The following is a 230,686-nucleotide window of genomic DNA, read 5'->3' as shown; positions in this document are numbered from 1 at the left end:
TACCCAGATGTGTATAAGGTTAATTCTAGCCGGTGCACGCGCGGTTGGGTAAACCCAGACCAGAAATTTGTATATTACGGCTCCGTTGCTACCAGGCAGTATTGGACATGGAATTTTACACGCGGAGGAGCATGTGGTGATGCAGCCTATAGCCCGTCATTAAATCGATATATATCCGGCGTACGACAAACATCAACGGACTATGATTACAACCTATACTATGCGCCACCCCCCAGTTATCCCATTACAGGTGGTTACGATATTTTGAATTGGCGAGAAGTTATCACGAAGCCGTAGAGCAAAAAGTCTTATTGTTGTGAAAAATAATTGCATGATGTAAATTGTGCGAGATAATCTTACAACAATAGCATTTTAACAGGGGTAAAATAGCGTATATTATACAGCAAAACACTGGTCATAGACGTTGACTGCCCCTGACTGACCCCCGTATGATGAAGTGGTATCGCTTTGGTCCCACAAAGCATTACAAATAAAAAACAAATAAAAATAAAAGGAGTTACGCATATGCGTAAAAAGCTTAGTGCACTTGTAGCTCTCTTTGTCGCAGCTGGTGTTTTGCTACCAACGGCAGCATTTGCCGCGACAAATACGAGCCTTTCACAAGTCATCAACCCAGGCACTCTCACGATTGATATCGTCGATGGTTCTGGTGTATCTGTTGTGAGCCCAGCGGTGGCTTTCCCAACAACAACATTTAGTTTCTCGTGTCAGACCCAGACCGCAACGTTTGGTACTGCTTCGCAGAAGGTTAAAGTTAGTAACCCGGTACTTTCTGGTGTAAAGGTTGACATCAACGCTCAGACCCCAGCTTCAGACAACTGGACAAATGGTTCTGAGACATATAGCTATAAAGACGCTGCAGGCTCTGGCTGTACAAACGGTCAGATGAGCATTAGTGGCGGTACGTTTACTCAGACTGCTGGTGCAAATGCTCCTACACACACACTGCCTGGCGGTGCGTTTAGTAGCACTTCTCCTGTAACGCTCATGAACAACACGAGCACAACTGCCTGGGAAGGTGAACTGACTGGTTACACGTTGAGCCAGAAAATCCCTGCCGAACAGGCCGATGGTAGCTACAGCCTTACGATGGTTGTTTCAGCTATTGCTCAATAAACCAAAAGCGGTTCTAGAAAAAATGATTGAAAGCATGTACAGTAAAGAGCAAGATGAAAAAACGCTTGCAAACGTTGGGACCACTGCTCGCTGTAGGCATCCTGCTCTTTACCCATGCTTCAGTTTTAGCTCAGGCCGGTTCAATCGGCATAGCTCCCGCCAATCCGAAGGTTGGTAACCTTCGTTCTCGAAGCATTTTTATACACACCTTAAAGGGTGGTGAGACGGTGGAGGATGGTGTTCGGGTCTTCAACTACACAAAAGAACCTCGAACGGTGAAGATTGATGCGGTTGACTCTGTCGCTGCAGTCGATGGTTCGTTTTCTTGCAAGCAGAATAGCGAGAAGAAGACAGATGTAGGCCAATGGATACGGCTCTCTCGGAATGAGGTTGTTGTACAGCCAGGAGAAAACGAGACCGTACCTTTTACTATCACTGCTCCAAAAGACGCTGGTCCGGGTGAGCACGGAGCCTGTATTACTGCACAAGATACAAAAAATACTGGCTCAAAGAAGGAGGGTGGCATTGCGCTTGGTTTTCGTAACGCTATACGAGTCGCAATAACGGTTCCAGGTAAAATTGTAAAACAACTGACAATACAAAAGGTTGTAGTAGATCGGAACGAAAAAGGCAACTACACCGTCTCGCCAGTCAGTAAAAACACTGGAAATGTATCGCTCGATGTGACGACGCGCGTACAGCTAAGGAGCGTTTTTGGCCAGGAGACGCCAGTTCAGAAGGCAACCTATCCGGTTATTGCGGGCGCAACGACAGGGTGGGCGTTTGAGTTTAAGCGACCTTTTTGGGGTGGTATATACAAAGCGCAGACTTCCATTGCGTACGATTCAGATACAAATACTGGTATTGGTGATGCGACCGGTCAAGAACGAAAAGTCAGAGCAGCCACTGGCTATTTCATTATGATGCCAACCTGGCAGGCGCTTGCGGTGGAAATTGCGGTACCGTTTGTGCTTATTTTTGCACTTATTACGTTCCTATATCGACGAAAATTGCGCCGCATTGCACAAAAACGGCTCCATAAGTATACCGTCGTACCGGGAGATACCGTTATGTCGATTGCGGAAGCGCATGGGATTGATTGGAAGCAGCTTGCCAAAATTAATTCCATCAAGCCGCCATTTCTTATCGACTACGGCCAGGTGCTGTTACTGCCTCAGCCAAAAAAACGCTTACGGCGCAAACGTACGGCTCACAAAGGCTCTTGGGTAGTTGATGCCGCTGCGCCGCCTCAGCTGGCTGCTGAACAGTCTCAACCGTCGCCAGTTGCGCCTCCACCCCCTGTGCCCTCATCGGTACAGCCTGAAACCGCCTGGCAGGCGCCAATTGCACAAACGCAGCCTTCTGCGCCGGTGCCTGAGCGCTATCCTGTACCGCCGCATGTTCCAAATCCGGCATTTCCCGAGCCGGAGGATGCTGAATTCCCGGACTGGCGCGAAGGCGCAAGCGACGAAGAACTGCGTAACCTCGGTGTTCTAACCGATAGCGGTGCAGTACCGGCCTTAAGCAGTTCTTGGAATCTTGAGGCAGATGAACCTGAATCGCCAAAACCAAAAAAAAGCACCCGAAAAAAGGTGGCTAAACGTGCGCCACGGAAAACTCCAGCAAAACGCTCTGCGAAGAAGTAATTGCCGCAAACATTATCAGGGGTGCTATACTGTGTTTGCGCTAATGCTTATGGGATTGTTGAGAATGCAGAGAAACACACACAAGCGGTATTCGGGTAGTATCAAACTTTCACAAAGGCTGGGTGTTTTTGCGGTCGTGCAAATACTAGTACTATCACTTCTTTCTGCACTGTTCATTACGCCTAAGGCATATGCGGCAAACTTTAGTATGCGCACGGGGTACTACCTGGGTACGGGTAGTTCAAAAACCATCAGTGGTCTGGGCTTTCAGCCGGAGCTTGTGATTATTAGGGCGTCTACGACTGCTGGCGTTGGGGTTTTTAAAACGAGTGCTATGGCTGCAGCAAATACTGCATTTTTTAGTGCCACTGCAGACAATACTGCGACGGCCATCTCCTATACGCCCGATGGTTTTACGGTGGGGGCGCTAGCGAACGTAAATAATGCCAATGTTTTGTACCGATGGGAAGCCTTTAGTGGTTCAGACTGCTCCGCGACAGGCTATTTTTGTGTCGGTACGTATACGGGAACTGGTGCTGCAAGCCGCACAATAACCACAGGGTTTCAGCCCGATATGATTACAGTCAAGCGCTCAACTGCTGTGGGCGCACATTTTCGCACAACTGCTATGGCCGCAAACAGAACCGAGTTTTTCACGACAACTGCTGCAAACACAACCGGTGCGTACATAGCAAACAGTACTGCCACGGGCTTTACTGTGGGGGCAACAGATAATGCTACGGGAGGAACGTACAACTACATAGCCTTTCGTAGTGGTGGCGGTACGTTTGCGCAGGGGTCATACACCGGCAATGTCACGGCGGGTACGAATATTACGGGGCTTGGGTTTCAGCCCGATACGGTAGTCATAAAAAACAGTACTAGCGCTACTGCGAACAATCGCCGTTCAATCATCTACACCGATAAACACTTCGGTAATTTAGCGAGCTACCTCAGCGATTCGGTGGCAGATGCGACAAATATGGTGCAAGGAATGGTAACTGATGGCTTTACTCTTGGGGCTGGCAGCAACACAAACGAGAGCGGCACCACGATGTACTGGTTTGCATTTGGTGGGGCACCGAGTTTTGGGAGCGCGAGCGGGTCTTTTACCATGGCGCAGGGGACGTACACTGGCAACGGTGCAGCGCGGTCGGTGACAGGAATCGGTTTTGCCCCAGACCTTGTGCTCATAAAAGACAATGCGGCGAACCATGCAGTTTTTCGTATACGTCAGATGCCCGGCGATGCGACAGCTTACTTGGGTTCTGCGACGGCAGATTTTACGGGGGGTATTACTTCGCTAGATGCCACGGGTTTTCGCCTGGGTACGAGCACGGTTGTGAATACGAATGGCAACACATACCACTGGCAGGCGTTTGGTAATGCGTATGAATCAGATACGAACAGTGGCGCAGCTGACTTTGCGACAGGGGTTTACTATGGCAGCGGGCTCACCGCGCGTCCGGTCGCGGACATACCATTTCAGCCTGATTTCGTTGCCCTGAAGCGCAATAGCACAACTGCTGGGGCATTTCGCACCAGTGCGCAGGCTGGCGATCTTACTAGTTTCTTCGCCGCCACGGCGGAAACGGCAGGTGTTGTACAGTCCCTGAATGCTAACGGTTTTACCGTGGGAACAAATGCAGCGTCAAACACGAGTGCATCATTGTACCGCTGGTTTGCGTTTAAATCGGGTACGAACTTCAGTGTCGGTACATACACCGGAACAGGGGTTGCGGGGCGACAAGTGACGGCGCCTTTTTGGTTTGACCTCGTATGGGTGAAACGTTCGACAGCAGTTGCTGGGGCGCAGCGGCCATCTACACTTACGGGTGGTAACGCACAGTATCTTACGAACACAGCCAATGCCGCAAACCTCATAACAAGTATAAATGCCGGTGGTTTCACGGTGGGCACAAGTACCTCAACCAATACAAATGGCGGTACGTATCGCTATGCTGTGTGGCGCGTGCCGCCGACTGGTGCGCTTACGGTCGATATTGTGGATGCTGGCGGCATTACCGTTGCGTCTCCGTTGGTAAGTTTTGCTACTCAGGGACTGATTTTTAACTGCACGGAAAGTACCGCAGCATTGGGGGCCCCGGCGCAAAAAATTCGAGTAAGTAATATGACGGCAAATGCCAGCTGGGTGCTTTCAGTAGCACCAACGGCCGGACCGATAGGGTTATGGGATAATCCCGGCGCAACAGCTCATTACGACTTCAATGACACGGCAGGTACTCAGCCGGGGTGCGCAGATGGAGCAGACACCGATACGTACGCCGGGAAGCTACGGGTTGAACCATCTGCCGGCAGTATTACTCCCCAAGTTGGTTGCTCAATAACGAACGTCACCAAAGGAATTGATGAAAACTACGTTGAGGGCAGTGTGGACTCTGTTAATCTTTTAACCGCTGCGGTCGGCTCGAACACCGAATGTTACTGGGATGTTACTGGGGTGCCTGTGCGCCAAACAATCCCCGCCGAACAGATGCCGTCCTCGTACAGTCTTGGGTTAACATTAACAATCCTTGCACAATGAAAAAACGGCCAACAACTTGTCGCTTATTCACCACCAGAAACTACACAGCAAAATGGACAGACTATACGCGTTTGCGATATAAATATACGCCTGGCACCATGGTGGCCATGGTTTTATTGATGCTCATAGTCCTTAGTATCCCGGCGGGCGTCAATGCTCTTAGCGTAGTAAAAGTCAAGCAGGTGATACGGCAGATAAGCTGCGTACTTACAACAGTTATTCACAACGATGGTTCGACGAGCTATGTGCTGTCGCCTGGATGCGGGTATTTGGTTTCACCCCTAAAGCAGCAATCTCTCCCGAAGAATAAGTATGCATCTCCATTTGCGTTGCCAACTGAAGGTGAAGCCGCTAAGCTCTTTTTACGACAGCAGACTATATTTCTTTCGTCTGACCCTGCTTCTCAGCCGCCAGGGGGGTATGTACTGCTGGCCCCACCAAATACGCGCTACGCTTTTCGACTGACGGGTGAGTCAAGCATGCTGCACGACCGCACGCTGGAAGTTATCTCTGTCGACACTGACTCAATAACAGTACGTTTTTGGCCCGAGGGCAAGCAAGTAGTTATTACCTGAATCACGAAACTCCCTAAAGTAAATCGCGCCTCTGTTACTCTTGTAGTGGTAAAACAAACAGGAGAAAACAAATGCGCGAATTACAAAAACAGCATATCGTAGACGTGTACGTTTGGGTAGATGACACACTCCAACAAACCGCAGTCGGGAAAACTGGCAGGCCACCGGTACTGCGCGACAGTGAACTCATTACCATCCTCATCTGGGATGGTTTGACTGAAAGCCACCGACCACTCAAAGACCTATACAAATGGATTGAACGAGACTACCCAGACTACTTTCCGAAGCTTCCAAAGTACCAGAACTTTGTTGCGCAAGCGCACCGCAACCTAGAACAACTCGTCTACCTGCTACAACTGACATTACAGATCTCGTCGGAGGTGCGTTTCGCGGATTCTACTATGCTGCCCGTCTGTAAGCTCATTCGGGCCGAGCGACACAAGGTAGCCAAAGCTGTTGCTGCTTTCGGTAAGAACTGGCAGGGCTACCATTATGGTTTTAAGTTACACGCGAGTGTTGATCATCTCAACCGGCTCTGTGCGGTGGTGTTTACGCCAGCAGACCAGCACGACAATCAGGCCGAGGAACAACTTGCAAATGAACACACCAGGATACTCGTTGGCGACAGCCACTACGGTGGTAGCGTACAGCGTAGGCGGCTCTGGGAACAGTACAAAACTATTGTTGTTGCACCGCCCCATTACAAGCAACGAAAACAAGTCATGGCCAGCTGGCAACATCTGTTATTGACGCTCAGGCCAAAGATTGAAGCTGTCTTTGACTACCTCAAAGAGCACAAGCACCTCGTCACCTCATTCCCGAGAAGTGTGCAGGGGTACTTTGTCCATTATCTACGAGTCTTACTTGGCTACCAGATGAGGGTAGTTTCGTGATTCAGGTGTTATTCATTTGAATGAAACGGTAAAAGTGCAGGTAGCGTATGATGCGACTCCTGACGTCATAATGACACTCATGCAGCTGAACGCTGACGGAAGTGTGTTGTTGCGTGTGCGTTTTCCTGAGCAGAAGCAGCTTGCTGAGACCGCGAAAGGACAAGGTGATGTCTTTGCAGCAACTGTGATTGGTTTAGTGGCAACCACCCTTTTTATGTGCATCTATATTGATTATTGGCTGCTTGCCCGTCGGAAACTCCCACCCAAATATTGGTGGCTCGTACATCACCATGAGCCGTTCTAACTTATATAAACAGGAAGTGTTGACATAAGCAAATTGGTGTGATAGTATAAGCGTAATTCGAAAGGATAAGAGGGTTTCATCTGTTTGTGAAAGCAGGTGAGGCCCTTTTCTTTTGAAGCAAATATATCATATATGATTGCGTCAGGGTCCGACCCTGACGCAGAGACACTGGGAGGTGTTATCATGGCTGGAACAAAAGCAGGCGGCATGGCCGCAGCAGCAACCAACAAGAAAAAGTACGGCAGCGACTTCTACGCCAAAATTGGCGCTAAAGGTGGCAAAAATGGCAAAACCGGTGGCTTTGCCGCTGGTGAAGCTGGCCGCGAGCGCGCTCGTGTGTACGGTGCCATTGGTGGACGCATTAGCCGTCGCACGAAGAAGGCCTAATAGAGACAAACATGAGCGGCCCCGCTACGCGGTGACCCTTCGGCTTGTTTTCTCATTGTCCGGTCTTCTGCCAGAAGGCCGGACTTCTTTTTCAAGCAAGTTTCCATGACTGTCTCGGAGTGAACTCGAGACTATTCTTATATTTATGAGGTGAAATGATAAGAAGTTAAATGCGTTTATCGGGTGAAAAGTAAAAAATGTCATGAGTGTAGCGAACGAGGCGGCAGCCGAGCTTTAGGGGGAGGAGAGGGAATTCGAATTTAGTTCGAATTCGCGAGGAGGGGCTAGCCCCTCCTTCTATATGGTCGGCAGAGTCGGCTGCGGGTGACTCGCCAGACCGTTCCGCAATTGTGGCAGCTATAGGTGTGACGCGTCGTTTGTAGCGACCGCTCGAAGCAGGCCGGACAGGTAGCTCGTACATGCAGCCAGTCGCGGTAGCTGTCTAGGCAGTCTTCTATATAATCTTGGTCGAGAGAAACTCCATATTTTTTCGCTAGTTCATGAGCTTTTTCCCAGGCAGATATCTCCATTTGCAGTAGCTCTACATCACTCTCGTAGTCCGTGTGACGAAGCAGGGCGTGGCCTAACTCGTGTAGCATAGCCCATACCCCTCGTTCGTCGCCTAAGCGTGCTTTATTATATGCAATATTCTGCCTGCCGGCGTGCCATGAAAATTGCGTTGACTCCACGAATGACAGTTCTGGAAAATCGCGCTGAAGACGCGGTAAAATGTCGGAATATTTAGGCGTGGTGTTGACGGGCATAGTCGTAGCACCCATATATTACTGCTTCATCGGGTCGCTTTGCGACGACAATAGGAGGAATTTGAAGGGCGGGAGTTTCGTATTGTCTTAAGTCTGCAACGAGGGGTTTTTTGAACTTATGCAAATACCGACCAGCGCCGCCGCCAATAACAATTACCTCTGGGTTTAAGACGGCTATGAGTTCAATGAGCCCGGGTGTGAGTGTCCTGGCAATGTTGCCCCAGGCAATAGGGTCTTCAAGCTCGGAGGCCATTTTCCCGTATTTTTTTACAATTGCTTTTCCAGACGCAAAATCTTCCCATGGAGTGAGCTTTCCCCGGTGCGCAAGCAGCATGGTCCGGCCGCCACCGTCGCCAAGAGAACTATCTATGCGTCCGTTCACTGTAAGGCCAATGCCTATACCGGTACTGATGGTTATATACAGGACTCGCTCGTATGTATCTTTTAACAACATAGCTTCGCTGAGGCCGGCGAGCTTTGCGTCATTTTCAATAAGCATGGGGCACCGAGTGATGTTCTCTATGTCACGCGCAACAGGGATATTTTGCCAGCTTTCGCGGTTACCGAGCTGCTTAATACGCCCTCTCTTCCGGTCAATCGTGCCCGGTACCGCAACTGTGCCGGCACGAAAATCATCTGTTGACAAACTTTCAACAGCCTTCTGCAGTTCTGGGAGAAACTGTTCGTATTTTTCCGGTGTGGGGAACTTTACTGACTCAGTAACAATCCCTTCGCTTGTGACGCTCGCCACTAGTGTTTTTGTGCCGCCAATATCGATGCAGATGTACATCGGTTCCCTCCATTTCGTTGCTTTCAGTGTAGCATGACTTATACTGATGTGGCATGAATATTCAGCGCATAAAACACGATGTGCGAGTTTGTTGGCAGCGCTGGTCGGACCTTCCGCCGCTTCTCAAGCCATTTATACTGGTCATTCTGGGAACGGTTGCTGTCGGAGCGGTCTATAGAGAACTGACGGTCAGTCCACCCGCTAACGCCACGCTCGTACCAACGGACACCGTAACCCCTTTACCTCCAGACGAAAAACAGATATAATACACACAATCTTACAGGTTGAGGTGGCCGTAGGCCTTGCTTGCCGTTACCGAGCCCTGAAGAAATACACTACAAAGGAGGCATTTGAAACATGCCAAAAACTACTACTAATCTAACAATGGATGACTTGCTCGCGCAGTCAGAGCTGAAACAGCTCGAAACAGGAGACGTCGTCGAAGGAACTATCAGCTCGGTACGGAAACACCAGGTCTGGATAGACTTGGGTCCGCGCGGAGTTGGTATTGTCATGCGCCGCGAAGTTGGCCACGGCCAATCTCTCGAGGAAGGTTCACCAGTGACAGTAAGCGTCATAGACCCCGAAATGGATGAGGGCTATGCACTGCTCAGCATGCGTCGGGCCGCGAAAGACCGGGGTTGGGATGAACTCCAGCGCGTGTTTGAAGCTGGCGAAATCATCGATATCCAGGCCTACGATGCAAATCGTGGCGGACTTCTTGTCGAGCTAGAGGGCATACGCGGTTTCTTGCCCGTGTCACAGTTGGCGGCGGGGCACTATCCACGCGTCAGTGGCGCAGACAAAGACGAAATACTGCAAAAGTTGAACGCACTAACAGCTATACCACTGCGTGTTCGTATTTTGGATGTGAGCCGCAAAGACAACAAGCTCATCTTCTCTGAAAAGGAAGCCGTCAAAGATGATATGCAGGCTCGGTTCTCTGAGCTGAAAGTCGGCGACGAAGTTGAAGGTGTTGTAACAGGTGTGATTGACTTTGGTGCATTCATGAACGTTGATGGCATAGAAGGACTTATTCACATTAGTGAAATTAGCTGGGAGCGCGTAGAAAACCCGCGCGACTATGTGAAGGTCGGCGAAACCGTGAAGGCGAAGATTATCGCTATAGACAAAGACCGCCTGAGTCTCAGCCTGAAACAAATGAGCGAGGACCCTTGGCTGAAAGAAGTCAAAGCCTTTAAGAAGGGCGAAAAAGTCGAGGGTAAAATTACGCGTATTACGCCATTTGGGGCATTTGTCCAGTTGAGCTCGAGCGTCGAAGCGCTTGTGCACGTCAGTGAAATGGGCGATGACGACAGTGTGGATCCAGAGAAAATCTTCCAGCTGAATGAGAAGAAAACGTTCAAGGTGCTCGATATAGACACCGAAGCACGCAAAATCTCTCTCAGTCTCAAGAGTGTTAAGTAAATTCATAGTTGGCCCGTTTGGCGGGCAGAAAGGAGCAGGTTACTATGGCAGCCTCAATCGAAGTGCCAGATAGTATCACCGTCGGCGAACTTGCCGAAGTGCTCCAGCTGCCTGCTACGCGGCTTATTGGTGAACTTTTTAAAAACGGTGTTGTTGCCACCATAAATGAGCGGCTCGACTTCGATACCGCTCAGATTATTGTCGGTGAGCTTGGTCTAGACGTGGAACTTTCACGTAAAGTGGTCGAAATAGAACCAGTCAAGCGCCAAAAGGCCGCCCAAACGGCAAATGCTACCGACCGACCACCAGTGGTAGCAGTAATGGGTCACGTTGACCACGGTAAAACTAGCTTGCTCGATGCCATTCGGAGCGCACAGGTAGCCAAGGGAGAAGCCGGGGGTATTACCCAGCATATTTCGGCCTACCAGGTAGAGCACAAAGACCGATTAATTACTTTTTTGGACACACCGGGTCATGAAGCCTTTGCAGCAATTCGTCAGCACGGCGCGGACCTGACCGATATTGTTATCATTGTGGTTGCCGCCGATGACGGTGTGAAGCCGCAGACTATAGAGGCTATTCGCTATGCAAAAAACGCTGGTACCAAAATAGTTGTTGCTATAAACAAAATGGATAAAGAGGGTGCTAACCCCGGGCTTGTCATGGGACAGCTTGCCGAGCATGGTGTGGTTGCTGATGACAAGGCATGGGGTGGCGACGTGCCAATGGTTGAGGTTAGCGCTAAGGCGGGCGATGGCCTGACAAACTTGCTTGACACGGTGCTGCTTGTGGCCGACATAGACGAACTGAAGGCCGATGCCACGGTATCTGCCCGCGGGCTTATTATAGAGGCGCATGTCGAGCATGGCCGCGGGCCAATTGCCCACGCACTTATAGAAGAAGGAACGCTCAAAGTCGGGCATTTCATCCTGGCTGGCGGTACCTATGCAAAAGTCCGTAACCTCGACGCTACGACCGGTAAACCAATCAAGAGTGCTGGCCCGTCTACCCCAGTTATTATTAGTGGCTTCAAGACACTACCCGAGTTTGGCGACCAGTTTGAGACGGTTGCTAGTGAACGCGACGCCCGCGAGCGCGCGGCAGTAGTCGCCACCGAGCGCGCTCATGGCAGTAGCCGGAGCGATATGAGCAGCAGCGAACTACTCCGTATTATTAGTCGTACCGACAAGCTTCAAGAACTGCCTATTATTATCAAAGCGGATGTGCAAGGTTCGCTTACCTCCGTAGCAGACAGTCTCAAAAGCATAGAGACCGACGAAGTGGCAGTACGGGTTGCGGGTTCGAGCGTGGGCGTCATAAATGACAACGACATTCATCTCGCCAAGAGCACCGGCGCCATACTATACGGTTTCAATACGAGTGTGGCAAACAACATTAAGCGTCTGGCGAACCGCGATAAGGTCTCGATACGGCTTTACAATGTCATCTACGAGCTCATAGATGATGCCAAAAATGAGCTGAGCAAACTTCTTGCACCCGAAGTAACCGAAAAAGAGATTGGCGCACTTGAGGTAAAGGGTGTGTTTAAAACCACGAAAACAGAGGTGATATGCGGCGGGGAAGTCCTCAGTGGCAAACTAACAGCGCCAGCTATGGTTCGCGTAAAGCGTGGCAAAGAACAGATTGGTGACGCGAAGCTAAAGGGCCTCAAACGTGGCCCAAACGCAGCGAATGACCTTGTTGAGGGTGAACTCGGTGGGCTTGAGCTCGAAACGAACACACGAATTGAGTTGCAAATTGGCGACAAGCTCGAATTTTACGTTGTCGAGACAAAGGAAAGGACGCTATAAAATAGGAGAGGCTCGCCTCTCCTCATCTTTTTAGAATGAATCTAAAAAGACTCTCCTCTCTCTAAAGCCAGCGCGTACGCACTGGTTCGCTACGCTCATATAACAGTGGTTAACCATATATTTTGTGGTATAATTCCCGTATGTTAAAACTAGATAACAATCTTCTCGCAGAACTTGGCCTGGGCAGTCTGCCCGAAGACCAGAAAAAGGCAATGCTCCAGCACATTTATGAAACACTTGAGTTACGCGTTGGAACACAACTAGCCAACCAAATGACTGACAAGCAGCTCGAAGAATTTGAGCGGTTCATAGACGCCGGTGGTGACCAAAATCAGGCTCAGGCGCTCCAGTGGCTCGAAAGCAACCTGCCAAACTACAAGCAAGTGGTAAACGATGTCTTTGAGGCACTAAAAGTAGAAATAAAAGGCATGGCACCCCAGATTGTGGCCACCGCGCAGCAGCAACCAGCCGTCTCGCAACCACAGGATACTGCACAGGTTACGGCGCAGCCGTATCAGCAGCCGCAAGTCGCGCAAACCCCTCAGCCCGCACAGTACACCTCAGTCGAACCGACGCCCGAAGAGCAAAAAACAGTTCAGTTATACCTAGACAACGGCTACAAAGATGTTGCCATGGTTGTTGACTCTAACGGTCAGCGCCTCTTACGCTCCCGGGCCCCACTAGACACCGACCCAACGTATAAAAGCCTCTAAATTAGCTCTAGCTATCTGTAAATGCGGGCTTTCGTGCATGTGCCTCCGTCATTCTGATTCGCCAGTCGGCAGAGAGGAATCTTCTCACTCATGTGCGGTCTCGTCCGCACACCACGACCTTCTTTCTTTGCTGCCAAAGAAAGAAGGCTAAAGAAACCAGGCCAGAGCTCTAGCATCTTGGTCAGCTCTTGTCAGCTCTACAACCGATGCGAGAACTCATTCCGGTAGTACTTGCCGCAGGCAACTACTACCTCCTTTCAAACAACTCGCATCGCCTATCGGGAGTTGTAGAGACTGACAACATCTGAGCCAGGAGCTTACGCATGGCCGTCTCAGGTGTATCGCTGATGCGATGATTTCTAGGCGTCCTTCGGCCGCGTTTTAAACCCTAGTCTTTTTCATTTCTCTTGACGCATATCTCCGTAAAGAGCTAAGCTGAACATAAATGGGGAAGTAGCTCAGTTGGCTAGAGCGCAGCATTCGCATTGCTGAGGTCGAGGGTTCGACTCCCTTCTTCTCCACCATTTTCACCTATAATTTGTAAAGTGAGCAAGTTGTGCAAGACATTCTTAAGAAGATAATATTGACTCCGTACTACTCTCAGATATTCATCCAAATTCCAGGTCGGAAAGACTATCCCCAGTTTGAAGGCGGTGAAAAGTATGTAATAAATAAAGGATGTATAGTTGTCGCTACTACCCCAGATCATTTGGGCGATGTTACTATTGAAATCCACTCTACATTTATGAAAGCTCCCAGGGACGCAATCTTCTTAGCCACTTTTTACCTTGAAAAATATGTGCCGAAAATTGAGATAGGTGAAGTAACTGCTTCAGAAGGAAAATATGCGAATGTACCTTTAGGCTGTAAAGGGTTTGACATTTACATAAACCGAATTGAAAACCCGGATTATATAACGCTTATTCCAAAATTTTAGTCAAGGAATTGTTTGTATCCGGCTAAAAATGCGCTTGCGGGCATGGCGGGTTTGCCGGCGGGTTTGAGGCTGTCTATGACGAGGATGCCGTCGGCAGTCTGGAGACAGAGTTGTTTGTTGGCAATGAATATTGTTTTTTTATCTACATTATGTAAAGTGTTATCGGCAACATGTGCGGCAGTTATGACGACATCTTTGTTTGCAATGACGGTACGGCTGCCTGGCCAGCCCGAGTAGGCGCGCACCTCTCGCTCGAGCTGTGCGGCCGACTTTGTGAGGTCAATTATGCCGTCTTTCTTGGTAAGTTTGCGCGAGTACGAAACCTCGCGCGGATAGTCGACTTCTGGGACTATATCTGCCACGTTATCCTGTGAAATTGCCCGCGGATTTTCCATGTAGCGCGGCAGCGTATCTCGGAGCAGCCCGGCGCTCAGGTTGACCAAATCGTGTGTAAGTGAATGGTTTGTTTCGGTGCCGTCCATGTCGTACAGTCCAAACGCTACTATATCGCCTTCGTCTAGTTTTTCGACAACCTTCATTAGGCTCACCCCAGTTTGCTTCTGGCCGCTTACTATAGAAAACGTAATGGGGTCTGCGCCCCGCCACTGCGGCAGCAAACTAAAATGACTGTTGAGTATGCCAAGCGGGAAGCTGTGTATTACGTCTTGCCGTACGATTATGCCAAAGTCTATCAGTACCGCAAGTCGACTATGAAATGATTGCCCTAAAACTTTTTCAGATACTTCGGCTGCGTTGGTTACAGGGATGACTGGTAGCGCAAGCTGCTTTGCTACATCCAAGACGGGGAAGTCGCCTTTATGGTGCTGCGGCTTTGGTTTCGTGATTACTGCCTCAATACTGAAATCCGTCGCAAGCAGCCGCAGTGACTCTGCTGCAACTGGCCCCGTACCAAAGAACACCACGCTAATATCACCATCTGTGCTGCGTGAAAGCTCCGACCTTTCACGCTTTTGCTTGGGGCTAATCCCAGAGTTCGGCGTTGTGTTCGATGTCTTGTTCATAGTCTTTTGGCTCCAGTTTGCCAGACTCCGTTAGGGTAAAGAAGGCAGCTGAATCATCTTTTATATGGTCTATAAAGACAATGCCGTTCGTGTGGTCGATTTCGTGCTGAAAAATGCGCGCCAGAAAGCCCTCGGCTGTAAGGCGGATTTCCTTGCCATGCTCGTTCAGTGCTTTTACGCGCACCTTGCTGTGCCGGGGGACCAGACCGTATACATTTTTTATACTAAGGCAGCCTTCGTAGTCCGCAACAACCTCGCCCTCATACTTTGTAATCTCTGGGTTGATGAAAACGCGAAATGTTCGGTCACTTTTGTCTTCGAAATTGTTACGTATGACAACAACGCGCCAGAGTTCATCTATTTGAACAGCGGCGAGTGCCACACCAACCTCATGGTCACGGCCGTCTTCCCACTTGAGCGTGGCGTCCTGCATGTCGACAATGAGTTGTTTGACTTCGTCGCCAATGAAGCCGACTTTTTTACTGCGCTGCCGCAGATGTGGGTTTGGTAGGGTGATTAGCTGTTTACTCATTGTGGCTAGTATAACAGACACGAGCTTCGCACCAGCCAGCCTGCTCAGATGCGGAGCATCTGACTCCGCTGGCTTCTCTTCACCCCAAAGAATCGTTCCGATTCGTTGGGGGCCCTGGTTTGGCTCCTGCACATTTTTTCTCTGTAGTACTCACTTCACCGTACCCTAGTACGGTTCGTTCCGTGCTGCGAGGAGAAAATGCGCATGAGCTCAAAGTGCGAAGCTCGTGTCTACTTGTCCGTCCGCCGCTACAAAAGGTTTATAGGGTCGAGGTCGTGGGTCCAGCCGCTTGGGAGAGCCTGTGCAATGTCGACCAGCGCTTGGCGCTGGGCACTTTTGACTATGAGCTGCCATTTGTATTTGCCGCTTTCACGGGGATGAAACGCAGGCGACGGACCTTCAACGTTTAACCCGGGATGGCTATTATCAATCTGTTCCTTTAACTTCATTGCTGTTTTTTCTGCCGAGGAACTGGTAGCGCGCAGGCAGGTGAGTTTAAGAAGATACGTGAAGGGCGGGAAATGAAAAGTGTGTCGTTCTGACAGCTCGCGGGCATAAAAACCGGCCCAATCGCGCTGCAAAGCGGCAAGAATGGTTGGATGCGACGGGTTGTATGTTTGTATGTACACCGTGCCGGCACGGTGGCCGCGTCCAACGCGACCGATTACCTGCGTAAGCAACTGGAAGGTACGTTCGGAGGCGGTGTAGTCCGGTATAAGCAGGCTGCTGTCAGCACTTAGTATCCCAACTACAGAAAGGTTTGGCAGGTCGAGCCCCTTGGTTATCATTTGGGTACCGACGATGATATCGACATTGCCTTCTTTGAGGGCGGCGAGGTGGTTTTCTAGCTGTTCTGCTTTGGTTGCGTCGGTGTCGAAGCGCATGACGCGGGCGTGCGGGAAGAGTCGCTTCACTTCCTCTACTACGGCTTTTGTGCCGATGGTTTTGAGGATGATATCTGTTTCCGAGCAGTCTGGACAGCTGCCGGGTAGGGGCTGGGTGCGGCCGCACACATGACAACGCATAAGATGTGTATCGCCGTGGTAGGTCATAGCGAGGTCACAGTGTGGACACAGGGCTTGCCAACCGCACTGACTACAGAGTATGGCGCTTGCAGTGCCTCGGCGGTTGAGGAACAGTAAACTTTGTTCGTGCTTGCTCATGGCGAGCTGCACGGCCTCTACTAGCAGCGTTGTGAAGACACTACTCCGACTCAGCTGGCTTCTATCGCGCAGGTCGATGATGTGCAGGCTGGCCTCTGTATCGCTGGCTACCGCTCGTGACGCGAGCTGTATGATGGGCCGGTCTCGAGCCTCAAGCAGGTGATGTTCTTCAACACTTGGGGTGGCAGTGCCACTGACAAGACGGGCTCCGTGTAGCTGGGCGAGCTTGGCGGCAACTCGTTCACTGCGATAGCGAGGCGATGAATCGCTCTTGTATGCTTGGTCATGAGACTCGTCTATGACAATCAGCCCGAGCTGCTGCACGGGCGCGAACAGGGCAGAGCGCGGCCCGATGACAATGAGCGGGTGTTTGCTTGAGATGATTTGGTACCATATGTCTCGCCGCGCTGCCGCAGTTAGCCGGGAATGCAGCACAAAAACCTGTTCTGGAAAAACACCCGTAAAACTATCTGTCAGTTGCGCGGTGAGGCCTATTTCGGGCGTGAGAATAATAGCCGATTTTCCGCCCTTCAGAGTTTGCCGCGTCAGTTCAATATACAGACGTGTCTTGCCGCTGCCGGTGATGCCGTGGAGGAGGTGATAGCCCTGTGGTTGTATGTCAGCGAGGGCGCGTGATTGTTCGACTGTTAGCACGGGTAAGGTTTTTGAATTTTGAATTTTGAATTTTGAATTTGTTTGGTCATTGGTATTTGATGATTGGTTATTACTGATTTTCCGTGGAAAAGCGGTCGAGGGTGGCAGAAACTGTCGCACCACGCCGCCAAAAGGAGCTGGATAGTACTCGTAGAGCCAATCAATCAGACCCAGAAGGGCACTGGGTAGCGGCGGCGCTTGAGCCGCGGCCGACACGCTTTTTGCTGAAAAACTAGGTTCTGCCACCTCGCGCAGTACAATACCGAGCACGCATCGACTGCGCAGCGCAATTCTCACAACGGAACCAGGCAGTAGTGAGGCCTCTGATGAATATGTCAGGGCACTTTTACCGTGATATTGCAGGTCGCCAACGAGCACCTCGTAGTAGTACATACTACTGATTATAGATGACTGCACACCTATACACGAATGAACTCTCCTGAGCTTCCCTCAGGAAATGACTTGTTCGTCAACAAAAACCAAAAAATGATGTTGAAATGCAACTCAAACGTTGTTAGTATAGATGTACTACGTTGTCGTAACGACAATAAAAGGCTTATGTAAAGGTAAGGGCAACACAATATGCTAGACGTCTTCATCACCAGCCGAGTTCGCCGCAAGATTATTGTTATCTATGCCAAGTACCCAGACTTTAAAACACATGTTCGCGGCCTCGCCAAGCTTATCAAGGAAGACGCTGGCAACATCCAGCGCGAACTGAAGCGCCTCGAGAAAGCTGGCTTTCTTATATCTGAAAAACAGGGAAACACGAAAATCTACCACACGAACAAGCAGTTCATCATCTTCAAAGAGCTCCAAAGCATTGTCCTCAAAAGCCAGCGCACCCAACAAAAACGCCACGTCAGCTAGCTGCTTTTAACCGATTTCTCACCGTATTGGGCGTTAAGCCATAGCCTGTCGCATGTTGCCCATACCAGTTTAGGCCGACGAGTGTGTTATCAAGCTCTAGTCCTGCTAGCCAATCCTCGATCCATTTATCTATTGGAATTTCAAACGGGGTAAAGCCATGATACGCCTCTACCGTATCTATAACTTTTTGAGCGCGGGATTGCGTTGACCAAAAAGGCATGACACGTTGGGTTTTTCCGCCTACGAGCGGAGCAGGGAAGCCTCGGGCATCTTTTATAGTCCAAACTGATTCTTGAATACGAGCTTCTTTGAAAAATAGTGCTTGTTGTGCAGCGCTTAGCGACATAATCGAAGTATACCAGGGCTGTTTGTATACCAAAAAACGACACCCGCTCACCCCTACAAGGGTCAGTTGCATAAGAAGCGCAAAGCCCTACCCTTTTACGGGGGTGATTTTATGTTATTTGTAATGCTGCTGATGTTGAGTGCAGTAGCGGCGCGGACAAGTTTCTCGTCGTAGGTATAGAGGTGGGGGATGCCATTGTCAAGCATGAGTTGAAGGATGAGGCAGTCGTTCAGCCCGACATTTACTGACCCAAGAAGTTTTGTGTAGCGCTGTGCGAATGCAAAATCTGCAATTGGTTCGAGGAGATATAGACCTGGTATTTTCGAAATGTCACCCAGCGCATCGGGTACTGCCTCTGCGCCAAACACCTGCAACGTGACGTGTAAGACCTCCTCAAGCGCATGGTGTGACGTGCATAACGCCGCCCCGATTTCTATGAAGTGGCTCAGCGTATTTTCTGTGTGCGCGTGATGCGGACTGCTGCCATCGAGATAATATAGTAGGACATTGGCATCGAGAAAAACTACGCTCTTCTCAGCTGTCATATTTCGTGAGGGCTATTTCATTGAATAATTCCGGCGTAAGTTCACGCCCAAGCTGTTTGGTGAAGTTAAAACGCCCGCCAGCGGGAAGCGTTGGTTTGTGGGTGTCAACAGATTTTGTCGGGGTAATTTCCCCTATAGGCTGCGAGCGGTACACTACTGTGTATGAATTGCCGCGTGCCAGCCCAGCTCGTATTCGTGGCATATCGGTTCGCAACTGTTTAGTAGAAATAATAATACTTGCCATACTGTAGAATAGTGTAGCATAAGTTCACCGGAAGTTGCAAGTTGCGGTTAACTTTAAATGAACTTCGGTTGACGCGTGATTTTCTTATCTCTTATCTCTTGTCTCTTGTGTCTATCCCTGTTATACTCCTACGGTTATGATAGAAGTGACACGAAAAGACGGGAAAGAGAGTGCCGAAAACCTGGTGCGACGGTTTAATCGCCGCGTACAGCAATCCGGGCTCGTTATCGCCGTTAAATCAGGCCAATACTTCGAGAAGCCACTGAGCAAGCGCGATCGCCGTAAGAAGGCAATCATCCGCAATGAGCGGAAGGCTCTGAAGCTAAAGAAGATTAAACTTGGCCAAAAGTAAACGCGACTAGGCCGCGCATTTTGAGCGAACCGCTCCAGTCCGCGCTCACCGTACCTTAGTACGGCTCGCTTACGGGCTTCCCGCTTCATCTCAAACTGCACTGGCCTACTCACGTTTACGACGCGGGAAGGGGAGTCGGTATGATAAAGCAGAAATTACAAGATGATGTGAAGGCGGCCATGTTGGCTGGTGATTCGCTGCGCCTTGAAACCCTGCGGGGTCTCAAGAGCGTCATTTTGTATGCGGAAGTGGCAGCTGGCAAGCGTGAAGAAGGCCTGACTGACGATGAAATCCTTGCGCTTTTTTCCAAAGAAGCCAAAAAACGCCAGGAAAGCGCGGAGCTTTATATACAGGGTGGTGCTCAGGAAAAAGCCGACAAAGAGCTTGCCGAAAAGGCCATCATAGAAGCCTACCTTCCGGCGCAATTGAGTGAGGCGGAACTGGCGGCCATAATAGACGAAGTGCTAAATGAAGTGAAACCAGCAGGCTTGCAACAGATGGGGCAGGTCATAGGCCAAGTGAAATCAAAGGTTGGCAATACAGCCGACGGCAGTCTAATAGCGAAACTAGTTAAGGAGAAACTATCATGATACTACTGATGGGGCCAGCCGGTGCTGGAAAAAGCTTGCAAGGGCACAAACTAGCCGACGAACACGGCTATGCCTATATATCGACTGGTGAGATATTTCGATTGTTCCTGACTGGGCACCGCCGGGCGGCAATGCTAGAAGGCAAGCTTATGACCGATGATGAAACCATAGATATGATAGACAAGGTTTTTGACATCATCGACACAACGGGCGAGTTTATCCTCGATGGGTTTCCCCGCACGGCGACTCAGGTGGAGTGGCTTATGAAACAGGTCAAAAAAGGTCGGTTCGGGAAGCCAGTGGTAGTCCACATGGACGTGAGCGAAAAAGAGACACGCCGCCGCCTTGGTCTCCGCGGTCGCCCAGATGACACACCCGAGGCCATCACCGAACGCTACAAGTTGTACGCAAGCAAGACCCAGCCTATTTTGCAGCAGTTTCGTGAGGGTGGCGTGGTTGTACACGATGTCAATGCCGACGGCACTCCTACTAAGGTATATAAAAACATTGTTGATGCGCTGGGCATACCTGAAAAATTCTAATAGTATTTCCAAGAAAGGCTAGAGACAGATGCAGCCAAAAACAGATGCCGAAATAAAGGCTATGCGTGAAAGCGGGTGTATTTTGGCGACTGTTCTAGAAAAAATCCGACGCGAAGTTCGCGTCGGCATGACACCCAAGCAGGTTTCTGAGCTGGCGGCGAAGGAAACAGAACGGCTCGGCGGTGTGCCGGCTTTTAAGGGCTTTGAAGGCTACCCAGACATTATTTGCATATCTAACAACAACGAGGTGCAGCACAGCATACCGAACGAGGTGCCGTTTAAGAACGGTGATGTTGTGAATTTTGACTACGGCGTGATAGTAAAAGGTATGATAACTGACGCAGGGATTACGGTGTGCATAGGGGGCAAACCAGATGCAGATGCAGTGCGGCTTCTGAAGGGCACGGAAGAGGCGTTATATGCAGGGCTCGATGTCGTGCGAGACGGCGCACGTGTAGGGGATATATCTGCCACCATAGAGAAAGTACTGCGTTCGTACAACCTTGGTATCGTGCGCGAGCTAGTTGGTCACGGTGTGGGGCATGAGCTTCATGAAGCACCCGAAATACCAAACCACGGCCATGCCGGTACTGGCCCAACGCTGAAAGCTGGTATGACTATAGCAATTGAGCCAATTACCACACTCGGTGACCACAAAATCTTCGGTGCACACGACGGTTGGACGCTCCTAACGGTCGACGGCAGTCGCAGCGCCCAGTTTGAACACACTGTCCTTGTTACCCAAGAAGGCTGCGAAATATTGACGCAAGTCTAGTGGGTCGGCACCAGACACGGTCCGGAAGCCGGAAATTGCATGCAATTTCTTCGGCTTGTGTACCAATTATCCTGTTACCTGTCACGCATGAATTAACAATTACCATGTAACAATTGAGTTCCAATCGTTACAGGTTACATGGTCATCCAATGTGACACGTTACAGGTTACATGTGACACAACCCAAATTGTATACAATTTGCGGCTCCCGTAAGAACAAGATCATAACAATAGTTGCGCGTAAGCAAGCTCTAGCGGTATACTGGGGTCAATATGCGCGATGGCCATCCACCTGAACACTACGTCGGTCTTGATATCGGCACGTCTACCGTTCGCTGTGTCATTGGTGCGCGAGACACGAACGACCCGGCGGCTATATCTGTCATTGGACATGGCAGCAGTCCAAATCAGGGTATGCGTAAGGGTGTTGTTATGCATGTGGACGAAACGGTTGAAGCAATTGTGCAGGCAATCACTGAGGCAGAGCGTATATCTGGCGTACGGATAGAACACGCCACGGTTAATGTAAACGGGGCGCATGTGAGTGGCATGAATTCACGCGGGACCATTGCTATCAGTGGCCCTAACCGTGAGATTACGGCAGAAGACAGAGACAGGGTGGAAGAGGCAGCGGCAATTGTAAAGCTGCCAGCAAACCGCGAAATATTGCAGGTATTTGCCAAAAACTACCGGCTTGACGGTCAAGACAACTTGAAAGACCCGGTTGGTATGCACGGCGTGCGACTGGAAGTAGACTGTCATATTCTGACGGCGGCAACCCCAAACGTCCGTAACCTAGACCTTGTGCTCGAGAAGGCGCAGGTTCGACCACAGCACCGCACGGTATCGTCCTTGGCGGCCGCAGAGGCTGTGCTTGACCGCAAACAGAAAGAGGCGGGTACGGCTGTGGTGGATATTGGCGCTGGTACGACGAACGTTGTGGTTATAGAAGACGGCGAAATCCAGCATATAGCAGTTATACCCATGGGCGGCACGCACATAACAAACGACCTTGCCATTGGCCTAAAGACCGACCTAGACGTAGCGGAGCAGGTCAAATTGAAGCACGTTACCATTGGTGATACAACCGACAAGACATATAGAATTATTGTTGATGGCACCGGACACACGTTTGAACAGGCCGAGACAAATATGATTGTTGAGGCGCGGGTAGAGGAGCTATTTGAATATGTCGACAAAGAGCTGCAAAAAATTCACCGCTCTCGGAAACTACCTGGTGGTGTCGTCATCGTTGGGGGTAGTGCAGCGTTGCCTGGTCTGGCGGAATTTGCCAAAGAGCGGCTGCAACTTCCTGCGCGGATTGGTAAGATACGCGGGCTTGCGGGACTGGTCGACACGGTAGATGACCCTTCATTTGCAACCGCAACAGGGTTAATGCTCCTCGATATACTACTTGCACCGTACGTAAACGACCAAATCACTTCAACGGATTTATTCGGCGGTGGCCTGCAGTCTACGGTCGGCAAGCTACTAAAGCGCGTCCGTAGGTAAGAACTTACTGCCACGCGAACACGCGAGATACTCAGGCTATGTGCGGTTGAGCGGGAAAAGTATTCGGCAAAATACAGCCCAGACTAATTTTGTACCCAAGTGTGGTTGAACTCCTTAACGTGCTCAGTTATACTAGTCTTGAACCTAAGCGAGGGACGTTGTAATGGCACAGGCAGTTGATCCAGCAATTGAAACATTCGCACGAATAAAAGTGGTTGGTGTTGGTGGTGCTGGTGGCGCGGCCATAAACCGTATGGTTGAGGCTGGCGTAGAAGGCGTTGAATTTGTCGCCATAAACACCGACGCACAGGCGCTTCATAACTCACAAGCAGGAACCAAAATTCACATTGGCCGCGATACGACACGGGGGCTTGGTGCTGGCGCAGACCCGGCTGTTGGCGAACAGGCAGCCAACGAGTCGCGTGACGAAATCAAAGACGCCCTGCAGGGTGCCGATATGATATTTGTGACCATTGGCGCTGGAGGCGGTACGGGCAGCGGTGCGGGGCATATTGTGGCTCAGATTGCAAAAGAGATGGGCGTTCTTGTCGTTGGCTTTGCGACAAAGCCATTTGCATTTGAGGGCGATAAACGTCGCCGTAACGCTGACTCTGCAATAGAAAAACTCCGGAATGCCGTTGACACACTTATTATTATTCCCAATGACCGACTTCTTCAAACAATTGACCGTGCCACACCGCTCCTAGAAGCGTTTAAGGTTGCCGACGATGTCTTGCGTCAAGGCGTTCAGGGCATTTCTGACCTTATTACCGTACACGGACTCATCAACCTTGACTTTGCCGATGTAAAGGCAGTTATGAGGAACGCTGGCTCTGCGCTTATGGGCATTGGACGTGCCAGTGGAGAAAACCGGGCAATCCAAGCTGCGCAACAGGCTATTGAGTCGCCACTACTGGAAGTGTCTATAGATGGCGCTAGGGGAATTCTCTTCAATGTCATTGGTGGCCAAGACCTCTCCATGCACGAAATCAATACCGCCGCCGAGGCAATTACGGCTGCGGCCGACCCAGACGCAAACATTATCTTCGGTGCTACCATTAGTCCTGAGCTCGACGGTGAGATTATCATCACGGTTGTTGCAACCGGATTTGACGCTTCCTATTTTGCGAACCGACAGGCGGCCGTAACATCGCTTCCTGCGCAGCCAGCCGTGCCCGAGGAAAGTACCATAACTCAGCCGCTCGAATCCGTGGCGAAAACTACGGAGAAAGACATGGAAGAGCTGGACATGTCTATTAAGGACAACAGCGCAAAACAAGCAGATGATGCTGCTGACTTTACTAGTGAAACACCCATGCCCAACATATGGGCAATACAGCACGATGATGATAAAGCAAGCTCCCCGCAAGAAAAAACCGACATGCATGCGCCTGTTGTCTCCGAACACGATGAAGACGAACTTGAAAAGCCCTCGTTCCTTCGCAGGCTAACTCGCCGCCGCTCGAAAGACAGTGTCGATTCTGAAGACATCGATAAATAACAGATACAACAAGCGGTTTGTGTATTAAATAATACAGCATAAATATGCTTTACCTTACCCCACCCATAGGGGTATGATGTGTATACAAAACGCTATATGTAGCAAGCGGAGGGTAAGAAGCTTCCTTGTTCTGGTGCGCGCACATTTCAAATAATAAGGGGAGGCAAGGAATGAAATGTAGCCAATGCACGTGCGACGATACGAAAGTTATCGAAAGTCGTGATGTCGCAGAAGGTGAATCAGTCCGTCGGCGCCGCGCGTGTGCCACGTGTGGCTACCGCTTTACCACATACGAACGTATTGAACAGCCACAGCTTATTGTCGTAAAAAACGACAGTACGCGGCAGCTTTTTAATCGCCAAAAGCTCTTGGCGGGGCTATACAGGGCCTGTGAAAAAACGTCGGTTACGGGTCTGCAGCTCGAGAAACTCGTGCAGAGCATAGAGCATGAGCTATACGCCAGAGCAGACAACGAAGTGAGTTCCGGGAAAATCGGCGAAATGGTCATGAGCCGACTGAGCGAACTTGACGAAGTGGCGTATGTCCGGTTTGCGAGCGTATACAGGCGGTTTAGTGATATTGCGAGCTTTGAGCGCGAACTATCGCACATACGACAGCGCAAGCAAGCAGTGACCGATTAGCGACAGATTGGTTCTCCGTATGAATAAAACTACCAACACAAAGTGTGAAATATAAAACAATAAGGTTTTGTGCGCGAGGTGGCGCACAGGCAAAGAAAGTGAGGGTTCTATGGGTCAGGCAACAGATAGCAGCGTGAGGCGGCTTTTTACAGCGCCAAAATCGAAAGCATACGACGCAATTACATGGGCAAAGCGTGATTCGGAGCTTAAAAATCCGTTTACAGGTGAAATAGTTTTTCAGCAGAAAGATGTTGAAATTCCTGAGAGCTGGTCTTTAAACGCGCTCAATATTGTTGCGCAAAAGTACTTTACTGGTACACCAGGCACAAAAGAACGGGAGGTTTCACTCAAGCAGCTCATAGACCGTGTCGTAGACACGGTGGTTCGGCAGGGTCAACAAGAGGGCTATTTTGATACAGTAGCAGAGGCAGAAACATACCGAGAAGAGCTCAAATACGTTCTGGCGACTCAGCGCGCAGCGTTCAATAGCCCGGTATGGTTTAACATTGGTGCGCCGGAGCGCGCACAGCAGGCAAGCGCGTGCTTCATCCTTGGTGTCGAAGATACCATGCCAGCAATTCTCCAGTGGTACACTGACGAAGGTATGATTTTCAAGGGCGGCTCTGGGAGCGGTGTCAATGTCAGCCCTATTCGTAGTAGCGTCGAACCGCTCGGCAAAAGCGCCGGTACGGCCTCTGGCCCCTTAAGCTTCATGCGCGGCGCCGACGCGAGTGCCGGGGCAATTAAAAGCGGCGGCAAGACTCGCCGTGCGGCCAAGATGGTTATACTCAACGTCGACCACCCAGATATAGAGGAATTCATATGGTGTAAGTCCATAGAAGAGGACAAAGCGCGTGCGCTGCAGGCCGCTGGGTTCGATATGAGCCTCGACGGCAAAGACATCCACTCCGTGCAGTACCAGAACGCCAATAACTCCGTCCGTGTTACTGATGAATTCATGAAAGCGGTCGAAGCCGACGGAGACTGGGAGCTGAAGGCGGTCAGTACCGGTAAAACAGTTCGCACCGTGAAGGCGCGGCACATTTTCCGGCAGTTTGCTGAGGCTGCGTGGCGTTGTGCAGACCCTGGTATGCAATTCGATACAGTCATTAACAAATGGCACACGACACCAAACGCAGGCCGGATAAATGGCTCAAACCCATGCAGCGAGTATATGCACCTCGACAACTCGGCTTGTAACCTTGCTAGTATCAACTTGCTCCACTATTTGAACGACGATTTCAGCTTTGACATCGAAAGCTTCAAACACACGGTTGAGCTCATTTTTACCGCCCAAGAGATATTGGTGGGCTACAGCAGCTACCCAACCGAGCGGATTACCAAGAACGCTCGTGCATACCGCGAGCTTGGCATTGGCTACGCTAACCTCGGCGCGCTCCTCATGGCTCAGGGATTGCCCTACGACAGTGCGGAGGGTCGAGCGCAGGCCGCGGCCATTACTGCCATATTGACCGGTCACAGCTATGCGACAAGTGCGCGTATGGCACGTAAGGTTGGTCCGTTTTCTGGCTTCCACAAAGACCGTGACAACATGCTCAAGGTGCTCCGCATGCACCGAGAGGCAGTGAACCACATCGACGCTAGTTTAGTGGCAGAGGACTTACTCAATGCTGCTGCAACGGCATGGGACGAGGCAGTAGAGCTGGGTGAACTCTACGGTGTGCGCAACAGCCAGGCGAGCGTACTCGCACCGACAGGTACCATTGGCCTCATGATGGACTGTGACACCACCGGAATTGAACCAGACCTTGGCCTCGTGAAGGTCAAAAAACTGGTCGGTGGCGGTACGATGAGCATCGTCAACCAAACTGTACCACGTGCGCTCAGGGCGCTTGGCTATAGCGACGAACAGGTTAACGATATTGTGGCCTACATAGACACCGAAAAGACAATTCTCGGTGCGCCGCACCTGCGAAAAGAACACGAGCCGGTATTTGCTTGCTCCATGGGCGACAACTCTATCCACTACCTCGGCCACGTGAAGATGATGGCGGCTGTACAGCCATTCCTGTCTGGCGCTATTAGTAAAACGGTCAATATGCCCGAGTCTGCCACTGTCGAAGATATTGAACAGCTTCATATTGATTCATGGAAAATGGGGCTCAAAGCTGTTGCCATCTACCGTGACAACTGTAAAGTGGCTCAGCCTCTCTCCATGGCAAAGAAAGACGGAGATGACAAGAAAGACGAAGCTGCAGGCGGCTCAGAAGATGGCAAGATTGTCATAAAGGGTGCCATTCGCCGTAAATTACCACGGATTCGCAGCAGCCGGACCTACCGTTTTGTGGTGGCCGACCTCGAGGGTTTCTTTACGGTTGGTGAATACCCAGATGGTGCTCCCGGGGAGCTATTCATTAGCGTGAGCCGCCAGGGTTCAACTCTCGCTGGACTTATGGACTCGTTTGCTATAAGCGTGAGCCATGGCCTGCAGTACGGTGTGCCCCTTAAGAGCTATGTAAAAACCCTGCGTGGCACAAGCTTTGCGCCATTTGGCATTACCGATGACCCAGAGATTCGTACCGCTAGTTCTGTCACCGACTATATTGTGCGCCGTCTGGCGCTGGACTACTTGAGCTTTGATGACCGCCTTGAGCTCGGTCTCGCCAGCCTCGACGACATGCCAGAGGAACAAACGAGCCTCCTCGGTGTCGACGAAGCAGATAGTCAAGTAGAAGTGCCAGTAACCCCCACCAGCTCAAAGCAGGTAACGGTAAGTGGCGAGGCGGCAGAGTCGCAGCCAATGGCACCGGTTCCGGTTGACGCGCCAACGCAAAAGAAACAGACCATTAAGGATGCTACCGCACCGCTTTGCTACAACTGTGGCAACCAAACTCAGCGCTCTGGCAGCTGCTACGTCTGCACGAGTTGTGGCTCGACAACGGGCTGCTCATAGGGAAAGTGCCCGTGTCCCCAAGCCAGAAAAAGCCTCGCAACATCAGGGGCTTTCTTCTGATTAGGTATGATGCCAGCCACTATAGCGACGTTTGTTTTTTCTGGCATCAACCAAAAGTTTACCCATCGTTACTATCGGGTAAATAAGTAAACTATCACGTCAAAAAGAAGGTTACCTGAATCACGAAGTTCTATCCCTGTCATTCCGAGCGAAGTCGAGGAATCTTCTTGTTGTATCATGGGACAAACAGGTGAGAAGAATATCTTTCGACTCCGCTTTGCATCGCTCAAAATCACGCCTTTGCGGTGGTGTTGAGATTCGTGATTCGGGTGAAGAGAGGTTGCAATGGGTTGGTGTTGAGGCCAGGCGGTTGTATACTTTAGCTATGAAAGTGCTTGTGCTGTATAAACCAAACTCTGAACACGCCCGGAAGGTCGAGATTTTTCTGCATGACTTACAGAAGCAGCATGACGTAGATCAGTCGTCGCTAAAAATCCTAGATGTCGATAGCCGCGAGGGGATTGAGCTTGCAAAAATATATGATGTTATGTCAACGCCAGCTATTATAGTTACCGACAACGATGGTGGCTATGTAAACAGCTGGGCCGGAGAAGAACTGCCGCTCATGCGTGATGTCGCTGCATACTCGCAGATGTAAACTAAAACAAGAAACACATATCTGAAAACTCTGTGCTAGAAATGATATCGATAGTATCAAATATGTCCCAGCTGGGACACATTTGATACTAGAGGCAAGGTGGACCTGAGTCATACAAGGGAGCAGTATATTCCAATCCAAGAATGAGCCTGAAGCTACCAGAAACAAACAGCTAGCGTTTTGTATATAGTGTCTTCAACAACTGGTCTTTTGCTTTGTTCATGGCTATCGCCCAAGCTGTATCACTTTCAGCATACGCCACTTCGTCTAGTTTCTCAAAACTGCTGCCTGTCTTCAGGTATTGTTTGGCGTCTGGCAATGACTTCAGCTTCTCGTACGGTACCATGTACCCATTGACTGGGTAGCGATGTGTCCTCTTGCCCGTCTTTGAGTCAACGCTCGTTATGCGGTAACCGCAGGGTCGGTGGAAGTTCAGGTAGGGCACAAACCACGTACAGTACCAGCTGTTAATATCCGGAGCATATTCCCTGGGTATATGCGCATAGCCTAGGGCTTTTCGGATAATGCTACCATTCTTGGTTTCAACCAATCCATTGTCTCCGCTTTGGTAGGCTCGAGACTTACTGAGCTTGATGAGCATTGCTTTCAGGAGGGCAGCAACTTGTTTGTTGATGTACTCCGAGCCATTGTCGGCGTGGAATTCTACAATGACAAATGGGAACAGCACCAAAGCTGCTTCGAGGGCTGGCAGCATGTAACGCTCAGTGATTCTCTCGACCGCGACCACCACCTCCCACTGGGTAACTTCATCAACCAGATTGATGTGGTACACACCCTTTTCTTTGTCCTTATCTCCCTGGTGGACAGTATCTATACGGATGAAGCCAGGTTGACCGTTCGGGCGTGGTTTGCGGCGCTCGCCAATAGCTATTGTTGTTGCTTGCGTTTTGGTGAACGTATGGCTTTGGTTACGGTATGTTACGGTGCCACGTAGATTGTATATGTGGCTGACGGAGATTGCGCTAAGTCGTTCGTAGCGTGCATCGCCAAATGTCACAAAGGCTCGTTGGGCTAGAACTTTTGCCGCTTTGCCACTGAGCCGATCATGGGCATCATCCAGCTCTGCTAGCAGCCCAATGTCTTCACGCGTGTAGCGCAGTGCAAACTGGTTTCTCGTGTTCACTGGCTCCAGCGCAATACAGCCAGTCCGCAGGTACTGTCCAATAAGCCGAGTCACCTGGGCACGGCTGTACCCCGTGACGGCTATGGCGTATTCTCGAACGACGCCTTTGTCTTTTTGCCCAAGTGCTGGTAGTCAAGACGAACGACCAGTTGCTGTAACCAGGCATAAGCCTCTTGCTTATGTACGATTGTAAGGTCAAGTGACTGAGTGCCTGAGACAAACTGTCTGAGTTCTTCAATAGTTGGTAGCGTGTGTTGCTGCATAGTAATAGTCATCCTCCCATGCTATGCCAGCTGTCGATATTTCAGGCTCATAGTATTTTAGAACCTGATAGGCGGTTCAGGCTCATTTTGCGTTGGATAAGAGTGGAGCTTGTGCTAGGTGGGTGGGAGGGCGTATACTTGCAGTATTAAATGCGTTTCGGCTTTGCCGGATTAGTGGCTATCAACCACGAAGCAGTGGAGAGAAATCTGGCCGTAGCCAGAAAGTAGATTCCAACGGAACGGCCTGTCAGACCACGTAACTAAGCGCTAAAAGATCACCCCTTTTAGAAATCGGATGGTACCTCCCGCAAATTCACCCGGGATCCGATATTTAACAGAGGTGATTTTTGTTTGGGAAGCATATGGTTAAGCTAGCACAACCAGTTATACGAGAAGCAACCACGGACGATGTCTATGCGATACGTGCATTCCATGCCCAATCATGGCTCGATACTTACCCAAATGACAATGCGGGTGTACCAGAAGAGTGGGTGCGTGAGAAGTGGCAGGACTGGGACAAGGAAGATAAACTTGCCGAAAGTAGACAGCGGGTGGAAGAGTTTCTAGCCGACAAAGATCAGGTGTACCAGGTTGCGGTTGTTGGTAGTGAGGTTGTAGCCCTCCTGCATGCGTCTCGTCACGCCGAAGGGCAGGACTTGGGCGCACTCTATGTCGCTAAACCATATCAAGGCAGTGGCCCGGCTCAGAAGTTGATGCATATAGCGAACGATTTTTGGGATTCAGATAGACCAGTTGAGCTGGCGGTAGTAGATTATAACGACCGAGCGAAACGATTTTATGAAAGGCAGGGCTTTCGGAAAGTCCCTAGTTCAGACTATTTGCATGCCGATAAAATGCCGTCGATACAGATGAGAAGAGTTGCGCAATGAAATGCAGGGCAAATACACCGTGGAAAGATGAATAATGTCACAAAATATTATCATTCCAACCAATATTAACCCACGACCGGAGCGGTTTGAGATTGAGGCGGCGAGTATAGTCGCAGAGTATCTTGGCGCCGATGCGGTGTTTATTGCGCGCGACACAAGTCAGACGCCAGATTGCAAAATCAATGGCGTTGAATGGGAGATCAAAAGCCCTCTTGGTAATAGTAAGCACACTATCGAAACGCAATTGAAGCGTGCATCCAAACAGGCTACGCATGTCATTATCGACGCGAGGCGCTGCAAATTACATATTGCAAAGATTCGTCACCAGTTACGACATCACGGCGCAATCAAGAAGCATATTGTGCGAATCATACTGATTACGAAAACTGAAAGTGTGGAGGAGATGAAATGAGCAATAAAAAAGGAACCGATGCTGCGCATTACATCACTGCATCGGTTCACTGCAATCAGTATACTACCGGTAAGCATAAAAGTCAAGGGAGGGCACTATGAAGTTCAAGAGTGGAACTCGGCGGAAGGCCATAGAATACGAGAAAGACCTCGTACAGTACTGGAAAAAGCACCAGACGTTTGAGAAGTCGGTGGAACAGCGGCCAAAAGAGGGGGCGTATGTGTTTTACGATGGGCCGCCGTTTATTACGGGTGTGCCGCACCACGGTACGCTCCTCAGCTCAATTGTAAAAGACGCAGTGCCACGGTACTGGACCATGAAAGGCCGGCGAGTTGAGCGGGTTTGGGGGTGGGATTGCCATGGCCTCCCGGCAGAAGTATTTACCGAAAAAAAACTGGGTATTAAAGACCGCAGAGACATAGGCACCACTGTTAGTATTGAGGACTATATAACAACATGTCGAGACAATATGGTGCAAACCGGCGACCTGTGGGAAAGCACCATAGAGCGGATTGGACGCTGGGTAGATTTCCGGGGTGCATACAAAACAATGGACAAAGAGTATATGGAGTCTGTCTGGTGGGCATTTAAAAAGCTGTACGAAGAAGGCAAAATATATGAAGGCGAGAAAGTCTTGCTTTACTGCACGCGTGATGCGACGCCAATTTCCAAGGCAGAAGTCGCTATGGATAACAGCTATCAAGATGTTACCGACCCTAGTGTTTTTGTAAAATTTAAACTCCAAGGTGAGAATACATCTGTCTTAGCTTGGACGACAACGCCATGGACGCTTCCAGCCAATACGGCCGTTGCGGTGAATAAGAATGAGGAATACGCCGAGGTTAATGTTGCTGGTGAGCGACTAATCCTTGCCAAAGTGATGCTCGATAAAGCTCTAACAGATGAAAAACACAACGTTGTACCTTACACAATTACACGTACTTTCACTGGTTCTGAGCTTGTTGGAAAGAGTTATGAACCGCTTTTTGAGAACCGTGGTGAAAAAGCACACAGTATTTGGCACGCCGAATACGTTAGTATGGAAGAGGGTACGGGGATTGTTCACTTAGCCCCGGCGTACGGCGAGGAAGACTATGCTTTGTCGCGCGAAATGGGCTTCCCGTTCGTTAACAACATAGACGATAACGGCCTGTATATTGATGGAGAATGGGCAGGCCAAAATGTGTGGGATGCGAACAAACCGATTGCGAAGACACTGCATGAGCGCGGTGTCGTGTGGAAAATCGACTACATTCGTCATAGCTACCCGCACTGCCACCGATGCGGCACGAAGCTAATGTACCGGGCACACCCGAGTTGGTTTATGGATATAGCCGAGCAGCGCGAAGCGATGCTTGAGCAAAATGAAAACATTAACTGGTTTCCGGGGCACGTGAAACATGGTCGTTTTGCCAAGACGGTTGAAAGTGCGCCAGACTGGAACCTCAGCCGCGACCGATTTTGGGCTACGGCCATGCCAGTATGGAAAGGTGTAAGTAAAGACGGGACTGAACACATAAAAGTAGTAGGTAGCTATGCAGAACTTAAAGAACTGAGCGGGATTGAGTTAGAGGATTACCACCGGCCATGGATAGACGATGTTGAGTTTGACCTAGATGGGGTGCATTACAAACGCATCGATAAAGTTATGGATTGCTGGTTCGAGAGCGGTAGCATGCCCTTTGCGCAGTTCCACTATCCGTTTGAGAATAAGGAAAAGTTTGAGGCAAGCTTTCCGGGCGATTTCATTGCTGAATACGTTGGGCAAGTGCGAGCCTGGTTCTACTACCTGCACGCGGTCTCCGTTGGTCTGTTTGGAGCAAACTCGTTTAAGAACTGCATCGTAACCGGGACACTTGCTGGTAACGACGGTCGCAAGATGAGTAAAAGCTATGGGAATTTCACTGATCCAAATGTACTTATGGATGAATACAGTGCCGATGCGCTGCGCTTTTTGCTACTCGGTTCGCCTGTACTTGCCGGGGAGGACTTTAGCCTTCTCGACAAAGACGTGCAGGATGTGCAGCGAAAATTGGCAATGGTATGGAACATGTATGACTTTTTCACAATGTATGCCGAGGTCGATGGGTGGGAGTGGACTGGTGCGCTTGAAGACCCATTAACAGAGCTGAGCAATCCACTTGACCGTTGGATAGTGTCGAGATTACATCAGACACAACAACACATAACACGCCATATGGATGACTATAATATCCCCGAAGCGGTCAGTGAGGTCCTACCGTTTCTTGACGATGCCAGTAACTGGTATGTTCGGCGCAGCCGGCGACGATTCTGGAAGAGTGAAGATGATGCCGATAAAAATGATGCCTACAAAACATTGCATTACGTACTTGTGCGGCTCAGCGTGCTACTGGCACCGTTTACACCGTTTTTGGCCGAGGAACTCTACCGTAAGCTCACCAGTGGCGAAAGCGTTCACTTGCTGGATTGGCCAGCGCAAGGAGCGATTGACGAACGGATACTGACAGAGATGGCGCAAACGCGTAGCATTATAGAGCAAGGACTGGCGGCCCGGATGTTTAAGAGTGAAGACGAGCCGCAGGTTAAGGTCCGGCAGCCACTCGCAAGTTTAAGCTACAGCGGGCAGCGGCTAGGCGAATATTTTGAAGTGATTATAGCCGATGAAGTGAATGTAAAAGAAGTAAAATATGCCAATGAAGTAAAAACGACTGTTTCTGTAGACAAAAATATAACACCTGAATTACAGCGTGAAGGTATGATGCGAGAGGTGATACGCGGCGTGCAAAATGCTCGAAAACAAGCGAGGCTAAACGTTGACGACAGAATAGTACTGCAGCTGTCGACAGTAGACGACGAGCTCGCAAAGGCCGTTGATGAACACGCACAAACCATACAGGCAGAAACTTTGGCTCAAACTTTTGCAAACCCCGGTTCGGACTCATATGCTGTGGTTGTTTCGATAGATAGCAGAGAGCTTACAATTGAGCTAAAAAAGACCCAGGGGCTTAAATGAAGAAACCGGTTATTGGTGTTACTCCTGCATTTGATGAGGGCATAAAATTACCTGCATCGAGGGCTAGTCTGTACTTACGCCGAGATTATACGCTTGCAATTGCTGCTTCGGGAGCAATACCTATTATCCTAGCGCCAGACATGAGCGCGGAAGAAGCGTTTGAACTTTGTGATGGTCTAGTAATTTCTGGAGGTGAAGATATCCCAGCGGAGGTGTATGGCGGCAATGAGCTTCATACGGCGACTGAACCTCAGGAGCGAGTTGCTTGGGAGCGCAGCCTCATTGATATGTTTAGCGCATTGGATAAGCCAATTTTAGGTGTTTGTTATGGCATGCAGCTGCTGGCAGTTCACTATGGTGGTGAGCTTTACCAAGATATTGCCCAAGAAGTTGGCGGTGCGGTTCGGCACATGGGCGTTCAGCACGAAATTGACCTTTGTGCTGACTTTCTAGGTCTAATGCGTGGCAATAAGGCTACTGTTGCGTCACGGCACCATCAAGGAGTTGCCAAACTTCCGTTGCATTTTAAGCTTTGCGCAAAAGCCCATGACAGTGTGATTGAAGCTATGAGTTATGGGAATATATACGGCGTTCAGTGGCATCCAGAGTCTGATGACACGGGGCCACTCATCTATAAGGCATTTGCGGAGACTTGCCGAAACGCCTGAAGGCAGTATATTCCAATCCAAGAATGAGCCTGAAGCTACCAGAAACAAACAGCTAGCGTTTTGTATATAGTGTCTTCAACAACTGGTCTTTTGCTTTGTTCATGGCTATCGCCCAAGCTGTATCACTTTCAGCATACGCCACTTCGTCTAGTTTCTCAAAACTGCTGCCTGTCTTCAGGTATTGTTTGGCGTCTGGCAATGACTTCAGCTTCTCGTACGGTACCATGTACCCATTGACTGGGTAGCGATGTGTCCTCTTGCCCGTCTTTGAGTCAACGCTCGTTATGCGGTAACCGCAGGGTCGGTGGAAGTTCAGGTAGGGCACAAACCACGTACAGTACCAGCTGTTAATATCCGGAGCATATTCCCTGGGTATATGCGCATAGCCTAGGGCTTTTCGGATAATGCTACCATTCTTGGTTTCAACCAATCCATTGTCTCCGCTTTGGTAGGCTCGAGACTTACTGAGCTTGATGAGCATTGCTTTCAGGAGGGCAGCAACTTGTTTGTTGATGTACTCCGAGCCATTGTCGGCGTGGAATTCTACAATGACAAATGGGAACAGCACCAAAGCTGCTTCGAGGGCTGGCAGCATGTAACGCTCAGTGATTCTCTCGACCGCGACCACCACCTCCCACTGGGTAACTTCATCAACCAGATTGATGTGGTACACACCCTTTTCTTTGTCCTTATCTCCCTGGTGGACAGTATCTATACGGATGAAGCCAGGTTGACCGTTCGGGCGTGGTTTGCGGCGCTCGCCAATAGCTATTGTTGTTGCTTGCGTTTTGGTGAACGTATGGCTTTGGTTACGGTATGTTACGGTGCCACGTAGATTGTATATGTGGCTGACGGAGATTGCGCTAAGTCGTTCGTAGCGTGCATCGCCAAATGTCACAAAGGCTCGTTGGGCTAGAACTTTTGCCGCTTTGCCACTGAGCCGATCATGGGCATCATCCAGCTCTGCTAGCAGCCCAATGTCTTCACGCGTGTAGCGCAGTGCAAACTGGTTTCTCATGTTCACTGGCTCCAGCGCAATACAGCCAGTCCGCAGGTACTGTCCAATAAGCCGAGTCACCTGGGCACGGCTGTACCCCGTGACGGCTATGGCGTATTCTCGAACGACGCCTTTGTCTTTTTTGCCCAAGTGCTGGTAGTCAAGACGAACGACCAGTTGCTGTAACCAGGCATAAGCCTCTTGCTTATGTACGATTGTAAGGTCAAGTGACTGAGTGCCTGAGACAAACTGTCTGAGTTCTTCAATAGTTGGTAGCGTGTGTTGCTGCATAGTAATAGTCATCCTCCCATGCTATGCCAGCTGTCGATATTTCAGGCTCATAGTATTTTAGAACCTGATAGGCGGTTCAGGCTCATTTTGCGTTGGATAAGAGTGGAGCTTGTGCTAGGTGGGTGGGAGGGCGTATACTTGCAGTATTAAATGCGTTTCGGCTTTGCCGGATTAGTGGCTATCAACCACGAAGCAGTGGAGAGAAATCTGGCCGTAGCCAGAAAGTAGATTCCAACGGTTCGGCCCGTCAGACCGGCAACTAAGTGCTAAAAGAATCACTTCTTTTGGAAGCCAGATGGTACCTCCCGAATAACCCGGGATCTGGCAGCTAAAAGAGGTGATTTTTATTTGGAGAAAAAATGAGTGAAGAAGCTAAGCCAGCAATCCGTACCGCGACACCCGACGATACCTACGCTATACGTAAGTTTCATGCCGCGTCTTGGCTCGACACCTATCCAAATGACAACGCTGGTGTGCCAGAGTCATGGGTGCGCGAGCGATGGGAAAGCTGGGATTCACCCGAAAAGCTTAAGGAAAGTCGCGAACTAGTAACAGGCTTTATAGCCGACCCGGATCAGCTATACGAGGTCGCTGTTGTAAACGACGCAGTCGTTGGGTTTGTGCATGCGACTCGCCACAAGGAAGATCAGGAATTGGGTGCGCTGTACATTGCCCGTGAGTACCAAGGGACAGGCCTTGCTGCAGAGCTGATGCTGCACGCTGATGCATTTTGGGACGCGAAACGGGTAGTTGACCTAGTGGTCGTTGATTACAATGAACGCGCCAAGCGGTTTTATGAGAAGCAAGGCTTTAAAAAAGTTTCAGGATCTGACTATATGCATGCTGATAAGATGCCATCAATCAAAATGAGAAGGGAGCCCAGAATATGAAAAATATATTAATATATGGCGATTCAAATGTTTGGGGGCAGGATGATAACCTGAAACGGTATTCTGCTCAGGCTCGGTGGGTGAACCAGCTTCAAAAACAACTTGGCGATGGCCATGAGGTGCAGCCCGCCGGGCTCCCAGGCAGGATTGCGGGCGGCTACGATCATGCTGACCAAAGTAAAAATGGAAAAGACTCATTTGAAGTCATCTGCAGGCAAGCTTCGCCGCTTAACCTCGTCATCATCGCACTTGGCACAAATGACTGCAAAGATAAGTACAGCTTCACGCCAGACCAAATATATGATGACTTATTGTGGTACAGAGACGCGGTGGCTCAACTGAGTGAGGATGTATACGTTGCGCCTGCAAGCATTATGTATATTGCTCCACCAAACTTCAGGCGTAGCCAGGCTTTTATGGGCAGCGAAGAGAAACAGCAGGCGCTGGTTGCGTTGCTTGAAGGGTCCGGCGAACAAGTAATTATTCCGGGTGAGATAAGCCTCTCGAGTGACGGGGTGCATTTTTCTCCAGAGGGACATGAAGAAATGAGTAAGCTGATGAAAACTAAATTAACGGAGATGGGAATATGAAATTCAAAGCAAATACACGGCGGAAGGCTATAGAGTACGAGAAGGACCTGGTGCGGTACTGGAAAGAGAACCGTACATTCGAGAAGTCGGTTGAGCAACGGCCAAAAGAGGGTGCATATGTGTTTTACGATGGGCCGCCGTTTATCACGGGCGTGCCACACCACGGTACATTGCTTTCTAGCGTTGCGAAAGACGCGGTGCCACGCTACTGGACCATGAAGGGGCGCCGGGTTGAACGCGTTTGGGGCTGGGACTGTCATGGCCTGCCGGCTGAAGTATTTACCGAGAAAAAGCTGGGCATACAAGATAAGCGAGATATCGGGACCAAGATATCACTCGAGGAGTACATTACCACGTGCCGAGACAATATGGTGCAAACGGGTGACTTGTGGGAAAGTACCATCGACCGGATTGGCCGCTGGGTGGACTTCAAAGGTGCATACAAAACCATGGATAAAGAATTCATGGAATCGGTCTGGTGGGCGTTTAAGGAACTGTACGAAAAGGGCAAAATATATGAAGGCGAAAAGGTGCTCATGTACTGCACGCGTGACGCCACGCCTATTTCTAAAGCCGAGGTGGCAATGGACAATAGCTACCAGCAAGATACCGACCCAAGCATCTACGCGTACTTCAAATTGGCAGATTCTGACGAGTTTCTCTTAGCATGGACTACAACACCCTGGACGCTTCCAGCGAACGTTGCAGTGGCAGTAAAGGGTGACACAGAGTACTCACTGCTCGAGCACGCTGGCAAGCGCTTCTATGTAGCAACGGCGGCGATTGCCAGGGTGATGACCGACGAGAGGCATCAGCCATTGGCTTACAACGTTGTAAAAAAGATACAGGGGTCAGAACTGGTTGGAAAAGCCTATGAGCCACTCTTTGAACACCGCGGCGAAGGTGCGCACCGGGTGCTTGACGCCCACTTTGTGACGGCCGATGACGGTACGGGAATAGTACATGAAGCCCCTGCATATGGTGAGGAAGACTACGTTCTATGTAAAGAGCACAACATTCCGCTTGTCTCAATTGTGGACGAAAACGGGAACTACACAGAAGGCGCGTGGGAAGGCCAGAACATATGGGACGTGAACAAAGATATTGCTAAGACGTTGCTGGCTGAAGGCAAGGCGCTCAAAATAGAGTACGTTCGCCACGAATACCCGCACTGTCACCGCTGCGGTACGAAGCTCATGTACCGAGCGCACCCAAGCTGGTTCATGGACATTGCCGGGCAACGCCAGGACATGCTGGAGCAGAACGAAAACATCAATTGGTTCCCGGGGCATGTCAAACATGGTCGCTTTGCCAAAACTGTCGAGAGTGCGCCGGACTGGAACCTCAGCCGCGACCGCTTCTGGGCTACCGCTATGCCGGTGTGGAAGGGCACGGATGCGGACGGGAAGGAGCGCGTGAAGGTCGTGGGTAGTTACGCCGAGCTGAAAGAGCTGAGCGGTGTTGAGCTCGATGATTACCACCGCCCATGGATTGATGACGTAGAGTTTGACCTAGATGGTGTGCACTACACGCGTATCGACAAGGTCATGGACTGTTGGTTTGAGAGTGGTAGCATGCCATTTGCGCAGTTCCACTATCCGTTTGAGAACAAAGAGAAGTTTGAGGCTAGTTTCCCGGGTGATTATATAGCCGAATACGTCGGTCAGGTGCGGGCGTGGTTTTACTACCTACACGCCGTATCGGTGGGGCTGTTCGAGAAGAACTCGTTTTCAAACTGTATCGTGACGGGTACTCTCGCCGGCAACGATGGCCGCAAAATGAGTAAAAGCTATGGTAACTACACCGATCCAAACATACTCATGGATGAATACAGTGCCGATGCACTACGATTTTTGCTGCTGAGCTCGCCCGTTATGAGTGGTGAAGACTTTAGCTTGCAAGACAAGGATGTGCAAGATATCCAGCGCAAACTGGCGATGGTGTGGAACATGTATGACTTTTTTACAATGTATGCCGAGGTGGATGGCTGGGAGTGGAATGACTCGCTCGAAGATCCTTCTAAGGAGTTAACCAACCCGCTTGATACATGGGTGGTGTCACGTTTACATCAACTGCAAGCACAAATGACTACTGATTTAGACGGTTATAATTTGCCCGATGCCCTCAGTGGCGTCTTGCCGTTTTTGGACGATGCCAGCAACTGGTATGTCCGTCGCAGCCGTAGGCGTTTTTGGAAAAGCGACGACGATGCCGACAAGCATGATGCATATCGCACCTTGCATTATGTGCTCGCGCGCCTTAGTCTGCTGCTCGCACCGTTTACGCCGTTTCTAGCAGAAGAACTGTACCAGAAACTGACTGGCGGCGAGAGTGTGCATTTGCTTGACTGGCCAGAGCCTGGTGCCGTAGACGAGACAGTACTAGAACGTATGGCACAGACCAGGAGTGTCATAGAGCAGGGCTTGGCTGCACGCATGTTTAAGACAGAAACAGAGCCCCAGGTGAAGGTTCGACAGCCCCTAGCAGCCCTGACATACGGTAGCGACAAACTCGGTGAGTACTACGAGGCAATCATTGCCGATGAAGTGAATGTGAAAGAAGTTAAACACGTCAATGAAGTGAAACTGGCTGTTACTGTTGACAAAAATATAACACCAGAACTCAAGAGAGAGGGCATGGCCCGCGAGGTAGTACGAGCGGTGCAAAACGCCCGTAAGCAGGCTGGGCTGCAGGTGGATGACAGGATTGTCTTGCTGCTGACTGCGGAAGATAAAGAACTCATGGCTGCGCTTGCTGAGCACGAGCGGACGATTCAGGCAGAAACGTTAACCCAGGCCTTTGTAGAGCCCGGCACAGGCGCTTTTTGTACCGAAGCGAACATCGAAGGCCTGCGCCTGACCATCGCGCTCAAAAAGGCCTAGAAACCCCCAAGGACAGTTCATAGCATCGAGCGGACCTAACCACTGGACTGCTCTGATGCTATGAGCCCTATACGGCAGTTGCGGGCTCCAATGGTCGTAGTTTGCTGCCCCGTGCCCAGTCTATGTGCCATCGAACTTGATAATCTAAAGGAAGCACTCCGGCGACCCTAGCTACTGACTCGCTGCTTTTACGGTTTCCACGCTTCTACAACCCAAGTCCACAAACAACACTCTGCCTGCTACACTTTTGTTACGGCCGTAACAAAAGTGTAGTGACTATAGTTTTATGGGAGCGGCTTCGTACACTTTGACGCAATCTTTTAGCTCTAGTTTCTTTACCGCTTCAGCTAGTACTTTTCTGTGATCGAGATCTGTCATCCAGACGCTCTGCTGGACGTATTGGAAATCGAGGCGTTTGAGCAACCGCCGGAATTCATGTCGCATCATTTTGCGTTCTTCTGGTATGTCAAAAACAACGAGTAGCTGGCCGTTCTCTGGAAGCTTTTCCGCTACGAAAGGCTGAACCTTCTTCAGGCCTTTTGCGGTAAGCTGCGGAATAGTATCCCCCATGACAATGTAGCCATCGCGAGTGGCTCGACTCATGGTGTCCCGCAGAGTCTTTTCGGGGTAACCGCTGACCCGCGAGAGTTCGTAGAAGAACTGGCTGGGCTTAAAGCTGAGCAATAGGTTTTGCCGCGAAAGAGGAAGGAATAGGCCGCGTAGGATGAAATCTGTTGCTGATTTTGGCTGTGACATACCTACATACTACACTTTTGTTACGGCCGTAACAAAAGTGTAGTGGAGGGGGTGGGCTGGGGCGGTGGGGTGGTGAGTAGGGGGAAGGGTTTACAAACAGGGGTGTAAGTGATAAACTTGGGTGCAATAGTAAACGTAAGGTTAGGTGAAAAGTATGAAAAAAGCAGTTATTGCTACCGGCGGCAAACAATATGTCGTAGCCGAAGGTCAAACACTTTCCATCGAGCGGCTCACTGGTGACGATACCAAACTCAGCTTTGACGCATTGCTCGTTGTAGACGGCGAAAAGACTACCGTAGGTGCGCCCTTGGTAAAGGGCGTGGCGGTAAAGGCTACCGTAGTAGACGCGGAGGCAAAGGCAGATAAAGTCACGGCTATACGCTACAAGGCGAAAAAGCGCGTGCACAAAACTCGTGGCCATCGCCAGGCGCAGACCACGGTCGTGATCGACAGTATTGCGTAGCCTCTAGCTCTAGGAGTATTAGCCCAAAAACACCCGCTGCGTGCGGGTGTTTTTGTATGTACCTGTGGATAACTTTAGGAGAATATATTATTCGTAGTGAATATTGCTACAAATTTGCATGCTGAATCAGAATCAATTCTGCTCTATTTTCATGAAAATAACAGGGGTAATGAATAATTGTAGTATAAAACACTACGAAAAACATCTGTTGATTTGTCAAAATTGAATACATTTTTTTGCATAACTTTCTTTCACTTTTCTCTTGTAACAGGTGGTTCGTATGGGGCATACTTCTGTGCAGGATAGGCCAAAACCAAAAACTAGGCAAAATCCGAAACAAAGATTGGTATCTCAAAAAAACCGAGAAACCAACACAAACACTTTACAAAACACATGTTCAAACTAAAACGTACAGCGCAAGCGTTCTTCGCATGCACCCTCTGGCTCTCAGCCAAGAGGGCCTTTGTCGTCCTTAGCCGCCGTACCAGCCACGCCTCCGCCCAGCACAGCTGGCCGCCAGCATGGCTTCTTCGGTTCCTGCGCAGTTTTTCCCTACGATGCTCGTTGCGCCGTATGTCGATACGTCTTTCTTCGCTTCTCGGGAAGAAACTACACATGAACTCGAAGTACGGCACCCAAGTTGTCTTGGTTTTGTTTTTGCTCATCCTCCCCCTGTTTTCCTATACGCGCGCGCTCCTCCCCGCGTCACTCACGCGTGTTGGCCTCGGTTCTCAGACCGCCTATGCCGCCACCAGTGACAACCTGAACTTCCAGGCTCGTTTGGAAACAGCGACTGGTGCCATTGCCCCAGACGGCTACTACAACATCGAGTTCAAGCTCTACGACGCTGCCAGTGGGGGAACACTCCTCTGGACTGAAACCTACTACGATAGCAACGGTGTCACTGCTGGCAACGACAACCGTGTCCGAGTAGCCAATGGCTACGTCACCGTTAACCTTGGTTCTCAAACGGCTTTCCCCGGTACGATGCCCTGGGACCAACAGCTCTACCTCACCATGAACGTTGGTGGTACCACCCAAACCGCTACTCCTACTTGGGACGGAGAGATGTCCCCAAGACTCAAGCTCACCGCAGTGCCTTATGCGTTTAATGCTAAGACGGCGGGGCAGATCGTCACTAGCTCTGGAGCTAACCTCGCCACTCTCAGCATTGCTGCTCCAACCAGCGGCAACCAAACCTTTACCATCCAAGACCAAGGAGCAGCCGGCACCTACAACCTCCTCACCGAGACCCAAATAAATGCTGGATTTATTCAAAACCAGTTTGGGGCAGCACAGACAACGTCAAACTTCTGGCTATCGGGAACGGGTAGGGCGGATACGGCGTTTCAAGCGCCGCTTATTGATAGTAATACGGCAGCCGCACTGGGGATTGGTACGACGAATGCGACATCGATTAGCATAGGTAAGTCAACTATCACCACAACAGTACAGGGGCCGTTCGTTACGAATGGCTCTCAGTTTACGAACAATGGCTCGACACTTTTGACCGGTTCGACGCTGAGTGACTTTGCGGCGAGTGGTGCAATTGGCACGGCTGCTGCAACGGTAGATACATATACAACATTTGTTATACCTCAGACAACAGCTGGGAGAACATTGAGCCTACCAGCGCCTACGAGTAGCACGGCGGGTCGCCTTTCCTATGTACTTAATACCGGTAGTGTTGCGTTCACAATGCATGGCGTGAGTATTCAAGCCGGCAAGGCACAGACATATATATATGATGGTAGCGCTTGGACCGCTACGAACATTGATGGTGCAGGTAATGGCGTTACATTTATAGGTACTATAGATAGTCAGACAAAGAGTGGCGATGGCGCAGTCGTATCGGGCAACGGTATATATTTGCAAACGGCTGATGGTACCAGTCCTGGGCTTGTTAGCACTGGGGTGCAAACTTTTGCTGGCGATAAAACATTTACCGGCACTGTAACAGCTAGTGCTGGCGGTAGTGTTTCTGGCGGTACGATAAGCCTCAATGCAAATAGTAACTTTGATACCAATATCAATACAGGCACAAGCACAGGGGCTGTAACTATTGGTAATAGTGCAGCGGGTACTATTAGTGTTCAGAGCGGGAGCTCAATAGCTGTTACCGGCACCACCAACATAAATACCTCCGGTGCTGCTGCTACCAACCTTGGTACGGGTACCGGCAATACCACCATTGGTAACACTACGGGCACGCTTGATCTCACTGGTAGCACCATCACGGCTGCCGGCACCACCAACATCAATACCACTGGGACTGCTACCACTACCATTGGCTCTGCTACAGCTGGTGCCGTCAGCATCACCTCGAACGCTGCCAGTAGCTTCACGACCAACACCGGGGCATTAACCCTTACCAGTGCCGCTGCTGCCACCTGGGGCACCAACGCTGGTCTGCTGACCCTGCAGGGAGCAGGCGGCACTACAGTAACCAGTGCTGCCGGTACTACATCAAGCGACACGACTATCTCTACGGGTAATGCCAGCGCTGGTGCCAGCGGCAACATAGTCATAGACACTGGCACGGCTACTACCACTGCTGGCACAGTATCGATTGGCACCACCAACGCAAGCGGCGTCACTATAGGCCGTGCTGCTACTACAACTACTATCCAGGGCAATACGGTTGTTACGCTGAGTGGTACAGCAGGGAGTACGTTTGTATGCCAGAATGGGAGCAACCAACTTGCCGCTTGCTCCGCTACGCCTCTTACCTCAACCACCGGCATCCAAAACCAAAACGCCTCTGCACAGACAACAGCTAACTTCTGGATATCTGGCACCGGTCGGGCTGACACCTCTATCCTTACCCCCCTCATAGACACCGCCACTGCTGTTGCCCTGAACATTGGGACGACCAATGCCACCATCATCAACCTCAACCAAGACACTGTTCTTGCCGCTGGCCAATCCATCACCATCACCGGCGGTAACACCGCCTCCCGTCCTGCAAGTCCCACCGAAGGCATGGTCTACTATGACACCACCACCAAACAACTCCTCACCTACGCCAATGGCAAGTGGCAGGCAGATAGAAGCGAAGCTATTCTTGTTGCTGCCAGTAACTCTTCTGACGCAGATAAAGCGGCTGCTGACTATGTGGGTGATGGTAATACTGGTGCTGCGAATGATGGCGACCAAGTCCAGATAAACCAAGCTCTCACAGCCGGAGCAGGCAAGAAGGTGGTGCTTCTGGCCGGTACCTACACCATAGATGCATCCATCTCCATTCCGAACAACACCACTCTCTCTGGTATAGGGCAGGGTACACTCATTACCACTCCTAACGCTCTGAACGTCAACTTTAGTGCCATCGTCAACACTGATACCACCACCGGCACCAATGTCACCCTCAGAGACCTCAAGCTTGATGGTAACAATGCGAATCAGTCTATGGGTGTTGGCACGGGTATGGCGGGTGTTGATTTCAATAACATGGGTGGCGGGACAGGCTCAAGCGCGCGGCAAGGTGCTCGGATATCGGGTGTACAGGCAAATAACTGGGCTGGCCTAGGTGGCTCCAACTGTCAAGTCGGTGTCGGCATATGTCTACGTAGTTCTAGCAACAATGTGCTCGCGGGAAATACCGCACAGGCTAACGCTTACTATAGCTTCGCCCTTATCTCATCTTCGTCCAACAATACACTTACTAGCAACACTGCACAGGGTAGCTTTACTGACGGTTTCTTTGTATCTTCCTCCAACAATAACACCCTAACTGGCAATACCGCACAGGGGAACAATGGCATTGGAATCAATATATCTTCCTCCAACAATAACACCCTAACTGGCAATACCGCACAAGGGAATACCTCGTATGGAATTGTAGCTACCTCTTCTTCAAATAACACAATTAGCGGAAATACTTCGCAGGGAAACACTAGCTACGGCATATATATTACTACCTCATCGAGCAGTAATACCGTCTCGAGCAATACCATACAAGGGAATACAAGCTACGGTATATATGTCTCCTCTTCCTCAGCTAATAATACGCTGAATGGCAACAGTGTGAGGGGGAATTCGGCAGGTATCGTTATCGTATCTAACGCAAATACTGTATCTGGCAACACCTTAGCAGACAATGGTGGTTCAACGGCGAATAACGGCATCTATATTGGCACCTCATCCAACAATACGATTATCGGCAATACTATCACAGACACAAGCTGTACAACGACCTGTTACGCGATCAATCTCCTTCTCGCTGGTGCTACCAGTAACTACCTCTCCGGTAACACCTTCACCGGCGACGGTACCTATGCTGCCACCATCAATGATGCTGGCACGGGTACCATCTACGCTGGTCAGGCTATGACTCAAGGTGGCTTAGACATCCGCTTCAAGCAGGCTAATTCTACAGCTGCAGTAAACATCCAGAACGCCAATGGTGTTAACGTCCTCAATGTAGACACCACAAACGGTGAACTAGAACTTGGTAGTTACAATGGTGGTACCAACCCAGTAGCTGGGAAGATAGTGTTTGCTACTACCGCCAATAGCAACACCGTCACCCTCGCCTCTGCCACCCAAACCGGTAGCTATACCCTCAGTATCCCAGCCCTCACCGCCAATGCAGATATATGTACCAGCCAGAACAACTGCGGTGGCCTGACCTCCACCACCGGCATCCAGAACCAAAATGCCAGTGCTCAAACGAGCGCTAACTTCTGGATAGACGGTACGGGTCGGGCAGATAGCTCTGTCCTCACCCCCCTCGTAGACACCGCCACTGCTGTTGCCCTGAACATCGGGACGACAAATGCGACCCAGATAAACTTGAACAAAAACGTCAGCATCGCCGCGAACCAAAACATTACCTTCGCAGCTGGTACTGGCAACTTTGATCAATCTGCCAGCAGCGGCACGTTTGCTACCGGCACTGGTGCCGTAACCCTCAATGGTGACACCACCGTCGTCACTGGCAAGAACTTCACTGTCACAAGTGGCACCACCAGCCTAACTGGTACCACTAACATCAATATGACTGGTGCTGCTACGACTACCATTGGTAACGCTTCTGCTACCAATGCCATCACTGGCACAACAACCGTCCTCGGCGCCACCAACATTAACACCACTGGCACTAGTACTACCACCATCGGCTCTGCTACAGCCGGTGCCGTCAGCATCACCTCGAACGCTGCCAGTAGCTTTACCACCAACACGGGTGCCCTTACCCTCACCAGTGCCGCCGCTGCCACCTGGGGCACGAACGCTGGTCTCCTCACGCTGCAAGGTGCAGGCGGTGTTACCGTCGCCTCCAGCGCTGGTACAACTTCCAGCGATACGACCATAGCCACCGGCAATGCTTCTGCTGGTGCTTCTGGTAACATCGTCATAGACACAGGTACGGCTACCACCACGGCTGGTACCGTCTCCATCGGCACCACGAACGCCAGTGTCGTCACCATTGGTCGTGTGGCCACCACTACTACTATTCAGGGCACACTTAGTGTTACTCCACAGACGTCAACAAGTACAACCCTCCTATGTACAAACGGCGGGGTAGTTAGTACCTGCGATGCATCAGTGCTTGCACCAACCGCTACCAACTTCATCCAGAACCAAAACGCTAGTGCACAAACAGCGAACTCCTGGATTTCTGGTACTGCTCGAGCCGACGCCTCGGTCCTCACCCCCCTCATAGACACCGCCACTGCTGTTGCCCTGAACATTGGGACGACCAATGCCACCAGCATCAACCTCAACCAAGACACTGTTCTTGCTGCTGGCCAAAGCATAACAATAACCGGCGGCAACACAGCCAGCAGACCAGCCGGCACTGACGGCATGGTCTATTACGACACAGATACTAAACAACTGCTGGTTTACAACGGTACTACTGCTAAATGGCAAGCCGACAAGTCTGATGCCATACTGGTAGCTGCCAGTGACTCTAGTGCCAAAGACAAAGCCGCTGCTGACTACCTGGGTGATGGTGACACCGCAGCAGCAGGTGACGGTGACCAAGTCCAGATAAACCAAGCTCTCACCGCCGGATCTGGCAAGAAAGTAGTTCTACTAGCTGGTACCTACACCATAGACGCTGCTATATCTGTACCAAACAACACCACTCTGGCTGGTGTAGGTACTGGAACGCTCATTACTATACCCAATAGCTTCAACACTCACATCAACGCCATCACCAACACCACAACAGGCGGTAACGGTACCGGCATCACCATCCGTGACTTAAAACTAGACGGTAACAAAGCTAACCAGACAAGTGGCACTATGTACGGCGTATACTTCAACGGCGTTGGTTCTGGTACTGGCAGTTCAGCCGTCCAAGGCGGTACCATAACGAACGTTAAAGCAAACAACTGGCGAAATAGTGGCATCTTCCTCCTCTCCTCCTCCAACAACACCATCACCGGCAACACCACCCAGGGGAACACCAACTACGGCATCTACCTCATCTCCTCCTCCAACAACACCCTCACCGGCAACACCACCCAGGGGAACACCAACTACGGCATCTACCTCATCTCCTCCTCCCACAACACCCTCACCGGCAACACCGCCCAGGGGAACACCAACTACGGCATCTACCTCTCCTCCTCCTCCAACAACACCCTCACCGGCAACACCGCCCAGGGTAACGCCTGGCAAGGCATCTACCTCTCCTCCTCCTCCAACAACACCATCACCGGCAACACCACCCAGGGGAACGGAACGGGCATATATCTCGACTCCTCCTCTTCCAACAACACCCTCACCAGTAACACCGCCCAGGGGAACGGAACGGGCATATATCTCGACTCCTCCTCTTCCAACAACACCCTCACCAGTAACACCGCCCAGGGGAACACCTGGCAAGGCATCTACCTCTCCTCCTCCTCCAACAACACCCTCACCGGCAACACCGCCCAGGGGAACACCTACGGCATCTCCCTCGACTCCTCCTCCAACAACACCCTCACCGGCAACACCGCCCAGGGGAACGGCGGCTCCGGCATCTACCTCATATCCTCCTCCAACAACACCGTCTCTGGCAACAAACTCCATGACAACGGCGGCGCTACCGCGAACAACGGCATACATATAGACACTTCCGACTCCAACACCATCACCGGCAACGACATCACCGACACCAGCTGTACCACCACCTGCTATGCCATAAACATAGTTAACTCCACTAGCGACACTAACTACCTTGCCGACAATAACTTCAGCACCACTGCTGGCACTGCCACCATCAACGACGCTGGCACAGGTACTATCTACGCTGGCCAGTCTATGACCCAGGGTGGCCTAGACATTCGCTTCAAACAAGCAAACTCTACCACTGCCTTCAACATCCAAAACGCCAATGGCATCAGTGTCCTAAACATAGATACCACCAACGGTGAATTAGAACTAGGTAACTACAACGGCGGTACTAACCCAGTGGCAGGTAAGATAGTCATAGCTAACGCCACCAACGCCAATACAGTAACTATACAGTCAGCTGCCCAGACAGGTAACTACACTGCATCTATTCCAGTCCTTGGAGCCAATGACACCTTCTGTATGGAAACACTAGGCAACTGTGCTCCTGGTGCTACAGACTTCATCCAGAACCAGAACGCTAGCGCCCAGACAGCAGACTACTGGATAACTGGTTCTGCCAGAGCAGACACCAGTGTCTTAACTCCCACACTAGACACCGCTACAGCCGTAGCCCTAAACATAGGTACTACTAACGCTACAACCATAAACCTCAACCAAGACACTGTTCTGGCTGCTGGCCAAAGCATAACAATAACCGGCGGCAACACAGCCAGCAGACCAGCTGGTACTGACGGTATGGTCTACTACGACACAGATACTAAACAACTGCTGGTTTACAACGGTACTACTGCTAAATGGCAAGCCGACAAGTCTGATGCCATACTGGTAGCTGCCAGTGACTCCAGTGCTAAAGACAAAGCTGCTGCTGACTACCTGGGTGATGGTGACACTGCAGCAGCAGGTGACGGTGACCAAGTAGAGATAAACCAAGCCCTCACCGCCGGATCTGGCAAGAAAGTAGTCCTGCTAGCTGGTACCTACACCATAGACGCTGCTATATCTGTACCAAACAACACCACTCTGGCTGGTGTAGGTACTGGAACGCTCATTACTATACCCAATAGCTTCAACACTCACATCAACGCCATCACCAACACCACTACAGGCGGTAACGGTACCGGCATCACCATCCGTGACTTAAAACTAGACGGTAACAAAGCTAACCAGACAAGTGGTACGATGCGCGGCGTATACTTTGACGGTGTTGGTTCTGGTACTGGCAGTTCAGCCGTCCAAGGCGGTACCATAACGAACGTTAAAGCAAACAACTGGCGGAATGATGGCATCTACCTCTCCTTCTCCTCCTCCAACAACACCATCACCGGCAACACCGCCCAGGGGAACACCAACTACGGCATCTACCTCTCCTCCTCCTCCTCCAACAACACCATCACCGGCAACACCGCCCAGGGGAACACCAACTACGGCATCTACCTCTCCTCCTCCTCCAACAACACCCTCACCAGCAACACCACCCAGGGGAACAACTATGGCATCGGCCTCAACTCCTCCTCCAACAACACCATCACCGGCAACACCACCCAGGGGAACACCTACGGCATCACCCTCTCCTCCTCCTCCAACAACACCATCTCTGGCAACACCGCCCAGGGCAACACCTATGGCATCTACCTCTCCTCCTCCTCCTCTAACAACACTGTCTCTGGTAACAAGATTCATGATAACGGCGGCGCTACCGCGAACAACGGCATGTATATAAACGCTTCCGACTCCAACACCATCACCGGTAACTCCATCACCGACACTAGCTGTACCACCACCTGCTACGCCATAAACATAGCTAACTCCACCAGTGACACCAACTACCTGGCCGACAACAACTTCAGCACCACTGCTGGCACTGCCACCATCAACGACGCTGGCACAGGTACTATCTACGCTGGCCAGTCTATGACCCAAGGTGGCCTAGACATCCGCTTCCGTCAGGCCAACTCTACCACCGCCTTTAACATCCAAAACGCCAATGGCATCAGTGTCCTAAACATAGACACCACCAACGGTGAACTAGAGCTCGGTAACTACAACGGCGGTACTAACCCAGTGGCAGGTAAGATAGTCATAGCTAACGCCACCAATGCTAACACTGTCACCATACAGTCGGCTGCCCAAACAGGTAACTACACCTTAGATATCCCAGCTCTAGCCGGTAACGCTACTATATGTACCAACAACTCCACCACGGCCTGTGGCAACTTCATCCAGAACCAAAATGCTGCCCAACAAGCCAGCAGCAATTTCTGGCTAAGTGGCACTGGCCGAGCCGATACGTCTATACTAACTCCTCTTCTAGACACGGCAACTGCCACCGTATTAAATATTGGGGCAAACAATGCCAGCTCAACGACCATCGGCAAGGCGGCTGGAACGGCAGCAATAAATCTTTCTGCCAGCACAATAAACCTTGGTATTGCTACTACTGCGACAGTGGTCCAGGGGGCTGCTCAGACCACGAATAATACAAATGGTAGTCAGCTGACCATAAAGGGAAGCGCTGGGCTGGGCACTGGTAACGGTGGTACGCTGCTGCTGTCTGGCGGTGACGCTGGCGGGACGGGCGTACTGGGGCTTGTAAACCTCAACCCGACAGCATTTACAGGTACTTCACAAAACTGTACGGTAGCGACCTGCTCGATTACGGCCGCAACCGTAAACAGTAATAGTACCGCACTCGTCAATAACACCTATGCTGGCTCCACAGTCACACTCGCTGACCCAACTCTTACAACGGCTGGACGTGTCATGTACGTCACAAACAGCGGCACGCAGGATATGACACTTTCGGTCAACGGTGGCGGCCAGGGCAACACAATTGCTCTCAAACCAAACACGACTGCCACCATGTTCTGGAACGGAGTGGACTGGACGGCGGCCGGTGCTTCGAGCGCGACCGACCTTCAAGCCGCATACAATAACACCCAGACTGCCGCTGGCGGTGCCGAGATAGTGCTCCGCTCCACCGCAGATAGCCCAGCTGGTACCGGGGGTCTTACTGTGCGAAACAACTCAGGCGTTCCTATATCGGGTGGCTTATTAGAAATCCAGACATCCATTGGAACGAACCTATTCAGCGTCAATAGCTACGGCACAGAACTCGCAAGTAACGGTGGCGCGGAAACGGCCGGTGGTAGTGCTACTACATTTCCAGCCAGTACATGGTCAGCTCAGAGTGGTGCAACTGTGACACGCAGTGTTACCAGCGGTGAATACCAAACTGGCGAAGCTGGTGTAAAGGTAGTAACTGGCGCGTCAAACCTACACGGTGTCCGCAACCAACTGACCGCAAACCCTGTCGCTAGCACAACGTACACGGTGTCATTTACCGCTGCATCTAGTACTGCGGGCCAAAACACAACGCCTATAGAAGTCATATATTCACCAGATAATGGCACCACACTTACAAATCTCTGCCAGGGTTACGGTGGGGGCTACACAACTTCTCGGCCACTGTCTAACTCCACCAATTATAACTGGACAAAGGTCACCTGTACCATTACTACCACTGGCGCGGCAGTGACAACGCCACTACTTATTATTAGACAGACCGATGCAACAGCCCGTACCATATATGTAGATAACCTCAGCTTTATTCGTAACGATAGCACCACTCGTCCGGCAAGCGTTCAGATGGGCGGCGGGAACACGGGTGGTCAGGTGACGCTCTTTACGCTTGATCGTTCCAGTACAGCACCACTTGTTTCAAACGGTGATGATCGCTACCTTGGTTCCATGTACTTCGACACCACCCTTGGTAACATCCAGTGCTACGAAGCCGATGGTTGGGGTGCTTGCGGTAGCGCCCCAGATAATATCATTACCTACACGCCAGAATATACCGGAGCTGTATTGAACGGTACAGGGGTTGGTACCATGACGGCCGACTTCTGCGGTAATGGCGGCGGCTTAAGTGTAAATACTGGTTTCTGTGCGAGCGGTGAGGCGCGCAACTACTACCGCTGGACCTCTCCGCAAGCAAGCGACCAAACGTACAGCATATATGTTTCATACAGGCTCCCTTCGACGTTTAAGGAATTCGAATCTGGCACAACATCACTCATCTCGCTAGTAGATAATACTTCAAACGCAAGTGTGAAATACGCCATATTTAAAAAGACGAGTACGGGCGGGTTAACGAGTTGTAGCGCCGATGCGACCATGAGCGGTACGGTAAGCACCTGGAACTCCACAACACCAACAACAGACTTAGGGACTGGCGCGTGCCACACTGGCGGTGCCACACCGTTTGCCGCTGGCGATACCATGGTCGTACGCATAACGGTTTCGGCAAAGAGTAATGCTAGTGCGTATGTGGAGAACTTAACCTTCAGGTACAGCAATAAGTAGGAATTATGAAAATGCACACTTTATCAACTTCTAAATCAATACGAACCACTCGGGCGGGACCTTGTGGTACTGCGTGGGAGCCACCATGGCCTCCAGGTAGACAAATACAAATACAAATACTTCAAATACACAATCAAACAAACACATACCAAAGGAACGTAATATGAAAAAGGAAAGAAAGAGGCAAGACGATAGAGTCCTAAAGCGACTGCCGCAAAATGAGCGGCGGAAGCAGGTGCGCTTGCGCCGCCAGATACAGAGTGATCCATTGTTTAGCCTGGCATAGTCAGGTCTGAACAGACGCATGAGCCATGAATGGGTTTGTAAAAACAAAAAAAAGCGAAGCAAAATCCCAGGGTATTTACCTGGGATTTTGTGTAAAGTAATTGCAATACGCTTTACTTCTTGCTATAGTAAAGCGTATGAAAACAGTGACACTTTCAAGTAAAAATCAGATAGTTATCCCAAGCGCAGTCCGGGCTCGGATGTCCGTACAGAGCGGGGATAGGCTTGTTATTAGCAGCGTAACAGACACCCAAGTTGTTTTGAAAAAAGAGCCGTCGTTTCGTCAGCTCATCGGGACGGTGCCAAAACGATTGGGTAATCCGGTGGTGCGCATCCGCGAAATCCGTGATAATTGGCGATGAATTATGACCATATATCTCGATACCAATATATTGATTTATCTTCTTGAGGATAATGGCTCAGACAGTATACGGGTGGCAGATATGCTGGATTGCGCACGCGCGGAGGGGAGTGCGTTTGTCACGTCTGTCCTGACATTGACTGAGTTTATGGCGGGGTCTGCTGCGGTTACGACTCCGTTGCTTGAAATCCCAAACATGACATTTGTTGCGATGGACACAACTATTGCGCTGAAGGCTGGTGAATTGCAACGCACTCACGGCTTAACAATAGGTGATTCGATACACGTGGCAACTGCGATTAGCCTGCAGGCAAACAGTTTTTTCACAAATGATAGGGAGCTTTCAAGGAGGCTTCCAAAGCACATACAGCCAGTAGGTCTGCAATCATAGGGTCCCCCTCGGGAAATTACCTGGGATTTTGCGTTGGAATAACGGGGGTAAGATGCTACACTATAAGCAGTAGCGTAAAGAGAACGGGGTGCGGACCGAGCGCACAATACGACGTGGAACACAGACATCGCCAAACATCGACACTGCCAGAGCCTGCTGAACATGGAGGTTCAGCGCATATTGCCGCCCGGACGGTTACGCTGAACTTGCAGCTTTCACCGCGGAAGATTCTTGTAAACATCTTTGCTCGTATTCAAAACGCCATTCAGTCGCTTTGGCGGATACTGTGGCGGGGGTATAACCGGCTCGAGAAGCTCATTTTGCTCCGCTTGCCAAAACCTATCGCCAAGCGTCTATATCGTTTGCGGCCAAAACGCCGCAGGCACCCGCTTCTAGCTCGTGTTGGTTGGGGCTTCATGGCACTGCTTATGGTGAGTACACTGGGTATTGATACACTTCATTTGCGTACACAAGAAGTGAGTTATGCGCTCTCGCCCCAAGCAGAGCAACTACTCGGGGAGCAACGAATATCCTATGCAGACCGCTTAAAGCTCGACCAAAAACAGCAGGCGTACCAATATAATCAAGGTTTTCAGCCAGGTCTTGGAACGGCAGGACAGGTAGGAGGCCCAAAGTTTACTGCATCTTTTTATCTTAATCCAAAAGACGGCGTGACCGTAACTGACGCTGTGAATGGTGTCTCGACTACCTTTAAGCCCGCATTTCAACTGAGCGAGCCGCGCCAGGAAGGCGGAAGATTGGTGTATCCTTTGCAAGGCTCAAGTGCGCAAAAAGTGTATTCACTTCGGGCGAGCAGTATTAAGGAAGATATTGTGTTGCATACGCCCAGTACAAACGAAATGAAATTCGTTTATAACCTGGGATTGACCAATGGAACTGAGGCACGACTTGAGGGTGATGGTAGCTTGGGGATATACGGAGTGTCGCCGACGTTGCTTGGTAAAGTTGCCACCGGTAACGATGCTGATACGGCCACGCTTGAGGCGGCCCGACGTAATGGTGAAAAAAATACGCTGCTATTTCGGTTTCCTGCACCCTTTATTCGTGAATACGGTAAAAAACAGAGTCAAGCACGCGCATGGTATAGCCTGAAAAGCAACCAGCTGACCGTGTATGCAAGTAACCTCAAGCAGGCCAGCTATCCGCTTACCATTGACCCGACTGTATACATAGAAACAGCGCGTAAACTTATGAAGGGCAACAACGAAACTAATATTGACTTCGATGTCGACAACGAGCTTATCCAGAAGAGTCAAACCACTGGAGCGCGCATAGATTACTGGTCTGACACAACAGAGATGAGCAGTGGTGTCTGGGACCAGGCTATGGCAACCGCGGGCGGCTATATATACAGGGCTGGGGGCAGAGTGGATCCCACCATGCCCTATATAGTGAGCCAGCAGAGTACGGTGCAGGCTACGAACGCCACAACATTTACCGTCAATATGCCAACCGTACGCCCGGCGGGGGATTTGTATGTTGCAAGTATCGGTAGGGTAGGTACTGGAACAATTACATCACCGGCGGGCTGGACATGTAGTAGCGCGCGTGAACACCAGGTATGTTGGAAGATTGGTACCGACCAGGGCGGCGGTAACGAAGCGAGCAGCTATAACTGGACAATTGGCGCGGGAGTTGAGTGGTCGGCCGTGGTACTTCGAATAAAAAATTTCAATTCCGGTTCACCGGTAAGTGGTTCGATTGCAACGGGTAGTAGCGGCTCGGCGACTGTCCCATCGTATCCAGCGGTTACCCCGTCGCACGATGCGACGCTCATTATTCGTTCAGTTGCCATAAACGCCGATAATCCAACTGAAGCAACGTGGCTGCCGAGCGGGCATACTCGGGTGTATTCGGGCTATAGCTCGGCAGATACAACTAGCGTTGGTCTTGCGGTTGCCGCGCTTGACGTGCCCCCTTTGGCGACTGTGAGCGCACCGGCGGCGACGTTTGTGTCGGATGGAATTCTGAATGATACGTGGGGAGCTTCATCGATTGCCATACGGCCTGCTACCGTCACGGCTGCCTATAAAAACACCGTTGAATGGGCGCAATTTAACCCAACGGCCGGGACTATTGATAGTCCAAACCCTGGCGCTGGCCTCTGTAGCGGCTGGTGCAATAACAGCGTGTATGATTTGCCCGCAAACAGAGTCGGTATGGCTATGTATGCGTACAATGGCTTTTTATATGCTATCGGTGGTACCAGCGATGGCACTGCGGCAAATGGCCAGTCTACTGTGTGGGTCGCTAAGCTTGGAGCCAATGGCGAACCACAGCTGTGGCATCCTACCGGAGGCACCCCCGGCTATTGGTATGCGTCGACCAATACGCTGCCGGCCGCATTGAGTTATTCCTCAATTGCGGTTGCCAATAATAGGCTCTATTTGTTTGGCGGCCGAGATACAAGTGGCACTAGTCTTAGCACTGTGCGGGTGGCAGACGTGCTAGCGACGGGAGATATTGGCTCATGGTCGACCACTGGCATGCAGACTCTTCCCGATGCTCGGCATGGCCACTCAGTGTTGTTTTATAACGACGCCTTTTACCTTATTGGCGGCAACAGTAGCGGCACTTTGCGTAACACCGTGTACTACAGCAAGGTAAATAGCGACGGAACCATGAATACCTGGGTACAGACGAGTACATTCACGACGGCTCGTGCAACCATGGGCGGCAGCTACGCCACCATATGGGGAGCCTATATTTACCTTGCGGGCGGTTGTTCGGCGCTGACGAGTGGTTACTGCAGTACTATTGCAAGCGATGTGCAGCTTGCGAGTATTAATGCCGATGGCTCGCTTGCTGATTGGAACCCTATACTCAACCTCAGTAACCAACGAATTGGCTACAACTTGGTTGCATGGCAAAACGGGTTATACCGGTTTGGGGGCTGCAATCGACAAAACACCTCGAATGGGACGTGTTATGCCGTTCACCAAGCGGTTGAGTATGGCGTCGTTAACCCCGATGGCGATGCCAGTACTGTGAGCAACTCAGAACCAGCCAATACGGGTAACTGTGTGACGCCAAATTACACCGACTGCGACTTACCGGGGGCAGGCGACGGCGCACAGCAAGGCGGCCAAATGAGCAACATGGTTGTCATAAACAACGGCTACATCTACGCCATAGGGGGGTGTACAAATGTTGCGGCCAATGATGTTTGCGAAACGGGCGGTACAGCGGCATCGAGCGGCAATGTTTCGTATGCAGCTATCGACTCGAGCGGCAATATGACGCGCGTTGGTACTTGCGGAGGAACTTTTGTAACAAATAGCCTGTGGTGTGTTGACAGCACGAATAGAATAAATGGTACAACAGGTATATCAGCGGGGAGTGCGACGGTGTTCAATAACACCATTTACGTCATTGGCGGCACCAGTGGTACAACATGGAGTAGTAACGTCTATCGGGTTGCACTGAATGCGAACGGTACGTTGTCGGGGGCGTGGACTGCACAGACCTTTGCCAACCTAGCACTTGGCACATCTCGGGGCTACGCCTATAGTTTTACCAGGTCTAACCCAGCCAATGCGGCAACCTACCCGGGCAACCTGTATGTGTTGGGCGGATGTTATATAGCTGGTGGGGGCACAGGTGATGATGGCATAGGTTGTAGCACGTATTTCACAGAAGTATATAAGTGTAATATTATGACCAGCGGGGCATTGGAAGAGGCCAATGCGACTGACTGTGATACCGCAGGTCAGCTTCAAATTGACGCCGATAATCTCAACACTGGTTCTCAGGGGCTTGGCCTAATGGCTGGTACAATATATGCAAATCGAATTTACCTTGTTGGTGGCTCGTGCTCGGTTATTAATGCTGGGGGAACCGGTGACGATAACTATCCATGTGGCCCCAACTTTGCCGCAAACCGTCGCGACACCATATACGCAAAAATTGATGATAGCAATAACATTGTCGATAATACAACGGGTCTATCAACAGGCAGTTGGAAATTTACGACAGGGCTCATGGATCCTGTGCGCCGACGCGCCGTGGCTTTTGGGTACAACGGGTACATATATTCGCTTGCTGGGTATAGCGGCACTGCCTCGCTTCAAGACCTTTTGTTTGCAAAAATAGACGTGACAACAGGAGATATGGGCACGTTTGATAGCTCTGGTGTGGTAGTGACACCTCGCTGGGATTTGCGTGCTATTGTGGGTAATGGCTATGTCTATGCTATTGGCGGTTGTGCGGCAGGGGCGGCACCGGCTGGCTGCACGAGTATGCAGCCAGAGATTCAGACATTCCAGCTTTACAATAACGATAGTGGTGCGCCGGTAGATTACACGGCGCTGTCAGATGACACGTTTGCGGCCGATACCGATCGGTGGGGTGCAAGCTCGGCTGTGTTGAATGGCTATATATATGTGGCGGGCGGTTGTATTAGTGCGACGGACTGTACAAATGCAACCAGTAACGTGCAGTACGCGCCAATCGATACATCGAATGGAACAATTGGTACATGGGCATCGGCCACAAATGGTCTGCCGTTTGATAGAACTTGGGGGCAACTGGAGGTTGCCGGTGGAAACCTGTACTATCTTGGTGGTCAAGACGACACAGCCACTAACGAGCAATCGACTGTGTTCTATGCAAATAGTTTTTCCTCGGGAGACATTGCCACAGCTTGGTCAACCGCTTCAGGAGGTATAGGTGATACAGCTGCACAAGCTGCACAAGCCAGGACTCGATTCGGCGCGGCGGTATGGAACAACCGCATATATGTTGTCGGAGGCTTAGATGGTAGCGCTGCGAACACCAACACGGTCTACATAAGCCCGCAGCTGAGTAGCGGCGGCAATATTGCGGCCGATAGCTGGGCGCAAGACACAGACGTGCCAGATGTTGCTCGGCGTGGTAACACAGTGGTAGCGTATGCCAATAATTTGTACACTTTTGGCGGCAACAATGGTACCCAGTATTTTAATGATGCACAGTTTACCCAGATTAACAGCGACGGAACGGTCGACGCATGGACGTTTACGACAAGCCTTCCGGGGCCAATCAGTGAAGCTGAGGGCTTTGCCGCCAATGGCTATCTCTATTTGGTAGCTGGCCGCTCGGCCGCCAGTACCTGTGCGCCAAATACGCTCGTGACACCCATCAGCGCCAACACAACGGTGGCGAGCGGCAATAACCCAACTGGCATTGGCGACTGGTATGAAACAAATAAACGCTACAGCGGCGACAGATACGGTGCGGCGGTTTCCTATGTGGGCGGCAAAATAGTTGTTATGGGTGGTGGCTGTACGGCACCGCTCAGCAGTGGCAGGCATTTCTATTCGTCCATAAAATCACAGCCGCAAGTTGCAAAGTATTCGCGCATGATAGATACCGACACAGATGTATTTCCAAACAGCTGGCTTTTGAATGGTGTCGATAACTCGACTGGCGCACGTTGGTACCTCCGCTACCGGAGTATGACAGACATAGATGGCGTGACGGCCGATTGCGTGGTCGATATGACCACATGGGGGCAGGAGTATAATCACGGCGAGGTCACGCTGGGGAATGTTGGCACGTTAGTTCCTCGTGATGGGAGTGGCACAAACACAAACTGCGCACGCTACTACTACTTCTCGGTCAATATCGATAGCTCGCAGGCCTTTGGCTATCCAGAGGACGTCACGCGCGGGCCAACTATCACCGACCTTTCGTTGTTTTACACGGCCGACCCCAGCAAGCGTATGCTGCACGGAAAAACATTTACCGGCGGTGAGCAGCAGCCGCTCGACACCCCGTGCCGCCGTGGGAGCGCATCGCCCGGTGATCCGAACTACAACTGTCCGTTACCATGATGAGGAGTGTCTATGGACGTCGGTAAGTTTAAAACGATTGATTTCGACGATGACGATGCGCTGCCGGCGTGGCTGCGTGATGACACATCTCCTGACCAGCCCCCAACGAAGGCCATACGCCACACCTCGCCATCCCAAGTGAAATCCACAGAGGGATTTACTGCATCCCAGGTGAAACGTCGTCTGCGGCGGTCGGAGGTGCTGCCGCCGAAACATGGCGAACAGCCGACTGTATCTATCCAAATTCATATGCCGCAATTGCATGTCCCCCGTATCCCGTTTGCTCGGCTGCGGCCATGGTTGCTTGCGGCTGTAGTAGTGTTTGTCGGTATTTTTGGGGGAAAGATGCTCCTTGGCGCGACACAAAAGTCAGCACCAACACCGAAAGCACCCACAATCGTACAGGCCGAGTTGGGGTATAAACCGTTGCAATCGGTTCAGCTTGTGGCCGGGAAGGTGACGGCAACACCGCCAAAGTATGATGAGGCAAAAAAACTATACTCTTTCTATGACTCCTATAAAGGTGCAAACCTCACTGTTGACCAACAGGCCGTACCAGAAAAACTCAAAACCAGTAAAACAGCTGTGCGCGAGCTTGCAACTAGCATAGGTGCAAATGATACATTTACGACCACCCTAGGGGCGGTCTACATATCAAGTAGTGAAGACGCAAACACGCAGCGAATGATGCTCGTAAGTGACAAAATGCTTATGTTTATACAGAGCACCAAGACACTGCCAAATACAGACTGGGTGGTGTACATTCAAAGCCTGCAGTGAGGTATGTATGCCTGTGGATAACCTGGACAGTATTATTACTATTGTTGATATTTTAACAACTCTAAATTGATTTCAAGGAACAAATATATGAGGTAAAATAACAACATTTTTACACTATTTTAAGGTATTCTGCTGTATTTATAATAACATATTGATATGAATTGCATACATAAAACCTCCCCATTCTGTTGCTTTAGAGAATAGGCCTAAGCTGTCTTGTTTTTGTAGCAAAAGACGCGCACAATTAGCTACGTATCGGCAAAACAAAACAAACTGATACAAACAAAAACTCTCAAAAACCAAAACAAAAGAAGCTATGCATAGACAGGGCAAAAAACTCGTACTGTTCCGGCGCACCCTGAAGCGTATACCGCTCAGGGGATTTGTCGTGTCAGTGTACCGCTCGTGGCAGAATGTACAGGCTATCGCTCAGCCCATCCGTACAATTTTGGTGTTCACCTTGCTCCTCCTCCCCCTGTTTTTCCTCACGCGCGGGGGCGTAGGCGTGCCACACGCGTATGCCGCCACCAGTGACAACCTAAACTTCCAGGCTCGTCTGGAAACAGCTGCTGGTGCCATTGCCCCAGACGGCTACTACAACATCCAGTTCAAGCTCTACGATGCCCTGAGTGGTGGTGCTCTCCTCTGGACTGAAACCTACTACGACAGCAATGGTGGTACAGCAGGTAACGACAACCGTGTCCGAGTAGCCAATGGCTACGTTACCGTTAACCTTGGCTCCCAAACAGCTTTCCCCGGTACGATGCCCTGGGACCAACAGCTCTACCTCACCATGAACGTTGGTGGTACCACCCAAACCGCTACTCCCACCTGGGACGGAGAGATGTCCCCAAGACTCAAGCTCACCGCAGTACCCTATGCGTTTAATGCTAAGACGGCGAGTCAGCTACTGACCACATCAGGAGCACTCAACTCAACCCTTAGCATCCAAGCACCAACCGGTGGCAACCAGATATTCCAGGTTCCTGACCAAGGAGCTGGGGGGACGTATACGCTATTGACTGGTTCGGCGGCAAACGCTAGCTATATCCAGAACCAAACTGCCACTGACCAAAGTGCCAGTTTTCGCATATCAGGGAGTGGTCAAGTAAACACGTTCCTAGCAAACACAACAGTGACGGTCGGTAGCGCCAGTACCCAAGGGCAGATGGTGTTGCATGCTGGCAATGGCTTTACGACCACTCTCAAAGCAGGTGCTTCTGCCGCAAACCGAACCATTACATTCCCGATTTCGAATGGCAGCAACGGTGATTGTGTTCTCACTGACGGTGCAGGGCAGCTGAGTTTCGGGAGTTGTGCTGGCGGTGGTTCTGGGGTAACATCTGTCGGTACCATTGACTCGCAGTCAAAGTCAAACGATGGCGCTGTCATAAGTGGTACGTCTATATATATGCAAACCGCCCAGGTTGACAAACCCGGGCTTGTCGGTACGGCCGCTCAGACATTTGCTGGAAATAAAACATTTCAAGATGGCCTGACACTTGCATCGGCCAATACGGCGTATGATCGTATATTAATAGCGGCTGCAAATGTTGGCGCTGCCCGCTTCGACGGTACCATCACCAACGCTGACCTCACCGCTGCCCGAACCTACACCCTGCCTGACGCTTCTGGTACGCTCGCCGTCAGTGCTTCTGGTAACATTGCTCTGTCTGCTGCTGGTAACATTACCTTCACCGGCACTCTTCCCATAGCCAACGGTGGTACGAACAACAATGGTGCCATTGGCGGAGCAGGCAGTGTTGTCTACAGCGATGGTACAAAGTATGTCTACAGTGGCACTACAGTTAGTGCTGGCCAATGTCTCCAGAGCGGTACGGGCGGTACCGGTCAACCGACCTGGGGAGCCTGTGGCGGTGCACCGAGTGGTAGCGCTGGTGGCGATCTTTCTGGCACGTATCCAAACCCAACAGTTGCAAAGATAAACGGTCAGACGGTAACCTACACCTCACTCGCTACCAACAACCTGCTTGTCTACAACGGTACGAACTGGGTCAATGCTGCCACGGCTGGTGACGTTACTGGTACCGTCAGTGGCAATACCCTAACCTACGCCATTGGCACTGGTAAGGTTACCTCTACCATGATCCTTGATGGCACTATTGCCACCGGGGACATTAGCACGGGTGGTGTGACCAGCACCAACATCCTTGATGGCACTGTCTCTGGTACAGACATTGGCTCTGCAACCGTTACCAATGCTAACCTTGTGAACTCTAGTCTTACCGTCACCGCCGGTACAAACCTCAGTGGTGGTGGCAGTGTTGCACTTGGTGGCAGCACAACTGTAAGCGTCGTCAACAACCCAACCTTCTCTGGCCTTATTACTGCCAACGGTGGTCTCCTGGTTGGCGCCAACCAACTTCTCACTAACAACGGTGCTACGCTCAATGGCACTCTGGCTCTGGGTGACCTCGCAGCCGGTGCCATTGGTACCGCCGCTGCTACGGTCGACATATATACCGCGGCCTCAATCGCTCCAACAGTTGCTGCCCGCACCTACACTATCCCAGACCCAACCTCTACGACCGCTGGCCGTATGTTCTACATCACCAATGCGAGCACAACCAACAACTTCACTATCTCAATGAATGCCGGTGCTCTCACTAGCGTCGTGAACCCAACCAGCGCTGTTACCCTCATCTGGAACGGTGCTGACTGGACAATTGCCGGCTCGGGCACTCTGAGCGGTGCCAACACCAGCTTAAGCAATCTCTCAGCCGTCAACCTTGGCACCACCGCCCTGAACAGCACCAGCAACAACCTGAACATTACTACTACCACTAGTGGGAACATAGTCCTCAACAGTGCTGGCACCATAGAGTTGCAAGATAACACGAACGTCACTGGCAATATTTCTGCCACAGGTACAGTCAGTGGCAGTAATCTTACGGGTACCAACACCGGCGATGTCACCGTCAGCGGTCAGAACTACCTCAGTCTCACGGGGCAGGCTATTACCGCCAACCAGATTAACCTGACTACAAACGTCACCGGCACTCTCCCCATAGCCAATGGTGGTACGAACGCCACCACCGCCCAAGGTGCCATAAACAATCTCTCAGGCCTGACCACCAACGGTGACCTCCTCTACCACAATGGTACCAACAGTACTCGTCTCGCCCGAGGAACCAATGGTCAGTGTCTGACCAGCAATGCCACCACCATCCAGTGGGGTTCTTGTGGTATTACGGCGGAGGCAGATACTCTCGCCACTGTCACTGGCCGTGGTGCTACTACCACAACAGCTTCTTCCTTCCAGGGTGGAGCTACTATCCGTACCCTGACGGTAGACACCGCCACTGCCACCGACGACCTTATATCTGTCGCCGTTACCACCGGCGGGGCAGGCCGCTTCACTGGTACCATTACCAACGCTGACCTGACTGCCAACCGTACCTGGACCTTCCCCGATGTCTCCGGTACTGTTATTACCACCGGTAACACAACCAGTATTACCAGTGTCGGTACCATTGCCACCGGTACCTGGCAGGGAACTGCCGTTGGCGCAGCTTACGGTGGTACTGGTATTACCAGCTACACCACCGGTGACCTTATCTACGCCTCTGGTGCGACTACTCTCAGTAAGCTTGCCGCTGTCGCTTCTGGTTCCTGCCTCATATCTAATGGTGTCGGTGTGGCACCAAGTTGGGGCAGCTGTGGTATTAGTGCTGAAGCAGATACCCTGCAGACGGTGACCAACCGTGGTGCGACTACAACAGTTGCTTCTTCCTTCACGGGTGGTGCTACCATCCGCGGTATTACTGTAGATACCGCCACTGGTACCCAAGACCGTATCCTCATATCTGCCGCTGCGGTTGGCGCTGCCCGCTTCGACGGTACCATCACCAACGCTGACCTCACCGCCGCCCGAATCTACACCCTGCCTGACGCTTCTGGTACGCTAGCCGTCAGTGCTTCTGGTAACATTGCTCTGTCTGCTGCAGGTAACATTACCTTCACTGGCACTCTTCCCATAGCCAATGGTGGTACCAACAACAATGGTGCCATTGGCGGAGCAGGCAGTGTTGTCTACAGTGATGGTACAAAGTATGTCTACAGTGGCACTACAGTTAGTGCTGGCCAATGTCTCCAGAGCGGTACGGGCGGTACCGGTCAACCGACCTGGGGAGCCTGTGGCGGTGCACCGAGTGGTAGCGCTGGTGGCGATCTTTCTGGCACGTATCCAAACCCAACAGTTGCAAAGATAAACGGTCAGACGGTAACCTACACCTCGCTCGCTACCAACAACCTGCTTGTCTACAACGGTACGAACTGGGCCAATGCTGCCACGGCTGGTGACGTTACTGGTACCGTCAGTGGCAATACCCTAACCTACGCCATTGGCACTGGTAAGGTTACCTCTACCATGATTCTTGATGGCACTATTGCCACCGGGGACATTAGCACAGGTGGTGTGACCAGCACCAACATCCTTGATGGCACTGTCTCTGGTACAGACATTGGCTCTGCAACCGTTACCAATGCTAACCTTGTGAACTCTAGTCTTACCGTCACCGCCGGTACAAACCTCAGTGGTGGTGGCAGTGTTGCACTTGGTGGCAGCACAACTGTAAGCGTCGTCAACAACCCAACCTTCTCTGGCCTTATTACTGCCAACGGTGGTCTCCTGGTTGGCGCCAACCAACTTCTCACTAACAACGGTGCTACGCTCAATGGCACCCTGGCTCTGGGTGACCTCGCAGCCGGTGCCATTGGTACCGCCGCTGCTACGGTCGACATATATACCGCTGCCTCAATCGCTCCAACGGTTGCTGCCCGCACCTACACTATCCCAGACCCAACCTCTACGACCGCTGGCCGTATGTTCTACATCACCAATGCGAGCACAACCAACAACTTCACTATCTCAATGAATGCTGGTGCTCTTACTAGCGTCGTGAACCCAACCAGTGCTGTTACCCTCATCTGGAACGGTGCCGACTGGACAATTGCCGGCTCTGGAACCCTGAGCGGTGCCAACACCAGCTTAAGCAACCTTGCCAGTACTAACATAAACACCGCTCTCAATACCACCGCCGGTAATCTCACGCTTCAGACCACCACCAGCGGTAACATAAACATTAACCCAGCCGCCACAGGCGTCATCAATCTGCAGAACAATACCGTCCTGGCTGCGGGCAAGAGCATCACCATCACCGGCGGTAACACCGCCTCCCGTCCTGCGAGCCCCACCGACGGCATGCTCTACTACGACACCGACACCAAACAACTCTTGGTCTACAACGCTACTCTCACCAAATGGCAAGCTGACAAGAGTGAAGCTATCCTTGTGGCTGCCAGTAACAGTTCTGCCTCAGACAAAGCAGCTGCTGACTACCTGGGTGATGGTAACACTGGTGCAGCGGCTGACGGGGACCAAGTCCAGATCAACCAAGCCCTCACTGCTGCCACCGGCAAGAAAGTTGTCCTCCTGGCCGGTACCTACACCATCGACTCCAGCATCTCAGTTCCGAACAACACAACCCTCAGTGGTATAGGGCAAGGCACCCTCATCACTATTCCGAACGCATTGAATGTGAACTTCAGTGCCATCATAAACACCGACCAAACTACGGGGACTAACGTCACCCTAAGAGACTTAAAGCTTGATGGCAATAAAGCCAACCAAAGCGGCTTTGTTGGTATGGCTGGTATTGACTTCTTTAACATGGGTGGCGGCAGTGGAGCCAGTGCTCGCCAAGGTGCACGCATATCTAACGTGCAGGCGAATAACTGGTATGCCTCGGGTGGGTCAAATTGTCAGAATGGAAATGGTATCTGTCTCCGCTCCTCCTCTAACAATGTTCTTACGAGCAATACAACACAAGGGAATTCTGTCAACGGTATTTACCTCGGCTCCTCCAGCTATAACACCCTCACTGGCAATGTTGCTCAAGGGAATGCCAATTATGGTATCTCCGTCAGCTCCTCCTCCAGCTATAACACCCTCACTGGCAATGTTGCTCAAGGGAATACCAATTATGGTATCTTCCTCAGTACCTCCTCAAATAATACCATCACCGGTAACACTGCGCAGGGGAATAACTACGGTCTCACCATCTCCTCCTCCTCCAACAACAACACCATCACCGGTAACACTGCGCAGGGGAATAACTACGGTCTCACCATCTCCTCCTCCTCCAACAACACCCTCACCGGTAACACTGCGCAGGGGAATAGCATCCAAGGTATAGAATTGTCATCTTCCAACAACAACACCCTTACAGGCAACACCATATATGGAAATTCTAACTACGGCATCTACATCACCACCTCATCAAATAATACCGTTGGTGCCAACAAATTCCATGACAATAATGGCGCTACGGCGAACAACGCTATCTACATAAACAACTCATCCTCCAACACCATCACCAGCAACGACATCACTGACACCAGCTGTACCGGTACCTGCTACGCCATCAGCATCATCGACTCCGGCTCTACGAACAACTACCTCGCCTCCAACACCTTCTCCGGTACGGCTGCCAACACCGCCACCATCAACGACGCTGGTACCGGCACCCGCTACTCTAACCAAATGGACGGCGCAGGTAACCTCATCAACAAAGGCATGGGTGCTTTGACCGTTGGTACCTCGACCGTCTCTGGCACTCTCAGTCTCCAAGGTGGTTTGACTGCAGCAGCACTCCCAACTCCTTCCGCTCCCACCATTACGACTGGTGGTACAGCTGGTAGTACAACCTACAGCTACACTATCACGGCTCTCGATGGCGTCGGCGAGACTATTGCCTCATCTGCTGGCTCTACCGCTACTGGTAACGCAACCCTGACTGCTGGTAACTATACCATCATCACCTGGAACAGTATCTCAGGTGCCACCAGCTACAAAGTCTACCGTACGGTTGGTGGTGCGACGCAAGGTCTCATAACCACCGTCACCACCAAACTCGGTGCCACTCAAACAACCAATGACACTGGCCTAGCTGCCTCTGGTTCATCACCAACCACCAACACCACTGGTTCAGCTACCTTTACCGGTACTATACAGGGTGGTAGTTCACTCACTCTTGGTACCGCCAGTACCACTAACGGCACCCTTGTGCTCAGGAACTCTACCAACGCCAACACCGTCACTCTCCAAACTGGTACCACCAGCTCGAGTTACTCCCTCGTTCTTCCGACAGCGGTTGGTACGACAGGGCAGTGTCTCAGCACCACAGTAGCTGGGTCTACCAGTACGCTAGGTTGGAGTGGTTGTGCACCAGCAACTGGTGGTGCCGGCTACATTCAGAACGCTACGACAACCCAAACGAGTGCCAACTTCAACATCCAGAGCACGGCTGTAGGCAGCGTTACAGCAGTCGTAAAGCAGCTTGGGTCACAGACTGCTGACCTACTTCAGTTCCAGAATAGTTCAGCTACCGCTACGATTAAAATTAATACAGATGGTAACCTGCTGGCTGGTGGTGTTGCCACGGCCACTACTGGTACCACTGAAGCCACTGCTCGTACCAACGTCACTGCCATTACCCTGACAACAGATGCCTTCAGTGTTAACGATGTCATCTTCTTCAACAACGCTGGTCAAGACTACTACACGAGGGTCACGGTAGATAATGCCAATGGTACCTATACAGTCTCCCCAGCTGTTTCATACGACGCATCTATTACGGTCACAAAGTACACAATCCAGAACATTGGTGCAACTACTACAGACTACACAACGCAGGGTAACCGTTTCTTCCAGGGCTACTTTACTGGCGGTGTCGTCACGGGTGCTGGTAGCACCATCTACTCAGACGGTGTCATCTCTGCCAGCCCAGGACTGACCATAAAGAACCCTAGCGACACGACAACGGCATTTCAGGTACAAAACGGCAGTGGCACAAATGTTCTCAATATTAATACCTCTGGTAATATCATCACTGTAGGGGCAGTGGATGCGACGGCGACAGTGTTGGTGCTGGATACCAAAAACACATCTGGCGATCCTACCTGTACAAATGGTGGTATGTACTATAACTCTAACGCCAACCAATTCCGTTTCTGCCAGAATGGTACGTGGGTTGGCATGCAAGCCGGTGTCGATGTGCAAGTATATTCGACCGTAGGCGCGAACACCTGGACGAAACCGAGTGGTGTTTCTGCTGTGCTGGTCATTATGTGCGGCGGCGGCGGCGGCGGTAGTGGTGGGCAAAACATCGGGCTTGCTGCTGGCGGTGGCGGTGGCGGTGGTGCGCATGTAGAGCGGATGTTTGTGGCTGCTGATTTGACCGCAACGGTGACCGCAACGGTCGGCAGTAGCGGTAGCGCAGGTACGGCGGGTAGTGGTGCCGGTGGTGCCGGTGGTGCCTCGACATTTGGTGGCTATGCTTTTGCTGGTGGGGGCACAGGTGGAAATACCTCGGGTGTCGGGGGTGGCGGAGGTAGTACAATTAGTGGCCAGACAGCAACATCCAATGCAGATGCTCTAGGGGGGCAAGGTGCTAGCAACGGCACCCCCGGATACAATGCTGAATATGGTGGTGGCGGCGGCGGCAATAAGGCAGGCGCAGGTGCAAACGGGGGTACTGGTGGGAGCGCTGGTTATGGTGCTGGCGGTGGCGGTGGCGGTACTACGTCTGGATTTGTCGGAGGGTCTGGCGGAAAGAGCGGTAGCTATACGGCTGGCGGCGGTGGTGCCGGTGGCACTAACGCTCCAGGTACAGCCGGTAGTACGGCCACGTCGGCCGCCTGTGGAAGTGGCGGTGGCGGCGGCAGTAGCAATGGCAATGCAGGCGGTGCAGGCGGTGCGGGCGGTGGCGGTGGCGGTGGCGGTGGTGCGCACAGCTATGGCGCGGGCGGTGCAGGCGGTGCAGGCGGTGTCGGTAAGATATGGGTCATCAGCTGGTAGCGCGGGCGAACCACACTATTTGTGTGCCTTGCGTGTCCTACTACAGCCGTGGCGTAATACCGTGGCATAGCCGACATACATCGGGCTGGTCATTAGTGAGTGCACTGAGTATCTTGTTATGCTCTTGCTGGGTTGCTCCTAGATTGTATGCTCAAGCCAACCTTCAGGCGGTCGGTCAGCCCGCACTATAGAGCCGGTGCTGATCCCACCCATACTTTTTTGTTCCATCGTCGTCCCGACCCCACAGGGCAGACTCCATGTTGGGATCCTGCTAGATGCAAATATGTTGAGATCTTTCTACGGACTTAACACTGAATTCATTTCAGTGCTCAAGATGACACCCAAAACGTCCGCGTGGGTTAGGAGCAGGTGTTTTTCATCAGGGGCAGATGGTATAACACGAGTTTCGCACTTTCACCCATTCAACCGGGCAGCCAGCGCAAGCTGGATGCCTGGTTTTATGACCTCCCAATCTTGTTGGTATAGCGTCGTTTGGTCAATTAGCCTTCTCTTATGTTTTCGTACCCAGGTAAGCAAAGCTAACCCAATGTGGTTTCTTTGGGCTCGGCCAAGATTGGCCTGACAGCGGGATAAGCCACAGGTTTGTTTGAGTTCTCGATGCAGTACCTCGACACTCCAACGGCGCTCGAAGTATTTCTTGACTTGTTCGCGGGTGAGGTCAGTACGACTTGTACCAACATAATCCGTGCGGCCGTTACTGGCCTCAAACCGGAAGACTCTGATCCACCCATAGCCTTTCAGATATGTCACCAAGCCTGTATCTGGTATATCTAACTCTCTGAGCTGGATATGTGGCTTACCGACTAACCGGTTGCTCCTCAGCCCCATGACCCAGTCCCAGCCATGAGAGCGAACTGCCTTAAGGTTTTTTAGAGAGCCGTACCAGCTATCCGCAACAACCATCTCCGGGCGTAGCCCTCTCTGTCTTGTGCTACTCAGCATATCCTGGAAGTGATCATTCTTAGTCTTGCCGTCTTCTGGCGGGTTCCAGATGCGGTAGTCCATAGGAATGTAGTGTTCTGTATCTACTTGCCACAACGCATTTACAACGCCAATCCCTCTGGTGATGTCATGCTTACTTCCCGCATACTGCCAGTTCACAAGCTCCATCTTGCCGCTTCGGCTTTTGTCGATGACGACATCATCGAAGACCAAAATGCCAGGAGTGGCGCGAACTTCCTTAAGCGGCAGCTTGCCACAGGTCTTTGGGCTGTATCTTTTCAGATGCTAGCCAACGGGAGACGCTGTCGTGAGAGAGCATGGCATTGTCTGGGGCTACTTCGCTCAAGCTGAGCGCAGAATACCGTGAGGAGGTGACCTCCAGGAATGAGCAGTACAGCTCACGAGAACATTTTGAACGAGACATGTTTATTTTCCTTGTTTACGAAAAAGCATGACTGACGTCATGCTTCTAGGCTAGCAAAGAATTGGGGAGTGCGAAACTCGTGTATAATTCAGGTATGACTACAAGAGCAGAGACGGTCGTGGTCAACACATTACGAATTGTGCTCGTGTTGCTTATTATTGCTTGCACAGGATGGTATTTTCTCCACCCAGCACCTCGTTCGCCTAAATACATTCGCCTGCAGGCTTCATTCGCGGTGTTATTGCCCACAAACAAGTCGATACGCTTGCAAGACTGGTATTATAACCCTAGCGACCAAACTGTTAGTTTTGTTGCATATGTCAATAACCAAAAGGTTGTTTTCACAGAGCAGGCTTTGCCACTACAGTACAGGGATGATAGGGCGGCCTACGACCGCTTCATTGGTTCGTTGAAGCCAGTAGCAAACTTTCGTAGTCCACTTGGGACGGTTTCACTTGTGCGTATGGTTGAGGTGGGGACGTACACGCCAGGTGGAGACTCAGCTATCCTTGCCGCACAGGGGACTCTGCTGGTTGCGCATCCTCCTGACCCAATTACGCAAGATGATTGGGGCTTGCTCTTTAGTACGCTCCGAGCCGAGAAGTAGTATCCTAGTGTAGCCGTGGCCGGACATAAGCACGTAGTACCGCTACGTGTCAGCAAGCGGGCAGAACAGTATTTGGGTGAGGACAAGGGCTTGATGTTTATGTTGAACCCGAGTTATGCGTAACGAACAACGAAGAAACTGTGGATAACTGGGGTAAAATCCACAGTTTGAGCAAAAAATGTGCACAAAAAGTATTGCATTTGCAAAAGCATTAGCGCATACTTGTCTGCAGATTTCCCGTGTACTTTGCGGAGAAATCAAAAACTTCAAACCAAACAAAAACAAAAACGTATCAAACGAAAAGCAGGCACTCTCGCAAGGCCTGCTTTTTTAGTACCTTAAATGCATTTTAGGCGAAATATAAATAGAATGAACGAAACGTAGTTTTTTAAGCAAGATGGTAGGTGCTAGGGGGCGCTTAGATGTATAAGTGAATTCATTAGTTAAAGCGCAGTAGCAAACCGCAACTCGGCTAGCAACCAGACCTATGCAAGGACCGTGACAAATTTTTCAATTTCGTACAATTTCTAATCATTCCAAACCTATTTGGTTAGATCTGTCGGGAAAAGCTAGCATGGAATACACATATAACAAAAATGCACCCCCCATTTTTTGGAAGGTTAGCCGTATACAGAAGGAATTTACAGGGATTGCTAAGGTGATAACAGGTACATAGACCGTTCGAGGTCATGGGTATTATGGAGCTAATAAAGTAAATAAGATTAAAAGGCTGGTATTATGGGGTTATGTACGATGGAGACTTCTGGTTTACGACGAGGCTTACATCTGATACGCTAGAGTGAGAAAAGAGGGTAATCGTTTGGCCTATATAGTAGCCATCACAAACCAGAAGGGCGGTGTCGGCAAAACAACCACCGCTATAAATCTGGCTGCTCAGCTTGCCACAAATGAGCGGCGAGTTGTGTTAGTAGACTTAGACCCCCAAGGAAACAGCACAAGTAGTCTGGGGATAGACAAAAACACCCTTGCTAATTCATTGTACGACGTACTACTTGGCCGGGTAGACACGGCAGATATTGTGAAGACAACAAAAACCCATAATCTTTTTGTGTTACCGGCTAGTCCTTCGCTGGCACAGGCAGAGGTTCAACTCGTCGATGTGCAGAACCGTGAAACTCGGCTCAAGGAAGTAATGAAGAACGTCGATGCTGAAGTGGTCGTTATAGATTGCCCACCGGCTCTAGGACTTTTGACCATAAACGCTTTGACTGCTGCACATAGTGTAATCATACCGGTACAGGCAGAGTATTTTGCCCTCGAGGGTTTAAGTCAGCTCATGCAAACTATGCAGCTCGTAAGGCGTAGCCTGAATCCCGGCCTGCATATTTTCGGTGTCGTACTTACCATGTTTACCAAGCGTACGGTACTCAGCGAGCAGGTAAAGCAAGAGGTAGAAAAACACTTCGGAGATAAGGTTTTTCATAGTGTTATCCCGCGTAATATTCGACTCGCCGAAGCGCCTAGCTACGGGAAAACAATTTTTGAACACGATAGGTGGAGCAAGGGTGCGCGTGCATATAAGGCGCTGGCTCAGGAGGTGGTGAAACGTGGTAATTTATAGTAATTTTCCGGTGAAAGCTCATAAGAATTGGGCTTTGCAGAGCTACCAACAGTTTCGCGACTTTAGGGGGCAAGTGCTATGAGTGTTAAATCGGGGTTAGGACAGGGACTCGGAGCGCTTATACCGCAAGATTTCGACACGGAAGTATTGCTTGAGGCGGGAGAGCGTGTATTGCAAGTATCGCCCGAAAAGCTCGCGCCAAATCCACAACAGCCGCGGACGACCTTCGACGAGCTTGCGCTCGATGAACTTGCGGCGAGCATAAAACGACATGGGATCGTCCAGCCGCTTGTGGTGACCGAAGTAGGAGACGGCTATGAGATCATAGCTGGCGAACGAAGGTGGCGCGCTGCACGGCGGGCTAGACTTAAAACCGTACCGGTTATCGTCAGAAGTATGCAACAACAGGAACAGCTTGAAGTGGCACTTATAGAAAATGTCCAGCGGGTTGACCTGGATGCGCTTGAACAAGCGGTATCGATTGAACGCTTACATCAGCAGTTTAATCTGGCGTATAGCGAGATCGCCAAGCGTCTCGGAAAATCAGAGCCAACCATCAGCAACACAATTCGTTTGTTACAGCTGCCGATAGCAGCAAAAAAGGCTCTTCAGTCGGGAGCAATTAGTGAAGGGCATGCGCGGCAAATTCTTGCACTGAAAGGGCAAGCTGAAAAACAAGAAGAACTCCTTAGGCTGATTACGACTCAGCACTTGAATGTGCGACAGGCTGAGCGTTTTGTAAATTCGCTTAAGTCAGGTAAAAACAACGAGAGTAGTACTCGTCGAGCGGTCGGGGTTGAGAATAAAGAGACAGCTTCACTTAGTAGGCGATACAAAACACCGGTCAAAATATACCGAACTGCAAAAGGTGGACGTCTTGAGCTGTACTTCAGTTCGGACGAAGACCTAAGCCGCCTTATTAACGAGCTATCTGTATCATAGACCTAACAAAATCACCTTAGTATTTTTCTATGGCGTTCAGGGGAAGTATTCTGGCAACAAGTTTGCCAACAACTTGGCTTGTTTGAATCGGTCCAAAGCGTCTTGAATCGAGTGACTGGGGTCGGTTATCTCCACACACGAATAACTCGGTATCTGAAAGTGTTACTTCAACATCGTCTGTTGTAGGGGGTATGGCGGTTTTGCTGCCATATGGTAAGGATACATCTGGCTGAAACCCTTGAGGATGCTCTGTATTGTATACCGTAACTACATTGTTCTTTATGACGACATGGTCACCGGGAAGGCCGATAACACGCTTCACAAGCTGTTTTTCGTCACTGCCGCTGCCAAAACTTGCCAGTCCGGACTCGTTTAATATGATAATATCACCCCTGTTAGGGACGTACTGGTGGCCAGTAATTTTTGACCATGTGCGACCAAGTTTCCAGACAATCAGGCGGTCATTATTTTGTAGGGTTGGTTCCATGCTTGGGCCGTCTACTTGGTATGACTGGAAGACAAATAGTGTTAGCAGGATTGCGATAATTGGTGCGAGAAGCAGAATACCTACCGTGGAAATAATACCTCGTAGACCGTTTGATTCATTTGAGCCGGAAGCATCCGATGAGTCAACTGATGTAATTGGTGAGTCCTGTTGGTCCATGTTGTATTAACTATACTGCACTACCGGATTTGCGCAAAATTTGTCAACAACAAGGGTTTACTGGCAAAAGCATTACCGGTATAATTATGTGTTACCGACCTATGAATACAAAGAGACATCAAAAAGATAGTATTTCCCGTGCCAACCTAGATGGGTTTATTGGGGTACGGCGTAACTACGCGGCGCCTGAATATGAGGCCATGCCTTCCATTACAGTCGATAAGGTGCAATTACCACTCCCTGCTACTTCCAAGAAGGCAACTTCGACGCAAAAACCCATATTTGAAGGAGTTTTTCAGGAGGAATCAAATACAATGCAACATTTTGATTTGCCTCGCTACGTTGCCCCGGTACGCCCCCTGAAACTCGTTCGCAAGAAAACCCAATGGCGGCGACGTCTATTGCAGTTTTCAGCAGTTAGCGCCAGCCTGACTATTGTTTTTGGTGGGGTGCTTTTTTGGCGAGGATATACCAACTTGCATCGTGTTTTTCAAGGTACGAACACGGTTGCAGCCCTAAGTGCAGAAAAAGTTGCGCCAGAACTGCTTAGCGGTGAGGGTGACGGGCGAGTAAATATACTAATGATGGGTGTTGGTGGCAAGAATCACCCCGGTGGTGACCTGACGGACACGCTCATGGTGCTCAGTGTTGACCCCGTAAATAATAAAGCTGCAATGCTCAGCGTGCCCCGTGACTTATGGGTAAAAATGCCGGTTAACTATTTTGGTTCATACCAGAAAATCAACGCCGCCTACAGTAGTGGAAAATACAAATACCTCGGAAAAAATGACATGTCAAATAATAACCAGCAAGCGGTAGAGGCAGGTTTTGCGTCGGTAAGCGAGGCAGTTAGCGGGGTCTTGGGCATTAATATCAACTATCATGTGCTTGTCGACTTTCAGGCATTTGAGCAAGCGGTGGACACGGTTGGTGGAGTCACGCTTGATGTAAAAGAGCAGCTCTATGACCCAACCATGGCTTGGGAGAATACAAATAACCCGGTTCTTGCGCCACAAGGTATTCAAAATATGGGTGGGAAACGAGCACTAATGTATGCTAGGTCTCGTGAAACTAGTTCAGATTTCGCACGCTCAGAAAGACAGCGACAGCTGTTAATCGCACTCAAGCAGAAGGTGCTTACAATGGGTACGTTGAGTAGCCCTGCAAAGATAGATGGTTTGTTAAATGCGTTCGGTGATAACGTCCGTACAGACCTAAGCCCCCAAGCAGCGAACCGCCTTGTGTCAATTATGCGAGGCATAGAGGACAGTGAAATTGCATCGTTGAGCTTAACATCGCCGAATAATCTTGTTACAACAGACCGGGTTGGCGACAGCTCTGTCGTGAGGCCTAAAGCGGGTTTTGACACATATAGTGATATTCAGTCATATGTTCGCTCGCAGCTTCAAGACGGGTATCTTGTGAAAGAACGGGCAAATGTGTATATTGTTGCCGCCTCGGAGAAGCTTCGTATGTCTACAACCGATATGTTGAGCGGGTATGGGTATGCTGTATCTGGCTCCACAACTACTCAAGGCATACCCGTCGGGACAACGATTGTCGACTTAACTGATGGCGCAAAGCCATACACTCAGCATTACCTACAGGATAGATATGGTATTGCTGCTGTTGACGAATTACCTCAAGGCGTAAACGTTCCGGTTGGTGTGCAGTTTGCTATAATAATAGGTACATGAGGCCACTAATTACAAAACTGAAGCCCAGTAAGGGTTTTTCTCACGCGGTTTATCTGCTGCTCAATGTTCTGCTTCCGATTATAGTATTTGCGTTGGTACGTTCCGGGTTTGAGCAGGTTGCTCTTGTAGTAATATTGCTCAGCAAATGGCGTATGTTTGCAGTTCGACCGCGTTTTTGGCTTGCAAACATTCGAACAAATGCCATCGATATCATTGTGGGGCTTTCGGCGCTAGCGCTTATGGACGGTACTGACACGATGTGGTTGCAGGCTGTTTATGTGAGTGCGTGGGTGCTATGGCTTGTTTTTGTAAAGCCGAAGCATGACGTGTTTTGGGTTTCTTTGCAGGCGTTATTTGGCCAAGTCGTCGGCCTGATGGCAGTTTTTTCGGCGTGGGACTATATATCCCTTATGGGATTAATAGCGGCGGTTGGTTTTATTTGCTTTTTTGCCGCTCACCACTTTTTCTATAGCTTCGAAGAAACGCATATTCGGCTCCTTGCCTACATATGGGCATATTTTGGAGCGGCGCTTACATGGATTTTAGGCCACTGGCTCGTGTACTACTATGGGGTGGTTGCACAGCCAACCCTTATACTTTCGGCTATGGCATTTAGTATTGGGACTTTGTATTACTTAGACCACTTCGATAAACTGTCGAAGCTGGTTCGTAGAGAAGTTTTATTTATACTTATTACGGTACTTCTCGTAATTATTGCTTTTTCGGATTGGGGTGATAAAACTATCTAATTCAGCATAGTTTCAGGAAAAATTGTTACAAGGGGGGTGTATGGATAGAGATCAAATAATGCAAGCCGACAGAGACAGTAAAAAGGCGAGTGTCCTCAGCAGAATACTGATAGGGCTTATTATCTTAGCAGTTAGCTTTGGCGGTGGGTGGTTGGGCGCAGCAAGCTATGGTAACGACAGCGATACGCGTGCTATTGCAGAACAAAAGAAAGTCGTGACAAGTACGGCAAACCTCGTCAGCTCCATTGCCGAAACGGTTGGCGAAAGTGTCGTTTCTGTTAATGTTACCTCGCAGTCGACGGGTTCAACCTATGGAGGTTTTTTTGGGTTTGGTTATGGTCCATATACGCAAGAAAGTGCTGGTACCGGTGTAATACTTAGCTCCGACGGGCTCATACTGACAAACCGACACGTAGTTCCAGCGGGTACGACCGATGTCAGCGTTACGCTGAGCGATGGTACGGTGCTAGAAAAGGTAAAGGTTATTGCGCGGACCAACACGCGCGATACCCTTGATATCGCATTTCTAAAGGTTGAAAATGATGAAGGGAAGAAGCTCGTTGCTGCCAAACTTGGCGACTCAAGTAAGATGCAGGTTGGCGACGCAGTTGTGGCGATTGGCAATACGCTTGGTCAGTTCCAGAACACGGTGACGAGCGGCATTATTTCGGGCTACGGGAGAAGCCTGGTTGCAGGAGATGAGTCTGGTGGCGGGGCAGAAAATCTTGACGATATGTTTCAGACCGATGCGGCGATAAACCAAGGTAATTCGGGTGGACCGCTGGTAAATATGAATGGTGAAGTAATAGGGATAAATACAGCAATTGCCAGTGATGCCCAAACGGTTGGGTTTGCTATTCCTATCAACAATGTGAAGGGCCTCATAGACAATGTGAAGAAAAGTGGCAAGCTAGAGCGACCATACCTTGGTGTTGTCTATGTGATGCTTACTGATGATATTGCAAAAGAGTATAATCTTAGCGTCAACCGAGGAGCTTATATTCCTAAGGCAGAAGATATGGGCAGTGAGACTATTCTAAAAGATGGTCCAGCTGCAGACGCAGATATACAGGAGGGCGACATCATCACAAAAATAGACGGCGTTGCGATTAATGAAAAATCTAGCCTGCTCTCTGTTTTGAGTAAGCATAAAGCCGGTGACAACGTAGAACTTACTATTGTACGTGGTAGTAGCACCAAAACAGTGAATGTGAAGCTTGGTGTTGCACCGGTAAGTTAGTCGGCTAGAAACAGCTGGGCAAGACCATCCGAAGCGGTTAGCCTAAACGAATTATTTCTGGCAATTTGTGCAAGCTGGGCGTGTTGTTCGGTAAGTGACTCGGTAACAATGCACCTAGCTCCTAGCCCTTTTACTTCCGAGAAAAGTCTGCGGAAAAGTTCTAGTCCATCACTGCCTCCAAATAGGGCAAGGGTTGGTTCATGGGTGGCAGCATTGTTAATCGGGTAATCATTTGGAACGTATGGTAGGTTGGCGAGGAGAATTGAATCTTGAATCTTGAAGCTTGAATCTTGCATACTGTTTAGTAAGTCACTCTCAAGGAATGTGATATCTGCGACTAGTTTCGTTGCATTTTGTTTTGCGACACGTAAGCATTCATGGCTACTATCGAGTGCTACGACCGTACTGTTTGCCAGCTCTAACCTGGCCGTTATAGCAAGACATCCGCTACCAGTACCGACATCGATAATTGTGGTTCGTGAGTCTGGGCCCACGAATCGTTTTAGTAAGTCAATCATGCTTTCAGATTCGGGACGGGGTACAAGCACATGTTTATTCACCATAAACTCACGGCCATAAAATTCACTTTTCCCGCGAATGTAGGCAAGAGGTATATGCTTACTCCTTTGAGCAATTTTTATATTCAATTTTTTTAAGACCGACCCCTGTATACAGTACTCGGAGTGCGCTAAAACCCATGCTTTATCGTGCCCAAGTTCATCGCTTAGCAGCACCAACGAGTCGAGCCGCGCGGTCTCGATGCCACACATATGCAACTGGTTAGTTGCCTCACGTAAAAACCGATCAATGCTTACCGCCATGCGGCTACTATACCAGTATTCTAAACAGTCGTGCGGTTTTTTCTGACCAGGTCAAATAGTTGGCGAACCGAATCGGCTATCTGCTCGCTATGAATTGTGAGTGTTATAGGCTGTTCCTTGAAGGTAATGATTGTCACTTTGTTTTCTTGGACGACCCACTCTACGGGGGCAGTATACGAACCTGGTATCAGCCACGTTCTCTCAGCTATGCCTTCCATGAGTTCTCGTTCTTTTGGATGGGCAGAGCGCGTTTTTGCATCTGCTACCGAAATGACTCTAGATTGTATGCCCCGACTGCGTTTTTTGACGCCAAAATCTTTGTAAAATTCTTCACCCATGTAAGCGCTGTCGTCTGGCGATTGTAAATATTGCTGATCTTGACCACATTCTATGATTTCATCATATACGGCAGCTATGCCTTCGCGCCCGAAACGGGTTACAACTCCTGGGGTATTGCGTGTTTTAAAGAAGGTGTCGATAAGTTCTGCCACGTTTTCGTGTACAAGTTTTTCGCTTTTTTGAACTTGCTTTCGCCGCTTTTCCACCAGTGTCTCTAAGGCAGAGGGGTGGATAGCTTCGTAGGTGGTTTTTTTGCCATCAATCTTTACGACCAAACCAAGTGCCATCAGCCTCTCGCAGAGCATGTACGTATTCGTGCGTGATTCTCCGGTGCTTTCGGCGAGCTGAACGGGCTCGCACGGGCCTTGTTGCAATAGTGCAAAATATGTCTTTGCCTGTGCTTCGGTAAGCCCGGCGTGTCTGAGTGTTTGTATGACGTTGTCCATGAAAAAATTTTAATACACGAAATAATTATTGTAAATATCATTTTGACAATTATATGCAACAGTAACAGATAAAATTCTTTCGCAAATTGTATACTATTGACAGAAAAACGTATTTTTAGTATTATACAATCAAACCAAAAAATAACCAATTATTAGTCACTAAATTATGAAAATGAATATGCCGAGATAAAAGGCATGGTTAAAGGGAGAAAATAATGTCGCACGGAGATACTGGTAATCTTGCTTGGCCGCCGCCGTATGTAATGGATGGCTCGCTTAAGAGAGCATTTCAGAGTGTTCTAGGGGTTGGGTATCCGCCCACCGATTACACAACCTTTAAGTTGGGCAAAGAGCTGCTTACCCAGTTGCAAGATCGGGATCTGCAGCCAAATCCCGATCTGCACTTCTTAGACATGGCTCGCCACGTTGTGAAGGGGCTGCTTGACACAGCTAAGGGGTATAAGCCGGGATCATTGCGGGAAAGCGCCTATTTAGATTTTCGCGACGAAATACCCGATGCCATAAAAGCGCTATTACCACCTGAACACAAGCTTGGTGTTGCGGCTATGGATTGTGCTGGCTGGCAACCTGATCTTGCATGTCGAGCTGTGGTAGGGTGGGCGATCGAGCGGTCACTAGAAATTGAATAACAGTATATTAATACATAAGGAGAGAACGATGAGAAGAGGTATAAAAGATGTAGCGGTTGGAGTAGGATTGGCACTTGCGCTAACAGGTTGCGGTGGCAAACAAATGGCAGAAGTAGCAGATACTGGGTATGAACATGTGGTAGACTCTGCGTTAGGCGGTGCCGGCCCAGAAGGGGCGAAACATGCCGTTTTAGATTGCGTGGCATCACAGTTTCCTGGTAAGCCCGGGGTTTTGACCACTGAAAGCCCTCAGGTTTTAGACCAGTACACTGCTGTCAACGAAATTAATGCATCGAAACAACCGGGCGTGAAATATACCCTTGGTGGGGCTCTGGCAGATACCATACTAAAGGCAACTATCTACGAAAGTAGGGGTCGCACATACACATACGGACGACAGGGAAGAGCGGGGTTATGTAGCGCCGCACTGCTCAGTGGCGCGCTTAGCAAATCACCAGATGGTTTTAATGATTATGAAACATGGCTTGGCATGGAGAGAAGTCTAAGAGAAATGCCAGGTTTACGAACCGATATTGGTAACGAGGGTTCGCCGCGGGCCGTACAGGCTGGCGCAATAGCCAATTTCTGTTCTATAGCCATCGCAAATGCCGTGGACAACGGCGGAATAACCAGTATTACTGTTCCAACCATGCCCTCAAAATAGCCTGACGAGGAGCTAGGTTAGCAGGCTGGTAAACTGGTGCTTGGTTTTGACTATCCACGGTCTGATTTATCATGTCCAATCATTTCTCAGCAGGACCAACCAGTGGATTAGCGCGGTATCTACGGTTGCGCCGCGTAACGTCCGCTTGGCCGAAGAGAGTCAATCAAATAATGATAGATTTGATGCCATACTTTGCCAGAATTTCGTCGCCAGTTATCAGGGTTGCTTTTTCGACTTTGGCCTGCGCGACAATCATTCGGTCGAATGGATCTCGGTGCAGAAGGGGAAGCAGTGTCAGTTCTCGGAGCGCCGAATCAGATATAGCTAGTCTCCGGTAACCTAGCTGCTTAATGCTATCAAATAGTTCGTCCATTGATTGCTCTAGCTTGCCAATATTTACCTTAATACTTATTTCCATGAGTGATATGTCCGAAATGATCACTTCATCGGCGGTTGTTCCAATATTGGAGTTTAGTATTATATCCTTCACATCTTGCTTTAGGCGAGGACTATTACTCAAAGCCCAGAGCAAAACGTTGGTATCTAGAAGCAGTTTCATTCAGTAATGTCTTTATCAAACATAGCCATAATTTGCTCATCAGCTTTATCGTAGTCGTCGGCGAACTTTATTTTGCCCTCTAGCATCCCGAAGGGGCTAGGTCGTTTTGGGGAGCACTGTTCCGCAACTAGCATGAAACGAGTTGGCCCTTTACGTCCTCGTCGGGTTATGTAGACCTCTTTCCCGTCAGCTGCCTCGTCGAGCAGCTTACTAAGGTTAGTCTTTGCCTGGTGAACATTTGCTATCGTCATAGTTACATTCTAGCTAATATAGCTACATTTTGCAAGCAAAATTTGCAAAATCCAAAATAAAGTGTGAAAACTATTGACAAATCTTGAGAGAGAGAGAGAGAGTATCATACGTTATTATGTCCAGCAAAAACATTTCAATTCCATCTGTAGGATTAAACGAAGTTACTGATCCAGGTTCCGGTGAAGCTTCTAAGCTGGTAGTTCATGCAAATATATATTATTTGGCCGGAGAGGCGGCGCTATTGGCGGAGCTTGCGCCACAGCATGGAATACGTGCAGTCGTCATTACCGATCCAGACACAGCGGCAACTATATATGAAGCACAAGCTCACAGAAACATCCATAACGGAATAACCGACCGTAAGATTAATCCAATTGACTATGGCCATACGGCAAGGCAGTTTGTTGAAGATGGTGGTGCGTTAGTGCAATTTTTCTATCCAATGGGGAGCGACCTCTCCTCACTTTACCATGCCGTAGAAGCCGCGCAAGATGCTGGAGCTCCAACACCGCAAGCGGATGTGTAGGCTAATCATTTTTTAGGCTTTTAGTTAGCCATTTTTTATGATACCGCCTAGTCCAGTATTTACGCTTGAGGCTTGATAGGTTTGGCTGCGGGTAGAGTGGAGAGTTAAACTACGGCACGCAACTAGTTAAATGGTCAGTTATCGTTATTGATGAGCTGGCGTTCATAATCGGCTAGTTTTTCTATGAGGTCATCTATTTGGCCGGCTAGTGCACCTGGGATGTTACTACGGCTGTAGCCAATGCGGTGGTCGGTTATGCGGTCTTGTGGGAAGTTGTAGGTGCGTATTTTTTCACTGCGGTCGCCACTGCCAATCAGCTTTTTTCGGGCGTCGCTGAGCTGTTTGGTTTCTTCATCTATTTTCATTTGGAGCAGACGGGAACGTAGAACGCTGAGCGCTTTCGCCTTATTTTTTATTTGAGACTTTTCGTCTTGGTTGGCCACCACAAGCCCCGTAGGCAAGTGCGTAATACGCACGGCTGAATCGGTGGTGTTTACACTTTGGCCACCGTGGCCGCCACTGCGGTACACATCTATGCGTAGGTCATTTGGGTTGATTTCTATATCGGTTTCTTCTGCCTCGGGCAGTACAGCTACCGTGACAGTCGAGGTATGGATGCGGCCCTGTGACTCGGTGGCGGGTACACGCTGCACGCGGTGAACGCCAGCCTCAAACTTGAGGTGCTTGTACATATCATCACCGCGCATAGCAAATATAATTTCTTTAAAACCGCCGACTTCACTTGGACTTTCGCTTACGAGCTCTGTTTTATAGCCCTTTATTTCACCCCATCTTACGTACATGCGGTAAAGCTCGGCGGCAAAGAGGCTTGATTCGTCACCACCCGCACCAGCCCGGATTTCGATTATTATGTCTTTTTCGTCATTTGGATCTTTTGGGGTGAGTGACTCAATGAGCTTTGCTTCATTTATATTGAGTGCGGACTCAGTAGAAGCCAGTTCGTCCTGTGCGAGTGCTGCTAGCTCAGTATCGTCGCTACTAGTCATCTCTGAGGCTTCACGAAAAGCTTTCTGCAAACGCTTTTTTTCATCAAATAGGAAAACAATACCTTCAAGGTAAGCCTGCCGTTTCGCGAGTTTTGGATAGGAAGGGTCAGCATACACTGAAGAATCCTGCAATTTTAGCTGTAGGTCAGTGAATTCATCTCGGAGGGCTTGCTCTTTCTGGTCCATATCTTCTCCTAGTATAAACAAAACCGCCGAAAGTGTCGTACTTTCAGCGGCTTTAGCGGGTTGCAGCTACTTGGCGTCGTTCTTTTCGTCGGCTGCTTTTTCGGCTTTTTTCTCTGCACGGGCGCTGGCTTTTTTGGCGGCGGCCATACGGGCTTCTTTGGCCTTAGCAGCAGCTTCGGCACGGGCTTTAAACTTGTCGACGCGACCTTCAATGTCAAGAACACGCTCTTCGCCGGTAAAGAACGGGTGGCTCGAGCCGGTAATGTGCACTTTCACCAGCGGATACTCCACACCGTCGAGTGTGATAGTCTCGTCTGTGGCGACCGTACTACGCGTTAGGTAGGTGTGGTTGTTGTTTAGGTCCTGGAACACAACCAGTCGATAGTTTTTCGGATGCAAATCCTTTTTCATTGGTATAACCTCTGCCCGTAAAATGATGGTTAGTATGTTTGGCCTTCGGGTTAGCAGTGGGCGTGCTGCAGTCCGACCTATCCCAAACAGTTAGTCCATATTGTAGCACCTCTGTTGGCAGTTCGCAATATAGGAGTAAAATAAAGCATATATAATACAAATAAAGATCTCATATGTCTCCAGCCGAACAGCAACCAAATACTTTCAATAACTTTGTTGAAGCGCAAGATCTGATGACGCAAAAAATAACGCTAAAACCCGAGAGTGCCGTAAATGAGTTCGTTGGGGGCATAGAATTACCCGCTGCCCTAGAAGCAGAACATATTATGGGTCATAACCAAGAAGCTCTAGCTACTTTTCGTAGTCAAGAACTTCGTCCAGAACATGAAGTGGCAGATGCTGCCGAGGCCGCCGAAGCTGACCCAGGTTTCAATACAAGATCCGAGGGTGAGCGGGCGCTACTCGAAACTATAATAGACGAGGGACGTTTTGTGCTGAAAGGAACGGGAATAAATCCTCCTCCTGGCAAGCAAGCAAGAAGGCGTGGTCCATTTTTTCATGAGGGGATGGAACCTAAAGGCGCAACACTCGAAAGCAAAAAGGCCATTGAAACAGATGGAAACGATTCTATACTCGCCGCCTATTTAGATGCATCTCCTAACGCCACCGAACTTGCAGGCTATATCGACATGATACCACCCGTGAGCGCGGATATTGCTCGGAGGATTGTTGAAAAAATCGCGACTACTGGGCTGCCGAATGACATGTGGAGGGCACTAGGTCGTTTCCCTGAAACTGCAACTGATAGTGGGTTCATGGCAGCACACTTTAAGTACCCAGACGAGATAGCCAAGCTTGCCGCGACGAAATCGTATTTGCTTAGTAGCACAGCGAATATGTTCTTACGGCATGGTACGGCAGTTGAATCGGCCGCACAGTTATACGAGGATGAGCCAGATGAAAGCAGACGCTCGCGCATGCTTCACTATATAGATGTTCTAAATAATCCGCGAGCCACAGAGGTATCAAGGCGTTTTGCCAATAGTATCTTGCGACTTGGCCGCACTGAAGAAATCGGCGAAATTACATATGGAAGTGTTGCGCATGGTGCGGTCACAACATATCGACCGGAACAAAATGTTCTGCGCGATGTTCCTGTTCCTTTGGCTTCGCGTCTCCCTGAATCTTTACGCACAGCAGGCGATATTCCCGAAAAATCACTAACAACCATGACCGATGAAGAGCGTACAATCTGCCTGAAGGACGAATATGTCCAAGTGCATAAGGGTACGGACGGGCGAATAGAGGTCGAAGGTGCCTCCCTGTCTGACCTAAGGGGAGAATACCAGGAACTTGTGCTAGGGGAACGTGTTCAAAATGCGTACGAAAAAAGTCAATCACAGCGGGAGAAGGCAGAACGGTCACAGGCAAATAGAGAAAACGTAGAATCTGGTGCGCGTTTGATTCAAGAAGGGGATTTGATACATACAACAAGCGATGTCGTTACCAGAAACATTCTTCAGAGTGGGTTAGTATGCGGAGAGCTGGCCGCAGAAGTACCAGACGCAGATGCATTTCCATTTAATGTCGACTTCTATAGAATTGACGATGTTGCAGTGAACTTTCCTGACGTGGTTAGTGCGGTAAGTAGCCGCGTGCATGAACGTTCGGTAACATTTGTGCTTTCACGAGATGCTGAATCACAGACACACTATCCTGATAGGTTAGCCGATGTTACTGCAGGTGATGATAACCGCCACAGACTAATACTTGGAGCTGTCCCTTCTACCGAAGTAAAAGCAATCGTATGTCATCAAGGTTCCTCGTTGGATGAATTAAAGAAGGAAATTGCCAAAAATAAAATGTATATTCCTGTGATTGATAACAAAGGAAAAATATTGTTTACGCCTGAGGAATTTGATGCGATGCCTGAAACTAGTTATGAACAGGGAGGGGTATCGAACGATGCTTTTCTTGAGGGCTTAGCTGGAGCTGCAGAAAATTATCGAAATTCGACACCTCCGTGGCTCAGATCATCAAAAACAGAAGAATTGTTTATATAAAAAACTATTCTGCTGGTAGATATTTTGTGAGGGCATGTTATAATACGTTGGCAATTAACTAAGCAGGTGCGGGTGGAAATCCTCTGCGGCGTGGCTTTGCAAGCGCGTTTGTGGTGACCCGGCCGGTGTATAAGGATTGGGGTTAGTAGATAGAAGGTTGTAGGTAGTAGATAGGGTTATCCCAACTACCAACTACCAACTACCAACTACTCCTTTCGTAAGAAAGGAGTCTGCATGGCAGACGTAGATATCAAACAATTACTAGAGGCTGGGGCGCACTTTGGCCACAAGACAGAGCGGTGGCACCCGAAAATGGCGCAGTATATCCACAGCAAGCGTGGTGGTAGCCACATCATAGACCTCACTAAGACAGTCGTAAAGCTTGAAGAGGCCCTCCAAGCCGTCGAGGACGCCGCCAGCAAGAATAAGCAAGTCCTGTTCGTAGGCACCAAGAAACAGGCGCAAGATATTGTAAAAAATCTTGCCGAGGCGACAGGGCAGCCGTATGTTACTGAACGCTGGCTTGGCGGCATGCTAACCAACTGGAACACCGTGGGTGCCCAAATAAAACACCTGGTTGACCTTGAAACCAAGATGGCGAGCGGTGAGCTGGCAAATAAATTCAACAAGCTTGAGGTTCAGCGCTTCCAAGAAGAAATCGATGCCATGAACGTGCTTTACGGTGGCATAAAAGAGCTGAATGCTCGGCCGGGTGTGGTTGTTGTATTTGATATTGTTCATGATACGAACGCGGTAAAAGAAGCCCAGAAGCTAAAACTGCCGATAGTTGGTGTGTGCGATACGAACGCTAACCCCGTAGGTATTACCCACCCAATTCCGTGCAACGACGACGCTATCAAGGCGCTGGAGCTCCTGGCTGACTACTTCCAGGCGGCCGTAGAAGCAGGCAAGGCCAAAAGCAAAGTACCAGAAGACAAAAAAGATTAACCTGTATCCTGTCACATGTCACATAGAATTATCATGTGACGTGTAACAATTGCAGCGGCAATCGTGACAGGACAATCGTTACACCAATGTTACATGTTACACGTAACAGGATAATCAGGAGATTTACAATATGGCAATTACAATTGAAGATATAAAGAGACTGCGTGAGCTTACCGGTGTCGGTATGACCGATGCCAAAAAAGCGCTTGAAGCGAGCGACGGCGACTTCGACGCTGCCCTAAAAGAAATGCGCAAAAAAGGCCTAACCAAGGCCGAAAAACGCGGCGAGCGCGAGGCGAGACAAGGACTTGTCGGCACCTACAACCATGATGGTCGCATAGGTGTCATTGTCGAGGTAAACTGCGAAACAGACTTTGTTGCCCGCAACGAAATTTTCCAAGACCTCGTGAAAGATATTGCCATGCATGTTGCCGCCAGCAATCCTGCACATGTGCAGGCAGATGACATTCCAGCCGAAGACCGCGAAGCCAAAAAACAGGAACTACTCGCGGGCGATGCGCTAAAGGGCAAGCCAGCTGACATGGCGGAAAAAATTGTCGAAGGCCAGCTGTCGAAATACTTTGCCGAGCTGTGCTTGCTTGACCAGCCGTTCATAAAAAACCCCGACCAAACTGTTGGCGACTACGTAAAAGACCACAATGCTCGTCTTGGCGAAAACATCGTCGTCCGCCGCTTCAACCGCATCGCCCTCGGAGAAAAATAGTAGGGTACGCGTATGGGTATTTTCAGAAAACATCGCCCCAAGGGAGCCGAACATTCAGTACAGCCAACCAGCACTCAGGTTGCATCTTGGGTAGAGATGTCTGCTGCCTGGGCATCTAAGAATGTGACTGGGCAGCCGCCGGTATATGATTTCCCGGCGGTTCCCACTGCGGTTCTGGAGATTATCCGTATGGCTCTGGGTAACGAGAATGTTCATAGTCAGACGGCCGCGATATCTGTGGAAGTCATTAGCCGAATCGGAGCCACGGGGATACTAGGTGGGCTCTACCAAAAAACAGCTCTTGGGCCGGACGCAACCGAAGAAGAACTCTTTAGGCTTAGATTCTTCAGGAACGGTGAAGAAGTCATTGCACACCTTCCTCTCTATCCTGAAGACGGGGCATTTGTCATAACACACCCAGACATTGCTAATTTGGTTCTGGATAATACTCCTCAAGGGACAAAACCAAGAAATATTTCACAAATCGGGGCAGATCCACTAAATCCACTCGGTTCTGTGTTTGGCGTGGGTCCATGGGCTAGTAGTGGAGATTAGTCGTCTGTTTTGCACATATCACAAGCCGAGATCGGCTATGCCTATACTGTACACGTATAGACATAAAGTGTATGTATGTGATACATTTTATGTATGAGTAATAAGCAGAGCCAAACAGTCAACATAACCCTCCCGAAAGCTCTTCTGAAAGAGATAGATGCCATCGCGAAGCGAGACTATACCTCTCGCAGCGATATCATCCGGCAGACTTTACTACACCGAATCCGAGCCCAGAAACAGCAAACTTCTGTCGATGAATGGGGTGACGATGGTGATTGGACTACGCTGGTAGACTTTCGAGAAATAAACGCCAACGGCGTGCCTGTGCGCGATGTCGTTCATGCTATAGAAGAAATAATAGCTGAAAAATAGTGCATGACTGATGATATCAAGAAATTTCTCCGTAAGCTGACCAAAAAACAGCTGGAATACGTTCTGCCGTATATGGACAAAATTGAGCGAAATGATCTGGCGGGCTTAGACTGCAAGCCCCTCAGAGGACACAGAGGATTTTTTAGAGTTCGGGCGGGTAGTTATCGAATAGTATTCTACGTAATGGCGGCTGGCGAAAACCGTATTTTGAACGTAGGCAAACGCGACGACCAAACCTATCGCGATTTCTAGTGTGCCAAATTTCTTGTATACTACTGAGAGCATAAGAGAAGGAGCTGTATGAACCCACAGAGTGTTGTTGACGAAACGAAAAAGAAGTTTGCGGGGGCGGTAGAGCATTATCACGAGCAGCTTAAAAGTCTGCGTACGGGGCGGGCCAGTGCGGCTATGCTCGACGGCGTCATAGTTGAAGCCTACGGCACGCCCATGCCACTGAACCAGGTGGCAAATGTGATTGCCCCAGAGGCACAGCTGTTGCAAATAACCCCATTTGACCCAAGCAACCTCCAAGCAATCGCCAGTGCTATACGCGATAACCCGTCTTTGGGCTTGAACCCAAGCGACGACGGGCGGGTTGTGCGAGTACCCATACCAGCACTTACCGAAGAGCGTCGCCGCGAGATAGTGAAGCAACTCGGTAGCAAACAAGAGGACGCCATGATTGCTGTCCGGAACATACGCCATGAAGCCATGGACGCTATAGATTCGGCTAAAAAGGACAAATCTATAGGTGAGGACGACGCCAAGCGACTAAGTACTCAGGTTGAAGATGCTATGCAAAAGACTCGTGCCGATATTGAGACTGCCAGCAAGGCGAAGGAAAGCGATATTCTTTCGCTCTAGAAGAGCTAAGGGCAGAGAGCAAAGGGCGAAGTTCGCAGATAGAACACATATGGCTAGTTTCAAAGACCTGCTAGTTTGGCAAAAGGGCATAGAGCTGAGTGTTGAGACATATGAAGTTGCACGTCAGCTGCCAAAAACGGAACAATACCGACTTGCATCGCAAATCACCAGTGCTGCTACTTCCGTTCCTTCGAATATTGCAGAGGGCTACAGACGCAATAATACGGCAGAATACCGGCATTTTTGTGGGATTGCTCTTGGTTCGGCGGCTGAACTCGAAACACAGCTTATTATCACTCAACGAGTCTTTCCGGACGTGAACAGTACTGTAGCTATGGGGCTAGCAGTGGAAGTGCAGAAGATGCTCACTGGGCTTATCGCAAAATTGCGCTAACTTAGCCCTTTGCCCTTAGCCCTTTGCCCTTTATACTATAAGCAATGGCAATTGTAGTTTTCGTTTTAGGTATCATTCTCTTTCTGCTCCTCATCATCACACACGAGATGGGGCATTTTCTGGTCGCCAAGCGAAATGGCGTGAAGGCCGAGGAGTTTGGCATATTTTTCCCGCCGAAGTTGTGGGGCAAAAAAATGAAAGGCGGGTGGGATTTCACTATAAACGCATTACCTCTCGGTGGGTTTGTGAAGCTAAAGGGCGAACACGATAGCGACACGGAGAAGGGCAGTTTTGGCGCGGCCAGCGACTGGGCAAAGGCAAAGATTATGTTGGCAGGTGTCGCGGTAAATCTCGTAACGGCACTGGTGCTGTTTACTATACTGGCGCTCTTTGGTATGCCGAAGCTGGTTGATAACCAGTTTACCGTTGCCAGCGACACGAAAATTACCCGGCACGACGTGCTTGTTGGGTATGTCGAGGAAAAAACACCGGCCGCGAAAGCCGGGCTGCAAGAAAGAGACAAACTACTTAGCTTTGCGTCTGCGAATAAAACAGTCACCATGAACGGTCAAAAGCTGTCAGAGGTCACGAAGCAGTTTGCGGGGCAAACGGTAACTATTCGGTATGAGCGCGGCGGCCAGAGCCGTTCTACGCAGGCAACGCTGCTCAGTGAAGCTGCCGTCCAGTCAAGCAGCAAAACGAACAATCCCAAAGGCTACCTTGGGGTAGCTCCACAAGAAATTATTTTGCGCCGCTCTACGTGGTCGGCGCCGGTTGTGGCTGTTGGTTTGAGTGCACAGTTTACGCAACTAACACTAAAGGGTATTGGTACGGCACTGAGTGGGCTTGGCGGCATTATTGCAGGCGGGGTCACAGGCAATACCGAAGCGCGGCAGCAAGCTCAGACAGAAGCGAGCAGCCAAGTGTCTGGTCCGCTCGGTATATATTTTGTACTAAAGGGTGGTAGCTCGCTTGGTATACTTTTCATGCTCTTTATCATTGCTATCATATCGCTCACCCTGGCCATTATGAATGTGTTGCCGGTGCCGGCGCTCGACGGCGGACGACTCTACCTTATGCTCGCTAGCCGTTTAACAAAGGCGAAGCGGCTAACCCCCAAAATGGAGGAAAACATTGTTGGGGCGAGTTTTATGCTTTTGATTGGGCTTATTATTTTAATTACCATTGTCGATGTCAAACGCTTCTTCTAGGGGGCCAGTTTTACCAAATGAGGTGAAACACACCGAAGTTAAAACACACATCCCAGGTAAATTGCCACACTCGCAAGTGTCCGAGGGCCGTGCCTGGCAGCCGCTACCAACCGTGCTCTGGACGTTGTTTTTGTATATTGCGCCGCAGATTGCAGCTGCGTTTATACTAGTTTTTGTCCTAACGGGCATGGGTTGGAGCACCGACCGCGCAACGCAGTGGCTGCAGGATGCGGTTAGTGCGCAGTTTTATTACATACTGCTCGCAGAAGCGCTAACGGTGAGCGGCATATACTGGCTGCTACATTGGCATCGGAAGAAATGGAAAGATATCGGGCTGGTACCCTTGCGCCTGCGTGATATCGGGCGGGCACTGCAAGGGTTTGGTGCGTACATTGTTATGTATATTGTCGTTGCGAGCGTGGCAAATGCACTCATACCGTCTCTCGATGTCGAGCAGAAACAACAGATTGGCTTTGAAACTGCCCGGTCGGCCGAGCAGCTACTCCTTGTATTCGTTAGTCTGGTCGTCTTGCCGCCCATAGCTGAAGAAATTGTATTTCGCGGCTATTTATTTACGAGCCTGAGAACTAGGCTTGGTTTTCTGTACGGCGCACTACTTACAAGCATACTGTTTGGGGTTGCACACCTGCAGTTTGGGTCGGGTGAACCGCTGCTATGGATTGCAGCCATTGACACCGCCGTTCTCTCAGTGGTGCTCTGTTACATGCGCGAAAAAACAGGGAGTTTGTGGGCGCCTATATTCATTCACGCCATGAAAAATATGGTCGCATTTTCCTATCTATTTCTGTTCAAATAAGCCGGAGCATAGCGTACAATGGTGGCAATGAAGCGAGTTTTCCACCAACCGGATTCCCGTACTATGCCGCCGCGGCGGTTTCTTGCACGCTAGTAACCCGTATTCATAACTCATAATTAGGACAATCCAATGAAAGTATCACAGCTATTTACCAAAACACTAAAGGAAGCGCCTGCTGACGAAGTTGCCAAAAACGCACAGCTATTAATCCGCGCTGGCTATGTCCACAAGGAGATTGCCGGTGTCTATGCTTACTTGCCGCTTGGTCTTCGTGTCGTTGAGAACATAAAGAAAATAGTGCGCGAGGAAATGGATGCTGCTGGTGGTCAGGAGTTGTTGATGACGACGTTGCAGCCAAGCGACATATGGCAAAAAACAAATCGCTGGGACGACGCAGTGGTAGATAACTGGTTCAAAACCAAGTTGCTAAATGGTACAGAACTAGGAGTTGGCCTAACCCACGAAGAGCCAATTGTCGACGCGGCAATGCCGTACATTACATCGTATAAGGATTTGCCGAAGTCGGTTTACCAGATTGGTGCAAAGTTCCGCAACGAAAAACGCGCCAAGTCGGGCGTGCTGCGCGGCCGCGAATTTATTATGAAAGACATGTACACGTTTGCGCGCGACCAGCGGCAGCACGAAGAAGTCTACGAACAGATTGCAGCGGCTTACCATAAGGTGTATGAACGCTTAGGCATCGGTGATAGCACATTCCGGGTCAAAGCCGATGGCGGCATATTTACCAAGCGTTTCAGTGACGAGTTTCAAACGCTGAGCCCTATAGGCGAGGACACTATTTTTCATGTACCAGACACGAGCGAGTATTATAACCGCGAGGTAGCTCCTTCGAAGGCGCCCGACGGCGAGGCATCTACTGACGAGCAGCTGGCCATGGAAGCATGCCACACGCCTGGCGTTGTGGGCGTTGAGCAGCTTGCGGATGTACTTGGTGTGCCTGTAGCGCGTACTGTTAAAACCATGTTGTATATGGTTGATGGTGCGGTGGTGGCCGTAGCAGTTAGGGGCGATTACTCGGTAAGCGAAGTGAAGTTGCGTATGGCACTCCAGGCAACAGCAGTTGCTTTGGCAGACGCCGACACCGTTCGGGAAGTTACAGGGGCAGAGGTAGGATTTGCTGGTTTGCTCGGCTTGCCAGAAGCAGTCAGGTGGGTCGTAGATGATTCGGTAGCGTCACTGCAAAACTTTGAACTTGGTGCCAATAAAACTGACTACCATAACAAAAACGTCAACTGGGACAGAGACTTGCCGCGGCCAGAACAGTTTTATGACGTGAAAGAAGCAAAAGAGGGCGATATCAACCCAGCGTCCGGCAAAGTCTACGAGGTCATGAAAGCCGTTGAGGTTGGCAATATCTTTCCGCTTGAAACAAAGTACACCGATGCATTTGACATGTTCTATACCGATGAGCAGGGTGACAGGCAGCCCATAATTATGGGGTGCTACGGTATAGGGGTAAGTCGCCTGCTGGGTGTGCTTGCAGAACATTTTAGTGATGAGCGTGGTTTAGTGTGGCCGGATGCTGTTGCGCCGTACCGGTTGTATATTGCGCAGTTGGGAAATGACGAAGCAGTTGCGTCTGCAGCGGAGAAATTGTGCGAAATCGCACAGTCTTGGGGGGTGAGTGTGCTGTATGATGACACCGACAAACGCCCAGGTGAAAAGTTCGCCGATGCCGACTTGCTCGGTATTCCACACCGTATTGTTATTAGTCCTAAAACAATCGAAGCAGGTACCTATGAATATAAAGCGCGTACGTCAGAAGCAACCGAGATGGTGTCAATCGACAGACTCAAAAACATATTGACCCAAGTATAGAAACCCAGTAGTATACCAAGGCTAAACGACCGAAACAGGTTCAGCCACATGAGCACAAAAGGAGGATACAAGTATGAAGAAGTTATTTCATTTGACCCAAGAAGGTATAAAGGAACTTGAGGCCGAGAAAGCAGAGTTGCTTGTAAGGCGTGCCGAAACGGCCGAGGCTATTAAGGTTGCTCGGGAACTCGGTGATTTAGCCGAAAACGCTGAATACCAATCAGCTCGCGCGGATCAGGAACGCAATGACGGTCGGCTGGAAGAAATAGACCACATTCTTGCTAACGTAGAGGTCATAAAAGCTCGTAAGAGCAAGCAGGTAGGGCTTGGCTCTACTGTCACGCTCAAGCACCCCAAAGGCAATGAAGTTACTGTACAAATAGTCGGTACCATAGAGGCCGACCCGGCAGTAGACAAAATCTCAGACGAATCACCAATTGGCAAAGCCCTCTTGGGCAAGAAAGAAGGCGACTCAGTAGACATCGTCAAGCCTGCCGAAACCGTTACCTACAAAGTCCTCTCTATCCGCTAATTGCTTTACATTTTGGCTTCTGGGGGCGACAATACTGCTATAAGCAGGAGGGGAATGGGATGAAAATGACAGATGAAAATAACCCTAACGAGGTGAAAACATCGAATACCAAGGCAGTAACACTGCGGGTGAACCCGTGGTGGTTGAGTGCGGTACTTGCTGTCGGGTTAGTTGCCGTCGTAGCACTGTGGCGGCCATGGGATAGCCAGCCGAGCGCTAGTGACCGCACCGTGAGCGTGAGTGGCAGCGCAACGCTGAAAGCAGAACCAGATGAATACGTTTTTTACCCGAGCTACGAGTTCAAAAATGCCGATAAAACTGCGGGGTTAAAAGAACTTACCGCCAAAAGCGATGAAGTAGTGGCGGGCTTGAAAAAAGCTGGCGTGGCAGACAAGGACATAAAAACGAACGCGAGCGGCTACCGGGATTATTATTTTTATGATGAAGAGAGTAAAACCCATACCTATACGCTGCAAGTTACTGCCGTTACTCACACACGCGACGCAGCCCAAAAGGCGCAAGATTATTTACTAACAACAAATCCTAGTGGCGCAGTAACGCCGCAGGCGACATTTAGTACGGCTAAGCAGAAAGAGCTCGAAGCAAAAGGTCGCGACCAGGCTACCAAAGAAGCTCGAGCTAAAGCTGACCAGCAAGCAAAAAACCTTGGGTTTAAGCTGGGTAAGGTAAAAAGTGTCGAAGACAGCGACAGAGGCAACGGCGGCCCCATACCCCTTATGGCTATGGATGCGGTTAAGTCATCTACGGAAGCCTCTGCACAGTCGCTCGGCGTCCAACCCGGTGAAAACGAGCTGACCTACAGCGTCCAAGTGACGTACTACATCCGCTAAACATATACTAGAAATTTTAATGTACTAACCCCAGTGAAAATGGGTGTAGTGACATGTTATTGACTTTTTATTTATATTATGATAGTATGATTTACATAAGTTAATAAATTAAAATAAAAAATAAATATAAGCGATAAATAACATCATGTCCCAACTACAACTTCAACCAGCCAGAATGCCAGATTCATCAAGTACTGGCGAGAAAGTTGGTATGGGTGTTGATCCCAGGGCTTCTGCGCTGGCGTGCCTCTTATTGTCAGGGCTTGCAACCTTTACCGCAAACACCCCTGGACATGAAGGTCACGCACCGGATTTTCCCGGAAAGCCGATTGGAGTAGAGGTGGGCTTGCATCACGTAGCTGAACCCGAAACATTTGGCCCGACAATTTCATCTAAAGTTGGGGGTCTAGTTTTATCTTTGCCGGGGGTTGGTTTTCAACCAAAGTGGTCTAATGAGCATGCTGGGGATAGCAGTGTTCCGGTGACGGTTGAATATGTTACGGGCACTGAGCAGCTTACAGCACCAACAACACTGCCGGCAATGTTATGGGCAGAAAAGTTCTCGAAAGATCCAAATGCTAAAAAAATGACGGATGGTGGTGCCGCAATCAATAGTTTGGCGGGGAGTGTTGAGTTGCTGGAAAAACAGGGCTGGAACATTCTTGACATTACAGCTCATGGCTATGCCTCTGACGAGGACGATACGGCATGGAACAATGGTGGCGATAATCCTGGTCTAGGCATACCAAATAAGAAGAACGTCGAACTGGCAGAAACGCGTGCAGCCACAGGTGCCACTATGCTCAAAGACGAACTTACGAGCAAGGGCTCAAGTGCCGCAAGTAAGGTTCGTGTGACTGGTGGCACAGAGATTATTGATGATAAGTTGAATGCAGACATTTTTGGTATAGCAAAGGGTAATGGCCTAAGTGCCCAGGACCTTGTTGTCGGCTTTAATCGTAAAGATCCTGATGTTCTTAAACTGTTGTCCAAGGGCGACACGGATACATTAGAAGGGCTTGTGAACGATCGGTATGTTTTGGTAATGGTCAAGGCTGAGAAACCAGTTGTTCAAAAACGTATTGTTTCAGAGGAAACCCCCACCGAAATGACCGAGGGCAGCGAAGACTCATTCAAGGTTGTGTTTATACCGATGCTTATCCCAATACTGCGTCGAAGGAAACCAGGCAATGAACCCGTTGTTCCATTTCCGACGGTCGTGTCAAAACCTCGACCAGTCGCACCAACTACCGGCCCCGAACAGACACGCAGGTCTAATACTAAAAGATTGGTCGACCAACACAATCACGGTCCGGCCTATAAGCATAAACAGCCAGCCAAGATTAACGGTGCGCGAGGCGGTGCAAGCACGCGCGGCCATGGTGACAAGAATATGCGATTCAAGGGTAATGCACCGTTTCGAGATAAGCGTAAATAAGGTTTGCTGAGCAATTCGTTATGTCGGGTAGCCATATACATATTGGGATTAACCATCTGTTAAAAACATAAAACGAGATAGTTTTTATTCCGTTCTGCGGTTACAATAGGTGTATGGCGACACTACAAGATTATCGGAATGAGCGGCTGCGTAAGCTGGAAGATTTGAAAAAGCTGGGAGTTAACCCCTATCCGGCGCGTTCGGCTCGAACGCACAGTATTCCTGCGGTGCACGAGCAGTTTAGTCAGCTGGAGGGGCAGACGGTTACTGTTACTGGTCGGATTGTGTCTATCCGTAAGTTTGGGAAGCTTGCGTTCATAGTCATAAAAGACCAAAGCGCACAGGAGTTACAGCTCATTTGGCGGCGTGATGATGAAAAACAGGCTGACTACGCAGACAGCGAACTATCCCAGCGCGACATTCCGCTACTCGACAGCGGCGATTTTATAGAAGCCACCGGGGTGGTGGCGCGGTCGCAAACCGGTGAAGAGTCGGTAGAGCTGACGAAACTACGCTTGCTCACCAAATCACTACGTCCACTGCCGAACAAAATAGATGGCTTTACCAACAAAGAAGAACGCTTGCGCCGCCGCTACGTAGACATGAACGTGAACGAACATGTGCGGCAGCGGTTTATTCGCCGCAGTAAGTTTTGGCAGGCTACTCGTGAATTTCTGCAGGCCGAGGGCTTTACAGAAATCAACATTCCCATACTGGAAAACGTGGCTGGTGGGGCAGATGCAACACCATTTGTGACCCACATGGATGCGCTTGACCAAGATTTCTACCTTCGTATTTCGCATGAGCTACCCCTCAAGCGACTGCTGGTAGCGGGGTACGAAAAGGTGTTCGACATAGGTGCTCGGTTTCGAAACGAAAACTACAGCGACGAACACCTCCCCGAACACGTTGCCATGGAATGGTACTGGGCGTATGCCGACTGGGAAAAGGGCATGGAACTTACCGAACGGCAAATTCGGGCGGTGTGTGACGCCACGTGGGGCAAGCGGCAGTTTACACTGGCCGATGGCACGCAGGTAGATTTTGGGGCAGACGATACGCATTTTCCGCGCATTAGCTTTGTGTCGGTGCTCAAAGAGCGGTACGGCATAGACGTGTTCGAATCACCCATGGAAGACATACAGGCAAAGCTCCGCGAACATAAGCTTGAAGTAGAAAAGCAAGATAATCGCCTTCGCAGTCTCGACAAGCTCTGGAAAAACTACCGCAAAACCCTTGCTGGCCCCGCGTTTCTCGTAGACATGCCAACCTTCATGCAGCCACTAGCCAAAATGCAGCCAGCTGACCCTCGCCTGACCGAGCAGTTTAACCTCGTGTTTGGCGGAAGCGAAATGTGTAAAGCCTTTAGCGAGCTCAATGACCCCATAGATCAGTACCAGCGTTTTCTTGAGCAGCAAAGCTTGCGTGATGCCGGTGATGCTGAGGCACAGATGATGGATATAGACTTCGTAGAGGCACTAGAGTACGGTATGCCACCAGCTTGTGGGTTTGGGTGGAGCGAACGTGTCTTTTGGTCACTCGAAGGTGTGAGCGCGCGCGAAGGCGTGGTGTTCCCGCAGTTGCGCGCCGAAGTCGATGCCACCACCAAAGCCGTCTATCCGGAACTATATAAAAAAGCAGATGTTTGATATTACGGACGAATCGTTTCACGAACTTATAGACCGCGCGTTTGAATCGCTGCCGAAAATACACCGTGACCGGGTGAAAAATGTCGCCATCGTTACGGCAGACGAACCAACCGAGCAGCAGCGGCGTGAACTGAAACTGCATTGCAACCAGACGCTGTTAGGGCTGTACAGCGGTGTACCGCTCCCGCAGCGCCAGGGCAGGGAGCCGCTTGTGCCAGATGTTATCACGCTGTTTAAATTCCCGCTCCTAGCCGAAAGCTATGACCAAGCATCTTTGTACGAAAACATCCGCCACACTTTGTGGCACGAGGTTGCGCACTACTACGGTCTTGACCACGACCAAATCCATAAACTCGAGAAGTAAGATTTTTCAGCGGCACCACAGTGCTTTCAGTATCACAAAATGCCACACTTTTTATCCGGCCGAGTAGAAAGTGTGGAAAATGGTTGTTGTGAAATGAAAATGCCCGCATAAATTGAGCGGGCATTTTCTATGAGCTGAAGGACTATTCTGTTGGTGTAGTATGAGCGGGACCGGCAGCTTTGCCGAGGTACGCTGGGCGAATCTGGAACAAAATCCAAAAACCTATGGCTGTACAAACAAGACCAAATAGGAACGAACCAAAGCCTTGACCATCAACAAAGAGCATAAGAACCGAGTACGCCACACTTAAAAGACTCACATAAAACAGATAATTCCACCCAGTCTTTTTGTGCTCTTTTAGCGGTGCATACGCCATGAAGTAAACGAGTGCACTCACTACGCTAAATGCCATCGCGAGCAATACAAAAAACGTAAGTTCGTTCGTAGAAACAACTTCACGTCCTCCGTAGGCTTTATTCAGCTCGTTCGCAAAGTCTGCTAGGCCATTTGTAACGCGGGTTGCGTTCCATAGGCTCCACGCCCCAAACAGGCTGGCTATTGCGCCAATCATGGTTAGTACGTGGGCATAATTTACAAAGAAATCGTATAGTCCCTTTGGCATCTTGGGTGCTTGTTTGCCAAACACATCATTGAGTTTGTTTTCTATGCCTGTAACGTCTACCACGGTGACCTCCTTAGTTATGCACCGTATTGTAGCGCAACTTAGTAATTATTGAATGTACGATATCTTACACAATAATCGAGCTGACAGGCTCGGTTCCTCTGGTATAGTTACTATATGCGAGCAGTCATTTTTGATTTTGATGGAACTATTGCAGACAGCCTACCGGCACTGCTGCGCATGTACGATGATGTGCACGGAAAGCCAGTGCACCGTACCCAAGAAGTGGTAGACAGCATGCGCAACAAGTCAATGTACCAGATTGCGCGCGAGATGGGGTTGCCGCTATGGAAAATAGCGTGGCTTGCGGTGCGGGGGCGGCGTATGCTCCGGCGGCATTTACGAAGTATACGGGTGTATCCCGGTTTAGCCGAACTTATTCGTGACCTCTATGAAGCTCGCGTCAAACTCTTTGTGGTCAGCACCAATCATAGTGAAAATATTCGCAAATATTTGCAGTGGCATGACCTAGATACGTATTTCGACGGCATTTATGGTGGGGCACATTTTTGGTCCAAGGCAAGTACGATGCGCCGGGTGGTAAAGTGTGAAGGCCTGGATACATCTAAGCTATGGTGTGTCGGCGACGAGAAGGTTGATGTGGTTTCGGCACGCGGTGCGGGTCTACGAATAATCTCGGTGACATGGGGGTACAGTAGCAAACACGGCTTGGAGCTCCTGAAGCCGAACAGATTGGTTACCACGGTAGATGGCCTGCGGAAGGTACTAAGTCGGTGGATGAAGTAGTTATAGAAAAGCTGGTGCACGGCGGGCAGGGGCTCGGCACATTAGCAGACGGCCGGAAAGTGTTTGTGTGGAATGCACTGCCTGGCGAAACCGTACGAGTGCGGATTATTAAGAAAAAGCGGTCATACGCTGAAGCGATTGCCGAGGAGATACTAAAAGCCTCACCAGAGAGAATAGACCCGCATGAGGACAATTATCTTGCCACAAGCCCCTGGCAAATGATGACCTTTGAGGCCGAAAACTGCTATAAATCTGCAATAGTCAAAGAGCTTTTTACGCACGAAGGTGTTGCTATTCCGTATGAGAACCTGGAATCTTCTGGGGAAAAAGGAGACCTTTCGACTTCTCCGGCTCGTGCCGGATTCGCTCAAGATGACAGAGCTGTAGTATCAGTAGGTTCGGAGTTTCATTACCGCAATAAAATGGAATATTCGTTTTGGGGTGATGATGATGGCTTGCACCTGGCGCTCCACCAGCGGGGCAGTCATGGTAAGCAAATTGTGCAGGGTAGCGCACTCGCGCTGCCGGCAGTAGACGATGCGGCACGGGCAGTGCTGAGCGAGCTGCAACGGCTCGATCTGCGGGCGGGCGACTTGAAGACCGTGATTGTGCGCTGCAACCAAGCAGGGGAGGCAGTAGCGGCACTTTTTGTAAAACCAAGTAAATTCCCCAGATTGAAATTGCCAAATGCGGTGAAATCTCCAGTTTCAAAGGACAGTCCTGTTAGTGCGCTCAAGGGGCTGCGGGTGTACCACTCAAACCCGCGTTCTCCCGCATCGGTACCAACCACATTGCTGTACGAACTGGGCGACTGCGGGCTGCGCGATAAGCTGCTCGGGCAGACATTTTCTTACGATGTCGATAGTTTTTTCCAGGTGAATGAGCCGGTCTACACGCGGGCGCTAGAAAGTATTCGGGCGCACTGCCAGGGCGACCCGGTAGATATGTACGCTGGTGTCGGCAGTATTGGTTTGTCGGTCGCCGAGAGGGAAGCCATACTTGTTGAACTCGATTCCAGGACTGCGGCAATGGCGCGCGCCAATGCTTGCGACTCACCGGTCTTCGCTGAGGTTGTCGAATCATCGGCAGAAAAGGCCCTCGAGTACATCGACGGGTTGCGGCCAGTTATTTTCGATCCACCCCGGGCCGGTTTGCACGCAAATGTCGTCAAGCGCTGTTTAGAAGTACGGCCTCCGCAAATTATCTACCTCAGCTGCAATCCTGCCACCCATGCACGCGACCTTGCGCTACTCCAGTCGGCCTACAAAATGACACATTTCGAAATCTTCAACTTTTTCCCACGGACTCCTCACATCGAAACACTAGCCGTGCTGCGTCGGAAGTAAAAATACCAACCACACGGTATTTTTCAGTTTCTCATCCCGCCCTCACTGGCCAGAATACGCCTCTACCTCCTCACCATATCCAGATATGCTTCGTCGGTACAGACGTATTCTAACTCAGCGATTATCGGGCTGAAAAATCCGAAAATACTGTGTGGTTGGTATACAATACACGCATGTCATACATGAGGGAACGGTCGCGGCCATATGAGCCAGGGCAAACTGAGCCGTATAAGGTCAGCCGCAGCAAAATTGAGCTGTATATGCAGTGTCCGCGCTGTTTCTGGCTAGATGTGCGCCACAAGATTACCCGGCCAAGCAGCCCGCCGTTCAATATCAACAAGGCCATAGACGAGCTGTTCAAAAAAGAGTTCGATGTCTACCGTGAGCAGAAAAAACCACATCCGCTCATGAAACAGTTTGGTCTCGATGCTGTGCCGTATACGCATAAAGACCTTGATACGTGGCGACATAACTTTACAGGGGTGACCACCCTTCATGTGCCGACAAACCTGCACGTCTTTGGGGCAGTGGACGATGTGTGGGTGAACCCAGCAGGTGAACTCATGGTGGTTGACTACAAAGCCACCGCAAAAGCCGAGCCGGTAAAAGCACTTGGCCCAGAGGGTGGCTGGCAAGATATGTACCGTAGGCAGATGGAGATTTACCAGTGGTTACTTCGGCAAAATGGTTTTGCGGTGAGCGATACGGGCTATTTTGTGTACGCCACCGGCAACCCTGGCAAAGATGCCTTTGATGGCGTAGTCGAGTTTGAAACCCACGTGTTCCCGCACACGGGCAAGAGCGACTGGGTAGAGCAAACTCTGCGCGATATGAAGACCTGCATGGAAAACGACGATATGCCTGCCATTGGCACCGCGGCCATGGGTGGTCCTTGCGAATTCTGTTCCTACGCCCGCTCCCGCACCAGCCTGACGCTATTAGCTCTTCAGAAAAAAGGCATGTAACATATGTTGACTTTAAAGTTACTTTGGAGTAACTTTAAAGTATGAATAGTCCACAGTATATTACAATCCAAGAGGTTCGGCGCAATCTACCCCGCGTGTTGCGAGATATTGCTGCGGGTAGAAGCTACACAGTTATTTCTCGTTCGGAGCCGATTGTAACGCTGCAACGTTCAAAAACTAAGGATGCACCCTACGAAGCAACAAGTGCGATGGAGCGCATGCTTGCTGCAGGGGCTGAAGCCCGAAAACAATCAGCCGCGAGCTTGACTCGTTTGCCCAAGGATGTTTCGTACAAGGAGCTCTATACCCAAGACATGGCGAAAAAATATGGTGTACATTGATACGAATATCGCTCTCGAGGTACTCCTGGAAGAACGGGTGTCACAGCAGGCGGTTATTGCCTATCTGTCGGGACAGGACAAGGTGTATATGAGTATGCTTACCGTGCACCATGTGTGGCATTTTGGCCGCAAGGTGGGTATAGCAGAAAGCGTGCTGGCGGATTTTGTGGGTGCAGCTGGACTTATTCCACTGTTGCCAGAAGATTATGTTTGGGCACGGAAGCATGAAGCGGGCAGAGACTTTGAAGACGCACTTCAAGTAGCAGTGGCCCTCAGAGCGGGCGTGAGTGTATTTGTGACGCTCGACCAGGCACTCGTACGGGCGTACGACGGAAAAGTCGGATTTGCCTTTTTGAACCCAGCTGCTCTTAACTCTTAACCCGTAACTCTGTATACTAGTTTTATGCTAGATATACAATTTATACGGGAGAACGCCGAGCTGGTGCAACGCAAGGCGCATGAAAAAGGATACAAAAACGTTGACGTGCAGTCTTTGCTAAAGGTAGACGAAGAGCGGCGCACACAGCTGACGGCGGTTGAGGAGCTGCGGGCTCAACGTAATGCTCTGACCGATTCTATGAAAGGCCAAAAGCCTTCTCAGGAGCAAATAGAGCAGGGTAAAAAGCTGAAGGATGAAATTGCCACTCTCGAAAATGAGCTGAAAGTTACAGAGGAAAAATGGCAATCCCAGATGCAAATGGTGCCAAACCCTACATTTGATGATGTCCCACTGGGCGGCGAGGAAGACAGTGTAGAAATAAAACAGGTTGGGGCGCAGAACAAAGGCGCAGCAGACCACCTGGACTTTGCTGTTGCGCGTGACTGGGTAGATTTTGAGCGGGGTGCCAAGGTGGCTGGCGCAAAGTTTTACTACCTGAAGGGCGACCTGGCACTGCTTGAAAACGCCATTACCCAGTTTGCACTCGATTTTGTAACCAAAAAGGGCTTTACCTATATGACGGTGCCGCACATGGTCAGCAGCCGGGTGGCGACGGGTGCGGGGTTCTCACCGCGCGGCGACGAGAGTGGTAACGAATACTATGTAGAGGGTGAAGATTTGACGCTCATCGGCACAGCTGAAGCACCGCTTACAGGCTACCATGCCGACGAAATTATCGACGAAGACAAACTGCCGCTAAAATATGTTGGCTATAGCCCATGCTATCGCCGTGAGGCAGGTACATACGGCAAGCATACGCGGGGGTTGTTCCGTGTACACCAGTTCAATAAGCTTGAAATGTACATCTTCTGTACGCCCGAGCAGAGTCGGGACATGCACGAGTTTATACTAGCTACAGAGGAAGAACTGTGGCAAGCGCTTGGTATACCGTATCATGTTATCAACATTGCGGCAGGTGACTTGGGTGCGCCAGCGGCTAAAAAATACGATGTAGAGTACTGGTCGCCGGTAGACCAAAAGTACCGCGAGCTGACGAGCTGCAGTAACTGCACCGATTTTCAGGCGCGTAACCTAAACATTCGCGTTCGACGTAAAGATGGCAAAGTGGAAGTGCTGCACACGCTGAATGGCACGGCCGTATCTCTGGCGCGCTCGCTCATTGCTGTCATAGAGCATTACCAAACAGAACGTGGTACACTGGAAATACCAAACGTGTTACGCCCGTACATGGGCGGCAGAACTGAGATATAAACGGTAGATAAAGAAGGAGTCACATGATTCACACCGTCAGCGCGGAGGGTTTTGACCTGAGCCCAAAATTGCAGAAATATGCCGCGGGGAAGATAAAAGATATAGAGAAATACGTTCCGCGCAAGGCTCGCGAAGCGGCGGTGCTGGCTGTTCACTTCAAAGAAGCAAAAAAAGGTCAGGATAAAACCTGTACTTTAGCATTGCAGCTCCCGCATGGCACGTTGGCCGCCAAGGAAACTACTACGCACATGTATGCAGCATTTGACATAGCGGTAGTTGAAATTCGCCGTCAACTGGCAGACTACAAAGGAAAACATAGCAAATATGGTTTACGACACCGCCTAATTCGGCGGCTAAAACGAGAAAAAGCTATCGCCTGAAACAGTACGCGTTGTAGACGGAAATGTGCGAGACGTATAGAACTTCCTTTTTCCACTCGCATCCCTAAAAAAAACAGGGTACAATAGTGTTTGACGAATTACTGATGTATGTGGAGGTACAGAAAAGTCTATGAATAGAGTTTTAAAGCGTATTCTGGGTGACCCGCAGGCCAAAACTATCAAGCGCCTGAGGAAACGTGTGCGGGTTATTAATGAGCTCGCGCCGAAGTACGAAAAAATGACCGACAAACAGCTCCGTGAGCAGACAGATAAGCTGCGCGCACGGCTTAAGAAAGAATCTCTGGACGGTATACTGCCCGACGCATTTGCACTGGTACGTGAGGCCGCGACGCGTACGCTCAAACAGCGTCATTACGACGTACAGCTTATAGGTGGTATGGTTCTGCACGAAGGCAATGTGAGCGAAATGAAAACCGGTGAAGGTAAGACGCTTGTTGCAACTGCGCCGATGTTTTTGAACGCGCTCGGCGGCAAAGGCGCGCACCTGGTGACGGTGAACGATTACCTTGCGCAGCGCGACGCCGGCTGGATGGGTCAGGTGTATCATTTTCTCGGTCTTTCGACCGCAGTAATCAAGGCCGACCACTCGTATTTATTCGACCCAAAGTACGTCAATGAAGAGCACGAAGATGAGCGTTTTCGGCACCTCAGACCATGCACGCGACAAGAGGCCTACGCGGCGGATATAACCTACGGCACCAACAACGAATTTGGCTTTGACTACCTGCGCGACAATATGGTTCGTGAGACAGACCAGCTTCGGCAACGTGAACTGAACTTTGCCATTGTCGACGAGGTTGACTCCATACTTATAGACGAAGCACGGACCCCGCTGATTATTAGTGCGCCAAGTGTCACGCCAGGCAATGCCTATGCGCAGTTTGCAAAAACGGTACGCCAGCTGACCGCCAAGCACTATGAAGTTGACGAAAAGCGGAAAACAGTGGTGCTGAACGACCTGGGCGTCGACAAAATTGAGAAAGTGCTCGGTATAGAAAATCTGTACGGCAGCGATAACATCCGCACCCTGTATCACCTAGAGCAGGCACTGAGAGCGCAGACGTTGTTTAAGCGCGACAAAGACTATGTGGTGACAAATGACGGAGAGATTGTCATTGTCGATGAGTTCACTGGTCGCTTGCTGGCGGGGCGTCGGTACAACGAGGGGCTTCACCAGGCTATAGAGGCAAAAGAAGGCGTCGAAGTGCAGGAAGAGTCCATGACACTTGCAACCATTTCGTTCCAGAACTATTTCCGTCTCTACGATAAGCTAGCCGGTATGACTGGTACGGCCATGACTGAAAGTGAAGAGTTTCATCAGATTTACAAGCTCGATGTCGTCGAGATTCCGTCTAACCGCCAAATCATTCGTGATGACCGCAGTGACCGTATTTACCGGAACGAGTCCGCCAAGTTTAAGGCAATCGTCCGTGAGGTGAAGGAATTGCACGAAAAGGGGCAGCCAGTACTTATTGGTACTGTTTCTATAGAAAAGAATGAAAAACTTGGTGGCATGCTAACCAAAGCGGGTGTGCCGCATCAGGTTCTGAACGCAAAAAATAACGAACGCGAAGCGAAAATAGTGGCCAAAGCTGGCGAAAAAGGGGCCGTCACGCTCGCAACCAACATTGCTGGTCGCGGTACTGACATCGTACTTGGCAAGGGCGTCAAGGAGCTCGGCGGATTGTTTGTGATTGGTAGCGAACGGCACGAATCGCGTCGCATAGACAACCAGCTGCGTGGTCGCGCCGGCCGACAAGGCGACCCGGGAGCAACCCAATTTTATGTGAGCACCGAAGACGACCTTATGCGCATATTTGGAGCAGAACGGATTGGCAAAGTGCTCGACCGGCTGAAGGTTGACGAAGATGTGCCGATTGAAAACCGTATGATTACCCGTAGCCTTGAAGCGGCCCAGAAAAAAGTTGAGGGCTTTCACTTTGACCAGCGTAAAAATGTGGTGCAGTACGACGATGTCATGAACCGCCACCGCAAAGCGACCTACGCTATGCGCAAGGAAATTTTGCGTGCCGATGACATCAGTAAACGCGTGAAGGCTTACATAGAGGAAGAAATTACTTTGCTTGCAGATTCACCACTGCGCGCCAGTGAAGAGTTTGAGCCAGCCGTGCAAGAGCTACTACCGCTTGATGAGGCCGCACTGGATCGTGTTTTCTCCAAAACGCAAGATACGGTAAAACCGGTGCTTGTCGAGGAAGCCAAAGAGCTGTATAAGGGCCGGGAGACAGCCTTCACCCCTGAAATTATGCGCCGAGTTGAGCGCGACATATACTTACAAATCTTAGATAATCTTTGGATGCAGCATCTTGAAAACATGGATCATCTCCGCGAAGGCATCGGCTGGATGAGTGTCGGCCAGCGTGACCCACTTGTTGAGTATCGACGCCGCGGACAGATGATTTTCGAGCAAATGCAATATGCGCTTCGCCACGATGTTGTTCGAGCAATCTTCCACGCAGAACCAATTGAAATGGACGAGCTTGACCGTCCGGTTGAAACCGAATTGACTCGAGCGGCTCGCGGCTCTATAAGCAACGCCGGGCAGATTTTAGACGATGAAAAACAGTTCGATGAGGGGGACTTTACAGCGGGGAAAAAGCCATCCCAGGTGAAATCCACTGCGAAAGAACGCGCCAAGGCAAACAAACGCGAGCGTCAGCGCAAGGCAAAAGCGAGGAAACGGAAATAGGGCAGAGGGCAAAGGGCAGAGTTAATAAGTCTCAGTCACCTGCTTTCACATATGAAGCACACAGTTGAAGAAATTACCCTAGAAAACGGCGCCAAAGGTCTTTTGGTGCACGTTCCAGATGCAAGCGTTATGAATGTGTATATTAACTTCCGGGCGGGGGAGTATTTGGTTGACAGGGCAAAGTGGGAAACGCCACACCTCATGGAGCATATATTACTCGGTGCGAATGATGAGTTCCCGCGGGCGCGTGATTTTCAGGCAGAAGTGGAAAAAAATGGTGCCTACAGCAATGCCTCTACCGATGTATATGACATTGTATACGAGCTAGAATGTGCCGATTTTGAATGGGAGCGAGTAACACGACTGCTGCGCACCGCCATAGACAAGCCGTTGTTTTTGCAGGAGGAATTTGACGCAGAGTTTGGTAATGTTCGCGAAGAGTTGGCCGCTCGGGCTAACAATCACTACCGTCAACTTGGAGCGTCGAGCAGAAAAGCCTATGGCCTTGTCTCGGAAACAGATAGAGAACGCTTGGTGCTTATGGACAACGTCACGCTCGACGACGTGCGTGAACATTACCGGCGAACGCATACCTCAGATAATATGCGGTTTGTCATAGCGGGCAATATAACTCCTGCCCGTAAGCGCAAAATTGTGGAAATGCTTGAAGAAATTCAGCTTCCTCGTGGCGAGCGATTTATCATGCCAGATGAAGCAGTGACTGGCCTGAAAAAACCAGTGTGTATTCCGAACGAAACAGTCGACACGGTGTATTTTTACATCGACACGTTTATGATTCGCCGGCTTGAAGAGCGAGAGATTGATGCGCTTGGGTTAGTGAACGCGCTGCTCACCGAAACACTCTACTCTAAAATACTCGGTACGGCCCGCGAAAGAGGGCTTGTCTATGGTATGAACAGCGGGTTCCAGCAAATCAAGCTGAGCAGTAACCTGTGGTTTGGGAGTCAGGTTTCCGCAGCGAATGCGCCGGCACTATTTGACATCATTATTGAGCAGCTTGGTAACCTTTTTCGGGGAGAGCTTGCAGAGGCAGACATTAGTGCCGCACAGGCATATGCGATTGGTCGTTACCAGCGAAGCGCACAGACAGTTTCGAGTACGGCCGCTGGCTACACGGGACGGTATTTCTTTGACGAGCACATCGAAGATTACTACGGGGTACCAGAGCGTATTCAGGCCGTGACAAAACAGGACATTATAGATGTGACCCGGGCAATGTTTGCCGATAACATCGGTGGTCTCGGTGTATACGGAAGCGTTACGCCACAGCTTGCAGATGACTTGAGCAAGCAGCTAGCCGTTCTTTGGCAACAGGTGGCTTAAATGGAAGAATCCCTTCGTTCGGCGAAAGCACTGCAAGATGCCGTACACAGCGCACTTATGCGAATTGGCTTTGATGTCATGAAAAATCGCTATGCAACGCTCACGGGTATAATAAACGAGCCAAGTTTTTGGAATGAGCCTGAGGCTGCGCAGAAGACAGTAAAAGAGCAGGCGACACTGGAAAAACGGATAATGCCGTGGGAAAAACTGCGGCAAAGTATTGACGAGGCTATTGAGCTACTAGAAACCGGGGATGAAACAATAGAGATAGAGATGACTTCCCAGGTGAAACAGGCCGAAAATGACTTTGCTGAGCTAAAAGAAGAGCTAAAATTTTCTGGTCCATACGACGAGCACGACGTCATTATAAGCCTCCATGCTGGTGCGGGTGGTAGCGATGCGCAGGACTGGGCGGGTATGTTACTGCGCATGTACGTGCGCTGGGCTGAACAACAAAATTACTCAGTTTCTATGCTCGAAGAAGCGCCTGCAGACGAAGGTGGAATAAAGAGCGCAACGCTCGAAATAACAGGGGTGTTTGCCTACGGAAAGCTCAAAAGCGAACATGGTGTTCACCGTCTTGTACGGTTGAGTCCTTTTAACGCCGAGAGTCGCGAAACCAGCTTTGCCAAGGTAGAAGTGATGCCCAAAATTGATACGCCCGAGGCGGTTGAGCTAGACGAAAAAGACCTGAAAATAGATGTCTACCGTAGCGGTGGTCACGGCGGCCAAAGTGTCAACACTACCGACTCGGCCGTACGAGTCACGCACGTGCCAACAGGAATCGTGGTTGCTATACAAAACGAACGCTCACAGCTACAAAACCGAGAAACTGCTATGACGATTCTTCGTTCACGGCTCGCTGCGCTCCAGCTAGAGCAGCATGCTGAAAAGGTGAGTGAGCTAAAAGGCCCAAATGAGCAAGCTGCATGGGGTAACCAAATCCGCAGCTACGTGCTGCATCCGTACAAACAGGTCAAAGACCTCCGCAGCGGATACACCAGCACCGACCCAGACGATGTGCTTGCGGGCAACCTAACCCCCTTCATTTCCGCCTACCTTGATAATATCCTAGGAAGCTAAGAGCCATCATGCTTTTGGTTGGTCAAAACTGAGGGTGTATAGTGACCACATATCTAATTGAAAGGAATGTATGGGACGAACACCTGAACAGGTAGGCACAGAACTACATGGACTCGAACAACGAGCAACCGACCCTGCTGAGCGATGGAAGCCAAGTCTGCGCGATGCGCTTAGAAGCTTACGCATTGAACAATCAACGCTGCTAGGTGTTGGCGATGGTGAAGCTATGGATTCAGCACAGGTAGGGCTGGGCCGTTTTGTATTACCACACGCGGTTTCTCAAGCTGTGTACGAAATAGTCGCAAGTGATATCGTGATGGCATCTGCAACAGAGAGCGAAAGAGCACTAAATGAAAATGACACTGAGCGCTGGATTGCATTTGAGAGAAGACATCTTCGACTGCCTTCAATCGATAGCGGCGATGACGGCTTGAGACTGTGGCAAGGCAATACGGGATCTCCAATGGGCATGTTCCGTATAGATGCGATTGCGAAAGGAATTGGCGCTGATCGCGAGCGGCTGAAAGAACTATTGCGGGCAGAAGGCAACGTTAGTCAAGTTGTACTAAGCCCCAATTGTCCAGACACTTAGACATGAGTTACTGTTCCTTTCCATACCGCTTCATAGTGCTCCATTGGCGGCAGGTTATTGCAGCTGCTATGCCGTCTCACGCGATTGTATTCGTTCTGCCATAGTTTCATTGCTTCGTTGAACGCGACGACATCAAGCTCGGTCGTTTTGGTGACGTGGTAAAACTCTTCTTCGTCTGTCCGATGGCTCCGCTCGACAAAACCATTATGTTGGGGTGTACCCGGTCGGGATAGCTTGTGCTCGATGCCCCGGTCGAGCAGGTACTGCGTGAACGGGTGGATACGTCTGAGCTCATGGTCACGCTTTTTGTTACCGCCAGTAGACAAATTGGTGAACGTGGAGTGGTTATCTGTCTGGACACATTCCACCGTAATACCAATCGATTCGTAGAACGCCAGGGCTTCACGCACAAAGGCGATTGAGTTGCTATTCGACAAGCCATCCTTGACCGCCAGGTACCGGATCTTGCTGACAATGTCTATCGCTGTAAACTGCTGTCCCGACTCCGTCGTTTATCTTCGTCCGGACGAACCGGTGCAGCCTTAGTGTCAATCTGCACTCGGTAGCCTGGATAGGGCGCGTAGAACGGTCTCGTTGGCTTTTTCTTTGGATGTTTCTGGTGCTTTACGAGGTCGGCTCGTTCAATAATGCCGCGGACAGCTTTCTCGCCAATGGATATTCCAGAGTCACTCATCTCATCGACGATTCGCTTCGGGCCATAGGATAGTCCCAGCCTGATTTGTAGCACCAAATCCTCAATGTCTTCATTCGTCTGCCAGGATACCCTGCCTTTTGGTCCAGGCTTCTGCGGGAACAGTTCGATCCGCCAAGCATAGATAGTATCCCGATGGATCCCAAACATTCGGGCAGCGATTGCCGCGCCTTTCGCATCGGCTTCAGTTAACACTCGTTTACGATAGGCAATAACTTGATGTCGGGTTAGGTTCTTCTTCATACACATATGCCCCAATTCTACACACCGAGGTGTCGGAGGGATTGGGGCTTAGTATACAACGTTAGTCAAGTACACTTGGCAAGGTCTGAAGAATGGCTTTTTGGAATCGCAACCGGATACCATCATTTCTTTAAGGCACGAGTTTCGCACTTTCACCCATTCAACCGGGCAGCCAGCGCAAGCTGGATGCCTGGTTTTATGACCTCCCAATCTTGTTGGTATAGCGTCGTTTGGTCAATTAGCCTTCTCTTATGTTTTCGTACCCAGGTAAGCAAAGCTAACCCAATGTGGTTTCTTTGGGCTCGGCCAAGATTGGCCTGACAGCGGGATAAGCCACAGGTTTGTTTGAGCTCTCGATGCAGTACCTCGACACTCCAACGGCGCTCGAAGTATTTCTTGACTTGTTCGCGGGTGAGGTCAGTACGACTTGTACCAACATAATCCGTGCGGCCGTTACTGGCCTCAAACCGGAAGACTCTGATCCACCCATAGCCTTTCAGATATGTCACCAAGCCTGTATCTGGTATATCTAACTCTCTGAGCTGGATATGTGGCTTACCGACTAACCGGTTGCTCCTCAGCCCCATGACCCAGTCCCAGCCATGAGAGCGAACTGCCTTAAGGTTTTTTAGAGAGCCGTACCAGCTATCCGCAACAACCATCTCCGGGCGTAGCCCTCTCTGTCTTGTGCTACTCAGCATATCCTGGAAGTGATCATTCTTAGTCTTGCCGTCTTCTGGCGGGTTCCAGATGCGGTAGTCCATAGGAATGTAGTGTTCTGTATCTACTTGCCACAACGCATTTACAACGCCAATCCCTCTGGTGATGTCATGCTTACTTCCCGCATACTGCCAGTTCACAAGCTCCATCTTGCCGCTTCGGCTTTTGTCGATGACGACATCATCGAAGACCAAAATGCCAGGAGTGGCGCGAACTTCCTTAGCGGCAGCTTGCCACAGGTCTTTGGGCTGTATCTTTTCAGATGCTAGCCAACGGGAGACGCTGTCGTGAGAGAGCATGGCATTGTCTGGGGCTACTTCGCTCAAGCTGAGCGCAGAATACCGTGAGGAGGTGACCTCCAGGAATGAGCAGTACAGCTCACGAGAACATTTTGAACGAGACATGTTTATTTTCCTTGTTTACGAAAAAGCATGACTGACGTCATGCTTCTAGGCTAGCAAAGAATTGGGGAGTGCGAAACTCGTGTAAGGTTGTAGATCCTTTTGTCATGCCGAAGCACTCCGCCTATCTTTTAGATGATGTCCTTCGCGTATATGAAATTGGTCTTATGCAGGGGCAAGTTTCGCACTCGAGTGCAGAAATATAATGAATCTGATCTAGGGCTATGTGGATTAATCTGTCGTAATCGGGTAAACATGGTCGGAAGCGATACATGCAGTCCGGATGGTCTTGAAGATTACCCTAACCTCAGTTCGACATAAGCCAGCCGCCTAGGCTGGCAGTAACAACGGCTCCGTCAGGAGCTGCTGTTCTGTATTGCTAAAGTGTAGGCTCGGCTTCTTTGGCTGCAATTGGTATGCAATGAGGCCAGAGAACAGGTTGACCCCAAAGTTCACAGGACTCCGGTGTCTGATGTGTTCAATCTGTTCTTGGTTCTTCAGTTGGTCGTTGATAGTCTCGATGATTGATCTGCCTCGGAGCATGAGTTTGTCCATGAGTGGCAAAAGCCTATTCTTCATGTTCCTTCTGATGCCAGTTATGAGCCTCGTGCCTTGTCCCCAGAGCGCTGCAAACAAATCCTTAGAAATGTAGCCTCGGTCACCAAACAGGTTGCCTTGCATCTTTCGGGCGAGCTTAATGACAGTTTCAATGTTGTTATCCGGCACATTACCAGGTGTGATAAAGAAAGAGATGATCTCACCGTGCTCGTTCACTATGAGATGGAGCTTGAATCCATAGAACCAGCCCATGCTGCTCTTGCCACGAGCTGCTAGCCCTTTGAACACCTTGTTTCTCCGTATCCTCCGGTTATGGCAGACTACTAGCTTGGTAGAATCGATGTAGTTGGCAGTGCTCGGTGTGCTGAGCAAGCTCACCAGCATAGTGACCATTGGCGTGGTTACTTCCCCCATGAGCTCAACGAACCGGCCGTAACTAACCAGATTCGGAAAGTCCGACCGAAGATGGGCGCAGACGTAATCAAGGTAGTAGTACTTGAATGTTTTGTGATTGCTCTGATGGAAGTGGACGATGATGGTCAAAATTTCGCTGAGACTCATGCGGCAAGGTTTGTTACGGTACGCGAGCCCCAAGGTCATCCGTTGTTTTCGCCAAGCAGGTTCAAACTCCTTGCAGAATTCATCGATGAGGTAGAATAAAGCTACCAGTTCCATATTGGTGTCTCCTTTGTTTTTGGTTTTTGTTGATCCAAAAACAGAATAACAGGGCTCACGCCCTGTTATCTAGACAAAAACGAGGAGACTCTTATGTCGAACTGAGGTGTTGGTAAGGATTTTACAGTGTACGCATTTCCGATTGCACTACAGCTAGATGCCGCCCCAGCTCGAGTACTGGCTGATGTGGCTACCACATAACAGGGCAAATTTGACAATGTGCCTGCATGCCTGCTATACTGCCTGCATGCCTGCAAATCCACTCACTACACAATTTACCATCCGTAACGTGCCGTTACCGGTTAGCCGGTATCTGCGTCGTCGTGCCGCAAACTCGGGAAAAAGTGTCAACGCAGTTATAGTAGAGGAGCTTGTTAAAAGTGCAGGCATGGCGACCCAGACAAAAGAGCTTTCGGTTGCAGAAAAAGCGAAAGATCTTTTTGGGGTAGGATTCGACCCAGAGGCAAGCCGCATCCTAGACGAAGATGATAAAGCTCAGAAAGAGCTGATGCGCCGAAAATGGGCTGAAGATGATTATTGATACGAATGTGTACCGAGCTTTTTGTGACGGTGACGAAACCGTGTACCGTGAACTTGAGAAATCGACCAAAGCAACACTACCGCTTGCTGTAATTGCTGAGATTCATAAAGCATTTTGGGCTGGAACTATGCGCGAACAAAATGAAACAATGCTAAACCAATTTCTGGGAAAAACCGGCGCAGAAATACTTGAACCCAGTATGCGCACTGCGGAGTATTTTGCGGAGTTATGGTATTTCTGTCGCCAGAGGGGAAGAGTTCTCTCGGATAACGATTTATGGATTGCGGCAACGGCGCTTGAAATGGGCGAGCCGCTCTTGACGCTCGACAAAGATTTTGCGGTTTTCCGTGACTACGCCGGCCTCGAAGTAATCGTGCTATAATACTGCTAATGATTTTGCTGGATCGGGTAACGAAAACATACGGGAAAACTCTTGGCTCTGCGCTCGATAGAGTGAGTTTGCATGTGGAGCCGAAGGAATTCGTGATTGTTATTGGCCAGAGCGGTGCAGGGAAATCAACCTTGCTTAAACTGCTCACTCGCGAAGAGCGACCGTCTAGCGGCAAAATGATTGTTGGAGGCATAGACTATGACAAGCTGTCCGACAAAGACATACCACTGCTCCGGCGTAAAATAGGGGTTGTGTTTCAGGACTTCAAGCTGCTTCCGAACCGCACCGTGTTTGAGAACGTTGCTTTTGCACTGGAAATAGTGGGAGTCAGCACCAAAGAGATTAATAATACGGTACCGAGAGTGCTAGAAATTGTGAATCTGAAAGATAAGGCAAAGCGTATGCCGGTAGAACTGAGTGGCGGCGAACGCCAGCGTGTTGCTATAGCCCGTGCAATCGTGCGTCAGCCCAAAATTCTCATTGCCGATGAGCCAACGGGTAACCTCGACCCCAAACATGCCTGGGATGTCATTACCGTGCTCGAAAAAATCAACCGCTACGGCACCACTGTGCTTTTGACTACGCACAACCAGGAAATAGTAAACAAACTAAAAAGACGAGTTATTACTATAAAAAATGGACGTATTGTAAGTGACCGTGCAAACGCACAGTACAACGAGAAACCACCTGTCACGAGGAGCGTCTAGCATATGGGCAGGCGTACGACGACAACAGGCAGAATAGTACGAACTGGCTTTCTGTATTTTGTGCGCAATGCCTGGCTCGCTATTGCTGCCATGGCGACGATGATTATTACTCTTACAATCATTTTGTTTTCCATAATAGTGAACGCCACATTTGCAAATCAGGTCGACCAGATTACCAGTAAGATTGATATTTCAGTGTACCTGAAAGACGCGGTTACATCAGCTCAGGCAAAAAACTTTGTTTCTAAAATTGAGCAACTACAAAATGTAGAGGAAGTGACGTATCTCGATAAGGCTGCGGCACTGAGGGCCTTTATAAAGCAAAATGCAGGTAATGACAAACTGCTCGCAGCAGTAAACGAAACAGACAACCCGCTACCGGCCACCATCAAAATCAAGCCGAAGGACCTGAACAAAATGGGTGAAATTCGCTCCTTTGTAACCAAACCGGAGTGGCAGAAACTTCAGTCAGACCCTATTTCTGACAGTGGTGAGCGACGTGCTACCATAGACAAAATTACCCACGCCACAAACATTCTGCAACGAGCCGGTATTATTGCCGTCGCGGTGTTTGCGCTTATATCCGTGCTCATCATTTTCAACACGATACAAATGGCAATTTTCAACCGTCGCGATGAGCTGCAGATTATGCGCCTGCTCGGTGCAAGCACCAGCTATATTCGCGCACCATTTGTTGTAGAGACGGTCATATACGGTGTGCTTTCGGCCATTATCTCCATACTTATCATCAACGCGCTCTTTATTACGGCCTCAAGTTCTTTGCAGGCGACAAGTTTTGGACTGCTCGACATCAGCTATAGCCAGCAGTACTTTCAGGAGCGTTACTGGCAGCTGTTGCTGATGCAGCTTACGCTTGGTATACTAATTGGTGCTGCCTCATCCGTGATTGCCACGCAGCGATATCTGAAATTCAAAACTCCGAAAAAATAAGACAAACCTTAGGATTCAGCCTTTCCGTCGGATAGGCTTTTTCGTCTCTCGGCCCAGCGTACACCTACTGTATAGACGAAATATATACAAAATCACAACATTCTATCGAATATACGGAGGGTTGCTAGTAGTGAAGAAGTGTGATATCATAAGCATGTTCGTTACAACACATAAACGCATGCAAAAAAAAGTCTCTCAGTCTGTTTCACGTCATTTATCTCATCCTGCACGGGTTGGTTTACTGGTGGTGAGTAGCCTTATATTTGCGATGGGCGCTGCTATGCCGGCATGGCGTCAGTATGTGTGGGCAGAGGATTACCAGGCGCAAATCAATGCGCTTACGCAACAAAATGAAGCAAATCGTTCTGCATTGACCGACCTTGAGCTTGTAGCGCAGGGCTACTCAGATGCTATACAGAAACTTCAGCAGCAAATTGATGGCTTACAGGCATCAATAAACGCAAATATGGATTTGCAAGCCCAACTCCAAAAGCAAATTGCCGAAGCGCAGGGTGAAATAGATCGTCAGCGGGCTATTCTCGCCGAAGATGTAAAGGCAATGTATGTCGATGGCACACCGAGCTCACTGGAAATGCTTGCGAGTAGTCGTGATTTCAGTGACTATGTCGATAAGCAAGAATATCGGTCTCGTGTACAGAATAAGCTGCAAGATACGCTGAAAAAAATTGCCGAACTGCAAAAACAACTCCAGGTACAAAAGGCCAAGGTGGAAACGCTTATTAAAGATATGCAAATTCAGCAAGGACAGCTCAATGCCGACCGGGCTAAGCAGTGGGAGCTGCTCAATCTTAACGAGCAGCAACAAGCAGCCTATGATGCACAAATAAAAGCAAATAACAGCAGGGTGGCACAGCTTCGTGCGGAGCAAGCTGCAGCAAATCGTCGTTTAACTGGTGGCACAGTCAGCGGGGTTGTTGCGGGCGATTCTTCACGGGGTGGTTATCCTGCATCGTCTCCCAGCCCCTGGAGCGGTAGCTGGGGAACTAATTACCCACTCGATAACACGATAGATAACTGGGGCATGTATAACCGCGAATGCGTGAGCTACACGTCATGGAAAGTATATAGCACCTACGGGTATATGCCCTATTGGGGTGGCGTCGGCAATGCAAACCAGTGGCCAGGTAACGCTGCTCGTGCAGGGATCCCAACAGGCTCGACGCCTCGTGCCGGTTCGGTTGCTGTCTGGAACGTCGGATACTATGGTCACGTCATGTGGGTCGAAGCAGTGAATGCCGATGGCTCAATCTGGATTAGCCAATTCAACTACGATTTCCGAGGCAATTATAGCGAAATGCTGGTTAGCGCTGGCATGGCATCGAACTTGACGTATATCTATTTTGATGAGATGTAGCCGCGCTTTTTACTTGCGCAAACACACAAAAAACCTAGTACCTCTCGCAGGAGCGACGTACCGTGCAAATACCAGTTATACAAAAAAGTAGAGCAAAACGTATTCATGTCCGGCGGGTTAGTTTGTCGAGCGAAACAACTACAAGTAGCGTTATACAATCAAAAAAGCCGAGCCAAGGAAAAAGGGATTTCGGAAAGCAGCTAATACAACGAACCACACAGAATTTTCACAAGATTAGCCCTATTTTCGCTAGTCAAAAAAGAGGATTGTTCTATGCCGGACTATTCCTTGGTATTATGGTGGGGTACATAGGAGTTTCAAGCAGTATTGCTTATGCTCATCAGACCGTTCGAGCAGACCACATTGTTAATCATGCCATAAATGAACCTATACGAATCGTCTTTACTCGCCCAGTCAAAAGCGGGTTGCGGTATAGCTGGCAGGAACACATTGATGGTACGTGGACGTTCGAAAAACAGCTTGGTGGCGTGCGAGCGCTGGTATTTACCCCCAAAGCAATGCTTGCGCCAAACTCGGTGTTGCATCTTCAGCTCAAAAAGGTAGAGCCAACAGCCGATATTATGAGGCTTAAGTCACATTTCGGGTGGCTCAGTTAATCTGTTCTCTCAGAGAAGAAACTACGGAGGATTGTAATTGTACGCTGTTTTGAGGTTCCTCTGTGTGCGGTTAGCCTGTCTTTCCAGACACCAAATCTACCTTCTAATGCGTTGGTGGTATTGGCTGGGTTCTTGCCAGTATCTCGTTGGTACGCTTGCATGTAGTCGTGCTGGTAGGTAAACAAATTGTCCAGGTTGCGGACGAGGCTGAAGTAGGCTCGCCTGGTACGTTCATGAGCGTATCTTCCTGTTATGTCATCTCGCTCTTTGAGCCATGAGCCGTACTGTTCGTACCAATCCGCCAAGGCAGCTGCAAACGTGGTGATGTCAGTTCTCGTGAGGGTAAGTGCTATGTGTCTCAGTGCAACGTTCTGCGCAAGCCTGGGTCGACGAGTGAGGCATCTGGTCATAGCCATGAGTTGATGAAACTGACAGTACTGTACAGGTATGGCATGATCTTCTAGCATTGTCTTCACGCCTCTACGCCCGTCAATGGTTGCCATGATGATGCAGTAGCCTAAGGACTCAAGTGTATCTGTTGCGACCTCATAATCCCTGGTTCGCTCTGTCCCCTCCAGAACGGCATAGTAGAGGACAGTGTTCTCGCCCAGGGCTGTATTCGCAGTAGGGTCAATAACGACTAACATACCCCAGCCATCAAAGTAGGTGACATCCATGACGACGGCAACCACACGAGGCTTGTGGACAATAGCTGGTGGCACATATGCAGCGAGACATGATCGTATACGTGTCTCACCGACCTTATGCGAACGGGCGAGATCACGGACTGTTCGGCCATCAAATGCATACTGATGCCAGAGTTTTTTTAGACGTCTGTCTGGTCGTGGTTTACTTTGCCATGATGCACCGCAATCTTCACAAACATAGCGTTGTAAGCCACGGCGTATACCATTCTTCTTTACGTTGGTACAATGAAAAAACGGACAGCGTTTCGCTCTCATAGTTTTTCTCCTAATTAGTTTTGCAACCTTAGGATACTATGAACAGCGAGCCTGTCCGTTTTAGTTGAAAGTAAGCATTAGCAGCAACCCGAAATGTGACTTAAGCCTATTATGAGCAACACTCCCAGCGAGCAGACTGTTCAGGTCGTCACGGAGCGCGCGCCTCGAATCACGGCTCAAACTCCGGCAAAAAATGCCGAGTTTGTGCGTCAAAATAGTGAAGTTTCTGTTCGTCTGAGCGCACCTAATAAAGGGCTGAGAAAACTTGTCTTAAGTGGTGATATACCCGTGGTGTCGCCGAAGCCATCTAGTCGAGATGACGTTCTCTTTCGGTGGAAACTGACGGGTCCGCTAGAGCAGGGTAAGTCATACCATGCAGAGGTGCGGGACACGAAGCAGAGCAGCGAAAAGCAAGTTGTTGCGGTTTTTGCTTTTACGACAGTGGCGGAGCCGCGTGTTTCAGCCAACGTCACTGGCTACATTAGCCCAAATCAGACAATTACACTCGACTTCGACCAAGATATGGCTGCTACTGAAAACAGTGTCCAGTTTGCCATGCCCGGAAAGGGCGCTTGGCAAACTAAGCGTCAGTACAGTTTCACCACAAGCTTAGTTGTGCCTGGTACAACATACTCATACAAAGTTGCTGCTGGCACAACCTCTATGCGCGGCGGTGTTATTACGGCAGAGAAAGTTTTTTACGCGCAAACGCCGGGAAACGTAAAGGTTGTGAGTGCATCACCATCGGGAACTCGTGTGCCACTCACTACCTCATTAAGCCTTAGTTTTGACCAGGCGGTCGACCGAAGCAGCGCTGAGAACGCGTTTTATATACAGCCACATGCTGCAGGAAGTTTTAGCTGGTCAGGGAGTACCATGACCTATAAAGTGTCTGGCTTGAGCGAGCAGACAACATATACTTACGGCGTTTCGGTGGGGATTAAACCCGTATTCGGATTGACCGGGGGTGCCTATAGCAGGCAGTTCACAACAGTGCCGCCCGTACGTAAACTTGCGGTTCCGTACTATCGTCAGGCGTATTCACTAAGCTGTGAGGCAGCTTCATTGCGTATGGCACTTGCGTACTACGGGATAAGTGCCAGCGACATGGATATTCTTACCAAAATTGGCTATGCACCGCAGCCAAGGGACATGGCTACCAATACGTGGCAGGACCCAAATGTTGAGTTTGTTGGTGACGTGAACGGCAGGCTAAATGTTACTGGCTGGGGAGTATATGCGGGACCTGTCGCGAAGGCAGCACAGTCATATGGTCGCAGTGCAGACGTTATATACTATCCTTCAGCTAGCAGTGTTGCTTCGGCTATCCATGCCGGCCGGCCAGTCGTTATGTGGGGTGTTATGGGCTGGACAGCAGTGGACGACAGCTGGAACACGGCAACAAGTGGTGTCGTCCATGCGGCCAAAAACCAGCACGTACGATTGGTATACGGGGTTGAAGGAACCGCAGAAAATCCAATAGGGTTTTTCCTGCACGACCCGCTTCGGGGGAGCGTTTATCTGAGTGCAGAGGCGCTACGGGCAAGCATGAATGGCGGTGGGCGCCAAATACTTGTTGTGTACTAGCCCCGTTTAACGCAGCAGCTTATAAAGTTTGAACATCGCATAGTGTGCGGTCTTACAAACGAAATCTACAGGGTTAGCATGTTCGATGCGGTAGCCGCCAAAGCGTTTTTTGAACCCGGTCACACCGCCGAGGTCATGGCCCTTTACATCGTCCGTCACACCACCAAAGTTTAGTAGCGTGCAACCGCGTTTTTTGGCCTCCTTCACAGCCGCCCATATGACGCTGTAGGCGGGTGCAATCTTGCGAAAGTCATTGCTAGAGCCGGCAAAAACATAGTGAGCTTGCTTGTCGTAGAGTACGAAAAGTCCGGTTGCGGCTGGTTTACCATCTATGCTGACAAGCACCACAAATCCTTCATCATCGCTGAGGGTTTTTAAGTAGGATTCGTAGTAGTCTTTGTTGAATATGCCAAAACTGTCGCGCTCGCCAGTGGTTTTCATGAGGGAATAAAACGTTTCCAGCGGTGCTTCGCTTGGTTTCAGAACGGCTATGTTTGCTTCTGCCCGTTCCGCAAGGCGTACATTGTAACGGGCGTGCTTGTGAAACCCCATCCAAATAGTTTCTTCCTCTGGAGAAATGTCTAGCACCAATTCAGCGCGTGGTTGCAGACTGGCTGTTCGGGCAATTTTACTTGGGATTGGTTTTTTTACAGCGGTAGACTTCACTTCGTCGCTGTCGATACGGACAAATGTACAGCCGAGCTTATCGGCGAGGGATCGGAAAAAAACTTCAAGGTCTGCCACGAGTTCAGGCGGCCACTCTGTAGAAATTGGCCCGTACGGACAGTATAGAAACTTGAGCCCGCCCGGAGCGCTGTAGATAACCCCAAGTCCAAAGCCAAGGAGTTCCGCTTGCTTCAATATACGAATATAAACGACTTCTTTGCCGCTATTCTCCTGCAACCTGCCATAAAACGGTGCTTGTAAGAAGGTGACCGGTCCATGCTGATTACCGAGATATGACTGGCTGGCGGCCTCGTAGTCCTCTACAGAACATCGCTGGATAGTATAAACGCCCATGGGTACTATTGTACACGAGCTTCGCCCTCGTCAAGCCTGCTCACGTACGAAGTATCTGACACTACTGCGGCCACGGAGCCGGCCATGCTCGCATCTGGCTGAACGAACATGTATATACCCAAACACCCCAGCTTTCCGATTTTTCACCCATTCTTTCCGGTCAAAACCATGCCTAACCTGTTAGAAAACCTCGCGTTGTTTAACTTTTCCAGCTTCCTTCATAGGCCGCTCGTACTGGTAAAAGTACTCACATAGTCGCTCGAGCGGCGTCGCCTTGTCAATGCCTTTGTGTGGGCGTACACAGTTGTAGTAATTCACAAACCTGGTAAGGGCTTTGGCTCGCTCCTCACGACTGTTAAATACCTCGGCGTTATGCCAGCTCTCCATTAGTGTTCGGATGGCTCGTTCGGCTTTGCCATTCGTCTGCGGACACTTCACTTTGGTGAACTTCTGGGTGATGCCAGCCTCGCCACAGGCTTTCATGAAAGCATGTTCACCGTAACGGCCTTTGTACTCGGTGCCATTGTCGGTTAAGATTCGTTCAATACCATAGGGGCATTGAGCCAGTACAGTACTGAGGAAATCCGCGCTACTGAACATGCTCTTGTCGGGGTAGATACCAACGTACAGCTCTCTTGAGTAGTCATCAATAGCCACAAACAGATATTCATGGCCGTCCAGCTTCGTTTCGCCCGTAAGTAGTGGTAGACGTTTAGTATCCATATGCAACATCTCGCCTGGATAGTCTTTCTCGTAACGTTTGGCAGTCCGGGCTAGTTTATCTTGGATTGATCGCTCAATTTTGCCCAGCCGCTTTAAGCCGTACTCCAGGCATTGGTAGCGTTTGTTAGTACTGACGTGCAGGCTGTAGTCATCCCGCCGAGCCCGAGTGAGGATCTTTTGTATAGTGGGGTAGGACACCCCATATTTGGCAATGAGATCTTTCTTACGTAAGTTGAGGACAAAATAATCCTCTGCCAATGCTTTACGTTGAAACGGCATGAGCCGTGTTCGTTTATGTACTACCATAGTGGTAGTCTCCTCTCGTTGGGTTAGTTAGTTGGTTGTACTCTAACTTTTACCATGGAGGAGGCTACTTTGGTTGTCTAGAAAGTTAAATAACGCTCGGGGATTTTACACCTAACCTTCTCACCATATCCAGAGATGCTTCGTCGGTTATTCATGGTTTTGTCCCAGGAAATCTCTGGCTGAAAATTTCAGAAAGTTGGGGTGTTTGGGTATACTACTAACTACATGCAAAATGCACAGAAGAAGGTAAAAGCGGGGCATATTTTCACATGGCAGCGGCTGGCGGGCTTGTGGGTGCTACTGGCCGTATTTGCTGGTGGGGTGTTTATGGGGCAAAGCGGTCTGTTACCGGTGCGTCAGCCGTATACTTCTCGGACTGACTTACCCAAGACGTTTGACTACTCTCAGGTAGACAAGGTCTATCAGGCCCTCAAAGAGAATTACGACGGCAAACTGAGCGAAGAACAGGTTTTAAACGGCTTGAAGCACGGTCTTGCAACCAGTACAAAAGACCCATACACTGAATTCTTTACCGCAAAAGAGGCAGAAGAGTTTAATAATGATTTGCAGGGTACCATTAGTGGGGTAGGGGCGAAGCTGGAGCTCGACCAGGACGGCAACATCGTGATTGTGGCACCGCTGAGTGGCTCACCGGCCGAGGCAGCTGGCTTACGCGCAAAAGACATCATTACCACCATAGACGACAAGAGCAGCTATGGACTTACCGCAACAGAGGCGGTGCTAAAGATACGGGGGCCCAAAGGCACAAAAGTAAAGTTGACCATTGTGCGCGACAAGAAACAGCAACTCGATTTTACAATTACGCGCGACACCATACATGTTCCGTCGGTAGAATCGAAAATTCTCGAGGGTAACATCGGCTATATGCAGGTGAGCCAGTTTAGTGATGACACCGACGAGCTCGCCCTAAAGGTTGCCCAATCATTTCGTGAAGCTGGCGTAAACAAGGTAATTTTAGACCTTCGGGATAACCCGGGCGGTGAGGTTTCTGCGGCTGTCGGCATAAGTGGTTTGTGGCTAAAAAACGGTCAGACAGTCGTGCAGCAACGCCGCGGTAATACCACGTACGCCACCGACGCGGTTTCGGGCAGTCTGTCGCCTCTGAAGGGCGTAAAGACGGTTGTGCTTATGAATGGTGGCTCGGCTTCTGCCTCAGAGATTGTGGCACTCGCCCTGCGCGATGAAGCCGGTGCTCGGATTGTCGGTGAAAAAAGTTATGGCAAAGGTGTGGTGCAGCAACTAGTTTCGTTTGACGATGGCAGTTCGCTAAAGGTGACAATTGGTCGGTGGTACTCCCCGAAAGGTACCAACATAGACAAGACCGGCGTGAAGCCCGACCAGGAAGTGAAGCCTAGCGAAGAAGATATTAAGAACAAAAACGACGTTCAGCTCCAAGCCGCCCAAAGCTGGTTGGGACAGTAACTCTCTACGAGAAACTTTCAAGTTCCAAATAACAAATTCCAAACAATACCGAAATTTCAAATCCTAAATTCCAAAATGAGCAGCAGCGATAAGTAAAGTCACCTGTACCTTTTTGTTTGGAATCTTAAGTTTTGAATATTGGAATTTGTTTGTCATTTGGAACTTGTCATTTGGGATTTCGAACAACGAAGGCTCATCCAATCATTAGTTATTGATGAATGGCTTGGTCATTAAGTCCGTGTTGCGCTAGCGGCTAAAACAGCGTATGATTGGTGGGATAAACGGGGAGTTTAGAAGCGTGAGTGAGAAGCAAACGAAGTTTGTGTTTGTAACAGGTGGTGTGCTTTCGGGGCTCGGCAAGGGCATTACGGCAGCCTCCATTGGAAACCTCTTAAAAGCTCGCGGACTCTCGGTAAACCTCCAAAAATGTGATCCGTATTTGAATGTCGATGCCGGCATGCTCAACCCGCGCGAGCACGGTGAATGTTTTGTTACCAAAGATGGGGCTGAAACAGACCTCGACCTCGGTCACTACGAACGCTTTCTTGACCAAGAACTTACCCGCGAAAGCTCACTTATGAGCGGCCGTGTACTGCTGGGTGTAATTGAGGCAGAACGGAGCGGCAAATTTGGCGGCAACACCGTACAAATTATCCCCCATGTCACCCGAGCCATTCAGGACCACATACTGAAGGCGTCTGAGGGGTTTGATGTACATATTGTCGAGATTGGCGGTACGGTGGGGGACTATGAAAGCCTATCGTTTGTGGAGGCCATACGGGAACTCGGTATGCGCGTCGGTAGTGATAACTGTCTATTTGTTCATGTGGTGTATATGCCATATCTCGGTGCGAGTCATGAGTTCAAAAGTAAACCTGCACAGAATTCTGTACGCGAGCTGCGCGGGCTGGGTATTGCCCCAGATATACTCGTGTGTCGCAGTGAAGATGCTGCGCCGGTGAGTGTCAAAGAAAAACTAAGCCTTTTTACGGGCGTAAAACCAGAGGCAATCGCGCTGCTGCCAAATGCCGATAGTATTTATGAAGTCCCTCTTACTCTCGAAGATACAGGGATTGCCGATGTCATTAGCGAGCAACTATCGCTCGATGTCACCAAGCCAGACCTGCGCGAATGGCGCGCGGTTGTGGACAAAGCGGTTTCTAAGCCGAGCCAGACGGTTCGAGTAGGCGTGGTTGCGAAATACCTCGATAACTCAGACACATATATGTCTGTGTTTGAGGCCGTACGGGCCGCAGCATGGGCAAACGATGTGGCAGTTGATATACAGTGGATAGATGCGCCAAAGCTCGAGACTGCTAGTGACGATGAAGTTGCGGCTGAACTTGCGAAAGTTGATGGTATTGTAGTGCCCGGTGGGTTTGGTACGCGCGGTGTCGAGGGGAAAATTCGGGCAGCGCAGTATGCGCTGACGCACAAACTGCCGTATCTTGGGCTTTGCTATGGCCTACATATGATGGTGATTGCCGCAGCCCGACTGCACGGTTATGAAGATGCAAATACAACCGAGGTTAACCCGGATACTACGGCGGCGGTTATAGATACCATGGAAGGGCAGAAGGGCAAAGAAAACACCGGTGGCACCATGCGGCTTGGCGACTATGTCTGCCACTTTGAAGCAGGTAGTCTTGCGGCGAAACTATACGGCACTCAGGATATTGTGGAGCGGCACAGGCACCGCTATGAGGCTATGGGGAAATACGTTTCCGAGTACGAAAGCTGGGGTATTCGTGCCAGCGGCATGAACCCAGATAACGGTCTTGTAGAAGTAATTGAGGGTGTGGACCATCCGTTTCTTATGGCAAGCCAGTACCACCCTGAGTTCAAGAGTCGCCCCAACCGCCCGCACCCTATGTTTCAGGGTTTCATCGCCGCACTCAAGAAGTAATCAACCAATAACCCCTGCACGCTTGTTATTTTCATCCCAATCTTGTCATTCCCGCCCTTTAGTCAAGTTGAGGGGAAATTCCGGCTGGGAATCCATGTTTTTCTGTGTTTTGTCATGCTGAATTAATTTCAGCATCCATACGTAGCCATCGAGGTTTGTGCGCCCACTATCCCTTACAGTCTCACTAAACTTTCAGTCACGTTCCGGCAGTTCACGGACTGCCAGGTGACTGGGGCCTTCTGTTTTCAAAAGCAAATGCGGGCTTTCGCGCCCGCACTACGACTTCTCTTTTGTGCCGACAAAAGAGAAGCAGAAAACCTCGGCACGGCTTCCACAATCTCTGTGGCTGTTGTGACATGCTACAACGCAAAAACACTGCCACGTCGCATTTTTGCATTTGTTGTAGCGAGCCACAACAGCCATGCCGGGATTGCTCCAGAGTGCCATTTCTAGCTGTATCGCTTCGCGATGATTTCTGGCGGCCTACGGCCGCGCTCTTAACTCTGTTCTCATGTGTCTCTTGACTCATGTCTCTCATGCAAGTACCATTAGCAGTATGGATGATACAGCAGTACCAAAACCGAAAAAGATTTTGCTTGTAGAGGACGATGATGCTCTTGCGAGCACCTATTTAACGCGTTTACAGGCCGAAGGGTTCGACATTCGCCGCGTGGCAAACGGAGAAGAGGCTCTGGCTGCAGCCAAAGACTATAAACCAAACCTCGTAGTTCTCGATGCCATGATGCCCAAAATTAGCGGCTTTGACGTGCTGGACATACTGCGTAACACCCCTGAAACGGCTAACCTAAAGATAGTCATGCTCACAGCACTCAGCCAGGAAAGCGATAAGCAGCGTGCCCAAGGCCTTGGCGTAGATGACTACATGGTAAAAAGCCAAGTTGTCATGAGCGACGTCGTAGACCGCATAAAATTCCACCTCGGCGTATAATCAAACACGTGTATTCAAAAGCCCCCGCACAAGGGGCTTTTTCATGTAATACCAACAATACATTAATCCTAATATTGACTTATTAAAAAACTTATGCTAATATGATAATCAGTTTAAAAACTAATTCAAAAGGAAAAGAAATGACTTCAGAAACACAACCAGTATTAACAGGGGCACAAATGGCTGCTGAAATGGCTGCCGATGAAATGCAAAGACTTCAGGGAGAGGCCCATGCGCTTCATGCTGCGGGTGATGATGCCCGTGCGGCGGCTACACAGGCATGGAGCGCGCTTGCCGGAGGGCAGCCTGTATATGATGTACAGGGAAAGCGAATTTCCCAGACAGGAAATGACTATTCCGTTACGCATCCGACCAGCAGCAAAACAATGTTTTTCAAGGCAGCGCCAAAAGATGTGATGGATATAGTTCATGGCCGGGCGTTGGAGGAAGACGCGGCACGTACACAAGCAGCAGCAGTCGCTTCCGAGCGAACTGGAGCTGCACAAAGTGGAAGTACGCCAAAAAAAATAGGTAGACTAGCTACACGTCTATTTAAAAAATAATACCGATAATTCGTGACACGAATGAATACCACGCTAATAAAGATTTAGGTAAGCACTAACCTATACATGTAGGCACTCAATACTCTAAGAGAACTTCCTAGAGGCGCTCTGGTCTTGTAAACATAGAACATCTTCTCATCTTAAAATAAGGCGGGGCAGGTTAATAGTAACAAAAAACTTAATTGACTTATTATAAAGCTTGTGCTACTATTATATTCAGGAAAAAAACAAAAAATGAGCGAACAATCTCCGTATTCACCAGTCGCAGTAATGGAAGGTCCAAACCCGGCCGCTGCTAATCTTACCCAAACGGCAAGTACTCCACAAGAGCAGCTTGAGCTTCAGCATATGTTTAGCTTGGATAAACTTCAGACTGGGGCCGCCTATGATATTAACCCAGACGTGTCTTTGTACCCCTCTGAAGATATTAATCAACCATCGATTCTGCAGGATGGAACCACCATTACGGTCGTTGCTGAAGTCGGTATCCCTACAAAATGGGATGAGCCAACGGAAAAACTTGTCGGAGCCTTAAATTTTGCAGTTCTTGCCTGCAAAACCCCAGAAAACACCATTTATTACGCACTGGCAGGATTGCAATCTGATGAAAATGGCAAGATGGCGATTGCGCCATCATCTTCTCCCCAATGGCTTGACCCGCGTGCAGGGGTGTTGCGCCTTGGCCGTAAAAATGAGGAACATTTTGTAGATGCTACTGCAATGTGGCCGAAAGCTGAAGGATACGGTAATGCAACCTCAAGGGAACATATTACGTTTACCGCCAATCCCGATGGCGGCTTGCGTATGAGTGCTGAGGGCGGAAACGGCACATGGGCAAAATTTGGTTCAGCAGAGAAGGTACAGGACAGCCCAGCTAGTCAGCCAGAAGATGCACGGCCAGTTGATGCTCTTGTACCGAGTAAAGAACTACGCTTTCAGGCTATTGAGGATGACCCAGCTTTCCAGACCATAGCAGCACCTTTCAAGGGTAAGCTTGATGAAATTAGGCACGCCCACAGTGCCGATATTGCGAGAGCGGATGCTGCTCTTTCTGATGCGGCCGGTAGGGGTCCTCAGGCATACAGCGCAGCAATGGCGGAAAGGACAAAAGCTTACGCTGCCCTAACTGAGGCACAGCGTTCAACTAGGGAAGCATACAGGCAAGCAATACTGCCATACGTGAGTGCTCGTAGGGAACTATTTAGTAATGACACTCAACCTGGGTATAACCAGCCTGGTGAAGCGCAGTATGATCAAACTAAGCAGGGGGTGGTGTCAAAGGGTGGCACAGGCGTAAGCAGGCGTTTGCCTGGCTTTACGCGCTTAGGCAACGCTACGTATACGAGTGAAACACCAAAGCTTGGTCAGCTTGTACTTCCTCGAGGTGCAACATGGCAAGGAGCAGGGGGCGGGTATGCATATATAAACGGTGAACAAAAAAGCACAAGTGAGCTTATTACGCAGCTTGCAGCCGACATGGTCGCTGGCACTGGCGCTGGCTACGACTTGCCGGTTACGTACTATAGAGATATCGCCGCTGAGGAAGAACTAAGTGATGGGCTCAAAGGAACAATGCCTGTTTATCGTATACACGAAGGACTTGCTTATGTTGTCGCCTCACGACTTGTATATGGTAATGATAAGGCACTTTATAGTGCGCAACAAATTGATCCGCGTACGCTCGCAAGGCTGTAAACAAGTGCTGTCAAATTGATTATTCTACAGTAACTTCGGTGCGGCGGACGGAGCGGCCGGAGAAGGTGCGGACTTTGCGGCTTTGCATTTTTACGGTGCCGTCTTTGGCGGCGTGAATGGTAAAGTTGCGGCTCATGGTCGTACCAGTACCGGCACGCTTGGTGGCGCCAACTTGGCGAACAATAACTTCGCCGTTTTTGACGACCTGGCCTCCAAAGCGCTTGACGCCAAGGCGCTGACCGACGCTATCGCGCGTATTCTTGGAAGTACCACCGGCTTTAACATGTGACATAGTATTCTCCTGGATGTGCGGTCGACCACAGACGGCACATTGCTGCGTTGCCGGGTGGTAGTGCTCGCTCACCGTACCTTTAGTACGGCTCGCTGCGCGCTTCACCGCGGCGCCTTGCACTGCACTCGTCTGTGGACAGACCTTAACAGTGGTTTGGTAACGCTTATAAATTATTAAAATAAAGAGGAAGTACGGTCGCTTTGACAGTTCTTACCTCAATCTTGGGGAATTATACCGGAAACTACCCCTGAAAGTCAACGGTACTAGCGCGCTTTGTCGCTGCGCAGTAATCGAACGCCGGCATAGACGATTGGTGTTGTAAGGAGCGACATTGCACATCGAAGTAGCCAGTAGGGTAGGAGCAGGCCAAATATAAACGATATGTTCTGGCCAAGCGTTTCACCAAGGGCGTAAAAAGCAACCGTAAGGAACACGAGCGAATCAACGAACTGAGAGATGAAGTTTGAAGCGTTGTTGCGGAACCAAAGGGCGCGTTTGTGCATGCGGGCGCGTAGTTTCGCAAAGATGGCTATATCTAGAAAAGCCGAAGACGCAAAGGCAATCAGACTGGCAATAGACATGCGAATAGAGTTATGAAAAACGGTGTCGTACGAGGCTTCGGTCCCGGCCGAACGAGCCGACGGCGGGAGGGCAGTGGCCAGTGCCGTGTAGAAAACGAGCAAAACTATGACGGCAAGGCCAGACACTACCATACTGCGGGCGCGTTCTTTACCGCGTACTTCCGTAACGACATCGGTAAGGGTAAAGAGGAGCGGCATGAGGAAAATTGCCACACTGGCACGCAGTGTGTAGTCGCCCAAGTGGCCGATAACAAATGTTTTTGCGCCCATAAGTTCAGCAGCCATAATGCCAAAAATATACAGCGCAACAACAAGGTCGCCCGGACGAATCATTTTTCTCACCCCTGTTAATTTCTCCATAGAGTCCTAGTGTACCTTATGTGCGGCGTAATGTCACGAGTTCACGGCCGACTATTTGCCCCTCGCGGTGATAGATGAGGTCTTCGTTACTTGCACGCTGAAATGCGACTCGCTCAAAACCCATACCTCTTATATGTTCTAGGAAGGGCAGGTGCTTTTGCTCGCGGCCATCAAACCAGCACGGTACAGCTAGGCACAAGCGACTGCCCTGGGGCAACTGCGGCTGGATGTTTTGCAAAAACCGTTTAAGGATAAGATTTACTTCGCTTATGGTTTGAGCGAGGATGGCTGAACTCGGTCGTTCGGTGAAAGGGCGGCCGAGGTAAGTTTCGCCGGCGACAACAATTTTGGAATTTGGAGTCTGGAATTTGGAAATTTGCCACTGGTGGGTGGTGGCGTCGGCAGCTTGGAGGGAGTATTTGGTATCTAGTATTTGGTATTTGGCGGTGAGCCAGTCGAGATTTGCTTCAGAGTACGCAATCATACGCGGTTCGAGGTCGGTACCATAAGCGCTGTAACCCATAAGCAAGGCTTCTTGTAGTACGACACCGGTGCCGCAAAACGGGTCGAGGACAACAGTCGGGTAGTCGGGTAGTCGGGTAGTCGGGCGAGTGGTTTGCGCGGGACTATCCAACTGTGCCGGCCAAGAACTAACTTCGCCAACAGCAAGATTAATGATGATTTGCGCGAGTTTGGGAGGCAGCATGCCGACACGAGCATCGCGTTTTGGTCGGCCGCGGTCGCGCAGGGTGTAGCCGTCTATATCCTGAACTGCGGTTGTTCGAGCAATGATAGTTTTGTTTTGGCAATTAATAATCAAAAGTTCGGCGCCATGCTCGTCTGTAAGATGACTATGAAACACTTGTGCGGTGCTTAGTTCTGCCGTGGTGTTTGGCACAAGCCTGACAGAACCATCGTGACGTGCACGCAGCACTTTTTTGAGCGTTAGCCCCAGAGCATTGATTTTGGCGGGTGACACGTCAAATCCGTAGGCAGACAATCCCAGGTGAAATTTCCCAGAGGTGGAGAGGGTAAATGCGGTGGATTTAGCCAGTCCTATCAGAGCTTTTTCAACTTGTTTCCAGCTACTACTTGGCACCTCGCCAATGACTGCTGCTAGTCGTGTGCTGCCGCCCAAACGCGCAAAATCTACTTCGCGGATATCAAGTATAAGTCCGGCTATGCCGGGTGCTATGTCTGAAACGGCATCTCCACCGTAGAGACTTTCCAGCTCTGCCAGCCCAAGAGCCGGCTGCCGCCCAAGTATACAGACAGTTTTTACCATACACGCAAGTATAGGGCATAACAGAGAAATTGACTATTGACATTTGTCATACATTTGATATACTTTTGGTATGAGTGATGCAATCATCAGTATACGAACAGATAAAACGACTAAGCAGCAGGTTGCTCAGTTTGCTGAATCACTGGGTCTAACAGTCAATGCATTCGCAACTATTATCCTCAAGCAAGCTATGCGTGAGGGCAGGGTAGTGCTCGCGCCAGAGCTTACTCCTACGGAAGAACTTGCGCAGGCGACGCGCCAGGCGCGGGCGGATAGAAAGGCTGGACGTAATATAACTGCGCCCATGCACGCACAAGACGCTCTCGCGCATCTCCGTTCACTATAATACGTGAATCACGAAACTCTACCCCTGTCATTCCGAGCGAAGTCGAGGAATCTCGTTGTTGTACTTGTAGTTAACAGGCGAGAAGAAGATCTTTCGACTTCGCTTTGCTTCGCTCAAGATGACAGGTTACGGTGTTTTTAGTTTCGTGATTCAGGTTATAATCTCTTTACGCTATGCAGGTACAATTTCACCGTGACTTTGACAAACAGTTTGCAAAACTTTCGCTGAAAAAACGCGCAAAAGTAATGGCGGCCGTTGCGTTGTATCTTAAAAATCCTGATGCCGCTTCACTCAGGCCGCACGCCCTGAGTGGCGAATGGCGAGGATGCTGGTCGATTAGCGCTGGCGGAGACTTACGGTTGCATTTTGAACTGGTCGATGATAACACCGTGGCATATTTTGTAGCCGTGGGCACTCACAGCCAATTGTATAAGTAGCGCTGAGTGGGTTAGAGGCTTATACTACATATCTATGGCAGAGCCTTCGTTTTTTCGGCGTAACTGGAAACTGTTACTCAACCTCGTAACGGTGTTGGCGCTCATTATATTGGTGGTGGCGATTCGTGGGCAGTTCAAGACAACGTTTGAGAATCTGTTTAAGGTGCACATATGGGCGCTGCTGCTCATCCCACTCATACAGGCACTTAACTACGATGCGCAGACCAGGTTATACCGTGACCTCTTTCTCATAGTAGGCAACAAAATACCGTACAGGGAACTGTACAAAAGTGCACTAGCCCTGAATTACGTGAACACGGTATTTCCCAGTGCCGGGGTCAGTGGCATCTCGTACTTTGGCGCGCGTATGAAGGGTGATGATATTACTGGGCCGAAGGCTTCGGCCGTGCAGCTTTTTAAGCTTATTCTGTACTTCCTTAGTTTTGAAGGACTCATTGTTATGGGGGTGCTTGCATTAGCGATTCAAGGGCACATAAGTAGCCTCATACTTCTCATGGCAGGTACAATTGCCACGGTAGTAGTTATAGCGACACTGGGTATGGGTTTTATTATTAGTAGCAAAAGTCGTATAACCGGCTTTTTTGCTTATATGACGAGCCTTCTAAACCGTATTATTAAGATTGTACGTCCAAAACATCCTGATGCAATTAGAATAGATCGAGTGCACCATATTTTTGACGACCTGCACGAGAACTATATGCTGATGACACGCGACTGGCGTAAACTCAAACGGCCACTTATGTGGGCTATGCTGGCTAGTTTCTGGGAGGTTTCAACGATATATGTCGTCTATGTAGCGTTTGGTGAATGGGTGAACATAGGGTCGGTTATTTTGGCCTACGCGGTAGCAAATCTTGCAGGGCTATTCAGCGTTTTACCCGGTGGGATAGGAGTATACGAAGGGCTGATGACGCTGACGCTTTCGGCAACTGGTATACCATCTCGGTTAAGTCTGCCCGTGACCATCATGTACCGTATGCTTGCCATGACCGTTCAGCTTATACCGGGCGCATACTTCTACCATGAGCATTTAGGCCAAAAAGAACCACCTTCAGTTGAAGTGAAACCAGATTAACATGTCACGTGTGACGTGTTACATTGGATTATCATTTATCCTGTAGCGATGATGCGCTTATAATGGTGACATGATAATTGGTAATGCATGGTGACAGGTGACAGGCAAATGGTTAATCCTGCTTTTTCTGTTAGTGATTTTGTGGTGGCGCTGAACCAAACGCTTGATTTTGCATATCCATTTGTAGGGATAGAAGGGGAATTGAGTAACTTCCACGTGAGTAAAAATAAGTGGGTCTACTTTGACCTCAAAGACGAAACGGCGAGCCTAAAGTGTTTTGCAACGGTATACGCGCTGCCCGGGCCGCTCGAAGATGGCATAGTGGTGCGCGTGGCGGGCTCACCGCGGCTGCATCCGCTCTATAACTTTAGTTTTCAGGTTCAGTCTATTGTGCCGGTTGGTGCGGGAGCACTTAGGCGGGCAGCAGATTTGCTAGCCGCGAAGCTAGAGGCTGAAGGTTTGTTTGACCAAAGCCGCAAGCGCCCGCTGCCGTACCCTCCGCGTCGAATCGCGCTTATTACCGCAGGAGATTCGGCGGCTTACGCAGACTTTATGAAGATTTCGAATGCTCGCTGGGGCGGGCTGCACATTACCCACCACAATGTGCTTGTGCAGGGCGAGCAAGCCCCAGAAGAAATTGTTGCAGCACTCAAACGTGTCAACGAATCAGATGCAGCACCAGATGTAGTAGTGATGGTTCGCGGTGGTGGCAGCGCCGATGACTTGGCGGCGTGGAGCGATGAGCAGGTTGTGCGGGCGGTGGCAGGGAGCCGTGTGCCAACACTTGTTGCCATTGGCCACGAAATAGACGTTTCTCTTGCCGAGCTCGCGGCTGACCGCCGTGCCAGTACACCGAGTAATGCCGCAGAATTACTGCTACCCGACAGAAAGGAAGAGCTACGACACCTGCGAGCTTACCTACGGCGACTCGATGAACAGCTTATGGTGAGCATTATGCGCCGCCGCACTGGTTTGGTTATGCTGACTGAAAGACTCGACGAGGAGCTTCGCCAAGTTGCTCAGCTTGCGCGGCAACGACTCACGACCGCCCGGACGCTGTTAGCTGCCTATGACCCGGTTCGGCCACTCGGCCAAGGCTATGCACTCGTGCAAACACCTGCCGGAAAAACGGTAACTCGTGCCGGCCAGCTACGGCCGGGAAGTGACATTGAAGTGAAGTTTATAGATGGAAAAGTAGCATCCCAGGTGAAAGCAGTACATACTAACAAGGAGTAATTATGAATAAAAATAGTACCCAATTTGACTACGCAGCCAAGACCGAAGAGCTCGAAGGTGTGCTGGCGCATTTGCAGGCAGAAGACATTCAACTTGACGAAGCGCTTCGGCTTCACGAAGCTGGCAAAAAACTCATAGTAGAGATAGAAGACTATTTACGGCACGCTGAAAATGAGGTGAAAAAGCACCTCAGTAAGGCGTAGTAGTGGAGTGGTTGCTGGTACTTGTTTTGTTGTGTCTTGGTGCCTTTGCAGCGGTTATTTTTTTCGGTGCGCCTTACTTACCGACGCTGCGGCCGCAAATACAAGCTGCATTTGCGCTGCTTGAGCTAAAGCCGGGGCAAACACTGCTGGAACTCGGCTGTGGTGACGGCAAGGTATTGGCCGCCGCCGCCGAAGCGGGTTACAAAGCGGTTGGTATAGAGCTAAACCCCATTCTGGCACTGGTTGCTTGGGCGCGCACACGCAAATATAAGGGCGCGGTGCAGGTCCGGTGGGGAAACTACTGGCGTATGTCGTGGCCCAAGGCCGACGCAGTGTATGTATTTTTGCTGGACTCGTACATGGCTAAGCTCGATACTCGGATGCGCCTGTATAAAAAACCCCTCGCTAGTGTGACATTTCGTATTCCAAACCGCACGGCAGACGCCGAGAAAGCCGGCGTATTTCTGTACGTATACCGCTAGCGTCTTGCATGTGAGGTCATATGTGCGTTACCATGAGCAGTATGAATACGATGAAAAATGAACGGGGGTCAGTTGCTGGCATTGTATTAGTAGTCTTATTGAGCCTTTTTCTTGTAGCCGCTCTGGGCTTTGGCGTATGGGCCTATATGGGTCGCCAAGACTATAAAAAGAACGTCGATGCCAAAATAAAGGTTGCAGTCGCAAAAAATACGAAAGAGGTGCAGTTGAAAGACGCTGCCGAGTTTGCCGAGGTTTCAAAACAACCCCTCAAACCGTACACAGGGCCAGAGGCGTTTGGGAGCGTGCAAATTAACTATCCGAAAACATGGAGTGCCTACGTGGTAACCGCAGCGGGTGGCCAGCCGCTAGACGCGTACTTTAATCCGGACTTTGTTCCATCGGCAAGCGACCCAAAATCGGTTTTTGCGCTTCGGGTTCAGATTGTTTCCAGTACATACAGCCAGACACTGACACAGTTTCAGGGCTTGCAAAAACAGGGTAAGGTAACAGTTGCTCCATTCGCCCTGCCAAAAACACCAAACCAAGTTGGCGTACGTATTGATGGCCAGCTTACACCTACAAAGCAGGGTAGTATGGTAGTGTTGCCGGTACGGGATAAGACACTCAAGTTATGGATTGAGTCGAACCAGTTTATATCTGACTTTAATAACATCATTTTGCCGAACGCCAGTTTTTCACCATAATTTTCACAATATTCACGCTCGGTGCGCTCGGCTATACTGTATAGACGATACTGTAGCGTAACTGAGGGTAATTGGTGCAGCGAAATCATCGGACGAATGAGTTTAGTGAACAGGAAAAGCTTTTTGTAAGCCTAGCCGATGGCATAAATAACACCATGCTTCAGCTTGCGCTCCTCAGCGAACAGGCGCAATTGGCCCCTGGTGCTGCACAGGCCGAGCACTGGCAGGCCGTTCACGATGTGAGTCGAGCGTCGCTACAACTCCTTGAGGGTTATACGCTTACGATGCGACTGCAAGGCGGTACGGCAGAGCCGGAGTTTGAAGCGGTGGCGGTGACGAGTCTCCTGTATGACACGCTTCACTTGCTTGAACCCTATGCGAAACAGCTGCAAGTTAGTCTTGAGCTGGATGTGCCCGCTCGGTTGCAGCCTGTTATTACCGACCGGGCTATATTGCAGTCGGCACTCCTTAGTCTTGGACATGTCTTTATAGCTGCACAGTCCGAAAGCGACGCTGACACCAAAATAATCCAGCTTGGTGCCCACAAGAGCGGGCATGGGATTGTGGCAGGGTGGTATGGGCAGGGCGTTCAGCTGACGACTCAGGCGCTGCGGCGAGCACGTCGGCTGGGTGGCTGGGTGCAACAGCCGTATGGGGAGCTTGTGAGTGGTCCGGCGACAGGTGTTTTTATTGCAGATAGTTTACTTTCGGCAGTGTCGGCTCATTTGCACGTAGCGCGGTTTCATAACGCCTCTGGACTAGCGGCAACGCTACCGGCTTGTCGGCAGCTACAGCTGGTATAGCCATGCATGTACTACTCATAGAACCAGATGCGTTGCTCGCCAAAACCTACGAGGCGGCTCTGCGCACAGAGGGGCACCGTGTCTCTCGCGCTGTTACGGCACAGCAAGCGGTTGCCGCTGCCGATGCCGAGCAGCCGGATGTTGTCGTACTGGCACTTGGAATGGCGCGGCACAATGGAGTCGAGTTCCTCTATGAATTCAAAAGCTACACCGAATGGCGCGACGTCCCGGTTATAGCGCTAGTTTCACGCCTAAACCACGATATGGCCGACCATGGTAGTTTGCGCCGCGAGCTTGGTGTGCAACAGGTACTCATACGGTCACAGTTAACACTGAAAAATCTGTGTGAAGCTGTCGCAAGCGCGGGACAGTCAAAACCATGAACCATAAAAAAACGATTGCAATTGTACTGAAACGCATAGATTATGGCGAGGCTGACCGTATTGTAACGGTGCTCACTCCAGATGCCGGAAAGCTCAGCCTTATGGCAAAGGGAGCTCGCCGGGTAAAGAGCAAACTCGCTGGTGGCATAGAACTACTGAGTACCAGTGAAATCAACTACATTGTGGGGAAGGGTAGTCTGGACACACTCGTTTCATCGCGGCTCATTCGCCACTACGGCCAGATTGTACAAAACATAGACCGTACCATGCTGGCTTACGAACTCATAAAGTTGCTCGACAAAGTCACCGAAGACCAGCCCGAAACCGCCTATTATGAGCTGCTAGAGCAAACCTTTTTCGTCCTGGATGACCAAACTGTCTCTGTTGATTTCATCCGGGTTTGGTTTAGCGCCCAGCTCCTTCGGCTGGCAGGCCACACACCAAACTTGCTGACTGAGACCACCGGAGCGAAGCTGAGTGCAGAAAAACGCTACGAATTCGACTACGACAGCACGGCTTTTACACCCCGTGATGACGCTGCCTTTGGCGCGAACGAAATAAAATTCATGCGGCTGCTGTTCAGCGCCAACCGAGCGTCAGTGGTTGCCGCTGTGCAGGGCGGTGACCAGCTCGCCCTACGGTGCGCCCCACTCGTCCAAACTCTCCGCCAGCTTCACCTCCATACCTAAAACGCTGCTGCTTGCACTGATTAACCCTCGAGTGTAGTGTGGTGGCATGAGTCGTATGACGGACAACGTAGAGGCGATTACACCAGACTGGCTACTGAGTAATATACCGAATTGCGAAGCAGAAGCACTGTTTGTTAGGCAAGATAGACGCAACATTCCAGTTCTGGAGCGTCTGTACCTGCCCCTAGAGTATGATACGGTACTAGAAACAATGCGGTCGGGAACATATCGTCAATTGTTTTCGATGGTTTGTGACGCGCAGAAGCATGTGTCTCCCGAGTCTGTGGAAATTGTAGCTAGAAAACGAGACGTGTTGCCCCCGGGGGGAGTCCCTGTCGCGTTTCGTATCACTGCAAAAGGAAAGGAGCTTGAGTGGTATAGTTTGGGGGCCTTTGTGTTATGCGAAAGAATTGGAGCTATCCAGCATGTTGTTCTAGACGAGGACAAGCTAGGTGGTCGCGCCGCAAATGTATCATCCAAAGGACTAGGAAGGCTTACTGAAGCAAATATTAGATTTGCATTACTCGAAATACAAACCAATGCGCCCCCGACGCCTACAGTGGCGGCTCGAGTTGGTTATCAGGCGTTATTCTTTGGTGGTTTTCCGCCAGATATTCGAGGAGGAGAGGCGCTATATGTCGGCCTGCACGCACTGCCCGAAGGCAAAGAAAGGCCAACAGCCTTTGGTCATTTTGCCGAGCAAATTATCTCACCCATGCGACTTGACCAGCCAATCTTATCGGCGGCCCAGTAACGGGGAGCCATTTCGCCGTCGATGGTTTATAATAGTTGTATATGAGTGAAAAAACATATGAGGTGAAGCTCGAAGATATTGTGAGTTTGTGTAAACGGCGTGGGTTTATATTCCCAGGTAGTGACGTGTACGGTGGTTTGGCCGGCACGTGGGATTATGGGCCGCTGGGTGTGGCACTAAAAAAGAACATTATGAACCTGTGGTGGAAGATGTTTGTTGAGGGCCGCGATGACATGCACGGTGTAGACGCCGCTATACTCATGAACCAAAAAGTATGGCAGGCCAGCGGCCATGTCGATACCTTTACCGACCCTCTCGTAGAGTGTGCTAACTGCAAAGGTCGCTTTCGCGCCGACAAACTCGATAAGTCAGATACGTGCCCCACGTGCGGACAAAAAAATACGTTTGGTGAAGCCCGTGCGTTTAATATGATGTTCAAAACCAACGTCGGGCCGGTGGATGATGACGCGTCGGTATCGTACTTGCGGCCGGAGACGGCGCAGGGGATTTTTACGAATTTTAAGAACGTGGTCGATACGCTGTACCCAGATGTGCCATTTGGTATAGCACAGCAGGGCAAGGCGTTTCGTAACGAAATCTCACCGCGCGACTTTGTCTTCCGCAGCCGCGAGTTCGAGCAAATGGAAATAGAATATTTTGTACATCCAGAAAAGTGGGAAGAAAGCTTCAGCCACTGGGTAGCGCAGTGCAAGGCATGGTTTGCGGCACTTGGTTTGCCAGAGGGCAGCGTGCATGAGCTGGAAGTGCCAGAGGCCGACCGCGCCCACTACAGCAATCGCACTATAGACTTTGAGTTTGACTACCCCATAGGCCGTGAGGAGTTAATGGGCCTCGCGTACCGCACCGACTTTGACCTGTATAACATACAGAACGCGTCAAAAAAGAGTATGGAATACCGGCCAAAAGACGGCGGCGCAGCCTATGTGCCGCACGTTATAGAACCAAGCTTCGGCGTGGAACGCGCCGTTATGGCGGTGCTATGCAGCGCCTACTGGCATGACGCCGAAAACGACCGTGTGGTGCTGAAACTCCCCTACGAACTCGCCCCAGTAAAGGTAGCGGTGTGCCCACTGGCAAAGAATAACCCCGAACTTGTCGCTAAAGCCCGCGAGGTTTACGCCATGCTCAAGAAAGAGATTGGCGCCGTGCTCTGGATAGACAGCGGAAACATAGGCAAAAACTACCGCAAAATGGACGAAATAGGCGTGCCATACGTAGTAACGGTAGACTTCGACAGCCTAGAGGGCGATACCAAAGACACCGTAACCGTCCGCTCCCGCGACACTACCGAACAACAACGTGAAGATATTGAATGTCTTTGTGAAATATTACATATCCCTAAAAGGTAATTGATGGCGATTGAAAAAAACATAGAAGATAGTATTAAAGTTCAACGAGAGTCATTAAATGAACTCTACAATAAACTTGATTCAGAGCGTCAAGATAAAATAAATCACTCTATTAGTATTACAATTTCACTTTCTCAAACCTTAATATCTTTATCTCTTACGCTCGGGGCGGCTGTAGTACCACTACTATTAGCCGTGCAAAATATTTCAAAAGAGAACGTAGCATTTCTCGGATGCGGGAGCATAATTCTGATTTTTAATGCCATATATTTACTTATTCGGATGAAAAGTACTGCTGAAAGTAATGACTTGAACGCACAAATCTTTGGGTTAAGAGAACAAAAAATCATAATAAGTTATAGAAATATGCTCACAAAAGCTTTACTGACTAGTGATATAGAATACTTCACCACCTACAACAAGCTAACTCGTAAAGATGCTTCAAACGTAACGAACAATTATTCTAGTAACCAAGTACTAGCAAGGACAGATATTTCAAGCGATGTAGCTATTGCACTACTGCTGGTAGGTATAACGTTCATTGCTCGACCTATAGGAAATGAATTTTCAATTAATATATACAGCATGTTTATAATCCTTATCGTACTTGCTATGAGCTATTACATATACTTACAGAAAAAATTAGGCATAAAAAAAATTAATCATCTTGAAACACTTCAGAAGGCAGTCTTGGCCCAGGAGAAGGATATAAATGATTTTGTCAATAATTTAATGCAGAGGAAGAGTAATGGCAACCGAACACCAAAGAGCGCAGCTAGAAAAAAGGCTTCGTGAGTACCGCAAGAAGTACTTAACCAAGAAGCAAAACATGGATGTAAATGAATCTGCTACGCGGATTATGGTCAATTATTTCCTGACGGAGGTTTTGAACTATGAAGAGCTAGAAGACATCAAAACGGAGTATGCAATTCGGGGCGAATATGCTGACTACGTCATACAGCTGAAGCGAAAAAAGCACTTTGTCGTCGAAGTGAAGTCAATCGACCTCGACCTAAATGAGCGACATCTGCGACAAAGTATTTCGTATGCAGCAAATGAAGGGATAGACTGGATTCTTCTTTTCAACGGTCGGCAAATACAGTTATATCGCGTCATCTTTGCTAAGCCAATTTCGACGCACCAAGTGTTCAGCCTTGATTTGCGCGACCTGTCGGTCTTGAAGAATGCGTCGGAACATCTCGTGAATCTCATGAAGGCATCAATATTGAAAAACGATTTGGAAGTGTATTGGAAACGGTTCAATGCGCTGACGCCTGAAAGCCTTGTTAAAACGATATATACCAAAGACGTAATCAATGCCGTGCGGTTGAAGGTGAAGAAAGTGTCTGGCATAAACTTCGATAATCAAGAAGTACTGGATGCTATACACGAGCTAATTGTTCATGAATGCAAAGCAGTAAGACCAAAATTACTCAAATAATGAACACATATTATACCGATGGGAGTGCGATTCCGAACCCAGGGCCGGGCGGGTTTGCGGTGGTGAGTGGGGGTAAGCCGGTGGTATTGGGAGGTGAGCCGGGCGGGGGAGAAACGACGAATATACGTATGGAGGGCTACGCTATACTGGCGGCACTAAAGCACGCTGGCGGTGAGCCGTGCCAAATACTTACCGACAGTGAGTTTTGGATAAACGTTATTACCAAATGGTCGCTGGGCTGGGAAGCAAATGGCTGGAAGAAAAAGGGCGGGGAAATAAAAAATCTCGATATTGTGCAAGAAGTTTGCCCGCTGTACCGCGCGAGCTGTGCCGAACTGGTTTGGGTGCGCGGCCACGTGGGCCACGAAGGTAACGAACTTGCCGACCACTGGGCAAACAAGGCTCGTGGAGGTGCGAGGGTTTAACTATGGCATATGACACTGGGTTGGAGGAGCGGATAGACGAAGTGGTGGCTGAATGGCCGGTAGATGTGCTGAAGCGCAAAATGTTTGGCGGGCTAGGGTATTTCATACACCGCAATATGGCGTTTGGGGTGAAGGGCGATGAACTGATTGTGAAGGCAGATGAAGCAACTGCCGAAAAATTACTGAAAGAGCCTGGCATGGGGCCGTTTGAGTTTGGTGGGCGGAGCATGAAAGCTTGGCTGCTGGCTGCGCCCGAGGTACTGGACGAAGATAATCTACCGCGCCTGCTCGAAATAAGCCGGAACTATACGCTCACACTCCCACCGAAGTGAACAACACATAAACATTATAATTTTATTGTAATATATTAGAATGTATGCTAAGCTTTTTCTATGACATTTACGACTATTCAAAAAGCTATCAAAATCGGTACGAGTCGTGGTGTAATACTCCCGGCTAAAGAGTTAAAGCGTCTTAATATTGGTGACGATGATGAGCTAGAACTAATTGTGCGCAAGAAAACAGACGTCGCCACAAATGATGAAGTAATGGCAGCGGCAGAAGATATTATGAGTAAATATCGCCAGGCGTTTAAGAATCTCGCGAATCGATGAGTGGCAAAACTATAGATATTGAGCAGCTGCTGATGCTGCATGCTCTTGTGCTTGCAAACACAGGTGGTGGAGATGGAATCCGGGATATGGGTCGTTTGGAAGCGGCTATTGCGACCCAGTCGCAGGAAGTATTTGGTACTGAACTATACGCTAGCGTGTATGAAAAAAGTGCTGCTATGGTACGGGGTATAATTGCCGATCATCCATTTGTAGATGGTAATAAACGTACGGCTATGCTTGCAGGGCTCACTCTGCTAAAAATCAATGGTATAGCGGTTGGGATGAGTAACTCGCAAGTCGAGGATTTTGCGGTGCGGGTGGCGGTGGAGCATTTGAGCGTAGACGATATTGCTGCCTGGCTTGAACTGCACAGCAAGTCAAACAAGGGGTAGCGCTTCTATGGGTACGCCCAGGGCGGTGGCGAGGCGGTCGAGCTGCTGGAATTTGCCGTATTTTATGGCGGTGCCACCCGCGTGGTACAAGCGGTAGTAGTGGTCGAAGTGGCGGAGCTCACCGCGGAATGTTTGAGCGGTGGTGGGCTCATCTATACGCCGTATGTACCAACCCACCGGTTCGGCATCGAGAATTCTTTTCAGTTTTGCGTAGTGGTTAAACGCCATATGCTTTAGTATAGCGCGCTGCAGTATACTGTTTTCTATGCGAGATGCAGTGTATACATTTTTGGAAGCGCAGAACATACCGTACCGAGTTCAGGAACATGAGGCAGTATTTACGGTGGCAGAGAGCAGTGTGAAGCTGCCTGAGAAAGTGCCCGTAAAAACACTGCTCGTGCCTGATGAAAAAAAGCAGCAAGTCTGGATGGTGGCCATGCGTGGCCTGAACCGACTGGATATGAAGAATTTGGCGCGAGTCTGCGGGGTGAAAAAGTTGCAGTTTGTTCGGCCGGAGCGGGTCGAGGAGATGGTGGGAGTCCGTCCGGGAAGTGTCAGTATCTTCGGGCTACTTCACCCGGGGGCTGAAACCATGCAGGTTTTGCTAGACGAATCGCTCATGCAGGAACCAGAACTTGGCTTTCACCCAAACGACAACACGGCAACGGTATTTCTAAAGCCCGAAGACGTACTCAAAATCATAACGGCAACAAACCACGACTATCGTATACTAGCACTATGATTCCAGATTATTGGGCGTATGTGGCGGCTGTCATAAATGTGCTGGGAACGTTAACATACGTAGTGGATGTGTTTCGTGGTAAGGCGCGCCCAAACCGGGTTACGTGGGGCGTTCTCACTATTGCACCTATGATTGCCTTTGCCTCAATGCTGTCGCAGGGGGTAGGTATGGCACAGAGTATCGTGACGTTTAGCGTTGGTTTTTCGCCCTTTTTGATATTTGTATCTAGTTTTCTTGTAAAGCATCCTGCGTGGCAACTGAAGCGTTTTGATATTGGCTGCGGTGTGCTCTCGCTATTTGGATTGCTTCTGTGGTGGATTACGGGTGAGGGTAACGCTGACCCACACTCACTTTTTTGACACATAACAAAAACGACCCTACAGTTTTGGTTACAAAAGCTAAAACAGAAAGGTCGTTTTCTAATGACTACACTACAAAAGATGGCAACTGCTGTAAAGCGGCTGCGTGCGACATACATCCCAAAAGCTAAGGCTCGTCGCTTCTTCCTCGGAGTTGAACAGTTTTCCCTTCAGGAGTTCTGTTCGCTCAACGCTGCTGGTCGAAAGCTTGGGCTGAATCGCTGGACTGGAGAAAACCGCATTCGTCGGTTAGTTACTGACGAGGAACTGCCAGTGCGCTTGCAGCGATTGTTGGTTAGCGAAGCGTTAGCTTCGCATACTGGTCGGTGGTACTGCTCTCTGGACCACTCTCAATTCGGCCCGTTTTGTATCGCCATCTTGGCGGTGTCGCATCGCAAGGGTCGAGCTATACCCATTTGGTGTCAGGTGAACCTCAGCGAAGCAGCTCTCATTGCGCCACTTCTAGTGGCGCTGGAGGACTGTTCCATTTCCTTCAAGTTAATGCACCAGATCTGCAACTGGTACTTGTCATGGATCGCTGGTTTGCTAGTGACAAACTGTTCACTTTGTTTGCCCTGTACGATGTGCACTTCATCGCTCGTACCAAGAGCGACAAGCTCGTTCAGCTTCCCTGGGATCCCAGCTGGTGGAAGGAACCCATCCATGACATTAGTCATGAGGAATTACCCATCACGTACCATACACATAAGCTCCGACTTATTCGTTCGGATTACAATCCGAACATGAAGGATCCGGAGCCCTGGTTTTTGTTGACCAACCTACCGAGCGAGGGAACAGAGGCCCTCACCAGAAGACAAGTCCTGAACCGTTACGCAGAAAGGTTCGAAATTGAAGAAGCCTTCAAGGATGTGAAGTGGTTGCAACGATTGGAGTGGCAACGAGTCAGAAAACCACAAGTCATCCGTAACTTGCTGCTGTTTGTCTTCCTCGGTTGGTGGTTACTGTGGCGCTATGCGGTCAAAGTACTACCAAAACAACAGCAGAAGATTCATCCCAAGAAACGACTGAGCTGGTTCAAGCAAGCCTGGGAGTATATGCAACGGCTACTACGTACGCCGCTGCTACCACCGATACCGGTGGCTCATGTACGGGGAGGAGGAAAAAAGTGAGTGTGGGTCAGAGGGTAACGTGGCAATCATCTTTAGTATATTGGCTGATGGATTGGCCTTTTTGCCGACTCTGGTGAAAGCGTACTATCACCCAGAAACGGAAAGTCCCTGGACTTTCATGGCAAGTGAAGTTGCAACCATTATGGGGCTCATGACCGTCAAAAACTGGAACTTTGAGACCGCTGGGTTTCAGCTATACATACTTGCTGCAAACATCTTCGCCATTGTATTTATATATTTCAAATTTGGTTTATGGCTAGAAAGTCGCAGAAAAGAGGCGGCGTGAAGTCGATTGTGCTTGGGGGAGGGTGTTTTTGGTGTACAGAGGCGGTATTTGTGCGGGTCGAAGGCATGACACGGGTTGTTCCTGGGTATGCTGGAGGTAAGACGCCAAATCCGACTTACGAACAGGTGTGTGGTGGCAAAACCGGCCACGCCGAAGTAGTGCGGGTAGAGTACGACGAAACGAAAACGACTCTAGAACGTATCCTGCGCATCTTTTTCGCGACGCACGACCCAACCACACTGAACCGACAGGGTGCAGATGTTGGTACGGAGTATCGTTCAATTATTTTATACAGTGATGAAGCGGATGAGGTGAAAGCTCAATCTGTTATACGTGAGCTCCGAGGTAAAACAGAAGCCCGTATAGTCACAGAGGTTGCCCCGCTCATGGTCTTTTACGAGGCAGAGGCGTATCACCACAATTACTTCGAGCAGCACCCCGAGCAAGCCTATTGCCAAATAGTTATAAACCCGAAACTCGACAAACTTCGGGCATTTTTACGCACGGAAACCAGCAAAACCTAGCTATTGCATACCTCTCATGGTATACTGAGGGCATCGAAGTTGTCCCGCCAGGCGGTAGGGGTATGCTCCCTGAAAAGACAGCTTCAATCTTTGGATCGTTCAGCACCAGCGTTCCGTTGCTCATGTCATATCTTTGGTGAGCGCTAAAAAACAATAATTATTACAATTCGGGTAGCGGCTGCGAGGTATTGCCGTGCTATTGCCCGCGCGTGAAAGGAAAACAATGACAAACATACTTATTTTCATAGGAACAGCGCTGACGACGGCTAGTTTTGTGCCGTATTTGCGTGACATAATTCGGCACGGCGCACGACCACGGTTGGTTTCTTGGGTAATATGGTCACTCTTACTTGGGCTAATGACAGTAGTCTCTGTAGAAGAAAAGCAGTGGGCGAGCGCCTTGGTAGCCGGTGTTTCGGCGTTCGGTTGTTTGGCGGTTGTGGCTCTTGGCCTTCGCTACGCGAGCCGTCATGTGACACGACTAGAACGCGTGACGCTCGTGGGTGCTTTACTGGGAATTGCTCTGTGGTTTGTGGTGGACAGCCCAATGGTCGTCATGATGATTGCACTTGCGGTTGATGCGCTGGCGTATATACCGACGTTTATTCACGGCTGGCAAGAACCCGAGGAAGAATCAGTGCTTGCATTTGCCTGTGCCGGGGTGGGCGAGGCAATAATATTGGTGGCTGTATGGATGCAGCATGCTCCACTGCTCGGCATGTTGTATCCGTTCTATGCGGGCGTCTTTAGCTTGGCGATGGTTGCTACTTTATACGCTTCGCGGTTTTGGTATGGAACGGGCGATATAGAAGCCGCCGAGGCTCAATACACCGTATAAGTACGCTATACTGTAAGGACTACAAAGGAGTAGCAAATCATGAAAGCAGTATGGAACGGAACAGTCATAGCAGAGGCAGATAAAAATGATCTTATATACATAGAGGGGAACTGGTATTTTCCTCCCACGAGTGTGCAGCATGAGCTACTGAGCGAAAGCCCAACGCCCTATACCTGCCCTTGGAAGGGCAAGTGTCAGTACTACACAGTCACGGTAGACGGTCAAACAAACGCCGATGCTGCCTGGAGCTACCCAGAGCCACTGCCGACGGCCATTGAGCGAGTGCATAAAGACTTTAGTGGCTACGTCGCCTTCTGGCGCGGAGTAGAGGTGAGCGGTGAATAGCTGGGATGATGCGCGGCTGAGAGAATTGGCTCGAGAGCAGGGGACACCGCTATATGTATATTCGCGGGATATGCTTGTAGAACGTGCAAAAAAGTTGCTCAATCTGGAACTGCCATTTGGGCTTACTGCCAGATACGCCGTGAAAGCGAACAATCACCCGGAGGTGATACGTCTGTTTCATGAAAGCGGGCTACAGTTCGATGCTAGCTCAAGCTATGAAGCGCAAGAGCTGCTAGAACTTGGAATTGCCGGCGACAAAATAAGCTTGTCTAGTCAGCAGCCGGCGCATAATTTGTCAGCGCTGCTCGCTGTCGGGGTGCTGTATGTCGCATCGTCATTGCACCAGTTGGAGCTTTTTGTCGCCAGCGAAAATCACCCGACATCAGTTGGGCTCAGGGTGAACCCCGGGATTGGGGCGGGGCACAATAACCGCACCACGACTGGTGGGGCAAATAGCAGCTTTGGTTTATGGCAGGCGTATGTGCCAGAGGCGCTTGAACTTGCAGCTGCGCACGGGGTGAAGATTGACCGGCTCCATATACACATTGGTTCGGGCGCTGACCCAGCCATGTGGGGGAAGATGATGGAAACGGCGCTAGAAATTGCCGAAACCATGCCAGATGTGACAAGCCTTGACATGGGAGGCGGGTATAAAATACACCGCTACGGCGACGAACACGAAACTGACATGGCAGCAGTCGGGGTGAAATTTGCCCAACTTTTACAGAGGTTCGCAGACAAAACGGGACGAAAACTGCGCCTAGAAATAGAGCCGGGAACATGGCTGGTCGGCCACGCCGGTGTGCTACTGGCCAGTGTTGTTGACGTAGTAGACACGGGGGCAGACGGTCATACGTTCCTTAGGCTCAACACCGGCATGAATGATTTTGCGCGGCCAGGGATGTACGGAGCGCAACACACCATAGCCGTTCTGAATGATGCGACAGAAAAGCAGGAGTATGTGGTGGTGGGGCACAACTGCGAAACGGGCGATATACTGACGCCAGCACTGGGTGACCCAGAAGGAATTGAATCACGCGAGCTGCGCCGCGCGAACATTGGCGACACGGTCGCCATATACGACACTGGCGCTTACTGCCGCAGCATGAGCCACAAAGGCTACAACAGCTATCCGAACGCCAAAGAACTGCTTACTTGAACAATTTATCCTTGAGGCCACTTAGCAATCCACCGGCGTTGCCACCGAGGTCTTTCAAATCACTCAGGTCAAGTTTGCCATCACCGTTTCCGTCTGCTTTGGCTTTTAACTGGTCGAGTGTGCCGTTATTGACGCCGTCTTTTAGGCCTTCTAGGTCGGCGGCCGTAATTTTGCCGTCGCCATTTATGTCAGCCTTGGCCTTGATATCGTCGAATAAACTCATGAGTACCTCCTTGTTTAGTGTATGCTCAATTATACCTCCACAACGAGGTGCAGCCTGTAACTTTGCTTACATTCTTTTTTGAAGTTTATGACATACTGAAATATGTAAAAGGAGGTTGCATGGAAGTACAGGTAAATTATCTTGCGGTATTACTTGCAGGAGCATCAAGCATGGTAGTGGGCAGCATTTGGTATGCAAAGGGTGTCTTTGGGAGTAAATGGGCAAAGCTTGCGCATGTCGACTTAGACAAAAAAATGAGCTCGGCCGACATGACGAAGCTCATGGGACTAGCATTTCTAGCTTCGCTAGCAACAGCCTACGTGCTTGCGCACGTGACGTATCTGAGCAATCACTTTTTCGGCGGAAGTTTCCTCTCGAGTGCTTTGCAAACGGCGTTTTGGGTGTGGCTGGGCTTTACGGCTGCACGTATACTCACACACGATTTGTTTGAGGCACGTCCGAGTAAACTGACGCTGCTCACTTTTGGAAACGAACTTGCGACCATACTGGTTATGGCGGTCATCATTGGCCTGCTGAAGCCTTAATGCATCTGAAAACCGCGGTGGTTTTTCTTGATTAACCTCTGTACAATAGTAGAAAAGAGGAGGATTTTATAGTGGTGCAGAAAAAAGTGAGCGCTGTGCGTTCTAAAAAATCGAGTGCAGCGCAAAGCCTGAGACCATTGCAACGGTTTGCGTTATTTTTCTTTAGTCGTCCTCGCCTGACAGCGTTTTTGGCGCTCATAATTGCCGGATTTGGCGTGCTAAGCTACTCAACACTACTTAAGCGCGAAGGTTTCCCGCCCATCAACATTCCCTACGCCATAGGGCAGGCGACCTATTTTGTGAATGATGCTAGTAAGGTAGACCGCGAACTTGCGAGGCCTGTTAGCGAATACCTCATGAAACAAAATGACGTGAAAACGGTCCAGACCAATAGCCTCGGAAACTTCGCAACGGTGATAGTGCAGTACGAGGAAAAAACCGATGCTGCAAATAGGAGCCGCGCTTTGCAGAACGCTATGGTCGAACAAAAAATTCTTCCGGCTGGAGCGAACGTGAAGTTTCAGGCCGCCCAATTTGGATTTACCGAACGGGGAGATGATGCGGTTGTGTCGTTCTTCTCAAAAAATAACGCGGCACTACCAGAGCCAGAGCTTGTCGCGGCCGCAACGCGCGCCGCAGCCTTTATACGAGACCAAAAACTGAGTCTCATTAAGGACGCTTCAATCATATCGCCCATAGAACAGGCGCAGAACCCTCTGACCGGAGAAGTACAGAATGTTCAGAGTCGTTTTGAGCGGTTTGGTGAACGTGTGGACGACAAAACGTCGTTCTACAGTTCAGTACCCATAGGCGCTTCTATTATGAAAGGCGGTGATGTCGTGGAGTTTGGCGACCAGCTGCAAAAGGCGGTCGATGCCTACAACGGCAGTAGTGAATCCACGGGCTACGCTATGCGGGTGAGCGCCAGTTTTGCACCGAGCATTCGCCAACAAATTAGCGAGCTGCAAAAAACGTTGCTTGAAGGATTGCTCGCTGTGCTAGTGATTGGTTCCATTGTGATTGCAGTGCGCGCCTCTGTTATCACGGTGCTGTCTATGGTGACGGTAATTTTTGCCACCCTTGGGGTGCTTGAGCTCATTGGCTACACCCTGAATACCATTTCGCTGTTTGCGCTCATTTTGAGCTTGTCGCTTATAGTCGACGACACCATTATTGTGGTCGAGGCGCTCGATGCCCAGCGAAAGCGGAAAAATGATGCTCGCGATATCGTGAAAACGGCCATTGGCAAGGTTGGGCGTGCTATGATAGCCGCGACATCTACGGCGGCACTTAGCTTTGCGCCACTTCTTTTTGTGGGCGGTATACTGGGCGGGTTCATACGAGTTATGCCTATCACAATTATATCGGCGCTGCTTATTAGTCTGCTCGTTGCGCTGGTCTTCATACCGTTTTATGCGCGGTTTATTATGCTTGGCAAAAAACATGTCGGCGCCAAGGCCGAGCATGAACTGGCAGCCGATTTTGAGGCGCGTGTCGCGCGGTGGCTAGCGGCTCCCATGCTGTGGGCGCAGCACAGTAAACGCAAACTGTTTGGTGTAGGACTAGCAGCAATTGTCCTCAGCTTTGTCTTCATTGGCGCGGGCGGTTACTTGTTCCAGAAGGTAACGTTCAACATCTTCCCGCCATCCAAAGACACCAACCAAATCGCGACAACGCTTCGTTTTCCGACCGGAACCACTATTGCTCGGGCCGAGGTGATTAATGACGCAGCCATGCAAAAAATCAAAACCGTTCTCGGTGAAGATTTTGTGTCGGGCGCGAACTATGGGATTGCTAACGCCCAGAGTGCACAATTTTTCATAGACCTAAAAGACTACAACAAACGCAAAACCACTGCGCCGCAGTACATTGACCGCTTAAAGGCTGAGTTCAAGGACTTTAAAGAGGCGCAGTTTAGTGTTACGACTATTGACGCCGGTCCGCCAGCTTCGGACTTTACGGCTCGAGTTTCAGCTGATGCGAATCGGCCGGCGGCCGAGAAGCTGGCAAGCGATATCGCAGCATATTTACGAGCTGCTGATATTCGGCGCATAGACGACAGCAAAATCAAGTTTGAAACCGTTTTGGTCGACAACGCGGATGTATTGACTCGTGCGGATAGTAAAGCGTTTATTGGTATTACGGCAAAGTTTGTCGATACCGACACAACGGCACTGGTGACCGCCACACAAAAGGCGGTTGAAGATACCTTTACGACCGAGAAGGTTGCGGGCTATGGCTTGCCAAAAGACGCGGTGAGCTTTAACTTCGGCCAGGAAAGTGAAAACCAAGACAGCTTCAAGACGCTTGCCATCGCATTTCCTGCGGTGCTGCTGGTGATTTACCTGGTGCTTTCGGTTCAGTTCCGCAGCCTGCTCCAGCCACTTCTCATTTTTATGGCCATACCGTTTAGCCTGTTTGGGATTACACTGGGGCTCTGGCTGACCGACAATGCGTTTAGTTTCTTTGCTATGCTTGGGTTCTTTGCGCTGATTGGACTAAGCATAAAAAACACCATTTTGCTCACTGATTACGCAAACCAATCACGCAGGGCAGGGATGAATCCGGTTGAGGCGGCTCATGAGGCTCTGGCCGAACGCTTCCGTCCACTGGTCGCAACAAGCTTGACGGCTATTGTTTCAATCATCCCGCTTGCCTTGACTAGTCCCTTCTGGCAGGGGCTCGCTGTGGTGCTCATGTTTGGCTTGCTTTCAAGTACGCTCATGGTCGTGACGGTATTTCCATACTACTACTTGGCTGGTGAGTTCTTGCGCGGAGTATTTCGCCGCCGTGTTTCTGTGCCGCTGAAGCGACGTTTACGCCGAGCGTAATTAAGAGTCACCATAAGCTATGCAACAAAATAATCAAAAACCAGAAGTAAACAATGGGCCGTTTGCGGTTTTGAAACGTATTATAAGCGGTCGACCAGCCTTTGAGGTGGCGCAGGTTGAACATGGGCAAGATGATCCAAAGGAGCACGACGGGGTTGCGCATAACGGAACTAATCCGTATTTGCAGGCATCTGGCCGCAAGGTCTACCCAGTGGTAAAGGTGGCAAGTGCGCATTTTCACCGGAGCGGTGACCACAGTGAATTACGAGTTCATATACATAACGAATCTCACTTTGACATCCAACTCGATAAAATCCGGTTGCTTGGCCGTGTGGTTGAGCTTGACCGAAACCTTGCGCCACATGGCAGTGCCGAGTTTCTTGTGTACCAGGGGCATTCCATTCACACTCGACCAGACGCGCGGGCAGAGCTGATGTATCAAATCATCGGTTCAAACGACTATTTTATGAACCCGCACGACATACAGTTTCGCCAGGAGTCTGATGGCGTTTTCTTGGTAACGGATTTTCGCAGCCGCGATAATATGGTAACAGATGTGTAAATAGGTCTGTGTACTGAGTACAAATTATGGTACATTTGTGAGAGTAGGGTGATATAAGGAGCAAAACCATGTCAGAACATAAACTGAAAAAAACCGAGAAAGTCGACAAGACTGATTACAGTGCTGATACAACAGATGCACGGGTTTTGAAAGAACGAAACGCCTATGAGCATCCCGGATTTTTCCTGCGTGGGGCTGTTTGGATTGTGTCGCGCTTTCCGCTGACACGACATAAGTACCAAAACTGGACAACGAGTCGTACTATCATCGTCGGCTGGTTGCTGTGGCTTATTGTGCTACCAATTATTCCAATAGTGGCGGCAGTGATTTGGTACGTGCGTGACCCAGAAGGATTCAAAAAAAGCCCGTGGGCAAAAGCGTTGCTCGGCCTGGCAGTGGCATGGGCTGGGTACGCGGGGGTTATTCTGACAAATCCGTCCCAGGCTAATGTAAACGGTAAATACTCACCGCTTCAAACCCAGCCAAATGGCGAAGTAGCTGGTAAGGCTGACCCGCTTAATACACCAAGTGCCGAGGCGAAGCAGAAAGTTGCGGCTCAGAAGGAAAGTAAAGATTCTGGCGGCCGCAAGTTTGAAAACTGTACAGCCGCATTTGAAGCAGGCGTCTTTAACATCAAGCGTTCAAACGCAAGTTACGAACCGCGTCTCGACCGCGACAGCGACGGCATTGCGTGCGAGAAATAGCTATGGATATAAAACAGGTACTCCTTGAACAACTCTCTGGTGCTGCCGCTGAAAAATTAGGCTCACGGAACGGACTGGATGGAAACAGCACAAATTCTGCGATGGATTCGGCGCTCACGGCTATACTTAGTGGCTTGCAGCAGGAGGCCGGTAGCAGTAAAGGAGCAAAAAAGCTCGATACTGCTCTTGCCAAAGACCATAACGGCTCCATTCTCGATGACCTTGCGGGTGCGGTCGGCAGTGATTCGACAAAATTAGACGGCGGTAAAATCCTTGAACATATTTTTGGAAAAAATACGGGTAAAGTTACGGACAGTGTGGCGCAGAACTCAGGGGTGAGCGGTGCTGCTGCGAGTGATATACTGACAACACTTGCACCGATTGTTCTCGGCCAGCTTGGCAAGCAGAAACAATCAGACGGTCTGGATGTGGGTGGTCTCGTGAACATTTTGCTCGGGCAAAAGAGCGGGAAGGGAGACGCCGGCATAGGCGACGCCGTATCTGGCTTGTTCAACAAGAAAAACGCTGGCCTCCTTGCCCTCCTGTTGGGTTTTCTAAAGCTTTTCTTGCGCAAAAAATAGTATATAACACAGCAGCATAACCAAGTGTTCAGTGGTACAATGCTTGCTATGGATGAAAACACCGTAGAGGCGCAGCGACAAAAAGAAATCGATTCGTACCAAGAAACCGATGTATTCGCCTGGGCAAATAACCTCGTGCAATACAAAGACGAGCTCAAGATTGAGCTATTTTTTATTTCGAAGAACTATGTTCTTTATAGGACGGCTATGGCTGATGGGCTGAAGAAACAGCTCGAACCAATATTTATAGATGATTTACTCGACTTTGTACTCGAGGGAGCCGAAAAAGGGCTCATAGTTCGCGGCTTTGAAGATGCTGAGGCTGAAAGCAATGTTCTGCAGCGCACCCAAGTTTTCAACGTAGAGAAACTCCGCGAAACACTTGGTTGGTTGCACACACAAGAGCGAGAAATTGTACTGTTTAAAGACGAAGAACATGATATTAACCATATGAAGGGCGTCTTGGCACGCGTTTCGCACCCAGAGATGGATAAGCCGTTTTACCTGGCAAAAGTTTTGCCAAAATCTCAGGTCATGAAGGGCAAGCAGGGCTGGATGCTTCGCGCTGATAAGTTTGTCCCATTTGACGCAGAGGCGGCGCTGCGTCTTCCGACAGACCCGCAGTTACTGGTGCTCGACCAAGACCTGTATGTTTTTAGCCAGAGTAAGCTGAAAACGCTGTTTGGCTACGATGCCAAAGAAGCCAGTATAGCCGAAGCCAAGGTGCGCGAGATTATGGAAGTGTACGGGCTGAGTTTCCCGGAGGGCGTTGGCATGAATGCACTGCTGAAAGGGAAAAAGCAGCTCATACAAAAACTGCAAAAGCTCGAAGTGGGCAAGGTCAGCCAAGAAAAGGCACTCGAATACGCCGAAGACATGGATTTGGAGCTCATGCCAGATGACCAAGGAAAAATCATCATCATGGACGAAAAAGACCTCACCACGTTTGTGAACATCATAAATGAAGACTACTGGGAATCGCCGCTAACCGGCGAACGCTACGAAATCATTAAAAAACGCCCCTTGAAAGTCAAAGACGACGAAACCGAGGTGTAGTTTTGTCAGAAACACAGCCCAGAGAAGGAAAAACCGAAAAAGCCGCTCGGTGGTACCGAAACGTCAATGCGCTGGGCGCAGCAGCCTGTTTTGCCGTTGGAGCGTTTGCGCCTGCTGTGGCGGTAGCAGCGAACGTTCTGGGCGCCGTTAACCTCGCTCAGGCGGCGGGCGGAGAAGTGGTTCGTCAAAATGCCCAAAAACGTCGCCGTAAGTAACGCTCCACCTGCCGTTCACAGTCCTAACATCCATAACCGGCACGAGAACGCTTTCGTAGCTTCTTGTTAAATAAACCGTACGGCCGTACAATTTAAATATGGCAAAAAATGCACAAACCAGCGCGCTGGTAGACGCAGTACTCAGAACGGCCGTCTTTGGGACGGCACTAACGGCGCTTGTACTTGCGCCAAATGCGCTCATTGGTCTGGAAGGACCTATGAAGCGAGCATTCGACGCGCTGGACAGGCGCGCGCAAGAGCGGGAGATAACACGAGTGCTCGCCTATATGCGCAGTAAAAAACTGCTCGCAGAGAACTATGAGAATGGGCTCGAAATCACAACTCTCGGCAGACTCCGCCTCAAGCGGCTTGAGTACGATAATCTGGCTATACCCGTCCCAGAGGTGTGGGATGGACAGTGGCGACTCGTACTCTTCGATATACCAGAAGAGCAAAAGCGGGCGCGGCGGCTATTTACCGACAAGATAAAGCAGATGGGCTACCGATACTTGCAGCAAAGCGTTTGGGTGCACCCGTTTGAATCACGCCGTGAAATTACGCTCGTGGCCGAAAAGCTAGATATCAGCCGATTCGTCACATACATAATCACCGCCCATATAGACCACGAAGCCGTACTCATAGACCGTTTCAAAACCGTGTTTGCCCCTGAGGGAAAATAAACCGTACGGCCATACGGTTTAAAATGACGGTTTGATACTTCGTTTAAGGTATGAAAGGAAATCAGGGGGGTGGGTTTGTTGAAAATTAGTTCTGTTGTAGTTGCAAGGCTGGGGCAGGAGGGTATACTAGAAGTACTTTCGGGGGCAGTGACGCCGACGAAGCACGATGTAAACGCATAGCGTAAGGAGATAGGTACGATGAGACAGTCACAAGCACTCAATCTAATGATGCAGGGCCAGTCGGTTTTTTTGACGGGTGCGCCTGGGGCGGGGAAGACATACGTTTTGAACCAGTTTGTGCGTCTTGCCAAGCAGCGGGGCAAGAATGTAGCCGTTACGGCCAGTACGGGGATTGCCGCGACGCACATAGGAGGTAGCACTATACACAGCTGGTCTGGGCTAGGAATACTTGATAGCTTGAGCCAGCACGACCTCGCTCGCCTGAGCGCCAAATCGAACTTGGTGAAGCGCTACAATAGCACCGATATACTCGTTATAGACGAAGTGTCAATGCTGCACGGTCGGCGGCTCGATATGGTGAACGCGGTTGCAAAAAAGATTCGGCGCAGTGACGCCCCGTTTGGCGGCCTGCAGGTGGTGTTGGTGGGTGATTTGTTTCAGCTACCACCGGTAACACGGGGGAGCGACACAGCAGATTTTGCCCACCAAAGTGTAACCTGGCAAGAACTCAACCCCGTTATATGCTATCTGAACGAACAGCACCGGCAAGCTGCCGGAGATACGCTTTTGGACTTGCTGGGTGCCATGCGCCGCGGCGACGTAAATGAGTTTCACGAGCTAGCACTTCGAGAACGTATGAATCGGTCCATACAAGACGCTCAGGCGGTGACTCGACTGTATGCTCACAACGTAGATGTCGATACCATAAATCATTGCCACCTCCAGGCCATTCAGCAGCCCGCGCGCCGTTACACTATGGAGGCAAAAGGTGCGGCTGCCAAACGCGAACAGCTTATGAAAAGTGTGCTCGCACCGGAGGTGTTGGAGCTAAAAAAAGGCGCCGAAGTTATGTTTGTAGCCAACAGCCAAAAAGGCAAATTTGTAAATGGCACCCGGGGCGTGGTGGTAGACTTTGTGAACGGCGCACCTCTGGTGGTTACGACCGGCGGCCGCGAAGTGCTAGTAGAGCTGCACAGTTGGTCGCTTGAGGAAGATGGCCGCGTGAAAGCTGAGGTGACGCAGCTCCCGCTCCGGCTCGCGTGGGCCATCACCATCCATAAAAGCCAAGGCATGAGCCTGGATGCCGCCGAGATTGACCTGAGCCGGAGTTTTACGCCCGGTATGGGCTACGTGGCGCTGAGCCGCGTGCGAAGTATGGACGGCATATTTCTGGTGGGCATCAACCACACGGCGCTTGCTATGCACCCGGTCGTACATGAGTTTGACCTGTGGCTGCGGGAGGCTTCGGAACAAATGGCGTTAAAAACAGCTGATTTTACCGAAGAGGCCGAAAAAAATGAGGTGGAATCGGCACTCGACGAAGCACTACTAAGCACACTCAAAAAATGGCGCACGGGGCAGGCAGCCAAAGAAAAAATCCCGCCCTACATGGTTTTTCACGACACCACGCTCCAAGAGCTTGCCGCCCGCCGCCCACAGACCACTCAGGCACTCTTGGCAGTAAAAGGTATGGGTAAGATGAAGCATGAAAAATATGGGGCTCAGTTGCTGGAAATCCTAGCTAGTTAGATGCAGGCTCTCGCGCCTGCAGGCGACCTTCTTTCTTTGCTGTCAAAGAAAGAAGGCAAAAGAAACCAGGCCAGAACTCCAGCATCTTGGTCAGGCTTTGTCAGTTCTACAGCCAACGCGACAACTCGTCAGTAATCAATTGCCACTGGCAATTGATTACTTCTTCAAACAAGTCGCCTTGCCTTTCGGAAGTTGTAGAGCCTGACAACACCTGAGCCAAGAGCCTTCGCATGGCCGTCTCGGCTGTATCGCTTGCGCGATTATTTTCTGAGCGGCCTACGGCCGCGTTCTTATCTCTTAACTCTTATCTCTTAACTCTGTATAATAAACTCATGAGTGAAAATCAAAAACAGGGGCAGGGGAGGAAACCGTGGTGGATTGGGCGGCAACAGAAAAAGCCGTCTGCGCCAGCGAAGCCAAAGGGAAATTACGCGTTTATCGATAGCCAGAACCTGAACCTGGGGGTGCAGAAGATTGGTTGGAAGATGGACTGGCACAAGTTTCGCGAGTGGCTGCGCAGCGAATACAACGTGACACAGGCCTACATGTTTATAGGCTATTTGCCCGACAACGAATCGCTGTACGAGCAGATGTATGCCCATGGGTTTTTGGTGGTGCTAAAGCCCACGGTTGACATAAAACAACGACCAACGACCAACGTTCAACGTTCAGCAAACAATCAACCATCAGCCATCAACGATAGAGCGAAACATGCTCGTCCGGGTGAAAATGACCTAGGCAAAACAGAGGAAGCAGAGAAGCCCCAGGTGAAAGGGAACATAGATGCTGACCTTGTGCTGTACGCCATGAAAGAGTTGCCACATTACGACAAAGCGGTTATTGTGAGCGGCGACGGCGACTTTTTTAGCCTTATAGAATATCTCCGCGACCAAAAGAGACTTCTAAAAGTACTGGCACCCAACCGCCGTTTCTCTACCTTGCTGCAAGAATTTGACGAATACATAGAAGGTCTAGACCAACACAGGGGCGAGCTTGCCTACCGCACCTACCGTAAACCGAAAAACAAATAGCCTTTCTCGAACTCCATGACCGCCAAACGCTAAATGACGCACTATTTGGGTATCCACGCATGCCAAAATAAACCGTACGGCCGTACGGTTTAAAAATATCAGGGGTAAATGTAGTGGGCGGTGAAGTGGACGGCAGGCTCGGGATATGGTGAAGAAAAACTGGAAGGCAGGACGGGGCGGTAAGTTGAGAGGGGGTGAAAGAGGTGTAAAATGGGGGTATGCAAGTGAAGATAACGAAATACGGGCATAGTTGTGTGCTCGTGGAAGCCGAGGAGCGGGGCAAGCCGAGGGTGGCGTTGTTTGACCCCGGTGGCTGGAGCGAGCTAGATTTGGACACAATTGGGTGGATTGATGACGTGTTTGTTTCTCATATACACGGTGACCACTGTGACCCGAGCAAGCTGCAGCAAATAGCGGCAAAGTTCCCAGATGTGCGTATTACTGCACCAACTGATGTAGTCAAACTGCTGCGCGAGCAAGGGATTCACCAGGCAGCAGATATTGTTCCTACGGGGGCGGCCGCATTTGCATCTCCCCACGAAGAAGTACGTCCATTCGGCGCAGTAGTGCCGGAAGAAATTGGCATACATTTCCTGGGTGTGTACACGCACCCTGGTGACAGCCATAGTTTTGCCGCAGCCATGCCGGTGCTGGCGCTACCAGTGGTGGCGCCGTGGGGCTCTACTCGCCGCGCAGTAGAACTTGCCCTAGAACTAAAGCCAAAGTACGTTTTGCCGGTCCATGACTGGTTTTTGAGTGATACGGCACGGGAGTGGACGTATGAGGGGATGGCCCAGGTGCTAGCCGCGCAAGGAATCACGCTGCTGAAGCTACAGCAGGGCGTGGCAATAGAGCTTGATATCCGGTAGTCACTCTACAACTATCTCTGTCATTCCCGCCCCACAACCCAAGTTGAGGGTAAACTCCGGCGGGAATCCATGCGCTCCTCGGACGTTCGTGCGTGCACCTTACCTCGCAGTCTCGCTAAACTCTCACTCAGGCACCGGCACCTCTCGGATTGCCAGCCGACCAGGATCTTTTGCTACCAAACTATATGCCGGTCTCGCCCGGTAGGGCGACTTACTTTCTGTGCTGCCACAGAAAGTAAGCAAAGAAACCAGGCACATCTCCAACTTCTCGGTGACTGTTGTGACAGACTACAACGCGAAATCACTGCCACGTCGCAATTTCGCATGTGTTGTAGCGCGTCACAACAGTCATGCCGGGAAGCTTCCGTAGTGCCATTTCTAGCTGTATCGCTGACGCGATGATATATTTAGTGGCCGGTAGTCGCGGGGAGGGGTAGTGTAGTATTTACATAACCCCAATCACCCATTAGCCAACTGGTACCCAATGAGTGTTCGGATGTAGTGAACGAAGTAGCCCTGTACGCTTCTTGGAAATGAGCTTACTAAGCAGTGGTTCTCCTTGAGCTTGCCGAAGCTGGCCTCTACCTTCTGTCTCAAGGTTTGCAGGAAGTATTGCCAATCTGTCATCAGTGCTCGTTTTCTGTTGTTTGCCACGACGACGATGCCATACTTCTTCCAGAGACGCTTACGCATCGGACTGGCGGCGTAGTGGCTATCGCCGACGACGACCTTTGTCGCGTGGTTGACGAGCTTCTCAAGATGTTGGGCATCGTACTCATTGGCTGGCGTAAAGCAAAGAGCTGCCAATTGCCCTTTGAGATTGACGGCCGCGTGCAGCTTAAAGCCATACCACCAACCCTGGTGGTTCTTACCAAACTGAGCTACACCTTTGGCTACCTTATGCCGGTCAGCCCGCACCGTTTTACATACGGGTAGCATCGTGCTGTCACAGAACCTGAGCGGTGCATCATTCGCTAGGGTTAACTGCAAGAACCAAACCAGTGTTGGAAGCAAACGATGGCAATGACGAACAAACTTCTGGTACTTGGGGAGTTTTGGGAAACAGTCAGCATAATCACGTTCAATCCAGCGGTACAGGCTTTTGAGGGTTTTATGCGGCTCGGTTAATCCATCCCAGATGAGAATGGTGAGTAGCTCACTATCTTTCAGGATTGGTTTCTGGCCGGGACGGACTGGCTGAGTCACCAGGTCATCTACCCAAACGAAGACATCTACGATATATTGTTTCTGTAAAGCACGCATTTCTTTTCTCCTGTTTGTTTAAGCGATTAACAGTGAAAAGTATAGCGTGCTTTACAGAGGAATAATATCGTAGATGTGTTTGTTTGGGTAGACGACATAGTCGTCCAACCAAACAAACGAGGTCAGCATCCGGCCCTTAAAGACAGTGAACTCCTCACTATCCTCATATGGGATGGCCTCACCGAACCCCACAAAAACCTTTCGAGTTTGTACGGCTGGGCTTGCAGAGAGTACTCGGATTGTTTTCCTCATATGCCCAAGTACCAAAACTTTGTGGCTCACGTGCATCGATTACTGCCACAGATGGTTTGGTTGCTACAGACGCTTCTAGCAAGCGGAGCACCGCTCCGCTTTGTCGACAGCACAATGCTCCCCGTCTGTAAGCCCATACGTGCTAACAGACACAAAGTAGCCAAGGGTGTAGCCGACTTTGGCAAGAACTGGCAAGGGTGGCACTACGGGTTCAAGCTCCATGCGGCCATAGATTACAACAACAGGTTAGCAGCTGTTGTATTTACTCCTGCTAATGAACACGACAATCAGCACATCGAACAACTCGTGAATGACCACACGAAGATACTTGTCGGCGATAGTCACTACGGTGGCAGCGTCATGCGCAAGCGACTCTGGAAGAAACATAAAACTATAGTGATCGCACCACCGCATCATACTCAAAGAAAGAAATTAGCCGCAGACTGGCAAATGCTTTTGCTCCACATGAGACCAAAGATAGAAGCTACCTTCGGCAAACTCAAGGAACACCACTTCTTGGTCACTTCGTTCCCAAGAAGTGTTAAGGGTTACTTCACGCACTACGTGCGCGTACTACTCGGCTACCAGATGAGGGTAGTTTCGTGATTCGGGTCACATAATGTTGACAAAATGGTTATGTTTTGATATGATAGGTTAGTTCAGTAATAACAAACACATCATGTCAAAAAATACTAAAAAAAAGTTAAAGAACCGTTTGCACTCGCTGCATTTTCAAGTGGGGCTGTATGTTGCAATCGCCGCGTTGCTAATAACTGCAATGAAAACGAGTCAGGGCATGATAGCGGTGGTGTATAGCCAAAATACCCATGGCAGCGGTGAAATGCTACACAACACCCATATGCGTGAAGCAGAAACCCACATAGGCCACGCTCAACTCAGCTTTGCTCGCCCCGCCCGCGTAAGCGGAACATAATATTGCACTATTGACAAATAAGCATAAAGGGAATATAATAAGACACATGAAAAGACCAACAGCCTCTGCAGATCCAAAAGAATTGACGCGTGGTCAGAAGATTGTTCGAAGAGGTATCCCTTTTTTGGCTGCTACAGCTATTATTGGGACACCGATTGTTGCCAAGTTTGTTGAGTATGTCCAAACTAGCCTTGGGCAGGGTGTTGCTGAACAAAATGCGATTGCAGGGGCTCGGGTGCACTCTTACAAGTCCGGTACGTTGCAACTTCATCCTGGCGTAAAGACATATGCTGCCCCTGATACAAAGGGTAGGCACGATGTCGGCGCCGGGGAGTATGTAGATGGAAATGAAGTTCCTAGCGATGCTGTTGGGGTCAATAGAGCAATAGCAAACCCGGTTGAATATAACGATCCCGACGGAACGCAGTGGCTAGGGTTTACAGGTAGTAATGGAGAGAAGGCTTGGATTAAGATGGGCGTCATAGGTCAAACAGATCCGGATGGCAAACCATATGCTGAATGGCTGGGCAATGATAATAATCCTGCGAGTGTTCCATCTGTTGTCTCGAACGAAGGAGTATTCGTTGACCCCTCGCAACCTCCTAAGGATGGTCACCCCTTTCGGTTGGGTGTTGAAATAGCTGGAACTTAAACAGAAGACCGTTAGCTAGACTGTGGGGAAGTGGTGTAAAAAGCACCACTTTTTTCGCATTATGTGTATTGTAGTGGGTGACAGTGGGTAGTAGACTGTTAGCAGTGGGTAAAAGTAGGTAACCCGCGTAAAAGAACGGCGAACTACCTCTCAAGTCGCCAAAAGAATTCTCTCGAAGAACTTTTCGGCAAAAAATCCTCCTACGCGACACCCATCTCAATAATCTGATTGCAGACTGCTGAGAAGGGGAAGCTCCGGAGGAAAGAGAAAAACAAAAAACTCACCGCACACTTAAAAAATAATCATATGACACAGGTGGATTACTTCCAGCGCAAACTCGACGATAAACGGCGGTTAACCATACCGACCGAACTTCGCGAAACATTTGCCGGTGGAGCGGTCATTACCCGTGGATTTGGACAGTATCTGCACCTGTACCCGAAAGGGGTCTGGGATACGATGGTTGAGCCTCGGCTGGCCGGAGACATCCTAGACGAGCGTATCGCTGACCTGAACGTGCAATTCCGCATGGGCAAGGTAGAGCAATCACTCGATGGCAAACAGGGGCGGATAACGCTTGAGCAGCACTTACTTGACTATGCCGGCATCAAAAAAGATGTCACCGCAGTAAGTGTCGGAAATTATTGGCGCATTCTGGCAGCGTGAGCAGGCATAGAGACCTGGCTCATTTGAAAAAACCTTAACAACCTAAAGCGCAAGAATCATGAAGAATGAATCATGAATCATGCAAACACGAATGAGTCTAACCTTCGATGCAAAGAACCGTCTACGGACGGGGAAGAGCAGTCGGAGTCGGCGGATTTATTCCGCGACCCCGCACGATGAGAAACCCCGAAGGGGTGTCTCATTACCGCGAAGCGTTAGTGTCACCTATTCGGCAGTCAACCAGTGGATATTCATAAGGCACCACTGCATAAAAAAGCCCTCGTTCTTTCCATAAAACACCTCCCAAAACTCCACCTCACACATAAGTCTCTCACTTTGTTCTTGGGAAGTCGGAAGCATTACAAGATTTTTGAAATCTTACTAAACTATAAGCTTCCTTACATACGGACCAAGAACACCAACAAAAACAAAAACTAGATACAAAACAAAAAGTTGGCTGCTGAATAGGTGATAAATAGTCGGGTAGTCGGATGGACGGATAGATGTACGAATCTAACCGGAACCAATTACTCCAAAAAAACAAAAATCACCAAAACAAATACAAATATAAAAACAAAGTTGCGACATGCACTATGCATCAAACAATACACAAGCCCGTACTGCTCGGGGCGGTGCTGACGTATCTTGCGCCAGAACGAGGGAACTCTTACCTCGACCTGACGGCGGGCTACGGCGGACACGCAGGAGCGGTGCTGGAACATACCCAAGCGCCATCACAGATGACGCTGGTCGATCGCGACGAGACTGCGGTGAACGCGCTCACGTCGTTCGAGAGACAGGGTGCAACAGTATTGCATGCCAGTTTCGAAGAGGCATCAGCCACACTACAGAGTGGGGGCGAACGCTTCGATATGATACTGGCGGATTTGGGCGTATCGTCGCTGCACCTTGACACGTCGTCTCGGGGCTTTGCGTTTCGCTCAACCGGTCCGCTTGATATGCGGATGGACCAGCGCGCAGAGCTGACAGCGGCAACAGTTGTAAATACGTATAGCCAAGTCGAGCTAGAGGGGATTCTTCGCCGGTATGGTGAGGAGCCGCGGGCTCGAACGATTGCGGCCGCCATAGTGAATAATCGTCCGTTTTCGACGACGACTGCGCTAGCAGAAGCCATTGCGCACGTAATGCCGAGGGGAAGTAAGGTTCACCCGGCAACACGAAGCTTTCAGGCGATACGGATTGCGGTAAACGATGAGCTTGGACAGCTCGAGCGCAGTTTGCCTATGTGGTTTCAGCTATTGAAGCCAGGCGGTAGACTCGGTGTTATTAGCTTCCATAGTCTTGAAGACCGCATAGTCAAGCAGGCATTTGCCGATGTGGCAGGTGACCGCTACGACGCAGACTACCGCTTGTTGACCAAACATCCAGTCGTGGCCGACGACACTGAAACAGTTTCTAATCCGCGAGCACGAAGCGCTAAGCTTCGCGTCTTGCAGCGAAAATAAACAAAAAAGAAAGGGAACTCACATGCCAATACGGGTAAAAAGTAGCTCCCGGACCTACAAAGTCCACGTTAAAGTGGGTCGGTAGGGGCAAACGCCAGCGGAGCAAACCGCTCCGCTGGCAACCAAGTTTGGGTTCACTGTAGCTCGAACAAACAAAAAAACAAACATATGACATATTCATCAAGTCTGGCGCTTGGACGCCAACAGCTCGCTGTACGCGGGCAAAATTCGGTCACGTTTCGGCCTGCGAGTAGACGGCTCGGACCAGTCAGCAACACTATTGTGCTCATTGTGCTGGCCTGTTTACTTGGGCTGTTGTATCTGACGCAGGTGACAAAAACAAACGCGTATGGGTACTCCATGAACAAACTACAAGTTGAGCATACTGCGCTCCAAAATGAGCGCGATGACCTGGCAGCTGCTTCCGCGCGGTTGCAATCACTTGACACGGTTAAGAATTCATCTGAGGCGAAGTCACTGGTTGCAGTTGCCCCAAGTGGAACGGTAGAATAGACGGAACGGCCGTAGGAAACAATGGACACGAAACGTGGTTATGAGTCTGACCCTATTCAGCGCACCCGATTGTGGTATGCGCTGCTCGTCGTTGTCTTTGCGGTATTTGCCGTACGGCTTTTTTATACACAAGTTATTCGGTACGACCACTACAAATCACTGGCACTAAGCGACCAAGTTCGCGAGTATGATGTGCTCCCCGAGCGTGGTGCCATGTATGCTCAACTAAACGGGAAAACTATTCCTCTGGTGCTCAACCAGAAACGATACACCATTTTTGCCGACCCCAGTATTATCAAAAAACCGGCTGAAACTGCCAAGGCGATTGCGCCGCTGCTGAACGAAGACGCTTCGTCGGTGGAAGAGAAGCTCCGAACCAAAAAAACAAAGTACGTTGTGTTGCAACGTCGGGTGAGTGCGGAAGTAAACAAGAAGATTTTGGCGTTCCAATATCCAGGCATTGCTTCGCAACAGATGAACTACCGGGTGTACCCGCAAGGTAGTATGGCAGCACAGGTGGTTGGCTTTGTGAATAACGACGGAGAGGGCAAGTACGGCCTAGAGGAATCGCTAGACGCGACGTTAGGTGGAAAAAAAGGTCGCCTGAAAGCAATCACCGATGTAAATGGCGTGCCCCTGGCGGCAAGCAGCGAAAACCTTCTCATTCAACCAGTAGCGGGCAAGAACGTGACGCTGACGCTCGATATGGGCATGCAGGCGCAAGTAGAAAATATAGTGAAAGCAGCGCAAGAAAAATTCCGTTCTAAAAACGTGAGTGCCATTGTTATGGAAACAAACACGGGTGCGGTAAAAGCAATGGCGAACTACCCCACATTTGACCCTGCAAATTACCAAACGGTTGAAGATGGAACGGTATTTCAGAATTACAGCGTTGCTACACCGATTGAGCCCGGTTCCATTACGAAAGTGCTAACCGTTGCCGCCGGAATAGACACCGGGGTTATCACAAAAGACACATCGTATTATGACCCGGGCAAGTGGACCATAGACGGCGCAAAAGTGCTGAATGTGGCCGAGGGTACTGGCTCTGGAACGCAGAGTATAAAAAGCCTGCTAAACTTATCGCTGAACACGGGCGCAACCTGGACGCTGATGCAAATGGGCGGCGGTAAGCTGAACGATGGGGGTCGTACAAAGCTTCATGATTATTTCGTCAACCACTATAGGCTTGCCAAAACAACTGGTATAGAGCAGGGGTACGAGGGTTCTGGGTTTGTGCCTGCCCCAGAAGATAAAGACAACGGTATAAACATCACCTATGCCAACATGTCATTTGGCCAGGCCTACTCAGCCTCTGCGCTGCAAATGGCGGGTGCGCTCAGCGCGGTTGTAAACGGCGGCACATACTATCAACCACGGCTGGTCGCGGAAACGAGCGATGCCAGTGGCAACGTCACGATAAAAAAACCAGTTGTACTGCAGCGCGGTGTCGTCTCTGAAAAGACAAGCCGTAGTATGGTGGAATTACTCGATTACGTGACCGAAGCTCACACCGGTGGCTTTCCGTACATGCGGTTTGACAGTCGGTATAGCGTAGGGGGCAAAACCGGCACCGCACAAATAACAGATGAAAAAACTGGGCTGTACCGCGAGGACGCCTTCAATGGTACGTTCTTGGGCTATGTAGGGGGTGATACGCCTCAGTACACGATAGTGGTGTATAACATTGAGCCCCGTGGCTACGGCGGTTTTGCCGGTGCTCAAACGGGCCAGCCAGTATTTGCGGAAATTGCTCACATGCTTATTAATAACTATGATGTAAAACCAAAGAAGTCCTAAGGTGACCGAAAGAATATAATGCGCTATACTGTACAAAAACCAGAAGGAAACGAATAACGCCATGGATACACAAGTGTTGTCTACAACCCTACAAGGCTCAAGTTTGCTCAAAATTTTACTGCTGGGCGTAGGAGGATTTTTGCTGTCGATGGCGCTGACACCGCTGTACACAACGGTTGCTTACCGCTGGAAACTATGGAAAAAGCCGCGGACCGAGACGGTAACCGGCGCCAAGGCCACCGTGTTCATGAAGCTGCACGGCGAAAAACATAAGCGGCATATACCTACCATGGCGGGGATAATATTCATTATTACGGTTGCTGTTTTGACGCTCAGCGCAAACTGGTCGCGAGCAGAAACGTGGTTGCCGCTGGCGGCGTTTGTTGGGGCAGCGCTGATTGGGTTTGTCGATGACGTCATTAACCTCCGCGGCGACGGTACAGGGAAGGCGGGTCTACCATCACGGTTAAAAATGCTCCTTATTACGATTGTTGCGGCTGCGGGCGGTTGGTATTTCTACTATAAACTCGGGTTCAACAGCATTCAGCTACCCGGCCTCCACCAAACGTCACTGACCATTGGCTGGTGGATTATTCCGCTGTTTACCTTCGTGGTGGTGGCGACGGCAAATGCGGTGAACATTAGCGATGGGCTTGATGGGCTGGCGGGCGGTCTGACAACAATTGCATTTGCGTGCTACACCGTCATAGCGGTGTTAGAGCATAAATACGGTATAGCCGGTTTCTGCGCGGCCATGGTCGGTGCGCTTATGAGCTACACGTGGTTCAATGTGTTTCCGGCGCGTTTCTTTATGGGGGATGTTGGCTCGTTTGCACTCGGTACGGCGCTTGGTGTGGTGGCTATGTATACCGATACCGTGCTGCTGTTGCCCATAATTGGGTTTGTATTTGTAGCAGAAGCAGGGTCGGTCATACTGCAAGTTACCTCGAAAAAGCTGCGAAATGGCAAAAAAATATTTCGGATTGCGCCTATTCACCACCATTTTGAAGCTATTGGTTGGCCGGAAGCAAAAGTTACCATGCGATTTTGGGTTATTGGACAGGTTGCTGCGTTTATTGGACTGGCGCTATTTGTTATGGGGCGATACGGGTAAGCGCTAGCATTTGTTGCCGACACGAAAAATAAATATGAAAACAATACTAAATCAACACAATTTTCATCTGCAAGCTACCCAAGCGAGGCGAGGCGTCTCTGGCCCACGTGCATTTGGGTGTCATCTTGAGCGAAGTCGAAAGATCTCATCGTATTTGCATCTAACGGGATCCCTCCACTTCGGTCGGGATGACAATGGAATAAAAAGTGCAAGTAGGTTAAGAGGCGTTCGAAATGGCTGAGCGCTTTATGAACTTTAGCCGAGGCCGTCAGACGGCTGAGGCGCTCCGGAAACATCGACCAGACTACTGGCTTCTTGTCATAGTGGCGTGCCTGCTCGCGGTGGGTCTTATTGTGGTGTACTCTATTAGCCCGGCACTGTCTGAACTGCGCGGCGGGAACTTTGTTGCACATCAAGTTGTGGCTATAGCGCTCAGTATAGTTGCGTTCTTTATTACTGCTCGTATACCGCTTGCGCAGTGGCAGCGCTGGCAATGGTGGCTCTTAGGTGCGGCGGCACTGGGAACGCTGGTAGCGCTCGTAACACCGGCAATACCGGCGTATCCGCAGCACCGCTGGATACGTCTTGGCAGCTTTTCGTTGCAGTCGGTCGAAGTCCTCAAATTTGCGCTTATTATTGCTATAAGCGGATTTTTGGCGCATCGGGTGCAACAGGGTGCAATGAGCGACTACAGTAAAACACTAAAGCCGCTTGCCATTGCGGTGGGGGTTATTGGGTTTGTTGTTGCTTTTGTGCAGAGCGACCTTGGCTCCGCCGGTGTTATTGTGGTGATGGCGACTGTTATGGCATTTGTAGCCGGTATGCCTATGCGCAGAATTGTGCTTATAGGAGCTGTTGTAGCGCTTGGTACGATTCTGGCAATCGCTTCGACGCCATACCGGCGCGACCGACTAAACACATATTTGCACCCTGAAGCAAATTGCTCGACAGATGCTGGCCATCAGGCATGCCAGGCGCTTATTGCGGTTGGTTCGGGTGGTCTGGTCGGGCTTGGCCTGGGCAAGAGCGTGCAGGCGTATGGCTATTTGCCCGAAGCCCAGAATGACTCAATTTTCGCTATTTACGCAGAGAAGTTTGGGTTTTTGGGGTCTGTGGCGCTACTGGCGCTGTTTATGACGCTTTTTGCGCGCCTGAGGCTCATTATCGAACGTGCTCCGGACATGTTTAGCAGGCTAGTCGTTGTTGGAGTACTTGCGTGGCTCAGTACGCAGGCAATTATCAATATAGGTGCTATGATAGGATTGTTGCCACTAAAGGGCATTACGCTGCCGCTCATCAGTTACGGCGGTACGAGCGTCTTGTTTGTCGGTGCGGCGCTTGGCTTGGTGTTTCAGGTTTCACACTACACCAGCTTTACGACCCGCCGCGTTACCGCTACGAGGCAACGAGATAGGAAAGTATATGAACATAGTCCTGACGGGCGGCGGTTCGGGGGGGCATATCGCTCCGGTACTCGCAGTCGCCCATGAGCTAAAGAAACAGTCACCAAAGAGCCGCATTATTTACATTGGCCAACGCGGTGATGCTTTGCTCGATGTGGTAAAGCAACACGCAGCGGTTGACGAGGTAAGAACGGTTTGGGCGGGAAAATTGCGCCGCTATAGCGGTGAAGGATGGCGTCAGCTGCTCGATGTGAAGTCTCAGGCGCTGAATGTACGTGACATGTTCCGGACGCTACATGGCCTAGGCCAAAGTTTTCGCATACTGAAACAGTTGCAGCCGGCGGTAGTTTTTAGTCGAGGTGGCTTTGTAAGCGTTCCGGTTGCCTTGGCGGCAAAGTTGCGGGGTATTCCGTACATCACGCACGATGCTGATAGCGTCCCGAGCTTAGCAAACCGCATCATTGCTCGGTGGGCTTCGCTGCATGCGGTAGCGCTTCCCGCCAAGCTATATCCATATCCAAAAGAAAAAATCGTTGAAGTTGGCACGCCAACCGGTCACAATCACCGCGTTGTGACCCCTGAACTTCAGCGGCAGTACCGTAAAGAGCTAGGGATTGCTCGCTACGATGAGGTTATTACGGTCACGGGCGGAGGTAATGGCGCTCGGGCGTTAAATGCTGCAATTGCTGCGAATGCACGGTTCCTTCTTGCGGCGTTTCCTAGTCTCGTTATTCTACACTTTTCGGGTCGTGAGCTCGAAGATGAGACAAGTGCTGTCTATGATGAGCTCGAGCTTGGCGGGGCTCGCACGCGCGTACGGGTGCATGGTTTTGAGTCAGATTTTTACCGTTACAGCGGTGCCGCGGACATTGTTGTTGCCCGGGGCGGTATGAGCAGTATTGCAGAGTTTGCGTTGCAGCAAAAAGCGTGTCTACTTGTTCCCTCGAAGCAGCTGGGTTGGAATGTAAAAAACAGCCACGTACTTGCTGCACAAAGAGCTGTTATGGAGCTGAGCGAAGAACAAGCCGAGCAGCCCGAGCGGCTTGGTCGTGCGCTTGCGGCACTTCTGGAAGACCCGGCTGAACGTGAGCGGCTTGCCCGTGAAATTGGCAAACTAGCGCATCCGCAGGCCGCTTCGGAGCTGGCGGCTCTAGTGCTACGAACTGGGCAGGAACGATAGGACTACTATGCGGTGGAGCGTTAAAAAAAGACCAAAGACGCCACTCATACCAGGGAGAGACCGTCCGGCCAAGGCCCAAGGGAGTCCGCTGTATTCGTACTACGGGCAGCGCCGGCCCGCCGCTGCAACAGAGCGGGGGAGAGACTCCCGTGAACCACAAACGGCCACTAGTGCGCCTCAGTCGCGTATGTACACCTTGATGCTGTTCGTGTGCGTACTCGTCGGAGTTGTTTGTGCTGTAAAAATCTTGGCACTTTCAGGGGATAGTAAGATTATTGTTACAGAAAATCAACAGTCGTTAGAGTTGCCAACTGTCACCTACGCCGGGGTAGTCAACGAGTCTTTGAAAAGCAGTTTGTTAAACTCGAACAAAATAACCCTGAACACCAAAGGTGTTGCCCGCGACTTGCAAAGGAAATTCCCCGAGCTTTCTAGTGTGGTCGTAACGGTACCGCTTGTTGGGAATCGCCCCGTTGTATATGTGAAGCCGCTGCGCGCCTCTTTTGTGATTGAATCACCGAATGGTCTATACACTATGGCAGACACCGGATACGTACTGGCAAAGCTTTCTGCTCCCCAAGATGGGCTTACGACGCTGAGTGAATTAGGCCGGCGACAACCCGCTATTGGCAAGCAGTTTTTACCCGCCTCAACTGTTTCGTTTGCGAAGACGGTGAGCTATCAGTTAAACCAAGCTGGTATGGCGGTTGCAAAAGTAGAACTCCCATCAGACGCCCCGTACGAACTGCGGATACGCCTTATCGCGAAACCGTACTATCTACGATTTAATCTTCAGGCAGATGCGCTGCAACAGAGCGGGGGAGCTGTGGCTGCCCTGCGTAAGATTACCGCCCCACAGCTACCGCGTGAGTACGTGGATATGCGTGTACTTGGCAGGGTGTACTACCGGTAAGATGCCGAGACAAGTCGCGCAAATCCCCCTAGTGCTGCCCCATTGTGTGTTCACAAAATGTTCGCATGTTACATATGTACTAATCACAAAAAATATATAAACATAGCAAAAAAGGGGAATGTCAAATAAAATAGGGCAGAGCGGACGAAAAAGGGGAAAGGGTTATAAAAAAGTCAAATACGTGAAAAAGCAAATGTTTTCACAAGGTACCTGTGGAAAAGTCAAATAAAAACATACGAAACTAGCGTAATAACAAAAAAGCAAACACTAGGTATATTAGGTACTTCCAGCAATCTACGCCAACCCAAGTGAACGCAACAGATATGATTTTGCCGTCCCAAGTAAAAACACGGAGCATCGTCCTAGCAGTTAATGGGACTTATTGCCAAAACTCCCCCGTTAGGAGGGGTATGCCTAATCAACTATATAACTAATATTCACGTCGCAAAATATACATTGTGCGACATATAATCACTGTTCGTTTTCCATTCACCTACCAACTCATTCCGCCTGGTTATTTTGCCTTACTGCAAAATCTTTTTATGTTTTTGATTATTACACTGCTCTGTGACTCCTAACCAGTTCGCATATAGCGCTTCCAGTTCGCTCCCCGTTCTAGGTACGCCTACTTAATGTTCGTATTTTGTACAAGATTTTTATAGTTCTGGACTGACGAATAGCAATGCTCAAGTTGTTAGGTGATGTAAAAATTCGGCAAGATGTGTGTTTTTCATAAATTCATCATACGTAGGGTATGATGCCAGGGGTTTGCCGTCCGCATCTTTATCGTCATACACGACTGGTGCGGCATGAATAGCAGTATTTGGCTCAAGAGTTGCAAACAACCCAGCCACGAATATTCCAACGGGTCTGAGACGCTTAGCGACTGTTGGAGTGCCAATATGTAAATCGGCTACAGGAAGTGTGTGATGCATCGCAGACGGTTTGTCCGGGTCGCTTAGTGGGTCAAATTGCTTAAAACCAATAGTTATTAGCGCCGTTCCGGCTCTGAGTGAGTCGGTGTCAAATCTTCCCCTCTCAGCTACTATATCCTCGGGGGGTGAAGATGGAGGTAGTTGCTGGTGGTCTGTCCGCAACAAATTAAAATAGGTAGTTATATTAGCATAGAGACGTGTGCCGTAAACGGGTAAATTTAGATGGCGTCCGTCAATTGACGGAAAAGCCCATCGAAGCAACATGTTCGACAACTTATTATGAAGTTCGTCTGGATTGGGGTACGGAGCCTGTCCTTGCAGAGTTTCGCTACTACTCCTGAAGTTTCTGGGGGGCATGGTATAGGCTACTCGCTGAGCTCGTAAGTGGCTTTGGCGACGCGTTTGAATTGTGGTTTGCTTTGGAGGTTGAGGAGGATGGTTGTTTCCTTCACGAAACGGCTCTTCAGTACACGCTGGACAATTTCGTCGCGGTGGAGGGGTTCTTTTGCGTCACGGAGAACTTCGCTAATAATGTCGGCGACTGTTCCCTTTTGGTAGCCCCACTCTTTTAGTGCATACAGACCGCGGCCAATGAGTACAAACCGCTTGTCTTTAATAAGTTCATTGTGAATAGCCTGTGTGGTGACATCTTTGCGTTTGAAGTCGCTGGCTTTTATAGCTTCGGCAATTTCGTTGAAGTGCATGTGCTTCTTGTTTTCGCTGAGAATAACGTAGATTTTGTCACGGATGTTCTTTGGGTTTACGGTAGGCCACTTTACGAGGCCCCAGCGACCGTTGAGGGTCGCAAGCTGTTTGCTAATGCTGGCAAGTGCGGCTACAAATGTATCGGTTTCAAAACCAGTTAGTTTGGCTAAATCTTTCTTGTCGACAGGCTTACCGGTTTTTTTAATGGCGTCAACGACGGTGGCGACTTCTTTCTTGAGCTGCAAAGTGTCGTGGACTTTGCTGTTCCCTGCCGCCTGGAAGTATGTGTCGTCTTCTGAAATAACGCTGATGTTTGGACAGAGTTCTGTAAGAAAAGCGAGTCGCGACTGGTCGGTGCGGGTATTTTCCGCAGTTAGCTTGCTTGAGAGGGTCGTTATGCGGGCCGTCTCGCCTGCCTCGCCCAGTGCTGTTAGCAGTGCGGCTTCAACTTCACTAACGTGGGGTAGGTCAACGCCCGTTTGACGAAGTTTTGTCATGACTGACTTCTCGAGCTGACGGACGCGTTCACGGGTAATGCCAAGAAGTTCACCGATTTGCTCTAGCGTTTCTTTGCGGTCGAACAAGCCGTAGCGGCGTGCAATGATTTCGCGTTCTCTTTCACGGTCTACACTGCCTAAAACACTCTGAACAATGGCTTCGGTGTTGAGAACGGCGGTTTTTTCTGACATAATTACCTCTACTATAAAACTTTTAATATATAAAGTCAACGACTTTTTTACTAATCCACCACTTTTTTGTTGCCCATCTTATAATGTGCGCTTGCTGTGTTATTGTAGCACATAAATTGACGTTCATACACACAGTATGTTGTGAAAGTTAATAAGCTCATGTTTTGGCTGTGGACAAAGTCGTGTCCTGACCCAGTATCGCCCCTGAACACTAGAGAGCGATTGACCTTATCATGTAAACTAATTGCGAGCAGTTACTTTTTTTTTGCGGCGGAAAGGTGGGCGGCGCTTGCCTTCTGGGGCTTCGGCGAGTAGTTTGAGAGCAGTTTCGTGGGTGATGGTAGTCGGGTCGGTGTTTTTGTCTATCTTAGCATTCTTCTTGCCATCGGTAACGTATGGCCCCCACCTGCCCTTTAGGACTTTTACGCCGTCACCGAAGTCAGCAATGTTCTTTTCGGCTTCAGCGACCAGCTTAGCGGCGTAGAGTTCTCGGGCTTTTTCAAGCGTAATTGTATGGGGGTCTTCGTCTTTCGTGCTCACAAACAGCTTCCCTACTTGTACATAGGGTCCAAAACGACCGATGTTTGCCCGAATATCTTGCCCGTCTTCCGTTTGCCCGACGAGCCGTGGAAGTTGGAATGCGACCAAGGCTTCCTCTACGGTGATGGTTTCTATGCGCGCGCCCTTTGGCAGCGGTGCGTTTTGGGGCTTTTCTGATTTGTTTGCCTTGTCCCCTGCCTCACCGAGCTGAAGGTATGGACCAAACCGGCCAAACCGGGCGTAAATGGTTTTGCCGCTCTTTGGGTCGACGCCGACTTCCCTAGCCTGCGCCACAGTGCTGCGGTCTATATCGCCAGATTTGGCCACAAGGGCGTGAAATGGCTCGTAAAAGCTGCTGAGCATGGCGTTTCGCTCTAGTTTTGCTTCGGCGATGTCGTCGAAGTGCTCTTCGACGCTAGCAGTAAAACCATAGTCTATAACTGGTTCAAAGTAATCTGTAAGAAAGTTAGCTATGAGCTGGCCGCTCGGTGTGGGGACAAGCTTGCCTTTTGTGCTGCCGGTGTTTTCCTGAACTATGTTGCGCTGGAGGGTGAAAGGTCCGTGTTGCTGGGGTTGCGTTTCTGAAGAGGGGCTCGCCCCTCTTCTGGTGTCAGTATCGCTTTGCTCACTGACAGCCCGCACTCCCCCGGCCGACTTTTCGTCGCCCGCTCGCGCTGTGCGCTCGTATTCCCGTGCACCATAATCTAGTGTAAGTTGTATAACGTCGCGGGGGGTGCCTTCACTGTCGCCGCGCTCGACGTAGCCGCGGGTTTGGATGGTGCCGATAATGGTGGCGTAGGTGCTTGGGCGGCCAATACCGAGTTCTTCCAGTTTTTTCACCAGAGAACCTTCGGTGTAGCGCGCCGGTGGACGGGCAAAGACCTGGCGAGCAGTTGCAGACTGAAGTTTCACTTCGTTACCTGCGGCCAACAGAGGTAGAATGGCATCTTCTTTACTTCGTCCGTAGACTTTGAGGAAACCATCGAAGGTTATGACTTCGCCCTTCGCCACGAAGTGGCAATCTTGACTCTTGACTCTTGACTCTTGACTCTGCGCCGAAATGGTAATTTCGGTGCGCTCGAGCTTGGCAGGCGCCATTTGGCTGGCGAGCGTGCGACGGCGGATGAGCTCGTACAGTTTTTGGTCATAGGGGTCACTGCTGGCGACCTCAAGGCTCATATCAGTTGGGCGAATGGCCTCATGCGCTTCCTGCGCACCCTTGCTCTTTGTTTTGAATGTGCGGGCCTGGACGTAGGCTTTGCCGTAAGTCTTCTCTATGTAGCTCGCTGCAGCGGCGATGGCTTGGGCACTGAGCGTCATAGAGTCGGTACGCATGTAGGTTATCTTCCCTGCCTGGTACAGTTTCTGGGCGCTGGTCATGGTAGCGCGAGAACCGAAACCGAGCTTGGCGTTTGCTTCCTGCTGGAGCGTGCTGGTGGTGAATGGTGCTCCCGGGTTACGTGTTCCAGGGGTGGTAGAGACATCCGAGACGGAAAACGTGCTGCCTGGTAGGTTGGTGAGAAAATCATGGGCGGCCGTTTCGGTGGCAAAGCGCGTCGGCACCTCGGCTTTGAACATTTCGTCATTATGGCTAAACTCGGCAGTGACTCTGAAGTCGGACTGGCTTTCAAATGCCATAATTTCACGCTCACGTTCCACGAGCAGCCGGACAGCTGGGCTTTGGACGCGCCCGGCACTCTTGCCACCGGGGACTTTCTGCCACACCACAGGGCTCAGTTCGAACCCGACAATCCGGTCGAGGATTTGCCGTGCCTGTTGTGCTTCGACAAGCTTCATATCGACAGTGCGCGGGTGCTTCACGGCCTCCTCTATGGCCGATTTGGTGATTTCGTGGAAGACAATCCGGTTGGTTTTTGCCGGGTCAAGCTCAAGAACCTCACACAGGTGCCATGCGATAGCCTCCCCTTCGCGGTCTTCATCGGTTGCAAGCCAGACGGTTGTGGCGGCTTTCACGGCTTTTTTTAGCTCGGCGATGACCTTCTTTTTCTCTGGGTCGACTTCATACTGCGTTTTGAAGCCGTTTTGTATATCTATAACCGGCGAGCCGTCTTTGGATTTCTTCGGGATGGCACGAATGTGGCCGATGCTGCTTAGTACCGTAAAGTCGCCACCGAGATATTTCTCGATGGTTTTTGCTTTTGCTGGACTTTCAACGATTACCAAATTCTTTGCGGTTTTTGCCATAAACTTATTACAGTATACTCACTTTATTATATATAGCTAGCGACCAAGCATAGCTGGGAAATGAGGATACGTCAAGTGGCTACAGGTAGTCGTGATTTTTACCGAACCAGCGAGGAGGTGAGAATCGCCGGTGGCGAATCGCAAGGCAACCTTCTGGCGCAAGCTATGCTTGCCACAGTGAAGTTGCGGGGTCGCAGGATGTGACAAGGTCCTCCTTAAGACAAGCTTCCTGATAACCCCACACGAACGAGGCGATAGCCGAGCTTTAGGGCAGGAGGAGAGCTGAGTTCGGATTCATTCCGAACCAGCGAGGAGGACAAGGTCCTCCTTAAGACAAGCTTCCTGATAACCCCACACGAACGAGGCGATAGCCGAGCTTTAGGGCAGGAGGAGAGCTGAGTTCGGATTCATTCCGAACCAGCGAGGAGGACAAGGTCCTCCTTAAGACAAGCTTCCTGATAACCCCACACGAACGAGGCGATAGCCGAGCTTTAGGGCAGGAGGAGAGCTGAGTTCGGATTCATTCCGAACCAGCGAGGAGGACAAGGTCCTCCTTAACTTGGCGCCCAGTGGTTTGCGCCGAGTGGGTGGATTTTGCCGGAGAGTTCGAGCATGGTGAGTGTTTGGGTGAAAAGCGCTGGGTTCAACTTTGATTGCTCAAGGAGGTCATGCGCGTCGCTGACACCGTTATAGAGGAGGTCAAGGATTGCCTGCTCGTCGGCAGTGTCACCCTTGTGTACATACGAGGTTGTGGTGAGGTTTTTTGTCCCTAGCGCAAACAGGATGTCATCAACAGAGGTGACAGGAGTTGCTCCTGATTTTATTAGCTGATTGCACCCCACGCTGTTCGGGCTGGTAATATTACCCGGCACAACAAGCACATCTCGCCCTTGCTCGAGCGCAAAACGTGCGGTGTGTAGGGTCCCGCTCTTGTCGGTTGCCTCGATGATTAGGAGCGCATTACTCAGACCGGCAACAATCCGGTTACGTGCAATAAAATGCTGCTTTAGGCTCGGTGTGCCCACCGGATATTCTGAAATAATCGCACCGCCCTGCTCCAGGAGACGACGTGCGAGATTGGTGTTGCTGGCCGGGTATATTTCGTCGAGTCCATTTGCGAGCACAGCTATGTGTAGGCCACCGTGCCTCAAGGCTGCCTCGTGAGCGATGGCGTCAACGCCCAGTGCTAAGCCGCTCACAATAGTAATGCCCCGCTCTGCAAGTTGCCCCACAAGCTGTTCGGTCACGGTACGTCCGTATGGTGTTACTCCACGGCTACCGACTACGGCAACACGAGGCCGACTCAGCCAAGCATCTGGCTCTGCCCCCAGGTAGAATAGTTCTTTTGGCGGTGACGCTATGTCCTTTAGAACTGTAGGATAAGCATTATCCTTTAATGTAACTTTATTTACTTTCATACCAAAAAATGAATAAGTATTGACACTGTGACACTTTTTTGCTAAAATAGCAACTCATAAGTGTCTGTCACTCTTGTAGTGACCACTTTTGCACCTTATATCCCCATTCTAACGCCTCCGGTGACTTGTCGCCAGAGGAAATTGTTAGATTGTTTTAGAACGTGCCATACCAAAAGTTGTTACCCTCCACTTTTCTCTTGGCGTTCTCTGGCTTTAACCAGCCGGAAGCGTTCTAAAACAAACTAACCCCTTTAACTAGGTTCGACAGGTGCTTGCACCAGTCGGCCCCAGATACTGGTAGTGAGCCTGAACGGTTCTTTCTGCGAAAGCGGGAGAGGCACGACATCGTTGATTTCATAGATGTTTCGATGCTTCACTCATCTTGGTGGGTTGAAGGGTGGAGGGAGCCGACGTGTTCGGCTCCATAAAAGGTCAGTAGCGGTGCCCACCCCCTCTACTGACCTTTTTTGTTTGTCGCAGATACGGTGCCCAGTCACAATCCTACTGCCAGCAAGCTGGCAATCAGTTGCGACCTCGCCTCAACTGGCTGCAAGCATAGCTCGCAATCAGTTTCTGGCCTTGAGGATTGCCACTGGCAATCCTCACTCTCTCGGTGGTCTTTTTATGTATGCGGTATGCGCACCTCTCGGTATGCGTTGCGGTTGCGCTCGAGCAGAGTGTGTGAGACCATAGAAGTATGAACGAAACGGTCATAAAAATACCAGGTAATCCCATAGCAATTCGCGCATCGAAGCCCCATAAGCCGACGGATATTAAGGCCGTACTCAAACTCATCAAGCAAGCAAGCTATTAAGCATGAAACCATCCAAGCAATTTGGGGTGGTGCTATTTGACGCCAATATTATTGACTACGCATTCAAGTCAGCGACGAAGCAGGCTGCAATAGATGTTATCGAATTGGTTGCCAAATCATATGAAACTGCTGTCTCTGAATATGTTCGGTTCGAGATATACAGAGGGTTAGAACACGCTCGAGTTCCGTTGGCAAAAGCAGTGGTAGACAGATTTCGGGCCTTCCCGGTTGACAAGTACACCCTTGATATTGCTGCCGCCCTGAGCACGTGCTATGGGCGTGATGATGCAGTCAAGCATAAAGCAAAAAGTATCTCAGACGGCGATACTATACTGGCCGCTACGGCAGTTATTAATAAGTGTAATATTCTGACGGCAGACCGCATGGACTTTCCGACACCGTACTTTAATGAAATCGATTCATTTAAACAAACAACCCAAAAAGGTCCACTAGTTTTTTACGTGCTTCAACCAGACATTTTGCACCTCAATGAAATGCTCACACTCTGCTATCCAGTGAAGTCCGAGGGGTAATATCTCCATTTTTCTTATAAAAACTCACGGGTGTCGGGGGTGATGGGGGTGCCGTAGGCGTATTCGCTGAGGATGGCGGTGGTTTCCCGGGTGAGTTTTGTCAGACTCGCCTGCTCTGTCTCGCTGAATTTTTGGAGCACAAAATCGGCGGAGTCTATTTGCGTTGGGGTTTTAGGGCCGATGCCCACGCGCACACGGCCGTACTCTGGGCTGCCGAGCAGTTTGGTAACGCTTTTTATGCCATTGTGCCCGGCGCTGCTACCCCCTACCCGCATACGCACTTGGCCAAAATCAACATCTATTTCATCGTGTACAACAATAACACTTCCGAGCGGCACTTTATAAAAATGGGCAATTGCCTGCACGGCTTCCCCGCTGAGGTTCATGTAGGTTGTGGGTTTGCACAAAATAACACGGGTGTCTCCCATGGTTTTCACCGCGGATAGGCATTTCATATCTGTTTTGTTCACCCAGGATGGGAATTCGTTTTTACGGGCAAACTCATCTAGGCACATAAAGCCTATATTGTGCCGAGTACCATCGTAGTCGCTGCCGGGGTTGCCGAGGCCGACGAAAAGTAGGGTTTTGTTCATACCATATGTGGAGAAGTTTATGCGGTCACCGATTTCGGGTCGTTTTACAAAAAGTGCCATTATGCGACCCCCGGTCGCTGAATGATGAAAGATGAATTATGAATTAAGAATGGAAAATACCCCACTATTTTTCTACATGATTCATGATTCATGATTCACGATTCCTTTCGTTTGCTGCGTGTTTTATTCTTCACAATCTTCCGTTGTGTCTCTGAGCGTTCTGGCTTGGTGGGGCTGTTGCCGTGTTTGTGGCGGCCGTCTTTTTCTATAAACCATAGTTGCACCGCGGTGCCCTCAAAATGGAACTGGGCGCGAAGTTCGCGTTCCATGAAACGCTTGTAGCTCCAGTGGAGGAACTTGGTGTGTGCCCCAAAGATTTTGAAGGCCGGGATGGGGTTGTCATCTTCCTGTACCATGTAGTTCAGTTTGGGGGCGCGGTTCTTGAGACCGGCGGGAGGGTGTTTGGCAATAACGCCGCCAAGCCAGCTATTGAGCACGCGGGTAGAAATACGGGTTTTTCGGGCGTTGGCAATGTCGAGCGCGAGGTCGAATATTTTGGTGACATTCTGGCCGGTAACGCTGCTGGTAAAAATGAGCGGTGCCCACGCAACGAAGTCAAACGTGTGAGTAATTTGCGGGGCAAGGGCGTCGCGCGTGAAGGCATCTTTCCCCTCCACGCTATCCCATTTTGACACGACGATTATAAGCCCTTTGCCGGCTTCTTTTATCATGCCGGCAATTTTTTGGTCGAGGGCGGTGCCAATTTCGTTTACGTCTATAAGTAGCAAGCATACGTCGGCTTGTTCAATGGCACTGAGGCTGCGGACGACGCTAAAATGCTCTATACCGACACCGATTTTGCCCGGGCGGCGAATACCCGCCGTGTCCATGAGTTCAATCTCCTGCCCGCTGTAGCGCACGGTGGCGCGGTTGATATCCCGCGTGGTGCCCGCCCGGTCGGCAACAATGGCCTGCTGTTTTTTAGCGAGGGTGTTAAACAATTGCGACTTCCCCACATTTGGTCTACCGAGCAGTGCTATACGGAGACAGTCGTCGTTATCGGCCAGCGTAGCCTTTGGAATATGGCTGACGAGGGTGTCGAGCAGGTCATCTATGCCGCGTTTTTGGGTGGCGCTGGTTGGGAAAATTGGCTTAATGCCCAGGCGCTCAAAGCCCTCAAGGTCGTGCCCGCGGGCGCGGTCAACCTTGTTTATTATGAGAAAAACGGGCTTTTTACTCTTGAGCGCGAGTTTGGCGACTCGGCGGTCTTCTTCGCTAATGGGTATGTTTGCCTCTACCACCACCCATATTATGTCGGCGCTATCGGCCGCCTGGATTATTTGTTCCTGGATGGTGAACTCAAAGTCGTCGGCTGCGTCTTTCATGCCCGCGGTGTCAACGAGCCAGAAGTTTTGCCCCTGCCACTCAGCCTTGGCGGTAATGCTGTCGCGCGTGGTGCCAGCCTCGTGCGCCACAATGGCTTCGCGGCGGTCGAGGATGGCGTTAAACAGCGAGCTTTTGCCCACATTTGCCCGCCCCACTATGGCAACGATTGGTAGTTTTGTACTCATTTCAGTCTATTATAACAGAGGTAAGAGCATTTGCAAAAAATTCATCAATATATTTTAGTATTGACGCTTTAAGAGAGAGTATATTTGGAGACGATTGGTAACTAAGGAGTATGGTATGTTGGAGTTTAATCGTACTAAAAGAACTATAGCAACCGGATTGCTTGTCGCTACTGGGGGCTTGGGCTTGAGTGCTTGTGGCGGGCAGAAAGACCCGAATGCTATCGGTGCGTGCCCGAAAGGCTGGGCAAGTACGGCGTATGAAGTACCGTCTGGCGAGATGCCCGATGCGCTAGCCGCGATATATGTCGGTCAACACGCACTGGCCGCGAGTGTTCCGCAAGAGGCAATGTTCGGATATGAATCTTCTGCGGATGGGGTTTACCTCGGCGCAATCCCTAATGGACCTCAGGAAGAAACATTGAGAACAGTGTTTTCCGATGAAGGGAGGATTACATCAGTCTTCCTGCGAAGTCCTATGGTAGGCACCCCCGCAACTACGTTTTGTACCGACAGCTCCGGTGGACATGAGGGTACATACCTGAGCCCAGCCGCCGTGAATTCGATAATAGCGATGAGGGGTGCTGGCATAGTTGTAAATATTCCTGGAAAATGAAAGCCAACGGCTCTGGCGTGCAGCCGATTTTTTTGTGAGGGGCGCACGGCTCTGGTATTAACGACCCTGCCAGTCTTGCGCAGCCCTACGGAGGGATTTTATAGTGTGGAATGTAGAAGGGCTATAAAGTTAGGACGGCAGCGTAACGCCTTCTACGGAAGCGAGGTGACGGACTTCTTTGTGAAGCTCGAGGAGTTTTTGGCTATTGGAAAGTTTGGCATATGCGCGGCTGCCGAAGGCCGAAATTGGTTTGGCGGCCAATATTTTGTATATTTCTTTGACGTCATTTTCGAGAGCCTGCAACCGCTCGTCGAAGTTTTGGAATGATAACTCTAGACTGGTAAGTCGATGGTTGATATCGGTCAGTTCTGATTTGACGCTCCGCATATCGGACTTAAGCTCTGCGACATCGGACTTAAGCTCTGCGACATCGGACTTAAGCTCTGCGACATCGGACTTAAGCTCTGCGACATCGGCTTCCAATGCTTCAAAACGAGGCCCAGTGACAGTTTCGACACCTTCTATAATGAGGGCGAGAAGCTCCTGTTTTTCTTCGGTGGTGAAGCTCATACCGTTTCAGTATACCAGCTCAAGATTGTTTACGATATTGTGGCTTATGCAACTTTTTCACAGACGACTGATTTGTCCACGGGCCTAGCCGGGGGAGGCGCTAGTGCAGCTTGATAATAATTTCGTTGTCATCAGTCGCCTCTTCCGAATCATTTGAGAGCGTGTCGGACGCCATGTCTCTAGCGGGTAAGTAAACTTGCGAGGATGATTCTTCGGTATTTTGGGATGCATTGGCTACGGCTACGGTTACGGCTACGGGTTGCATGACGGGCATACTTTGCTGCGCTTGACTAATATGCATATCGACAACTTCAGGCACAATGTACTCCTGCTCATCCTGGATTTGCCGCTGGATAATTGCTTCGTTGACTCCTTCTAGGCGCTGCAGATATACGTCGAGACCGCCAAGCTCATTGACATTTCGTAGAACACCATCTTCTAGGACATAGATTGTGTCCATGAGCGCAAGCAGAGCTTTACGATGAGTTACCATGAGTACAGTTTTGTCGCGGATAATTTCTTTGAGCGAGTCACGAATATAGTTTTCGCTCTTGGCGTCAAGGGCGGCAGTTGGTTCGTCGAGACAAAGAATGGGTGCTTGTTTAATAAGTGAGCGAGCAATAGCCACACGCTGACGCTGTCCGCCGCTAAGGGAGCCACCATTTTCGCCGGTGGGTGAATTAATGCCCATGGGCATTTTTATGGCAAACTCGAGTACATTTGCAACCTGTACGGCGTATTTGACCTCTTCTGTATCGATGGGGCGGTTTACGTCTCCATCGTAAATATTCTCAACGATGCTTCCGTCAAACAGTTGAGGCGTCTGGCTCACCCAAGCAATTTTCTTGCGGAGCTGTTGCAATGAGACGGACTGGGTGTCTATACCATCGATGGTGATTTTTCCGGCGTCGGGCGTGATAAAGAGAGGTAGCAGTTTTAGGATAGTACTCTTGCCGCCTCCGCTTGGGCCTATGATGGCTACCTTCTCATTTTGGTCAATATGGAGGCTTAGCCCACTAAAAACAGTTTGGCCGTTGTAGGCATAGCTAATGTTTTGAAAATCAACAACGCCACGGATGAGCGGTGGCAGCATACGGTCTGAACGGAGATTTTCGATGTTTTCGTGGTCGCTCAGTACCTCGTAGACCCGACCGACGTCTATTATTTTTTGATAGCGGGAGGTTATTTGTTTCACCAGGCTTTCAATTGGCCCAAGAAGGTAGCCCATGTATGTCATAAAGATAAGTAGTTCGCCGAACGTCATTTTACCCTGCATTGCTGCTGTGCCACCAAAATACATCACAGTAGAAGTTGCGAGTATGACCAAAAATGAATTTGTGTTGGCAAGCAAATTATTCCACGTGAGACTCTTGCGTGTTGCTTGATAGCCCTCGTGCCAAAGTTCATCGACTTTTAGGAGCTGTTTGTCTTCGAGTGTAAACGCTTGAACCGTCTCAGCATTATCAACAGCCTCATTGATACTTGAAGCGGTCTTACTGTTTATCTCAGTAAGTTGCTGGGCGTATATGCCCATGTGAGGGGCAATCAAGCGCATAGTGAGGTACAAGAGTGGCATGAGCACTACCGACACTAATGTGAGTACTGGATTGAAGCTGAACATGATGGCTAAAACACCAAGTATCATGATGATAGAACTGATGATAGATGCTGTCGTGCCGAGGACCAATTCTGATAGACTGTTGGTGACTACATTTTGGCGATAGACGTAGTCCCCTTTTGCTAGGCGCTGTTGATGGTAGAGTGGCAGGTGCAAAATGTGACGGAATGATTCGGCTTTTATGGAGCGATTGAGCCAAAATCCAATTTTGAGCAACAGGACATCACTGAACCAGGAAAATCCTGCACCGACCAAAAAAAGTACTATAGACATGAGAGCGGTTATGGCGATAAGCTTGGGTTGCCCTGTGAATTGTTCAAGCGGACCTGGTGCTGGGATTGTATTGAAAGCCGAATCGGCCATAATTTTTATTGGCCACGGTTTCAGGAGCGAGACAGCCGCTTCGACTAGGCCGAGTGTTACCACAATCGCAATGGCTGGCCGGGCGCGTTTTTGGTACTTTTTGAGCCATGTTTTGAAATCAGTTCGGATAGTCTGACGACCATTTGTTTTGAGCCAGGCATCAACAGCTTGATTCACGAGATCTTTTGGCCAACCCAAACCAGTCAGTACATCTGCCAGCATGTTTGGAGGGACACCACTAGCAACGGCCATATCGATGGCTTCGTACAATTTTGGCATCATACGGTAATTTTCCTCATGAGTCTTATGCTTACTTTAGTATATAAGAGGATGTGGTGATTGACCAACAACATTGACGCATATGCTTTTCCGCTGCTTATCAGTATTATAAACAGCCCCGTTTATATACTAAGCCCCAATCCCTCCGACACCTCGGTGTGTAGAATTGGGGCATATGTGTATGAAGAAGAACCTAACCCGACATCAAGTTATTGCCTATCGTAAACGAGTGTTAACTGAAGCCGATGCGAAAGGCGCGGCAATCGCTGCCCGAATGTTTGGGATCCATCGGGATACTATCTATGCTTGGCGGATCGAACTGTTCCCGCAGAAGCCTGGACCAAAAGGCAGGGTATCCTGGCAGACGAATGAAGACATTGAGGATTTGGTGCTACAAATCAGGCTGGGACTATCCTATGGCCCGAAGCGAATCGTCGATGAGATGAGTGACTCTGGAATATCCATTGGCGAGAAAGCTGTCCGCGGCATTATTGAACGAGCCGACCTCGTAAAGCACCAGAAACATCCAAAGAAAAAGCCAACGAGACCGTTCTACGCGCCCTATCCAGGCTACCGAGTGCAGATTGACACTAAGGCTGCACCGGTTCGTCCGGACGAAGATAAACGACGGAGTCGGAGACAGCAGTTTACAGCGATAGACATTGTCAGCAAGATCCGGTACCTGGCGGTCAAGGATGGCTTGTCGAATAGCAACTCAATCGCCTTTGTGCGTGAAGCCCTGGCGTTCTACGAATCGATTGGTATTACGGTGGAATGTGTCCAGACAGATAACCACTCCACGTTCACCAATTTGTCTACTGGCGGTAACAAAAAGCGTGACCATGAGCTCAGACGTATCCACCCGTTCACGCAGTACCTGCTCGACCGGGGCATCGAGCACAAGCTATCCCGACCGGGTACACCCCAACATAATGGTTTTGTCGAGCGGAGCCATCGGACAGACGAAGAAGAGTTTTACCACGTCACCAAAACGACCGAGCTTGATGTCGTCGCGTTCAACGAAGCAATGAAACTATGGCAGAACGAATACAATCGCGTGAGACGGCATAGCAGCTGCAATAACCTGCCGCCAATGGAGCACTATGAAGCGGTATGGAAAGGAACAGTAACTCATGTCTAAGTGTCTGGACAATTGGGGCTTAGTACAAAACAGCCCCGTTTATTAATAACCTGAATCACGAAACTACCCTCATCTGGTAGCCAAGTAAGACTCGTAGATAATGGACAAAGTACCCCTGCACACTTCTCGGGAATGAGGTGACGAGGTGCTTGTGCTCTTTGAGGTAGTCAAAGACAGCTTCAATCTTTGGCCTGAGCGTCAATAACAGATGTTGCCAGCTGGCCATGACTTGTTTTCGTTGCTTGTAATGGGGCGGTGCAACAACAATAGTTTTGTACTGTTCCCAGAGCCGCCTACGCTGTACGCTACCACCGTAGTGGCTGTCGCCAACGAGTATCCTGGTGTGTTCATTTGCAAGTTGTTCCTCGGCCTGATTGTCGTGCTGGTCTGCTGGCGTAAACACCACCGCACAGAGCCGGTTGAGATGATCAACACTCGCGTGTAACTTAAAACCATAATGGTAGCCCTGCCAGTTCTTACCGAAAGCAGCAACAGCTTTGGCTACCTTGTGTCGCTCGGCCCGAATGAGCTTACAGACGGGCAGCATAGTAGAATCCGCGAAACGCACCTCCGACGAGATCTGTAATGTCAGTTGTAGCAGGTAGACGAGTTGTTCTAGGTTGCGGTGCGCTTGCGCAACAAAGTTCTGGTACTTTGGAAGCTTCGGAAAGTAGTCTGGGTAGTCTCGTTCAATCCATTTGTATAGGTCTTTGAGTGGTCGGTGGCTTTCAGTCAAACCATCCCAGATGAGGATGGTAATGAGTTCACTGTCGCGCAGTACCGGTGGCCTGCCAGTTTTCCCGACTGCGGTTTGTTGGAGTGTGTCATCTACCCAAACGTACACGTCTACGATATGCTGTTTTTGTAATTCGCGCATTTGTTTTCTCCTGTTTGTTTTACCACTACAAGAGTAACAGAGGCGCGATTTACTTTAGGGAGTTTCGTGATTCAGGTTTAATAGATTTGACGAGGGATATGTTGCGTAGTATAGTTGCGTAGTATAGTCATATTGCATATGGTAAAAATATTGTATTAGAAAAATAAGTATCTAATGAAGGAGGCGAGAGGTATGGTGCGAGCAGCGGATGATGGCGGTAGTAGCAGCTCATATAGCTACTCTAATGATGTTGAAGAGAATCGATTGAAAAACCAAGCCGCTGCTGCACAGGCCGCAGCTGCACAGGCCGCAGCCGCTAAACAGCGTCAACAAGAGAGAGCTTTTGCAGCTAAGCAAGCCGCTGCCGCACAGGCCGCAGCCGCAGAGGCCGCAGCTGCACAGGCTGCACAGGCTGCAGTGGCGAGACAGCGTCAACAAGAGAGAGCTTTTGCAGCTAAGCAAGCTGAGGAAGCCGCTGCTGCACAGGCCGCAGCTGCACAGGCCGCAGCCGCTAAACAGCGTCAACAAGAGAGAGCTTTTGCAGCTAAGCAAGCTGAGGAAGCCGCTGCTGCCGCGCAGCTTAACACTCAATACAATTCGATTGAAGATCGTAAGCTTGCGAACCAAGCAAGCATTGCTCAGAACGACCTTAACAACAGCCGCGAAGATCGTAAGCTTGCAAGTCAAGCGGCAGCCGCACAGGCTGCCCAGCAGGCTCAAACCAATTCTCAATACAATTCGATTGAAGATCGTAAGCTTGCGAACCAAGCAAGCATTGCCCAGAACGACCTTAACAACAGCCGCGAAGATCGTAAGCTTGCAAGTCAAGCGGCAGCCGCACAGCATGGCATTGACTCGCATGTTGAATTAGGTGATGCTATAACCTCTAACCCCGGTGGTGGCTCCAAGCCCAGTTCTGACGACTCGCCCACTCCAGGTGATGTTGGTCGTGTGGAAACTGTCAGACCTGGTGACACTCTAAGCAAGATTGCGCTACGGCATGGTACGACCGTAGAGGAGCTAGTAAGATTGAATAATATTCAGAATCCAGATTTAATCTTTCCAGACCAAGCTATCAAATTGCCGAACTCTCTCGGTGGCGCCGCTCCAGGCACGGCTGGCTCAGACGGAGTACAGGATTACGTTGTAGTGAAGGGTGATACATTAAGTGAAATAGCACAACGCCGTGGTCTTGATTATAGGGAGATTGCAAAGGCAAATAACATCGATAACCCAGACATTATTCGTAGTGGTCAGGTAATCAAACTACCGACAAGTCCGATGGGTGGTGGTATGGCTGGTGTTGGCGACGATAATGCTCTTGCCACTACGCCAATAAGTCTGACGAGTTTTACCAAGAATCCCTAGCTGTATTGGCGCGTAAACAATCTACTCGACTTACCTTACCTGGCAACTTTCATGACCCTGGTTGCGCCAAGTGTGTCCATAAGTCTCCCTTCATGTCGTAAGTGGAGCTTTACTAGACTTAAGCGAAACTCCGACCACACCAGGCTTTATCTCTAGCGCTGACAAGACTGTTTTCTCTCGCCAAAAGTAGCTCCGGCTACTCCTCCTCCAGATAAACTTTCTTCTGCATCACTGGATAATGACTCTGGATGCAGTGCGATTTTGCGTAAGTCCAGTTTAGTCTCTTCTTCCCTTCAGATATTTAAGCTGCTCAGAAATCGCTCCCGGACAAGGCTGATGAAGGTGTGATTCACATGTCCGTCGAGTGTATGATGACGATATCTTTTGGCAGTGCATTGCCAAGATTATATGAGCCAAAGTGGGTTCGGTGGAGGGTGGTAACAGTGTAGCCGAGGGCGGCGAACGTGCGGCGGATTTGGCGGTTGCGGCCTTCTTGCATGCGTACTTCGTACGTATGAGAGTCATGAGTCATGAGTACTGAGTCATGAGTGGATGATACATCGCTGGAACCGACTTTTGAATAATTGCTGCGTGATATGTTTTCCTTTCTTGACTCATATCTCATGTCTCTTGTCTCTAGTTTCGTGACCGTGAATCGGCTCAAACCGTCTTTGAGGGTGATGCCGTAGTCAGATATCATTTGCTGGTGGAGTGGCTGGAGGGGCTTGTTGAGAGTGACTTCATATACTTTGACCTTGCCGCGGCTAGGGTGGGTGAGCTGGTTTGCAAGGTCGCCGTCGTCGGTTAGTAGCAATAGCCCAGACGAATCTTTGTCGAGCCGTCCGACTGGCTGCAAATGCTGGTATGCTTCGGGCAGGAGTTCAAAAATAGTTTTGCTTCCCTGGCCGCTCCGCGAACAAACATATCCGACTGGCTTATTGAGCATAATGGTTGTGTGCTGCATGCAAGGCGTCAATTTCACCCCGTCGAGGCAAACCGTATCTGTTGGTTTCACCTGGGAGCCGGCTTCGGTTATCTGGCCATTTAGGGTAACGCGTCTGTCGGCAATGGCTTGGTCGGCCGCTCGTCGGCTTAGTAGCGAGGCGGAAGCAATATATTTGTTGAGGCGCATATGTCTATGGTAGCTGCCAATCCCGAAGGAAGCAATGACTGCCCCTATTAGGTAGCCGCCATTTGGCACGAAATTGTCGTATGGTTAGCTTGAGGCAACTACAGGGCTATGCTGTTTGGGTCGTCGCCTGCCGGTGGGGTTGTGGCGTCGGGTTGAGCTGGGGCTGGGGCAGTAGGTGCGGGAACGGTAGTCGACGGTACACCTGCTGCTGCTTCTTCTTTCGCAACTTCTTTCGCGAGGAGTTCGTCTAGGTTGGGCCCTTTGGTGATGTCGTTTATGGGCGCAATCACCTTTTTGCCTGCTACATTAACCTGGTCCGATTCATCCGATACTGCGGCAGCAGGAGTAGCTGTATTCTCTGACGAAGTATTTTGCAGGGAACCTTCTGAGGCGTTTGACGGTACTGCTTCATCTGGGATAGTTGGTTCTGTGCTTGCAATTTCGGGTGACGCTACGACGGCTGGTTCTTGCGCCTGGGTGTTTGTAGTAACTGGCAGCTCTTCGCCCGGTACCACCCTCTCACTCGGTGGAACCGCCAAAACGGGTGGTTCATTTACGGCAGCAGCTAAATCATTGACAGCCGTTGCGAGGGTTGTTTCATTTGAAGCTGTAATGTCGACAGCATCCGTGCTAGGTACTGCAGGGGCAACAGGAACGTTGGCCTGCGAATTTGCAAATGCAGCAATCTGAGACTCTATATTGGCCTCTTCTGCGGCTAGGCTTTGCTGTTCAGCTGGTGTGCTTGGGTCTGTGGGGGCAGTCGCGGGTTGGTTTTCGGGGGGTGTCGGTGGTGTTGCTGTGACTGGTCCAGGGTTTTCGGTTACGTCTTGTGTTGAGTCTGGTGTCGTTATGTCTGAGCTGCTCATCAGGCCACTTTTATGGGTAACAATCGGAACTGGTTCAGGGGTCGGAGCTGGCGGTGCGGCAGCAGGTACGACCGGAGGCGTAAGCGGGTCTGGGTCCTGCACGGTAGTCACAACCGCGGGCACGGCCGGTTGACCGAGAGGAGCGTCGGGGGGTGGCATTTGCGGAGCGGGGGTCGCAGGATCTACTGGAGCGGTGGCTGTACTAGGTACAGGAACTGCGGTTGGCAGTGGTTGTTGAGGCGTAGGTATGGGAGTTGTGGCCGTGCTTTGGTTTGCGACTGGCGCAACAGATTGGTCCGCAGCTACTATTGCCGGATTAGAGGATGCGGTAGGGTCTGCGGGTTGGTCTGGATTAGGGCTAACTATTGTTGTTCCGCTAAGTAAATCGCTAGCACAATTCACAATATCTTCGAGGGTGACCTGAGATTTTACAAGGTACTTATCCGCACCAAGCTTACCGGCGCGCGCTTGGTCCTCTGCCTGTCCAAGCGCGGTAAGCATAATGACCTTCGTGTTTGCGAGCTCTGGTGTCGCACGCAAGATGTCGAGCATTTCGAAACCGCTTATACGCGGCATCATAACATCAGAAATAATGAGGTCGGGTCGGTGCTGCTTTGCAATAGAGAGCGCTTCTTCTCCGTTTTGTGCGGCTACGATATCGTAGCCCTCAGCGCTTAGTCGCGCTTGATATATTTCTCTTAGGTTGTTGTCGTCTTCGACGAGAAGTAGTTTTGCCACGGTTGCTGCCTTTATGCGTGAAAACACTTATGTTTATATGTGAAAGTATATCATGCTGGCGCCGATGTCGATACTGGTGAAGGGGCTGATGGTGTGACAGTGGTAGTGCTAAGTGGATTTGACGCCTCAGCTGCCATAAGTTCTTCTGCTTTTTTCGAGGTTAGACGCGGTATATTAATGTAAAATGTACTGCCCTTGCCAAGTTCGCTTTCAACCCATATTCTTCCCTGATACAGCTCTACAATTTTTCGGCAAATGAACAAACCAAGACCAGTGCCACCTATAGTACGGGTGGCGCTGTTATCAACACGGTAAAATTTCTGGAACAAGTGTGCAATGTCTTCTGGCGGTATGCCTGCACCTGTATCACGAACGTAGATTTGCACAACTCCATCGTTACCGGTAAGTCCAAGGCTAACCTTGCCCTCCTCTGTATATTTGCAGCCGTTGTCAAAAATGTTGGTTATGACCTCGCGCATGCGGTCTGGGTCAACCTGGGCGTAGTACAGCGGCCGTATTACTTTATTCATGTCTCGCGCTTCGCCACCACCGCCTCCGCTGGCATCTTTTATTTCTGAATTGCCAAACAAGAACTCCATAAAGAGGCCTTTTTTCTCGGCGGAGAACCGAAGGTCTTGAGCAAGTTGTTCGAGGAATGCGCCCATTTCTACCACTTTCGGGTGATTGGTAAGTCGGCCATCTTCGGCCTTGGCACTCGTGAGAAGGTCTTGAAACAGCTGGCCCAGGTGTTTGGTGCTGCTATGAGCTTTTTCGAGGTAGTCGCGGGCCCGGTTGTCTATGGTGGCAACTTTTTCGTTCAGCGCGAGGCTCAAATAGCCTTCAATAGCCGCCACCGGCGTGCGCATTTCGTGGCTAGCGGTGCTAATAAACTCTGCTCGTTGGTTTTCTTCTGCTCGCTCCTCGCTGACGTCACGGAATACAGCCACTAGCCCAGTTGTATGTTTTGCGGTATCGACTAGGGGTGCCACGCTGAATGTAGCAGCAACGGTGGTGGCAGCCTTTGTACTAAGACTGATTGTGTTGTCTCGCACTGCTTCACCGCTGGTAAACGCTTTGGCGAGAGGGGTTTGTTCGGCTGGGGCTGTTTCACCCTTTGCATTTGTAAATTTGAATACAAGATGCCAGTCGAGTCCTTCAGCCTCTTGCTTCGACCAGCCAGTTATATTGGTTGCGCCTTGGTTGAAGTGTCGAATAACCTGTTGGTCGTCTATGAGCACCACGCCGTCCTGTATGGCGCCCAGAATGATATCTGATTTTGCCTTTTCATCCCTGAGTGAGCTGGCCAACTTTCCGCTGACGGCCGCACCAATTCCTTTGCGTTTAATGGCCAGTATCCAGCCCAGCGCACCGAGCAAGATAACGACAACAACCCCACCACCGAGAATCAAATATTGGTTCATAAACTGCTTACGTATTAGTATCTGTTTTTTCCCTGTAAAAAGCAAGGTATTTGCCAGCATCTATCTGGACGAAGACCGCCAGATATGGTAACCTGTTGTAGCTAAATTGGTAATTGTGCAACGATAATTGCTAATTGGAGCGCATATGCGCGACCAGGCCCCATCTTCTAACGGTTAGGAAATCGGGTTCTCATCCCGGCAATAGGAGTTCGATTCTCCTTGGGGTCACCAAGTAAAAACCTCAGCCAAAGGCTGGGGTTTTTACTTGGTTTCTTCAGGCTGAAGCGAACTCCAAAGAATGAGCGAAGCGAATGGGAGTTCGATAATCGAGGACGCGCGCAGGAGCTAAAGCTCCGAGCACGCCGCAAAAATATACAAAGTATTCTTCTTGGGGTCACCAAAGTAAACGCTCACCGAAAAGTGGGCGTTTACTTATGGTACGGCAGGCCGGCCTTGATGGTGCTGGCGCGGTAGAGGGCTTCGAGCGTCACTACCATAGCGAGGTCGTGCGGGAGCGTCAGACGGCCGAGCGACCACTGGTAATCGGCGGCGTCACGTACTGCTTGCGGTAGCCCCTCTGGCCCGCCGATGATAAAGCTAACTTCCCTACTTTCAAGCTCACGCGCTCGTAAAAAATCTGCTAGCTTTTCGCTCGTGTATTCCACCCCATTTATTTCCAGCACCACCGGTACAGTACCCTTTATTTCACCCAGGATGTGTTTTGAGTCGTTGGCGTATTTATCAGCAATATGCGTTACGCGTACGGTATGTAGCCGTTGTAAGCGCGCAAAATATTCTTCCCAGCCATGCTTTGCATATTCTAGCTTTGGTTTGCCAATAGTAACAACGTGCAATCTCATAGGTATATAACCCCAAGGTTATGTACAGCCTTTACATGTTCTGACTGGAAGTATTCATGTACGGCTTTGGCGGCGCCAGGTAGTGCTTCTCGGGCGTAATCATCGACGACTATCACCCCTCCCTTTTGCATGCGTGGCAGCACTAGTCGCAGCGAGTCGTGGATGCTTTCATAGAAGTCACCGTCTAGGAATGCGAATGAGATGTTTTCTGGCACGTCTTTTTCGGTGAGACTACTAAACCACCCTTTATGAACAATAGGTGGCTGTAAGTGAGCTTTTTGAAATTCACGCAAAAACTGTTTTTTGCTGACGGCTAATTCGCCCGCGGTGAACTGCTCCCCTGACGGCGAGGCATCCCAGACGGATTTTTCCGGTAGCCCCTCGAAGCTGTCATACACATGGAACTCCGGGGCGTGAAAGCTCCGACCTTTCACGCTTGCGGTTTGTTGGTTGTCCAAGAGGCGGCGGATGAATAGGCTGGTGGTGCCGATATAACAGCCAAATTCTACTATGTCGCCTTCGACGCCTGCATCCAGTACTCGAGTAAGTTCACGCAGGATAACCTCTACCTGCAGCTTACTGACCTGCTCAGAAATGAGGGGGTATTTTGTAATCAGGTTCTGATGAATATGCACCGAATTAGATTACCGTGTAACCTGTAACATGTCACGTGGGATTATCAATTTCCGTGTAACGATGAGATTCAGGCGTTACATGTTACTGGGCAATCCAATGTGACACGTTACACGATAATGGCTAATTGAGCGTACTCCATAGGTGGTCGAAGAGTTCTTTTTGCATATGGGTAACGCCGGGGTTGTCGATGACGATGGCCGAGAGGATGTTTGTGTCGCCAAGTGTAATCAAGGCGGTTTTGTTGCCGTACATAAGCGTGTAGCAGTTGGGTGCTTCGCCGCGGGCAGCCGGAAACTCTCTTCGCTCGCTGAGTTCGTCAGAGGCGCCGCCTTTCCCTACGCCAATCACACGGACGCTTATACCATCGGCTATCCGGCGCTGCGTAAAGTTTGGAAAGTTATGGTACAGATACTGACGGACGCGCTTGGTGGATATGACGCGGTAGGCTGGGGTTTCTTGCTCACGGCAGGTAGCAAGCACATCACGCAAGATAGCGGCAACGCCCTCATGGTCTTCGTAAAAGGTGGCAAATGAAGTCGTTTCTTCATCTGGCATCGGCTTGGGGAGGTTCAAGATGTATGTTTCTGCCGCGTTTTGAGCATCCGCTGCCTGCTGCTGGCGCTCTTTTAGAAGTTCTATGATAACTTCCGGATTGCTCGCGGTGTAGCGGCGCTGTTTGCCAACCTCTATAGAGCCAACCAGCCCTTGCTCTGCCAGTTTTTTCATGCTTTCGTAGACGCTGCCGCGGTTTATGCCCGTGTCGGCCGCAATTTTCCGCAAACTACTCTGGGGGCTTGCTACCAGCGCCTCATACACCCGTTTGTCACGAGTTTCTAAACCAATTTCTTCAAACCGAAACATGTCTGCCATTTGTAAGATACATCTTAGCATGATATAAGGACAGATAGTGTCATTTTTTTCTTGCCAGTACGAATTTCCTTATAATTCAATGAATGCTATGCTTGTAGGTAGATATAGGAGAAAACATGCCGCTATCTCAACATTTTTCTATTAGTCATCCACCTAAATTTTCAGGTGGGCGTCCTGACGGAGGACGTCTGGATAGAATTAGTGGGCTTGCTGAGTTGCCAACAGACATTCGCGGGAATCATCCGGACATTTTAGCTGCGCTGGGTGACGTGATTAGCGAAATTACTATCACTGGAAATACCATAGAATTTAAGCCTCCCGTGCCAGTTGATGTCGCGCATCGTGTCGGTGATGCGGTGTTAGGGCTTGGTGCTAGGGTTGCTGCGTAGTTTTACTGCAGGTAGCTCATCCCAGCTACTCGTGTAGCGGGGGCTGAGCATGTTGCTGCGAGGGCGCCAGGCATTGCTGAGCAGTTCGGCAGCCGAGCGAATGGTGTGTGGGCCATGTTTCGCATTGAGCGCATCGGTGGCCTGCATACGGGCTTGTGAGCGGGTGTGGCGGGCGAGGTCTACCGTGCCAAATACATCTGTTTGGATGCTTGCGGCAGGTGTAAGGTCGTACAGGATAACATCTGCCTTGTGGTACATGAGCCCACGCTGAAAATTGTGGCTTAGGGTGCGGATAAGCGCGCTGCAAATCTCTCCTGTGTCGGCTGTGGGGGTGTAAAAACGGGTTTTATCGAATGTGGTCGTGTAGCCTGGCTTGAGTCGGTTGGTGCGCAGCACCACGGCGGCATGCGTGGCGAGCTGTCCTTCGCGGCGGAGTTCACGCGTGGCACGGTTTGCCAGGGCCGTCACAGCAGCTTCCACGACGGTGAAATCGTTGGTATCTTTGCCAAATTGCCGCCCTCGTGCAATCATCTGCTGCGGCTTGGTGCGCGCTTGCAGCGGCAAGCAGCGTGTGCCGTTTAGCTCATACACCATATGGCGGCCATGAATACCCATAAGCTGTTGGGCGCGCTGGGGGCGCATGCGGGCGAGGCCAAGCGCGGTGAAAATACCCTCGGCTTTGAGTTTGGGTGCGAGCCGCCAGCCGACGCCCCAGATGTCGGCAACGGAGGTAGAGGTAAGGAGTAAGAGATAAGAGTTAAGATTAGAAACGGTGTCGCCGGAGGCGACTTTTTGAGAGCCATTTTGCGGCACAACTTCTCTTCTTAACTCTTGATTCTTATCTCTTATATCTACCACGAAAACACCTTTGGTATTTTCGTGAGTTTTAGCCCAATGGTTGGCGAGTTTGCAGAGGGTTTTCGTAGGGGCAATGCCAACGCTCACTGGTATACCAATGTTTTTGAGAATACTTGCACGCACTGCTTTGCCCCAGGTCTCATAGTCGGTTATGTCGAGCTTGCTGAGGTCAAGGAATGCTTCGTCTATACTGTAGAGCTCTATATGCGGTGTAATGCTGGTGAGGAGCGTGCTAATGCGCTCAGATATGTCGCCGTAGAGTTCGAAGTTGGCAGAGAAAACGACGAGGTCGTTTTCAGCAGAATTATGATGTAAGAGATAAGAGTTAAGAGTGGAAAATGTGTCGCCGGAGGCGACTTTTTGAGGGCCGCCTTGCGGCATAACTTCCCATCTTATCTCATACCTCTTATCTCTTAACTCTCGTTTTAGGTTTCCGTCGATAACCCTAAATCTCTGGCGGAGCTTGAAGATGGGTTCGCCCATTTTTACACCGAGAGCTTTGGCCTCGCTGCTGCGAGATATGGCGCAGCCGTCGTTACTACTAAGTACCACGACGGGTTTGTCTGCGAGGTCTGGGCGGAAGAGGCGTTCGCAGCTGACGAAAAAACTGTTGGAATCTATAAGTGCATACATGGTTGGTAACTTTCTAAATGCAGGCTCTCGCGCCTGCAGGCGACCTACTTTTTCTGCCGAAGAAAAAGTAGGCAAAAAGTCTCGGCCTAGCGCTTCAGCTCTCGGGAAATCGTTGTAATGCCCAACAATCACCTGCGGAACTCGTCGCCTTAGGACTGCCAACGGCAGCCCTAAGGCTCCTCAGACAGACCTCGGTTTTGTAAGATTAGTTGGTATTACAACGATTTCGCCGTGAGCTTCCGCGAAGACCGGCTTTAGTTGTATCGCTGGCGCGATTGTTGGTTAAGCGGCCTTTGGCCGTTCTCTTACTTCTTATCTCTTACTCCTTGCCTCTTTCCATTAAAATTCATGAATTATGGCGGTTACGACGCCCCAGAGATTTTCGAGACGGATTTCACCCCATTTGCTCAAAACGAGCTCGCCCGTATCTGTTGCAGCGATGACGATTTTACCTGGGATTGGTGTGCGGGCTCGGTCGACAATGGCAATATCGCCGTCAAATATGCCGAGCTGGTGCCAGTTGTGTCCGCGTATACGGAAAAAATAGGTGCTGCTTGGTGAACGTATCAGTAAGCGGTCCAGGCTAAGCAGTGAGCGGCCGCGCTCGGCGGCTGGGTTTGGAAAGCCTTTGTGCGTCGCTACGGCGGTGCCGGTTTGTAGTGATGCTTTACTAAGGAGATTTACACCATCCATCGGGTTCGCCTCCGGCTCACAGAGTCAAGAGTCATGAGATAAGACAAAAAAATGGCAGCAGGATCACTCCGCGAGGAGCTTTTGGGCGACTCTTTTGTGTTTTGGTCGTTGGCATTTGTTTGGAATTTGCCATTTGGGATTTGGAATTTTCGCTTTGGCGGCGGTGTCAGGTCGAAGGGAGTGCGGAGTGCAACTGGTTTTGCTCCTGGGAAGTAGCGTTGTATTTGAGCAAGGTCTTCTGTGAGGTATTGCTGGGGTGATAGCTTCATTAGAATGCTCCTTTCAGCCCTAGCAGAGTCCATTTTAAGGAGGGGCTTGCCCCTCTACTTCGCAGCCGAACTAAATTCGTCTGCTCGCCCCTCCCCCTAAAGCTCGGCTGTCGCCTCGATACTTTCCGGCTCATTAGAATGCTCCTTTCAGCCCGAGTAGTGTCCAATTGTCGCCGTGGCGACTCAGGCGATAAATGAGGCCGTCTTCCCCGTTCATGTCGAACAGCTGCAGGGCTTCGGCGCCGCGGCGGACGAGGTAGCGCAGACCGCTCGCAAATGCCACCGCCCGGCCGTCATATTCAATCTCGCGCGGAAAGGTTTTCATATCGCCGCCAGAGAAATAGATGGCATTAACAGTAACTTCTTGATTGATAGTTTGGGTCATAGTGAGTCCTCCATTACGTTAGGTTTTTGTCATCAAAGCTTTGAGACGACAAAAAGCCGAAACTGAATTATCTCTGTTCGGCAACGGGTTTTTATGAGGAGGTGCCTGTCACGCTTGCGACCGTTTGACGCGAAGAGTGCCAATAAGGAACCTGATTGTAATGAAGGCGCACAGTGACCGAAGTGTGATTGCCTGTAAATAAGTCTGTAAGGTAAAGATGACTGGAAGCCAAAAGTCCTCACATGGCTGGACTACACACTATACGCTCGTGCTTAGCCCGCGCATAGTGTATTTTTGCCAACACGTTTAGAGGGGTTGTTCACTCTCCGTTCCTGTTATCATGAGTATCGTTAAGAATCTTCTAATTCATGCGCGGTCTCGTCCGCGCCCCCGACCAAGGCCTTTTGCTGCCAAAAGGCCTTGGAACCAAAACCAGGCCAGAGCTCCGATTCTCGGTGTTATAGTTCACGAGTTTCGCACTTTCACCCATTCAACCGGGCAGCCAGCGCAAGCTGGATGCCTGGTTTTATGACCTCCCAATCTTGTTGGTATAGCGTCGTTTGGTCAATTAGCCTTCTCTTATGTTTTCGTACCCAGGTAAGCAAAGCTAACCCAATGTGGTTTCTTTGGGCTCGGCCAAGATTGGCCTGACAGCGGGATAAGCCACAGGTTTGTTTGAGCTCTCGATGCAGTACCTCGACACTCCAACGGCGCTCGAAGTATTTCTTGACTTGTTCGCGGGTGAGGTCAGTACGACTTGTACCAACATAATCCGTGCGGCCGTTACTGGCCTCAAACCGGAAGACTCTGATCCACCCATAGCCTTTCAGATATGTCACCAAGCCTGTATCTGGTATATCTAACTCTCTGAGCTGGATATGTGGCTTACCGACTAACCGGTTGCTCCTCAGCCCCATGACCCAGTCCCAGCCATGAGAGCGAACTGCCTTAAGGTTTTTTAGAGAGCCGTACCAGCTATCCGCAACAACCATCTCCGGGCGTAGCCCTCTCTGTCTTGTGCTACTCAGCATATCCTGGAAGTGATCATTCTTAGTCTTGCCGTCTTCTGGCGGGTTCCAGATGCGGTAGTCCATAGGAATGTAGTGTTCTGTATCTACTTGCCACAACGCATTTACAACGCCAATCCCTCTGGTGATGTCATGCTTACTTCCCGCATACTGCCAGTTCACAAGCTCCATCTTGCCGCTTCGGCTTTTGTCGATGACGACATCATCGAAGACCAAAATGCCAGGAGTGGCGCGAACTTCCTTAGCGGCAGCTTGCCACAGGTCTTTGGGCTGTATCTTTTCAGATGCTAGCCAACGGGAGACGCTGTCGTGAGAGAGCATGGCATTGTCTGGGGCTACTTCGCTCAAGCTGAGCGCAGAATACCGTGAGGAGGTGACCTCCAGGAATGAGCAGTACAGCTCACGAGAACATTTTGAACGAGACATGTTTATTTTCCTTGTTTACGAAAAAGCATGACTGACGTCATGCTTCTAGGCTAGCAAAGAATTGGGGAGTGCGAAACTCGTGTAGTTGTTCGTTTTGACAACCAACTCGACAACTCCTTAGCATAGTATTGCCACTGGCAATACTATGCTTCGTCAAACAAGTCTCGTCGCCTTTCGGAAGTTGTCAAAGCCGACAACATGCCAGCCGTGAATTTCCGCATGGCCGTCTTACTTGTATCGCTAACGCGATGGTTGAAGAAAGCGGCCTTATGGCTGTCACGGTAGTCGAACATTGGTAATCGTTTCTTTCGATACCCGACGCTGCGGTGGCCTATGCCTTTTTAGCTATCCGACTATCCGTCTGTCCGACTAAGAACTGCGTTCTCTCATTATGATTCAAGCGTGCCCAGGAACTCGACGAGCTGGTGGGGGGTGATTTCGGCCTTCACGAGGTAGCCATCGGCCTGATGCTCTATGTCGGCACGGACGTCATCTCGCTGTTCGAGGTTTGTGGTAATGATAATACGAGCGTGCATCTTGGGTGTTTCGCGGGGGTCACGGAGGGTACGAAGAATTTCTATGCCGGTAATATTAGGCACCATGAGGTCAAGGAGGATTATGTCGTAGCTGTCGGTCTGGGCAGCGGCAAGTCCCTTTTGGCCGTCGAGCTGGACATCCACCTCGTAGCCTGCCTTGGTGAGAGCCCGAGCATAGAGTTCACTTATGAAGTGTTCATCCTCTATGCAGAGGATTTTTTTGAGCTTTGGTGGTTGTGCGATTGTGTCTGGTTCCATACGTTCCTGTCTTAGTCCCGGTACAGTGAGTGGTTTTTAATCCAGCCGTGGGCTCCCCGGGTTATGCCATTAGTATTGCCTGTTTTGCCCGACTCTGCAAGCTTCGCGTATGGTAACACGGTAAATGTAAATGTGCTTCCCTCATCTACTTTGCTGTTCACCGATATTTGACCGCCGTGGGCCTGTACAATTGCCCGGCTGAGGTACAGGCCAAGCCCGGTGCCACCTATTTGGGCGCGGTTGCGGTGGTTGCGGTAAAATTTGTCGAAAATGTGCGGTAATATACTGCCGTCTATGCCGAGGCCAAAGTCTTTCACGCTCGTTTCGACCATGCCGTCGGCATTGAGCACAGCGGTTAGGTGGACTTCTTTGGTGCCTCTGGAGTATTTGATAGCGTTATCGAGCAAGTTGGCAACGACTTCGTAAATACTGTAGCGATCTACGCCGACACTCGGTAGGTCTCGAGCAACGGTGGCTTTAATAGTTACACCACGTACACCGGCTCGCAGGCGCAAATCATTTACAACGGTACGCAGCACATCTTCCCATTTTTCTTCTTTGAGCTGCAGCGTGAGCTGGTTGTCCTCTATTTTGGCAACGTTGAGGATGTTATCGACAAAGGCGGCAAGCTGCTGGGCGCTGGCATCCATTTTTTTCATAAAGTCTTTTAGTTCGGCATTGAGCGTTGGCCCTAGCTCTTCGTCAAACACCTCTATGTACCCTCGGAGCAGCGTTAGTGGGGTGCGTAGTTCGTGAACGGTTAGTGCTACAAAGCTCATTGCTTGGTCGTCCTGACTGTAGACTTCGGTGTGGTCAAACAGGATGAGCAGCGTCTCGTAGCCCATGGGGTTGTCGCTGTTAAAGTGCGCCGCAAGGTCAAACTGTTTTGTGTCTTTTTGACCAGGGAGGCCTATCCGAACACGCTCCCAGCGCATGTTTGCGGTGACGCTACTCCTGCGGACAGTTTGGAGCCAGCTGTGCAGGGTTTGGTCATCGGAAAATGACATGTCGAGTGCGGTATATACGTTCTTGGTTTCTAGCTCGTCAACTGGCAGCGCGAAATATTTGACGGCAGTGTCGTTGATGTAGACGATGTTATCGTCTTTATCGAGCACAACCATAGGCAAGGGTAATGAATTTGCAAGAAAGTTTGCATGAATATCTTGGATTTTCTTGGTGTTTGTTTTTTCGACGTCGCTAACGACGCTAGCCATTTGGTAGACGTGGTTTACAAGGTTAGATACAAGTTCTCGGCCATACTGCAGGGTGTCGATATTTGGTGACGGCTGCGTATCTCCGTGAGGGGCAACGTGTTGAATGGCCTGCCAGATTATGTGTATTGGCTCGGCACTTGCGTGGCTTGCAAAACGAGCAAATAGCACACTGCCACACAGACCCAGCGCAGACATAGCAATAAGTATGGTGGTTGTTGATATGTTTCCTCTGCTGGCAAGCAGCCAACCGGTACCCATGACAAGCACCTGAAATACAACCATAATAAGAATGAGTCTTGTCGTGAGCTGTCTGCGGTATTTGCTGAAAAAATCCATGGCCTATTGGTATGCTAAGCGGTCTGTTCCGCTTAGAGCGGTTATCCATGTTTGGCCGGGGTTTAGTGGCAGCGGTTGACCGGTGCTGTCAGTGAACGTGAGCGGTGCCGTGGTGTCACCTTTACTCCAAGTGCCCGTGGTGACGGTGCCGTCCTGAAACACAAACGCTTGACCGCTACCAACCACGCCGTACTGGGAATGTTTGTCGCTCGCAACGCCGTAGGTGGTAATTATGGCAATAACAACCTTTGGGCGAAGTTGGGTTTGCGCGCCCGCACCGTCTACTACCATGTGGGCAGCGCCGCCTTGGCTGCGCTTGTAGCTGTTCGTAGCGGGGTCGTATTCAAAGCGAGCGTTGTACTGACCACTTGATATGTTGAGGTTAATACCTGATGCGGGTGTACGAGTGTCGGGCGTGGTGGTCTGTTTCTTCGCAGTCGGCGCAGTGGCGGGTGCTTTGTAAGGCTGCTCTGTTTTTCTACTAAAGCCGGTGAACGATGCGGCGCCGTACCCTCTGCTGACTGCCAGCTCACTGAGTTTCGGAATGCTGGTGTAGAGGTTATGCGGGGCGTAGCGGCTCGATATTCGCCAGAATATGCCTCTTGTGTCGTTTAAGTCTTTGGTGCCCCAAGCACGGATATCGGCTAATGCTTCGGGGCTGCCTCCGGCATGAGCATAGGCGCAGTCAAAACTCATGCACCACTGCACATAGTATGGGCGCGCGCTGCGTACGGGACCGATATAATCTGGTTGATTGTCTTGATACAGCGTGAGAAAGCGGGTTATGCCGCCTTCCGCGATTGCCTCAAACACCACACCAGCTTGGTCTATGCCACTTTGTGGACGGGCATCGGGGTAATGGTTTTCGACCATCACGCCGAATACTGGTCGCTGGTTTACGCTTGGGTCAACCTGCAGGCCGCTCAGTGTGTTTGCGACGGTTGTGATTTTGGGTGCGGGCTTTGGCGGGTTCTTGCTGCGGTGTACTCCACCCTTCACGGTTGGGCGCGTCAGGTAGTAGGCCGCTGCTCCCCCGCCACCAACGAGCAAGAGTGATAATACGGCGGCAGCTATGGTCCACTTTTTGCTCAGCGTCCAGCGGGGCGAGAAAAACCCGGCGCGCAATTTCACCTGGGATGGTGTGTCTACAGGGGTAGTGTTTACTTCATTTGCTGTTTCTACGATTTCATCTGGCGGAACAAACGAGGGTTCGGCGGGCGCTTGTTCTTCAAGCTGCTCGCTTGCTTCGTGCTCAGCGGCCAGCTCGTGAATTGACCGTTGGGGTTCTTTTTCGAGCGGTTCTATTCGTTTTGGTTTGCGGCGCGAATCATCCCCACCGACAAAGTCGCTAATCATAAGTAGTATTGTACCAGAAAATAATGTGCTTGTGCTTGCCTTTCATTTTTTTTCAAAGTACACTAAACCCCCTAAAGAAAGACAGAGCGTTATTAACGCAGGGGATGACAGTGCACGACGAACAAGGAATACCTTCTGGCGGGCATAGCGAACTCGGCGCGCCACCAGGTGGCAAAGATTTTTCTCCTGCTGCGACAGCAATAATTGCGGCTATTATCCAAGAAACGGGTGAGGTTCCCGCGCAGTCTGTTACTGGGGTCGTTGAGTCGTTCGTTGTGGACCCCACGCCGAAGACAGTATATACTGCCGCAAAATTGGCCTTAACTGAGCTTCTAGACGCCGGTGCAATCGGCACAAAAATGCGGGCAGGAAGAAGAACCTACTTTTTGGCATCAGATACTAATAAACCTACAGGTTCTTCGCAGCCTTCGACCGGGAGTACACCAAAGTACACCAGAAAGCCAAGCACCAGGAGTGCCCAACCCAAGTTAGCGCCGAATCAAGAAAGTACTCGGGGTGAAGTGTCTGTCCCGCCGAAACCAGCTCCAAAAGCACTTGTGCAAGCGCTGAAAGCGGGATTTCTTGTGCGGCAAGACCAAGTGGTAACCCGTGATGATATACGGGAATGGTTTCCTGGTAATAGGGGCAACAGGCTGCAGCCTAGAATGCTCAGCGCGGCGCTAGACACTCTCACGCAAGGAAACGATGCTTTAGACAGATTTGTTGCGGAAGAGACTGGCTCGCTTAGCTACTATATGTTAGCATCTGAACAAACTGCGCAAACTCGTTCTGCCAGAGAAGTTGCTGAGAAGAAAATGTTTCTTAGACAGATACGTGAAACGCTGGTGTCGAGTGAAGAAGGCATATGGTTTCCTCAGTTGGTTGAGCGAATGGCCAGCTTGTTTAATCGTCCGGTATCGCCACAAGAGGTATTGAGGGCGGTTGATTTTCTGCAGCAAATAGATACCAGGCACAATCCAAACGGTTTGAAGATTGTTGCTCGGAAAACATATAACCCGAGACGCAATAAAGAGGTACTTTTTTTAACGGTTGTCGAGCCAAAGTCACCTACGCCGTCTACTTCGTCAATCTCTGAAGAGTAGCTGGTTTCCCTATGAGGGCGAGGGTGGCGTCGAGCTGGGGGCTGAACGGTGCCCAGGTGGTGTAGATGCGGATGAGGCTGAAGAGGATGCCGGGTTTTTGGCCGGTTTCTTCTAGTAGTTCGTTAAGGGCGGTTTGAATGTGTTCGGCGTCCCACTGCTCTACCGCTGCAAGCTTATTATGTGCGGTCGAAATCAGATGGTCGATTTCACCTGGGAACAGTTTTTTCAGCTGTTTGTTCTCTGCTATAAGCGAGCGGTCTTCACTTGGTTCGACAAAAAAGTAGCGCGTCATCATGGGGAGTTCGGCGAGTGTTTTTAGGCGGTCTTGCACAAGGGCGAGTACCTGGCGTTTGTAGCCGGCTTCAGCGTCGCTGGCCTCTACGGGCCAATACGCGTCGACGCGGCTACACAGGTCGTCGAGGGGAAGACGGCGAATCCACTGGCCGTTCAGCCAGAGCAGACGTGCTTCATCGAACCGTGCCCCGCTCTTCTGGACGCGGCTAAGGTCAAATTTGGCGATGAGTTCTTCGCGGGTAAATATTTCTTGCTCTGTGCCATCATTCCAGCCGAGGCTAGCGAGGAAGTTCAGCATGGTTTCGGGCAAGATGCCGTCGGTGCGGTAGTCGGTGACACTTTTGGCGCCGTCGCGCTTGCCGAGCTTCTTTTTGCCGTCTGGCGCCATGACGTGCGGCAGACATGCTAGAACTGGCACCGGTAGCTCAAGTGCTTCGTAGAGGCTGAGGTAGCGCGGTATAGAACTGATGTATTCGAGGCCGCGTATGACGTGGGTGACGCCCATTTCGGCATCGTCGACAATGTGCGCGAAGTTGTACGTGGGCAGGCCATCGGCCTTCATGAGGATGAAATCGTCCAGCGCTTCGGGGCCGGCGGTGAGCTCACCCATGACGGGGTCGCTCCAGGTGTAACGCTTCACATCTGTTACCTTGAAGCGAAGGGGCTGTGTGCCATCCCATGTTGGAGGATTCGTTGGGCGGTGATCCCGGTACAGAAAAGCTTTTTTGGCAGCCTTGGCTTCTTCGCGGAAGGCTTGGACTTGTTCTGGGGTGTATGGGTCGGCATAGGCGAGACCCTTTTCGATGAGTTTTTCTGCCCAAGCCCGGTATATTTCGCGGCGTTCGGTCTGAACGTATGGGCCGTGTGCCCCACCGACGCGCGGACCTTCATCCCAGGTAAGGCCAAGCCACTCGAGCGTGTCGAGTATGAGGTCAGTTGCGCCCTCAACCAGCCGGGCTTGGTCAGTATCTTCTATACGAAGTATGAAGGCCCCACCTTGCTGTCGTGCTAACAGCCACGGGAATAATGCCGCGCGTACATTACCGACGTGAATGTAGCCAGTTGGGCTGGGGGCAAAACGTGTTCGTACGGTGCTCATACTGTCAGTATACAGATTTAGCAGAGGAGAGTTAAGCGGTTGCGGTTAGCTGTTTTTGACGAGTGCAGCTAGCTGGGCATCAGTGAGGGGTTGTTTGCCGTGTACTTGGTACCACGTGCCACCCTTTATCCAAGTGGCATGACTATCGCTAAATTTGTATATGGTCACGTTGTCAGCAACGAATTCGGTGTAGTTTGGGGTGCCGTTGGCGGCAACTGACGAAACCTGACGAATCATCTGGGCGCCATCCCAGTTTGTTTGCTGCTCAACGAGTTGGTATTTGGCGAGTTCGCTTGAAAACCGGTAGGTTAGGCGTTCGTTGTGCCCGCTAACACCTTCGTACCGAAAGCCTGCTGCAGCGAAGTTTGGCATACTGGTTGACACACCGGCCACTACTCCTGCCATACGTGCTTGAAGGCTTGGGGTATTGCTATAGGTGATGAAACCACCTATAGCGAGCAAGGCCGCGACGCCCGCTGTCATCGTAACAAGGTGGCGGCGAGCCTTCTTCTTAAAGTGCTTACTGTGAGCGGCAATATCGACGTAGTGTGTTGCGTTTGCTATAGCCTGCTCGAACATATCCGCCGGTGTGCTGGTTGTAGGCGGTGGTGCGACTGGTGCCTCTTGGACTGCAACATTTTGGGGCGCTGCTTGGACGGCGACAGGAATAAAGGTAACTGGTACGGGAGTAGGGCTATGGAAACGGTGCACCTGCTGGTCTTTTTCGATTTGTTTGGCTCGGCGTGCCCGGGCGGTGTCGAGGTGGAGTGCCGTGTGCTTGACTGCAATGGCGTGTTCCGAGGTGTGGGCAACTTCGTGCTGGACATGCAGCTGTTTCTTTAGACCTGCTTTAGGCTTTGTAACGGCACGTCGCATAAGCGTTTTGGCTGTTTGGGGAGTGTGGCGTTTTGCATGACTTGCGGCAGGACGAGCAGTCTGCGTGCGTGTCTGTTGCTGTTTTACGCGGACAACAGTTTCTGGCTTTGGAGCGTGCTGTAGCTGCTGTTTTACAGGGGCAATAATATCTGTAATCCGACGGCCCGTGACCGCATCGTATGACTTACCATTTACTTGCACGACTGTTTTTTCCATACTGTTTGCTTTCCCTCGTCAGCATTGCTCTTTCAGGTACATAATACCGCTTTTGCTTCTGTAAACGCAAGTAGTTTGTCCGGGCTGAGAGCTAGTGGCGTGAAAGTCATACAGAAGAGCGGTGTATACTAAATGTAACTATGGATTTCTTGGACCCTCAGAAAGAAAGACGTAACCACATAGTACTCATTGCGAGCTACTGCTTGATTGGGGTCGCGATTGCGCTCATGAGTTGGATGTTGCTGAAACAGACCGATGGCTATTGTTTGAGCCGTGACGGTACTGTTGACCGATGTGGTTTGATTTTTGTATCTAGTCAGCCCACCGGAGCAGATGTATACATTAATGACAAACTACAAAAATTCCAAACCAATAGTAAGACAAACCTTCGCAGCGGAGTATACACGATTCGGCTGGCGCGGGATGGGTACACCGAATGGAAACGTACGGTGACTGTCGCGGGCGGCGATGTTCAGCGTTTTGACTACCCTGTGCTGTTCCCTGCTAAATTAAAGAGTGCACAAGTCGCGACTTTTGCGAATCAGCTGCACTTCGTTTCCCAGAGCCCGGGTCGTCGATGGCTGGTTGCTGCAGACACTGCTCAGCCCAGCCAACTGCAAGTGTTTGACCTGAAAAATGCCGATAAACCGAGTGCGAAAATTGTTCCACAGCAACCCACCGTCTTTACTGCCGCAGAAAGTGTACAATCATGGAATGTGCTTGAATGGTCTGATGATGAGCGCCATTTCTTGACCCAGCGCGTTTTTACAAACGGTACATCAAAGGCACGGGAATATATAATGCTTGACCGTCAAGACGGCACTCAGGCGAGGAACCTCACAAGTGAGCTTGCCCTATTGCCTACCGACGAAATCCGGTTTTTTAACAAAAAGCAAAACCAGTTCTATATTTATAACACTGAAACAAAGTTGCTTCGGACTGCTCAGTTAGGAACAAACCCACCGAACGCGCTGCGGCTTGAGCGGGTGATAAGCTACAAAGCATACGGTGACGATACGGTGCTCTATGTCACAGATACGCCGCTGGGCGAGAAGCAAACGCCGGGATACGTTTCGGTTGTGCTGCAACAGGGTACGCGTAGCAGCGTGCTCAAACGTTTGGCAGTAGCAGACACATACCTGCTCGATATCGCTGAGTATGACGGCAAATGGTACGTTGTTACCGGCACAAATGCTCTGAAGGGTGTTTATGTGTTTCGAAACCCGCTTGATGCGGTGCTCGCAAAGCCGACGGATACACCACTGCCGTTTCGATTCTTAAAACTAATCAACCCGCAGCATGTTGCGTTTTCTGCAAACGCCCAGTTTGTTGTTGCTAACAGAGGTGCCGAACATACCGTATACGACATAGAGTACGAAGGTGTATATCACTACACTGAGCCTACTCCATTGGATGAGCCGCAGGCGCCTACGAGTTGGATGGACGGCAACAGGCTTTGGTATGTGTCTTCAGGAAAGGTTGTTGTGCATGACTACGACAATCTCAATCGCCAGACGCTTCAAGATGCCCTACCCCAGTACGGAGTGTATTTTGCACCAAACTATTTGCGTGGCTATAGCCTGACGCAACAAGCCAATGGCACGCTTCAGCTAATGCAGACCTCGTACGTCCTAGAGTAATCCGGCCATTAGTTCCAGAACTGGATAGCACGCCACATCCGGGTCCAGAGCGTTGGGCCGTTGCTGGTGATTTGTTGGGGCTCAGAAATGGTCGGTGCTGTTGCTGGGGTTTTGTTTGAAGCGACACTGGGGCTTATTTGTTTGCCCCAAACCACGAGTCTATTTGTGCTAAATCCGGGAGGGTCACAGGTTATGAGTACGGCAGTCGCCTGCTCTCCTTTGGTGTCGGTGAGCACACTGACCTGGGTAGGGGGAACGATTTCTTTCGCAAAGACTTCGTACGAGTAGACCTTGCCGTTGTAGAGAATGGTAAATACATCTCCCGTAGTTAGCTCGCGGAGCCGTACAAAGGCAAACTTGGCTTTGCCGTTGTTAAATATGTTTTGGCTGGAGTGGCCGAAGTAAGCGCTGTTACCATTTTCTCCGGGCTTGACAGTGCTTGGGTAGTGAACTACCCCGTTTTCGAGTGAACTCTGTACTGATGCTTCGTCGCTGCTGACTAGGTTGAAGTCTACCGGCATTTGGATGTTTATTTTCGAAACAATTACCGTTGGGTTAGCGGCTTGTTCGGGCGAAATGTTACTCACAATAATTGGTATGCCTGCCACCTTACTGCTGGGCTGGATGAAGGGCGTGATGATAAATTCGTTAAAAAATCCAAAAAGCAATATGAGTAGCATGACGGCTCCGACGCCAAAACCAAATAGTAGTGACTGCACATGGTGACGAGCTTTTAGTTTGCCGCCGGCACTAACTTTGTGTTGAATACGATGTTTAATGCGCCTTGTTGCTTCGGCGGTTTGAGAGTTTAGTACCCTATTGCCGACCTTTGTCTTTCGAACGGCTTGACCGGCTCGTGCCTTTGTTTTTGAGAGGCGGCTTTGCTCATGGGGGTGGGCGTGAATCCCTGGCTGCACGGCCGTGTGGTCTGCAATGGTGACGCCGTTTTCGCTTGTAATAACGCGTGGAGCTACGGTGGCTGCTGGATGAGCGGGTTTATCGGCTACGGGTGTCAGGCGACTTCGTGAGGGTACTGGCGTTTGTTTCTGGAAGAGTTTTTGGTACGGTGTGTGCTCGTTTGCGGCGTAAAACTCCTGCCAGACCTCATGTTTTTCGGCTTCTGGGAGCCTTGTGTAATAGCCATGCCATTCGGTTTGTATATCAGCAAGACTCTTCCCTTGTGAAGCGAGCTGTTGCAGAAAAACCTGGTGCTTACTGAGCGTTCGTTCGTTTTTGATTTCTTGCAGTTCCGCGGAAGCTGAAGGCTCCTCGCCGAAAGCATTGGCTACTTTGCGCCGTATGAGCTCCACGGCGGCAATATCGGCCGGCGCTGGCCGAAGGGGGTTATCTGGAAAAAGTGGATTGGTGCTCATATGTGTTACGACGCCAGCAAGCCACCGCCCACTCGCGTTTCACTGTGTAGTATAGTACAATACACCTCTGGTGACCATGGGTTTGCTTATGGTTATTACACCAGGGCAAGTGGTTAAAATGATTTTCAACTCACTTTGTTCGTTGAAAAATAGATATGCTGCCGCAGCGAACGGAATTGGTAGACATTTCGCTTGGGCGAAATTCAGATATTTTTGGGGGGCAAGTGGCGGAATTGGTATACGCGCACGACTCAAAATCGTGTTCCTTACGGATTGAGGGTTCGATTCCCTCCTTGCCCACCAAAAATATCCGAACGCTAGACAGCGCCCCGCTGCAGGCGAGGCTTCTTCGCCAAAATCTTGTGTTCGTAAGGACGTGCCGTGAGGCCCGCCAGCGGCGGGTCGCAAGTGAATCTTTCAGATTGTAGGCTTAGCTTGCAGTCTGAAAGTTCTGGGCCTGCCTTAGGTAGGTCAAGTCCGGCCTGCGGCACCATATCTATTGTTCACGCGCAGACAGCGCCCCGCTGCAGGCGAGGCTTCGCCAAAATCTTGTTCCTTGCGAATTGATGTTCGTTATTGTTTCGTTGGGGTTTGTGTCAACTAGACATGGCCTGTAGTAGGACTGCTAAGCTGATGCCAAGTGAATTGAATAGTATGTCAGAAAGTGAATTGCGCCAGGTTTCGTAGCCAAACACAATGCCCCGTTTGGCAAGCAGTGGCGAAAGCACAAATATTTCCAGCGGCTCCCAAAGCGTCACGACTATAAAGGCTGCGACCGGCCCAATCAGCCACGCCAGCCCCGCACTGCTCACCACGTGTACCAGGCTCCAAATATCTACTAAAGTATCATTCCGCTTGTGTTTTCTCATTACGAGTTACTATAGCGAATTCAATGACCCAGCGCTACTCATCAGGGCTTCAAAGGGTTTTTCGGGGTTTTGCAGCCACCAGGTGCTGGCGGAGGCGGCGGCGGTGACGCGCCAGATGGGTTTTTCACTTGGGGCCGGCGATGTACCGATGGTGCCCTTCACCGCGACCACATAGTTGTTTTGGTGGCGCGTAATGACCTGAACGTTTGGGTACGCTGCGGTGAACTTGTGCAGCAGTTCCACGAGTTGCATTATGCCGAGGTCGCTTGTGAAGGCATAGGAGAGATGCAGCGACTTCCCAAGTTTCTGCAGTTGGCCCAGGCTTATAACGAGCAGTGTGTCGGTTCTGGCAGCAATAGATTGTGGCTGGGTGCAGAAAAAGTCGGCTGTGTCTTTGGTGATGGTGAGCTGGCCGGTGTATTTGCCAGCAAAGTTTTCAAGCATAGCGAGGCTTTCGCTATTGCGGCCAAGGTCTCCGGCCAGCAGAACGCCGTCGGCCCACTGAGCTGCAGCAAGCAGTTCGGCCAGTGCGCGCGTGGCAAAGCCTCCGCTTGGGTTGCTGGGAGCAAATTCTGCACCAGGAAAAAGCTTGCTCACCGTTTTCTCGAGGCTGTCTGGCAGTAGCACGCGCACGCTACCGATGCCTGCCTTCTCCGCTGCCGCGTAGGCTTCGGCGGCGGCGGCAAAACTTTGGGCGTGTCCGCCCACCACCAGCAGCTTTCCGGCCGCACTTTTCACCTCGGGTCGCGCCCATAACAGATTCGGAAACAGCGCTTTTTCACCCTGTTTATGCCAGTAAACTTGATTCATATATGCAATTATGTTATAATTTAATTATTATGACCCAATCACATAATGATACGCCAAAACCGAGCTGGGATACACTGCGTGCTAATCCTTGTTATGTCGGTGCACATGCAATAGCTGACAAGACTGATAAAGAAAGGATTCCTTATCATAATCAGTCAGATCTCCAACGGATGGCTCACGATGTTCAGGTGGCAGATGCAGAAGCATCCGGTGCAACGAAACCTGATGCATATACAGATGAAGCTTCGAGACGACTTGCCGATGTCCAAAGGCTTTGCCTACAGTTTAACGAGACAAAATTGCCGGCGTGTGTAGTATGCCCATATCGGACTGAAGCCTAGAGTTCATACACCACATTTTTGCGTTCGACTACTATGGGCCAGTCACGGTCTTTGGCTATTTTGAACAAGTTTTGGTCGGGGCTGAAGGCTATGGGGTGCGTCACTACTTCTAGCATGGCGGCGTCGCTGGCGCTGTCGCCTACGGCGTAGCTTTGTGTGTACGTCGCGCCGTGTTTTTGCACCAAGCTGTCTAGGGCCGTTTTTTTATCAAATATGGGGGTCGTGTATTCGCCGGTAAAATGCCCTTCTTTGCGGGTGAAACTGCACCCTATGGCGTCATGGAACCCGTGGTGCTGCGCCAATAGCTCTATCACTTCCCGTGGTGAACCAGAGACTGCAAAAAGCAGATAGCCCTCCCCCTTTAGTTGCTGCACAAGGTCGCGCGTGTAGGTAAAGATTTGGTCTTTGTATTCGTCGAATACTTCTTGAATAACCTGGTCGTATATGCCCGTGTCAATGCTAGGAAGAGCCGTTATAAAGTGCTCGACAAGGAGCTGTTCGTAGCTATGAAAACCTTCGTTTGTACGGCGGTTTTTCCACTCCATACGTGCGTCGTTAATGGCTTCGAAATCCCCAGGCATGAGCTGTCCTGCTTTGCCCAGTTTATGCACGACAGCGTGGTAGAGTTGCCAGCGTATAAGCGTGCCATCTATGTCAAATACGGCGAATTTTTTCTTTTCTATCACAGCATTTCCTTTCTCGTCATTCTAAGCGATAGCGAAGAATCTTCTGAAAATAAGGAGATCTTTCGACTGCGCCTGCCAAGGTCGGCTCCGCTCAAGATGACAGGCAGAGTGTTCACTTCAGGAGCTCCTGAACTTTGATTAGACACGCTTCGGCGAGGCGACGGGCTTTGTCTTGGTGAGCTGGTGTTTCACCCCGGATGACCGAATCAACAGAAGTGACGGCTGTCTCAATATGTTCTGGTGGGTTGATGACCCACGCGTGGTCTGATGCTGTTTGGGCAAGGGACCAGCTGAGGCTATCGGCCGCCTCTTGCAGTCGGGCTAGGCGATTTGGGTGCCCTACCGGAAAGCGCTCTTCAATGCGTGCGAGCCATGCGTTGGGGTTGGTTACGACCGAAAAAATGCGAAGATGGCCAAATCCAAGCTGGCGAAAACCGTCTATGGAACTGCTAAAAATATCGCCGATGTTGTAGGCGTGCGGGTAGTCGCCGATTTCGCTGCCGTACATGGTGAGTGTATAGGGGTTTATGTTGTGCTGTAAGTTCTCGTGCTGGGCAATCCGCTTCAGCACAGGTGCCAGGCCGGCGTCTGTGTGCTCGTAGTAGTAATATCGTTTTGGGTCGTCGTCGGCGCGGGGCGGTCGGGTGGTGAAATTGCGTGTTTTGCCGTAACGCGATGAGTCCAGGGCGACAAGCGCGTCCATAAGTGTCGTTTTGCCCATACAGGTTGCCCCCACAAAACAGACAAAAGATATATGCTGCAGTTTTTCAAGCACTGCCGGCACGGGCTTATAGGTTGGCTGTTCGGCAAGTAGGCGTCGCAGAGTGGCTTCGGTTTCTGCAGACAAACCAGTTGTATTCATACGTCCCAGTCTACCCGCACCCCTGTTTTTGCACAACCACAAAATAAACCGTACGGCCGTACAGTTTAAAAATACAGAGTATAGTTTGCGGTGGTCGCGGGCCACGGGGTAGTTTTGTTAGTTGGTTAGAGGAGGTCGAGGTAGCGGTCGGGGTTACGCCAGCAGTCATCGTGGTCGCCGCTCATGAAAACAATCTCTTCTAGCGGCAAGACCGCGGGGTTGTACCACGAACGGTCATCACCCTGAGTAATAACCCCCTTCCCCGCGAAGCGCTGTGGGTAATATGCGCTACGGCGGATACGTTGGTACATTCTTATTGCCGGAAATGGACGTAGCAATACGTAGACGCCATTCCACCACGTTTTCCAGGCGTAGTATTGGACCTGACCGTTACCCAGCACATGCACAAGGTCGTACCAAACGTGGCGAAACGCATTGTCGAACACGTGTCGACCGGTGTTACAGGAGGCATCAATTATTAGGTACGTTTGCGCAGGCTTTGGCATACGCAGCAGCAAATGCCCACCCGAATGAGCGATAACAAGGTCAGCTCGTCGCGGCTTTGTGACGATGCAGTAACCTCGGTCGGTTAGTGCTTGCCGCATGCGCTTGCCGTGGCGTGGACCTTCGGCAAACCCATATACTATACATGCAGTTTTTGGCACCCTACTTCCCTTCGGTGAGGTGTTTGTAGATGAGCTGCTTCACGCTAATATTTTCGTGTTCATTGCGGTGGCCGTTGACCGTCCAGGTCAGGTGTGCGTTTGGCGCTTTTTGACTGAGTTCATACGCTGTTTTTGGTGGACAGACAAAGTCGTAACGACCCTGCACGATGTACAGTGGCATCTTTAGTTTGTGCGCGTTTTTCAGTATAAAACGGTCGGGCAAAAAACAGCGCTTATTCAAATAGCGCATTTCTATTATCATGCTTTCTGGCTCAAAATCTTCGGGGTTTGTTGGGTAAAAATTGTCGTCAAGACTTATAACGCTGGTTTCGAGTTCGCCGTAGGCATGGGCAGATTTTGCGGCGAGTGCTGCGTCGTGCCCTACGACATTCGCCATGTGGTAGGCACTTGGGGCACTCCAGAACTTCTTTGGTGTAGCGGCAAGGTAGCGTTCCCATGCATCTGGGAAATTCGTTTGAAACATTCCTTTATCCAACCAGTCGATTTCTGCTTGCGACCCGGTAAATACCCCGCCTACTACGAGCGCGCTTACCCGGCGTGGTTCACATAGTGCGTAGTACAGCGCGAGGCACGAGCCCCAAGAATCTCCGGTCAATATAAAACGGTCTATTTTAAGGAAGTCGGCAATTTTTGTAATATCGGCGGCGAGTTCCTGCGTGTTGTTGTGGTGCCAGCGGCCCAGCGGCGTGCTTTTGCCGCTGCCGCGTTGGTCGTGAAAAATAACGCGCTGAGTTTTTGGGTCAAATGGCAGTTTGTGCTTTTCTTTGCACTGGCCGCCGGGGCCGCCGTGTAGGAAAAATATGGGGTGTTTGGCTTTTTTATTACCCCAATCATGAATGTACAGGGTGTGGCCGTGACCAACCTCGAGCGTGTGCTCGGCTATGGTGTATGCGTCTGGATTCATACATAGGAGTGTAGCAATTATCCTGTCACCTGTCACATAGGATTATCCTGTGACATGTAACTGTTGGAGCTACATTGTGACAGGAAAAATGATAATTCATCGCGAAAGGTCACACGTGACACGTACATCACACGAGTTTCGCACTCCCCAATTCTTTGCTAGCCTAGAAGCATGACGTCAGTCATGCTTTTTCGTAAACAAGGAAAATAAACATGTCTCGTTCAAAATGTTCTCGTGAGCTGTACTGCTCATTCCTGGAGGTCACCTCCTCACGGTATTCTGCGCTCAGCTTGAGCGAAGTAGCCCCAGACAATGCCATGCTCTCTCACGACAGCGTCTCCCGTTGGCTAGCATCTGAAAAGATACAGCCCAAAGACCTGTGGCAAGCTGCCGCTAAGGAAGTTCGCGCCACTCCTGGCATTTTGGTCTTCGATGATGTCGTCATCGACAAAAGCCGAAGCGGCAAGATGGAGCTTGTGAACTGGCAGCATGCGGGAAGTAAGCATGACATCACCAGAGGGATTGGCGTTGTAAATGCGTTGTGGCAAGTAGATACAGAACACTACATTCCTATGGACTACCGCATCTGGAACCCGCCAGAAGACGGCAAGACTAAGAATGATCACTTCCAGGATATGCTGAGTAGCACAAGACAGAGAGGGCTACGCCCGGAGATGGTTGTTGCGGATAGCTGGTACGGCTCTCTAAAAAACCTTAAGGCAGTTCGCTCTCATGGCTGGGACTGGGTCATGGGGCTGAGGAGCAACCGGTTAGTCGGTAAGCCACATATCCAGCTCAGAGAGTTAGATATACCAGATACAGGCTTGGTGACATATCTGAAAGGCTATGGGTGGATCAGAGTCTTCCGGTTTGAGGCCAGTAACGGCCGCACGGATTATGTTGGTACAAGTCGTACTGACCTCACCCGCGAACAAGTCAAGAAATACTTCGAGCGCCGTTGGAGTGTCGAGGTACTGCATCGAGAGCTCAAACAAACCTGTGGCTTATCCCGCTGTCAGGCCAATCTTAGCCGAGCCCAAAGAAACCACATTGGGTTAGCTTTGCTTACCTGGGTACGAAAACATAAGAGAAGGCTAATTGACCAAACGACGCTATACCAACAAGATTGGGAGGTCATAAAACCAGGCATCCAGCTTGCGCTGGCTGCCCGGTTGAATGGGTGAAAGTGCGAAACTCGTGCATTACTGAAAAACCTAAGGTTTTTCAGCCGGTTTCCAGTCGCCGCCATTGACGCGGTTTTTGGGTGAGCCGGCGTGCCAGTGGTCTGGGTCGGTGCTCTGTATTTCATCCCACATGTGCCGAGCGGTTTTGGTGTACAACTTGGTATCGGCCACCAGACGGCGGTTGAACTGCCACGTTTTGCGTAGTGCATTTCCCTGCATGGCTTGTTCGCACAGTTCCATGTCTACGTCGAGGTTATCGGCATCTTTGACTATTTTTGCCTCTATGCATTCGCGTTTTTCATATTCTTCGAGCAGCGCTAAGAATTCTCCGCTCACGCTTGTTTCGTCCATCATGTCGCGCGCCGCACCCGCTTCGTCTTTGGTGACGTACTGGCGTGAAAGGTAGTCCACGTCGCCCGTGCGACTCTCTGCTATGTCGTGCACTAGCGCCATTTTAACGATTTTGCCGGTATCAATCTTCCCGCCTTCACGTGCGGCAATCACCAGTGCAATCCACGCCACCCGAAAATGGTGGTCGGCCAGGTTCGCAAAGTTTTGGCTATGAAAGCGCCGCCACTGCCGATCAATGAGCCGGAGTGCCCCTAGTTCGTACAAAAAATCCACGTCTCTGTTCATACGCTATGCGGGAAGTTGGGCGGCTTCAAGTTTTGTAATGCGGGTTGCGTGATTAGTTAGTTTCTCGTCATGATTTTCAATCTCTGCGCCAACTGTATCAATCATCGTATGGGTGGCCGTCTCAATGTCATCAACTTTTTCTTCGACTCGACGGAGAGCCTTTTTCAGCTCCTTCGTTTGCTCGCTCAGCTGAAATGAGACCTCGTTGCGTACAGTGGTTGCAATAAATTGTTTCAGGTCGTCTATTTGGTCATCTGTCATAGTGCATGTAATTGTACGCCCGTCGCTAGTATGAGGCTAGTGTGGAATGCGCTACAGTTCAATACTTACCGGGCAATGGTCGCTGCCCATGACCTCGGGGTGGATCTGCGGGTTATTTACCTTTCCAGCAATGTCCTTGCTGGCGAGCCAGTAGTCTATGCGCCAGCCGACATTGCGGGCGCGGGCATTGGCCCAGTGTGTCCACCAGGTGTATTTTTCGGTTGCGTTTGGGTTTGCAGTACGAAAGGTGTCTACAAATCCGGCGGAGAGATAGTCGCCAAACCGCTCGCGCTCTTCGTCGGTAAAGCCGTGCTTGCCCACATTTGCCTTGGGGTTGGCGAGGTCAATCTCTTTGTGCGCCACATTCATATCGCCGCAGTAAAGCACTGGTTTGGTCTTTTCTAATTCCTGCAGATAGGCGAGGCAGGCTTTGTCCCAGTGCTCATAGCGAAGTTTCAGACGGCTCAGATCGCCTTTGCTGTTGGGCGTGTAGCATGTGACTACCCAGTAACCCGCAAACTCCGCGGCAATAATTCGTCCTTCTGCGTTTGGGTCGCCGTACGTGTCACCCGTGACGTCGTATTTTTCTACGATTTCACCCGGGAAGCCATCTATATATCTGAGCGGTTTCACTTTGGATAGTATGGCGGTGCCGCTGTAGCCCTTCTTTACCGCACTAAAAAAGTGCTCTTCGTACTGCGGAAAATCAAACTCCACCTGCCCCCGCTCGGCCTTGGTTTCTTGCAGGCACAGCATATCCGGATCATGCTCGTCGATGAACTTTTGCAGTGCGCCCTTGGTCAGTACCGCCCGTATCCCATTCACATTCCAGCTGTATAGTTTCATCTTGTTAGTATATCTGATTATTTCTCTGTCAGGAATGGCAGCCGAAAGCGCTTCTTTTTATGCTCGATAGTCTGGAATTGGGTGGTTTTAATAAGTCGGGCGCGAAGGAGCTTCATTTCCTGTTTGTGCATGCGACGTTCTTCTTCAAGTGCGGCCTCGGCACGGTATTGGCTAAGTTTGGCAACAACATTGGCCGTGAGCAGCACAATGAAAATGTGTGAGCTTAATGATAACGTACATGCCGAACAGGCGACCGTAGCCAGTCAATGGGTACAGGTCACCGTAGCCCACCGTGTACCAGGTAACCGTACACCACCACAGCGCATCGCCGATGGGTTTATTCTCGAACAGCATAAAAAGCAGTGTGCAGGAAATAAAATTCAAGATATAGAGGGCGAAAATAAGTTTGGTATGGCTGGCAATTCGCAACAATCGAATGGTTTTACTGGGTGTTCTATGTATTACCATCTACCTAAATAGTATACGACGAAACGCAATAGTTTCTTAGAGGTGCCCCCTTGCTCTTCGCTGCGAGAAAAGCTATGCTTTTCACTATGTATAAACGAATTCTACTCAAACTTTCAGGGGAACAGTTGCAGGGTGATAAAGACGGCGGCTTCGACGCCGAGAGAGCCAAGTGGATTGCAGGGCAAATCAAACCTACAGTCGAAGCTGGTACTGAAGTGGCAATCATCGTCGGTGGGGGCAATTATGCTCGCGGCGCGCAGCTGATGGGCAATGGCATTGTGGACGTCACGGCGCACAATGTGGGTATGCTGGGCACGATTATGAACGCGGTCACGCTCGCCGATGTGTTCAACGCCGTCGGGCTGAAAACACGGGCGCTCAGCAACATTACGGTCGACCAGTTTATCGATGGCTACACCTATCGCCGTGCTGTTAACCACCTGCGCAAAAACCGCGTCGTCATTATTGGCGGCGGCACGGGTAGGCCATTCGTCACTACCGATACTGCGGCAGTGAACCTTGCGCTAGAACTCAAGTGCGATGCCATTATCAAAACCACTAAGGTAGATGGTGTGTACGATAAAGACCCCATGAAGTTCGAAGATGCGCGTAAATTTGACACACTCACCTACGACGAGGCGCTTGCCAATGGCGACATTCAGGTTATGGATAAGGCAGCGCTTGGCATGGCGCTGGAAGACAAAAAGACGCTTATTGTGTGCGACCTGCTGACCGAAGGTAATATCGCCCGTGCTGCGGCTGGCGAACCTGTGGGTACAACAATCCGTTAATGGTCTGATTCAGCTAGAGCTGGTTGCAGTACACTGTTCGCAATTCTTACGTCATCACCTGAGGCTACAGTGAGGCCTGGGTCCCAAACAGTGTTTGGTAGCATGTGGAGTAGCTGAATTGCTTTGTGTAGGCTATCGTTCTGTCCCGGGGCGTAAACGTGTAGTGAATCTGGCAGAAGACTAACGCTTATGTGCCCTCCCTTTCTTTCAGTGTTTGTGGGCATCCACGTTATGCATATTTCCTCAATTTCAGGGGAACCCATGGTGCGTCCAAAAATAACAACATTATGATGTAATCCGGTTCTGCCGGCTAATATTGTCATCTCTGCCTTACGGCCATCGACGACGAACTCGGCGACGTCCGTGGGCGCATTTGGATCACGAAGCAAATTGGCGGCAATGTTCCAGGCAAAATATTCACCGTCTTTATGGGGTGATGTCATATACATATTTTATCATAATAATTAATATAATGCAATATCCAGATGGCAGAGAGAGAGGTATATCGCATGGCCAACGGCCACACTCTTACTGCGGTATTCACGATGACCATGCAAGCATGTTCGTCGCTCCCTTCCTCCTTCGCCGATACCTAAACGAGGGCACTCGCCCTACTTTCGCCCATAGAAAAAGACTTACTTTTCGGTGAGCCTTTTTATGTGGCGGAGGGAGAGGGATTCGAACCCTCGATGCAGTTGCCCGCAAACCGCCTTTCCAAGGCGGCGCCATAGACCACTAGGCGACCCCTCCATCGAAGGTAAGTATAGCTCAAACGAGGTAAATCCTACAGAGGGAAAATCATCATCCCGGGTGAAAAGTACGCTATAGTTAAAAATACCACATAAAATATCGTGCCTGTGGTTGCGCCTCTGTTGTGTTAGGCGGTACACTAGGGGCACGCATGTCTCTGATAGAACTAAAAGACGTCAGCAAGCTGTACGGCTTCGGCGATGCCACGAGTGTGGCGCTCGACGAGGTTAGTTTAAAGATAGAAAAAGGCGAATGCGTGGCCGTTATGGGTCCAAGTGGCAGCGGTAAAAGTACGCTTATGAATATGATTGGTCTTCTGGACCACCCCACGCACGGCGACTACCTGTTTGGCGGTAAGCGTGTCAGCCGGCTTTCGACCAACCGTCGGGCGAGAATACGCCGTGATAAAATTGGTTTTATTTTTCAGTCGTTTAACTTGCTCGGTCGGCTGACGGCTATTGAGAATGTAGCCCTGCCACTCCTGTACCGTGGGTTTCCGACCACTAAGCGCAATCAGGCTGCTCGAGCCATGCTAGAGCGTGTTGGTTTAACAGAACGGTGTTACTACTACCCTCGTCAGCTTTCTGGTGGCCAAACTCAGTGCGTAGCAATTGCACGGGCGCTGGTGAACCAACCAGAGATTATCATTGCCGATGAACCAACGGGTAACCTTGACACGGAAAGTTCGCGACTCGTTATGGAGCTTTTGAGCGAAATAAACAAAAGCGGCAACACAATCATTTTTGTTACCCATAACCCAGAGTTGACGCGCTATGCGACACGAGTGGTTTACATGCAAGATGGGCTGATTAAACATGACGAACAAACCAAGCTTGGTGAGGTTGGGCGCTATGTGAGCAAGTTTATGTACACCGTTCCCGTTGCAACAGAAGAAGATGACCTCGCTGGTGTCTCTGCCCTTATGAAAATCCGGCCAAATGAAACCGAGTCTTCACCAAAGAAAACGCAGGGTAAGCCAGCCAAACGACGCGCCAAGCGGAAACCAAAACGAAAGGCCGAAGCATGATTAGCATACGAAAAGGCTATCTAGGTTTGGCGCTACAGAGTCTGCGCGCCTCGCGCACTCGAAGCTTTATGACCATGCTTGGCATAGTCATTGGTGTTATGTCGGTCGTTCTTGTGGTAGGAGTTGGCCAAGGCGTGAAAGAGCAAATCGCTAACCAATCTGCCCGGTACGGGAAGGATGTACTTATTGTTCGACCAGACGCTGTGCAAGGTGTATTTGGTGCCACAGCCGGCGCAGGTGCAACACTACTTGAGCCAGCCGATGTCGATACTCTGCGCCGCTCACCAAAAGTTCAGCAGGTCATACCGCTCAGCAGCATGCGTGGTGCCATAAAGGCCGACCGTACAGTCAGCAATCCACTCATACTAGCTACGACGCCAGAGCTTGGAGATATTTTGCATCAAAAGCTAGAGTTTGGCGGCTTTTTTGCAGCGGCCGACGGAGAAAAGGTCGCCGTTCTTGGAAAGTCGGTTGCCGCGCAACTATTTGATGATGCCGCACCGCTTGGGCAGCGCTTTACCTACCGTGGCCAAGAGTTTATAGTGAGCGGGATATTTCGCTCGTTTACAGCTGCCCCTTTTTCGCTAGAGGCAAACTACAATGACGCTGTTTTTATACCCTATGCTGCAGCTCAGTCATTGCTTGGTTCGGCGCCTCGCATGAATCAACTATTTGTCCAGGCGAAACCTGGTGCTGATGTGAAAGCGCTTGCACCCGAGCTACAAAAGGCTATTTCTGATTCGCACGGCGGCACACAAGACGTTATGGTTCTTGCGCCTGGCTCAAAACAGGGAGTTGCCGAGCCGACACTGAATCTACTCACTCTTATGACCATGTGTATGGCCGTGGTGGCGCTTGTGGTAGGCGGCGTGGGCATAATGAATATGATGCTTGTGAGCGTAACGGAACGGATTCACGAAATCGGTTTGCGCAAAGCCATTGGTGCGACAAACAAACAAATACTTCGCCAGTTTATTACCGAGGCGTTTGCGTTGTGTTTTGTCGGTGCGCTGGCGGGGGTCGTACTGTCAGTAGGAGCAGTGGGCTTGCTCCGGGCATACACCAGCCTCTCTCCGGTACTTGTGTGGCCAGTAGTGGTAGCCGCACCCCTTGTAGCGCTCGGCACTGGTGTCTTTTTTGGAGCTATACCTGCCCTCAAAGCCGCCCGAATGGACCCAATCGAAGCCCTGCGCCACGAATAGCGTAGTGGTATCGGTCTATTTCGCCTCGAACAAACTCTACCCACCATCTGTAATAATGCTTGCATGTTATATAAGTGACCAAATGGCAGCAATGCCGGCGGCGGCCATAAGGAGGGTTGTGAGCCAGCCAATGTAGGTGGTGCTGCGGTGGTTTGTCCAGTGACCCATCAGCTTCCGGTTACTACTAAGCTTTACAATGAAAAACAGCACAAATGGTGCCACGATGCCGTTCGCCGCTGCCGAGTATATAAGTGCTTTTATAGGGTCTATGCCGACGAAGTTAAGGCCAAGCCCAACCATCATCGATATTATGATAACGCCGTAAAACGCATGGGCTTGTTTTAGCTGGCTGTGCAAACTGCCCTTCCACTTCAAACTTTCAGAAACTGCATAGCTCGAAGAGCCGGCAAGCACTGGTATGGCAAGCATGCCGGTGCCGATAATGCCGATGGCGAACAGGTAGTAGGTGGCATCGCCCGCAAACGGTCGCAAGGCTTCGGCGGCCTGAGCGGCACTGGTGATATTGGTAATGCCGTGCGGGAAAAGCACCCAGCCACAAACGGCAATAATGAAAAACATAACGAGGTTACTCAAAAACATCCCACTCCACACATCTATACGCATGCGCTTGATTTGTGCGGGCGCGGTCGCACTGCGGCGTTCTCGCAGGGTTGTTTTGCCCTCTAGGATTTCCTCTTCTACTTCCTGACTAGTCTGCCAGAAGAACAGGTACGGCGATATGGTTGTACCAAGAATGGCACAAATGAGGAGAAGGCTATCTCTGTTAAATGTGAGCTCCGGGACAAAAGTGGCGCGGACGGCCTCGCTCCAATCAATCTTTGCGAGTACGGCCGAGACAATGTAGCTCAGCAGAACCAGCGCGAGCCATTTGAGATAGCGCGCGTATTTGGCGTAGGGCATGAGAACCTGTAAGAGCAAACTGAGCACGGCAAATCCAACCACCAGCCAGCCAAACGAAAAACTAGGCCGAAGGAGCTGGACGGCTTTGGCCATCGCCCCGAGGTCGGCGCCAATGTTAAAAGCGTTTGCCGCAAAAAGCAGCAGTGTTACAAACCGCAGCATGCGCCGAGAAAAATTAATGCGGATATTGCCAGCCAGTCCTCGTCCTGTCACCATGCCAATCCGGGCACACATTTCCTGCACCACACTCATCAGCGGGAACGTCCACAGACTGAGCCACAGAAACCCAAAACCATGCTGCGCACCCGCTTGGCTGTAGGTGGCGATACCCGACGGGTCGTCGTCGCTGGCTCCGGTTGTTAGGCCAGGCCCAAGGGCATGCCAGTAGTCACGGGCTTTTTTGAGGCTTTTGCTGTTCGGAACTGCCTGGACAACCTTTGTACCGGCTTCCAGAGTTTTATCCAGCATGACGGCAGGCATCTCAACTCCTTTTTCAAGGAGTTTATCTGAGTCAAACCGTTTGGGATTATTGGCCATAGCTAGTAAGCGTAAACGCTTTGACCGTATTGTATCAGAATAGACTAGCAGCTAGTAGCGGGAAAGCTGGCGGTTGAAGGCGCGCAAATGGTTTTCTGAGCCCGTACGCAAGCGTTCTAGCGTGGCGACAATATCGTTGTCTGTGGCCGTAGCGAGCTGGGTGGTTATGTCCGCGATGTCTTTTTCCTCTACGGCCACGCCTACTTTGTAGGCTTCGACTGTACTTTGTTTGCCTTGTGCGACGAGCTGGTCGTATAACGCTTGTAGCTCTGGGTTACGAAATACGCCACGTTCGCTGCTTCGTGGGTCGGCGATGCTTCGTGCCTGCAACAGTGTGAGGACTTGCCCCTGATGGTTTTGTTCGCTTTTAAGGATGTTCCCAAATACGTTTGCCCCGTACTGTTCATACATGACCGTGTAGACATCGTGCGCAAGCTTCTCCTCCTCTACGAGGTACAAGAGCAGCTCGTCTTGAGACTGTTTATTCGCCGTGACAGCCTCTGGGGTCGTTTCGTCTGGCGGGGCCAAGATGTTGGTTTTCTGAGAACCGCTTGCCGCCGTGGTTAGCTGGGTTGTGGTGTCTGAAGGCCGAGCAAGAACGGCACCTGTTATTACCAATAGAGCCGCAACACTGAGGAGTGTGCTTGCGGTCGAGTGGCTTGGACGCTTACCTATTTTGCTGCCCGAAAGTGGTTTGCCAAAAAGTGGCGCAAAAAGGCACACATCAAAGATAGCCACTGCGAGTAGTACACTACCAAGCAATAGGCTGAAAATCTGCCCACCGCCTTCGAGTGTAAGAATGGCCGTAACAATTAGCGCAAGCCCCAGGCTACCACGCAGTAGCCTGCCCTGCTGACTTGCCATAAACGCTATAAACTTCATAGTTTCTCCTTACTGCCTTTTTAAATTGTATGGCCGTACGATTTAAAAAAGGTGCATTGCTATATTCGTTCGTTTGCCGCTAGGGCGCTGTGATGAGCGTGCCACCCATGGCCTCTACATCGTCCAGCCCACCGAGGTGGTGATGGTTGTGTAGCCGGCTGCTTTTAGCAGTTCGGTTGCCTGAGCCGAGCGGTTACCGCTTCTGCAATATATGTAGAGCGGCTGAGTTTTGGCTGAATCTGGCAATTTGCCAACGCGGATATCCTCGACATCGAGGTTTACGGCACTAGCAAAGTGGCCGCTGGCATATTCTTCGGACGAGCGAACGTCGAGTAAGGTCGCGCTTTTCTTTGCCACTTCGTTTGAGACGGTTGCAAAACTAAGTTTGGCAGCTGGCTCCTTATTTACCTGCGGCGAGCTTGCCGGCTTGCTTAGTAGTAAAAAACTCCCGATGACTACGCCGATAATGCCCGCGAATAACCCAATTTTTTTCATACCTTCCCTCCCTTACATTTTTTACATGAACCGCTGATTGTGAGACGTCCTGTGGGCATACAGTCAGACGCAGCCGCTAGTAGCATGGGTCGTATACGCTCTACGATGTCGATATCTTGGAGTCTCCCGCACTGTGTACACTGGAAATGATCGTGGGCGGTCACCTGAGCATCGTAGCGCATGGCACCAGATGTATCTGACGGCGCAAAGCCGATTTCGCCCCGAGAGGCCAGCCGCGTGGTTGCGCGGTGCACTGTTGTTGCGCTGACGTTTGGGTAGTAGTGTCTCATGGCGCGCAGTAGTTCCGCATTTGTAGCGTGCCCAAGGCGTGCTAATTCGGCGAGTATTGCGGTGCAGTATTTGCTCTGTCTCATCTGGGATTGTGTTTTCGCCTCTGTTATGTTCATCTCATTTTACTATACACCTTGCACTTGCTAATGTAAACGATTTACATTAAACTACGAAGTAGCAGCCAAAAAAAGGAGAAAGTATGAGCAAAGTAATAATAGATGTGCGTGAGCCGTTTGAATACAAAATGGGGCATGTTGATGGTGCCATAAATATACCGCCCTCCCGCCTGCTTAGTAACCCGCCGGAACTGGCTGACTTGCCGCGAGATACCGAGCTTGTGGTGTACTGTTTAAGCGGTAGTCGCAGTAATGCAACCATACCCTACCTGCGGCAAATGGGGTTTACGAATGTGACCAACGGTATAAATAAACACCACGTCGAACGCAACCACATGTAGTGCGTCACCCCGAACGAAGTAAAGGATATTCTCTTCACGTTTGCCCTCCCCGCCCCAGGGTACAAGTCGAGGGTAAACTCCAACGGTAATTCATGCCTTGCCACTAATAAAAGCCTTGTCATTCCCGCGTAAGCGGGAATCCATGTGCTTTTTCAGCCCCGTCATGCTGAACTAGTTTCAGCATCCATACCCCTCCACTGATGTCTATGCATTCACCAACCTTTACAGCTTCGCCATGCCCCCTCACCGACATGGCAGTTCTCGGACTGCCAAACCGACCACCTTTTTTGGTGGCAAAAAAGCTGGCCAAAAAAGCCAGAGCAAGGCTTCGTCTCTCGGTGTCAGGTTGTCAGTTTCGCAACCGGCAAAACAACTCACTCCACTCAGACTGCCACCAGCAGTCATTCCTTCCGTTCTAACAAGTTTTGCCGCCTGTCGGTAGTTGCAAAGCCAAACAACATGACAGCCGGGTGACTACACATGCTCGTTCTAGCTGTATCCCGCCAGTGGGCGGGATGATTCCTAGCGGCCTGCGGCCGCACCAACGTTTAATGTCCACTGTCTAGTGTCAACCATCTAACTCGCCAATCCCGTCAATCGTTGTTTGTGGATTGTTTGAAACCTTGAGCCTTGAAAATTTCTGAACCTTGTACATTGAGTCTCGAAAATCCCCTACCATCACTCCTACAACAGGGTTTGCCAGTAGTACCAGAAATGGTTGAGGATGAGCGCAATGATAACAAGGAACCAAAAGGCCAGTATGTCGGCGTGGTGTTTTTGGACGAACAAGACGGCTTTGTTCCACCGACCGCGCAAGCGAAAATGTTCAGCGCGCAGCCCGTAGAGAAATATGTACCAAAACCCAACAATGGTCGCGACCCACGTCACCATGCAGTACGGGCACAGATGCTGGAGCACCCATATACTTTGGTAAATAAACCAGTGTACAAAAACTAGTCCCGCGAACATTCCAGCTTGTAGCCCAAGCCAAAACCAGCGCTTGAACCGGGCGCCGGCAAGCAGCGCAACGCCCATGGTGAGCATAACGGTGAAGGTAATGATGCCGAGAAATTGGTTTGGTATGCCCAGGAGTGCATGACCTTGCCACACATCCATAGCGGGGCCGCAGCTGATTATCGGGTTGAGGTCGCAGTTGAGTGGAGCGCCAGGGTTTTTCAGGTGATGAAATTCTTCGAGTGCCAGTATAAACGCAGCCAGAAGCCCAAGGGCACCACTGCCAATAAGCAGTGTCGGCACATGACGTTCAAGCCAGTTGAGGTGCTGTGGGTGCGACTGGCTTTTTACCTGGGACGCGCTATTAACAGAGGCGGTTTTCACCTGGGATGGACTTTGCCCTCTGCCCTTTGCCCTCTTTCCTTTGATGCCATCTTTTGTCTCTCGTCTCATGTCTCATACCTCATTCTTTATTCGCTGCATTTTCCGGTATTAACGGCGGCTTGCTTGTCCTGCGCACCTCGTAGCAGCTCCTGGACTTGTTCCATAGTGAGTGCGTAGCCGATGTTATTGTACGTGGTGGAGGTAGCGAACACAACGCCAAGCACGCTGCCGTCGCTGGCGACAACAGGTCCGCCCGAATTGCCGCGCACAATGGTAGTTTGCAGGCTGTAGACTTCGCGGGTAGTGCGACTCTTGCCGTATATGTCTTTTCCGAGTGCTTCAAACCGGTCAAGCACAACGGCCGGGCTTACCTGATATTCACCACCGCCAGGATAGCCTAGTGCGAATGCTGCCGAGCCGGTGGCGGGATTCATGCGGTTAATGGTGAGCGCTGGACGATTTAACCCCGGTACTCGTAAGACAGCAATGTCATTGGCAGGGTCAAATGCGACGACCGTAGTGTTGAAGGCGTCGTTCCCTGTTCGCACCTTTGGGCTGCTAACCCCTGCGACAACATGGGCATTGGTGGCAACAAGTTCGCGCGCAAACACAAAACCACTGCCGTCGACAATTCCGCCGCAGCCGAGTCCCTCAACCTTCAGGACAGAAGGTTCAATGCTGCGGAGCATGGCTGTAAATTCATCTGGGTTTGGCAAGGTATGACGGGCGTCAGGAGATGGTTCCCTGCCAGCGAAAACCTCTGGGAATTGGTTGGGGTCTATGATTGTGTTTAGGCTTTTGAGTACGTAAGATGCGGGGGGCAGTTCTCCGTTTAGCACTCCAAGTATGTGAGAACTTTTTAACTGGGTCTGCACACTACTGGGTGGTGCGAGTGCAAAAAGAGCGCTTGCAAGCCAAAGCCCCAGCAAGAGCGTAACGACTGACATTGCAGCGCCAATGGCATTGTCTATGCGCTGCACGGCATGGCTTTGCACGGCCAACTTGAGGCGGACAGCAAGCAGCTCGCCGACAGTCATAAGTGTAAAACATACCGTAAGCAGTATGGCTAATCCAGCGAGTGGTTTTGAAGGGCCGCTTACGTGCTCCATGGCGAACGCAGACAGCCACGAGCCAGGAAACAGCCCTACTATGAACGCCACTGTCGAAATAAATTGGCGCAAGAAGCCGATTTGGTAGCCTCGTAGCAGCGCGCCAATGCCAAGAAATACAATAAGAAAATCAACAAAGGGTATATTCATAACCGCTACGAATTAGTGTAGCGCTTTTTTGCTCGTTTTGGCAGGCTTTACTCGTGCAATCTTGTCTTTCGCATGCAAACTAAGGGCGAAGACAAAGAGCAGCCCTAAAAACAGAACATAGGCAGCTCTGTCGACCAAGCTTGCGGCGACTACGTCGGATGTAGCAACGCCGTGGATGCTTTGCGAAAACAGCAAAAACGCTTCTCGTATGCCGATACCATCGGGTGTTATGGACACGAACAGGGCAAAGTTGGCGGCACCGGTGTAAGAAAGCGCTTGACCCAGCGAAACATCTGTCCCGCTTGCTCGCAGCGACAAGTAGTACCGGAGCGTCAGAAACAGTATTTGGAGTGCCGTGAAGACAATAACGCCGCTCACAAGCGGAGCACTGAGTATGAGATGTTTTGTTTCTGAACTATTTCTTTTGGAGAGCCACCGAATTACTAACGTGCTTGCGCCGACTGCACCTAACACAGCAAGTACCGTTTGCCACCAAGGGCGTGTGCCGACCGCCAGACAAAACGCACTCAGTACCGCGAACGCTGCGTAGGCAACGAGCGTTACCAGCACATATCGCTTCAGGGGAAGCCCGTGTTTCGCTTTTAGGTAGGCAGCGCGGACTCCCGGTCCGCTTTGCAATGGCCCAAAAAAGTTTGCGATAGATGAATAGATGGTGAGCAGCATGTTTTCGGCGGCTGGCAGACGCACACTCACCATACGGACGAGCACTTGGTACAGTCCAACAAGTGCCGCCATGCCGCCGATGTTCGCGAGTAAAATCAGTGCGAGCCAAGCAGGGTTGGTGGCCTTTAGTTGCATCAGTTGTTCTGGGTGGGTTTTGACGTACCAAGCAAACGCGGCGATTGTTACGACCAGAATTGCACTGACTGCCCCGCTGCGAACTAGTTTGGTATGCATGTACTAGTATGGTACCACTGCGACACTGCGTTATACTACCTAGCAATGAAGAAAAACCGCAGGCGGCATTTCCCTAAGAATATTGTGAACCTTCTTGATTCCTCATGGTTTTGGCGGTCTATGCTTGTGTTGTTCGTGGTTCAGGCGGTGTATATAGCATGTGTTGGGCGGTTTTCTATGGCGTTCGACGAGCATTTCCACCTTGCGGCCATTCAGGAGTACGCAAAAGTTATTTT

General features: G+C 50.4%; 226 protein-coding genes, 4 tRNA genes and 1 pseudogene (2 of these 231 cut by a window edge). 150 read left to right on the top strand and 81 right to left on the bottom strand.

From position 1 onward, the window contains the following. From IPP75_03250 to IPP75_03215, 8 genes are all read left to right on the top strand, one after another. On the top strand, positions 1 to 297 hold the 3' end of the coding sequence (locus IPP75_03250; protein QQS68925.1) for a hypothetical protein. The gene continues 1,311 nt to the left of window position 1, outside the view; only the last 297 of its 1,608 coding nucleotides appear in the window; the start codon falls outside the window, past its left edge; it ends in the stop codon at positions 295 to 297. A gap of 228 nt (positions 298 to 525) precedes the next feature. Beyond that, a complete protein-coding gene (locus tag IPP75_03245) occupies positions 526 to 1,137 on the top strand; it encodes a hypothetical protein (protein ID QQS68924.1) in 612 nt (203 codons plus the stop codon). A gap of 53 nt (positions 1,138 to 1,190) precedes the next feature. Beyond that, a complete protein-coding gene (locus IPP75_03240) occupies positions 1,191 to 2,783 on the top strand; it encodes a LysM peptidoglycan-binding domain-containing protein (GenBank protein QQS70125.1) in 1,593 nt (530 codons plus the stop codon). A gap of 64 nt (positions 2,784 to 2,847) precedes the next feature. Then, positions 2,848 to 5,328, top strand: a complete 2,481-nt coding sequence (locus tag IPP75_03235; GenBank protein QQS70124.1) for a hypothetical protein — start codon at positions 2,848 to 2,850, stop codon at positions 5,326 to 5,328. Next, entirely contained in the window at positions 5,325 to 5,903 is a 579-nt protein-coding gene (locus IPP75_03230; protein ID QQS70123.1) for a hypothetical protein, read from the top strand. Before IPP75_03235 ends, IPP75_03230 begins: the two co-directional genes overlap by 4 nt. 71 nt (positions 5,904 to 5,974) lie before the next feature. Next, entirely contained in the window at positions 5,975 to 6,796 is an 822-nt protein-coding gene (locus tag IPP75_03225) for an IS982 family transposase (GenBank protein ID QQS70122.1), read from the top strand. Positions 6,797 to 6,812: 16 nt separating this feature from the next. Next, positions 6,813 to 7,100: a hypothetical protein gene (locus IPP75_03220; GenBank protein QQS70121.1), complete on the top strand. Its 288-nt coding sequence runs from the start codon at positions 6,813 to 6,815 to the stop codon at positions 7,098 to 7,100. Between the two features lie 183 nt (positions 7,101 to 7,283). Beyond that, on the top strand, positions 7,284 to 7,487 hold the full coding sequence (locus tag IPP75_03215) for a hypothetical protein (protein QQS70120.1): 204 nt from the start codon (positions 7,284 to 7,286) through the stop codon (positions 7,485 to 7,487). Between the two features lie 284 nt (positions 7,488 to 7,771). Here IPP75_03215 and IPP75_03210 read toward each other — a convergent pair whose 3' ends face one another. Together IPP75_03210 and IPP75_03205 are read right to left on the bottom strand one after the other, a co-directional pair. After that, positions 7,772 to 8,266 (bottom strand): hypothetical protein, encoded by a 495-nt coding sequence (locus IPP75_03210; GenBank protein ID QQS70119.1) that lies wholly within the window; start codon positions 8,264 to 8,266, stop codon positions 7,772 to 7,774. Next, positions 8,229 to 9,041 (bottom strand): ROK family protein, encoded by an 813-nt coding sequence (locus IPP75_03205; protein QQS70118.1) that lies wholly within the window; start codon positions 9,039 to 9,041, stop codon positions 8,229 to 8,231. Before IPP75_03205 ends, IPP75_03210 begins: the two co-directional genes overlap by 38 nt. A 53-nt stretch (positions 9,042 to 9,094) precedes the next feature. Between IPP75_03205 and IPP75_03200 the strand changes: the two genes are divergently transcribed. From IPP75_03200 to IPP75_03175, 6 genes are all read left to right on the top strand, one after another. Continuing rightward, a complete protein-coding gene (locus IPP75_03200) occupies positions 9,095 to 9,307 on the top strand; it encodes a hypothetical protein (protein ID QQS70117.1) in 213 nt (70 codons plus the stop codon). A 91-nt stretch (positions 9,308 to 9,398) separates the two neighbouring features. Next, positions 9,399 to 10,469, top strand: a complete 1,071-nt coding sequence (locus tag IPP75_03195; protein QQS70116.1) for a S1 RNA-binding domain-containing protein — start codon at positions 9,399 to 9,401, stop codon at positions 10,467 to 10,469. Positions 10,470 to 10,513: 44 nt separating this feature from the next. Then, positions 10,514 to 12,280 carry a translation initiation factor IF-2 gene (locus IPP75_03190; GenBank protein ID QQS70115.1) on the top strand — a complete coding sequence of 589 codons (1,767 nt, stop codon included), beginning with the start codon at positions 10,514 to 10,516 and terminating at the stop codon, positions 12,278 to 12,280. 140 nt (positions 12,281 to 12,420) lie between these two features. Next, positions 12,421 to 12,993 carry a hypothetical protein gene (locus tag IPP75_03185; protein QQS70114.1) on the top strand — a complete coding sequence of 191 codons (573 nt, stop codon included), beginning with the start codon at positions 12,421 to 12,423 and terminating at the stop codon, positions 12,991 to 12,993. 447 nt (positions 12,994 to 13,440) lie between these two features. Further along, positions 13,441 to 13,517: transfer RNA gene (locus tag IPP75_03180), tRNA-Ala, on the top strand. Between the two features lie 32 nt (positions 13,518 to 13,549). Then, positions 13,550 to 13,930: a hypothetical protein gene (locus IPP75_03175; protein ID QQS70113.1), complete on the top strand. Its 381-nt coding sequence runs from the start codon at positions 13,550 to 13,552 to the stop codon at positions 13,928 to 13,930. Here IPP75_03175 and IPP75_03170 read toward each other — a convergent pair. The 3 genes from IPP75_03170 to priA form a co-directional block, all read right to left on the bottom strand. Beyond that, complete coding sequence (locus tag IPP75_03170) at positions 13,927 to 14,952, bottom strand: methionyl-tRNA formyltransferase (GenBank protein QQS70112.1); 1,026 nt, start codon at positions 14,950 to 14,952, stop codon at positions 13,927 to 13,929. The genes IPP75_03175 and IPP75_03170 overlap by 4 nt on opposite strands. Then, positions 14,912 to 15,484 carry a peptide deformylase gene (def, locus tag IPP75_03165; GenBank protein QQS70111.1) on the bottom strand — a complete coding sequence of 191 codons (573 nt, stop codon included), beginning with the start codon at positions 15,482 to 15,484 and terminating at the stop codon, positions 14,912 to 14,914. Before def ends, IPP75_03170 begins: the two co-directional genes overlap by 41 nt. Positions 15,485 to 15,732: 248 nt before the next feature. After that, the gene (gene priA / locus IPP75_03160) at positions 15,733 to 17,694 is read right to left on the bottom strand and encodes a primosomal protein N' (protein ID QQS70110.1); all 1,962 of its coding nucleotides are present in this window, start codon (positions 17,692 to 17,694) and stop codon (positions 15,733 to 15,735) included. 189 nt (positions 17,695 to 17,883) lie between these two features. Between priA and IPP75_03155 the strand changes: the two genes are divergently transcribed. Then, positions 17,884 to 18,171 (top strand): winged helix-turn-helix transcriptional regulator, encoded by a 288-nt coding sequence (locus IPP75_03155; protein QQS70109.1) that lies wholly within the window; start codon positions 17,884 to 17,886, stop codon positions 18,169 to 18,171. Here the strand turns inward: IPP75_03155 and IPP75_03150 are convergent. The 3 genes from IPP75_03150 to IPP75_03140 form a co-directional block, all read right to left on the bottom strand. Beyond that, positions 18,164 to 18,517: a DUF2750 domain-containing protein gene (locus tag IPP75_03150; protein ID QQS70108.1), complete on the bottom strand. Its 354-nt coding sequence runs from the start codon at positions 18,515 to 18,517 to the stop codon at positions 18,164 to 18,166. The two genes, IPP75_03155 and IPP75_03150, sit on opposite strands and share 8 nt — an antisense overlap. 95 nt (positions 18,518 to 18,612) lie before the next feature. Then, positions 18,613 to 19,062, bottom strand: a complete 450-nt coding sequence (locus tag IPP75_03145; protein ID QQS70107.1) for a type II toxin-antitoxin system VapC family toxin — start codon at positions 19,060 to 19,062, stop codon at positions 18,613 to 18,615. Continuing rightward, entirely contained in the window at positions 19,052 to 19,306 is a 255-nt protein-coding gene (locus IPP75_03140; GenBank protein ID QQS70106.1) for a hypothetical protein, read from the bottom strand. The genes IPP75_03145 and IPP75_03140 overlap by 11 nt, the downstream gene beginning before the upstream one ends. Before the next feature lie 136 nt (positions 19,307 to 19,442). Here IPP75_03140 and rpsU point away from each other — a divergent pair, with 136 nt between their 5' ends. The 8 genes from rpsU to IPP75_03100 all read left to right on the top strand — a co-directional run bounded on the left by rpsU (position 19,443) and on the right by IPP75_03100 (position 28,132). After that, positions 19,443 to 19,658, top strand: coding sequence for a 30S ribosomal protein S21 (rpsU, locus tag IPP75_03135; protein ID QQS70105.1), 216 nt, complete (start codon positions 19,443 to 19,445; stop codon positions 19,656 to 19,658). Between the two features lie 140 nt (positions 19,659 to 19,798). Beyond that, positions 19,799 to 20,248 (top strand): GatB/YqeY domain-containing protein, encoded by a 450-nt coding sequence (locus tag IPP75_03130; protein QQS70104.1) that lies wholly within the window; start codon positions 19,799 to 19,801, stop codon positions 20,246 to 20,248. Then, complete coding sequence (locus IPP75_03125) at positions 20,245 to 20,790, top strand: nucleoside monophosphate kinase (protein ID QQS70103.1); 546 nt, start codon at positions 20,245 to 20,247, stop codon at positions 20,788 to 20,790. Before IPP75_03130 ends, IPP75_03125 begins: the two co-directional genes overlap by 4 nt. A 28-nt stretch (positions 20,791 to 20,818) precedes the next feature. After that, positions 20,819 to 21,565 (top strand): type I methionyl aminopeptidase, encoded by a 747-nt coding sequence (gene map / locus IPP75_03120; GenBank protein QQS70102.1) that lies wholly within the window; start codon positions 20,819 to 20,821, stop codon positions 21,563 to 21,565. 272 nt (positions 21,566 to 21,837) lie between these two features. Next, the gene (ftsA, locus tag IPP75_03115; protein ID QQS70101.1) at positions 21,838 to 23,076 is read left to right on the top strand and encodes a cell division protein FtsA; all 1,239 of its coding nucleotides are present in this window, start codon (positions 21,838 to 21,840) and stop codon (positions 23,074 to 23,076) included. Positions 23,077 to 23,239: 163 nt separating this feature from the next. After that, positions 23,240 to 24,577, top strand: coding sequence for a cell division protein FtsZ (ftsZ, locus tag IPP75_03110; GenBank protein ID QQS70100.1), 1,338 nt, complete (start codon positions 23,240 to 23,242; stop codon positions 24,575 to 24,577). Positions 24,578 to 24,747: 170 nt separating this feature from the next. Then, positions 24,748 to 25,218 carry a transcriptional repressor NrdR gene (gene nrdR / locus IPP75_03105; protein QQS70099.1) on the top strand — a complete coding sequence of 157 codons (471 nt, stop codon included), beginning with the start codon at positions 24,748 to 24,750 and terminating at the stop codon, positions 25,216 to 25,218. Between the two features lie 109 nt (positions 25,219 to 25,327). Beyond that, positions 25,328 to 28,132 (top strand): vitamin B12-dependent ribonucleotide reductase, encoded by a 2,805-nt coding sequence (locus IPP75_03100; GenBank protein QQS70098.1) that lies wholly within the window; start codon positions 25,328 to 25,330, stop codon positions 28,130 to 28,132. Here IPP75_03100 and IPP75_03095 read toward each other — a convergent pair. Continuing rightward, complete coding sequence (locus IPP75_03095; protein ID QQS70097.1) at positions 28,090 to 28,239, bottom strand: hypothetical protein; 150 nt, start codon at positions 28,237 to 28,239, stop codon at positions 28,090 to 28,092. The two genes, IPP75_03100 and IPP75_03095, sit on opposite strands and share 43 nt — an antisense overlap. Before the next feature lie 278 nt (positions 28,240 to 28,517). Here IPP75_03095 and IPP75_03090 point away from each other — a divergent pair, with 278 nt between their 5' ends. After that, positions 28,518 to 28,790 carry a hypothetical protein gene (locus IPP75_03090; GenBank protein ID QQS70096.1) on the top strand — a complete coding sequence of 91 codons (273 nt, stop codon included), beginning with the start codon at positions 28,518 to 28,520 and terminating at the stop codon, positions 28,788 to 28,790. Between the two features lie 172 nt (positions 28,791 to 28,962). Here IPP75_03090 and IPP75_03085 read toward each other — a convergent pair whose 3' ends face one another. Beyond that, positions 28,963 to 29,988: a transposase family protein gene (locus tag IPP75_03085; GenBank protein ID QQS70095.1), complete on the bottom strand. Its 1,026-nt coding sequence runs from the start codon at positions 29,986 to 29,988 to the stop codon at positions 28,963 to 28,965. 26 nt (positions 29,989 to 30,014) lie between these two features. Next, complete coding sequence (locus IPP75_03080) at positions 30,015 to 30,197, bottom strand: hypothetical protein (protein QQS70094.1); 183 nt, start codon at positions 30,195 to 30,197, stop codon at positions 30,015 to 30,017. A gap of 362 nt (positions 30,198 to 30,559) precedes the next feature. Here IPP75_03080 and IPP75_03075 point away from each other — a divergent pair, with 362 nt between their 5' ends. The 4 genes from IPP75_03075 (at position 30,560) to IPP75_03060 (ending at position 35,162) form a co-directional block, all read left to right on the top strand. Next, a complete protein-coding gene (locus tag IPP75_03075; protein QQS70093.1) occupies positions 30,560 to 31,087 on the top strand; it encodes a GNAT family N-acetyltransferase in 528 nt (175 codons plus the stop codon). Positions 31,088 to 31,121: 34 nt separating this feature from the next. Then, complete coding sequence (locus IPP75_03070) at positions 31,122 to 31,499, top strand: hypothetical protein (GenBank protein ID QQS70092.1); 378 nt, start codon at positions 31,122 to 31,124, stop codon at positions 31,497 to 31,499. A gap of 97 nt (positions 31,500 to 31,596) precedes the next feature. Continuing rightward, positions 31,597 to 34,494 carry an isoleucine--tRNA ligase gene (locus IPP75_03065; protein QQS70091.1) on the top strand — a complete coding sequence of 966 codons (2,898 nt, stop codon included), beginning with the start codon at positions 31,597 to 31,599 and terminating at the stop codon, positions 34,492 to 34,494. Then, positions 34,491 to 35,162: a gamma-glutamyl-gamma-aminobutyrate hydrolase family protein gene (locus IPP75_03060; GenBank protein QQS70090.1), complete on the top strand. Its 672-nt coding sequence runs from the start codon at positions 34,491 to 34,493 to the stop codon at positions 35,160 to 35,162. The genes IPP75_03065 and IPP75_03060 overlap by 4 nt, the downstream gene beginning before the upstream one ends. Positions 35,163 to 35,214: 52 nt before the next feature. Here the strand turns inward: IPP75_03060 and IPP75_03055 are convergent, their stop codons facing one another. Then, positions 35,215 to 36,462 (bottom strand): transposase family protein, encoded by a 1,248-nt coding sequence (locus IPP75_03055; protein ID QQS70089.1) that lies wholly within the window; start codon positions 36,460 to 36,462, stop codon positions 35,215 to 35,217. A gap of 347 nt (positions 36,463 to 36,809) precedes the next feature. On the opposite strand from IPP75_03055, the gene IPP75_03050 reads away from it, so the two are divergent. Genes IPP75_03050 through IPP75_03040 form a run of 3 tightly spaced genes read left to right on the top strand, consistent with a single transcriptional unit; the run spans position 36,810 to position 40,812 of the window. After that, positions 36,810 to 37,340 carry a GNAT family N-acetyltransferase gene (locus IPP75_03050; GenBank protein ID QQS70088.1) on the top strand — a complete coding sequence of 177 codons (531 nt, stop codon included), beginning with the start codon at positions 36,810 to 36,812 and terminating at the stop codon, positions 37,338 to 37,340. Continuing rightward, positions 37,337 to 37,930 carry a hypothetical protein gene (locus IPP75_03045; protein QQS70087.1) on the top strand — a complete coding sequence of 198 codons (594 nt, stop codon included), beginning with the start codon at positions 37,337 to 37,339 and terminating at the stop codon, positions 37,928 to 37,930. The genes IPP75_03050 and IPP75_03045 overlap by 4 nt, the downstream gene beginning before the upstream one ends. Further along, positions 37,927 to 40,812, top strand: coding sequence for an isoleucine--tRNA ligase (locus IPP75_03040; protein ID QQS70086.1), 2,886 nt, complete (start codon positions 37,927 to 37,929; stop codon positions 40,810 to 40,812). Before IPP75_03045 ends, IPP75_03040 begins: the two co-directional genes overlap by 4 nt. Before the next feature lie 276 nt (positions 40,813 to 41,088). Here the strand turns inward: IPP75_03040 and cas2 are convergent, their stop codons facing one another. Then, positions 41,089 to 41,568, bottom strand: coding sequence for a CRISPR-associated endonuclease Cas2 (gene cas2 / locus IPP75_03035; GenBank protein QQS70085.1), 480 nt, complete (start codon positions 41,566 to 41,568; stop codon positions 41,089 to 41,091). A gap of 154 nt (positions 41,569 to 41,722) precedes the next feature. On the opposite strand from cas2, the gene rplU reads away from it, so the two are divergent. The 7 genes from rplU to IPP75_03000 all read left to right on the top strand — a co-directional run bounded on the left by rplU (position 41,723) and on the right by IPP75_03000 (position 69,996). Further along, positions 41,723 to 42,031 carry a 50S ribosomal protein L21 gene (gene rplU, locus IPP75_03030; protein QQS70084.1) on the top strand — a complete coding sequence of 103 codons (309 nt, stop codon included), beginning with the start codon at positions 41,723 to 41,725 and terminating at the stop codon, positions 42,029 to 42,031. A 573-nt stretch (positions 42,032 to 42,604) separates the two neighbouring features. Then, positions 42,605 to 53,464, top strand: a complete 10,860-nt coding sequence (locus IPP75_03025; GenBank protein ID QQS70083.1) for a right-handed parallel beta-helix repeat-containing protein — start codon at positions 42,605 to 42,607, stop codon at positions 53,462 to 53,464. 422 nt (positions 53,465 to 53,886) lie between these two features. Next, on the top strand, positions 53,887 to 54,111 hold the full coding sequence (locus IPP75_03020; GenBank protein QQS70082.1) for an AbrB/MazE/SpoVT family DNA-binding domain-containing protein: 225 nt from the start codon (positions 53,887 to 53,889) through the stop codon (positions 54,109 to 54,111). A 3-nt stretch (positions 54,112 to 54,114) separates the two neighbouring features. Next, the gene (locus IPP75_03015) at positions 54,115 to 54,501 is read left to right on the top strand and encodes a PIN domain-containing protein (protein QQS70081.1); all 387 of its coding nucleotides are present in this window, start codon (positions 54,115 to 54,117) and stop codon (positions 54,499 to 54,501) included. 113 nt (positions 54,502 to 54,614) lie between these two features. Further along, positions 54,615 to 60,335, top strand: a complete 5,721-nt coding sequence (locus IPP75_03010; GenBank protein ID QQS70080.1) for a hypothetical protein — start codon at positions 54,615 to 54,617, stop codon at positions 60,333 to 60,335. A gap of 12 nt (positions 60,336 to 60,347) precedes the next feature. Then, on the top strand, positions 60,348 to 61,115 hold the full coding sequence (locus tag IPP75_03005; protein ID QQS70079.1) for a hypothetical protein: 768 nt from the start codon (positions 60,348 to 60,350) through the stop codon (positions 61,113 to 61,115). 316 nt (positions 61,116 to 61,431) lie between these two features. After that, positions 61,432 to 69,996, top strand: coding sequence for a right-handed parallel beta-helix repeat-containing protein (locus IPP75_03000; GenBank protein ID QQS70078.1), 8,565 nt, complete (start codon positions 61,432 to 61,434; stop codon positions 69,994 to 69,996). Between the two features lie 414 nt (positions 69,997 to 70,410). On the opposite strand, the pseudogene IPP75_02995 reads toward IPP75_03000, so the two are convergent. Then, positions 70,411 to 71,383, bottom strand: a pseudogene (locus tag IPP75_02995) (transposase). Between the two features lie 94 nt (positions 71,384 to 71,477). Between IPP75_02995 and IPP75_02990 the strand changes: the two are divergent. The 3 genes from IPP75_02990 (at position 71,478) to IPP75_02980 (ending at position 74,514) form a co-directional block, all read left to right on the top strand. Beyond that, positions 71,478 to 71,990, top strand: coding sequence for a hypothetical protein (locus IPP75_02990; protein ID QQS70077.1), 513 nt, complete (start codon positions 71,478 to 71,480; stop codon positions 71,988 to 71,990). An 820-nt stretch (positions 71,991 to 72,810) separates the two neighbouring features. Beyond that, positions 72,811 to 73,572, top strand: coding sequence for a ParA family protein (locus tag IPP75_02985; protein QQS70076.1), 762 nt, complete (start codon positions 72,811 to 72,813; stop codon positions 73,570 to 73,572). Positions 73,573 to 73,650: 78 nt separating this feature from the next. Beyond that, a complete protein-coding gene (locus tag IPP75_02980; protein ID QQS70075.1) occupies positions 73,651 to 74,514 on the top strand; it encodes a ParB/RepB/Spo0J family partition protein in 864 nt (287 codons plus the stop codon). A 16-nt stretch (positions 74,515 to 74,530) separates the two neighbouring features. Here the strand turns inward: IPP75_02980 and lepB are convergent, their stop codons facing one another. Next, positions 74,531 to 75,178: a signal peptidase I gene (gene lepB / locus IPP75_02975; GenBank protein ID QQS70074.1), complete on the bottom strand. Its 648-nt coding sequence runs from the start codon at positions 75,176 to 75,178 to the stop codon at positions 74,531 to 74,533. A gap of 101 nt (positions 75,179 to 75,279) precedes the next feature. Between lepB and IPP75_02970 the strand changes: the two genes are divergently transcribed. From IPP75_02970 to IPP75_02960, 3 genes are read left to right on the top strand one after another with little or no spacing between them, the layout of a single operon-like run. Beyond that, positions 75,280 to 76,875 (top strand): LCP family protein, encoded by a 1,596-nt coding sequence (locus tag IPP75_02970; GenBank protein QQS70073.1) that lies wholly within the window; start codon positions 75,280 to 75,282, stop codon positions 76,873 to 76,875. Next, positions 76,872 to 77,624, top strand: coding sequence for a hypothetical protein (locus IPP75_02965; protein QQS70072.1), 753 nt, complete (start codon positions 76,872 to 76,874; stop codon positions 77,622 to 77,624). Before IPP75_02970 ends, IPP75_02965 begins: the two co-directional genes overlap by 4 nt. A 40-nt stretch (positions 77,625 to 77,664) precedes the next feature. Next, positions 77,665 to 78,864, top strand: a complete 1,200-nt coding sequence (locus IPP75_02960) for a trypsin-like peptidase domain-containing protein (GenBank protein ID QQS70071.1) — start codon at positions 77,665 to 77,667, stop codon at positions 78,862 to 78,864. On the opposite strand, the gene IPP75_02955 is transcribed toward IPP75_02960, so the two are convergent. Next, complete coding sequence (locus IPP75_02955) at positions 78,861 to 79,685, bottom strand: peptide chain release factor N(5)-glutamine methyltransferase (GenBank protein ID QQS70070.1); 825 nt, start codon at positions 79,683 to 79,685, stop codon at positions 78,861 to 78,863. The genes IPP75_02960 and IPP75_02955 overlap by 4 nt on opposite strands. 20 nt (positions 79,686 to 79,705) lie before the next feature. Continuing rightward, a complete protein-coding gene (locus IPP75_02950; GenBank protein ID QQS70069.1) occupies positions 79,706 to 80,470 on the bottom strand; it encodes a hypothetical protein in 765 nt (254 codons plus the stop codon). A 215-nt stretch (positions 80,471 to 80,685) separates the two neighbouring features. On the opposite strand from IPP75_02950, the gene IPP75_02945 reads away from it, so the two are divergent. Then, positions 80,686 to 81,120, top strand: coding sequence for a hypothetical protein (locus IPP75_02945; GenBank protein QQS70068.1), 435 nt, complete (start codon positions 80,686 to 80,688; stop codon positions 81,118 to 81,120). A 28-nt stretch (positions 81,121 to 81,148) separates the two neighbouring features. After that, positions 81,149 to 81,784, top strand: coding sequence for a hypothetical protein (locus tag IPP75_02940; GenBank protein QQS70067.1), 636 nt, complete (start codon positions 81,149 to 81,151; stop codon positions 81,782 to 81,784). Between the two features lie 163 nt (positions 81,785 to 81,947). Here the strand turns inward: IPP75_02940 and IPP75_02935 are convergent, their stop codons facing one another. Together IPP75_02935 and IPP75_02930 are read right to left on the bottom strand one after the other, a co-directional pair. Then, the gene (locus tag IPP75_02935; GenBank protein ID QQS70066.1) at positions 81,948 to 82,343 is read right to left on the bottom strand and encodes a type II toxin-antitoxin system VapC family toxin; all 396 of its coding nucleotides are present in this window, start codon (positions 82,341 to 82,343) and stop codon (positions 81,948 to 81,950) included. Then, positions 82,340 to 82,594, bottom strand: a complete 255-nt coding sequence (locus IPP75_02930; protein ID QQS70065.1) for a type II toxin-antitoxin system prevent-host-death family antitoxin — start codon at positions 82,592 to 82,594, stop codon at positions 82,340 to 82,342. The genes IPP75_02935 and IPP75_02930 overlap by 4 nt, the downstream gene beginning before the upstream one ends. Before the next feature lie 116 nt (positions 82,595 to 82,710). Here IPP75_02930 and IPP75_02925 point away from each other — a divergent pair, with 116 nt between their 5' ends. Next, complete coding sequence (locus tag IPP75_02925; protein ID QQS70064.1) at positions 82,711 to 83,121, top strand: hypothetical protein; 411 nt, start codon at positions 82,711 to 82,713, stop codon at positions 83,119 to 83,121. Positions 83,122 to 83,255: 134 nt separating this feature from the next. On the opposite strand, the gene prfA is transcribed toward IPP75_02925, so the two are convergent. Together prfA and IPP75_02915 are read right to left on the bottom strand one after the other, a co-directional pair. Then, on the bottom strand, positions 83,256 to 84,314 hold the full coding sequence (gene prfA / locus IPP75_02920; GenBank protein QQS70063.1) for a peptide chain release factor 1: 1,059 nt from the start codon (positions 84,312 to 84,314) through the stop codon (positions 83,256 to 83,258). A gap of 66 nt (positions 84,315 to 84,380) precedes the next feature. Then, positions 84,381 to 84,725 carry a type B 50S ribosomal protein L31 gene (locus IPP75_02915; GenBank protein ID QQS70062.1) on the bottom strand — a complete coding sequence of 115 codons (345 nt, stop codon included), beginning with the start codon at positions 84,723 to 84,725 and terminating at the stop codon, positions 84,381 to 84,383. A 173-nt stretch (positions 84,726 to 84,898) separates the two neighbouring features. Here IPP75_02915 and IPP75_02910 point away from each other — a divergent pair, with 173 nt between their 5' ends. The 16 genes from IPP75_02910 to IPP75_02835 all read left to right on the top strand — a co-directional run bounded on the left by IPP75_02910 (position 84,899) and on the right by IPP75_02835 (position 99,346). Then, on the top strand, positions 84,899 to 86,788 hold the full coding sequence (locus tag IPP75_02910) for a hypothetical protein (GenBank protein QQS70061.1): 1,890 nt from the start codon (positions 84,899 to 84,901) through the stop codon (positions 86,786 to 86,788). Between the two features lie 234 nt (positions 86,789 to 87,022). After that, positions 87,023 to 87,736: a 30S ribosomal protein S2 gene (rpsB, locus tag IPP75_02905; GenBank protein QQS70060.1), complete on the top strand. Its 714-nt coding sequence runs from the start codon at positions 87,023 to 87,025 to the stop codon at positions 87,734 to 87,736. A gap of 130 nt (positions 87,737 to 87,866) precedes the next feature. Next, positions 87,867 to 88,460, top strand: a complete 594-nt coding sequence (gene tsf, locus IPP75_02900; GenBank protein QQS70059.1) for a translation elongation factor Ts — start codon at positions 87,867 to 87,869, stop codon at positions 88,458 to 88,460. Positions 88,461 to 88,472: 12 nt separating this feature from the next. Beyond that, on the top strand, positions 88,473 to 89,015 hold the full coding sequence (locus IPP75_02895) for a hypothetical protein (protein QQS70058.1): 543 nt from the start codon (positions 88,473 to 88,475) through the stop codon (positions 89,013 to 89,015). A gap of 93 nt (positions 89,016 to 89,108) precedes the next feature. After that, entirely contained in the window at positions 89,109 to 89,387 is a 279-nt protein-coding gene (locus IPP75_02890) for a type II toxin-antitoxin system HicB family antitoxin (protein QQS70057.1), read from the top strand. A 3-nt stretch (positions 89,388 to 89,390) separates the two neighbouring features. Further along, positions 89,391 to 89,639, top strand: coding sequence for a hypothetical protein (locus IPP75_02885; GenBank protein QQS70056.1), 249 nt, complete (start codon positions 89,391 to 89,393; stop codon positions 89,637 to 89,639). Positions 89,640 to 89,687: 48 nt separating this feature from the next. Further along, the gene (frr, locus tag IPP75_02880) at positions 89,688 to 90,251 is read left to right on the top strand and encodes a ribosome recycling factor (protein QQS70055.1); all 564 of its coding nucleotides are present in this window, start codon (positions 89,688 to 89,690) and stop codon (positions 90,249 to 90,251) included. A 49-nt stretch (positions 90,252 to 90,300) separates the two neighbouring features. After that, the gene (locus tag IPP75_02875; protein QQS70054.1) at positions 90,301 to 90,645 is read left to right on the top strand and encodes a four helix bundle protein; all 345 of its coding nucleotides are present in this window, start codon (positions 90,301 to 90,303) and stop codon (positions 90,643 to 90,645) included. A gap of 44 nt (positions 90,646 to 90,689) precedes the next feature. After that, positions 90,690 to 91,856 carry a site-2 protease family protein gene (locus tag IPP75_02870; GenBank protein QQS70053.1) on the top strand — a complete coding sequence of 389 codons (1,167 nt, stop codon included), beginning with the start codon at positions 90,690 to 90,692 and terminating at the stop codon, positions 91,854 to 91,856. After that, entirely contained in the window at positions 91,837 to 92,673 is an 837-nt protein-coding gene (locus IPP75_02865; protein QQS70052.1) for a CPBP family intramembrane metalloprotease, read from the top strand. The genes IPP75_02870 and IPP75_02865 overlap by 20 nt, the downstream gene beginning before the upstream one ends. 129 nt (positions 92,674 to 92,802) lie before the next feature. Then, entirely contained in the window at positions 92,803 to 94,512 is a 1,710-nt protein-coding gene (locus tag IPP75_02860) for a proline--tRNA ligase (protein ID QQS70051.1), read from the top strand. A gap of 73 nt (positions 94,513 to 94,585) precedes the next feature. After that, positions 94,586 to 95,044, top strand: a complete 459-nt coding sequence (gene greA / locus IPP75_02855) for a transcription elongation factor GreA (protein ID QQS70050.1) — start codon at positions 94,586 to 94,588, stop codon at positions 95,042 to 95,044. Positions 95,045 to 95,109: 65 nt separating this feature from the next. Then, the gene (locus IPP75_02850; GenBank protein QQS70049.1) at positions 95,110 to 95,895 is read left to right on the top strand and encodes an SIMPL domain-containing protein; all 786 of its coding nucleotides are present in this window, start codon (positions 95,110 to 95,112) and stop codon (positions 95,893 to 95,895) included. A gap of 145 nt (positions 95,896 to 96,040) precedes the next feature. Further along, positions 96,041 to 97,333 carry a hypothetical protein gene (locus IPP75_02845; GenBank protein QQS70048.1) on the top strand — a complete coding sequence of 431 codons (1,293 nt, stop codon included), beginning with the start codon at positions 96,041 to 96,043 and terminating at the stop codon, positions 97,331 to 97,333. 113 nt (positions 97,334 to 97,446) lie between these two features. Further along, a complete protein-coding gene (locus IPP75_02840) occupies positions 97,447 to 98,982 on the top strand; it encodes a lysine--tRNA ligase (GenBank protein ID QQS70047.1) in 1,536 nt (511 codons plus the stop codon). Further along, positions 98,975 to 99,346, top strand: coding sequence for a metallopeptidase family protein (locus IPP75_02835; GenBank protein ID QQS70046.1), 372 nt, complete (start codon positions 98,975 to 98,977; stop codon positions 99,344 to 99,346). The genes IPP75_02840 and IPP75_02835 overlap by 8 nt, the downstream gene beginning before the upstream one ends. 142 nt (positions 99,347 to 99,488) lie before the next feature. On the opposite strand, the gene IPP75_02830 is transcribed toward IPP75_02835, so the two are convergent. Next, the gene (locus IPP75_02830; protein ID QQS70045.1) at positions 99,489 to 100,031 is read right to left on the bottom strand and encodes a hypothetical protein; all 543 of its coding nucleotides are present in this window, start codon (positions 100,029 to 100,031) and stop codon (positions 99,489 to 99,491) included. A gap of 114 nt (positions 100,032 to 100,145) precedes the next feature. On the opposite strand from IPP75_02830, the gene IPP75_02825 reads away from it, so the two are divergent. From IPP75_02825 to IPP75_02775, 11 genes are all read left to right on the top strand, one after another. Beyond that, positions 100,146 to 100,775 carry an HAD hydrolase-like protein gene (locus IPP75_02825; GenBank protein ID QQS70044.1) on the top strand — a complete coding sequence of 210 codons (630 nt, stop codon included), beginning with the start codon at positions 100,146 to 100,148 and terminating at the stop codon, positions 100,773 to 100,775. Further along, positions 100,763 to 102,121 carry a class I SAM-dependent RNA methyltransferase gene (locus IPP75_02820; protein ID QQS70043.1) on the top strand — a complete coding sequence of 453 codons (1,359 nt, stop codon included), beginning with the start codon at positions 100,763 to 100,765 and terminating at the stop codon, positions 102,119 to 102,121. The genes IPP75_02825 and IPP75_02820 overlap by 13 nt, the downstream gene beginning before the upstream one ends. A gap of 173 nt (positions 102,122 to 102,294) precedes the next feature. Then, positions 102,295 to 103,086 carry a PD-(D/E)XK nuclease family protein gene (locus IPP75_02815; protein ID QQS70042.1) on the top strand — a complete coding sequence of 264 codons (792 nt, stop codon included), beginning with the start codon at positions 102,295 to 102,297 and terminating at the stop codon, positions 103,084 to 103,086. Between the two features lie 41 nt (positions 103,087 to 103,127). Then, complete coding sequence (locus IPP75_02810; GenBank protein QQS70041.1) at positions 103,128 to 103,427, top strand: hypothetical protein; 300 nt, start codon at positions 103,128 to 103,130, stop codon at positions 103,425 to 103,427. Continuing rightward, positions 103,414 to 103,806 carry a type II toxin-antitoxin system VapC family toxin gene (locus IPP75_02805; protein QQS70040.1) on the top strand — a complete coding sequence of 131 codons (393 nt, stop codon included), beginning with the start codon at positions 103,414 to 103,416 and terminating at the stop codon, positions 103,804 to 103,806. Before IPP75_02810 ends, IPP75_02805 begins: the two co-directional genes overlap by 14 nt. 24 nt (positions 103,807 to 103,830) lie before the next feature. Next, positions 103,831 to 105,078: a serine--tRNA ligase gene (gene serS / locus IPP75_02800; GenBank protein ID QQS70039.1), complete on the top strand. Its 1,248-nt coding sequence runs from the start codon at positions 103,831 to 103,833 to the stop codon at positions 105,076 to 105,078. A gap of 23 nt (positions 105,079 to 105,101) precedes the next feature. After that, on the top strand, positions 105,102 to 105,458 hold the full coding sequence (raiA, locus tag IPP75_02795) for a ribosome-associated translation inhibitor RaiA (GenBank protein ID QQS70038.1): 357 nt from the start codon (positions 105,102 to 105,104) through the stop codon (positions 105,456 to 105,458). A 130-nt stretch (positions 105,459 to 105,588) separates the two neighbouring features. Next, a complete protein-coding gene (gene secA, locus IPP75_02790; GenBank protein ID QQS70037.1) occupies positions 105,589 to 108,189 on the top strand; it encodes a preprotein translocase subunit SecA in 2,601 nt (866 codons plus the stop codon). 51 nt (positions 108,190 to 108,240) lie between these two features. Next, positions 108,241 to 109,533 carry an insulinase family protein gene (locus IPP75_02785; protein ID QQS70036.1) on the top strand — a complete coding sequence of 431 codons (1,293 nt, stop codon included), beginning with the start codon at positions 108,241 to 108,243 and terminating at the stop codon, positions 109,531 to 109,533. Further along, positions 109,534 to 110,616 carry a peptide chain release factor 2 gene (gene prfB, locus IPP75_02780; protein QQS70035.1) on the top strand — a complete coding sequence of 361 codons (1,083 nt, stop codon included), beginning with the start codon at positions 109,534 to 109,536 and terminating at the stop codon, positions 110,614 to 110,616. Between the two features lie 70 nt (positions 110,617 to 110,686). Beyond that, on the top strand, positions 110,687 to 111,208 hold the full coding sequence (locus IPP75_02775; protein QQS70034.1) for a hypothetical protein: 522 nt from the start codon (positions 110,687 to 110,689) through the stop codon (positions 111,206 to 111,208). Here IPP75_02775 and IPP75_02770 read toward each other — a convergent pair. The 4 genes from IPP75_02770 to IPP75_02755 all read right to left on the bottom strand — a co-directional run bounded on the left by IPP75_02770 (position 111,205) and on the right by IPP75_02755 (position 114,517). Then, entirely contained in the window at positions 111,205 to 111,690 is a 486-nt protein-coding gene (locus IPP75_02770) for a transposase family protein (protein QQS70155.1), read from the bottom strand. The genes IPP75_02775 and IPP75_02770 overlap by 4 nt on opposite strands. After that, positions 111,687 to 112,163: a hypothetical protein gene (locus IPP75_02765; protein ID QQS70033.1), complete on the bottom strand. Its 477-nt coding sequence runs from the start codon at positions 112,161 to 112,163 to the stop codon at positions 111,687 to 111,689. The genes IPP75_02770 and IPP75_02765 overlap by 4 nt, the downstream gene beginning before the upstream one ends. Positions 112,164 to 112,315: 152 nt before the next feature. Further along, the gene (locus IPP75_02760; protein ID QQS70032.1) at positions 112,316 to 113,287 is read right to left on the bottom strand and encodes a transposase; all 972 of its coding nucleotides are present in this window, start codon (positions 113,285 to 113,287) and stop codon (positions 112,316 to 112,318) included. A 327-nt stretch (positions 113,288 to 113,614) separates the two neighbouring features. After that, positions 113,615 to 114,517, bottom strand: coding sequence for an IS982 family transposase (locus IPP75_02755; GenBank protein ID QQS70031.1), 903 nt, complete (start codon positions 114,515 to 114,517; stop codon positions 113,615 to 113,617). Positions 114,518 to 114,764: 247 nt separating this feature from the next. On the opposite strand from IPP75_02755, the gene IPP75_02750 reads away from it, so the two are divergent. The 6 genes from IPP75_02750 (at position 114,765) to IPP75_02725 (ending at position 119,099) form a co-directional block, all read left to right on the top strand. Continuing rightward, entirely contained in the window at positions 114,765 to 115,058 is a 294-nt protein-coding gene (locus IPP75_02750) for a hypothetical protein (protein QQS70030.1), read from the top strand. Continuing rightward, entirely contained in the window at positions 115,048 to 115,440 is a 393-nt protein-coding gene (locus tag IPP75_02745) for a PIN domain-containing protein (GenBank protein ID QQS70029.1), read from the top strand. Before IPP75_02750 ends, IPP75_02745 begins: the two co-directional genes overlap by 11 nt. 2 nt (positions 115,441 to 115,442) lie before the next feature. Further along, a complete protein-coding gene (ftsE, locus tag IPP75_02740; GenBank protein QQS70154.1) occupies positions 115,443 to 116,156 on the top strand; it encodes a cell division ATP-binding protein FtsE in 714 nt (237 codons plus the stop codon). 3 nt (positions 116,157 to 116,159) lie between these two features. Beyond that, the gene (locus tag IPP75_02735) at positions 116,160 to 117,107 is read left to right on the top strand and encodes an ABC transporter permease (protein QQS70028.1); all 948 of its coding nucleotides are present in this window, start codon (positions 116,160 to 116,162) and stop codon (positions 117,105 to 117,107) included. A gap of 178 nt (positions 117,108 to 117,285) precedes the next feature. Beyond that, positions 117,286 to 118,482, top strand: coding sequence for a CHAP domain-containing protein (locus IPP75_02730; protein QQS70027.1), 1,197 nt, complete (start codon positions 117,286 to 117,288; stop codon positions 118,480 to 118,482). A gap of 62 nt (positions 118,483 to 118,544) precedes the next feature. After that, entirely contained in the window at positions 118,545 to 119,099 is a 555-nt protein-coding gene (locus tag IPP75_02725) for a hypothetical protein (protein QQS70026.1), read from the top strand. On the opposite strand, the gene IPP75_02720 is transcribed toward IPP75_02725, so the two are convergent. After that, complete coding sequence (locus tag IPP75_02720) at positions 119,096 to 120,061, bottom strand: IS1 family transposase (protein QQS70025.1); 966 nt, start codon at positions 120,059 to 120,061, stop codon at positions 119,096 to 119,098. The genes IPP75_02725 and IPP75_02720 overlap by 4 nt on opposite strands. A 111-nt stretch (positions 120,062 to 120,172) precedes the next feature. Here IPP75_02720 and IPP75_02715 point away from each other — a divergent pair, with 111 nt between their 5' ends. Further along, on the top strand, positions 120,173 to 121,648 hold the full coding sequence (locus IPP75_02715; protein QQS70024.1) for a C39 family peptidase: 1,476 nt from the start codon (positions 120,173 to 120,175) through the stop codon (positions 121,646 to 121,648). A 6-nt stretch (positions 121,649 to 121,654) separates the two neighbouring features. Here the strand turns inward: IPP75_02715 and IPP75_02710 are convergent, their stop codons facing one another. Both IPP75_02710 and IPP75_02705 read right to left on the bottom strand, forming a co-directional pair. After that, entirely contained in the window at positions 121,655 to 122,668 is a 1,014-nt protein-coding gene (locus tag IPP75_02710) for a peptidoglycan bridge formation glycyltransferase FemA/FemB family protein (GenBank protein QQS70023.1), read from the bottom strand. Positions 122,669 to 122,848: 180 nt separating this feature from the next. Further along, positions 122,849 to 123,697 (bottom strand): transposase family protein, encoded by an 849-nt coding sequence (locus IPP75_02705; GenBank protein ID QQS70022.1) that lies wholly within the window; start codon positions 123,695 to 123,697, stop codon positions 122,849 to 122,851. A 225-nt stretch (positions 123,698 to 123,922) separates the two neighbouring features. On the opposite strand from IPP75_02705, the gene IPP75_02700 reads away from it, so the two are divergent. The 5 genes from IPP75_02700 to IPP75_02680 all read left to right on the top strand — a co-directional run bounded on the left by IPP75_02700 (position 123,923) and on the right by IPP75_02680 (position 130,253). Then, positions 123,923 to 125,140, top strand: a complete 1,218-nt coding sequence (locus tag IPP75_02700; GenBank protein QQS70021.1) for a S41 family peptidase — start codon at positions 123,923 to 123,925, stop codon at positions 125,138 to 125,140. A gap of 265 nt (positions 125,141 to 125,405) precedes the next feature. Further along, on the top strand, positions 125,406 to 127,046 hold the full coding sequence (locus tag IPP75_02695; protein QQS70020.1) for a CTP synthase: 1,641 nt from the start codon (positions 125,406 to 125,408) through the stop codon (positions 127,044 to 127,046). Between the two features lie 556 nt (positions 127,047 to 127,602). Next, a complete protein-coding gene (locus IPP75_02690; protein QQS70019.1) occupies positions 127,603 to 127,995 on the top strand; it encodes a response regulator in 393 nt (130 codons plus the stop codon). Between the two features lie 140 nt (positions 127,996 to 128,135). Continuing rightward, positions 128,136 to 128,558, top strand: coding sequence for a hypothetical protein (locus IPP75_02685; GenBank protein ID QQS70018.1), 423 nt, complete (start codon positions 128,136 to 128,138; stop codon positions 128,556 to 128,558). 234 nt (positions 128,559 to 128,792) lie between these two features. Next, positions 128,793 to 130,253 carry a hypothetical protein gene (locus IPP75_02680; GenBank protein QQS70017.1) on the top strand — a complete coding sequence of 487 codons (1,461 nt, stop codon included), beginning with the start codon at positions 128,793 to 128,795 and terminating at the stop codon, positions 130,251 to 130,253. Positions 130,254 to 130,272: 19 nt separating this feature from the next. Here IPP75_02680 and IPP75_02675 read toward each other — a convergent pair whose 3' ends face one another. The 3 genes from IPP75_02675 to IPP75_02665 form a co-directional block, all read right to left on the bottom strand. Further along, positions 130,273 to 130,545, bottom strand: coding sequence for a 50S ribosomal protein L27 (locus IPP75_02675; GenBank protein ID QQS70016.1), 273 nt, complete (start codon positions 130,543 to 130,545; stop codon positions 130,273 to 130,275). Positions 130,546 to 130,808: 263 nt separating this feature from the next. Further along, on the bottom strand, positions 130,809 to 131,486 hold the full coding sequence (locus IPP75_02670) for a queuosine precursor transporter (protein QQS70015.1): 678 nt from the start codon (positions 131,484 to 131,486) through the stop codon (positions 130,809 to 130,811). 16 nt (positions 131,487 to 131,502) lie between these two features. Beyond that, complete coding sequence (locus tag IPP75_02665) at positions 131,503 to 132,771, bottom strand: hypothetical protein (protein QQS70014.1); 1,269 nt, start codon at positions 132,769 to 132,771, stop codon at positions 131,503 to 131,505. Positions 132,772 to 132,841: 70 nt separating this feature from the next. Between IPP75_02665 and IPP75_02660 the strand changes: the two genes are divergently transcribed. The 18 genes from IPP75_02660 (at position 132,842) to IPP75_02575 (ending at position 144,146) form a co-directional block, all read left to right on the top strand. Continuing rightward, positions 132,842 to 133,117 (top strand): type II toxin-antitoxin system RelB/DinJ family antitoxin, encoded by a 276-nt coding sequence (locus tag IPP75_02660; protein ID QQS70013.1) that lies wholly within the window; start codon positions 132,842 to 132,844, stop codon positions 133,115 to 133,117. Between the two features lie 173 nt (positions 133,118 to 133,290). Further along, positions 133,291 to 133,554 carry a type II toxin-antitoxin system mRNA interferase toxin, RelE/StbE family gene (locus IPP75_02655; protein ID QQS70012.1) on the top strand — a complete coding sequence of 88 codons (264 nt, stop codon included), beginning with the start codon at positions 133,291 to 133,293 and terminating at the stop codon, positions 133,552 to 133,554. A gap of 34 nt (positions 133,555 to 133,588) precedes the next feature. Next, a complete protein-coding gene (locus IPP75_02650) occupies positions 133,589 to 134,650 on the top strand; it encodes a flippase-like domain-containing protein (GenBank protein QQS70011.1) in 1,062 nt (353 codons plus the stop codon). Between the two features lie 87 nt (positions 134,651 to 134,737). After that, on the top strand, positions 134,738 to 135,886 hold the full coding sequence (xseA, locus tag IPP75_02645) for an exodeoxyribonuclease VII large subunit (protein ID QQS70010.1): 1,149 nt from the start codon (positions 134,738 to 134,740) through the stop codon (positions 135,884 to 135,886). A 2-nt stretch (positions 135,887 to 135,888) separates the two neighbouring features. Then, positions 135,889 to 136,089: an exodeoxyribonuclease VII small subunit gene (gene xseB / locus IPP75_02640; protein QQS70009.1), complete on the top strand. Its 201-nt coding sequence runs from the start codon at positions 135,889 to 135,891 to the stop codon at positions 136,087 to 136,089. Positions 136,090 to 136,091: 2 nt separating this feature from the next. After that, a complete protein-coding gene (locus IPP75_02635) occupies positions 136,092 to 136,571 on the top strand; it encodes a class I SAM-dependent methyltransferase (GenBank protein ID QQS70008.1) in 480 nt (159 codons plus the stop codon). Positions 136,572 to 136,612: 41 nt separating this feature from the next. Further along, complete coding sequence (locus IPP75_02630; GenBank protein QQS70007.1) at positions 136,613 to 137,275, top strand: hypothetical protein; 663 nt, start codon at positions 136,613 to 136,615, stop codon at positions 137,273 to 137,275. Positions 137,276 to 137,349: 74 nt separating this feature from the next. Next, complete coding sequence (locus IPP75_02625; protein QQS70006.1) at positions 137,350 to 138,078, top strand: hypothetical protein; 729 nt, start codon at positions 137,350 to 137,352, stop codon at positions 138,076 to 138,078. Positions 138,079 to 138,080: 2 nt separating this feature from the next. Further along, the gene (locus tag IPP75_02620; GenBank protein ID QQS70005.1) at positions 138,081 to 138,461 is read left to right on the top strand and encodes a response regulator; all 381 of its coding nucleotides are present in this window, start codon (positions 138,081 to 138,083) and stop codon (positions 138,459 to 138,461) included. After that, positions 138,458 to 139,150 (top strand): DNA repair protein RecO, encoded by a 693-nt coding sequence (gene recO / locus IPP75_02615; GenBank protein QQS70004.1) that lies wholly within the window; start codon positions 138,458 to 138,460, stop codon positions 139,148 to 139,150. The genes IPP75_02620 and recO overlap by 4 nt, the downstream gene beginning before the upstream one ends. A 46-nt stretch (positions 139,151 to 139,196) precedes the next feature. Beyond that, positions 139,197 to 139,904 carry a hypothetical protein gene (locus IPP75_02610; GenBank protein ID QQS70003.1) on the top strand — a complete coding sequence of 236 codons (708 nt, stop codon included), beginning with the start codon at positions 139,197 to 139,199 and terminating at the stop codon, positions 139,902 to 139,904. A 41-nt stretch (positions 139,905 to 139,945) separates the two neighbouring features. Beyond that, positions 139,946 to 141,274: a glycine--tRNA ligase gene (locus tag IPP75_02605; protein QQS70002.1), complete on the top strand. Its 1,329-nt coding sequence runs from the start codon at positions 139,946 to 139,948 to the stop codon at positions 141,272 to 141,274. 3 nt (positions 141,275 to 141,277) lie between these two features. Beyond that, positions 141,278 to 142,069 (top strand): hypothetical protein, encoded by a 792-nt coding sequence (locus tag IPP75_02600; protein ID QQS70001.1) that lies wholly within the window; start codon positions 141,278 to 141,280, stop codon positions 142,067 to 142,069. Beyond that, positions 142,023 to 142,715, top strand: coding sequence for a type I restriction enzyme HsdR N-terminal domain-containing protein (locus IPP75_02595; protein QQS70000.1), 693 nt, complete (start codon positions 142,023 to 142,025; stop codon positions 142,713 to 142,715). Before IPP75_02600 ends, IPP75_02595 begins: the two co-directional genes overlap by 47 nt. Continuing rightward, entirely contained in the window at positions 142,715 to 143,140 is a 426-nt protein-coding gene (locus IPP75_02590; protein QQS69999.1) for a ribonuclease HI, read from the top strand. The genes IPP75_02595 and IPP75_02590 overlap by 1 nt, the downstream gene beginning before the upstream one ends. Before the next feature lie 2 nt (positions 143,141 to 143,142). Then, positions 143,143 to 143,472, top strand: coding sequence for a TfoX/Sxy family protein (locus IPP75_02585; GenBank protein ID QQS69998.1), 330 nt, complete (start codon positions 143,143 to 143,145; stop codon positions 143,470 to 143,472). Positions 143,473 to 143,532: 60 nt separating this feature from the next. Continuing rightward, the gene (locus IPP75_02580) at positions 143,533 to 143,754 is read left to right on the top strand and encodes an AbrB/MazE/SpoVT family DNA-binding domain-containing protein (protein ID QQS69997.1); all 222 of its coding nucleotides are present in this window, start codon (positions 143,533 to 143,535) and stop codon (positions 143,752 to 143,754) included. Continuing rightward, the gene (locus IPP75_02575; protein ID QQS69996.1) at positions 143,751 to 144,146 is read left to right on the top strand and encodes a type II toxin-antitoxin system death-on-curing family toxin; all 396 of its coding nucleotides are present in this window, start codon (positions 143,751 to 143,753) and stop codon (positions 144,144 to 144,146) included. Before IPP75_02580 ends, IPP75_02575 begins: the two co-directional genes overlap by 4 nt. Here the strand turns inward: IPP75_02575 and IPP75_02570 are convergent. Beyond that, entirely contained in the window at positions 144,132 to 144,374 is a 243-nt protein-coding gene (locus tag IPP75_02570; protein ID QQS69995.1) for a hypothetical protein, read from the bottom strand. The two genes, IPP75_02575 and IPP75_02570, sit on opposite strands and share 15 nt — an antisense overlap. A 37-nt stretch (positions 144,375 to 144,411) precedes the next feature. On the opposite strand from IPP75_02570, the gene IPP75_02565 reads away from it, so the two are divergent. From IPP75_02565 to IPP75_02530, 8 genes are all read left to right on the top strand, one after another. Further along, positions 144,412 to 144,888, top strand: coding sequence for a hypothetical protein (locus tag IPP75_02565; GenBank protein ID QQS69994.1), 477 nt, complete (start codon positions 144,412 to 144,414; stop codon positions 144,886 to 144,888). Beyond that, positions 144,885 to 145,247, top strand: coding sequence for a hypothetical protein (locus IPP75_02560; protein QQS69993.1), 363 nt, complete (start codon positions 144,885 to 144,887; stop codon positions 145,245 to 145,247). Before IPP75_02565 ends, IPP75_02560 begins: the two co-directional genes overlap by 4 nt. A 530-nt stretch (positions 145,248 to 145,777) precedes the next feature. Next, complete coding sequence (locus tag IPP75_02555; GenBank protein ID QQS69992.1) at positions 145,778 to 146,377, top strand: hypothetical protein; 600 nt, start codon at positions 145,778 to 145,780, stop codon at positions 146,375 to 146,377. Between the two features lie 19 nt (positions 146,378 to 146,396). After that, positions 146,397 to 146,663: a hypothetical protein gene (locus IPP75_02550; protein QQS69991.1), complete on the top strand. Its 267-nt coding sequence runs from the start codon at positions 146,397 to 146,399 to the stop codon at positions 146,661 to 146,663. After that, positions 146,630 to 147,187 carry a peptide-methionine (S)-S-oxide reductase MsrA gene (msrA, locus tag IPP75_02545; GenBank protein ID QQS69990.1) on the top strand — a complete coding sequence of 186 codons (558 nt, stop codon included), beginning with the start codon at positions 146,630 to 146,632 and terminating at the stop codon, positions 147,185 to 147,187. The genes IPP75_02550 and msrA overlap by 34 nt, the downstream gene beginning before the upstream one ends. 223 nt (positions 147,188 to 147,410) lie before the next feature. Next, the gene (locus tag IPP75_02540) at positions 147,411 to 148,025 is read left to right on the top strand and encodes a hypothetical protein (GenBank protein QQS69989.1); all 615 of its coding nucleotides are present in this window, start codon (positions 147,411 to 147,413) and stop codon (positions 148,023 to 148,025) included. Between the two features lie 39 nt (positions 148,026 to 148,064). Next, entirely contained in the window at positions 148,065 to 148,370 is a 306-nt protein-coding gene (locus tag IPP75_02535) for a DUF427 domain-containing protein (protein QQS69988.1), read from the top strand. Continuing rightward, positions 148,363 to 149,529 (top strand): diaminopimelate decarboxylase, encoded by a 1,167-nt coding sequence (locus tag IPP75_02530; GenBank protein ID QQS69987.1) that lies wholly within the window; start codon positions 148,363 to 148,365, stop codon positions 149,527 to 149,529. The genes IPP75_02535 and IPP75_02530 overlap by 8 nt, the downstream gene beginning before the upstream one ends. Here IPP75_02530 and IPP75_02525 read toward each other — a convergent pair. Then, positions 149,522 to 149,752: a hypothetical protein gene (locus tag IPP75_02525; protein ID QQS69986.1), complete on the bottom strand. Its 231-nt coding sequence runs from the start codon at positions 149,750 to 149,752 to the stop codon at positions 149,522 to 149,524. The genes IPP75_02530 and IPP75_02525 overlap by 8 nt on opposite strands. 119 nt (positions 149,753 to 149,871) lie before the next feature. Here IPP75_02525 and IPP75_02520 point away from each other — a divergent pair, with 119 nt between their 5' ends. From IPP75_02520 to IPP75_02470, 11 genes are all read left to right on the top strand, one after another. Further along, positions 149,872 to 150,297 carry a DUF1761 domain-containing protein gene (locus tag IPP75_02520; GenBank protein QQS69985.1) on the top strand — a complete coding sequence of 142 codons (426 nt, stop codon included), beginning with the start codon at positions 149,872 to 149,874 and terminating at the stop codon, positions 150,295 to 150,297. A 71-nt stretch (positions 150,298 to 150,368) separates the two neighbouring features. Next, on the top strand, positions 150,369 to 153,128 hold the full coding sequence (locus tag IPP75_02515) for an efflux RND transporter permease subunit (protein QQS69984.1): 2,760 nt from the start codon (positions 150,369 to 150,371) through the stop codon (positions 153,126 to 153,128). Positions 153,129 to 153,147: 19 nt separating this feature from the next. Continuing rightward, positions 153,148 to 153,690 (top strand): hypothetical protein, encoded by a 543-nt coding sequence (locus tag IPP75_02510; GenBank protein QQS69983.1) that lies wholly within the window; start codon positions 153,148 to 153,150, stop codon positions 153,688 to 153,690. Between the two features lie 68 nt (positions 153,691 to 153,758). Beyond that, positions 153,759 to 154,394, top strand: coding sequence for an excalibur calcium-binding domain-containing protein (locus IPP75_02505; protein QQS69982.1), 636 nt, complete (start codon positions 153,759 to 153,761; stop codon positions 154,392 to 154,394). 2 nt (positions 154,395 to 154,396) lie between these two features. After that, the gene (locus tag IPP75_02500; GenBank protein ID QQS69981.1) at positions 154,397 to 154,975 is read left to right on the top strand and encodes a DUF937 domain-containing protein; all 579 of its coding nucleotides are present in this window, start codon (positions 154,397 to 154,399) and stop codon (positions 154,973 to 154,975) included. A gap of 48 nt (positions 154,976 to 155,023) precedes the next feature. Continuing rightward, entirely contained in the window at positions 155,024 to 156,031 is a 1,008-nt protein-coding gene (locus tag IPP75_02495) for a DUF4868 domain-containing protein (protein QQS69980.1), read from the top strand. Positions 156,032 to 156,033: 2 nt separating this feature from the next. After that, positions 156,034 to 156,246: a hypothetical protein gene (locus IPP75_02490; GenBank protein QQS69979.1), complete on the top strand. Its 213-nt coding sequence runs from the start codon at positions 156,034 to 156,036 to the stop codon at positions 156,244 to 156,246. Positions 156,247 to 156,344: 98 nt separating this feature from the next. After that, positions 156,345 to 156,926 carry a hypothetical protein gene (locus IPP75_02485; protein ID QQS69978.1) on the top strand — a complete coding sequence of 194 codons (582 nt, stop codon included), beginning with the start codon at positions 156,345 to 156,347 and terminating at the stop codon, positions 156,924 to 156,926. A 198-nt stretch (positions 156,927 to 157,124) separates the two neighbouring features. Beyond that, positions 157,125 to 158,636 (top strand): AAA family ATPase, encoded by a 1,512-nt coding sequence (locus IPP75_02480; GenBank protein QQS69977.1) that lies wholly within the window; start codon positions 157,125 to 157,127, stop codon positions 158,634 to 158,636. Between the two features lie 332 nt (positions 158,637 to 158,968). Continuing rightward, positions 158,969 to 159,667 (top strand): NYN domain-containing protein, encoded by a 699-nt coding sequence (locus IPP75_02475; protein ID QQS69976.1) that lies wholly within the window; start codon positions 158,969 to 158,971, stop codon positions 159,665 to 159,667. A 218-nt stretch (positions 159,668 to 159,885) separates the two neighbouring features. Further along, positions 159,886 to 160,536, top strand: coding sequence for an MBL fold metallo-hydrolase (locus tag IPP75_02470; protein QQS69975.1), 651 nt, complete (start codon positions 159,886 to 159,888; stop codon positions 160,534 to 160,536). A gap of 459 nt (positions 160,537 to 160,995) precedes the next feature. On the opposite strand, the gene IPP75_02465 is transcribed toward IPP75_02470, so the two are convergent. After that, on the bottom strand, positions 160,996 to 161,799 hold the full coding sequence (locus IPP75_02465) for an IS982 family transposase (GenBank protein ID QQS69974.1): 804 nt from the start codon (positions 161,797 to 161,799) through the stop codon (positions 160,996 to 160,998). A 75-nt stretch (positions 161,800 to 161,874) separates the two neighbouring features. On the opposite strand from IPP75_02465, the gene IPP75_02460 reads away from it, so the two are divergent. From IPP75_02460 to IPP75_02410, 11 genes are all read left to right on the top strand, one after another. Next, the gene (locus tag IPP75_02460; protein QQS69973.1) at positions 161,875 to 162,657 is read left to right on the top strand and encodes an IS982 family transposase; all 783 of its coding nucleotides are present in this window, start codon (positions 161,875 to 161,877) and stop codon (positions 162,655 to 162,657) included. A gap of 73 nt (positions 162,658 to 162,730) precedes the next feature. After that, entirely contained in the window at positions 162,731 to 162,985 is a 255-nt protein-coding gene (locus IPP75_02455; GenBank protein ID QQS69972.1) for a hypothetical protein, read from the top strand. 46 nt (positions 162,986 to 163,031) lie between these two features. Then, entirely contained in the window at positions 163,032 to 163,637 is a 606-nt protein-coding gene (locus IPP75_02450; protein QQS69971.1) for a hypothetical protein, read from the top strand. Between the two features lie 306 nt (positions 163,638 to 163,943). Continuing rightward, a complete protein-coding gene (locus IPP75_02445; protein ID QQS69970.1) occupies positions 163,944 to 164,303 on the top strand; it encodes a hypothetical protein in 360 nt (119 codons plus the stop codon). Between the two features lie 593 nt (positions 164,304 to 164,896). After that, entirely contained in the window at positions 164,897 to 165,769 is an 873-nt protein-coding gene (rsmH, locus tag IPP75_02440; GenBank protein ID QQS69969.1) for a 16S rRNA (cytosine(1402)-N(4))-methyltransferase RsmH, read from the top strand. Between the two features lie 168 nt (positions 165,770 to 165,937). Beyond that, complete coding sequence (locus IPP75_02435) at positions 165,938 to 166,282, top strand: hypothetical protein (protein ID QQS69968.1); 345 nt, start codon at positions 165,938 to 165,940, stop codon at positions 166,280 to 166,282. Positions 166,283 to 166,303: 21 nt separating this feature from the next. Next, positions 166,304 to 168,082: a penicillin-binding protein 2 gene (locus IPP75_02430; protein QQS69967.1), complete on the top strand. Its 1,779-nt coding sequence runs from the start codon at positions 166,304 to 166,306 to the stop codon at positions 168,080 to 168,082. Positions 168,083 to 168,143: 61 nt separating this feature from the next. Beyond that, on the top strand, positions 168,144 to 169,196 hold the full coding sequence (mraY, locus tag IPP75_02425; protein QQS69966.1) for a phospho-N-acetylmuramoyl-pentapeptide-transferase: 1,053 nt from the start codon (positions 168,144 to 168,146) through the stop codon (positions 169,194 to 169,196). A gap of 233 nt (positions 169,197 to 169,429) precedes the next feature. Next, positions 169,430 to 170,686 (top strand): cell division protein FtsW, encoded by a 1,257-nt coding sequence (locus tag IPP75_02420; GenBank protein ID QQS69965.1) that lies wholly within the window; start codon positions 169,430 to 169,432, stop codon positions 170,684 to 170,686. Beyond that, on the top strand, positions 170,619 to 171,779 hold the full coding sequence (locus IPP75_02415; protein QQS69964.1) for a glycosyltransferase: 1,161 nt from the start codon (positions 170,619 to 170,621) through the stop codon (positions 171,777 to 171,779). Before IPP75_02420 ends, IPP75_02415 begins: the two co-directional genes overlap by 68 nt. A 7-nt stretch (positions 171,780 to 171,786) precedes the next feature. Further along, the gene (locus IPP75_02410; GenBank protein QQS69963.1) at positions 171,787 to 172,692 is read left to right on the top strand and encodes a hypothetical protein; all 906 of its coding nucleotides are present in this window, start codon (positions 171,787 to 171,789) and stop codon (positions 172,690 to 172,692) included. Between the two features lie 686 nt (positions 172,693 to 173,378). On the opposite strand, the gene IPP75_02405 is transcribed toward IPP75_02410, so the two are convergent. From IPP75_02405 to dprA, 4 genes are all read right to left on the bottom strand, one after another. Beyond that, on the bottom strand, positions 173,379 to 173,789 hold the full coding sequence (locus IPP75_02405; GenBank protein QQS69962.1) for a hypothetical protein: 411 nt from the start codon (positions 173,787 to 173,789) through the stop codon (positions 173,379 to 173,381). 203 nt (positions 173,790 to 173,992) lie between these two features. Further along, a complete protein-coding gene (locus IPP75_02400) occupies positions 173,993 to 175,021 on the bottom strand; it encodes a hypothetical protein (protein QQS69961.1) in 1,029 nt (342 codons plus the stop codon). A gap of 240 nt (positions 175,022 to 175,261) precedes the next feature. Further along, on the bottom strand, positions 175,262 to 177,766 hold the full coding sequence (topA, locus tag IPP75_02395) for a type I DNA topoisomerase (protein ID QQS69960.1): 2,505 nt from the start codon (positions 177,764 to 177,766) through the stop codon (positions 175,262 to 175,264). Between the two features lie 554 nt (positions 177,767 to 178,320). Continuing rightward, positions 178,321 to 179,184 (bottom strand): DNA-protecting protein DprA, encoded by an 864-nt coding sequence (gene dprA, locus IPP75_02390; GenBank protein ID QQS69959.1) that lies wholly within the window; start codon positions 179,182 to 179,184, stop codon positions 178,321 to 178,323. A gap of 816 nt (positions 179,185 to 180,000) precedes the next feature. On the opposite strand from dprA, the gene IPP75_02385 reads away from it, so the two are divergent. Continuing rightward, on the top strand, positions 180,001 to 180,531 hold the full coding sequence (locus tag IPP75_02385) for a PIN domain-containing protein (protein QQS69958.1): 531 nt from the start codon (positions 180,001 to 180,003) through the stop codon (positions 180,529 to 180,531). Between the two features lie 14 nt (positions 180,532 to 180,545). Here the strand turns inward: IPP75_02385 and IPP75_02380 are convergent, their stop codons facing one another. Then, entirely contained in the window at positions 180,546 to 181,184 is a 639-nt protein-coding gene (locus IPP75_02380) for an aminoacyl-tRNA hydrolase (GenBank protein QQS69957.1), read from the bottom strand. Positions 181,185 to 181,279: 95 nt separating this feature from the next. Beyond that, positions 181,280 to 182,695, bottom strand: a complete 1,416-nt coding sequence (gene der, locus IPP75_02375) for a ribosome biogenesis GTPase Der (GenBank protein QQS69956.1) — start codon at positions 182,693 to 182,695, stop codon at positions 181,280 to 181,282. Positions 182,696 to 182,810: 115 nt separating this feature from the next. Here der and IPP75_02370 point away from each other — a divergent pair, with 115 nt between their 5' ends. Next, positions 182,811 to 183,308 carry a hypothetical protein gene (locus IPP75_02370; protein ID QQS69955.1) on the top strand — a complete coding sequence of 166 codons (498 nt, stop codon included), beginning with the start codon at positions 182,811 to 182,813 and terminating at the stop codon, positions 183,306 to 183,308. A gap of 129 nt (positions 183,309 to 183,437) precedes the next feature. On the opposite strand, the gene IPP75_02365 is transcribed toward IPP75_02370, so the two are convergent. Then, complete coding sequence (locus IPP75_02365) at positions 183,438 to 183,878, bottom strand: hypothetical protein (protein QQS69954.1); 441 nt, start codon at positions 183,876 to 183,878, stop codon at positions 183,438 to 183,440. A 100-nt stretch (positions 183,879 to 183,978) separates the two neighbouring features. Beyond that, positions 183,979 to 186,141: an ABC transporter ATP-binding protein gene (locus tag IPP75_02360; GenBank protein QQS69953.1), complete on the bottom strand. Its 2,163-nt coding sequence runs from the start codon at positions 186,139 to 186,141 to the stop codon at positions 183,979 to 183,981. Positions 186,142 to 186,319: 178 nt separating this feature from the next. Between IPP75_02360 and IPP75_02355 the strand changes: the two genes are divergently transcribed. Further along, on the top strand, positions 186,320 to 187,279 hold the full coding sequence (locus IPP75_02355; protein ID QQS69952.1) for a transposase family protein: 960 nt from the start codon (positions 186,320 to 186,322) through the stop codon (positions 187,277 to 187,279). Between the two features lie 55 nt (positions 187,280 to 187,334). Here the strand turns inward: IPP75_02355 and IPP75_02350 are convergent, their stop codons facing one another. Next, complete coding sequence (locus IPP75_02350; protein QQS69951.1) at positions 187,335 to 188,156, bottom strand: IS982 family transposase; 822 nt, start codon at positions 188,154 to 188,156, stop codon at positions 187,335 to 187,337. A gap of 192 nt (positions 188,157 to 188,348) precedes the next feature. Between IPP75_02350 and IPP75_02345 the strand changes: the two genes are divergently transcribed. After that, positions 188,349 to 189,524, top strand: a complete 1,176-nt coding sequence (locus IPP75_02345) for a LysM peptidoglycan-binding domain-containing protein (GenBank protein QQS69950.1) — start codon at positions 188,349 to 188,351, stop codon at positions 189,522 to 189,524. Positions 189,525 to 189,873: 349 nt separating this feature from the next. Here the strand turns inward: IPP75_02345 and IPP75_02340 are convergent, their stop codons facing one another. The 3 genes from IPP75_02340 to IPP75_02330 form a co-directional block, all read right to left on the bottom strand. Beyond that, entirely contained in the window at positions 189,874 to 190,656 is a 783-nt protein-coding gene (locus IPP75_02340) for an rRNA pseudouridine synthase (GenBank protein QQS69949.1), read from the bottom strand. A 98-nt stretch (positions 190,657 to 190,754) separates the two neighbouring features. Next, positions 190,755 to 192,260, bottom strand: a complete 1,506-nt coding sequence (locus IPP75_02335; protein ID QQS69948.1) for a response regulator — start codon at positions 192,258 to 192,260, stop codon at positions 190,755 to 190,757. A 50-nt stretch (positions 192,261 to 192,310) separates the two neighbouring features. Further along, positions 192,311 to 193,681, bottom strand: a complete 1,371-nt coding sequence (locus tag IPP75_02330) for a PAS domain-containing sensor histidine kinase (protein ID QQS69947.1) — start codon at positions 193,679 to 193,681, stop codon at positions 192,311 to 192,313. 156 nt (positions 193,682 to 193,837) lie between these two features. Between IPP75_02330 and IPP75_02325 the strand changes: the two genes are divergently transcribed. Next, positions 193,838 to 193,912, top strand: a tRNA-Glu gene (locus IPP75_02325). Positions 193,913 to 194,109: 197 nt separating this feature from the next. On the opposite strand, the gene IPP75_02320 is transcribed toward IPP75_02325, so the two are convergent. From IPP75_02320 to IPP75_02310, 3 genes are all read right to left on the bottom strand, one after another. Further along, the gene (locus IPP75_02320) at positions 194,110 to 194,541 is read right to left on the bottom strand and encodes a 23S rRNA (pseudouridine(1915)-N(3))-methyltransferase RlmH (protein QQS69946.1); all 432 of its coding nucleotides are present in this window, start codon (positions 194,539 to 194,541) and stop codon (positions 194,110 to 194,112) included. Next, positions 194,538 to 195,176 (bottom strand): class I SAM-dependent methyltransferase, encoded by a 639-nt coding sequence (locus IPP75_02315; protein QQS69945.1) that lies wholly within the window; start codon positions 195,174 to 195,176, stop codon positions 194,538 to 194,540. The genes IPP75_02320 and IPP75_02315 overlap by 4 nt, the downstream gene beginning before the upstream one ends. Before the next feature lie 121 nt (positions 195,177 to 195,297). Beyond that, positions 195,298 to 196,047, bottom strand: coding sequence for a winged helix-turn-helix transcriptional regulator (locus IPP75_02310; GenBank protein ID QQS69944.1), 750 nt, complete (start codon positions 196,045 to 196,047; stop codon positions 195,298 to 195,300). 116 nt (positions 196,048 to 196,163) lie between these two features. On the opposite strand from IPP75_02310, the gene IPP75_02305 reads away from it, so the two are divergent. Further along, positions 196,164 to 196,436: a hypothetical protein gene (locus IPP75_02305; GenBank protein QQS69943.1), complete on the top strand. Its 273-nt coding sequence runs from the start codon at positions 196,164 to 196,166 to the stop codon at positions 196,434 to 196,436. Here the strand turns inward: IPP75_02305 and IPP75_02300 are convergent. The 8 genes from IPP75_02300 to IPP75_02265 all read right to left on the bottom strand — a co-directional run bounded on the left by IPP75_02300 (position 196,407) and on the right by IPP75_02265 (position 204,428). Continuing rightward, positions 196,407 to 198,059 (bottom strand): Y-family DNA polymerase, encoded by a 1,653-nt coding sequence (locus IPP75_02300; GenBank protein QQS69942.1) that lies wholly within the window; start codon positions 198,057 to 198,059, stop codon positions 196,407 to 196,409. The two genes, IPP75_02305 and IPP75_02300, sit on opposite strands and share 30 nt — an antisense overlap. Before the next feature lie 207 nt (positions 198,060 to 198,266). Beyond that, positions 198,267 to 198,620 carry a hypothetical protein gene (locus tag IPP75_02295; protein ID QQS69941.1) on the bottom strand — a complete coding sequence of 118 codons (354 nt, stop codon included), beginning with the start codon at positions 198,618 to 198,620 and terminating at the stop codon, positions 198,267 to 198,269. Next, positions 198,608 to 198,889, bottom strand: a complete 282-nt coding sequence (locus tag IPP75_02290) for a hypothetical protein (GenBank protein QQS69940.1) — start codon at positions 198,887 to 198,889, stop codon at positions 198,608 to 198,610. Before IPP75_02290 ends, IPP75_02295 begins: the two co-directional genes overlap by 13 nt. A 133-nt stretch (positions 198,890 to 199,022) precedes the next feature. Continuing rightward, a complete protein-coding gene (locus IPP75_02285) occupies positions 199,023 to 199,274 on the bottom strand; it encodes a hypothetical protein (protein QQS69939.1) in 252 nt (83 codons plus the stop codon). A gap of 482 nt (positions 199,275 to 199,756) precedes the next feature. Further along, positions 199,757 to 200,728 (bottom strand): transposase, encoded by a 972-nt coding sequence (locus IPP75_02280; GenBank protein ID QQS69938.1) that lies wholly within the window; start codon positions 200,726 to 200,728, stop codon positions 199,757 to 199,759. 389 nt (positions 200,729 to 201,117) lie between these two features. Beyond that, complete coding sequence (locus IPP75_02275) at positions 201,118 to 201,522, bottom strand: response regulator (GenBank protein ID QQS69937.1); 405 nt, start codon at positions 201,520 to 201,522, stop codon at positions 201,118 to 201,120. Between the two features lie 11 nt (positions 201,523 to 201,533). Next, a complete protein-coding gene (locus IPP75_02270; GenBank protein QQS69936.1) occupies positions 201,534 to 203,072 on the bottom strand; it encodes a PAS domain-containing protein in 1,539 nt (512 codons plus the stop codon). Positions 203,073 to 203,075: 3 nt separating this feature from the next. Then, positions 203,076 to 204,428 carry a DUF3048 domain-containing protein gene (locus IPP75_02265; GenBank protein QQS69935.1) on the bottom strand — a complete coding sequence of 451 codons (1,353 nt, stop codon included), beginning with the start codon at positions 204,426 to 204,428 and terminating at the stop codon, positions 203,076 to 203,078. A 104-nt stretch (positions 204,429 to 204,532) separates the two neighbouring features. Here IPP75_02265 and IPP75_02260 point away from each other — a divergent pair, with 104 nt between their 5' ends. After that, positions 204,533 to 205,531, top strand: a complete 999-nt coding sequence (locus tag IPP75_02260; GenBank protein ID QQS69934.1) for a hypothetical protein — start codon at positions 204,533 to 204,535, stop codon at positions 205,529 to 205,531. On the opposite strand, the gene IPP75_02255 is transcribed toward IPP75_02260, so the two are convergent. Beyond that, a complete protein-coding gene (locus IPP75_02255; GenBank protein QQS69933.1) occupies positions 205,506 to 206,924 on the bottom strand; it encodes a glutamate--tRNA ligase in 1,419 nt (472 codons plus the stop codon). The genes IPP75_02260 and IPP75_02255 overlap by 26 nt on opposite strands. Positions 206,925 to 206,969: 45 nt before the next feature. Then, positions 206,970 to 208,016, bottom strand: coding sequence for a hypothetical protein (locus tag IPP75_02250; protein QQS69932.1), 1,047 nt, complete (start codon positions 208,014 to 208,016; stop codon positions 206,970 to 206,972). 140 nt (positions 208,017 to 208,156) lie between these two features. Between IPP75_02250 and IPP75_02245 the strand changes: the two genes are divergently transcribed. After that, positions 208,157 to 209,656: a PEGA domain-containing protein gene (locus tag IPP75_02245; protein ID QQS69931.1), complete on the top strand. Its 1,500-nt coding sequence runs from the start codon at positions 208,157 to 208,159 to the stop codon at positions 209,654 to 209,656. A gap of 8 nt (positions 209,657 to 209,664) precedes the next feature. On the opposite strand, the gene IPP75_02240 is transcribed toward IPP75_02245, so the two are convergent. Continuing rightward, positions 209,665 to 211,029: a sortase gene (locus IPP75_02240; GenBank protein ID QQS69930.1), complete on the bottom strand. Its 1,365-nt coding sequence runs from the start codon at positions 211,027 to 211,029 to the stop codon at positions 209,665 to 209,667. 218 nt (positions 211,030 to 211,247) lie between these two features. Between IPP75_02240 and IPP75_02235 the strand changes: the two genes are divergently transcribed. Continuing rightward, positions 211,248 to 211,332, top strand: a tRNA-Leu gene (locus IPP75_02235). 293 nt (positions 211,333 to 211,625) lie between these two features. On the opposite strand, the gene IPP75_02230 is transcribed toward IPP75_02235, so the two are convergent. Together IPP75_02230 and IPP75_02225 are read right to left on the bottom strand one after the other, a co-directional pair. Next, the gene (locus IPP75_02230) at positions 211,626 to 211,898 is read right to left on the bottom strand and encodes a hypothetical protein (protein ID QQS69929.1); all 273 of its coding nucleotides are present in this window, start codon (positions 211,896 to 211,898) and stop codon (positions 211,626 to 211,628) included. Positions 211,899 to 211,907: 9 nt separating this feature from the next. Next, positions 211,908 to 212,708 (bottom strand): hypothetical protein, encoded by an 801-nt coding sequence (locus tag IPP75_02225; protein QQS69928.1) that lies wholly within the window; start codon positions 212,706 to 212,708, stop codon positions 211,908 to 211,910. 29 nt (positions 212,709 to 212,737) lie between these two features. Here IPP75_02225 and IPP75_02220 point away from each other — a divergent pair, with 29 nt between their 5' ends. Further along, positions 212,738 to 213,049, top strand: coding sequence for a hypothetical protein (locus IPP75_02220; protein ID QQS69927.1), 312 nt, complete (start codon positions 212,738 to 212,740; stop codon positions 213,047 to 213,049). Here IPP75_02220 and IPP75_02215 read toward each other — a convergent pair. The 4 genes from IPP75_02215 to IPP75_02200 form a co-directional block, all read right to left on the bottom strand. Then, positions 213,046 to 213,735 carry an HAD family phosphatase gene (locus tag IPP75_02215; protein ID QQS69926.1) on the bottom strand — a complete coding sequence of 230 codons (690 nt, stop codon included), beginning with the start codon at positions 213,733 to 213,735 and terminating at the stop codon, positions 213,046 to 213,048. The two genes, IPP75_02220 and IPP75_02215, sit on opposite strands and share 4 nt — an antisense overlap. Positions 213,736 to 213,847: 112 nt before the next feature. Next, positions 213,848 to 214,597 carry a hypothetical protein gene (locus IPP75_02210; GenBank protein ID QQS69925.1) on the bottom strand — a complete coding sequence of 250 codons (750 nt, stop codon included), beginning with the start codon at positions 214,595 to 214,597 and terminating at the stop codon, positions 213,848 to 213,850. 125 nt (positions 214,598 to 214,722) lie between these two features. After that, positions 214,723 to 215,262: a hypothetical protein gene (locus tag IPP75_02205; GenBank protein QQS69924.1), complete on the bottom strand. Its 540-nt coding sequence runs from the start codon at positions 215,260 to 215,262 to the stop codon at positions 214,723 to 214,725. Between the two features lies 1 nt (position 215,263). Next, entirely contained in the window at positions 215,264 to 216,187 is a 924-nt protein-coding gene (locus IPP75_02200; protein QQS69923.1) for an alpha/beta fold hydrolase, read from the bottom strand. Between the two features lie 212 nt (positions 216,188 to 216,399). Here IPP75_02200 and IPP75_02195 point away from each other — a divergent pair, with 212 nt between their 5' ends. After that, positions 216,400 to 217,371 carry a transposase gene (locus tag IPP75_02195; protein ID QQS69922.1) on the top strand — a complete coding sequence of 324 codons (972 nt, stop codon included), beginning with the start codon at positions 216,400 to 216,402 and terminating at the stop codon, positions 217,369 to 217,371. Between the two features lie 30 nt (positions 217,372 to 217,401). On the opposite strand, the gene IPP75_02190 is transcribed toward IPP75_02195, so the two are convergent. Genes IPP75_02190 through IPP75_02170 form a run of 5 tightly spaced genes read right to left on the bottom strand, consistent with a single transcriptional unit; the run spans position 217,402 to position 219,582 of the window. Then, positions 217,402 to 218,007: an HD domain-containing protein gene (locus IPP75_02190; GenBank protein QQS69921.1), complete on the bottom strand. Its 606-nt coding sequence runs from the start codon at positions 218,005 to 218,007 to the stop codon at positions 217,402 to 217,404. A 3-nt stretch (positions 218,008 to 218,010) separates the two neighbouring features. Beyond that, complete coding sequence (locus tag IPP75_02185) at positions 218,011 to 218,268, bottom strand: hypothetical protein (protein ID QQS69920.1); 258 nt, start codon at positions 218,266 to 218,268, stop codon at positions 218,011 to 218,013. Between the two features lie 51 nt (positions 218,269 to 218,319). Further along, positions 218,320 to 219,114 carry an exodeoxyribonuclease III gene (gene xth, locus IPP75_02180; GenBank protein ID QQS69919.1) on the bottom strand — a complete coding sequence of 265 codons (795 nt, stop codon included), beginning with the start codon at positions 219,112 to 219,114 and terminating at the stop codon, positions 218,320 to 218,322. A gap of 17 nt (positions 219,115 to 219,131) precedes the next feature. Then, the gene (locus IPP75_02175) at positions 219,132 to 219,320 is read right to left on the bottom strand and encodes a hypothetical protein (GenBank protein QQS70170.1); all 189 of its coding nucleotides are present in this window, start codon (positions 219,318 to 219,320) and stop codon (positions 219,132 to 219,134) included. Next, positions 219,286 to 219,582, bottom strand: a complete 297-nt coding sequence (locus IPP75_02170; protein ID QQS69918.1) for a two pore domain potassium channel family protein — start codon at positions 219,580 to 219,582, stop codon at positions 219,286 to 219,288. The genes IPP75_02175 and IPP75_02170 overlap by 35 nt, the downstream gene beginning before the upstream one ends. A gap of 86 nt (positions 219,583 to 219,668) precedes the next feature. Here IPP75_02170 and pyrH point away from each other — a divergent pair, with 86 nt between their 5' ends. Beyond that, the gene (pyrH, locus tag IPP75_02165; GenBank protein ID QQS69917.1) at positions 219,669 to 220,373 is read left to right on the top strand and encodes a UMP kinase; all 705 of its coding nucleotides are present in this window, start codon (positions 219,669 to 219,671) and stop codon (positions 220,371 to 220,373) included. Here the strand turns inward: pyrH and IPP75_02160 are convergent. Together IPP75_02160 and IPP75_02155 are read right to left on the bottom strand one after the other, a co-directional pair. Continuing rightward, positions 220,370 to 220,816 (bottom strand): hypothetical protein, encoded by a 447-nt coding sequence (locus tag IPP75_02160; GenBank protein ID QQS69916.1) that lies wholly within the window; start codon positions 220,814 to 220,816, stop codon positions 220,370 to 220,372. The two genes, pyrH and IPP75_02160, sit on opposite strands and share 4 nt — an antisense overlap. Before the next feature lie 217 nt (positions 220,817 to 221,033). Further along, positions 221,034 to 221,123 (bottom strand) — tRNA-Ser (locus IPP75_02155). A 157-nt stretch (positions 221,124 to 221,280) separates the two neighbouring features. On the opposite strand from IPP75_02155, the gene IPP75_02150 reads away from it, so the two are divergent. Together IPP75_02150 and IPP75_02145 are read left to right on the top strand one after the other, a co-directional pair. Beyond that, the gene (locus IPP75_02150; protein QQS70153.1) at positions 221,281 to 222,150 is read left to right on the top strand and encodes an ABC transporter ATP-binding protein; all 870 of its coding nucleotides are present in this window, start codon (positions 221,281 to 221,283) and stop codon (positions 222,148 to 222,150) included. Next, entirely contained in the window at positions 222,147 to 223,352 is a 1,206-nt protein-coding gene (locus IPP75_02145) for an ABC transporter permease (GenBank protein QQS69915.1), read from the top strand. Before IPP75_02150 ends, IPP75_02145 begins: the two co-directional genes overlap by 4 nt. A gap of 66 nt (positions 223,353 to 223,418) precedes the next feature. On the opposite strand, the gene IPP75_02140 is transcribed toward IPP75_02145, so the two are convergent. The 4 genes from IPP75_02140 to IPP75_02125 form a co-directional block, all read right to left on the bottom strand. Further along, positions 223,419 to 224,741: a divalent metal cation transporter gene (locus IPP75_02140; GenBank protein ID QQS70152.1), complete on the bottom strand. Its 1,323-nt coding sequence runs from the start codon at positions 224,739 to 224,741 to the stop codon at positions 223,419 to 223,421. 120 nt (positions 224,742 to 224,861) lie between these two features. Next, the gene (locus tag IPP75_02135; protein ID QQS69914.1) at positions 224,862 to 225,692 is read right to left on the bottom strand and encodes a DUF2202 domain-containing protein; all 831 of its coding nucleotides are present in this window, start codon (positions 225,690 to 225,692) and stop codon (positions 224,862 to 224,864) included. A 114-nt stretch (positions 225,693 to 225,806) separates the two neighbouring features. Further along, positions 225,807 to 226,187: a rhodanese-like domain-containing protein gene (locus IPP75_02130; protein ID QQS69913.1), complete on the bottom strand. Its 381-nt coding sequence runs from the start codon at positions 226,185 to 226,187 to the stop codon at positions 225,807 to 225,809. Further along, positions 226,184 to 226,594 carry a transcriptional repressor gene (locus IPP75_02125; GenBank protein ID QQS69912.1) on the bottom strand — a complete coding sequence of 137 codons (411 nt, stop codon included), beginning with the start codon at positions 226,592 to 226,594 and terminating at the stop codon, positions 226,184 to 226,186. The genes IPP75_02130 and IPP75_02125 overlap by 4 nt, the downstream gene beginning before the upstream one ends. Positions 226,595 to 226,677: 83 nt before the next feature. Here IPP75_02125 and IPP75_02120 point away from each other — a divergent pair, with 83 nt between their 5' ends. Then, entirely contained in the window at positions 226,678 to 226,935 is a 258-nt protein-coding gene (locus tag IPP75_02120) for a rhodanese-like domain-containing protein (protein ID QQS69911.1), read from the top strand. A gap of 684 nt (positions 226,936 to 227,619) precedes the next feature. On the opposite strand, the gene IPP75_02115 is transcribed toward IPP75_02120, so the two are convergent. From IPP75_02115 to IPP75_02105, 3 genes are read right to left on the bottom strand one after another with little or no spacing between them, the layout of a single operon-like run. Beyond that, positions 227,620 to 228,342, bottom strand: a complete 723-nt coding sequence (locus IPP75_02115) for a vitamin K epoxide reductase family protein (protein QQS69910.1) — start codon at positions 228,340 to 228,342, stop codon at positions 227,620 to 227,622. Positions 228,343 to 228,359: 17 nt separating this feature from the next. Further along, positions 228,360 to 229,532, bottom strand: coding sequence for a MarP family serine protease (locus IPP75_02110; protein ID QQS69909.1), 1,173 nt, complete (start codon positions 229,530 to 229,532; stop codon positions 228,360 to 228,362). A gap of 12 nt (positions 229,533 to 229,544) precedes the next feature. Then, positions 229,545 to 230,450 (bottom strand): flippase-like domain-containing protein, encoded by a 906-nt coding sequence (locus IPP75_02105; GenBank protein ID QQS69908.1) that lies wholly within the window; start codon positions 230,448 to 230,450, stop codon positions 229,545 to 229,547. 45 nt (positions 230,451 to 230,495) lie between these two features. Between IPP75_02105 and IPP75_02100 the strand changes: the two genes are divergently transcribed. After that, positions 230,496 to 230,686, top strand: the 5' portion of a protein-coding gene (locus tag IPP75_02100; GenBank protein QQS69907.1) for a hypothetical protein. The gene runs 1,315 nt beyond the window's last position; the window shows 191 of its 1,506 coding nt (coding positions 1-191); the start codon lies at positions 230,496 to 230,498; the stop codon falls past the right edge of the window.

The organism is Candidatus Saccharibacteria bacterium, from assembly GCA_016700375.1.
Lineage (GTDB): Bacteria > Patescibacteriota > Saccharimonadia > Saccharimonadales > UBA4665 > JAGXIT01.
The sequence above is the reverse complement of the archived record's forward strand: the minus strand, read 5'-3'. Positions and strand labels throughout refer to the sequence as shown.

Coding starts and splice junctions, on each gene's coding strand:
- IPP75_02845 (QQS70048.1), top strand. CDS start 96,041: ATGTCCCAACTACAACTTCAACCAGCCAGAATGCCAGATTCATCAAGT.
- IPP75_03195 (QQS70116.1), top strand. CDS start 9,399: ATGCCAAAAACTACTACTAATCTAACAATGGATGACTTGCTCGCGCAG.
- IPP75_03095 (QQS70097.1), bottom strand. CDS start 28,239: ATGCCAGAAAAAACAAACGTCGCTATAGTGGCTGGCATCATACCTAAT.
- IPP75_02835 (QQS70046.1), top strand. CDS start 98,975: ATGTTTGATATTACGGACGAATCGTTTCACGAACTTATAGACCGCGCG.
- IPP75_03185 (QQS70114.1), top strand. CDS start 12,421: ATGTTAAAACTAGATAACAATCTTCTCGCAGAACTTGGCCTGGGCAGT.
- IPP75_02475 (QQS69976.1), top strand. CDS start 158,969: ATGAGTGAAAATCAAAAACAGGGGCAGGGGAGGAAACCGTGGTGGATT.
- IPP75_02255 (QQS69933.1), bottom strand. CDS start 206,924: ATGAGCACCGTACGAACACGTTTTGCCCCCAGCCCAACTGGCTACATT.
- IPP75_03150 (QQS70108.1), bottom strand. CDS start 18,517: ATGTCGCTAAGCGCTGCACAACAAGCACTATTTTTCAAAGAAGCTCGT.
- IPP75_02310 (QQS69944.1), bottom strand. CDS start 196,047: ATGGCAGACATGTTTCGGTTTGAAGAAATTGGTTTAGAAACTCGTGAC.
- IPP75_02185 (QQS69920.1), bottom strand. CDS start 218,268: ATGACAGATGACCAAATAGACGACCTGAAACAATTTATTGCAACCACT.
- IPP75_03140 (QQS70106.1), bottom strand. CDS start 19,306: ATGGCAAGTATTATTATTTCTACTAAACAGTTGCGAACCGATATGCCA.
- IPP75_02810 (QQS70041.1), top strand. CDS start 103,128: ATGAATAGTCCACAGTATATTACAATCCAAGAGGTTCGGCGCAATCTA.
- IPP75_02435 (QQS69968.1), top strand. CDS start 165,938: ATGACATATTCATCAAGTCTGGCGCTTGGACGCCAACAGCTCGCTGTA.
- IPP75_02605 (QQS70002.1), top strand. CDS start 139,946: ATGAGTGAAAAAACATATGAGGTGAAGCTCGAAGATATTGTGAGTTTG.
- frr (QQS70055.1), top strand. CDS start 89,688: ATGAACCCACAGAGTGTTGTTGACGAAACGAAAAAGAAGTTTGCGGGG.
- IPP75_02295 (QQS69941.1), bottom strand. CDS start 198,620: ATGGATGGTGTAAATCTCCTTAGTAAAGCATCACTACAAACCGGCACC.
- IPP75_02685 (QQS70018.1), top strand. CDS start 128,136: ATGACTTCAGAAACACAACCAGTATTAACAGGGGCACAAATGGCTGCT.
- mraY (QQS69966.1), top strand. CDS start 168,144: ATGGATACACAAGTGTTGTCTACAACCCTACAAGGCTCAAGTTTGCTC.
- IPP75_02925 (QQS70064.1), top strand. CDS start 82,711: ATGTCCAGCAAAAACATTTCAATTCCATCTGTAGGATTAAACGAAGTT.
- IPP75_02990 (QQS70077.1), top strand. CDS start 71,478: ATGACTACAAGAGCAGAGACGGTCGTGGTCAACACATTACGAATTGTG.
- IPP75_02505 (QQS69982.1), top strand. CDS start 153,759: ATGTCAGAACATAAACTGAAAAAAACCGAGAAAGTCGACAAGACTGAT.
- IPP75_03170 (QQS70112.1), bottom strand. CDS start 14,952: ATGAACAAGACATCGAACACAACGCCGAACTCTGGGATTAGCCCCAAG.
- cas2 (QQS70085.1), bottom strand. CDS start 41,568: ATGTCACAGCCAAAATCAGCAACAGATTTCATCCTACGCGGCCTATTC.
- raiA (QQS70038.1), top strand. CDS start 105,102: ATGATTCACACCGTCAGCGCGGAGGGTTTTGACCTGAGCCCAAAATTG.
- IPP75_02230 (QQS69929.1), bottom strand. CDS start 211,898: ATGAGAAAACACAAGCGGAATGATACTTTAGTAGATATTTGGAGCCTG.
- IPP75_02715 (QQS70024.1), top strand. CDS start 120,173: ATGAGCAACACTCCCAGCGAGCAGACTGTTCAGGTCGTCACGGAGCGC.
- IPP75_02445 (QQS69970.1), top strand. CDS start 163,944: ATGACACAGGTGGATTACTTCCAGCGCAAACTCGACGATAAACGGCGG.
- IPP75_02600 (QQS70001.1), top strand. CDS start 141,278: ATGGCGATTGAAAAAAACATAGAAGATAGTATTAAAGTTCAACGAGAG.
- IPP75_03000 (QQS70078.1), top strand. CDS start 61,432: ATGCATAGACAGGGCAAAAAACTCGTACTGTTCCGGCGCACCCTGAAG.
- IPP75_03230 (QQS70123.1), top strand. CDS start 5,325: ATGAAAAAACGGCCAACAACTTGTCGCTTATTCACCACCAGAAACTAC.
- IPP75_02555 (QQS69992.1), top strand. CDS start 145,778: ATGGATCGCTGGTTTGCTAGTGACAAACTGTTCACTTTGTTTGCCCTG.
- rplU (QQS70084.1), top strand. CDS start 41,723: ATGAAAAAAGCAGTTATTGCTACCGGCGGCAAACAATATGTCGTAGCC.
- IPP75_02850 (QQS70049.1), top strand. CDS start 95,110: ATGACAGATGAAAATAACCCTAACGAGGTGAAAACATCGAATACCAAG.
- IPP75_03060 (QQS70090.1), top strand. CDS start 34,491: ATGAAGAAACCGGTTATTGGTGTTACTCCTGCATTTGATGAGGGCATA.
- IPP75_02965 (QQS70072.1), top strand. CDS start 76,872: ATGAGGCCACTAATTACAAAACTGAAGCCCAGTAAGGGTTTTTCTCAC.
- IPP75_02785 (QQS70036.1), top strand. CDS start 108,241: ATGAAGCACACAGTTGAAGAAATTACCCTAGAAAACGGCGCCAAAGGT.
- IPP75_02890 (QQS70057.1), top strand. CDS start 89,109: ATGAGTAATAAGCAGAGCCAAACAGTCAACATAACCCTCCCGAAAGCT.
- IPP75_02400 (QQS69961.1), bottom strand. CDS start 175,021: ATGTCAGAAAAAACCGCCGTTCTCAACACCGAAGCCATTGTTCAGAGT.
- IPP75_03015 (QQS70081.1), top strand. CDS start 54,115: ATGACCATATATCTCGATACCAATATATTGATTTATCTTCTTGAGGAT.
- IPP75_02565 (QQS69994.1), top strand. CDS start 144,412: ATGCGAGATGCAGTGTATACATTTTTGGAAGCGCAGAACATACCGTAC.
- IPP75_02265 (QQS69935.1), bottom strand. CDS start 204,428: ATGATTAGCGACTTTGTCGGTGGGGATGATTCGCGCCGCAAACCAAAA.
- IPP75_02450 (QQS69971.1), top strand. CDS start 163,032: ATGAAAAGACCAACAGCCTCTGCAGATCCAAAAGAATTGACGCGTGGT.
- IPP75_02655 (QQS70012.1), top strand. CDS start 133,291: ATGCAGGTACAATTTCACCGTGACTTTGACAAACAGTTTGCAAAACTT.
- prfA (QQS70063.1), bottom strand. CDS start 84,314: ATGGACCAGAAAGAGCAAGCCCTCCGAGATGAATTCACTGACCTACAG.
- IPP75_02420 (QQS69965.1), top strand. CDS start 169,430: ATGGCTGAGCGCTTTATGAACTTTAGCCGAGGCCGTCAGACGGCTGAG.
- IPP75_02535 (QQS69988.1), top strand. CDS start 148,065: ATGAAAGCAGTATGGAACGGAACAGTCATAGCAGAGGCAGATAAAAAT.
- IPP75_03020 (QQS70082.1), top strand. CDS start 53,887: ATGAAAACAGTGACACTTTCAAGTAAAAATCAGATAGTTATCCCAAGC.
- IPP75_02415 (QQS69964.1), top strand. CDS start 170,619: ATGAACATAGTCCTGACGGGCGGCGGTTCGGGGGGGCATATCGCTCCG.
- IPP75_02875 (QQS70054.1), top strand. CDS start 90,301: ATGGCTAGTTTCAAAGACCTGCTAGTTTGGCAAAAGGGCATAGAGCTG.
- IPP75_02915 (QQS70062.1), bottom strand. CDS start 84,725: ATGAAAAAGGATTTGCATCCGAAAAACTATCGACTGGTTGTGTTCCAG.
- IPP75_03215 (QQS70120.1), top strand. CDS start 7,284: ATGGCTGGAACAAAAGCAGGCGGCATGGCCGCAGCAGCAACCAACAAG.
- IPP75_02380 (QQS69957.1), bottom strand. CDS start 181,184: ATGGCACTTTTTGTAAAACGACCCGAAATCGGTGACCGCATAAACTTC.
- IPP75_02330 (QQS69947.1), bottom strand. CDS start 193,681: ATGAACCAATATTTGATTCTCGGTGGTGGGGTTGTTGTCGTTATCTTG.
- IPP75_03205 (QQS70118.1), bottom strand. CDS start 9,041: ATGTACATCTGCATCGATATTGGCGGCACAAAAACACTAGTGGCGAGC.
- IPP75_02620 (QQS70005.1), top strand. CDS start 138,081: ATGCATGTACTACTCATAGAACCAGATGCGTTGCTCGCCAAAACCTAC.
- IPP75_02430 (QQS69967.1), top strand. CDS start 166,304: ATGGACACGAAACGTGGTTATGAGTCTGACCCTATTCAGCGCACCCGA.
- IPP75_02170 (QQS69918.1), bottom strand. CDS start 219,582: ATGGTAATACATAGAACACCCAGTAAAACCATTCGATTGTTGCGAATT.
- IPP75_02160 (QQS69916.1), bottom strand. CDS start 220,816: ATGACATCACCCCATAAAGACGGTGAATATTTTGCCTGGAACATTGCC.
- recO (QQS70004.1), top strand. CDS start 138,458: ATGAACCATAAAAAAACGATTGCAATTGTACTGAAACGCATAGATTAT.
- IPP75_02580 (QQS69997.1), top strand. CDS start 143,533: ATGACATTTACGACTATTCAAAAAGCTATCAAAATCGGTACGAGTCGT.
- IPP75_02525 (QQS69986.1), bottom strand. CDS start 149,752: ATGAGTTTATTCGACGATATCAAGGCCAAGGCTGACATAAATGGCGAC.
- IPP75_02285 (QQS69939.1), bottom strand. CDS start 199,274: ATGACCCAAACTATCAATCAAGAAGTTACTGTTAATGCCATCTATTTC.
- xseB (QQS70009.1), top strand. CDS start 135,889: ATGAATAAAAATAGTACCCAATTTGACTACGCAGCCAAGACCGAAGAG.
- ftsA (QQS70101.1), top strand. CDS start 21,838: ATGCGCGATGGCCATCCACCTGAACACTACGTCGGTCTTGATATCGGC.
- IPP75_02110 (QQS69909.1), bottom strand. CDS start 229,532: ATGAATATACCCTTTGTTGATTTTCTTATTGTATTTCTTGGCATTGGC.
- IPP75_02360 (QQS69953.1), bottom strand. CDS start 186,141: ATGATGCCAAAATTGTACGAAGCCATCGATATGGCCGTTGCTAGTGGT.
- rpsU (QQS70105.1), top strand. CDS start 19,443: ATGATAGAAGTGACACGAAAAGACGGGAAAGAGAGTGCCGAAAACCTG.
- IPP75_02870 (QQS70053.1), top strand. CDS start 90,690: ATGGCAATTGTAGTTTTCGTTTTAGGTATCATTCTCTTTCTGCTCCTC.
- IPP75_02650 (QQS70011.1), top strand. CDS start 133,589: ATGGCAGAGCCTTCGTTTTTTCGGCGTAACTGGAAACTGTTACTCAAC.
- IPP75_02250 (QQS69932.1), bottom strand. CDS start 208,016: ATGGAAAAAACAGTCGTGCAAGTAAATGGTAAGTCATACGATGCGGTC.
- IPP75_02385 (QQS69958.1), top strand. CDS start 180,001: ATGAAACCATCCAAGCAATTTGGGGTGGTGCTATTTGACGCCAATATT.
- IPP75_02730 (QQS70027.1), top strand. CDS start 117,286: ATGCAAAAAAAAGTCTCTCAGTCTGTTTCACGTCATTTATCTCATCCT.
- IPP75_02280 (QQS69938.1), bottom strand. CDS start 200,728: ATGTCTCGTTCAAAATGTTCTCGTGAGCTGTACTGCTCATTCCTGGAG.
- IPP75_02755 (QQS70031.1), bottom strand. CDS start 114,517: ATGGAACTGGTAGCTTTATTCTACCTCATCGATGAATTCTGCAAGGAG.
- def (QQS70111.1), bottom strand. CDS start 15,484: ATGAGTAAACAGCTAATCACCCTACCAAACCCACATCTGCGGCAGCGC.
- IPP75_03065 (QQS70091.1), top strand. CDS start 31,597: ATGAAGTTCAAGAGTGGAACTCGGCGGAAGGCCATAGAATACGAGAAA.
- IPP75_03070 (QQS70092.1), top strand. CDS start 31,122: ATGTCACAAAATATTATCATTCCAACCAATATTAACCCACGACCGGAG.
- IPP75_03025 (QQS70083.1), top strand. CDS start 42,605: ATGTCGATACGTCTTTCTTCGCTTCTCGGGAAGAAACTACACATGAAC.
- IPP75_02680 (QQS70017.1), top strand. CDS start 128,793: ATGAGCGAACAATCTCCGTATTCACCAGTCGCAGTAATGGAAGGTCCA.
- IPP75_02665 (QQS70014.1), bottom strand. CDS start 132,771: ATGGTAAAAACTGTCTGTATACTTGGGCGGCAGCCGGCTCTTGGGCTG.
- IPP75_02895 (QQS70058.1), top strand. CDS start 88,473: ATGGGTATTTTCAGAAAACATCGCCCCAAGGGAGCCGAACATTCAGTA.
- IPP75_02135 (QQS69914.1), bottom strand. CDS start 225,692: ATGAAGTTTATAGCGTTTATGGCAAGTCAGCAGGGCAGGCTACTGCGT.
- IPP75_02200 (QQS69923.1), bottom strand. CDS start 216,187: ATGAATCCAGACGCATACACCATAGCCGAGCACACGCTCGAGGTTGGT.
- IPP75_02860 (QQS70051.1), top strand. CDS start 92,803: ATGAAAGTATCACAGCTATTTACCAAAACACTAAAGGAAGCGCCTGCT.
- IPP75_03100 (QQS70098.1), top strand. CDS start 25,328: ATGGGTCAGGCAACAGATAGCAGCGTGAGGCGGCTTTTTACAGCGCCA.
- IPP75_02560 (QQS69993.1), top strand. CDS start 144,885: ATGATTCCAGATTATTGGGCGTATGTGGCGGCTGTCATAAATGTGCTG.
- IPP75_02410 (QQS69963.1), top strand. CDS start 171,787: ATGCGGTGGAGCGTTAAAAAAAGACCAAAGACGCCACTCATACCAGGG.
- greA (QQS70050.1), top strand. CDS start 94,586: ATGAAGAAGTTATTTCATTTGACCCAAGAAGGTATAAAGGAACTTGAG.
- IPP75_03075 (QQS70093.1), top strand. CDS start 30,560: ATGGTTAAGCTAGCACAACCAGTTATACGAGAAGCAACCACGGACGAT.
- secA (QQS70037.1), top strand. CDS start 105,589: ATGAATAGAGTTTTAAAGCGTATTCTGGGTGACCCGCAGGCCAAAACT.
- IPP75_02950 (QQS70069.1), bottom strand. CDS start 80,470: ATGGACAACGTCATACAAACACTCAGACACGCCGGGCTTACCGAAGCA.
- IPP75_02825 (QQS70044.1), top strand. CDS start 100,146: ATGCGAGCAGTCATTTTTGATTTTGATGGAACTATTGCAGACAGCCTA.
- IPP75_02760 (QQS70032.1), bottom strand. CDS start 113,287: ATGTCTCGTTCAAAATGTTCTCGTGAGCTGTACTGCTCATTCCTGGAG.
- IPP75_02485 (QQS69978.1), top strand. CDS start 156,345: ATGGCAAAAAATGCACAAACCAGCGCGCTGGTAGACGCAGTACTCAGA.
- IPP75_02765 (QQS70033.1), bottom strand. CDS start 112,163: ATGAAGAAGAACCTAACCCGACATCAAGTTATTGCCTATCGTAAACGA.
- IPP75_02735 (QQS70028.1), top strand. CDS start 116,160: ATGGGCAGGCGTACGACGACAACAGGCAGAATAGTACGAACTGGCTTT.
- IPP75_02750 (QQS70030.1), top strand. CDS start 114,765: ATGCCTGCAAATCCACTCACTACACAATTTACCATCCGTAACGTGCCG.
- IPP75_02210 (QQS69925.1), bottom strand. CDS start 214,597: ATGAATACAACTGGTTTGTCTGCAGAAACCGAAGCCACTCTGCGACGC.
- IPP75_02575 (QQS69996.1), top strand. CDS start 143,751: ATGAGTGGCAAAACTATAGATATTGAGCAGCTGCTGATGCTGCATGCT.
- IPP75_02370 (QQS69955.1), top strand. CDS start 182,811: ATGTTGGAGTTTAATCGTACTAAAAGAACTATAGCAACCGGATTGCTT.
- IPP75_02960 (QQS70071.1), top strand. CDS start 77,665: ATGGATAGAGATCAAATAATGCAAGCCGACAGAGACAGTAAAAAGGCG.
- IPP75_03200 (QQS70117.1), top strand. CDS start 9,095: ATGAATATTCAGCGCATAAAACACGATGTGCGAGTTTGTTGGCAGCGC.
- IPP75_02945 (QQS70068.1), top strand. CDS start 80,686: ATGTCGCACGGAGATACTGGTAATCTTGCTTGGCCGCCGCCGTATGTA.
- IPP75_02305 (QQS69943.1), top strand. CDS start 196,164: ATGCCGCTATCTCAACATTTTTCTATTAGTCATCCACCTAAATTTTCA.
- IPP75_02520 (QQS69985.1), top strand. CDS start 149,872: ATGGAAGTACAGGTAAATTATCTTGCGGTATTACTTGCAGGAGCATCA.
- IPP75_02595 (QQS70000.1), top strand. CDS start 142,023: ATGGCAACCGAACACCAAAGAGCGCAGCTAGAAAAAAGGCTTCGTGAG.
- IPP75_02775 (QQS70034.1), top strand. CDS start 110,687: ATGGGACGAACACCTGAACAGGTAGGCACAGAACTACATGGACTCGAA.
- IPP75_02260 (QQS69934.1), top strand. CDS start 204,533: ATGACAGTGCACGACGAACAAGGAATACCTTCTGGCGGGCATAGCGAA.
- IPP75_03245 (QQS68924.1), top strand. CDS start 526: ATGCGTAAAAAGCTTAGTGCACTTGTAGCTCTCTTTGTCGCAGCTGGT.
- IPP75_02940 (QQS70067.1), top strand. CDS start 81,149: ATGAGAAGAGGTATAAAAGATGTAGCGGTTGGAGTAGGATTGGCACTT.
- msrA (QQS69990.1), top strand. CDS start 146,630: ATGGCTAGAAAGTCGCAGAAAAGAGGCGGCGTGAAGTCGATTGTGCTT.
- IPP75_02480 (QQS69977.1), top strand. CDS start 157,125: ATGAGACAGTCACAAGCACTCAATCTAATGATGCAGGGCCAGTCGGTT.
- IPP75_02145 (QQS69915.1), top strand. CDS start 222,147: ATGATTAGCATACGAAAAGGCTATCTAGGTTTGGCGCTACAGAGTCTG.
- IPP75_03235 (QQS70124.1), top strand. CDS start 2,848: ATGCAGAGAAACACACACAAGCGGTATTCGGGTAGTATCAAACTTTCA.
- IPP75_02970 (QQS70073.1), top strand. CDS start 75,280: ATGAATACAAAGAGACATCAAAAAGATAGTATTTCCCGTGCCAACCTA.
- IPP75_02455 (QQS69972.1), top strand. CDS start 162,731: ATGTCAAAAAATACTAAAAAAAAGTTAAAGAACCGTTTGCACTCGCTG.
- IPP75_02705 (QQS70022.1), bottom strand. CDS start 123,697: ATGGTAGTACATAAACGAACACGGCTCATGCCGTTTCAACGTAAAGCA.
- lepB (QQS70074.1), bottom strand. CDS start 75,178: ATGGACCAACAGGACTCACCAATTACATCAGTTGACTCATCGGATGCT.
- IPP75_03080 (QQS70094.1), bottom strand. CDS start 30,197: ATGCAGCAACACACGCTACCAACTATTGAAGAACTCAGACAGTTTGTC.
- IPP75_02105 (QQS69908.1), bottom strand. CDS start 230,450: ATGCATACCAAACTAGTTCGCAGCGGGGCAGTCAGTGCAATTCTGGTC.
- IPP75_02465 (QQS69974.1), bottom strand. CDS start 161,799: ATGCGTGCTTTACAGAAACAATATATCGTAGATGTCTTCGTTTGGGTA.
- IPP75_03210 (QQS70119.1), bottom strand. CDS start 8,266: ATGGGTGCTACGACTATGCCCGTCAACACCACGCCTAAATATTCCGAC.
- rsmH (QQS69969.1), top strand. CDS start 164,897: ATGCATCAAACAATACACAAGCCCGTACTGCTCGGGGCGGTGCTGACG.
- map (QQS70102.1), top strand. CDS start 20,819: ATGCAGCCAAAAACAGATGCCGAAATAAAGGCTATGCGTGAAAGCGGG.
- IPP75_02815 (QQS70042.1), top strand. CDS start 102,295: ATGTCATACATGAGGGAACGGTCGCGGCCATATGAGCCAGGGCAAACT.
- rpsB (QQS70060.1), top strand. CDS start 87,023: ATGGCAGACGTAGATATCAAACAATTACTAGAGGCTGGGGCGCACTTT.
- IPP75_03040 (QQS70086.1), top strand. CDS start 37,927: ATGAAATTCAAAGCAAATACACGGCGGAAGGCTATAGAGTACGAGAAG.
- serS (QQS70039.1), top strand. CDS start 103,831: ATGCTAGATATACAATTTATACGGGAGAACGCCGAGCTGGTGCAACGC.
- IPP75_02290 (QQS69940.1), bottom strand. CDS start 198,889: ATGAAGCTATCACCCCAGCAATACCTCACAGAAGACCTTGCTCAAATA.
- IPP75_03190 (QQS70115.1), top strand. CDS start 10,514: ATGGCAGCCTCAATCGAAGTGCCAGATAGTATCACCGTCGGCGAACTT.
- IPP75_02980 (QQS70075.1), top strand. CDS start 73,651: ATGAGTGTTAAATCGGGGTTAGGACAGGGACTCGGAGCGCTTATACCG.
- IPP75_02320 (QQS69946.1), bottom strand. CDS start 194,541: ATGAGATTGCACGTTGTTACTATTGGCAAACCAAAGCTAGAATATGCA.
- IPP75_02245 (QQS69931.1), top strand. CDS start 208,157: ATGGATTTCTTGGACCCTCAGAAAGAAAGACGTAACCACATAGTACTC.
- IPP75_02340 (QQS69949.1), bottom strand. CDS start 190,656: ATGCGCCTCAACAAATATATTGCTTCCGCCTCGCTACTAAGCCGACGA.
- IPP75_02930 (QQS70065.1), bottom strand. CDS start 82,594: ATGACGATAGCAAATGTTCACCAGGCAAAGACTAACCTTAGTAAGCTG.
- IPP75_02700 (QQS70021.1), top strand. CDS start 123,923: ATGCAAAATGCACAGAAGAAGGTAAAAGCGGGGCATATTTTCACATGG.
- IPP75_03130 (QQS70104.1), top strand. CDS start 19,799: ATGATAAAGCAGAAATTACAAGATGATGTGAAGGCGGCCATGTTGGCT.
- IPP75_03050 (QQS70088.1), top strand. CDS start 36,810: ATGAGTGAAGAAGCTAAGCCAGCAATCCGTACCGCGACACCCGACGAT.
- IPP75_02865 (QQS70052.1), top strand. CDS start 91,837: ATGTCAAACGCTTCTTCTAGGGGGCCAGTTTTACCAAATGAGGTGAAA.
- IPP75_02225 (QQS69928.1), bottom strand. CDS start 212,708: ATGAATCAAGTTTACTGGCATAAACAGGGTGAAAAAGCGCTGTTTCCG.
- tsf (QQS70059.1), top strand. CDS start 87,867: ATGGCAATTACAATTGAAGATATAAAGAGACTGCGTGAGCTTACCGGT.
- IPP75_02130 (QQS69913.1), bottom strand. CDS start 226,187: ATGAAAAAAATTGGGTTATTCGCGGGCATTATCGGCGTAGTCATCGGG.
- IPP75_03155 (QQS70109.1), top strand. CDS start 17,884: ATGCTAGACGTCTTCATCACCAGCCGAGTTCGCCGCAAGATTATTGTT.
- IPP75_02710 (QQS70023.1), bottom strand. CDS start 122,668: ATGGGCGTTTATACTATCCAGCGATGTTCTGTAGAGGACTACGAGGCC.
- IPP75_02495 (QQS69980.1), top strand. CDS start 155,024: ATGGATGAAAACACCGTAGAGGCGCAGCGACAAAAAGAAATCGATTCG.
- IPP75_02840 (QQS70047.1), top strand. CDS start 97,447: ATGGCGACACTACAAGATTATCGGAATGAGCGGCTGCGTAAGCTGGAA.
- IPP75_02190 (QQS69921.1), bottom strand. CDS start 218,007: ATGAACAGAGACGTGGATTTTTTGTACGAACTAGGGGCACTCCGGCTC.
- IPP75_03225 (QQS70122.1), top strand. CDS start 5,975: ATGCGCGAATTACAAAAACAGCATATCGTAGACGTGTACGTTTGGGTA.
- IPP75_02695 (QQS70020.1), top strand. CDS start 125,406: ATGATTGGTGGGATAAACGGGGAGTTTAGAAGCGTGAGTGAGAAGCAA.
- IPP75_03090 (QQS70096.1), top strand. CDS start 28,518: ATGAAAGTGCTTGTGCTGTATAAACCAAACTCTGAACACGCCCGGAAG.
- IPP75_02690 (QQS70019.1), top strand. CDS start 127,603: ATGGATGATACAGCAGTACCAAAACCGAAAAAGATTTTGCTTGTAGAG.
- IPP75_02470 (QQS69975.1), top strand. CDS start 159,886: ATGCAAGTGAAGATAACGAAATACGGGCATAGTTGTGTGCTCGTGGAA.
- IPP75_02120 (QQS69911.1), top strand. CDS start 226,678: ATGAGCAAAGTAATAATAGATGTGCGTGAGCCGTTTGAATACAAAATG.
- IPP75_02610 (QQS70003.1), top strand. CDS start 139,197: ATGAGTCGTATGACGGACAACGTAGAGGCGATTACACCAGACTGGCTA.
- IPP75_02570 (QQS69995.1), bottom strand. CDS start 144,374: ATGGCGTTTAACCACTACGCAAAACTGAAAAGAATTCTCGATGCCGAA.
- IPP75_02910 (QQS70061.1), top strand. CDS start 84,899: ATGTCTCCAGCCGAACAGCAACCAAATACTTTCAATAACTTTGTTGAA.
- IPP75_02540 (QQS69989.1), top strand. CDS start 147,411: ATGACAAACATACTTATTTTCATAGGAACAGCGCTGACGACGGCTAGT.
- IPP75_03055 (QQS70089.1), bottom strand. CDS start 36,462: ATGACTATTACTATGCAGCAACACACGCTACCAACTATTGAAGAACTC.
- IPP75_02345 (QQS69950.1), top strand. CDS start 188,349: ATGGTGCGAGCAGCGGATGATGGCGGTAGTAGCAGCTCATATAGCTAC.
- pyrH (QQS69917.1), top strand. CDS start 219,669: ATGTATAAACGAATTCTACTCAAACTTTCAGGGGAACAGTTGCAGGGT.
- IPP75_03045 (QQS70087.1), top strand. CDS start 37,337: ATGAAAAATATATTAATATATGGCGATTCAAATGTTTGGGGGCAGGAT.
- IPP75_03125 (QQS70103.1), top strand. CDS start 20,245: ATGATACTACTGATGGGGCCAGCCGGTGCTGGAAAAAGCTTGCAAGGG.
- der (QQS69956.1), bottom strand. CDS start 182,695: ATGAGTACAAAACTACCAATCGTTGCCATAGTGGGGCGGGCAAATGTG.
- IPP75_02660 (QQS70013.1), top strand. CDS start 132,842: ATGAGTGATGCAATCATCAGTATACGAACAGATAAAACGACTAAGCAG.
- IPP75_02240 (QQS69930.1), bottom strand. CDS start 211,029: ATGAGCACCAATCCACTTTTTCCAGATAACCCCCTTCGGCCAGCGCCG.
- IPP75_02115 (QQS69910.1), bottom strand. CDS start 228,342: ATGAGACGAGAGACAAAAGATGGCATCAAAGGAAAGAGGGCAAAGGGC.
- IPP75_02355 (QQS69952.1), top strand. CDS start 186,320: ATGAAGAAGAACCTAACCCGACATCAAGTTATTGCCTATCGTAAACGA.
- IPP75_02220 (QQS69927.1), top strand. CDS start 212,738: ATGACCCAATCACATAATGATACGCCAAAACCGAGCTGGGATACACTG.
- IPP75_02585 (QQS69998.1), top strand. CDS start 143,143: ATGGCATATGACACTGGGTTGGAGGAGCGGATAGACGAAGTGGTGGCT.
- IPP75_02955 (QQS70070.1), bottom strand. CDS start 79,685: ATGGCGGTAAGCATTGATCGGTTTTTACGTGAGGCAACTAACCAGTTG.
- IPP75_02720 (QQS70025.1), bottom strand. CDS start 120,061: ATGAGAGCGAAACGCTGTCCGTTTTTTCATTGTACCAACGTAAAGAAG.
- IPP75_02270 (QQS69936.1), bottom strand. CDS start 203,072: ATGGATTTTTTCAGCAAATACCGCAGACAGCTCACGACAAGACTCATT.
- IPP75_02350 (QQS69951.1), bottom strand. CDS start 188,156: ATGCGCGAATTACAAAAACAGCATATCGTAGACGTGTACGTTTGGGTA.
- IPP75_02670 (QQS70015.1), bottom strand. CDS start 131,486: ATGGAGAAATTAACAGGGGTGAGAAAAATGATTCGTCCGGGCGACCTT.
- priA (QQS70110.1), bottom strand. CDS start 17,694: ATGTACTACTACGAGGTGCTCGTTGGCGACCTGCAATATCACGGTAAA.
- IPP75_02275 (QQS69937.1), bottom strand. CDS start 201,522: ATGGAACCAGACACAATCGCACAACCACCAAAGCTCAAAAAAATCCTC.
- IPP75_03005 (QQS70079.1), top strand. CDS start 60,348: ATGGACGTCGGTAAGTTTAAAACGATTGATTTCGACGATGACGATGCG.
- IPP75_02195 (QQS69922.1), top strand. CDS start 216,400: ATGTCTCGTTCAAAATGTTCTCGTGAGCTGTACTGCTCATTCCTGGAG.
- dprA (QQS69959.1), bottom strand. CDS start 179,184: ATGAAAGTAAATAAAGTTACATTAAAGGATAATGCTTATCCTACAGTT.
- ftsZ (QQS70100.1), top strand. CDS start 23,240: ATGGCACAGGCAGTTGATCCAGCAATTGAAACATTCGCACGAATAAAA.
- IPP75_02805 (QQS70040.1), top strand. CDS start 103,414: ATGGTGTACATTGATACGAATATCGCTCTCGAGGTACTCCTGGAAGAA.
- nrdR (QQS70099.1), top strand. CDS start 24,748: ATGAAATGTAGCCAATGCACGTGCGACGATACGAAAGTTATCGAAAGT.
- prfB (QQS70035.1), top strand. CDS start 109,534: ATGGAAGAATCCCTTCGTTCGGCGAAAGCACTGCAAGATGCCGTACAC.
- IPP75_02510 (QQS69983.1), top strand. CDS start 153,148: ATGCAACAAAATAATCAAAAACCAGAAGTAAACAATGGGCCGTTTGCG.
- IPP75_02745 (QQS70029.1), top strand. CDS start 115,048: ATGATTATTGATACGAATGTGTACCGAGCTTTTTGTGACGGTGACGAA.
- topA (QQS69960.1), bottom strand. CDS start 177,766: ATGGCAAAAACCGCAAAGAATTTGGTAATCGTTGAAAGTCCAGCAAAA.
- IPP75_02140 (QQS70152.1), bottom strand. CDS start 224,741: ATGCTGGATAAAACTCTGGAAGCCGGTACAAAGGTTGTCCAGGCAGTT.
- IPP75_02125 (QQS69912.1), bottom strand. CDS start 226,594: ATGAACATAACAGAGGCGAAAACACAATCCCAGATGAGACAGAGCAAA.
- xth (QQS69919.1), bottom strand. CDS start 219,114: ATGAAACTATACAGCTGGAATGTGAATGGGATACGGGCGGTACTGACC.
- IPP75_02500 (QQS69981.1), top strand. CDS start 154,397: ATGGATATAAAACAGGTACTCCTTGAACAACTCTCTGGTGCTGCCGCT.
- IPP75_03240 (QQS70125.1), top strand. CDS start 1,191: ATGAAAAAACGCTTGCAAACGTTGGGACCACTGCTCGCTGTAGGCATC.
- IPP75_02630 (QQS70007.1), top strand. CDS start 136,613: ATGAATACGATGAAAAATGAACGGGGGTCAGTTGCTGGCATTGTATTA.
- IPP75_02935 (QQS70066.1), bottom strand. CDS start 82,343: ATGAAACTGCTTCTAGATACCAACGTTTTGCTCTGGGCTTTGAGTAAT.
- IPP75_03145 (QQS70107.1), bottom strand. CDS start 19,062: ATGACAGCTGAGAAGAGCGTAGTTTTTCTCGATGCCAATGTCCTACTA.
- xseA (QQS70010.1), top strand. CDS start 134,738: ATGGTGACAGGTGACAGGCAAATGGTTAATCCTGCTTTTTCTGTTAGT.
- IPP75_02365 (QQS69954.1), bottom strand. CDS start 183,878: ATGAGCTTCACCACCGAAGAAAAACAGGAGCTTCTCGCCCTCATTATA.
- IPP75_02590 (QQS69999.1), top strand. CDS start 142,715: ATGAACACATATTATACCGATGGGAGTGCGATTCCGAACCCAGGGCCG.
- IPP75_02885 (QQS70056.1), top strand. CDS start 89,391: ATGACTGATGATATCAAGAAATTTCTCCGTAAGCTGACCAAAAAACAG.
- IPP75_02675 (QQS70016.1), bottom strand. CDS start 130,545: ATGTCACATGTTAAAGCCGGTGGTACTTCCAAGAATACGCGCGATAGC.